The organism is Ensifer sp. Root142 (assembly GCF_001426785.1).
Classification (GTDB): domain Bacteria; phylum Pseudomonadota; class Alphaproteobacteria; order Rhizobiales; family Rhizobiaceae; genus Ensifer; species Ensifer canadensis.
The window spans coordinates 342,576-573,261 of the sequence record NZ_LMFK01000034.1; the positions used below are offsets into that span (position 1 = coordinate 342,576).

The window sequence follows — 230,686 nt, forward strand, 5'->3', positions numbered from 1 at the left end:
GAAGCCAATCAGAACCTGGAGGACGATCGTCCAGATCAGGAAATGGGCCGTTGCCTGCATCGTCAGCCAGACGTCCGAGTCTGTCAGGATATTGATGTAGTTCTTGAGGCCGACGAAACTGACCTCGGCATTCGGCCGATTGACCCGAAAATTGGTAAAACTCAGCCGGATTGTCCATATCAACGGAAAGATGTTGACGGCGAGCAACAGGAAGATCGACGGTGCCACGAAAAGCCAGGCAATGGCCCGATCTGAGAGCCCTTGGATGCGTTTGGCAACGACTGGTGGCGTTGCGCGTGCCGCCCGTTCGATCGATGAATCGAGCATAGTAGTCCCCTAATTCATAAGCAGGTTGGTTCGCAGGACCGGCTAAAGAGCGCCGGTCCTGCACAGACATCTGAAGCCGCGAGGAGGTACGCGGTCAGCGTCTAGTATTTGCCTTCGTCGTCGAAGATCTCGGTCCAATCGGCAGCCAGGCCGTCAAGCGCTTCCTTGGCCGTGCCCTGACCGGCGACGACGTAGTTGTGGAAGCGTTTTTGCGAGGCCTGTAGGAGCGAGGCGTAGGACGGTTCCGCCCAGAAGTCCTTCACGATTGCCATGGAATCCAGAAAGGTCTGCGCGTAAGGCTGGCTCGTGGCAAAGCCGGGGTCTTCAACGACCGCGCGCAATGCGGAATAGCCCCCCAGCTGCCACCATTTGGCCTGGATATCGGGCTGAGCGAACCATTTGATATATTCAAGGGCAGCATCTTGCTTGTCTGATGCTGCGACTACGGAGATGCCCTGGCCGCCCAACTGCGCGAACTGCACGCCGTCGGGACCGGCCGGATTTGCGAAGTAACCAGACTTGTCGCCACCGACTTTGGGATCGGCATGGATGCCGGGCCAGGTGAAGGCGAAGTTCATCTGCAGGGCAACCTGGCCGGACTTGTAAGCGTCGATGTTCTCGGACATGTAGGCGTCGGACGATCCGGGAGGAGCGCAGCAATTATAGAGCTCCTTGTAGAATTCCAGACCTTTCACGGACTTGTCTGAATTGACAAACCCTTCGAGCTCATAGGGCTTGTCCGGATTCTGATATTCGAAGCCAAAGCTGTAGAGCACGTCCATCGCGCCCATTGTGATGCCCTCGGATCCGCGCTCGGTATAGATCGCGGCGCCGTAAACCTTGTTGCCGTCGATCTCGCGATTCTGGAAAAACGCGGCGATATCTTTGAGTTCTGCGAACGTCTTCGGCACGGCAAGATCGCGGCCGTATTTCTGCTTGAATTCCGCCTGCAGTTCAGGGCGAGAGAACCAATCTTTGCGATAGCTCCAACCAACGACGTCACCGAAGGCAGGCAGCGCCCAGTAGTTCGGCGAACCCTTCGGCCACTCGGCATAACCTGTGACGGTCGCCGGGATGAAATCGCTCATCTTGATGCCTTCCTTGCCAAAGAAGTCATTGAGCTTGACGTATTGGCCGTTTTCCGCCGCGCCGCCGATCCACTGGCTGTCGCCGATCATCAGGTCGCAAAGCTTGCCGCCGGAATTCAGCTCATTGAGCATACGGTCGGCGAAGTTCGGCCACGGCACGAATTCGAAACTCATCTTGTGGCCGGACTTGGCTTCGAAGTCCTTGCTGAGCGCAACAAGCGCATTGGCCGGATCCCAGGAAGCCCAGCACAGCGTCAAATCCTCGGCTTGCGCCTGCGTCGTTGCGCCCAGCGCCAAAAATGCGGTTGCGACACCGGCGCCAAGCGCCGTTTTCAAATATGAACTTGGCATGGAAATCTCCTCCAGCGTGACACTCCGACCTCCATCGGCACGTGCCTCGCGCTCTCAACGAGTTGCGACAGACTCGAAGATTCGCCCTCCTTGGAGCGACCCTCCCCTCCAGCGTCGGCGCACTCCTCTGGCCGCTGCTGTTGTCAATCATATAACTGAGGTGCGCACCTCAGTGCAAGGTTTTTTTGAGGTGCGCACCTCAATTTCTTGCTTTTTCGCTTGTGCTGTTGGAAAAGAGGCGGTGGGCGGCAACAGGAGGATGGTGAAAAAAGATGATGCGACCGACGGCGAAAGACCTGGCGGAAGCAGCCGGATTGAGTTTGGCGACAGTCGATCGCGTTTTGAACGACCGGCCGAATGTCAGTGCTGGAGCCGTACGAAAAGTGAACGAAGCCATTGAACGAATTGGTTTTTTTCGCAATCCGGCGGCTGTTGTCCTGGCTCGCAACAAGCTCTACCGCTTTCGCTTCGTTCTCCCAAGCAAAGGCGATCAATATCTTCTGGAGCTGCTGCAACGTGTTCGGGAGGCAAGTCAAACGCTCAAATCCGAGTTGACGGAAATAACCGTCGATCAAATTCCAACGGACGATCCGCATCAGCTTTCACGGCATCTGGCCTCGATCGAACACGAAGAGGTGGATGGCGTCGCCGTCATGGCGCCTGAGTCACCACAGGTGCGCGACGCGCTCAGCCGGCTGATGCTGCGCGGCATTCATCTGGTCCAGTTTTTGTCCGGACAGGAAAAGTTGGAAACTGCAGACTTTGTTGGCGTCGACAACTTCGCAGCCGGTGCAACAGCGGGCAAGATCATTGGCCGGTTCCTCGGCCGGGAAGTCGGCAAGATCATGATCGTCGCGGAAACCATGGTGGCGCGCGACAGTATCGAGCGCCGCCGCGGCTTTGACAGCATCATCAATCAGCAGTTCCCTCACCTGACGAACCTGCCGTCGCTCGAGACCTATGGGGATGAACGGCGGGCGACAGCGATTATACGGCAAGTCATGGAACATAATCCGGATATCAGGGCCGCTTATGTCATGAGCCCGGAAAGCCGCGTGCCTGTTACGGCGATCAGGCAGCGTATGGACGCGCAAAAGATCGTCATCGTTGTCCACGAACGCACGCCCTTCAGCGAAGAAGCTCTCCGCAACGACCAGATCGATACCATTATTGCACAGGACCCCGGGCACGCGGTGCGCAGCGCCATCCGCATCATGCGCGCTCGCACCGATGAGCGCGAGCCGATCGCGTCGCAGGAAAAGATCCGTATTGAGGTCTTACTCAAGGAGAATTTGTGATCGAGGGATGCGAGGCTGCCACTCTCTTGTGGCGTCGAACATTCAAGAAATAGAGGTCGGCCGCGAAAATCTCAATGTTAAGCCGGCCTTGCTTTCGCTCCTGTCGAAATGCCCAGCTGATCTTTGCCCGGACCGGACGCAGGGAGTAGTCGCCCGGCGACAAAGGTCGCCAATCGACGCCAAGAACTGGGCTGGACGACGCTTCCTGGTGAGTTTCTGCTTGAAACCCGTGGGCCGGGCTTGGTCCCTAGCCGCGCTGAACCGCTAGGAAAACAGCTATAATCAAGAGCAGGAACAGCCCGGCTGCGGCCGCCGCTATGCCCAGGACAGCGAACCATGTCTGCGCGCTAAGAAGGCTTGGTCGCTGGCCGTCAGCCTTCTTCGTGCCGAGAAACGCCAAAGTTCCGAGGAGAACCGGCGTGCCTCCTCCAACGACCATCGCCATTGCGCCTTCCGGAGCAGTGGTTCGCCAGATCATTCCGAACAGGTAAATGCCGGCAATCGTCCCAACGATGAGGGCGCCAAAAATCAGAAGAATGCGCATTGCGACCCTTTCGACGACCAGAATTTGAAAGAGTCTACGCGAAAAAGATTTGGATCGGCACTGTCGGCGTGGACCGCGATGATCGCGGCGCTTCCGCTGGCCATATTGTCCAGCTATGCACGGTCGCGTCCGGTGATGACTACGTTCGCTCCCCTCTCAACCAGAGCCAAGGCGATAGCTGTCGTATGTCATTCGCCACGCCCTTCTTCCTTCCACGGTCGCTTCATCATCAAGCGATCATTGGAGAATCCAGGGTCTAGCCGATTGACGCTCGCGTCAGGGTCAAGACAAATTCCTCTATCACTTCTTGCAAAGGCTCCCTTGCACGGCGAGAGTCTGCCCGCGCATAACGCTTCAGGATCGACCGGGCATTCGGAGTTGACGTCAATGATGGCCACGGGTGACGAAGGTGCGGATCGAATTCACTGTTTTGAGATTTCCAAAGACGCCTGGTACGCGGCAATTTTTGCACTGAGAGACCAAGGATGGTCTCTCGATATGGGTGGCGGTCTTGACCATTCATGGGCGGTACTGGAACGAGACGGCATTCGCATAGAGATGGAATACGATATCTGGAGCGAGGGAGAGATGGTCGTAGCCGCCGGTGACCTCGTGAAATTGAGAGCCAATTTTCCAACGACCGTACTTGTGGAATTGGGATTGATTTGAGGGAGGCGCGGAAGGAGCCGTGGCCCAAGGAGCTCGCCTCCTCATTCGTTGGCTAGCGCACCTTGCGCCCTGTGGTGGCTCGCCCGGAACAGGGTTCGGGTATAGTCGTGCTGCATATCGCCGGAGCGCAATTGCGCGCGGGTCAGCGTTTCGACCGGGCGGGCGTTCTGCATCACCATCAGCCGGTCGCACATGTAGGAGATGACCGCAAGGTCGTGGCTGACGATCACGAAAGTCAGGTTCAGCTCCCGGCGGAGCCGGTTCAGGAGGTTGAGGATTTCGGCCTGGACCGAAACGTCGAGCGCCGAGGTCGGCTCGTCGAGCAGGAGCAAGCGGGGGGAGAGCGACAGTGCGCGGGCGATCGCCACGCGCTGCCGCTGTCCGCCGGAAAGCTCGTGCGGGAAGCGGAAACGGTGCGCAGCCGTCAGGCCGATCATTTCCAGGAGCTCGACTGTGCGGGCGTCGACGTCCGACATGCGGTTGATCCACATCGGCTCGGCGATCGCCCGGCCGATTGTGTAGCGGGGATGGAGTGAGGCGTAGGGATCCTGGAACACCATCTGCGCCACGTGCACCAGATCTCGCCGTCGCCCCTTGCGCGGGTCGATGCCCCCGATGCGGATATCGCCGGTCCAGCGGGGCGTAAGGCCCATGAGGGTGCGCAGCACGGTCGACTTGCCCGATCCGCTTTCGCCGACGAGGCCGAAGCTCTCGCCGGCTGCCACCGACAGGCTGAGGTCTTGGACGGCCACCGCGCTGCCGAAATGGACGCTGAGATTGTCGATCCGGATCATGCACGCACCTCGTTCCAGCTTGCGTCCCGCTCCAGGGTTGGCAGCGGCGTCAGCGGCCCGTCGATGGCCGGCAGGCAGGCGATAAGCCCCCGCGTATAAGGATGCTTCGCTTCGTGCATCCGTCGCGCATCCAGTGTTTCGACGACCTGACCGGCATACATGACCAGCACCCGGTCGCAGAAGCGCGAGACGAGGTTGAGGTCGTGACTGATGAAGATCAACCCCATCCCGCGGCGTTGGACAAGCTCCTCCATGATCTCCAGCACCTGGGCCTGCACCGTCACATCGAGGGCGGACGTGGGCTCGTCGGCGATCAGCAGCTCCGGTTCGCGCACCACCATCATCGCGATCATCACGCGTTGGCCCATGCCGCCGGAAAGCTCGTGCGGGTAGAGATCGAACACCCGCTCCGGCGCACGGATGTGCACGGCTTCCAGCACCTCCAGCACCTTCCTGCGTATCGCCGCGCGGGGCAGCGAACGATCGCCGAGCCGGATGGCTTCCGCGATCTGCTTGCCGACGCGCATGACCGGATTGAGCGAGAATTTCGGGTCCTGCAGGATCATTCCCATGCGACTGCCGCGCAAGTGACGGCGCAGCCGCGGCGTGGCCGCCAGGAGATCGATGCCGGCAAAGGACATGGCTTCGGCCGACACCCGCGCATGGCCGGGCAGCACGCCCATCAACGCCCGGCTGGACAGGCTCTTGCCGGAACCACTTTCGCCGACGATGCCGAGCTTCTCCCGGCCGACACTGAATGACACGCCCTTGACCGCTTCGATGATCCCCCCACCCTCGCCGACAAAACCGACGCGCAGGTTTTCTACGTTCACAAGTGTCTCGCTCATGCGCGCCTCCTGAGGTGTGGATCAAGCAGGTCGCGCATGGCGTCCCCCAGAAGATTGAACCCGAGGCTGACGACGAAGATCGCAAAGCCGGGCATTGTCGCCACCCACCACTGGTCGAAGATGAACTTGCGACCGGTCGAGATCATCGCGCCCCATTCCGGTAGCGGCGGCTGCGCGCCAAGACCGATGAAGCCGAGCCCCGCCGCCGTCAGGATGATGCCGGCCATGTCCAGCGTCATGCGTACGATGACCGACGAAAGGCACATGGGAATGACGTGGCAGAAGACGATGCGGAATTCGGACCCTCCTGCAAGCCGCACGGCATTGACATAATCACTGTCGCGCACGACGAGCGCTTCCGCCCGCGCCAGCCGCGCATAGGGCGGCCAGGCGGTGAGCGTGATCGCGAGCGCCGCATTGACGATGCCGGGGCCGAGCGCGGCGACGAAGGCGAGCGCCAACAGTAGCTTGGGAACCGCCAGGAACACATCGGTTATGCGCATGAAGACCGCATCGACCCAGCCGCCGGACGTTCCCGCCACCGCGCCGATGATGAGGCCGATGGGGACCGATGTGGCGACGACCAGCCCGACGATCAGAAGGGTCAGGCGCGCACCAAAAAGGACGCGGGAGAAGATGTCGCGCCCCAGCTCGTCCGTGCCGAGCCAGTTCTCGCCGCTTGGCGGCGAGAGACGCCGCACGAGATCGGGCAGGTAGGGATCGTGCGAGGCGAGGAGCGGAGCGAAGACGGCGCTCAGCACCAGCACACCGAGGATGGCGAGGCCGAGCATGCCGAGCGGATTGCCCGCAAAGCGACGGGCGAACTGCCAGAATTCGCCGACGCGGGCCCGCCGCAGTTGGCGCCGGCTGTCGGCAAGGGCGAGGTTCGTTGCGGTCATGGTGGCCTCCTACCGGCGACGAAGGTTGGAGCGCGGATCGAGCATCTGGTACAGCACGTCCGAGATCATGTTGAGCAGGATGAAGACGGTGCCGACAAGCACCGTGCCGCCGAGAACGGCGTTGACATCAGCCCGGAAGAGCGACGAGGCGATGTAGTTGCCGATGCCCGGCCAGGCGAAGACCGTCTCGACGAGCACCGAACCCTCGAGAAGGCCGCCATAGGAGAGCGCGATGACCGTCACGAGCGGGATCGCGGCATTGCGCAGCGCATGGAGCATGACGGTCCGATACTCCGTCGCCCCCTTGAGACGGGCCGTCAGCACATATTCCCGCGATAACTGGTCGAGCATCATGGAACGCGTCATGCGCGAGATATAGGCGAGGCTGTAGTAGCCGAGCAGCACGGCCGGCAGCACGATATGGCTCCACGCATTGGCGAAGACCTCCCATTCGCCGGCAATCAGCGAGTCGATCAGCAACGAGCCCGTAACCGGCTTGACGATCCCCTGGAAGAAGATGTCGATCTGCCCTGGTCCCGACACCCAGTCGAGCCTGGAATAAAAGACGAAGAGGCCGACCAGCCCGAGCCAGAAGATCGGCACGGAATAGCCGATAAGGCCGACGAAGCGTATGAGATAGTCCGGCCATCGGTCATGCCAGTAGGCGGCGGCGACCCCCACGGGTACGCCGACCAGCGTGCCGATCAGCAGACCGAGCGTCGCCAGCTCCAGCGTTGCCGGGAAGAAGCCGGCAAGGTCGGACAGCACGGGCCGATTGGTGACGAACGACGTACCGAAATCGCCTTGCGCGAGCTTGCCGGCATAGACAAGGAATTGCTGCCAGAGGGGCTTGTCCAGCCCCATTTCGAGGAAGACGCGCTGGTAGACTTCCTCGCTCGCCTTCTGGCCGACCACCGAGAGGACCGGATCGATCGGCACCATGCGGCCGATGCAGAAGGTGAGCGCCACGAGGCCGAGCAGGGTGATGCCCACTGTCACGAACAGGAAGAGTATCCGGCCGGTGAAGCCGAGAACCCGGTTGAAGAGAACTGCCGGCACGACCCACTCCGGTTTGATTGTTTGCGATCGACGCTCGGCCGCGAACCGGGACCGAATCCCATTCGCGGCCGAGTCCTGTTCGGACGTTTACTTGCTCACGTTCCAGTAGCGGTCGTCGGAAAAGGTCTGCCCCAGGACGAGGCCCTTAACCGAGCTGCGCACCCCGACCTTGCGGACTTGCTGGAACATGTAGAGGAAGGGCGAAGTGTCGGTATGGGCCTTCTGCATGACCTGATACATGGCCTGCCGCTTCTCCGTATCCTGCTCGCGAACAGCCGCCATCGCATCTTGCGACAGTTTTCCGGCATCCCAGCCGAAACGGTCGGCGAGACCGGTGGAGCCATCCGGCGCGTCCTTCTTGTTGACGGCGAAAGCCTTGGCGTTGGAATGCGGGTCGGGATAGTCAGGTCCCCACAGGCCGAACCAGATGTCGAGGCTTGCCGAGCGGTAGCGCTCCAGCCATTGCTGGCCATCGACCACCTCCAGATTGAGCTTGACGCCGGCCTGCGCCATGGTCGCCTGGATGGCCTGTGCGAAGTCCGTGTAGGGCGGCGTGTTCCAGACGACGGAATCCAGCGTGAACTCGCCGGAAACGCCGGCCTCGCCGAGCAGCTTCTTGGCCTTCTCGATGTCCGGCTTGTAGGGGTTGTAGTCGATCGCACCGAGGAAGCCCTTCGGCACCAGCGTCTGGTGCACCTCCATCGTGCCGCGTGAGATCGTGTCGACGATACCCTGATAGTCCACGAGATACTTCAGTGCCTCGACGACCTTGGGCTTGGCCAGATACTCGTTCCGCACATTCAGGCCCATGTAGTAGATCGTGCCCGAACGGCCGTCGACGAAGCCGACATCCGCATTGTCCTCCAGCGCGCCGAAATCATCGGGGCCGAGCTTGTTGGCGATGTCGATGTCGCCCTTTTCGAGCAGCAGGCGCTGGGCCGCGCTTTCCGGAATGTGCTGGAGGAAGATGCGCTCCAGCCCACCGGTTTCGCCGGCATAGTTCGGGTTGCGGGTCAGTAGGATCGATTGCTTCGGCTCCCAGCGCGTCAGCACATAGGGGCCAGAGCCGGCGGAATTTTCGGCCTTCAGCCATGCATTGCCGAAGTCGCCGCTGACCTCGTGCTCCTGCACAAGCTTGGAATCGACGATGCCGCCCACATAGGAAGACAGGCAGTAGTAGAGGAACGAGGGTGCATAGGTGTCGCCGATCTCGATGACCAGCGTCATGTCGTCGGTCGCCTTGATGCGTTCGTTGGCGTTTTCCGGCGTGAAACCGAACTGGGTAAGGATGAAGGCTGAGCGCGACTTCATCTGGACCACGCGGCGCAGCGAATATTCCGCATCCTTCGCCGTCACCGGATTGCCGGAGGCGAACTTCAGCCCCGGGCGCATCTTGAACGTATAGGTCTTGCCGTCTGGCGAGGCCGTCCACGTTTCGGCGAGCACGCCGATGATCTTGCTGGAATCGTCGGGCGCGACGCTCACCAGCGGCTGATAAATCTGGTTCGCGGCGAGAACGCCGCCGAGTTCCGATACTTCACCAGGATCGAGCGTGATGATGTCGTCGATGGTGTCGGCCACGACGAGCGTGTTCTTCGGCGTTTCGGCCAGCGCATGGGTCGTCGCCAGCGCCAGCGCCATCATCGCTCCGCTTACCAGTCTTTGTACGCGCATGTTTCCTCCTTCAGCCGGCCAGGATTTCACCTGGTGCCGTCTGCTCCCGTGTTATTGTTCTGGAATTGCATTCCCGCGCAGCTGCACGGGCCTTGATCGTCCCACCTTGCGGGCTGGCCCTGTCACGAGGCATGGAACCGGCAAGGCAGCGTTCACCGGATCGGGCGACCTCCACCTCCCGTTCCGATACTTTAGTCAGGCTAAAGTTTATGATGGTCGCTTGTCAATCGCCTTCGTGAGAATTTCGTCTGAAACAAGCTCAAATCCGACACCTACAGCGCCGCGCGTCTTATTAGACGCGCAAAGGTCGCTGCAACACTTTGAACTGCTGCATGTTTTTATCCTTAAATCGAATAGGATTTGAGGAAACATGCAGTAACGGCCAGTCACCGCTCCGGTATGATCCGCGTCGTTCCGACCCAAAGTTCCCTCGCCTCGCCGGGACCGACATTGCAGGCGCGATGCGGCAGCGAGGCGGGAAAGTGCAGCGTGTCCCCCGCCGTCAGTCGGTATTGCCTGTCACCGATCTCGTAGAGCATCTCGCCCTCGATCAGATACAGGAAATCCTCACCTTCGTGACGCGTCAACTCGGAGACATAGCCGGGTGGCATGTGCGTGATGCAGCTGTTGAGCCGAGCATCGGGAAAGCCGCGCTGCAACAGTTGATATACCCGCTCCTCCGCCTCGATGCTGTAACCGTGCCGTTCGCTGGCATGCGAGACCATGGAATAGGTGGGATGTGGCACCTGCTGCAGAAAGGCCTCCACGCTGGCGCCGAGGGCAGAGGCAAGGTTGTAGAGCGAGATCAGCGACGGCGTCGAAAGACCGCGCTCGATCTGGCTGATGAAGCCCTCGCTGAGCCCAACCTCAAACGCGACCTGTCGCATCGTCTTGCCGATCTCCTTGCGCCTTTGCCGAAGCGCGCGGCCAAGTGAAACGGCGGGCGGAAATTGTGGAGAAATGGGGAACTGCCCGACGCCCCTCTGCCGCGTCACCCGTTCGTCGAAGCTCATATCGTCTTTCCGCTTTGTCCTGATTTGAGGAAAAACTTTAGCTTCACTAAAGTCATCAGCGCAAGCCAAAACGACATGTGGCCGCATTCGACAATCATTCACGCGGGATTTCGCGCAGGTTTCATTGCCGTCAACAAGACAGGCGCCTGGGCTAACAGCCGATCATTCCCCGCGACCCGTGCGCGCGCGCCGTAACAGCCTTTGCTCAGCGGCTTTGGGCGGTGAACGGTCCCAACACGCGTTCTCGTTCAGTCTACTGAACGCCTGTTCATCGCAAGATTTGATATTTTTTTATCGTTCATATTGACCAATGTTGGATTGCTAACATACTCTCACCCGAACAAGCCCGACTACCACCAAAAACGATCGACGCTGGGAGGCGCGGAAATGGGAACAGCAACAAGACTACCGCTCGTTGCGGCAACTTTATATCTAGGCGCTTCGGTCTTGGCCGTTCATCCGGCGTCGGCTTCCGAACTCATCAGGATCGTATCCCCGTACAAGACCACGACGCTCGACCCGTTGCGCTCTGCCGCCGCGGGCAACATCGAGACATACGGCCAGCTCTATGCGCGCCTTGTACAGCGCAACACCGCAAACGGCGAACTTGAAGCAGGACTGGCTGAAAGCTGGGATATTTCGGAGGATGGCCGCACTTATACATTTCGCTTGCGGGACGCAAAGTTCTCGAATGGCACAACCATCACGGCCGATGACGTCGTGTTCAGTCTGTCGCGCATCCACGATGACAAGCAGTCAGCCTATCCCGCCCCGCTCGGTGCAGTGGTGACCATCACGGCATCTGACCCCAAGACGGTGGTGATTAGACTGAAGTCTGCGTTCGCACCATTCCTGGGCAATCTCGAAATTTGGAACATGGGGATTGTTTCCAAGGCTGACGTCGAGGCTCAGGGCGCGGAGAAGGCTTTCAGCAGCGCGCCAGTGACATCGGGCCCGTACGCCGTCAAGGAATGGAAGCCGAATGATAAGCTCGTGCTGCAACCCAATGAGCACTATTGGCGCAGCGGCTATCCAAAATCGGACGCGATCGTCGAACTGAAAGAAGTTGCCTCTCCTGAGACGCGAGCGGCGATGTTGAAGGCCGGCGAGGCTGAAGTGGTGCGCGCAGTACCGTGGGCGCAGATTGATGACCTGAAGGCAACGGACAGCATCGATATGCGGCTCGAACCTTCGACCACGATCTATATGACGTTGATGAACCACAAGCGCGAGCCGTTTTCAAACATGAAGGCAAGGCAGGCCGCAGCCTATGCGATTGACAACAAAGCAATGGCAAAAGCGATCACGCGGGGTTACGCAGAACCCGCCAACACGACCCTGCCCGGCAGTATCGATTTCCACGACAAGGACAACCCTGGCATCCCCTTTGATTCTGCGAAGGCAAAGCAGTTACTGATTGAGTCTGGAATGTCCGGACACGAGGTGAAGATCCTCGCCACATCGGGCGCGACCGAACAGCAGATGGCGTTGCTGCTGCAGGCACAGTGGCAGGCCATCGGACTGAAGCCAGTCATTGTAAACGTTGACTCCGGTGCCTGGTGGGATGCAACCGCCAAGGGCGACTACGATGCGGCGGCAAACTGGTGGTACAACGAGACGCCCGATCCCGATCTGGCTGTTCGTTGGGCAGTCTGCGGCACTTGCGGCTCCAACTCCTACAACACCTTCTACGCCAACCCGAAGGTCGACGAACTGGTTGCGCAGGGCACCATGGAGACAGATCTCCGGAAGCGAGCGGAGATCTATAAGGAGATCCAGAGGATCACGACCGAAGAGGTGTCTCAGATTCCTCTGTTCTATGCGCCGAACGCGGTCGCCTACTCGAAGAACCTCGAAGGCATCAAGCTTACCCCCTCCCTCCAGTGGACCCTCGAAGATACGACGGTCGCCAAGTAGATGAGATCAGGCGGGGCGGCGGCGCTTTGGTGTGCTGCCCTTCCCTCTCACCGGAGGAACCAGATTGAACTTTCTGTCACTCATATCGCGGCGCATGCTGCAGTTGCTTGCCGTGATGGTCGGGATCAGCATCGTCACCTTCCTGCTGCTGCACCTCGCGCCCGGCGATCCCGCCCGTCTCCTTGCAGGCGACCGTGCGAGCCCCGAAACGATCGCGGCCATTCGTTCGCACTATGGTTTGGATCAGCCGCTCTGGCGGCAGTACCTGACCTACACCATCAATCTACTTGGAGGTGACATCGGTCAATCACTGCGATTCCAGCGACCGGTAAGCGAACTCATTTTGCAGTTCATGTGGCCAACCTTGTTCCTTACGGGTTACGTCGTGACACTGGCCGTTCCGCCAACAATTGCGTTGGCGATCACCAGCGCACGCGAACCAGGCGGTGCCGCCGACCAGACCATTCGGATCATCGGCATCATCGGCCTCACCATTCCGGTTTTCTGGCTGGGTATCATGATGTCGCGCTTCTTCGGTGTTTCCTTGGGATGGTTTCCTGTTTCAGGCTACGGCGAGACCTTTGCCGAGCATCTGCACCATTTGTTTCTGCCCGCGATGTCGACGGCGATCTGGCTTGTTCCGGTGCTGACCCAGAGTCTCCGCGCTGCGCTGATCGAAAAGACCACGGCCGACTTCGTAACCGCGGCGCGTGCTCAAGGTGCAAGCGAGCGGGAGATCTTCTGGAAAACCATCCTGCCCAACGCCGTTCTTCCGACGCTCAACCTTCTGGGCGTTATGGTCGCCTTCATGATCGGCGGGGCCATCATCGTTGAAACGGTCTACGCCATACCTGGCCTCGGCTCGCTGATGGTCGGCGCACTCCTCGGCCGTGACTACTATGTGGTGCAAGGGCTCACGCTCGTTTTTGCCTTCTCCACCGTATTCATAACGCTAGCCGTCGATCTTGTTTCGGCTTTGATCGATCCCCGAATCCGGCTCTGAGGTACCACAATGTTGAAATTGCCTGCTTTATCAGGGGTCATTGCATTCACAACGCGGCTCTCACCGATGATGGTGCTGGCGATCGCCATTCTTGGCGGCTGGCTGTTCATCGCCCTGGCCGCTCCCCTGATCGCGCCATACGACCCGGACACGATCGACATCGCCAGTATGCTGACAGCGCCCAGCGCAGATCATTGGTTTGGAACCGATCAGGTAGGTCGCGACGTTTTCTCCCGCGTCATTTACGCAGCGCGCGTGGACCTGTTTCTTTGTGTCATCGGCGTCCTGCCTCCGCTTGTAATCGGCACCATCGTCGGGCTCTTCAGCGGTTACTTCGGAGGCATGGTCGATAGCGTCTTCATGCGGGTCTATGACCTTACGGTCGCCTTTCCATTTTTTGTCTTGGTTCTGGCAATCGTCGGCGTGATCGGACCGGGCCTCGTCAATTTTATCATCGCACTGACGATCGTCGGCTGGGTCAGCTACGCGCGTCTTGTCAGAGCCGAAGTCCTGACGGTTCGCGAAAGCGAATTCGTCCGCGCCGCCGAATGCCTCGGCTACCCGAGACGAGCGGTCCTTTTCCAACACGTTCTGCCGAACGCGATCGGACCAGTCATTGCCTATGCCGTGAGCGACGCCGTGCTTGTCATGCTGGCCGGGGCGAGCTTTGGCTATCTCGGCATGGGCGCTCAGCCGCCGCTCGCAGAATGGGGCGTCATCATTGCCGACGGACAGGCGTTCATCCAGCAAGCATGGTGGATCTGCCTCTTCCCAGGTCTCGCGGCAATTTCACTCGGACTGGGCTTCGCCTTTCTCGGAGACGGTCTCGGCCAATGGCAGCGTCGGGAGGTGGCCGCATGAGCATGGCAAGCAAGCTCTCACCATTGATGGAGGTTGAAAACCTGTCGATCTCCTTCGGATCCCTCGAGACTGTGAAAGGCGTGTCGTTTAGTGTCAATGCTGGCGAAATCCTCGGCATCGTCGGGGAAAGCGGGTCTGGGAAGTCCCTCACGTGCCGCGCGCTCATGGGCATTCTTCCCAGGACAGCAACGACGATGGGCGCTGTCCGGTTGGAGGGGCGAAGCCTCCTCGAACTTGGCGAGCCTGACTGGTGCTCGATCCGCGGCCGCGAACTCGGTATGATCTTCCAGAACCCCGCTTCACATCTCGACCCGCTCCGTCGCATCGGCAAGCAAGTCGCAGCACCGATGGTGCGGCATCTGGGAATATCGAAGCGCGAAGGAGAGCGGCGGACAATCCAGCTGCTTGAGGATGTTGGCATCCACGATGCGCACGCGCGATCGCGTTCTTATCCGCACGAATTCTCCGGCGGAATGAAACAGCGGGCCATGATCGCCGCTGCAATCGGTTGTGGACCGAAGCTACTGATCGCCGACGAGCCGACCACAGCACTAGACGTTACTGTCCAGGCGCGCATCCTTAAGCTTCTGCGCGATCTGAACCGAAATCGCGGCTTGTCGATCATCCTGATTTCTCATGATCTAGCCGCAATCGCCAGCACCTGCTCGCGCGTGATCGTCATGCGCAACGGCGAAATTGTTGAGCAGGGCACGACTGAGGAAATCATTAACCGCCCCAAAAGCAGCTACACACAGCTCCTGATCGCGTCGCAGCCAAACGGCTGGAGCAACACCGGTGATCAAGCGCCTGCATCGCGGTCCACCCCCCTGATCAGCGTTGACAAGCTTTCCGTGTCGTTCGTGCCGCGAGGCAATCTCCTAACCGGTTCGGCATCCAAACGAATCCCATTCCTTGCCCTGAACGAAGTCGATCTTCAGGTCAGCGCCGGAGAAACGGTGGGCATCGTCGGCGAAAGCGGATCGGGCAAGAGCACGCTCGCGCGGGCGATTGTACGGCAGAACAAGCCGAGCAATGGCGCGATCAGTTTCGATGGCAGCGATGTGCATGAGTTGAGCGGCGCGGAGCTCAGGCGTTTCCAACGGCGCGTGCAAATGGTTTTCCAGAATCCGTACGATTCACTCAACCCCCGAATGAGTGTCCGGGACGCCGTCGCCGAGCCGATATGGAGGCACGGCCTGTCAGACCGACGCTCGGCTCTAATTCGCGCAGACGACCTTCTGGAGATGGTCGAGCTGCCGAGGGCGTTGCGAGAGCGTCGCCCCCGACAGCTATCTGGCGGCCAATGCCAGCGTGTCGGCTTGGCCAGGGCACTCTCGCTAGAGCCAGAATTGTTGATCGCAGACGAAATCACGTCCGCTTTGGACGTGACAACACAGGCACAAATCCTGGAACTCCTGGGCAGACTTCAGCGCGAGCGGCAACTCGCATTGCTCTACATTTCCCACGATCTCGGCGTCGTCAACAGCATTTGCCAACGGGTCTATGTCTTTAAGGGAGGCAGGATCGTTGAGAGCGGCCCGACACAACAGGTCCTGAACAAGCCACAAGATAGCTACACCCGCGAGCTTGTCGGTTCAGTCACCCACCTAAAGCCCCATGCAAGACAAGGAATGTGCCATGCGCCTCGATGAGTACGTCACCTACGATGGCGTCGGCCTTGCGCAACTCTTGGCAAAGGGTGACGTAAGCCCGAGAGATTTGGGGCGGTGCATTACGAGCTCGGTGACGGCAGTGAACTCAAAGATCAATGCCGTCATAGAACTGTACTCCGACGCCTTGGATTGCCTTCCGGAGAAGCCGGGCCCGGGCCCGTTCTACGGGATCCCGACACTGACAAAGGACTTTCCGGTCGAGGCGGGGCGCCCTGCCGAGTTCGGCAGTCGGCTTGCTGAGGGAAACCGGACGACGCAGGACGCCGTTTATTGGGAACGACTTAGAAACGCGGGCCTGGTCAATGTCGGCCGTACGACCAGCTCGGAGTTCGGCGTGGCCGCAACGACAGAAACGCTGCTCTACGGCAACACCTCTAATCCATGGGATCCCAAGCGCGGCGTCGCGGGGTCAAGCGGCGGTGCGGCCGCGGCAGTTGCAGCAGGCATTGTGCCATTCGCGCAGGGCAGCGACGGTGGCGGATCGATCCGCAATCCCGCCTCCTTCTGTGGACTGATCGGGCTCAAACCCTCACGCGGGCGCATTACCGGATCTCCACGCGCCAACGCTCCGCTTCTGGGACTCGCCACGGCATTCATGTTGACGAGATCAATTCGCGACACGGCCCTCCTGCTGGATCTATGCAATGGCCCTGACGCTGGGGATGGATACGAGATTTGCAGGCCGACCAGCAGCTATAGCGAGACAATTCAGCGTCCGCCGAAGGGCTTGCGCATCGCACTCTGCACAGACTCCTGGTCGGGGTTCCAATGTGATCCCGAAGTCGTGAACGCTGTAAGAATGACGGCGGGACTGTTAGCTGCCCTTGGTCATCACGTCGTGGAAGCGCGGCCAGAATTCGACTACGCCGCGTTTCTCCATGCCCAGAAAATCATCTGGGCAGCCGATAGCGCTTCGGGATTGTCGAAAATTGCAGAACACATGCAAAGGAAGCTCGGCCCTGAAACTGTTGGCACCACTGTCCTGGCCTTGCATCGCTACGGAACGACGCTTAGCGGCGCGGAGCTGATCGGTGCGCTTGCCACTTATGACGATGTGACGCGCCAAATCGGCCGCTTCTTCAATCAATACGATCTCCTCTTGACGCCGACCAGCGCCATTCTGCCGGAGATCGTGGGGACATTTGACCCCGCGCGGCCGGAAATCGATGCGGACGATGTCTTCGCCGACCTCGAACCGAAGGAAACGTTTACAGCTCTTTTCAATGGCACTGGTCAGCCAGCAATCTCGCTTCCAACGGGAACATCCTCAAGCGGAATCCCGATTGGCAGCCAGTTGGTGGCCCGGTTCGGGCGCGAGGACTTGCTGCTTGCAGTCGGACGCCAGCTCGAAGAAGGTCTGGATCGTAACAACGGCATATGGGGACAAGGATTTCCCCCTGTCTTTGCAGGTAGCATGCGGGAGTGATGACAGTGACATTTGCCAATGACGAAAGCTCGAACGAGGCTGGTGCGGAGAAGATCGACATTGAAGCGATCCTCCGCGCGCGCATGAACGAATTCTCTCCCTCGGAGCAGAGCCTCGCTGTCTACATGCTCGATAATGTTCAATTGTTGCCCTTTGAGACGGGCAGCACCATCGCGCGCGCAGTAGGCGTGAGCGAGATGACGGTGACGCGTTTCGTACGATCTCTTGGCTTTGAAAATCTTCGCGATCTGAAGAACCGGATGCGCAGCTCTGTTGTAGAGAGAGACGGAGAAGTCGATGACTACATGGCGCGTTTCCAGGTCCGCAACAGCCGACAGCAGGAACTCCAAGAGAGCTTGAAACTCGAGCTGGACGCGATCGTGAAGGCGTATGGGCTGACTGCGACTGAACAATGGGATGAGGCAGCAACGCTTCTTGCCAAGACCCGCCACGTCTATGTCGTCGGATTCCAGGCGTCCAAAGGTTTGGCGATGGATTTCTCGAGCCGCCTGCTATGGGCGCGCCCAAACGTTCTCTTCGCCGACAACGCTACAGGCACCTTTGGCGAAGTCCTCTCAAGCGATCCCAAACAGAGCGTGGTTGTACTGGTTGATACTGCGGCCTACGCCGCCCGAGGGATCAAGCTGGCTGACAAGCTCAAAGCATTCGGAATTCCACTTATCATTGTGACCGACCGCTACAGTCATTGGGGCTTCACCTACACGCCGCTTGTCTTTGAGGGGCACACACACGTGAAAACCTTCTGGGACTCGACGGCGAGCCTTGGAGTGATCCTCAACCTCATGATCGACTCTGTGGCGGTGAAGCTCGGCCCCAAGGCGAAGCGCAATTTTGCGACAATGAGCGAGATGGGTCAGTTGTTCGGCGAGTTCGTCGGCGGATCGTACCTAAGGCGAAAAGACTAGTACTATCAAGGAAATGCGAAAGAAGTACTGATGACATCGAGCTCTACGCTAACCTTCCGTGATCCCAGCAAACCCGGCGCACCCCTTGTCCCGCGGGCGGAGTGGGATCGCGCGCCGTGGAATCGCTGGACCTTCCAGAACGTGCGTTCGATCGTGCCCACAGCACAGGTCTGGCGAGGTCAGGGTGGACCAACGGAAATGCTCAGTGCGCATCAGGATATTGATCGCGTTGAGTTCGAGCTGGACGGGACCCGCCGGACGGTCGCTAACTTCATGCAAGCGCAGTATACCGACGCGTTTCTCGTTCTGCACCGCGGGAAAGTGGTCGCGGAGAGATATCTCAGCGGCATGACCGCCAGGACGCCGCACCTCTCGCAATCGGTGGCCAAATCCATTGTCGGCACCGTGGCGGGCATTCTTATCGAACGCGGTGAAATCGATCCGGCCGCTCCACTCACCCAGTATCTCCCCGAACTCGAAACCACAGCGTACCGGGGTGCTACCGTTCAGCATGTGCTGGATATGACCAGTGGCGTGGTATTCGACGAAACCTACACTGCCCACGATTCCCACATGGCGCAGTTGGATGTCGCAAGCGGTTGGAAAGACGGACATCAGCCAGACTGGCCGAAGAACGTTTGGGAATTGATCCTCACGCTAAAGGAGGCCGAATGCCCGCACGGGGCTTCGTTCCGCTATCGCTCTATCGAAACAGACGCACTCGCCTTCGTTCTTCAGCGGGTAAGCGGTCTGATGCTATCTGAGCTCGTAAGCCGCGAATTGTGGTCGCGTATGGGGGCTGAGGAAGATGCCTATTTCACTGTGGATCCCGCAGGCTATGCGCTTGGTGACGGCGGTTTCAATGCCACGCTGCGTGACTACGGACGCTTTGCATTGTTGCACCTCGGGCAAGGCAACATTGGTGGTCAGCAGGTTGTTCCCTCAAGATGGATCGAAGAAACTCGCCACGGAAAATCGTACCCGCTTGGAGACAACTATTGCCAGACCTTACCGCGCGGCAGTTATCATAACCAGTTTTGGATCGAGGACCAGAAAAGACGCGCCTATATGGCACGCGGCGTGTTCGGTCAGTTGATCTATATCGACCCGGAAGGCGACTTCGCCGCTGTGATCCTCTCAAGTTGGCCACAGTTCCTCAGCACGGATCGGACGCGGACGGCACTAAGTGCGATACATGCCATCCGTGATGCCTTGAATTAAGTGCTCTCGGACAAGGACAGCCCCGGCGCATGGTAAGCGTTCTGATGGCCTTGGTCATCGTGCCCTTCGCGACGGCAAGCACGCCTGTAGCGGCGGCTTCTTGCGCCGATTGTGTGCAACTCCACGACCGGCATCTTCATCACATTGCCAGCAGTCTCCCCTCGGCCGACGACGTCATTCGTCCATCAATCACGAGGCTGACATCCACGATCGACCCGTCTGCTTTGCGGTAGGGCGGATTACAAACTTGGCTGCCACAGGGGTGGCATCGCTTTTTTTTGAGCCACTGCGCCTTGAAGCGCATTTGAGCGAAACGCATTATTGTTGGTGGGAGCGATCGCGTCTCGAGGAGTGGTGCAAATGTCTTCCGTCGAGTCCCTTGCGGCGAGATTATTGTCGGCGACATTGATGTTCGATCGGGCGTCTTTGGCGGCACTCGAGGCTTTGGCTGCCGAATCCGACAGGCGGATATTGCGACGCGGTGAGGCTCTGGTTCGCGAAGGTGAGCCATCGGATCGGTTCTTTATCGTGCTATCGGGCCGCTTTACGGTGCACAAGGAAGACTATGCTGGCGCGGTCGCTGAGATCGGCCAGGGCGAGCTCGTCGGTGAGGTCGGTTTTTTTGCAGGGCTGCCCCGCATGGCGACCGTGCTGGCTGCCCGCGATTCGATCGTCCTTGAAATCCGCGGCAGCCAGTTCGAGAAGGCGGCCAAAGCTTTGCCAAGCCTGCGGCAGGCGGTCACCACGTTTCTCGCGCGCCGGTTCGCCATGCAGTCTCCGAATTCGTCGCGCCCAAAGGAACCTGCCAAGATCCGAACGCTTGCGATCATTCCAGCTGGCGGAAGTCGCATTTCACCAGTTTTCATCCGTCACCTGCGAGCGGCGTTCGCGGCGGGAATGCGCGCTGAGTTCCTTGCCCGGCCTGACATTGAAGCGCGGTTCGCCGGTCGTCCGATCGACGATCAGTCGGTTCTCAACTGGTTGAACGAACTCGAGGCCAAGACCGAGATCATCGTCTATGTCGCCGATGAAGAGCCCAGTGAATGGACACGGGTCTGCATTCGCCAGGCGGATAGCGTCCTGCTGCTCGCCGACGCGTCCTGCTCGCCCCGCCTGAACCGGTCCGAGGAATTGGCGCTATCGGTTCATTCACCCTCGACCGCGCGGCTCATCCTCATTCACGACAAACGCTCGGCAACGGTTTCTGGTACGGCGAAATGGCTAAACGAGCGTCCTCATGTTGGCCATCATCACCATGTTGCACTGGGGGACGGGTCTGACATCCAACGCCTGGTTCGATTCTTTTCCGGCAAGGCAAGGGGCTTCGTAGCGGCGGGGGGCGGGTCCCTCGGCTGTACGCATCTTGGTGTTTGCAAGGCCTTCGTCGAGGCGGGCGCTTGCTTCGACTATCTCGGTGGGACAAGTTCCGGAGCGGCAATGATGGCCGGTTTCGCCAGAGGGCTGAATGCCGATGAGATAGACCAAGGCACGCACAACATATTCATCAAGGGCAGAGCGTTTCGCCGTCCCACCCTCCCGCATTTCGCGCTCCTGGATCACAAGGTGTTCGATCAGGCCCTTCAGGCCGAGTACGGCGACGTTCTGATTGAGGATCTGTGGCTTCCGTTCTTTGCGCTTTCGACCAATCTCAGCACTCGTCAGCCTCATGTTCATCGCCGCGGAAAGCTCTGGCAGGCGGTTCGCGCGTCAGGCTCGATCCCCGGTGTCCTGCCGCCATTCTTTACGGCTGACGGCGATATGCTCGTGGATGGCGCGATTATGAACAATCTGCCGCTCGAACAGATGAAGGAACTCAAGACCGGGCCCAATGTCGTCGCGAGCTTGGAGTCAGGTGGTCCACAGAAATACCACATCGACTATGATCGCATCCCCGGAGCTTCCGAGTTGGCGCTCGCCTGGCTAAACCCTTTCGGTCGCGCCAGCTTGCCAAAGGTGCCCAGCATGATTCAGGTGATTGCTGCGAGCATGCTGGCACACCGGCCGCAGGACATTGCCATTGGCCCAGAGGATGTCTTGGTTTGTCCGCCGGGTTCGAGCGCGGTGAGCTTCATGGATTGGAGCAGGCATTCCGAATTGTTTGCCGGGGCCTACGACTGGGCCATCCGATGGATCGACGAACGCCTGCGCCAGAACGACCCGGCACTCCAAGCGGTGCTGGCCACCTCAACTCAGGGCCCGATCCAAGTCCGTGGCGACAGCATGGACAAGTCCACCACGTAGCGCGATCCGCCACGTTGTGCCACCAGAGAGCAGTCTCACTTCATGGCTGATTGAGGTACGCCCGTCTCTCGACCCACGGCCGAGCACGAGGAAAAGGAGTACGGATGCGATCCGCTACGGCAGCAAGGTTGCGCCGACTGTCGCCGAGCTTGAAAGGCACATTTGGGCGCGCTCGTGTGAAACCCGCAGAATGCGAATCCGATTCGCGTTCACGTTGCACGCGAACACAGGCTGGAATAAAGTCTAGGAATAGATCCGGCCTTGTTTCGGTAGGTTCGTTCCATAGAAGTCGCGAAGAGATTGTCGTTTGAGCTTATATAGTAAAGACATGGCATGCGTGGGCGTCTGCTTCGGGACGCCTGAAGCCCCGTGCCTGACCACCGTACCAATCCGCGCCGCGAGCTTTTCCGTGACCAGCATTTGCCGGGAGCTTTGGGCAGGTGACGCAAACGACGTTCGGCTTCCGGCCTGCGAGTCCTACTTTCTCATGCTCTATCTAGAGGACGCCGAACACGCAGACATCCGGTCGGACGGCTCCTGCGCTCCGGTTCGCCGCTTTGGGCGTGGCACGATCTGCATCGTCGATCTCGGGGACGGGGCGGCCATTCGCCTCAACAGTCGACTGCGCTCGCTGGCCTTCGTGCTACCCAAGGCCCTGTTCGGCGAGACGGCGGAGCTATCGCCGGACACCGGGCCACGCCGCCTGGTGTGCCGTCGTGGCGAACCGGATTCGGTGCTCTGCAATCTCGGCACGGCGCTGCTGGCATTTTTCGCCGGTAGCGGAAAAGCGCCTTCACCGGCGCCCCTGGGGCCTGTAGCAGTCGCTATCTGCGCCCACCTCCTGCACCGGTATGGCGAGCCGATTGAGGCGAGCGGTGGAAAGGCGGCAAGGGTGTTCCTGCGGGAAGATCTCGGCACCCCGCTATTGCCAATCGCCGCACGGATCGACAGGGCCAAGGCGTACCTCGCCAATCATACCCTCTCGCTGGAGGACATTGCCTGCGCGTGCGGATTCGGCAGCCTTGAACATTTCGCAAAGGCATTTGTCGGCGAAACGGGCGTTACGCCTTCGGTCTGGCGGCGGGGGTGCCTCCATTAGTCCAATTGCTTGAACGAAGAACTTGGCCAGTCTTTCGTTCGCCTGTTAGTTGGGAGTCGTACGATAGGGAGGCCGCCCCGGAAAGCACCCAGGAGCCGGACGCCATTCGCCGATCGATCCTCGGCGCATCCCCAATCTCCATCATACGGCTGAGATCCGATCGCGAAGACTTGGCACCGAGCCCGGCCAACGCGCGCGATGAGGCCTTCAACATTATCACGCAATTTTTCATGCAGGAACGCGTCGATTAGGCTCGCGACCTGCTCGTCTCCTCGCCGCTGCCAATCGCCGAGATTGCAATGGCGTGTGGCTTTGCCGACCAAAGCCACTTCACGCGGGCTCGCGTGTGGTCGGCACCACGCCGGAATGCCGGCAGCGCCATCAGCGTTGAGTGCAATCGCCGTTATGTGAACGGTGTATCCCTGCCGTCCGCCGAGCTTCCCTTCGTTGCGGGTAAACGGGAGAATCTTCAAAAAGCAGACATTCCGGACAAGAACCTGCAGCGGGATAGAAGCAATATCGGGGAACCACTTCCGCAACCGGCAATTACTCGGGGAGAAGCCGATGATCCTGGCAGTCACGCCGCCGTCATGCCCGACTGGTCACCGGTCAGGACCTTCGGTGGCTATGCCGCCTGGGGCGGTCCGGAAAGGCGCCGGCGCCTGGACATCACGCCTGCCGATCGCCGATCTCAAGGGCTTCTTCGCCGCGCTCGGCTGCGCCTGCAGGGCCGTTCAGCGATAGAGGAACGCACGGCATCGTTAGTTAAACTCCCGCAAAGGATCAAAGAATGAAAAACATGGCCGGACCTGCCGCAATAGCGGCAGTCTCAATCTTGGTCTGTTCATCTGTCGCTCTTGGCGATGACCGTGCCCCAGCAACGGGCAAGGCCCGCCCCTCTTGGGCGAAGGTCGTTGTGAACCATCCGACGCCGAAGCGTGGCGCCTATTACAAGGGGATATCCTCGACCGCGTTCGCAGCTTCGAATGGCAGCAGATCCGATGAGGGTGGTGGCACTCGCCCCACGTTAAGATGATGACCGCCAGAGAAGGAGGGTTGGCTGCCCATGAGTTTGCGTGGCTTACTGCAGCGTCGCCACGAAGGCAGGCACATACTGTTGCCAAACCAGGTCGGCACGCTGATGCGAAGCCGCCCCTGATCCGCCTTGTGGGCGTCGATCACGTCCTTGCGCGCCGTTTCGAGCGCCGGCATGGCGGGCTGGACCTGTGCGGCGAAGATCGCCCCGTCCGTCGTCAGCGACACCTGCCGCGTCGTGCGCACGAAAAGCTGGATGCCGAGATCGTCTTCCAGAATGGAAATGGCCCGTGTGATCGCGGCGGGCGCCAAGTTGAGCTCCCGCGCTACCTGGGCAAAATTTCGTTTTTCGGCGGCAAGCAGGAAGATGCGCAGGGCCTTGTAGTCGTTAATCTTGATTATTTCCAAAACCGCAATTCATTCGCAATTTTTATTGCAATTACTCGACGCAATCAACGGGACTACACCTATTCTCACCAAACAAGTTTACCGCAGAAACCGGCGAAGGCGGCGGCAGACGCCCTGCTTCCCACCAACTCAAAGAGGAGATAACCCATGTCCAGCAAACTCGAAGTCCTGACCCCGCAAAACAGCCAGCTCATCTTCATCGACCAGCAGCCGCAGATGGCTTTCGGCGTGCAGTCGATCGACCGCCAGGTGCTGAAGAACAATGTCGTGGGCCTCGCCAAGGCCGCCAAGGTCTTCGATATTCCGACGACGATCACCACCGTTGAGACCGAATCCTTCTCCGGCCACACCTATCCTGAACTGCTCGCCGTCTTCCCGGAAAACGACATTCTCGAGCGCACTTCGATGAACTCCTGGGACGATCAGAACGTCCGCGATGCGCTGGCGAAGAATGCTGCCAACGGCCGCAAGAAGATTGTCGTGTCAGGNCTCGAGCGCACTTCGATGAACTCCTGGGACGATCAGAACGTCCGCGATGCGCTGGCGAAGAATGCTGCCAACGGCCGCAAGAAGATTGTCGTGTCAGGTCTGTGGACCGAAGTCTGCAACACGACCTTCGCACTCTCGGCTCTCCGCGATGTTCCGGACTACGAGATCTACATGGTTGCCGACGCGTCCGGCGGCACTTCGGCCGATGCACACAAATACGCAATGGACCGCATGGTTCAAGCCGGCGTCATTCCGGTGACCTGGCAGCAGGTCCTCCTTGAGTGGCAGCGCGACTGGGCGCGGAAGGAAACCTATNGATTGTCGTGTCAGGTCTGTGGACCGAAGTCTGCAACACGACCTTCGCACTCTCGGCTCTCCGCGATGTTCCGGACTACGAGATCTACATGGTTGCCGATGCTTCCGGCGGCACTTCGGCCGACGCACACAAATACGCAATGGACCGCATGGTTCAAGCCGGCGTCATTCCGGTGACCTGGCAGCAGGTCCTCCTTGAGTGGCAGCGCGACTGGGCGCGGAAGGAAACCTATCACGCCGTCACCACGCTGGTGAAGGAGCATTCCGGCGCCTATGGCATGGGCATCGATTACGCCGTGACCATGGTCCACAAGGGCGAGGAGCGCGTCCATCACGGCAAGCGCATCGGTCCGAACCCCGCAAAATAATCATCACCGGTCGTCTCCCTGGTTTGTCGTCGAGACGCACCAGGGAGGTGGAGGCGCTGACCACAGGGTTCGATTTCCCTTTCGAGCACACGTTGGAGCACCGGACCGGTATTAAGGAGAAAGCACGCAGCACCTGAATAGCGTCGTTAAATCGCCTCACCCGGCCGTCGTCGGAGGACAAGCGTGGATCGCTTGCTGCGCCCGCTTTGCAAGAAGGGCCGGAATCAGTCTCAACCAATAGGGGTCACCGCAGACAATGCTGAATATACTTCGCGGGAAAAGCAATTCACTGGTACTGGCATTCGTCTCCGGATTCGCGGACGCGCTCTTCTTCATTCATTTGGGCGGCCTTTTCGTTGGACTGGTCACCGGCAATGTCGTGCTCCTCGGGCTGGGGCTGGTCGGTCACGAAAGAGGTGGTTTGCGTGGTCTTCAGATCATGTCATTCCCTCTCTTCATGGTGGGCGCGGGTTTGGCGGCGATCATGGTCACCTCGATCAAGCCTCTCGAACGCGCGACGTTCTGGACGCTCATGGTCGCCGCAGCTGCGTTCGCGATGTCCGCTCTTCTTGCAATCTTCGATGCCGGGCCGGTATCCGCCTGTGCACTTCTCGCCGTCGTCGCGATGGGGATGTTGACGGCGATCGAGCGTCTCGACACCAGGCTCGGCCCGCCGTTCTCGCTGATGACAGGCAACATCGCCGGGCTCGCCGCCGCCGCTGCTCGTCGCCTCATCGGCTACACCGAGAAGCCGGAAGAGTGGGGGCAATCATTGACCTCGACCATCCTGGTCCTTGGCTTTGTGCTGGGGTGCGCCGCCGGCGCGTTTGCGCAAGTCACGGTTGGCGTTGCCGGCATGCTCTTGCCAGCCTTTTTGTTGCTCCTGATCGGCCTTTTCTATTCGCCTCAGAGCGCACAGAAGTCGAGCTAAGCGGATGGTCGCTGTCATTTTGTCGCCCGAAGGTGCGATCGCTGCGGCTCGCCGGAGACCGCACGACCGCTCGTCGGGCAGACGTCTGGACCTACCCCCTATGCGAATGAGTGGCCTCACCACGTCGCTACTCTGTTGGATCTCTCAACTATGTCATCGACCGCGGTTGAAGGAATGACCTTCCGCAGACCCCCTGACGCACTTAGACATCCAAATCCGTTTGTGCGTAATTGAGGAAGTACCCCGTAAATACCGTCGCCCCCACGTAAGCAAACACGTCGGCTAGTTGCTCATCGCTCCAGCCGGCGAATTGAGCGGCCTTCCAGGTGACGTCGGCAACGTTTCCCGAATTGGCAGCCACTTCCCTGACCAGGCGGCCAGCACATCGATTTTGACGTCGTTTGTCGAGGTGCCCGTCGTTAAGGCACCGACCTGCTCTTCGGTCCAGCCATTCATCTGGGCGAGCCGACTGGCGATACGGCTCATGTAGGCGTTGCCGACCGCAGCCGCGAGGGTGAGGGCCGCACCCACCTTCGGGTCGAAGGTAGTGTGCTCGGCAAGCACGGCGCGCAGGGACGTGTACGCTGTCAGGACCGTGGCGCGCACGCCGATCTTGGCGATGTGCTTTTCGACCTCATACTTGCTGTCGAAGTGCGGGACGCCCGTCTGTCGATTGGCAGAGCCGACCGAGTTGAAGACGAGGTGTACGCCTGTGGCCTTGGCTGCGTCCGCGGCGGAGATACCCTGCCGCGTCTCGGCTTGCGGACCTCCTTCGAATGGCGTCGTCATCACGAAGAGAGAGGTCGCTCCTTCGAGCGCCTTGGTGAGCGTGGCCGTGTCTTCGAGTGAGGCGCGGATGAGCGTGGCGCCAGCGTTTGCGAGCTTCCTTGCCTTCGCGGAGTCGGTATTGCGCGTGACGGCGCGAACCTCGTGGCCGCGCTCCAGCAGGTTCTTCGCGACAGCGCCGCCTTGTTGGCCTGTGGCTCCCGTGACGACGACAGCAAGCTTCTGACTCATGACCAATCTCCTTTCACTGGACCAAATTGGGCCGCCGCCTGTTGGGCCGAGCGGCGACCCAACGCGTTCAGCCGACTGAAGCCAGTGCGGATGTGGCCTGACGCCCGGTCTGCAGCGTGTGGCTCCACCAGGAAAAGTCATCCAACAGAACGCCGGCCGCCTGTTCGAGATGCGGAAAATCCGCGAAATCCTTGCCCTGCTGCCAGATGCCAAGGAACTCGGCCATGCCGATGTTCACGGACTTGGGGATCGGCGCCATCTGAAGTTCGACGGCAACCATGCGCAGTTGCTCGATGGCGCGTGCGGCCCCGACGCCGCCATACCCGACGAAGGCGGCCGGCTTGCGGTTGAATTGCTGGAAGGCATAGTCCAGCGCGTTCTTCAGCACTGCGCTGTATCCGTGATTGTATTCGGGCGTGACGAAGACGAACCCGTCCAACGCGGCCAGCTTCGCCGCCCAACGCTCTGCGACGTGATCCTTCGGCTGCATCCAGGCCGGCGATGCCGGCTCATCGAAGAATGGCATCGGGTAGTCGCGCAGGTCGACAATTTCGACGCTGAGATCGCTGCGCCGAGCGGCAATCTTGTGAAACCATGCGGCCGCCCGCTCGCTGAAGCGGCCCTCTCGCGTCGAGCCGACGACGATGCCGATATGTGGGTTCTTGGACATGTGGGTGCTTCCTTTCAGGCTTGTCGAACAATCGGGACTGCGTGCAATTCCCGCTGTCCCTAAAATGCTCGCCGCATATTTAATTGACTAGGCGGGGCTATCGGATTTAACTCCCCCATTTTTAGAAGGAATATCGACGATGCTCGACCTGAACGACATCGGCCTGTTCGTGCAGGTTGTTCGCTTTGGCAGTTTCGCGGAGGCCGGACGTCGTTTGGGGATTCCCGCCAATACGGTCAGCCGGCGCATTCAGGAATTGGAAGAGCAGCTCGGCGCCCGGCTCATGCAGCGATCCACCCGGAAGCTGAAACTCACCGATGCCGGACATGAACTCTACGATAATAGCGCTGCGGCCGTGGATGGACTGCAACAAGCGGGAGAGGATCTGATTGCCGGCGCGCGGGTGCCGAGGGGGCTGATACGTGTGGCGATGCCCGCCGACTTCTTCGACTTCTACAAAATGGAATGGATAGCCGAGTTCCTGGCCTCGCACCCACAAGTGCGTATCGAGTTCGTGTTAAGCGACGCCACGGTTGATCTTATCGAAGAAGGCATCGATGTCGCCTTCCGAGGGAACGCAACGCGTGGTCCGAACTATGTTGTCCGCAAGATCCAAACCCGCTCGTTCGGACTTGTCGCCAGCCCCTCCTACCTTGCCGCGCGCGGGACGCCTGCCACATTGCAGGAGCTGACCCGTCATGACTGTCTGTTCATGCCACAGGCCCGGGACTATGCGACCTGGCGCCTTCAAGGTCCCGACGGCGCCGAGGAGGAGGTGACTGTCACCGGCCGCGTGATGGCGAATACCGCACAGGCGATCCGAAAGGCGGCGATAGCAGGCCTCGGCATCGCGTTGACACCAATCCTGGGCACAGCCGATTTCGCGGTCGGCCGACTGGTGCCGGTGTTGCCCCAATACATGCGCCGCAATCTCGGCATGAGCGTCGTCTACCCCAACCGGGCCCACTTGCCACTGGCGGTTTCGGCTTTCATCGACTCCGTCGTCGGCAAGATACGTGCCGAATTGTTGAGCGAACAAGGATTGCAGCAATTCGCGCCAGCTGCCGATCCAACTTCAGAAGGGCCCGACCCACGGCTCTGATATAGCATCGGTAGGTCGGCAATAGACGTCAAGATGCCCCGGTTTTCCGGGGGCCTATGTCAGTGTTCCGCTCCGTACGCGCTCCTGCAGGACTCCGGGCACGCTCGTCGGGTCCTTTCAGCCGCGAAGACTCGTCCGCCTCAGGAAATCGCCCCAAGCACCTCGTGGGTTATGGCCCACAATGCCTGCCGCGCATTCGGGTCGTCGGCGGGCGAGACAGGCTCCAGCGGCGTTGCATCCTCCACCGAGAGGGCGGCCGATTTGCGCCGCGGTCTCGTGAACCGCGCCAAACTCTTGTATGCTTATCGGAGCGCGTCTTGTCATATGCGATCTGAGAAAAGCGGGGGCGAAATGTCCACTCAAGCGCTGCTAATAGTGCATGCCGATGTTCCGAATGAAGTGGACCGAGCCCTCTTCGACCAATGGTACGATCGCCATATGCCAGACGCATTGCGCGTGTTTGGGGCGCTCCGGGCTTGGCGCACCTGGAGCCGAACCGATCCCTCGAAGCACACTGCCTTCTATGAGTTCTCTAGTTTAGAGGCGGCGAACGCCGCTATTCAATCCGCGGGCAACGAATTTGATACCAAATGGGGCGGGCGGGCGTCACGCACGCGAGACATTGTTGAGGTTGTTCAGCGGCTACCGGATTAAGACTGAGACACTATCAAAAGACTGCCTGCGTCTGTTTCGGGCCGATAGCTGACATCAACCAGCGAGTTACCTATCACAAATATCCGCCCGTAGCGGTCCCGAACTCAGCATCCATGGCGAGACGAACGATAATGTCCGCGCCTCGACGGGGATCGCCAATCTTCAGCCTCGTCAGGATCCGTTCGAGCATTGGCGCAATGCTCAGCTCGCGCCCCAGACCAGTGACATTAAAACCCGGGTCTAGGCAGATCACTGCCACGCCGGTTCCTTCCAGCTGCCGCGAAAGTTCGAGGGATAACATGATGCTATGGACCGTAGCGCGACTAGCCGCCTGGTGCGACAGCTAAAGCAAGCCGGAATCGTCGAGTCTCGTCCCGATCCGGCCGACAAGCGTGGCGTAATACTGTCCCTGACAGACCAGGGCGCCACCAAGATACGCGCAGCGATCAAGTACAAGGGCGAGGTTTTCGCCGTCGTCTCCACGGCTGGAGCGAGGCGGATCTACGCCTCTTTACGGCCCTGCTTCGTCGCTTCAACTCCGGCACAGCAAACTAGGACCAGCCCCCGAAGAGCACAGACATGGTGATCGGCCTTAGCGGAATCCGCCGTGGTTGCACGAGAACGGTCATTCGGGAACGTCAAGGCGGACGTAATCGCCGCAAGGAAGTCGCTTTTTCACCGTGGCAATTGCTGCAACGTCATCCGATGCTCGCCGTATGCTCGGCCACACCCCGACGCGGCCGGCCGCGTTGTAGCGCGCATCGTGTCGGTGATGGACAATCTCGCAAATCATCCGGCCATGGGCGTGTCGGCCGCTGTAATAGACAGATGGCCTCCTTTCGAGGAGGCCATCCTGCACACGATCCGGAGGGATTAAGTTCGGGATCGCTTTTGCGCGTGCACTAATATAATGGCGAAAGCGCAGGATTGTTCCCATCCAACGATCGGCTCGCGAGGGCTTCCCGCCTACCGGCGTCAAACCCTCTGCCGACTTCTTCCTGCCGGTCGAAATTTCGCGCAACGACCAATTGATATTATTGTTCCGCCTCTAGTTACCTACAAGGTAAAGCCCTGGAGGAACTACATGATACGCTATGTGCTTTTGCTGAACCTGGTCGCATCTCCAGCTTTCGCCCAGTCAGGGGATCTGGAAGCGATATGCGCCACGGTCGCAAAAAACTTCCTTCTGACCGATGTGTTGCATCTTGGAATTGTTCAGTCCTTCCCGGAACTGAAGCCGCCGGGCGTGCGGCTGACCTATTCGACTCGTGCCAACGTGGCAAAATCGGAAATGTCGGACACGTTTGAATGTGAATTCAGTGACGCAAAGCCGCCCTTTGCATTGGTCCGGTTTTGCCAATCGAACACCTGCTATACGCCCCAGGAGGAGGACGCTGCGCGAAAAAGGCGGTTCGATGAGATGCGTATCCTTTTGGAGCGATCACAAAAATAGCCCGGGACCCGGACGGCTGCGATGAGAGACCGCGCCAAACTTTTCCACTGCCGATCATCAGGTTTTGTGGCTGCGCCGCATTCGGGGATATTGAGGCTGTAGGAAGAGCACTTTCCTGATGGAGCAACTTCTCCTGTTCAAACACGATTGACGCTGCGGCAGTTCCACAGCGCAATTGACGAGCCGTGCCGTGCGCCATCCAACCATCGAGGATGTCGCCCGGCTTGCCATGCGTCGCGGCCGTTGGCGTGTTGACGATCGGGTATGCAAGAAACTTCGGAACGCTCAGTGGGAACTTTCCTTAACAATTAGGGTTTGCTCATATGATGATGAAAGGAGTTTCGCAATGATCCTGATCGCGCCCGATGGTGATAGACTTTATGGATACAGCGCGCTGCTGGATTCGATACGCGGTGCCGTGAGTTCCGAGGCACCGTTCGACACACGAGGCCTTTGTTTTCGTGCGCTCGGCGACGTGGTGATTATAGAAGGCGTACTGCGGGAACGGGACGCTTCGCAAACCATTCGACGGATAGCCGAGGAGATTGCCGGGGCCGAGCGCGTGGTCGTCCGCATTGGTTGCCCGCTGGATCTACCAGAAACCAAGTGACGCCGATCGAGAAAGAGAATGCTGGTTTTCGCTTTGTACATGGATCGGCGGCCCGTCGCAGGCGCGCTTACAGGGCTTCATGAGAGATTGGCGGTTTGGGGCGTCGTCAGCGCCGACGAGGCCGAGGAAGCCTTGAAGATAATTGCCCGCAGCAGCGAAATTTCGGCCGCCCGAGCTTCAAGTCCCTTGACCATCCACCCCTCCCAGCGGTCCCGGAACCTTCAGTCCCGTCAATCGCTTCTTGTCATTGAACCTGGAGGAACTGGACATGTCCAAGAAGACTGCTGACCCACCCAAGAGGGTCGACCCTAGAGCACAGCCAATCCGCCGTCCCGACGACAAGGAAGCGCCATCGGAGCCCGACGACCGCAAACATCCCGCGCGAGATATAAGAGAGATGCCAGCGCCGAACCCAAACGGTGACCCTGCAGACGGGAGTTAGCCCGGTCCACCGCTGCACATGAAGGTGATGTGAGAATCTCTTAAATTTCGCCAAGCACCGTCACGCGCTATCGCGCCGGAGCTTAATTCAAGATGGATTTCAAAGGGGCAAGGTCACGGCTAGATGTTTATGCGCGCCAGGGATATCTGGAGCAGCCCGGTGCGAGGTCAGCAGGTTTGGAACAATTCGCCAGCGCCCGCGTTTTATGGACACCCCATGACAGCTGGCAGTCCCCCGGCAACAGCTGTCGTTCTCTCGGCCCCTCCCGCAGGGGCCTTTTCTTTGCGGGCGTCAATTGCCCGCTTGAACATCCATTCGCTGCACCTAATTTAAACTGTCTTTCTTCATCCGCTTGCATGTGAAGGAGGAACCCATGTTCATTGCGGAAATGCCATGGTCTGTGCCGCTCTTGGTAAAGTTTCAGAACGGCACGCATCACGTCTTCTCGTCCGTCTACGAGGCTCTTGATTTCCTGGAAAATGAGTGGCCGCTTCGTCGAGGACAGCGCTACGAGCGCGCGGTCAGGACTTGCCGCGGTGCACTTCAGCGGGCGACCCCAGTCGCCGTCGCGCGCGAAGCGTTCATCGCAGCGTGTCTTGAAGCCGGTTTGCCGGCCACTGCTGCATTTGAGCAGGTGGAAGTGCCCCGGGGCAGCAATCCTCAAAGGGCTGCGTAAGGTTACATTGGCGATCACGGAACGACCTCCGGCGATCCACGCAAACCGGGGCCCTGCTTCTGCCGGGACCGCTTCGGAACGAAGGCTGCATCCGATCGTTATCCCTGCGAAGAAAAGGACAGGGCGATGATCGAAACTTGGAATGAATGCGTCATCATCCAGCTTCCCGACCTCGACGGAGTGCAGATGGTTTGGACGCCCGCGCGGGCAGCTACTTTGCTTAACGACAGCTGGCCGGTAGACTATGGCGTCGCCTTCACCGACGCCCTCAACAAGTGCACGGACGCAATGCTTGGTACCTACCCTTGGGAACAAGCCCGTGAGGCGTTTGTCGAGGCAATCGCCGAGGCCAAGATTACAAAACTGCACTGACATCACGCTGCCGCCTTCGTCTTGCACATACTGAATTGCGGCGTCGTGAAAACGAGGCGCCGAAAGCGGCCGCACGAAGGGAACTCGTCGGCCCTTCCCGGCGTTATCTGGCCGGAGGTACGCTCATGTCCAAACATATCAATGATCAAAAGCTGAGTTCGCAGCCCCACCAACCTGTGTTCGACGTCGTGGAGCATTGCATCCGCCACAGCATAAGCAGCAGGGATCAGGGCAGGCTCCTTTCCCTGTTGGGCAAGTTCGCGAGCAGACATGAGCTCGAAACCAACGCCCCGCCCAAACGACCGCGCTTTCGTTGACCCAACTGCGGTGCAGATCGTTTGACGAGTGTGAAAAGTGGCCCGCGAACCAATACGCTGGAAGGCGCCGTCGTTACCGATAGGAGTCGCCAGCGACGCGACCTCTTTTACCACTGGGCAGCCCCCGTCGGTGACGGTGTCAATATCGATTGATACAAGTACCGAACGTGACACGCGGGAAGCGCTGCCTCGGAAAGCGCAAATGACGCGCGCGCAGTGATTTCGCCTTCCCCCTCCCGGCCCACCTCACGCTCAAAGGCAGAGATTTTCCGCCCTGCCCTTCCCGGTCGGAATTATGAGCGGCGCTAAAGCGGACACGACGCCTCCCCTCGAACCTTATGTGAGAAAAGGGAGGGGCTGGTGTTGACCGCCACGGCCGCACGCGACCGAGTGACGTTTGCAAACCTTGGCTTCATCACCGCGCCGTCGACAACATGCCGGCTCGTACCGGACTTTGACCAAGGACTATGCTATTCAGGATCGTCAACGATTCTGAGTATGCGTGTGATGAGCTCCAAGACCCGCGGCTACCTCTTCGCCTTCCTGGCGATCTGCATTTTCGCCGCCCAGGACGCCATCACCAAGTACCTTGGTGACCGTTACCCGGCGCTTTTCATAACCATGATACGGTTCTGGGCGTTTGCGCTCTTCGTATTCTGTTTCGCCGCATCGTCACCGGGCGGATATCGCCGCGCCGTTCAGACGCGTCATCCTTGGTTACAGATTGCACGCGGACTTTTGCTCGTCGCGGAAATCGTCATCATCGTCTTTTCCTACGTTCATGCCGGGCTCGCCATGAGCCAGTCGATCTTTCAGGCAACGCCGCTGATCATCACGGTCCTGTCAATTCCGCTGCTGGGAGAGACGGTAGGATGGCGGCGCGGCACGGCGGTACTGGTTGGACTGATTGGCGTTTTGGTGATCATAAACCCCGTAGATGTTCACTTCGACATGTCGCTTCTTCTGCCGCTTGCAGCATCCGTGCTGTTTGCGCTCTACAGCATCGCCACGCGCGCGGTCAGCCATGAGGATTCGGCAGTCACAAGCCTCTTTTATGCCGGCGTCGTCGGTGCTCTCGCGATTTCACTCATTGGCCCCTTCTATTGGACCGAAGTCCAGACTTTCGACTGGCTTGCGCTGGCAGCGCTTTGCGTCTGCGGTACGCTCAGTCACTACTTCCTGATCAGGGCGTATGGGCTGCTGCCTGCCGCCGAAGTTCAGCCTGTCACCTATTTTCAGCTGGTTCTCAATGTCATTGTAGCGGTGATGTTGTTCGACGAGAATTTAACGCACAACATGATCGCAGGCGCTCTCATCGTCGTCGGCGCGGGCCTTTTCACCATCTGGCGAGAACATCAATTGACGAAGCGGTCGTAGGCAAGATTGTGGGCGCCATCCGCGTCCAAAGGCCAGTGCCTCGCGGCGGGTGATTTCGACGTTGGTATGTTTTCATTCGAGTTATACCTTTTCCCCCGAAAGGTACAACAACGAGAGAGCGAGCAAGCGAGACCAATCGGCGGCGGCAAAAGTCCCTGTGCCGCGACGTTGCAAAACGTCCAACCGCGATGGCGGGAACACAATCACATAACCGATTGATCCGATGTCTCAGCCCATCCTACCCGCCTTGGCCGCGCTCATCCATTCTCGAACCTCCAGAACAGCGGCCGGGTGGCGCGGCTTGCGAGGCGAGACCAGATAGAAGTCCGCTCCAACGCGCAATTCTGGCGTGAACGGGCGGACAAGACGACGGGAACCCAGATCGTCCGTCACGAAGAACAGGCTGGCGAGAGCGAGGCCCTGCCCGGCCGCCGCTGCCTCGATCGCGAGCGAGGTTTGGTTGAACCGGATGTTCTTGCCCGAGGTGGCGACCCCTGCGGGAAAGGCAACATCCAGAAACTGGGGCCAGAAATCATGGGCATCATGTAGCAACGCATAATGCCTGAGATTTTCAGGCTGTGTTGGCGGTCCAAGCTTCTCGATCAACAGAGGGCTTGCGACAGCAACGATCACGTTTTCGTACAGGAGGTCGGCGATCAGACCCGGTCCGAAGGGCGGACGCCCGTAGCGCACCGCCAAGTCCACCGCGTCGGTTTGGAAATTGGAGATCCGGTCGGTCGCCAGAATGCGCAGGCCGATGTCGGGATGCATCTCCGTGAAGTCCGGCAACCGTGGGATCAGCCAGCGTGACGCGAAGGTTGGCGTCACGCTGATGGTCAGATGGCGTGGTTCGGGTTTCAGGGCTTCCGTCGCATCGGAAATCAGTTCGAAGGCGCGGCTGATATTGCCCACATAGCTGCGCCCAACGTCGGTGAGCGCAAGCGTCCGCGTATGGCGCTCGAATAGCTTCAGGCCGAGGGAGGTTTCCAAACCGCGCACCTGCTGCGCGACTGCACCCTGCGTCACTCCCAACTCTTCAGCGGCGAGGCGGAAGTTCAGATGTCGCGATGCGGCCTCGAAGGCACGCAATGCGTTCAGCGGCGGAAGTCGCCGATTACCGTCAGCCATGCGATAGTTTTTCTACTGGATGATAAGTGTTGTTCTGGTTCGTGAGCCTAGACGAAAGATGCTATCACTGTGGGTAATTAACGCAAATCCCGATGAAGGAAACGAATATGTCAGCAGAAAAAGTGGCGATCGTCGTGGCGGGTGGTTCTGGTATGGGTGCGGCCTCGGCCCGGCGTCTGGCCGCTGACGGGTTCAAGGTGGCCATCCTGTCATCCTCGGGCAAGGGAGAGGCGCTGGCGCAGGAACTCGGCGGATTTGGCCTCACCGGATCGAACCAATCCAACGATGACCTGAAGCGCCTGGTGGATGGTACGGTGGACCGTTGGGGCCGGATCGACGTGCTGGTGAACAGCGCAGGGCATGGGCCGAGGAAGCCGATCCTTGAGATTACGGATGAGGACTGGCACACCGGAATCGACGTTTACTTCCTGAATGCCGTGCGACCGACACGGCTGGTAACGCCCATAATGCAAGGCCAGAAATCCGGCTCGATCATAAACATCTCCACCGCATGGGCATTCGAACCAAGCGCCATGTTTCCGACCTCGGCGGTGGCGCGCGCGGGCCTTGCCTCCTTCACAAAGGTGTTTGCCGACACCTATGCGGCCGAGAATATCCGCATGAACAATATCCTGCCCGGCTGGATCGACAGCCTTCCGGCCACCGAGGAACGGCGCGAGGGCGTGCCTATGAAAAGGTATGGCACCAGCGACGAAATCGCCGCAACGGTGGCATTTCTTGCCTCCGATGGTGCGGCCTACATCACGGGCCAGAACATTCGTGTTGACGGCGGCATCACGCGCTCCGTGTGATCGCTGCTGTTGTATCGTCATGTGAGAAGGTTCGGGTCAACGATTGTTGGGTGGGATCCCGATTTCCTCCATCCAGGCCTGAGAGACCGGCATTTTACCGGCCCGGTCTACGGGCCTGTACAACCTCAATGGCCGGCTCAGTCTGCGTGCACTGCGGGCTCACTCATTGGGGCGCTACCCTTCTGGGCACCCCGCCCCTGTTCCTTGCCATTGATGGCTGAGCCATGCCATTAAGCTCTGACACGCAAAACGGCCGCGAAGGACCGCTTTGCAGCGCAAGGCGCAGCAGGCGGCACGCTCCGGCTGCTTCTCCGTGAGGCAGGCCGACACATTTCAGGAGAACTCATGTTTGACCACGTCAAATTCGGAGTGAGCGACTATGCAGCGAGCAAAGCGTTCTTCCTGAGCGCACTCGAACCGCTCGGTGTAGCTGTCGTCGCGGAGGGGCCGCCGACATACGGTGTCGAGCTTAGCCCAAAGGGCAAGGCTTCACTGTGCCTGTACCAAACCGAGGAGAAGCCGGCGCATCTTCATTTGGCGTTCACGGCCGACAATCGCCAGCAGGTCGAAGCTTTCTATCGCGCCGCTCTGGAGGCGGGCGGCAAAGACAATGGTGCGCCCGGTCTGCGCCCGCACTACCACGCGAACTACTATGCAGCTTTCGTCATTGGTCCGGACGGGCACAATATCGAAGTGGTTTGCCACGAACCCGGGGCCTAATCCTTGCATCGAGGGGACGTCCACAAGGGGGTTTTCCCACTTGCCGCCGCCGCTCATGTCAAACGATGAACGTCTGCTTCCAGCCCCAGAGGCCGACACAGGATCAACGCCTTGATTGGGTTCAACCCGCCCCCGTCGCGCATCACGCGCGACGAAGAGCCTCCAATGCGGCCCGATGGATTTTTTCGTTCGCCGCCATCAGCACGGTGTCATATCGGGGCGCGTCCGTTAGTGGCCTGCCTTCCCAATCCGTCACAATGCCGCCGGCGCCGAGCACGATCGGCATCTGCGGGAGAATATCGTAGTCGAAGACATTGCTTTCGACGAGGAGATCGATGCTGCCGAAGGCCAGGAGGCCGGCGGCGTAGCAGTCGTGTGAGAACCGGGTGAAGTGGACCTTTGCGGCCAACTCGGCGAATTGGCTATAGCGCTCGCGATCGAACTGTTCCAGGGCAGAGGTGTAGAGAATCGCCCGGTCGATAGCCGTTCGATCGCTGGTTCGGATCGGGTCACCGTTGAGGGTCGCCGGCGTGCCGGATAGGCCAAGCCAGCGTTCGCCCGTGATCGGCTGATTGATCATGCCGAGCATGGGTTCACCGCGATAAAGAAGGGCGATCTGCGTGCCGAAGGCGAGCGAGCCGGAGACGAAGGATTTCGTGCCGTCGATGGGATCGAGCACCCAGATCCATTCGGCATCCGTCCGGCAGGCGCCGAACTCCTCGCCCCTGATGCCGTGATCGGGAAAATGGACCTCGATCATTTGCCGCATCGCTGCTTCCGCATCGCGGTCGGCGATGGTGACGGGACTGGCATCGGCCTTGGCGTCGATGGCAAGGCGCTGGCGGAAATACGGGCGGATCACATCGGCGGCAGCGTCCGCCATGGCGTGGGCGAGCGCCAGAAAGGCCGGCGGGCAGGTTTGTGCAGGCGTCATGCTTGGTTCCTTTCGGCTTCGGTCGCAATCTCACGCAACAGGGTTCTGACAGTCTCGACCTGCCTTTGGGCGGCGGCGGCCTCCTGCCGCAGACGCGCTGTCAGATTGCCGGGCCCGATATCGGTAAAGCTCGCCGGGCGGGCGGCAATGAACGGGTCCGGCCCATCCGAAGGCAACCGCAGGGCGGGCGCGAAATACCCTTCTTCCTCCTCCAGCCCGAAGGCCAGAACCTGCGGTCGGTCTTCGCCCAGAAGCAGCAATTCCACAAACATCGCCGCCATCGGCAGATGCCCCTCGCCGGACAGGCAGGCAAGATGGGCCCAGCCACCACGATCCGGCTGGACGAGGCAGTCCTTCACATGCACTTCGGCAATGTAGGGCGCCTGTAGCGCCAGCGCCGGCAGCGGCAATTCGTAGGCGTTGATCATGTTGCCGAAATCGAACAGCAGGCCGAGGCGCGGGTTGTCGACGGCCCGCAGGATACGGATCAGCTCCCCGGATGTCAGGTCCTCGTGCTGTTCGAGCGTGTAGCGCAGCCGTGCCTGCGGATCGAAGTCGACAAGGCGCCGCAGGTCTGCGATCGTCCACTCGACGATCTCGGAAATGCGACCCTCGTAACGCGGATAGCAGCGCAGCGAGGTGGCGCCGGCGGCAAGCGCGATGCGCACGGCATCCGAAAGCCCCGTCGCTTCCGTCGTGCTGGTCTCGACATGCAGTTCCAGCCCGAGGCGCCCGACAGCCCCCGCAAAGGCTTGCAGAACCGCGTCCGGCATCCGGCTCAGGCTTGCCTGCTCGCCGTCCTCGACATGGATCTTGATGCCGCAAAGCTGCTGCGCTTGGGCGAATTCGATGAGATGCAGCGGCGTCATGCCGCCGAAGCGCATGTTGAGATGAAAGGCATAGGCATGCGCAAACAGCGGGGCGCTCCTCGCCCGCGCGGCAAGTCGGCCGCGGCTTTCAGCGGCAAGGGCTGCAATTCTCGCCCGCCAGTCCGGGCGCGGCATGGCGTTCCATGGCATATCCGTCACGGTGCCGGTTCCTCCGCAAGATAATCGTGTTGGTTGACGGGCGATCCGCCGCCGTCAGGCGGCCAGCACCAGCAGGTCGCGATCCGAAACGCTGACCTCGACTGGCGCGCCGATCGCCGGCGGCGGCCTGTCGGGCTGGTTGAACGTATCGAGCGAGAGGAGCTGGCCGGCGACCGCGACGCGGACGCGGATCACCGAACCGAGGAAATGCACCTCGGCGATATGGCCGGAGAGAACGACATTGCCGTCCTGCTTGCGCCCCAACGCCACCGTTTCCGGCCTAAGCGCCAGGCTGATGCGGTCGCCGGAACGCCCCGCCAGCGTCCGGTTCAGCGCCACCGGCACGTCGCCCAGCCGGATCCGGCCGGCAGCGGCGTCCGTGAGCTCGGCGTCGATGAGGTTCAGCGTGCCGACGAACTCGGCCACGAAGCGCGTTGTCGGCCGGTTGTAGATCTCGAACGGGGTTCCGACCTGGTCTGCCACGCCCTGATGCATGACCACGACGCGATCCGACATGGAGAGCGCCTCTTCCTGGTCGTGCGTGACGAAGATGGTGGTGATGCCGAGGTCGCGCTGGATGCGGCGGATCTCCTCGCGCAGGCTGACGCGGATTTTCGCGTCGAGCGCCGAGAGGGGCTCGTCGAGAAGCAACACCTGCGGGCGCACGGCAAGCGCTCGGCCCAGCGCCACGCGCTGCTGCTGGCCGCCGGACAGCTGGAAGGGATAGCGGCCGCCCAGCTGCGGCAGGCCAATCAGCTCAAGCATCTCGGCGACCCGGGTGCGGATCGCGGCCTTGCCCTCGCCCGCCACCTTGAGGCCGAAGCCGATATTGTCGGCCACCGTCAGGTTGGGGAACAACGCGTAGGCCTGGAACACCATGCCGATGTTGCGCCGGTTGGCGGCAATGCGGGTCACGTCCCGCCCGTCGATGCGGATCGAACCGGAAGTCGGCGTTTCGAACCCCGCCACCATGCGCAGCACCGTGGTCTTGCCGCAGCCGGAAGGACCGAGGAAGGAGACGAACTCGCCTTTTTCGATGCCAAGATTGAAATCCTTGACGACGCGCGTCGCGCCGAAGGATTTTTCCAGATGATGAATGTCGAGAAAGGCCATGGTCAGCGCCTCACGGTGGAGAATTTGGAAAAGCGGGTGAAAAGCTGCATCAATCCCATGCAGGCCCAGGTGATGGCGAAGGCGACCACGGCGAGTGCCGAGGGCTCGTATGCCCGGTTGCCGCCCATCCACACCATGTAGGGACCGAAGGAATTGACGTTGAGGAGTGCTGCGAAGACGTATTCGCCGATGACGATGGCGAAGGTCAGGAATGCCCCCGACATGACCGAGACGAAGACGTTCGGCAGGATGACGGCGGCGAGGATGCGCGCCCAGCCGGCCCCGAGGCTTTGCGCCGCCTCGGTGAGGCTCGCGATGTCGATGGTGCGAAGGCCGGTGTCCACCGAGCGGTACATATATGGCAGCGACAGCGTCGCGTAGCCGAACAGCAGCAGGATGTTCGTACCCCACCAGCTTCCCGTCAGCGGCAGGATCGAGGAAGTGTTGTAAATGCGGATATAGCCGAAGACGATGACGATCGGCGGAATGACCAGCGGCAGCAGCGTGATGAATTCCACAACCGGGCGCAGGCCCGGTAGGCGCAGCCTGACGAAATAGGCCGTCGGCACGACGATCAGGATGCCGAGCACGATGGTCAGGAGCGCCAGTACGACCGAATAGCCGAAGGTCTGCTGGAACTGCGGATCGGCCAGCACGACACGGTAGGCCTCGAAACTGTATTCGCCGCGCGTCATGCGCATCGAGAAATCGAACATGCCGAGGAGCGGCAGCAGGAAATAGAGCCCGCCGAGAGCGACGGCGAGCCAGGACCAGAGGCGTTTTCCCGTCATTTTACCCACCGTTCGGCGCGCATGCGCAGGAGGATGTAGATGCCGTTGGCGATGCCGGTCAAAACGATCATGGCAAAGGCGATGGCATAACCGAGGTGCGGATCGTTGAGCACGTCGCCGCGGATCTGGGCGAAGAGCACGATGGGCGCGATGGAGAGCGACGAGCCGGTGAGCGCGATGGCGGTTGCAACGGCGCCGAAGGCATTGGCGAAGAGCAGGGCCAGCGTGCCGAGCAGCGACGGCCAGAGCACCGGCAGCGCCACCAGGCGCCAATACTGGAAGCCGCTCGCGCCCAGACTTTCGGCCGCCTCGCGCCATTCGCGCCGCAACCCGTCCAGCGCCGGCGTGATGATCAGCACCATCAGCGGGATCTGGAAATAGAGATAGGTGAGTGCCAGGCCGAGGAACGAGACGATGTTGAAGCCGGAGCCGTAGAGGTTGATGCCGAACCAGTTGCGCAGCAGCATCGTCACGAAACCGAGGCGACCGAGTGTGGCGATGAAGGCAAAGGCGAGCGGCACGCCGGCGAAATTCGAGGCGACGCCGGAAAAGGTGAGTATCCCGTTGCGCAGTGGGCGCGGCAGGTCGCCGAGCGAGATGGCGGCGGCGATGAGGAAACCGATCACGCAGCCGAGCACCGCCGTCAGCAGGCTGAGTTCGATGGAGATCCAGAAGGCTCCCCGGATCGACGGCGAGAAGAGCTTGCCGATGTTTTCCAGCGTTGCCTGCCCGTCCGTGTTGCGGAACGCGCCGACGACGATGTTGAACGTCGGCAGGATCAGGAAAAGCAGAGCGAAGATGAAGAAGGGGGCAACCCCGAACCAATTGCGAACCTGCCGCGGCCTGAGGGCGGCCGGCAGGGATGCGGCGCTTGTCGTCATCGGATTTTTCCCTGAGGGTGGAGCCGCGAGAGGCTCCGCGGCAAGCGGAGCCTCTGTAGCAAACGCGAACCCTATTTCACGTTGGCGCCGACGACCTTGTCCCAGCCTTCGACGATGGCGGTCTTGTTGGCGGAGAGCTCCTCGACGCTCGGGAAGATGGCCTTCTCATAGGCTTCCGCCGGCGGCAGCTTGTCCAGAAGCGCCTGGGGGAACTTGCCGGCCTTCAGCATGGCGTTGAAGCGCGCCGGGTGGCAGTAGCCCTTAAGCCAGCCGATCTGGCCCTCGTCGGAATAGAGATACTCCATCCAGAGCTTGGCGGCGTTGGGATGCGGCGCATAGGCCGAGATCGCCTGCACATAGACACCGGCCACCACGCCGCTTGCCGGAACGACCACGTCCATTGGCGGGTTGCCCTTCAGGCCGTCGCGCCAGGCGAGCAGGTTGTAATCCCAGGCCGCGACGATCGGGGTCTGGCCTTGCGCGATGGTGCCGGCCTTTCCGAGTACCGGCACGAAGTTGCCAGCCTGGTTCAGCTCCGCGAAGAGTTCCAGCCCCTTGGCGCCGGAATCGGCACCGGGCTTCGCACCGCGCGAAACGCCCGCAGACATCAGCGCGAGGATCGCCTGCGCCGAGGAGCGCGGATCGCCCGTCAGCGCCACGGCGCCGGAGTATTCGGACTTGGCGAGATCCGACCAGTCGGCCGGCGCGGTTGCAAGCAGGTCCTTGTTCACGCCGAAGGCCATGACGCCGTAGTAGTCGCCGTACCAATAGCCCTTTTCGTCCTTGATGTTGGCCGGGATCTCGTCCCAGGTCGCCACCATGTAGGGCTGAAGCAGGCCCTCTGCAGCGGCGGCCGGCGCGAAGGCGAGGCCGAGGTCGACGACATCGGGCGCCTGCGAACCGGTATTGCCCTTGTTGGCCCGGATCGCTTCCAACTCATCGGCTGTGCCGGCGTCGGGGTTCAGCTCGTTGACGGTGATGCCCGGATACTTGGCTTTGAAACCGGTAATGACTTCGCCGTAATTGCACCAGTCATGTGGCAGCGCGATCACCGTCAGCATGCCTTCCTTGGTGGCGGCATCCACGAGGTCCTGCGGGGCTTCCGCACGGGCAAGCCCCGGTAGCGCGACCGCAAGGGCAAGCGTGGAGACAAACGCGCGGCTCGCGGCGCGGGATACGTAGCGTTTCATGGAGTCCTCCTGTTGACCGTCTGCGACGGTTCGTGGGCGATGGCTGCGTGCTGTCATTGCATCCGGTCGTCGGCGTCGCCGCCCTTCCGGTTCCCCTTGCACCTGTCTGCGTCCTCGGGAGCTGCATCGGTGCGTTTTTATGTAAGGGCAGGATGTAACAATTGGACAACAATCAAACGTCCATTATGGTGCATTTGACTGTACCAATTTTCGGAGGCACGCCTTGGCCAAACAGTTCGAAGGCCCGATCCTGCCCTTCCTTCGCCTCGACGCTGCAAGCGCCCTGCCGAAATTCCGCCAGGTGCAGGACCAATTGCGCATGGCGATCCTGCGCGGGCACCTGCGCGCGGGGACGCGCCTGCCGGCAAGCCGCATCCTTGCCGAGGAACTGGACCTGTCGCGCCAGACCCTGGTGCGGGTGCTGGAGAACCTGAGGGCGGAGGGATATCTGGAAGCACGGCAGGGCGCTGGCACCTTCGTCTCGGCGGCCCTGCCGCGCCAATTGACGAAACCGCGCTTCACACCTGTCCGTAGCGACGCGCCGGATATCGCAGCGCCCCGACTGTCGCGGATCGGCGAACTGTCGCGCGCGGTGTCGGCCGAAATCGGTCAGATGGAGCAAAAGCCCTTCCTGCCCAACCAACCGGCGCTCGACCGCTTTCCCTTCGCCGTTTGGCGCAAGTGCTGGAATGCGGTGACGCGCAGCGGCAAGGCGGTGGCCATGGGCTATGGCGACATCGCCGGCGAGTTGGTGCTGCGCCAGAGGATCGCCGAATATCTGGCGCTCCACCGGCGCGACCCTTGCGATCCGGAACAGATCGTCATCACTCCTGGCGGGCATGCCGCCTTCACGCTCGCTGCACTCGCGCTGGCCGATCCCGGCGACGGCATCTGGTTCGAGGATCCCGGCCCGGTGACCACCAGCAACCTGTTTCGAACGCTCGGGCTGCGCCTCTGCCCTGCCGATGTCGACGCCGACGGCATGGACGTCGCGGGCGCCATGGCGCGCCATCCCGACGCGCGTCTCGCCTTCGTCATGCCGTCGCGTCACCACCCGCTCGGGGTGACGCTGTCGCTGCCGCGCCGGCTCACGCTCCTGGAATGGGCACGAACGAACGACACCTGGATCATCGAGGACGATTATGACAGCGAATTCCGCTACGACGGCGCACCGCTGCCCTCCATGCGGTCCATCGACAGCCATGACCGGGTCATCTATGCGGGCAGTTTCAGCAAGGCGCTCTATCCCGGCATTCGCGTCGGATATCTGGTGCTGCCGCCGCAGCTCGTCGGCTCCTTCCGCAGCCTCTCGGGGCTGATCCACCGCAGCGTCCCGGTGGAAACCCAGCTCGCCCTTGCCGAATTTATCGGCGGCGGCCACTTCGCCAGCCACCTGCGCCGCATGCGCGGCCTCTATGCGGAGCGCCGCGCGGTGTTCGTGGAGGCCGGACGGGCGACGCTCGCCGGCCTCGCGCGCATCGACTGCTCCGACAGCGGGCTCAACGCGCTTGCCTGGCTGGAGGATGGCCGGAACGACCGGACCGTGCACGCCGCCGTCCGCGATGCCGGGCTGCAATGTTACCCACTGTCCGACTATACGATCGCAACACCCCGGCCGGGTGCCCTCATCCTCGGCTATGCGGGCGTTCCGACAGACCGCATGAAGCCTCACCTTCTTCGCCTGGCCGAGGCGATCGCCCGCACATGACGGCGCAACGGGCGACCATGCGGCTCAGGAACGCCTCGATGGCGATAGCCCAGTCCTGCGGCTCCTCGGTGTCGTCGCAATCCCGTCGGGCGATTATATAGCCTATGCCGCGCAACATCGCCGCCACCGAGCTCAGTGCCGGACGGCGCGCACGGGCGTACCGCTGCGCTGGGTCACCCCGACGCCGGGCGCAATACCCACGTCCGCATTGGAGGCGGCGAGCATCGGATTGCCGCGCACGATGTCGGAGGCGCGCTCAGCCAGCATGATCGTCGGCGCGTTGAGATTGGCGTTCGGCTCCGTGGGGAAGACGGAACTGTCAATGACCCGCAGTCCCGCGATGCCGCGCACCTTCAGGTCGCTGTCGACCACCGCCATGGCATCCTCGCCCATGCGGCAGGAGCCGCAGGGGTGATAGGTGCTTTCCATCGTCTCGCGCACCCAGGCGTCGATCTCGTCATTGCTGCGCACATTGGTGCCGGGAGCGATCTCCTCGCCACGGAAGCGGTCGAAGGCCGGCTGGGCGATGATTTCGCGCGTCAGTCGCAGGCAGCGGCGGAAGCCTTCGCGGTCCTCCTCGCGGTCGAGATAATTGAAGAGGATGTCCGGCTGCTCGTGCGCCTCCGGCGAACGCAGACGGACATGACCCCGGCTCTTCGGCTTGTTCGGCCCGGTGAGCACCATGAAGCCGTGGCCCTCGAGCGGCTTCTTGCCGTCGTAGCGCATGGCGGCGGGCAGGAAATGAAACTGGATATCCGGCCATTCGAGCGCGACATCGGAACGGATGAAACCGCCGCTCTCGAAATGGTTGGAGACTGAAAGTCCCTTCTTGAACAAGAGCCATTCCGCACCGATCAGGGCACGGCTGAGAAGGCCCATCTTGCCGTTGAGTGTGATCGGCTCCTTGCAGGCATATTGGATATAGACCTCGGAATGGTCCTGCAGGTTCTCACCGACGCCGGCCAAGTCGTGCAGCACCGCGACACCCGCCTTTCGCAGCACCGCCGCCGGGCCGATGCCAGAGCGTTGCAACAGATGCGGAGAGCCGATCGGACCGGAGGAGATCAGCACCTCGCGGCTGGCCTTCGCCACGACGCGCGTGCCGCCAAACTCATATTCGACACCGACGGCGCGTTTCCCCTCGAGGATCACGCGCCGCGTCATGGCGTGGGTTATGACCGTAAGATTCGGCCGGCTCATCGCCGGCTTCAGATAAGCGTTGGCCGTCGACCAGCGCACGCCGTCCTTCACCGTCATGTGCATCGGCCCGAAGCCTTCCTGCATATGGCCGTTCGGGTCGTCGGTGGCGATGTAGCCGGCCTCGCGGCCAGCATCGACGAAGGCGCGGTAAAGCGGATTCTGCATGCGGTTTCCGGCATTGGTGGCGAGCGGGCCGGAAGCGCCGCGATAGGCGTCGCCCCCGTCCTGCCAGCTTTCGGCACGCTGGAAATAGGGCAGGCAATTGGCATAGCGCCAGCCGCGCGCGCCTCGCTCCTCCCACTCGTCGAAGTCGCGGGCGTGGCCGCGCATGTAAACGAGCCCGTTGATCGAGGACGAGCCGCCGATGACTTTCCCGCGCGGGCAGTGTACCTGGCGACCGTCGAGGCCGGGTTCCGGCAGGGTCATGTATTTCCAGTTGTACTTCGTGCCGTTCATCGGGATGGAGAGCGCCGTCGGCATCTGGATGAAGATCGACTTGTCGCTGCCGCCGTATTCCAGCACGAGGACTTTCGTGGCCGGGTCTTCCGAGAGCCGGTTGGCGAGCACGCAGCCAGCCGAACCGGCACCGATGATGATGTAGTCGTATGTGTCGGTCATGACGGTTTTCCCAAGGTTACGGATACTGGCCCCAGCCGCGCCCGCGGGCGAAGAGCCGGGTCAGGACGTAGTGGACCGCACCTGCCGCGACACAGGCGGGTATGGAGGCAGTCAGGTACTTGAAGGCCGGCAGGCTCGCGAGTGTCTGCGGATTGAAGATGACGACGTAGACGATGCAGCCGACGACAAGGGCGAGGAGCCCGATGGGATTGAAGCCGGCCCAGAAGCTGTAGGGACCGTTTTTCTGGGGACCATGCAGGCTGCGCATGTCGAGCTTCTGGCCGCGCAGGAAGAAGTAATCGACGATGCCAATGCCGGCGAGCGCAGAGTTGAGCGCCGAGGTCCAGACAAGGAAAATGAAGAAACCGTCGTACATCTGCGGATAGAACACCACCAGGCCGAGCGGGATGAGGCAGAACAGGAAGAGGACCGTGCCCCAGGGAATGCGGCGCACAGACGCCGTGCCGACCTGGCGCAGCCCGACGATGGAGGTGTAGAGGATGTTCGCCATCGAGGTCATGTTGGCGAAGGCGACGAAGAGCAGGGCAATGATGCCGATGACCGGGCCGGCGATCTTGGTCATCCAGATCGTCGGATCGCTTTCGCCGAGTGAGACGGCCGCAAGCAGACCGACGATTTCGCCAAGGGCAGCCGCCCCGAAGATGCCGAGGATGTTCGGCCAGAAGGCGGTGCGTTCGTTCTTGGTGAGGCGCGCCAGGTTGCCGATATAGGGCCACCAGGAGAAGCCGGCGGCCAGATTGACCTCCACCGCGACGATGAAGTTCAGCGTATTGTCCTCGAAGGGCGGATCGAGCGCCGGCAGCGCCAGAAGCTCGCTGAAAGACCGCTGACTGAGAATGAGGTAGAGCATCACGCCCATCAGGATCACCAGGGCCGGTGACACGACCATGTTGAAGAACTTGATCGAGGTTGGGCCCTTGGCGACGATGAACCAGGTGACGAGGATGGCGCCGATCGCGGCAATGACCATCTTGACGCCAGTCGGGTTGGCCGCCTCACCGGCGCTGAGCGCCATCAGGCCGTCGATCGAGCGGCCGAACATCATGGCGAGCACCGCCAGCCAGCCCATGGTGAGCAGCACCACGGCCAGAACGTAGACAACGCGGCTACCGTTGTAGCCGAACTGGCTGCGCAGCGCGATGAACTGTTCGACACCGTAGCGCCCGGACATGCAGGTGGTAGCGAGCGACGTCAGCACCACGCCAACGATGTTGCCGATGACGATCGCGGCGATGCCTTCCTTCGGCCCGACGAACAGGCCAATCGCGCCGCCAATGAGGAAGGCCCAAGTGGCGATGGCAAGCGCCGAATTGGCATAGGTGAATTCCCAGAAGCCCCAGAGCCTCTCGGAGGGCAGGAGCGGCGCATCACCGCGCTCGGCAGCGGCGCTGTGGCGGGCGGCGTCCTCGCGTTCGATTTCTGCGGCCGAGAGACCGCCACGGGCGACATGATCGGTCATCTCAGGCCCCCCAAATCCAGAAGGCGGCGACGAGTACGAACGTCAACACGGTCATGCCGGTATAGTCGAGCGCAGTCATCGTGCCCTCGAAGCGGTGCCCCGCCTCGATATCCTCATAGATGCGGGCGCGGCGCGCCAGCTCGTTTTGCCAGGCGGTATCGTTGTCTTCCATTGTCGTTCCCCTTGTCGCGTCGCGCCTTCTGGCGTCTTTCCGCGAGAAATGCGGCTCCATCAGCCGCCGATCCTTGGAACCGGCCGCCCATGGGCGACGGCCGGGCGATGGGTCAGGGCCTCATGGCAGCGTGATCCAGACAGCCTTCGTCTCCATCAGGTAATCCAGCTGCTCCGGCCCCAGATCCTTGCCGAAGCCCGATGCCTTGAAGCCGCCGAAGGGCATGGAGGGATCGATGGTGCTGTGGGCGTTGACGTAGATCGAGCCGGCGTTAAGGCGCGGAATAAGCCCATGCACACGGGACAAGTCGTTCGAGTAGATGGCGGCGGCGAGGCCGAAAGCGGAGTCGTTCGCCAGCGCGACCGCGTCGTCCAGTTCGTCGAAGGCATCGGTCACAAGCACCGGGCCAAAAATCTCCTCCCGCACGATGCTCATCTCGGGTTTGCAGCGGGCGAAGATGGCGGGCTCAATGAAATGGCCCGGCCGATCGGGGCTGGCGCCCCCATGGATCAGTTCGGCGCCTTCGCGGCGGCCGGCCTCGATATACGCAGAAACGACCTTCTTCTGCTGCGCCGACACCAGGGGGCCGATATAGCAGTCGCGGTCCAGTCCGGGCGCGACCTTCAGCGTACGGGTGACAGCGACCAATTCGTCCAGGAAGGCGTCATGGACCGAGCGCTGGACATAGACGCGCGTGCCGGCATCGCAGACCTGTCCGGAGTTGAAGAATACGCCGTTGACCACCGCGCGGGCCGCACTTGCCAGATCCGCATCGTCGAGCACCAGGACGGGGGATTTCCCCCCCAGTTCCAGCGTGACATGCTTGAGATGCCCGACGGCCGTGCGCCCGACCTCCTGGCCGACCGGCGTCGAGCCGGTGAACGTGACCTTGTCGATGCCGGGATGTGCCGACATGGCCGCGCCGATCACGCTGCCCCGGCCCGTTACGATGTTGACCACACCGTCCGGAATGCCGGCTTCCTGCACCAGTTCGCCGAAGCGCAGGGTCGCAAGCGAGGTCAGCTCGGCCGGCTTGACGATAGTGGTGCAGCCGACTGCAAGGGCAGCTGCAAGCTTCCAAGCCATGGTCTGGAGCGGGAAATTCCACGGCACGATGGCCGCGACGACGCCCAGGGGCTCCTTGCGGGTATAGGCCAGGTAATTGCCCGGCAGGGACGGCTCGACCGTGCGCCCATGCAACTTGGAGGCCCAGCCGGCGAAATATCGGAAGGTATCGATCGTGCCCTGAACGTCGACCTCTCTGGCGAATGTCACCGACTTGCCCATGTCGATGGCTTCGATCTCCGCCAGTTCGTCGGCGTGCGCTTCGATCAGGTCTGCGAGGCGGTGGATCAGGCGCTCGCGTTCGAGCGGCTTGAGGCGGCGCCAGGCGCCCCCATCGAACTGGCGGCGCGCCGCCTTGACGGCGCGGTCGAGATCCTCGGTCGTGCCTGACGGCACCCGGGTTACCAGGCCAGTCGTGGAAGGTTCGAAGACATCGAAGGTTGCACCATTGCCGCTGTCGACCCAGGCTCCATCGATGAACATCTTCTGGGGCTTCGCCAGAAACCGCCGGGTCGCGTCGCTGACGCCGTATTGATCCAGATAATTGCGGACGTTTTCGTCCATGTCCTGTCCTCCTCGTAGGCCTGCGGCCTCAAGTTCCCCGTGCATGCATGACGCGACCGATCAGGTTCATGAGCACCTGCGCGGCCAAAGTGGATGTTGAACCGGAATGGTCGTAGTCCGGTGCGACCTCGACGAGATCGATGCCGACGACCGTGCCGCGCTTGACAAGTGCGGCGAGAATTTCCAGCACTTCGTAGTAGATGAAGCCGCCATGCGACGGCGTGCCGGTGCCCGGCGCGATCGACGGATCGAAGCCGTCGATGTCGATGGTGACGTAGTAGCGCGCGCCGGCCGGCACCCGCTCGGCCACCGCTTGCGTGCCGAGCGCGCGGATCTGGCGCACCGAGAGGATGTCGGAGCCCATCTTCCGGGCGTCCTCGTAGCCTTCCCTGGCAGTGGAGGAGACATTGCGGATGCCGAACTGCGACAGGCCGCTGACATAGGGCTTTTCGGCGGCGCGGCGCATCGGGTTGCCGTGGCCGTAGCGCACGCCATGGCGCTCGTCGACGAAATCGAGATGGGCGTCGATCTGGACGATGTGGATCGGGCCGTTCTTTTCGCAGTCCTCGGCAAAGGCATTGATACAGGGGATGTTGACGGAATGGTCGCCGCCCAGCACCACCGGCAGCGCGCCGGCGGTGAGGATCTTGCGCACGCCGAATTCGATATTGGCGTGGCTCTTCATCGTGTCGGTGTGGACGATGTCAGCATCGCCGATATCGACGATCGAGACCTCACCGCTCGGCAGATAGGTGACGTCGTCCTCGTGATCGTAGGCGCCGCCGTGGCCGAAGGAAAACAGCGTCGAAGCTTCGCGGATCGAGCGTGGACCGAAGCGGGTGCCCGCCCGCCACTGCGTGCCGCAGTCGAACGGCGCGCCGAGGATCGCCACATCGGCGTCGATGGCGTCCCAGTCCGGCTGATAGGGATATTTGCCGAACGTGCAGATGCCGACGAACGGCAGGTTCAAACGTCCGGTTTCGTAGGAATTGCTGGCCATGTCACCCCTCCATAGGTGGAAGGAGTGTGCCGGAGGCAGATACATTTAAAAGCATCTATGATTGCATGTTCACTTGTGCATTAATCAATGCATGATCAACAAGGTCCGCCACCGCGTCCTCCATCTCTCGCTCGGCGATGCCGAGCTTCGGCTCCTGCGGGTCTTCGCTTCGGTCGTGCAGCACGGCGGTTTTTCCGCCGCGCAATCAGCGCTGGGCATGACGCAGGCGACGATCTCCACCCATATGCGCCATCTGGAAGAACGTCTCGGCCTGCGCCTGTGCAGCCGTGGACGCGGCGGCTTCCTGCTCACCGACGAGGGGCGGCTCGTCTACGAAGCGGCCCTCGAACTCTTCGGCTCGCTGGAAAAATTCCAGGGCCGTATCGGCGAGGCGCAGGGAGAGCTTACCGGCAGCCTCAGCTTCGGCACCGTGGACGCCATGATCACCAACCGCAACCTCGACCTCCAGGGCGCGCTCGCCGCCTTTCATGCCAAGGCGCCGCGGGTGCACCTGGAAATCGACGTCGCCGCGCCGCAGGTACTGCATCAGGGCCTGCTGAACGGCACCTACCAGATCGTGCTCATGCCGTCCGTCGGCAGCGTCACGCCGCATTTCCGCAGCCAGCCGGCGTTTTCCGAGATGCAGAAGCTCTACTGCGCCGAGGGGCATCCGCTCTTCGCGACACCCGATGGCGACCTAACCGACGCCGTTCTGGAGACACAATCCTTCGCCGGGCGCACCTACATGCTGAACGAGACGATCTGCGGCGTGAACTTCACCTGGGCGGCCGCGACCCCGCATATGGAAGGGACCCTGCTGCTGCTCCTATCCGGCGCCTATATCGGCTTCCTGCCCGACCACTACGCAGACGAATGGGTGCGCGATGGCCGCCTGCGGCTGCTCGCCCCCGAGCGCATGAGCTTCGAAGACCTCTTCCACATCGCCTACCCGCGCAACAAACCCTCCCGGGCAGCCGAGACCATGGCGCAGGCGATTACCGAAAGCGTGCGTAAGCCGAGCTGACACCGATGACGTTCTGGGAAATGGCGGATCTGGATTGAGCGATTGTCGGACAAAAAAAAGCCCCGCCTGATGGCGGGGCAGGCGCGCGTCCTGATCAGGGGGACGCGAGGGAATGGCAACTTCTAAAGTCGCAGAAAGCGCCGCCGACCACGCTTCGTCGGCGAGCAGCCCTCGCGCTTCACGCGACCGATGCCTCGGGCTGAAGGAGCGCCGATCGCTTGCCTCGATGAAGATCCCGCGCAAAAATGCAGGCGGCGCTGTGGCCCGGCGAAAGGCCATGGGACGGCGGTATAGCCTTGGCACAGTCGTCCACCGCCAGGGGGCAGCGCGTTCGGAACCGGCAGCCGGACGGTGGGTTTGTCGGACTGGGGACTTCGCCAATCATCAACGGCCCCTTGCGGAGCTTCTCGACACGCGGATCCACCTCCGGTGCTGACGCCAGCAGCATCTGCGAATAGGGGTGGCCCGGATGGTCGTAAAGTTCCTGGGACGGACCATGCTCGACGATCTTGCCGAGATACATCACATAGACCCGCGAAGCCGCCTGCCGCACCAGTGCAAGATCATGGGCGATGAACAGGCATGCCACGCCCAGATCCTTCTGCAGGCGCAGGAACAGGTTCATCACCTGCGCACGAATGGAAAGATCAAGTGCGCTCACCGGCTCGTCGCAGATCAGCACTCGCGGGTTGACGGCGAGCGATCTGGCGATTGCCACGCGCTGGCGCTGACCACCCGAGAGCTCGCGCGTGTGACGGTCCCTGACCGCGGACGCCAGACCGACCTGATCCAGAAGCTCCTTCGTGCGACGATCCCGCTCCTCGGGCGATCTGGTGCCGGCGATGACAAGCGCTTCATCGATGGCCTCCCCCACCGTCTGGCGATCGTTCAAGGACGAATAGGGATCCTGGAAGACGTATTGCAGCGCCCTACGGCTATCGCGCAGGGCCGCGCCTGAAAGGCCGCTGAGGTCGACGCCGTCGAGCAACACCCGTCCGCTGCTCGCCTTCTCGAGGCCGACGATGGTGCGCCCGAGCGTCGACTTGCCACAGCCGGATTCACCGACCAGCCCGACGATCTCACCGGGATAGAGTTCGATCGAGACATCGTCGACGGCATGGACAAATTTGCCCCGCTGAACGCTCTTGAAGCGCGTCTGGAGATTTTCGACTTTAAGAACCGGTGCGTGTGTCATGCGGCAGCCTTTCCTTGATTGACGACGGGGCAAGCCACGAGAACCGCACCGTCGTCCGACCGGACCAAAGGGGGGCGGCTATTGCTGCATGCGGGGACGGCAAGCTCGCAACGCGGCGCAAGGGCGCAGCCCTTGATCGGCGCGCCGAGCGTCGGCGGAATGCCGGGGAGCCCTCGAAACTCCGACCCAATTGGATCCTCCCGCCTCGGTATCGCGTTGATCAGCCCCCTGGTGTAGGGGTGACGCGGGCTGACGAGGACCTTGTCCACCGGACCGCATTCGGCGGCACGCGCCGCGTACATGACGACGATGTTGTCGGCGGCACCCGCGACCACCCCCATGTCGTGCGTGATCAGCACCATCGCCATGTTGAGACGACGCTGCACGTCCTTCAGCAGCCGCAAGATCTGCGCCTGAACCGTCACGTCGAGGGCTGTCGTCGGCTCGTCGGCGATCAGCAGCTTCGGCTCGCCCGCAAGGGCAATGGCGATGACGATGCGTTGCCTCAACCCGCCCGAAAGCTCGTGCGGGTATTGCCGGAGCCGGGCCACGGGATCGGAGATCCCGACAAGCTTCACGAGCTCGAGGGTACGTGCCTCGGCTGCCCTCGGCGTCATGTCGAGATGCAATTCGGCCATCTCGGCAATCTGCCGCCCGATCCGGCGCACCGGGTTGAGAGCGCTCATCGGATCCTGGAAGATAAAGCCGACGGACTTGCCACGAAGCTTCTGGATCTCGGGCTCAGACAGGCCAATCAATTCGCGCCCCTCCAGCTTGACGGAGCCGGAGAGCATCGTCGACACGCCCGTCGGCATCAGGCCAAGCGGTGCGAAGTTCATCACCGTCTTGCCGCTGCCGCTTTCGCCGACGATGGCGAGACATTCACCCTGCCGGACCGAATAGCTGACACCGTCGACGGGGCGGACCGCCGATTTCGCGGTTAGGAGGTCGACCGTCAGATTGCTGACGTTCAGGAGCGGCTCGTCACGCATCGGAATTCTCCTTGCCCCAGCTTGCGACCTCAAGCCGACGCGCTGCGAGCATGCGCCGAGTGAGCGGTTTTGGAATGCGGTTGAGAGCGATGGACTCCCCGAGGGTGTTGAAGCCGATGACGGCGGCCGTGAGGGCAAGCCCCGGCAGCAGAACCTGACGCGGGTCGGATTCGAGATAGGGCAACGCGTCGACGAGCATCTGGCCCCATTCCGGCGTTGGCGGCTGAATGCCGAGGCCAAGGAAGCTCAGCGTCGCAACCGCCAGAGCGGCAGTGCCGGCGTCTGCCGTCGCATAGACCATCACCGAACCGATCGTACCGGGGAGGAGATGGCCGAAATAGATGCGCCAGGGACTGGCTCCCAGCACCCGCAGCGCCTCGATATGAGGTTTACTCATGATGCTGACGGCCACGGCGCGGCTGATACGCCCACTCATGGGCCACCAGGCAAGTGCCAGCGCCAGCACCATCGTCCAGTATCCGGGACCGACGATCCCGATCACGGCCAGCGAGATGATCAGGCTCGGTACGGACAGGCCCACATCAACGATGCGCATCAGGAGGTCGTCCACCCAGCCCCGGTGGTAACCAGCGATCGTTCCGAGCACGATACCGATGGTCATGGCGATACCGAGAACCGAGCCGACGCTCACCAGCGACGTGTTCGCAGCGATAATCAGACGGCTAAACGTATCACGACCGAGGTGATCGGTTCCGAGCCAGTGTGCGGCCGTTGGCCCGAGACCGGCCTCCAGCAGGTTTTGGGCGCTCGAGTCCTGGGGCGCCAGCCAGGGCGCGAAAGTACCCAGAGCAACGAATAGGCCGATGGTAATCAAGGCCGCCCGCGGCATCTTGTTCAATCGGGCCAGGATAGGATTGAGCATGTTCATGATCAGCTCCATTGGCGGCGAATGCGCGGATCGGTCAAAAGAACCGCTAGATCGACGATCAGATTCACCACGATAAAGAAGGTCAGGAAGATGAGCAGGCATGCCTGCACCACCATGAAGTCGCGAAAGCGGACGCCGGCGAGGAAGTAATCCCCAAGACCCTGCCAGGCGAAAAGCGGTTCGACGATGATCGCAGTGGCCGTCATCAGCCCGACCTGGGTGCCGAGCGCGTTGATGAAGAGGGGCGTGATGTTGGGCAACGCCTCGCGGAGCAATATGGCTGTGCGACCAAGACCCTTGCTCTTGGCGGTCAGAACGAAGGGACTCGTCATCGCTTCCTCCAGCCCTACCCGCACGACGCGGCTGAGGACGGCGGCCGGCAGAACGGCGACGGTGAGCCATGGCAGGATCCAGCTTTTGGGGCCGTTGAAACCGAACGACGGTAGAAGCTGGAAGGTGACGGAAAAGCCATAGATCATCAGCGCCCCGACGAAGAACGTCGGCGTCGATGCGCCGAGGAGCGCCAGACCGCGCGATACGCGGTCCGGCAGTTTGTAGGTCCAGAAGGCCCCGAGGAAACCCAAAGCCAGGCTGATGAGGGCGGCGATCACAGCCGAGCCTGCAATCAGTAGCCCGGTCACGAGCATCCGGTTCGCCAGGTCTGCGCTGACGTCCTGTCCCGTTCTGTAGGAAATGCCGAAGTCGCCGCGAACAGCGTCGCCAAGCCAATCCACGTAGCGCATCAGCAGTGGCTTGTGCAGTCCTATCTCTTCGGCGACCTGTTCGACATAGCCCGGTGTAGCGACCGCCCCGCGAAGCTCCGCGATCAGAACCGCAACATTGCCGGGTGGCGACACCACGAGTGTGAAGCAAACCAGGGACGCCATGAACAGAAGGACCAGGGAATGCTTCAGCCGCTTGCTGATGAAGTGGATCAAGGTACCCTCCTCCTACTCGGCCAGCAGAATGTTTTCGTAGGGCATGTCGTATTCGGTGACCGGGCTGCTGAAGCCATGGAGCCGCTTGGAATGCGCCCAGATGCTCGGCACGTAGACCAGCGGCGCAATCGCGTCGTTGTCCCGTAGCCAGTCATAGACCTTCTGAATGGTCGGCTGGATCTGATCGCCGGTCGCGGCCATCGCCGCATTGATCAACGGATCGAGGTTGACCGGATCGGTGACCAGCTTGCCCTCGACGTCGTTGTGGAAGGTCGACAGGCACAGTCCGACGATCGAGCCGAACGGATCGTAAGGTGCGCCATAGGTCAGGAAGAAGCCGAGATCGTACTTCTGTTCGAGCATGTCCGTGTGCTTGGAGGCATGGTCAACCGAGCGGATGACGAGGTCGATACCGATCTCCTTCATCTCGGACTGGATGACCTCGGCAATCACACGTGATCCCGGCACGGCGTCCGGGCTGACGACCAATTCGAGCGTCAGCGGCTTGCCGTTCTTGGATCGGATGGGGCTTCCCGTCCAGCCGGCCTTTTCGAGCAGCGCCGATGCGGCCGCAGCATCCCGGACAGGGGCATCACTTTGCGTTCCGGCATAAGGCAAGGCGCCCGAGAACATGTTGCCGGCGGGCTTGGCGTAGCCATGGTAAAGCACCTTGGAAATCGCAGCGCGATCGATGCCGATGCTGACGGCCTTGCGCACTTGCGGATCCTTGAGCGCCTCAGCACGGTCGGGATTATAGGCCATCACCAGCGTGACGTTGCCCGGATCGACGACGACGTTGAAACCGGCCGCCTCAAGCTGCTTGCCCTCTTCCGGGGTCAAGGGCGCGATCCAGAAACCGCCGATCAGGTCGAGTTCCTCGGCACGCAATGCCGCAACCCGTGAACGGGCATCAGGGATAACCTTGGCTTCAAGGCGTTCATAGGACGGCAACTCGCCCCAGTAGCCTTCGTGATGCTCGAAGACGCTCTGGGTGTCGTCCGCGCTGATCTGACGCCACGGCCCGGTACCCACAGGCTCCTTGAACTTGCCGTCGGCACCTACGGATTTAGGCGACAGGAAGCGCGTCGGCCGCGTGTAGGAAAGTTCCTGCATGAGCGCGAGCACCGGCTCCTTGAAATGCAGGGTGACGTGGTAGTCGTCGACCACGTCGAGCGACTGGAAGTGCTTTGAGCAATTCATCCAGCTGAACTGGTCGATGCCCATCCAGCGCTCGAGATTCCATTTGCACGCGGCAGCGTCGAACTTGGTGCCGTCCTGGAATGTCACGCCCTCGCGCAACGTCAGATGCAGCGTCTTGCCGCCGTCTTCGATCTTCCAGTCGGTTGCCAGGCAAGGTTCGATCTGACCGCCCTTGCCGTATTTCACGAGCGGCTCGAACATGAGGTCCTGAATGGCCCAGATCGCGTAGTGACTCTGCGGATCGAGATTGCCGGCAGGCTTGGCGATGGCAACCCTGAGCGTGCCGGCGGCACCTTGCGCATAAACGATTTTCGACAAAGCACCCTGCGCCATGGCCAAGCCGATAGCGCCGGCCGCCCCTTGCAGGAACGTACGTCTATTTACTGACATGAGTTTTTTCTCCTCCTTGGCGCGCCCTGCGCCCGCCTAGACACCGCGGCCTCCACGCCGTTTTGTATAGACAAATTGACTGTCTCATGTATACAATCCTGCGTCAAGATCGCATTTTAGATTGTAGACATTTTAGCCGACAAAGCGGTACGCGGGCGAGAATTGGGATGAGAATGCGCTGGCACAACCGACGTTATCGTCGCGTTTCGCCCACGACGAAACGCTGTTGGCGCGAATCCTGGCAGCTGCGACGCCATTCCACCTCAACAATATCGGCAGAACTTGTATACAATGCGAGTGGAGTTGAATGCTGACGAGACCATCGGCTTCCGGAAGGAGGAGGCCGCACAAAAAGGTGCGCTGATCGGCGTGTCCCGCCCGATAGGCAGGCCCAAGATAAATGCGCGGGCCGAGTTCGGTCGCCGCAATCGTTCATGTGTGGTTTTGGATGGAATCTCGACAACGGCGGCCTGCGTATGCGGCCGCCGTTGGTGTCATCAAGCGTATCGCAGCCGTTGCAGGAATGGGAGCGCTCGCAACGGCGGGTCGGCCTCAGGCTTTGCCGATACTGCCGAACACCAGACGCCCCTGGTAGAAGGTGGCGGTGCGCGCCGGCACGCGAGCCACCGCCTCCGCGGAGCAACTCGCACCGACAAGCGTGAAGGCGGCGTCATCTCCGGCATTTGGCCAGGCGCGCTTGCCTTCATCATCCAACGGCAAAACGCCGCCGGTGGCGATGGCCATGGCCCGTGACAAGTGGAACTCATCCGACCCGCGATAAAGCTGCGCGTAGAAATAGGCCTTTTCCAGCATGTCGCCGCTGCCGAACGGCGACCAGTGATCGATGACGCTATCCGTTCCGGTCATCACGAACACGCCCGCCTTGCTCAATTGTGGCAATGGCATCATCAGAGCACCAAGCGGGACCGTCGAGGCGATCGTCATCTGATTTTCCGCCAGGCGGGAGGCAGTCTCCTCCAATGCTTCAGGAGCCAGTGTAGTCAGGGCAAAGGCATGGCTGATGGTTACCTTGCCGCGCAGCGCGGGATTCTTCTCCGTGGTCTCGATCATGTAGTTGATCGCCGCCATCCCCGCCGGACTGGTTTCATGCAGGTGGATGTCCACCCCTTTGCCGGTATCGAGGGCAATCTGGAACATGGCGTCGAGTGACTTCTCCATCGCCCCATCGACGTTGGTCGGATCCAGCCCACCGACATAGTGCACGCCCATCTGCATCGCTTCGCGCATCAAGCCGTCGACCTTGGAATGCAACAAACCGTGTTGTGGGAAGGCGACAATCTCGCAGACGAAGTCATCGCGGTGATTTTCCAGCGCGCGCTGCAGGTGTTCAAGGCTTTTCAGGCCACTGACCGGATCGATGTTGCAATGGCTCCGTGCGACGGTGCTCCCCTTGGATTGAAGCAGCGCGATCAGGCCCTCGGCTCGTTGCTGCGAGGTGGGCAACAATTGGGGGATCAGCTTTTCTTCCAGCGCAATCATGTCCATGATGGTCTTGCCTTGGCGCGGCCGCGGCGCCTGCCAGGGACCACCGTAAAAGGTCTTGTCCAAATGTATGTGCATATCGCGCATGGCCGGCAGCATCAGTTGGCCATACGCCTGATAGCGCGCGACACCGCTGGGCAGCGTTGCGTTCGCGGGATGAAGCGCGGCGATCTTGCCGTCCTTGATCTCGACGGTGTACAGCGCGGTGCGGGTGCCGATGACGATGTCGCCGTCATACTCGAAACCTTCTTCCAGCCGCACGTCAGCCAGCAGGTAGTGACGATCCGTCAGCATGTTTGCTCCAATCTCGGCAACAGGTTCGGCCGTATTCGCAGATACCTCGTGAGCCAGTCCGCCAGTCAGCCCGACGACCGCGCAAGCGGTGGTCAGCTTCCCCGTTTGGCCGAGAAATGCCCGGCGGCTTTGCGACAGTGTCTGTTCCAACATCGTTCCCTCATCGTGGGTTTGGGGAGTTTGCGTAATGATGACAATTCGATTTGCACGGACAGCCGATAGCTGTCGCATCTTGCCGAGCTACGGGACAAGATGTGCTACGGTTGCAGACTGCAAAACGTTACCGTTTCGGCCGAACTGATCACTTCTTGGGAAATGGGCGTGAGAACCATCCGTTGATCAATGATGGGGTGGCACGCCGATACGAGATCACCGGACTTGTCGCGGGGATAAGCGTAGGCGCCAGCCTTCGAGGTCCGAAAGCCACCGCTCACCAATGCCTCGGCGAGCTTGACGGCTGCCGCCACGCCGTCGATGACGGGGACCCCCGTTTCGCGCGATAGCCAATCGCACAGTTCTGCCATGCCGGCGCACCCAAGCACGATGGCATCGACACCATCCTCGCGTATCGCAGCGCGCGCCTCATCGAGGAGTTTCGCGCGCGCGATTGCCGGGTCGGTTTCGAGTGCTAGCACCGGCAGGTCGACCGAGCGCACACGGCGGCATCGCGAGGCAGCCCCGTAGTGCGCGACAAGATCCTCAATCACCGGCACCGACCTCGGCAGCGTGGTGATCACTGTGAAGCGGGTCGCTACGGTTACTGCGATCTGCACCGCCGCCTGGCAGATACCGATGACGGGACCGGAGGCAACCTCGCGCGCAGCGGCAAGGCCGGGATCATCAAAGCAGGCTATCACGTGCGCCGATACGCCCCGCTTCTCGGCGGCACGGATCGCCGCCAACATCGCAGGCACGGCCATCGCCTCGTCCGCGTAGCCTTCGATCGAGGCGGGCGTGTCCGTTGCGGTCTCCGCCTCGATGACTGTGCCCTCCGATCGTGCTGCCTCGGCCGCACGTGCGATTTGGTCGGTCATTGAGGCTGTCGAATTCGGATTGATGACGTGTATGCGGATCATCGGGTGGCTCTCTCCGGCCTGGGGTTCACTTGTGCAAACTCGAAGCGCAGTAGCTCTTCCGGCTTTTTAAGTTCGAACTGGCGATCTGAAGTGATGTAGTTGTCGGCATGCAGCCTGGCGATCGGCTGGTAGGTTTCCGGATTCGCATAGCGCCCTTCGGCATCAAGGCACCGGTCCTGGATATGCATGTGCACGACTTTGCCGATGACGAGCACGCGCTTGTGATAGTCGAGGATGCGGTCGACCCTGCATTCGAAGCTGCAGGGACTTTCGGCGATGCGAGCGACGTCGATCTGGTCACACGGCACCGGTGTCAGACCGGCGAAATCCAGTTCATCCACTTCTGAGGCGAAGTTGACGCCGCAGACGATCATCGCCTCGGCGAGCGCCATGTCGACCATGTTGACAACGAACTCGCCGGTTCGGCGGATGTTCGAGACAGTGTCCTTCTCATCACCATTGCCGCGGTTCTGGATGCCGAGCACCACCAAAGGCGGCTCGTGGGCAAACACGTTGAAGAAGCTCATTGGCGCCGCATTATTGTGTCCGGCCGGCGACCGGGTTCCAACAAGCGCGATGGGGCGCGGACCAATGAAATTGGTCAGCAATCGATAACGATCGGGAGGGGGTAGCGTGGTGAAATCGATATTCATGTCCGGTTCTCCTCCATGACCGTTCAACCGCTTATCACTGCGCCGACGCACGGCGCGTCGACCGGCTGGGACGTCCCAGCGTGCAGCCGTAGGCACGGCAAACACCCACGCACAGGAGAACCTCGCCGAGCTTTCCGCACGGAAACCGGCGTATCTGGCACGTTGCTCTCCCGGCGTCGCCGAATACCATCTTTGATTTATATCGCATCCATTTTTGTGTCAATATTGCATCCAATTAATGCATACAATATTATCAGTCAATCTCAGGCGTGCCTGCGCCATATTGCCGGCGCGAACCGCTGGCACAAAGGAATGTTTGGGAAGACGTTTTAACTAATGCGCTGCCGCGAAAAAGGTCGCAACGATGTTGCCAATCACCGACTGTAGGTTTCGTTAAATCGTATTCGATGTAAAAACATGCAGCAATTCAGAGTGCTACAGCGACCTTTGCGCGTCTAACAAGACGCGCGGCGCTGTAGGTGCGTTGCTCGACGCGAGGGTATAAGCGAGAGTGGCATACGACGCGCGCCGAAATCTGCTCACCTTCCGCCCAATCTGCTGGCGGCAAGTTGTATACTATAGATGCCGAATATTGTATTATGTTATGGGTGCAGCCGTCAAAGCGCTACAGCGACCGCGCTGTAGCGGCGCTGTAGGAGTCCTGACTTTCGTCCGCGCGTGGAAAACGGGCATTGACGTCCAGCAGGGAGCGCCAGTGATCACGCTGGTCACAAGGCGGCAAAACGGTCTAAAGGCCCTCTTCTTTTGCGTAGGCAGCCAGGAGATCCGGCAAGTCGTTTTCCGAGTTGCTTTTCAGCAGAGCGCGCGTTGTGATGGCCCCGATGTGATGGTCCATCAATTTGCACGCCTTTTCGCGATCGTTCCGTGCAAGTGCGGCAATCAACTCGCGGTGCTCCGACACGGCGCAATCGGACGAATGAGGGCGACCATAGAGCGACAAAATCATGGACGAGCGCGAGACGAGCTCGGTAACGTATCGCGATAGGATGGCGTTCTCCGTCAGCTGTGCGAGCAGGACGTGAAACTCACCGGCGAGTTGGATCGAGGCCGACGGATTGTCGAGCCTTGCCTTGTCTTCGGCGTCGACGTGCGCTTCAAGCTCCTTGATCTTCGGGGCCGTCAGACTGCCGATCAGGCTATCGACGACCAACGTCTCCAACGCTCGGCGCACGGCAAAGATATTATGCCCTTCCTCCAGACTGGGGTGGCTGACGCATGCTCCCTTGTTCGGCCGCAATTCGATCAGACCCTCACCGTTCAGTCGCGCCAGAGCCTGCCGCACGATCGTGCGGCTGACGCCCAGCCGCTCACCGATCGAATCCTCGGGAAGTTTCGTGCCCGCAGCGAATGCTTGGTCGAGGATGGCACGCTTCAAGATACGATAGACCGCATCTGACTTGGGGACCGCCGATCTTGCATTGCTGTCGCTGGGTTTGGGAGTCATGATTTTCCTCGAAAATAGCCAAAGCGTGCGATTGATAGCGATTGCCAAGCGTTGGATCGCAAACAACTATCACCACGCAAGCCGAACCGTAAAGCCGCGGTCGGCGGCCCGCTGAACCGGCAGGTTAGGCCGTTGCATAGTGACGGCTCGACCGATCGCGGCCCGCCACTGCGAACACCAAATTCCCGACTTTTCGCCTTTCATCGAAAAAGCTTCATTCGATGGCCGGCAAATCGCCAGCCAATTCGCCGCCATTCACAACCACGCGGCCGCGCCGGATGACGGTGCGCCTATGCGGCGTCAGGGCGACGGCTTCCGCCAACGTGCGCGCGGGCACCAGCACCAGGTCGCCGAAGCAGCCTTCAGAGAGACCGTAACCGCCGAGACCGATACCTTCAGCACCACCGAAAGTGCAGATGCGGGCGGATTCTTCGAGATCAACATCGTTGGTCATACCGTTGCGTTGCGCCAGGTACTTCGCCCGCTCCAGCATGTCACCATTTCCAAACGGCTCCCAGGTCCCCTGAATGCCGTCAGAACCGGAGGCAACCGTGAGACCGCATTGGCGCATCAGTCGCAATGGCAATGCCGGGGCAGAGGGACTGCCGACGGTCATCACCGCGATGCGTTCTGCAGCGAGCTGGCCGATTAACGCGTTTTGCCGTGAGGCGTCGAGCGTCCCGAGGCAATAGGCGTGGCTCACCATCACCTGCCCCTGCAGCGACAAGGCGCGGGTCCGTTCGACGATGAGTTCAAGACAATAGGCACCGAGGTCGCCCGGTTCATGCAGATGAATGTCGACAGGTTTTCCGTGACGATCCGCGAGCGCGAAGATTGCATCGAGATGACGCACCGGATCGCGCTCGATCGTGGCGGGGTCGATGCCGCCGACGATATCGGCGCCGGCCTTCAGGGCCGCATCCATCAACTCGAGCGTCCCCTCGCGCGGCAGCATGCCGCTTTGCGGGAAAGCCACAATCTGTACATCGACCAGATCGCGCATTGCCTCGCGTGTTTCCAGCACGCCTTCGACATTGGCGATGCCGATCTCGGTGTCGACATCAACGTGGCTGCGAATGCTCAAAACGCCATGGGCGAGCGTCTGAAGGATCTGACGGGCCGATTGCCGGCGGGCGTTGATGCCAAGCTCGCGCTTGGCATTGCGGTCGGCCAGGATTCGGTCGTTGCGGGTCGGACCGACCCGGTTCTCGAACCAGTCCATGCCGACAAGTGTCTTGTCGAGATGCGTATGTGCCTCGACAAGCCCTGGCAAGGCGACATGTCCGGTCGCGTCGATCTCGGCCACCGGACGGGGACAATCTGCCGCAACAAACCGACCGTCTCGGATGAGAAGGTCCTTAACAGGCCCACCGAAGGGGCGGGCATTACGGATAAGAAGGTCTGCAGTCATTGTAGATCCTCAATTGTCCAAGCGCCTTACGTGCGATCACTAAGTCCGGCCCGCGCCATCGCCAGCCGAAATGCGCGCAGGGCACGGTCGAGGATCGCGTCTTCGTCCTGGCCGACGAGGCGTCGCCCGCGCATCAGAACACGCCCGCCGACGATGGTGGTGACCACGTCCGCCCCATTGGCGTATCGGGCAAGGCGCTGCACCGGATCGTGCGGTGGCCAGAGATGGGGCTGACGCATATTCACAAGGACGATATCGGCGCGCTTGCCGGTTTCAAGCGAGCCGAGTTCATCATCCATCATCAGGGCGCGCGCGCCGTCGATCGTCGCCATCTCCAGCAGCCGCAGCGGCGGCAGCACGGTATCATCTGAGAAATGGCGCGCGTGGTAGCGATGGGCCTGGAACATGTTGCGGAACATGTCGAAGGACCGATCGGGCGCCGCGGCATCGGTGCCGAGCGAAACCACTATGCCGTCCTCCATCAGCTCCGGTGCCGGGCAGCGGCCATAGACCGACATCAGCGCACTCGGATTGTGCGCAACCTTGGCACCGGTCCGCTTCAGGACCGCCCGGTCGGCCTCGGTCAGGTCTATGCAATGGGCAAGGAGCGACCGCTCGTCAAAGAGACCAAGTCGCGCATCGTTGGCGGCGATGGATCCGTCGCGATGACCGTCCTGCACCAGAAGGCTTCGCCTCTCACGCGCGCGGTCGCGGACTTTGCATGCAATCCTGTATACCGTTTCCCCGCGCAGTTCCTGCTCATCGAAAACCGGTAGCGAAAACACGACCTGCAGCCGGTCGTCGCGTCCAGCCCAGGCATCGACCAACTCGGTGGCCACGTCTATCTGCCGGTCTGGGGAGACGACGATGTCGTTGTGGGACGTCGGCGTATACTGGCGATACACGTGATTTTGCCCGGACCGGTTCGGCCCCACGGCCAGAACCTCACGCACTCCCATGGCGGCAACCGAAGCGAGATGCGCCTCCGCCGCCTCCGGTGCCTCGGTGCGCATGATATCCGGGCCGCCGCCGAACAGCAGCGCCGCAGTCGTCGTGCCGCACTTGATCCGCTCTGCCGCCGACAGCGCCGCTTCCGCTGCCCAGAACTCAGGGTCGGTCGCAGTCGCGTAAATGCGGCCGGTCACGTCCATCCAGTCCTCGGCTGCACTGCCCAACCCTTTGGTCAGCATATGTCCGGCATGAGCGTGTGTGTCGATCAGCCCAGGCATCGCGACCATGCCGGCAGCCTCGATGCGCTCGGCCTGCCATTCTCCGGCAAAGCTTCCCTCGCCGATGCCGGCGATGCGCCCGTCCTCGACCAGAACATGGCCGCGCTCAAGAACGCGACGGTCCGCGTCCATGGTAACGATCGTGGCGTTTTCAATCAGCAGTGCATTCGTCATCGGAAGTTCCCTTTCCGGCTGTCGGGCCTGGCGTTCTTTTTTGAGAAGCGTCGCCAAAACCACTTTTGCCATCTTGATATTGTTTGCATCAGATGTACACTATTACTGGGAACATTCGTATCCAATAACACAGATAATATGTATACGCCAAACGGGAGAAACCAGTGAAAACCTCTTTGAAGACCCTCTTGGCGGGTCTCGCCCTTGTGGCGCCGCTTTCCGCCCCCGCCCTCGCCGAGACACTGCGCTGGGCTTCATCCGGCGATGTCATTTCCTACGACCCCAACGCACAGGTCGACAGCTTTACCCAGAGCGTGCACCATATGGTTTTCGACCCTCTGGTGCGCCGTAACAAGGACCTGAAGCTCGAGCCGGCGCTCGCCACCTCCTGGGAGGTCATCGAGCCGACCCGCTGGCGCTTCAAGCTGCGCCAGGGCGTGAAATTCCATGAGGGCCAGCCCTTCAACGCCGATGACGTCGTGGCGACCATCCAGCGCCAGATCGACCCCGGCGCGCGCAACCGCGAGAACCTTTCAACCGTCGTCGGCGTCGAGAAGGTAGATGAATACACTGTCGACCTCATCCTGCGCGGGCCCTATCCGCTGCTCCTCAACGACCTTGCCGCCATCTACATCATGAGCAAGCCCTGGATGGAGGAGCATGACGCGCTGAAGCCGGGCAATGCTTCGACCGGAGTCGTCACCTATGCCAGCAACCATGCCAACGGCACGGGTGCCTTCAAGCTGAAGACCTACGAACCGGATTCGCGCTCGATCTTCGAAGTGAACAAGGACTGGTGGGACAAGCCGCAGCACAATCTGGACGAGGTCGAGTTCCGTCCGATCGCCTCCGACGCGACCCGCGTCGCGGCGCTGCTATCGGGTGAAGTCGACATGATTGCGCCCGTTCCGCTGCAGGACGTCGACCGCATCGCCGCCACCGATGGGCTGAAGGTCGTCGAGAACCCGTCCCTGCGTACCATATTCTTCATTTTCAGCTACCGGCCGGAACTTCATGCGACCCCCGGCAAGCCCAATCCGCTGCTCGATGTGCGGGTGCGTCAGGCCCTGTGGCACGCGATCGATACCAACACGATCCAGAAGCGCCTGATGCGCGGCAAGTCGCGTACGGCCGGGATGCTCGTCGCACCGGCGGTGACCGGCTACGACGAAACCATCGACGTGCCGCTTCCCTATGATGTCGACAAGGCCAAGGCGCTGCTGGCCGAGGCCGGTTATCCGGATGGTTTCAAAACGGGGCTCGCCTGCCCCAATGACCGCTACATCGCCGACGAGCAGATCTGCCTTGCGGTCGCCTCCATGTGGGCGCAGATCGGCGTCCAGGCCAATGTGAGTGTCGAGAGCAAGACGACCTATTTCCCGCGTACGGACAAGGGTGAGTTCGACGTCTATCTTCTCGGCTGGGCTTCGCTGCCGCCGATGGACGGCTTCAGCCCGTTGCAAGCGCTGCTGGCGACCAATGACGGCACCTTCGGCGGCAGCAACGCCGATGGGCTCTCCAATCCCGAGATCGACAAGCTGGCCTATGCCGCAGCCGTTGAACTCGACGAAACCAAACGCGTCGAGATGCTGAAGCAAGCCTTCCGCATAACCCATGATCAGGTATTCTACCTGCCGCTGCACCAGCAGCCGGTCGCCTGGGCGATGAGCAGCAAGCTCGACATGCCGCAGTTCCCGGACGAGTACGTGCGTCCGTGGTTCGCACAGATGAAGAAGTAGTCGGGATTCTCCCAAGGCGCAGTCCCGGCAAGCGAAGCCTGCCGGGACTGCGCTCAAACCGGGTCAACCCTTCCGCGTCGCTGGCGGCGCGGGGGACGCGGGAGCGCAACAGCCCGGTTTTCGCCCCTTCGGGCAAGATCGCTCCCTCAAGGACTATCCGATGATCAGACTCTTTTCAGTCAGGTTGCTTCAGGCCATCCTCGTGATGGTCGCAGTGACTGCCATTGCCTTCGTCATGTTCCGCTTCGTCGGCGATCCCGTCGCCTCGATGGTGCGCGAAGGCGCAACCCAGGCGGAAAAGGACGCGGTCCGTGTCGCTCTCGGCCTCGACAGGCCGGTCGTGGTGCAGTTCGTCGATTTCGTCGGCCATGTGCTGACCGGCGATCTCGGCACGAGCTACCGCTACCAGCAGCCTGTGACCAGCCTGTTGCTCAGCCGTCTTCCGGCCACGCTGGAACTGGTTGTCGTCGCCACCGTGCTGGCCCTGTCGCTCGGCATTCCGCTCGGAGTGCTCTGCGCGCTAAAACCGCGTTCCTTTCTCTCCCGGCTGACCCAGTCTGCGACACTGGTCGGCATTTCGATGCCCACCTTCGTCACCGGCCTGCTGCTGATCCTGGTTTTCGCAGTGAACCTGCGCTGGTTGCCGTCCTCCGGACGCGGAGACCTCGTCGATATCGGTTTTTGGGAGACCGGCTTCTTCACCCTTTCGGGCCTGAAGTCGCTGATCCTGCCGTCGATCACGCTGGCGCTGTTCCAGCTCACGCTGATCATGCGGCTGGTGCGCTCGGAGATGATCGACGTGCTGTCGGCGGACTATATCCGCTTCGCCTTCGCCCGCGGCTTGCCGCGCGCCTATATCTATGGGCGGCTCGCTCTACGCAACGCGCTAATGCCGGTCGTCACCGTTACGGGCCTGCAGATCGGCCAGCTCATCGCCTTCGCCATCGTCACCGAGACAGTGTTCCAATGGCCGGGCATGGGCCTGCTCTTCACGAATGCCGTCGGCTATCCCGACGTGCCGGTGTTGGCTGCCTACCTTCTGTTCGTTGGCTTCCTGTTCGTCATGATCAACATGATCGTCGACATTCTCTACACCTTCATCGATCCGCGCCTGAGGACACGATAATGGCTACGCAATCCCTGATGCGCCGGCTTCCGCCGGTTTCCGTGATGGTCGCCGGCCTGGTGCTCTTCATCATGCTGACCCTCGTCATCTTCGCCCCGCTGATCGCGCCGATGGATCCTCGCGACGTCTCATCCTATTCGCTGATCGACATGGAAATCCCCCCGGCGTTCATGGAGGGTGGTGATCCCCGCTTCCTGCTCGGCACCGACAACCAGGGCCGCGACCTCGTTTCCGTCATCCTGTTCGGGCTCAGGATCTCCGTCGTCATCGGCGTCGGCGCGGTGGTCTTCGCGGCCGTGGTCGGCGTCGTGCTCGGTCTCGTCGCCGGCTTCTTCGGCGGTGTGATCGATGGCATCGTTATGCGCATTGCCGATGTCTTTGTCAGTTTCCCCACCATCCTCGTCGCGCTGCTCATCAGCGGCATCGCCCGCGCGCAGCTCAGCGCCGAAACGATGCTTGCCTGGGCGCCGCTGGTGTTGATCTTCTCCATTGCCGTCAACGAATGGGTGCAATATGCCCGAACCGTGCGCGCCTCGACCATGGTGGAAGTCGCGCGCGACTACGTGCGCGCCGCCAAGGTCATCGGCCTGCCATCCGGCCGCATCATGGGCCGCCACATTCTACCGAACATCATGAGTTCGGTGATGGTCATCGCCACCATCAACCTTGCGGGCGCGATTCTGACGGAGGCGACGCTCTCCTTCCTCGGCGCCGGCATGCCGCCGACCTATCCCTCGCTCGGTACGTTGATCCGCATCGGCAATCAGTTCCTGTTCTCCGGCCTCTGGTGGATTGCGGTGATGCCGGCGACTGTACTGGTCGTCCTTGTGCTGGCCGTCAACGTGATCGGCGACTATTTGCGCGACCACTTCAACCCGAAACTGATGGTTCGCTGAGATGACCGAAACCACGCTCCCCGTCCTCGACATTCGCAATCTCTGCGTCGAGTATCCGCTGGCCAACGGCAACACGCTTAAGGCCGTCAAGAACACCGATCTCATGATCCGCCCCGGGGAAATCCACGCCCTCGTCGGTGAATCCGGCGCCGGCAAGACCACTGTCGGCAATGCGCTGATGGGTCTCCTGCAGGCCCCTGGCAGAATCGCATCCGGCTCCATCGTCATCGCCGGCAAGCAGATCGACCTACGCACCGGCCGCACCGAAGGCATTGTGCCCGGACGCGATGTCGGCGCGATCTTCCAGGATCCGATGACGAGCCTCAACCCGCTCTTCACGGTGGAAAGCCAGCTCTGCGAAGGCATGCTCACCCATCTGAAGCTTTCGTCCAAGGAGGCGAAGGCCCGCGCGCTGGAACTGATGAAGGCCGTCGGTATTCCGGAGCCCGAACGCCGGCTCAGCAGCTATCCGCACCAGCTTTCCGGCGGACAGCGCCAGCGCGTGGTCATCGCCACCGCACTCGCCTGCAATCCGCAGCTTATCGTCGCCGACGAGCCGACGACCGCGCTCGACGTCTCGGTGCAGGCCCAGATCCTCAAGCTCATCCGCAATCTTGCGGACGAGCGCGGCGTCGGCATTCTGCTCGTCACGCACAATATGGGTGTCGTCGCCGAGATCGCCGACCGCGTCACCATCATGCAGAACGGCGCGGTGGTAGAGAGTGGGTCGACGCGCGAGGTGCTGACCGCGCCGAAGGCGCCCTATGCCCGCACGCTGATCGCCGCCGTGCCGCCGATCGAAACACGCCTTGAGCGTCTACCGGTACCGAGTGAGGAAACGCAGGTGTCGCTCGACGCCCGCGCCACCGTGCGCCGCAAGAGTGCAAAGACCGAAGCGGGCAGCCGCGACGACGTGGTACTTTCCGTGCGCGACCTTGCGGTGGAGTATGGCAGCCGCTCGTTGATCCCCGGCCGCAAGGCGTCGGTATTCAAGGCGGTCAAGGGCGTCTCGTTCGACGTCCGGCGCGGCGAGATTTTCGGCCTCGTCGGCGAATCCGGCTGCGGCAAGACCACCGTCGCCAACTCCATAGCCGGCCTCGTCACCCAGAGTTCGGGCACCATCGATTTTCAGGGAACGGCGCTCGGCGCCCGACGTGAAAAATCGGTGCGCCAGTCCCTGCAGATGGTGTTCCAGGACCCCTATTCGGCACTCAACCCGCGCCTGCGTATCAACTCCGCGATTGCGGAGCCCATCCTGTTCTACAAGCTCGCCTCCAATGCGCAGGAAGCCCGGCAGGACGCCACGACGCTGCTCGAAGCTGTCGGCCTTCCCGCCGACGCCGGCGCGCGCTTCTCGCACGCTTTCTCCGGCGGTCAGCGCCAGCGGATCGCCATTGCGCGCGCTCTCGGGCCGCGCCCTTCGCTGCTCATCTGCGACGAGCCGACCTCCGCGCTCGACGTCTCGGTGCAGGCGCAGCTCCTCAACCTCCTGAAAGATCTGCGCGACCTCGCCGGCCTCTCCATGCTGTTCATCAGCCACGACCTCGCGGTGATCCGTCAGATGTGCGACCGCGTGGCCGTCATGAAGTCAGGGCAGATTGTCGAGCTTGCCGATACCGAAACGCTCTTCACCGCGCCGCAACACGAATATACCCGTGAGCTTCTTCGCCTTGCCCCGTCACTTGAGCGCATCCTGGGCGCGAACTCGCCTCGGCCTGGCCGTGGATGGCAAAACGGATGAGAATCTCCCCTTGCCGGCACGCCGTTCTCGATGCCGCCCAGCTTGAAGCCGATCTCATGATCGACTGGTCAGGTTTGCGCGATACGCTGGAAACGCCGCGCGTCTTCCGCGTCACAGCCGAGATACGGATTTGATTGAATGAATCCCGTGCACGGCGTGGCTTTGCTGCTGTGCCGAAGTTATTGCACGTCGCGAACGAATTGGTGCACCACTGCGCGCATGGCTTTTCGGGTCACCGCAATAAAAAGAAGACGTAAAGGAAACACCCGATCATGCCGAAATCAACCCAGCCCGCGACGGGCCGGCAATGGATGCTGCTCATCCTCGTCTTGCTGGTTGCTGTCAATTTGCGGCCGTTTCTCACCGCACCGGGGCCCGTGCTGTCCGAGATCGTCGCCGAAACCGGAATGGGATATGGCAGTCTGGCCTTGCTGGAGCTGCTGCCGATGATGCTGATGGGCGTCGGCGCCTTCGTGTCGCCCTCGCTGCAGGCCAGGATCGGCACGCGCCGCGGTATTCTCATCGCCCTGCTTGTGCTAGGCGCCGGCTCCCTGCTGCGGCTCGTCGCGCCCGGCGGCGCAGCGTTGGTGACAACCGCCGCCCTTTGTGGCGCCGGCGCCGCCTTCATCCAGGCGGCCTTTCCCGGCATCATCAAGGCGGAATTTCCCCAAAGCATCCCGGTTGTCACTGGACTCTATTCCGCGTTCCTGATGGGTGGCGGGGCCTTAGGCGCGCGGCTGACGCCACTTCTCGTCAATCACGGTTACGGCTGGCGCCCAGCGCTGGCCTGGCTCGCGGCGCCCGCACTTGTCGCTCTCTGCGCCGCATGTTTCATCCTGTCGGACTCGCGCAGCGACCGTCCAGACAAAGCGCTCACCGGCAGATTGCTCCGCCGGCCTCGTACATGGACGCTTATCGTCGCCTTCGGGTTGGTCAACGCCGGTTACTCCTCCGCCGTCGCCTGGCTGGCCTCCTATTACCAATCTCTTGGCTGGAGCAGCGGCGACAGCGGCAATCTCGTGGCATTGATGGCAATCTGTCAGGCAGCGGCGGCCCTCGCCCTGCCGGTTCTTGCCCGCCGCAGCATCGACCGGCGAGCGTTCCTCCGCATGACGCTGGCGATGCAGGCAGTCGGCTTTGCCGGTCTCGCTTTCATGCCGCAGGCAGCGCCCGCCGTCTGGGCAGCCTTGTGCGGCGCCGGCCTCGGCAGCAGCTTCTCGTTGGCGATCGTCACCGCCCTCGATCACCTGCCGCGGCCGGAGGAGGCGGGCGTGCTGGTGGCGTTGATGCAGGGTGGCGGTTTCCTGATCGCGTCCCTCGGCCCCTTCGCCACCGCATTCCTGCACGACGTCAGCGGCAGCTTCGCCCCTGGCTGGGTGATGCATCTTCTCTGCGTCGCCAGCGTGTTCTTCCTTTACATGCGCTTCAACCCATCACGCTATGCGCAAGCGATGCAATCACCGATCTGAGCGAAAATGATTTGCTCTGGATCGGCGGTGGCACTTTGGCCTCGTCACGTTCGGTCGACGTTGATGCCTCGGACCTCGCACAGGACGGGTGTCGAAACAGCTTGCCTCTCGAGATACCAAGGCACTGGACATGCCGCCATTTTGTATGCAATTCGAGGTGACAATCACCAGGATTTGGAGAAATCAGAATGGCAAAGAAAGAGAGCGATGTAGGCGGTGGCCGCGCTCAGGCCGTTCATCGTGTCCTGAAACGCGCAATCCTCGACCAGGCGCTTTCGCCAGGATCAAAACTGCCGGAAGATTCTATCGGCGAACGGCTTGGTGTCAGCCGAACCCTGGTCCGCGAGGCGCTGGTTCGCCTTAGCCAGGAGGGATTGGTCGAGTTACGCCCGAACAAGGGGGCGATGGTTTCACGGCCGACGCTCGAAGAAGGGCGCAATCTGTTCCTTACTCGGATGGCGCTGGAACGGCTCGTGGTGGAAACACTTTCGGGCAAATTGACCAGCGAGCAAATCGACGTGCTTTCCACGCATATTTCGCTCGAGGAAGCCGCTAAGAAGGAGCGGGCCCCGTCGATCCGGCTGGCGGGCGAGTTCCATACCCTCCTTGCGCAGATGACGAACAACACGAGCCTAATTCGTTACGTGAACGAACTGGTCGCCCGAAGTTCCCTGATCCTCGCGCTCTATGGCCGACCGCATTCTTCGGAATGCGCCGTATCGGAACACCGGGACCTTCTGGACAACTTGATTGCTGGCAAGACCGACGAGGCGACCACCCTTATGGGGCATCACCTCGAGTCGGTTACGACACGCGCACTCCTTCCCACGGATGGCGACCGAAACATCAAGGAGGTGCTGTCCGCCTACGCTGCGGCGGAGGGCCTTGCCTAGAGCATTTCGAGGAAAAGTGCGAAGCGGTTTTCCGTCAGGAAATGCGTAAAAACAAAAAGATAGAGCGTTTGTGCGGTTCCGTCTAAATCGGAAGCGCTCTAGACGAAACAGGGTGAGACGGGTGACGACCTCGTATCCCTGAGCGCTGCGCTCCGACACGTCAGGATCGCCGGATCACCCAGACTGAGCCGCAAGAGCAGGAAGACGACGAGGATGACCGGCGCCACGCCAAGCATCCTCCTCGCAACGTAGCCTGGCGTGCAACTCCAACCAGATTGAATGCATTTCTCCTATAATCTTGTATTCAATCCGCACAAAGCCACCGAAAAGTACGGAACTCTCCGCCGAAACAGCCAATACCCTAACCTTTCCCGGGCGGCCCGTAGCCAATGAAGAGCATGCTGCAAGACCCAGCGAGCGCCTTCCGGCCCCCATGCGCATGTGCTCCTTGCCTCAGCGCACAATGAGGAACACTCCGCTGACGATGGCAAAACTCAAAACGGCAACGCGAAGACCACGTCCGCCGATACGATGATGCGCCAATCTGGAGACAGCGCTTCCAAGCAGTACCGCGGGTGTCAGATAGAGTGCCGCAAGCAGCTGCTCAAAACCCAGTCGTCCGGAGATAGCCAGCACGACCAGCGACATCACCTCCCCGACGAGAAAGCAAAAGGCGACCGTTGCGCGCAAGACCGGTGCCTTGGCATGTTGGTAGAGCAAGGCGAGAGGTGGGCCACCGATGCCAGTGGCGGTTTCGGTGACGCCCGTGAACAGGCCGACACCGAGGGCGCTCGGTTTGTTCGGCGTAAACGGTGGGGCAACAAGAGCGGCGGCGGCGGCAATCACCGTGAAAATACCGACCGCAAGGTCCAACTGGTCGAGTGAAAGCGCGGCCAGCAACCAGAGACCGGCGAACGTTCCAGCAAACCGGCCAACGGTGATCCAGGTCGCGCCCGACCAGTCGACGTGCGCGCGCTCGTGTAGCGCGACATGCAGATTGAGCGGCAGCATCAACAGGAGCAGTGTCACTGGAAGCAGTTCAGGCTTCAACATCCCGACGACCGGCGCGACAATCAGGGCAAAGCCGATCCCGAGTGCGCCCTGGATGAACGCGGAGACGAACGTCACGATGGCCAGAATGGCGATAAGGCTCATGCTCATTGATAGTGCCCAAGACCGCGATGCGCTTCGGAAAGCGGGTGAATTCTCTGGATCGGCGCCGCCGCGATAACAGCAGCGGCCGCGCCCCTTATCTCCGCCAACAATGCCCGCGCATCCCAGTCGATGGGCCAGCCTTGCCAAAGCCTGAGGCGCCCGCCGGTGAAGACGGCATCGATCTGGTCGCGATTGCCGTAACGGACAAGCTCCCACATGAGATCGTGCGAGGGGGTAAACTCCGGGCGGTCGAGATCGACGAGCAGGAAGTCGGCGGCAAGGCCTTCGGCAATCGAACCGGTTACCGCCGATAGGCCCGCCACGTTCGCAGCACCGGATGTCGCACGATCCAGCCAGAGTGAGCCGCCACCGCAGGACGAATCTCCCGTAGCAAGGCCAATGCCCGCGCGCTGCAAGCCTTCGGCCGCATCCATGAGCCGAAACCCGTCGGCGCGGGTACCGTCGGTGCCCAGCCCGAAGCGGATGCCGAGGGCTGCCATATGCAGCGCTGGCGCCACCGCATTGCCCTTCCACAGACTTGCCACTGGATTGTAGGCGACGGCGGTGTCGGTTTTCCGCAAGAGGTTGAGTTCATGCGGTGTGACGAGCGTTGAATGCGCCAGCAGAACCTGGTGGCCGAGGGCCCCCAGGTGGTCCAGGTGTTCGATTGGCCGGCGGCCCCTCGCCACCAGCGAACGTTCCACGGCAACGAGATGTTCGTTGACATGGGTCTGGAACACGACCCCGGCCGCGGCCGCCATGTCGGAAACCGCCTTCAACATCGCATCGCTGGCGGCTTCCGGAATGGATATCGCCAGAGAGGGATGGATCAGCGGATCACTGCCAAAGGTCGACAGGTGCTCCTCGGCCTGTTGCAGGATGACGTCTGGTTCAGGGATGTGCGCGGCGCCGCCAAGATCATTGCAGATAAAGCCGACGACGCTGCGAAGCCCGACTTCGCGCGCGGCGCGCACGAGCGCGCCGATATAGCCCTGCGAACGGGTGCCGGCATCGACGGCGGTGGTGAAGCCACCGCGCAGACACTCCAGTCCGGCGAGCTTGGCAGAGAGATAGACCATTCGCTCGTCCAGACTGCCTTCCAGCGGCACCCAGATCCGTCGAAAGATCTCGGACGGCTCCCCGAATACCAGGGCTTTGCCGAGTGACTGGGTCAGGTGCGTATGGGTGTCGACGAAGCCGGGCATCAGCAGATGACCCGGCAGGTCGGTCGGCGCGAGCTCCGGATAGTCCCTGGTTATCGCCTGCGCCGTGTCGACCCGGTGAAATTTGCCGGCGCGTATGACGACGGCCATACCGGCCCGTGGCCCTTCCGGCAGCAGGATGTAACCTGGACGCAGAAGCAGGTCATCGGTTGTCGACAGTTTTTGGCGGATTGCGGTCACTCGTTTGCTCCCTGGGCAGTGGATTTCAGTGAAGGCGCCGATGCCGCAGTGCCGGCGCCGTAATGGGAAAAGAAGGCGTTGACGACGACGGCCGTGATGGTGCCAGCGGCAAGCCCGTTGCCGAGGACCATCTGCGTCCATTGCGGAAACTGGCTGTAGACGCCCGGCACCAGGATCGGCAGAAGGCCGATCGACAGGGCTGAGGCCAGGGTGAACATCGGACCGTGTTCGCGCAGATCGACACGACGCAAAAGGTCGATCCCGATGACGCCGATAATCGAGAAGACGATGACCGCCGTGCCGCCGACGACAGCACCAGGCAACGCCGTGGCCATGCGTCCGACCGGCGCGACGAGAGCGATCAGGACGAGAATTGCGCCCGCCATGGCGGTTACGTAGCGCGACTTGACATTGGTGGCGCGCACGATGCCGACGTTCTCGCCGCTGGTGATGATCAAGGAGGTGCCGAACAGGCCGCCGACGAGAGACATCAACGCATCGCCGCGAATGGTTGCCGGAACGATCGCATGCACATCTCCCCTCCGCCCGACGATCTCGGCGGTGGCGATGGTCTGACCGGTCGCCTCCGCCATCGAAATGATCGAGAAGACGATGAGAGGCACGGCGGCGATAAGATCGAACTTCGGCATGCCGAACGGAAACAGCTGCGGAACGGCGACGACCGGGCCGACGAGGACGCCGGACAAATCCATATGGCCGAGGGCAAGAGCGACGAGTGAACCGCCTACCAGACCGAGCATGACGGCAAGCCGCTGAAGCGTACCGCGAAAGACGCGCGCAGCGACGACCGTCAGAATGATGGTGATCAGGGCCAGACCAACCTCGATCGGCGCCGCGAAGCCTTCCGTTCCGGGCTTGCCGGTGATCGTAACGCCATAGATGCGCACGAGGTTGACAGAGACCAAGAGCAGCATCGTTCCAACGACGATTGGCGGAAAGTAGCGCAGAAGTCGGCGAAAGACGGGCAGCGCGAGAAAATAGAAGATGGCCGTCACAATGACAGCGCCCACCGCCGTCTGGACATCGGTCTGCTGCGCAATCACCAGGAAGATGGCGATCGACGCGCCGCCCGGTACCATGACAAAGGGCAAGCGCGCGCCAAAACCCTTCGGACCAAAGCTCTGGAGCATCGAACCGAGGCCGCAGACAAAAAAGGTTGCGCTGATGAGCGAGACCGTCACGGCCTCGGAAAAGCCAAGAGCCTTGCTCACCAGAAAAACGGCGGTGATAGGAGACGCCGCCATCACCAGGACGTGCTGAACGCCAAACAAGACCAAGCTGCGCAATGGCAGCCTTTCATCGGCCGGATCGACCACTCCATTCATTTCATTTTGCATCATTTCCTCCTCCCGGCCTCCTCAAGCCGTCATGCAAATCGTTTTGCATGACGCGACTCGTACCATGGAATTCGTCGAATGCAAATCGATTTGCAGAGTGCCGGCGACATGCTAAGAAGGGCAAACTGGAGGCATCATGGGAAAACCTACTATCGCCGACCTAGCCAAGGCGGCGGGCGTGTCTGTCACCACCGTGTCGCACGCGTTTAGCGGGCGCCGCTATGTTGAGCCGGAAACACGCAAGCGCATCGAGGCACTCGCACACGAAATTGGCTACAGGCCCAACCACCGTGCGCAACGCTTGCGAACCGGAAGGGCCGGATCGATCGCGCTCGTCTCATCGATGCCATTCGCGGTTGCTGCTGGTCCCTCGCGCCTGGGTTTCCTGATGGAGATCGCCGCAGCCGCAGCCGTCGCAGCCTTTTCGCGCGGCATCGCGCTGTGCCTTGTCCCTCCGCTGGGTCCGAGCGACAGCCTGGACGCGCTTGAAGTGGATGGCGCCATCGTCGTCGAGCCGGAACTCAATGATCCGGTGCTGGATTTCTTCTTCGATCGCGGCGTCGATGTCGTGTCCATCGGACGCGCACCCGGCCGGGACGACCTTCCTTTCGTGGATCTGCAGAGTGGGGCAACGGCCCACCTAATGCTCGATCACCTGCTCGCAGGCGGCGGTCGCGTCGGGCTGATAACCGGCGTGCAAAGACGCAATTCCTATATCGAGATGGAAACCATCTATGCGGAGCGCATGGCGAAAGCCGGCCTCTCACCCCTTGCCGTTCGCGTTGACGAACGGGGGGGCGAACAGGCCGCGGCCGTGGCCGCCGAAGCTCTCCTGCGGGCGGACCCCACCATTTCTGCCCTATGCGTGCCGGTCGACGCCTTTGCGACCGGCGTTCTGGACGCGGCACGCTCCGTCGGACGCAAGGTTCCCCAGGACCTCCGCCTTGCGACCCGTTATGACGGCATGCGTGCCAAGTTGGCCACCCCGCCCCTCACGGCGGTTAATCTTCATCTCGATCAGGTGGCGGCGGGGGCGGTCGATCTGCTCCTGGCCCGTCTGGGCCACCACGACCACGAACCAGGCGTTGTGTCGCCACCAACGCTGGTGCCGCGAGCTTCGTCGGGGGCGTCACCGGTGTAGGTTTGTACATTGCAATCCTGGAGGGGCACCGGACATTTCCCTGACTACTCGGACGCAACGCGTGATTTCGCGACATCTGCAACGACCGAAAGGGCAAGCGAATTCGCGTCCCTTGCCTTGTCGAAGATTCCGATTGGAGCCATGATGCGGGCAAGGTCGGCCTCACCGTAACCGCGCTGCCGTAGGACCGTGCAGCGCTTGGCATGGGTGCGCCGGCTTCCGAGTGCTCCGATGTAGAAGACCGGCGATGCCAAGGCACGCTCGAGCAATGCCAATTCCCGGTCGATATCGTGGAACAGGAGCGCGACCGCGGTATCCCCGTCCAATTGATCCTGCGGAGGCATCCGGCCCCACTCGGCGGCAATGATCTCGTAGCCGGACGCGGCTGCGACGCGTGCCACGGCGCCGGCTTCCATCGGCGTACCGGCGACGAGAAGCCTCTGCCGTGGGCGGTAGGCGCGCACGAAGCAATCCCCTTGCCAACCGGTCGCCCCCTCGCCCGGCTCGAAGACGAGCGTCCGTTGGCGGGGATGGTAGCGCAGGCGAACGGGCGTGCGCTGCTGTAAGGCCGCAAGTGTCCGGAGCAGAACGGCTGCATCGCGGATGACGTGGATCGCGAGCGTGATGCCACCGCCGCAGGGCAGCACGATGTCGAGGAAGGGCGAACCTTCGCCGAACCGGAGATTTCGGTCCGTGCCATTTTGCAGGGCGATCACGGCCTCAGCCGCAACCGCCGCCTCGGTGCAGCCGCCGGAAACAAACCCGCAATAGAGGCCGTCTTGCCGCACCGCCATTTGCGCGCCGATAGCGCGGGCCGCACCGCCGTGGATTTGAACGAGCGTAACCAGGGCGGCAACGTAGCCGTCTTCAAGAGACTTTGCGGCAAAGCGCAGGATGTCGATCGCATCGTCCGACAGGAAAGCGGCGCGGGGAACTTGCGCGATCGGTTCCAGGTCGGGAGCAATGCGGGCGGTCATGCTATTCGGCCCCTGCCTGCGTTCCCTGCCAGCGCCGTACGATGCCAGGGTCGAGGTCGAAGAGGTCGAGCACGCGGCCAACCGTATGGTCGACCATCTCGCCGAGACTTTGGGGCTTGGCGTAGAAGGCCGGCACCGGCGGATAGATGATACCGCCCATCTCCGTGACCTGCGCCATGTTACGGATGTGGCCGAGATGGAGCGGCGTCTCGCGCAGCATCAGCACGAGGCGGCGGCGCTCCTTCAGCACCACGTCGGCGGCGCGCGAGAGCAGGTTGTCGGTCGTGCCGGTCGCGATCTCTGCCAGCGTCTTTACCGAACAGGGCGCGACGATCATGCCGAGCGTCTTGTAGGAGCCGGAGGAACAGACGGCTCCGATATCCTTGTTGGAATGGGTGGTCGTGGCGAGCGCCTCGAGATCCTGCTTCGAAAAATCCGCCTCGGCCGCAAGCGTGATGCAGGCCGCACGCGACATGATCAGGTGCGTTTCGATGTCGAGGTCGCGCAGCACTTCGAGGATGCGCTTGCCGTAGACCACGCCGGAAGCGCCCGAAATACCGACGATCATACGTCTGGGCCGCGTCGTCATCGCCTACCCCACACTTTCGAGGAGCGCCGCAGCACGGGCGGATGCCTCGTCGCTGATGCGGGCGCGCACGCCGTGGAAATTCGGCCCGCGCGTGGCATCGAGGCCCATGCGCGAGGTCGTGCCAATGCCGCTTGCCGAGGGATCGAGCGCATTGCCCGGCAGGCCCTCGATGATGACGACGTCCTTGTGGGGCTGGAAATGGGTGGCGAGCGCCCAGAGCACCTCGCTGTCGCGGGTGATGTCTACATCCGCATCCACGACGACGACAGTCTTCAGATACTGGTCCCAGCCGAGGAGGCCGAGCATCACCTGTCGGGCCTCACCCTCGCGCATCTGGTTCATCGCGATATAGGCGTGGAAATGAGTGCCAGAGGACGGGTAATGCACTGCCGTGATCGAAGGGAAGCGAGCCCTCAGCTTTTCCACCACTTCCGCCTCACGCGGCACACGGCCGAGATTGAGGTGTTCGGCGGAATTGCCGCCCGCAACGCTGATGAGGATGGCATCACGCCGACGCATAATGGTTTCGACGGTGAAGAGATTGTTCGTCGAGCGGTCGGAGGAATAGCCGGTGAATTCGCCGAACGGCCCCTCTTCCACATGGGCTTCCGGATCCAGCACACCCTCCAGCACGATTTCGGCATGGGCGGGAACGCGGATTCCATATTTCGGCGTGCGGACCACCTGCAGGGGTTCGCCCATCAGACCGCCGGCCACATCCCGCTCATCCTCGCCAAAGGCAAGGCGGGCGGAGGCGGCGAGCATGAAGAGCGGATGGCCGCCGATCACCATGGCGACCGGCATGGGCTCGCCCCTCTCCTTCGCCATATTCATCAACCGCCAGAGATGACCGCGTGAATGCAGCGAGGTCGCGAGCGAATTCCTCGAATGGATCATCGCGCGGTGATAGCTGAGATTGCCGGCACCGGTCTTGGGATGCTCGCCGATGATGATACCGCTGGTGATGTATTTCGCGCGGTCCGTGTCGAAGTGCTTGAGCATGGGCAGCGCGTGGAGATCGACGGCATCACCTGAAATGATCTCGTCAGTGACCGGGCCACTTTCCAGAAGCTCCGGCGTGAACGGCCGGTTGGCGCGCGCCTGATAGGCTTCATGCAGGGCGTCGGCGGTCGAGCCCAGAAGACGGGCGATGCGGTCACGCGAGGCGAAGATGTTCGAGAGCACCTCAGCTCCGATGCCGCTGACATTCGTGAGGTGCAGCATCGGATGCTGGCCCTTGTTGGCAAGGGTCCAGATCAGCGCGGTCACGTCCTGATCGTCCGAGACGGGCCGGTCGATGGTGATGACGTCCTGGCCATGTTCTTCCCGGTAGTCGGCCAGGAAACGGCGGACGTCTTGCTTGTGATACTTGGTCATGTCTCGGCCTCGATGCTGCGGATGGGTGGCGGCGCCCAAAGGGCGCCGCTGTCGTCAAATCAGGCGAATTCCAGATGCCGGCCGGTGGCGCGATCGACACCGGCATAACTGTCCTTCAGGCGCGCTTGGGCGTCCCTCAGGTCGCGCGGCGGCGGCGATGGGTCGATGCCGACGAGCTTTGCGATATTGTTGCCGAGATAGCCTTCCAGATCGTCCTCGGAGAGGTTGATGCCGTGCGGCGGGTCCTTGCAAAGCACCTCGAGTTCGCGCAGCCACATGCCCGGATCGTTCGGTGGGCTGTCCGTCCCGAAGACAATCTTGTTCTTCGGCAGTTGCTGGGCAAACTCGACGATGCGCGACTGGAAGCACCAGCCGGATTCGCAATAGACATTGGGCGTGTCCATGGCCATCCAGAACGATTCGAACGAATAGTTGCCGCCCGTCTGAATTCCGAAATGGCCGATGATGAAGTTGACCATCGGGAATTCGCGGATGATCGGGTAGAACATCGTGGGGATCGTATAGGGCCCGTCGCCGGTGTGGATCAGCACGACCACGCCGAGTTCGGCGCACTTCTTCATTGCTGGACGCAGCCAATCGAGCGCGCGGTCGGGACGATAGCCGTGCATGTTGGCGTGCAGCTTCAGCATCTTGAAGCCGTATTCCTTGACATGGAATTCCAGCTCCGCCGCGCCGTTTTCGGGTCCCCAGCGCGGGTTGTAGTTGAAGTTGCCGATGAAGCGGTCCGGGTATTTCTGGCAAAGCTCGGCGCAATAGGCCATGTAGTCGCGAATGCCGTCGCGGCCCTTGCGGTTGCCGTCGCGGTAGCCGGTATTACCCGGCGGCGGCTGGATGAAGCCCATGTCGATCCGGCGCGGCTTGCCGTTGATCATATAGGGGCCGTCCATCAGCTTGAGCATGCGCTCGCCAGTGAAGGGCTCGCCCGTGTGACGCCACGCCTCGTCGACGAGGTTGGTCGGGTGAAGATGGGTATCGATGATCATTGTTCACTCCGTTCAAATTTACGCGGCAAGTGCTACGCCGTGCTGGCGCAGATACGCCTCGGCTTCCTCGACGGTGGCCGGTGGTTTCGTCGCTTCCAGCCCGATCATCCGGGCGACGTTGTTGCCGAGATAATCTTCGAGCGTATCCTCATCGAGGTTGAGGCCCTGCGGCGGCTCGTGGCACAGCACTTCCAGAAGGTTGATCCACATGCCCGGCTCGTTCGGCGGTGTGTCGGAGCCGAAGAGGATCTTGTGCTTGGGCAGGACCTTGGCGAATTCGACGATACGCGACTGAAGGCACCAGCCGGATTCCACGTAGACGCTCGGCGTGTCGAGCGCCATCTGCATCGGCTCGAACACATAGACGCCGCCCGTCTGCACGCCAAAATGCGCCAGGATGAAGTTCACTTCCGGGAACTCACGGATGATCGGGTAGAACTCCGTGGGGATCGAATAGGGACCGTCGCCGGTGTGCACCTTCACCATCAGGCCGAGATCGGCGCATTTCTTCATGGCCGGCCGTAACCAGTCGAGCGCGCGGTCCGGGCGGTAGGCGTGCATGTTCGCCTGGAGCTGCACCATCTTGAAATCGAACTCCTTGGCGTAGCGTTCGATCTCTTCGGCACCATTTGCCGTGCCGTAGCGCGGGTTGTAGACGAAGCAGCCGAGGAAACGGTCGGGATGCTCCGTCACCATCTTTTCCGTATAGGCCATGTACTGGCGGATGGCGGCCTTGCCTTCCAGGTCCATGACCTCGTGGGTATAAATGGTGTTGCCCTGCGGCGGCTGGATGAAGGCCTTGTCGATACGGCGCGGCTTGCCGTTGACGTAATAGGGGCCGTCCATCATCTGCAGCAGCCGCTCACCGGTGAACGGCGCCCCGTCGTGGCGCCAAGCCAGGTCCACCAGGTCGGTGGGGTAGCAGCTTAGGTCAATTATCATTGCGTTCTCCTGTCGTAGAGGGTCCGGTCGATGCGGGGCCGCGCAGTGAACCAGGCCGGCCGAAGCGGGCGTGGATCCGCGATCTCAGGAAATGCCGATGACGGGGAAGGAAAGCTGGTGCGGATGCCGCAGGGCGGCTGCAACCAACGGGTATTCCATTCTTCGTGAGCATCGACATCGCGGCCTCATCTTCCAACAGACGGTGAGCAATTGTCGGTGCTTCTACTCGCTGTCGAGGAAACCACGGGACGGGCTCTATGTCAATAAAAAAATCTATCTAACATATTGTTTTTAAACGCTTTTTTGCCGACAATGGCAGCGACCGCCCGCGCGCTGGAGGGCGCGCGGGCGGTTCAGACAGAGGGACTTGCGCAAGCGGTGTTCGCGGCGGGAGAAGTGCCGCTAGGTCGCCAGGCATGCACGCAAGTTTCTGTCTATGCCGTCACGGTCGAGATTGCGGCCGATGAAGACGAATTTCGACTTCCGCTTGTCCTCGCCCCATGCGTGGTCCGGGCGGAAATCGACCAGCTTGTGCACCGCCTGGAGGACGAAGAAGCGATCATCATCGGCGACCGAAACGATGCCCTTGGTGCGGAAGATGTCGTCGCCGAGCGCACCGAGATAGCCCTTCAGAAAGGTCGCAAGCTTTTCGCGGTCGAAGGGGTCCGGATAGACGAAGGAATGGGATTTCACCGTCGCGTCGTGCTGGTGCGGGCGGCGAACGGGCTCGTGCGCATGGCCATGATCATGGTGGTGGTGGTCATGGTCGAGGTGGTCATGGTCGGGGTGGTCGCAGGCTGGATCGTGGCAGTCCGCGTGGATGTGGTGATGCGCGTCGTGGTCTTCGTCCAGGTCGATGTCGAGGATTTCCGCACGGTCGCGCACATAGGACGGCCGGAAGCCGTTGATGCCGAGGATGTTGGAGAGTTCGACGACGCCGTAGCTCGACCGCAGGATCGGCGCCGTCTGGTTGAGCTTGCGCAGCGAGCCCTCCAGCGAACCAAGCGCCTCTTCGCCGGCAAGGTCGATCTTGTTGACGATGATCCGATCGGCCGCGACAATCTGGTTGACCGCCTGGTTGTCGCTGCCGTCCAGCACCGGATCGTAGAGGTGCTGGTCGATATGTTTAGCATCCACCAGCGTCACCACCGCATCCAGCTCCACCTCGTCGGCGACGGTGCGGTCAACGAAGAAGGCGGTGGCCACAGGCGTCGGATCAGCAAGTCCGGAGGTTTCGACGATGATGTGGTCGAACTTGTCCTTGTGGCTGAGGAGCTTCTTCATCACGTCGATCAGGTCGTTGCGCACGTCGACGAAGCAGCAGATGCAGCCGTTCTGCATCTGGAAAATTTCCTCGTCCGAGGCAAGCACCAGGTCGCTGTCGACGTCCACCTCGCCGAATTCGTTCTCGATCACCGCGATGCGGTGGCCGTGCCGTTCGGTGAGGATGTAGTTGAGCAGCGTCGTCTTTCCCGATCCCAGGAACCCTGTCAGGATCGTGATCGGGAGCTTCTGCTGGTTCGCAGCTTCGATATGGATGTTCATGCGCCCTTCTCCCTCAAGGCTTTCAGAATGTCTTCCGGAGTGATCGGATAGTGGCGGAAGCGAACGCCGATGGCGTCATGGATGGCGTTGGCGATGGCCGGACCGATCGCGATGATCGGGTCCTCGCCGACGCCCTTTGCCCCCCACGGGCCGCCCGGATCAGGGGCCGCCTCGAGGATGATCGTCTCGATCTCCGGCATGTCCATCGACAGCGGCATCTTGTAGTCGACGAGGCCGGCGTTAAGGGACCGGCCGGTCGTCTTGTCGATCACGTAGTCCTCAGTGAGCGTATGGCCGATACCCTGCTGGATGCCGCCCTCGATCTGACCTTGCGCGGCGATGGGGTGGATGACGCGACCGACGTCATGCACCGGCACGACACGTTTGACCTCGACGATGCCAGTATCGGTATCCACGTCCACTTCGGTGAAATGCGCGGCGAAGGAGTAGGATTTGGTCGGCTCATAGGTACCGTTTGCAACGATATTGGCTGCAGGAATGCCGCGCGAGGGACCCATCGCCTCGGCCACTGTCATAACGCTGGTGGGATCCGTGATCAGGAAGACCTTTCCTTCACTGAGATCGACGTCGGCGGGCAAAACCTGCAGCTTCATTGCCGCCCGCTCCAGAACAGCAGCGCGGACCTTGCTGGCGGCCATCTTCGCAGCTGTGCCGACGAGATAGGTCGTGTGACTGGCAAACGCGCCGATATCCCACGGCACCACGTCGGTATCGCCGTGGATGATGCCGACATCCTCGAAGCGCACGCCAAGTTCCTCCGCGACAATCTGTGCCAGCGCGGTATGGGCACCGGTGCCAAGGCCTGCAGCGCCGGTCAGGAGGGTCACGGTCCCGTCCTCGTTGACCTTCACGGTGGCATTGCCCTGTTCCTTGATGCCCGGGTATGCAGACGACCCGTGCATCTCGCAACCGATGCCCCAGCCCTTGCGGATGTGCGGGCGCTTCGGGTCCGGCGTGCGGTCGCGATTGCGCAATGCTTTCCAGTCGACCACGTCGACGCCGTGCTTGATGCACATTTCCAGCCCGTGGCCGATGATCGGGTGGCCGGAGGGCGCAATGTCGCCCGCACGCACCGCGTTTCTCAGCTTCAGCTCGGCCGGGTCCAGGCCCAGACGCTCGGCCGCCTCGTCCATCTGGATGTCGAGCGCATAATAGCTCTGCACAACGCCATAGCCGCGGAAGGCGCCGTTGATCGGCGTGTTGGTGTAGACGCAACGTCCCTCCAGCCGCACATTCTCGCAGCGATAGAGCGAGGTGGCAGCAGTGGTGCCGACGATCGTCACTCCCGGCCCGTGCGAGCCGTAGGCGCCGGAGTCGTAGACGAGCTTCATGTCGCGCGCGACGATGGTGCCGTCGTTACGGAAACCCTGTTTCAGCCAGATCTTGCAGGGATGGCGGGCGCGGCCGGCAACGAAGGTCTCGTGCCGGGTAAATTCCATCTTCACCGGCCTACGCGTTTCCTTGGCGAGCAGCGCGCAGAGGAATTCGTGCTGGAAGAGGTCCTGCTTGGCGCCGAAGCCGCCGCCCATATGGTCGACGATGACGCGCACCTTGGTGAGCGGCAGGCCGAGGACTTCGGCAAGAATGCCGCGCACCATGAACGAGGTCTGCGTCGAGGTCCAGAAGGTGAGCTTGTTCGAACCGTCCCAGTCGGCAATGCAGACATTGGGCTCCATGTAGGCCGGATGTGGTCGCCCGCCGGAAAAGACGCCTTCGAGCACGAAATCCGCCTCGGCAAAACCGGCTTCCACATCGCCGCGGCTGACGCGCACCGGATCGAGCACCAGGTTACCGCCAGGCCCGACCTCGTGGATCAGTGGCGCGCCAGGCTTTGCGGCCTCCTCTGGCTCGAACACCGCCGGCAACGGCTCGTATTCGACTTCGATCAGGTCCAGCGCCTCGTCGGCGATCTCCTCGCTGATCGCGGCCACGGCGGCGACGCCCTCGCCCCAGAAGCGCACACGGTCGTCGAGGATATACTGGTCCTTGGTGCAGGAGGCTGAACGGGGATGTGGCGAGCCGTAATGCAGAACGCGCGGCACGGTCTCATGCGTCAACACCGCCTTGACACCGGGATAGGCGAGCGCCTTGCTGATATCGAGGCTCTTGATGCGGGCATGGGCGATTGCCGCACGCTTGATCTTGCCGTGCAGCATGCCGGGCAGTTTGACGTCGCCGGTATACTGCGCCTCGCCCGTCACTTTTTCGAGCACGTCGTCGCGGCGAACACTCTTGCCGACGATTTTGAAGTCGCGCTTTTCGATTGGGGTCGTCATGTTCATGATCTTGCTGCCTCCATCTCGCGCGCGGCGGATTTGATCGCGTCGAAAATCTTGGTGTAGCCGGTGCAGCGGCAGATATTGCCGCTGAGCCCGAAGCGTATGTCTTCGTCGGTGGGCCGCGGATTGTCGTCGAGCAGCTTCTTGGCCATCATCAGGATGCCCGGTGTGCAGAAGCCGCATTGCGAGGCTCCGTGCCGCATGAAGGCATCCTGCAGGGGATGCAGCGTATCGACGCCCGGCTGAAGCCCCTCGACCGTCTCGATCGCGCGGCCCTCCGCTTCGACGGCAAGCATCAAGCAGGCGTTGACCGGCTCGCCGTCTACGAGCACGGTGCAGGCGCCACAGTCGCCGACGTCGCAGCCCTTCTTGGTGCCGGTGAGACCGACGTCGTCGCGAAGCGCGTCCAGGAGCGAGCGGCAGGGATCAACCGCCATGTCGCGCGGCTCGCCGTTGATGGTGAGTTCGACGATCCGTTTCATGCGAAAGCCTCCAATGCCTGTTTGATGGCGCGGCCGGTCAGCACGCCGACCATGTCGCGGCGGTAATCGGCGCTGGCGCGCACATTGCTGATCGGCGTGCACTCCTCCATCGCCTTCGCGGCGGCACTCTTGACTGTTGCAGCGTCGAGCGCCGTGCCGCGCAGCACGCTTTCGGCCTGTCGCGCACGCAGTACCGTTGCACCCACGGCACCAAGCGCGATGCGGATGTCGTTGCACACGCCATCCTCCATGGTCAGGCTGACGGCGACGCCGACCGTGGAGAGCTCCATCGCTTTTCGGCGGCCGTGTTTCAGATAGGCCTTGCCGCTGTTTTCGAGCGCCGGCGGCACGGTAATGCCGGTGACGATCTCGCCCTTGGCGAGCACGCTCTTGCCAGGGCCAGTAAAAAATTCCGAAAGCGGGATCACGCGCATGTTCGTGCGGCTGTAGATGTGCACGAAGGCCCCGTCGGCGATTAGCGGCGGAATCGTATCTGCCGAGGGTGAGGCGCGACAGATATTGCCGACAACAGTGGCGCGGTTGCGCACCTGGATGGAGCCCAGCGAAGCGAACGCGGCCCTAAGGTTCGGATAGCGCGCGCCCACCAACGGCAGACGCTCGAGGCGACCGACCGTCACCAGCGCGCCGAAGGTCAGGCCCCGCGTTTCGTCATAGGTGATTTCGGAAAGGCCGGGGATTTGCTTGATATCGACGACATTGCGCACGCGCCGCAGCCTCTCCCTGATCTCAACCAGAAGGTCCGTACCGCCGGCGAACAAAAAGCTGTCGTCGCCGAGCTCGGTGAGTAGACGAGCGGCATGCTCCAGCGTTTCCGCCCGATGGTATTCAAAGCGTCTCATGGGATTTCCCTTCGTTCGGGGTTCCGGCGGGGTTCCGGCGACGCGATGCCGCCGGACATGTGTCGGGTGCTCTTCAAATCGCGTCGGGCGCAGCGTTCTTAAGTTCAGGCTCCTCCGGCTCCTTGGCGGGAATGCCGTTGAAGAGGATGTTGAGAAGTGCCGCGGCAAAGGTGCCGACGAGAACACCGCTATGCAGGAACTTTTCGAGCGCCTGCGGCAGCTGGTCGAAGATCTTGTCGGCGACCACGGGCACCATGGCGAGACCGACGCTGACCGCCACGATATAGAGATTGCGCCGGTTGTTGGTGAAATCCACCTTGCTCAGGATCTTGACGCCGGTGGCCGAAACCATGCCGAACATCACGATAGCCGCACCGCCCACCACATAACTCGGGATGGATGCGCTGATGAAGGCGACCTTGGGCAGCGAGCCGAGCAGGATCAGGATGACGCCGCCCGTCGCCACCACCCAGCGGCTCATGACGCCGGTGATCTGCAACAAGCCGACATTCTGCGCGTAGGTCGTATAGGTGAAGGTGTTGAGGATGCCGCCGATGATGTTGCCGACACCATCTGTCCTCAGGCCGCGCGCCAGATCCGCCTGGGAAATCTTGCGGCCCGTCATGTCGCCGACCGCAAGGATCTGCCCGGTCGATTCGACCATCATCACCGTCATGACCGCACAGAGCGAGAAGATCGACCAGAACTCGAATATTGGCCAGCCGAATGCGAGCGGATGAATGATCCGGACCCAATCGGCATCCCCCACACCGCTGAAGCTGACCTTGCCGGCGGCAATCGCGATGGCGAAACCGACGCCGATGCCGAGCAGCACGGCGAGATTGGACAGGAAGCCCTTGAGATACCGCGTCATGAGCAGGATCGCGACGAGCACGATCGTTGCGACGGCTAGCGCGAAAGGCGCCCCGTAGGCCGGGTTGGGGATCATTCCGTCCGGCCCCTTGATCATCGGCTGCCCGCCGGCCGCCCAGTTCACGCCGACGCGCATCAGCGACAGCCCGATGATCAGCATGACCGTTCCGGTGACGATCGGCGGGAAGAACCGCACCCATCGACCGAAATAGGGTGCTGCCAGAAGCGTGAAGACGCCGGATCCAATCACGGCGCCGATGACGCCGGGCATCCCAAGCTCCGGGTTGGTGCCCGTCGCGATGATCGAGGGAACCGCGGTAAAAGCGATGCCCATCATGATCGGCAGGCGAATGCCGACATTGCCGATGCCGACAGCCTGGATGATGGTCACCAGACCGCAACAGAACAGGTCTGCGCTGACCAGCATGGCGATCTGTTCCTTCGGCAGATGCAAGGCGCTGCCGATGATGAGCGGCACGGCAACTGCGCCGGCATACATGACGAGAACGTGTTGCAGGCCCAGAGCAAAAAGGCTCGGGATCGGATACATCTTTTCGACGGGATCCGTCGTTGCAGGATTGGACATTCGCTTTCCTCCCAGCGAATAGCTTCCGGCGCGGTGGGGCTTCGTGGCCTCGTGGTTATGTCACCGCACGCCGTACGAGGAGGATCATGCGGCTGGCCAAATCAGCAAACAATCGGCATAATTATATTTATTCATCTAGTAACTGAATGAATGCGGCATGGACATTACGCTGAAGCAGCTTCGGGCTTTCGTCACGGTGGCCAATCTCGGGCAGTTCACGCTGGCCGCCGACAAGCTTGGCTCATCACAGTCGGCCGTCAGCACGTTGGTGCGGCAATTGGAAACCAATCTCAATCTCCGCCTCTTCGACCGACATACCCGTCTCCTGCGCCTCACCCAGGCCGGCATCGACATCCTGCCGGTCGCGTCGCGCGCCGTGGCGGACATCGAGGGCATGGTGGAAAGCTCGCGGGAGCTGAACGCGCTTCGACGGGGCAAGGTCTCGATTGCGGCGGGTACCGTGCAGGCCGCGCTGCTGCTGCCCCCGCTGATCAATGCCTTCAACAAGCTCTACCCCGAAATCACCGTCGCCCTGCATGACGTTGCCGAAAAGGCGGTACTGGACTATGTCGCCAACGGAACTGCCGACCTCGGCGTCGGCACGGTGCCCGAGGAAGACACCGACCTGGTCGGCACCCGGCTGACGACTGACGAATTCCTGGTGGTGCTGCATTGTGAAGATGCTCTGGTGAAACGCCCGGAGCTTCGCTGGACCGACCTTGCTGAGCGCAAGCTGATTGGCCCGCAACGCGGCAACCCCATTCGCGACCGTCTGGAAAGTGAGTTGGCGCGCAACGGAATCGTGCTGCCGCTCGACAAGGCGATGCAGGAGGTGGCGCTGCCGTTGACCATTATCGGCATGGTCGAAGCCGGCCTCGGCGTCGCGATCATGACCTCGGCGGTCGTGCGGCTGGCGACATCGATGGGGCTGATCGTGCGCACGCCGACCGAACCACTCATCCGGCGCGAGGTCAGCCTCATCCAGAAACAGGCCCGCTCGCTCTCGCCTGCCGCCCGACGCTTCCGCGACTTCCTTCTGAAGGCCGTGCACTAAAGCGCGTCGCGATCTTTCAGATTCGCTTTCCGCGCTTTAAGCTCTTGTTTTTGCGCATGTCATGATCGCAAAACCGCTGCGCGCTTTTGCGCGACATGCTTTAACCAAATCCATTGCAGTACGCAGCAATTCATCATCCGGCGCTGCACAAGTACCGTGGTTGACCGGACGAAATATTCAGCGCTATCTGGTATCGCTGCTGGACTGCGCATTGCGCGGGCAGGCAGGGCGCAGAGGACTTTGTAGTCTTTTTCTGCGCGCGGCGTCCGACGCACCATCGCATCTCGGCCAGCCGCCGCTCCCAGCCACACCAGATCAGGAGCACCCATGGCCCACTCCCTGAAAGACCGTGCCGACCATTCTGAGGCCTCCGGCCGACCGAACCGCCCCGACCTTTCCACAGACACCATCCGAACCGCCAGGGAAGAGCTCGCCGCCTGTTTCCGCATGGCGGCGCGCAATGGCTTTGAGGAAGGCATCTGCAACCACTTTTCCGCAGTTGTGCCGGGGCACGACGATCTCTTCATCGTCAATCCCTATGGCTACGCCTTCCGCGAGCTGACCGCCTCGAAGCTCTTGGTCTGCGATCTCAACGGTACCGTCGTCGAGGGTGAAGGCGAGCCGGAGGCTACGGCCTTCTACATCCACGCCGAGATCCACCGGCGCCTGCCGCGGGCCAAGGTCGTCTTCCACACGCACATGCCCTATGCGACGGCTCTGTCGATGACGGACGGTCCGCCGCTGATCTGGGCGGGTCAGACGGCATTGAAGTTTTATGGCCGCACCGTCGTCGACGAAAATTACAACGGCCTTGCGCTCGATCACCGCGAAGGCGCTCGCATTGCCGGAACATTGGGCGATGCGGACATCCTGTTCATGAAACATCACGGCGTGCTGGTGCTCGCACCTACCATCGCCGAGGCCTGGGATGACCTTTACTACCTCGAACGGGCGGCGCAAGTGCAGGTCCTTGCGATGTCCACGGGCCGCACGGTCTGCCCCGTCGATCCGGCAATCGCTGAAGCCGCTTATCGGCAGATACGGGAGGGAGATGCCGCCTCCGCGCGTGCGCATCTCGCCGCCATCCGTCGACAGCTGAACGCGGAAGAACCGCAATATCGACATTGAACATCGGACGTCGCACGTCTTGGCCTGGATAGGTGGGCGTGCGACCCCGACCGCGAAGCGAACGGGCAAGGCGCCCCCAATTGTTACGAATTATTCATTAAAACATTGAAATAATGAATTTGTTTAAATTAACGGTGCGTGTTTAGTTTCGCCTCACAACAAAAAGGTGGGGACGAATGGCACGGGACAATTCAATTGCGTCGCTCGCAAACCTGGCCGCCGGTCAGTCCTTTGCGCTCACTGGCGGCACCATCATCCATGACGATGGCACGCAATCGATCAGCGACATCATCGTGGGCGCCGACGGGCGGTTCGTTGTCGTCGAACCCTTTCTCAACACGATCTCTTGCAGCGCCTGCGTCGACATCAGCGGCATGCTGGTTTCGCCGGGCTTCGTCGATGCGCACCAGCATCTCGACAAGACCGGCGTGCTGCGGTTCACGCCCAATCCATCAGGAACGCTCCAGGGCGCCCGCGAGGCTTTTGCCAAGTATGCTCGCACCGCTGGTCCCGACGACATTCACAAGCGGGCAACGCGCACGGTTGAGCGATGCCTGTCCCGCGGCACGACGGCCATTCGCAGCCATATCAACGTCGACAAGGATGCCGGTTTCGACGGCATCGAGACGCTGGCGGGCATCCGCGATGGCGCGAAAGACCGCATCACCCTCCAGCTCGTTGCGTTCATGACGCCGCACCCGGGCCAGGACTTCGACTGGCTGGGCCAAAACATCGACGGCGCGGTGGCGCTCGCCGATGCCGTCGGCGGAACGCCGGCCGTTTCCGAGGACCCGCCACGTTATCTCGACATCCTGTTTTCGGCCGCCGTCAAGGCGGGCAAGCCGGTTGATCTGCATCTCGACGAGCACCTCAACGCCAGTGTCCACCTCATTGATGCCGCCCTCGACCGGGTGGAGCGCTTCGGCATGCAAGGACGCACCGTGTTCAGCCATGTCTCGGTCTTGAGCGCCCTGCCTCGCCGGAAATTCGAAAGCATCGTCGAGCGCATCCTTGCCCTCGACGTCGGTGTCGTTACCCTTCCGGCCGCAAACCTCTACCTGCAGGGGCGTGATTACGAGATGCTGCCGCCGCGCGGGCTGACCCGGGTCGCCGAACTGCATCGCGCCGGCATCACAATCGCCACGGCCTCGGACAATATCCAGGATCCGTTCGTGCCGACCGGCTCGGGCGACATGCTCGAAATCGCCCGCTGGACGCTGCTTGCGGGGCACCTGCGCGGCGACGAGCTTGCCGCGGCCCACCGCATGATCACCACGGCGCCAGCCCATCTGATGGGGCTAGGCAAGGACTATGGGCTGCGCGCAGGCGCCCGGGCCGACTTCGTGGTCACAGATTGCCTCGACACCGACACGCTGATTGCCGGCGGGCCGGATCAGGCCTTTGTCTTCTCAAGGGGACGCCTCGTCTCAGAAACGACGACCGCGCTCATGCGCGTCGAAAACAGCCGCTTGAGGGAGGACGCATAACCGATCGGCGACTCCGGGGGGATTGAAACGACAATCTAATGGGAGGAATGAAATGAAGAAAACTGCATTTTCACGTCGCTCGCTGCTTGCGTCCATTTTCGGATTGGCCCTCGCCGGAATGATCCGGCCGGACATTGCGCATGCCGAAGACTTCAAGATGGGCCTTCTCGTGCCCGGTAGCGTTTCGGAAGAGGGATGGAACCGGATCGGCTACAATGCGCTGAAGGGCGTTGAAGACCAGCTCGGCGCCAAGATCAGCTATGTCGAGTTGCAACAGAATCCGGCATCCTTCGAAAAGGCCTTTCGCGACTACGCGAGCCAGGGCTACAAGGTAATCCTGGGCCACGGATTTGAATTCCAGGACGCAGCACTCGAAGTCGCACTCGATTATCCGGACACCTATTTCCTGATCTCGTCGAGCAGTATCCATGAAGGCAATGTCATCGGCCTCAACACCGATACGAGCCAGCCCTTCTACCTTATGGGCGTCATCGCCGCGAAGATGGGCCAAAAAGCGGGCCTCGTCGGCGGCATGGAGATCCCACCGATCCAGCAGGCCTTCGCCGGCTTTAAAAACGGCGCCAGGAGTGTGAACCCGGACTTCCCGATCAGCGAGGCCTATATCGGTAACTTCACCGATACGACGGCCGCCAAGGAGGCCGCGCTTAGCATGATCTCGCAGGGTGCCGATTTCGTCGTGCCGAACGCCTCGGGAGCCACCGTCGGCGGCTACCAGGCGATTTCGGAATCCGGGCCGGACGTGCGCTCTTTCTCGATCTTCAGCGACTTTACCGAAGTTGCGCCCAACAACATTCTCGGCCTCTACGTCGCCGATTATGCGCAGGGCGTGGTGGAAGTTGTGCGCTCTATTCACGACGGCAGCCCGCCCACGCAAAACGTCGTCTTCGGGCTGAAGGACCCGAAGGTCATCTCCTTCACCTTCCGCGATGACGGCCCAGTCTCGGTGCCGGAAGACATCCGCGCTGAAGTGAAAGCGATCAGCGCCAAGATCGCCGCCGGAGAGATCAAGACAGACACTCAGTGACGGGCCTTTCGCTGCGACCGGCCATGCCTGGTCGCAGCGAACCATTTCAATGCCACACCATTATCGGGACCGATCCATGGAACAGGTAAACCAGGGAGCGCGTGATCACGTGTATCCTCAAGCAGCCCACGCTCTCTACCGGACGCTCTCGCAGGCGGTTATCAGCGCTGCGACCCCGATCGCCGCGGTCCTTGTCGCCCTTTCGTTCGGCGCGGCGCTTTTGTGGCTGAACGGCTTCACTGGGACCGACGTGGTTACGGTGATGATCATGGGGTCCTTCCAGGATGCGCGCTCGATCGGCGAAATCCTGCTGAAGGCGACGCCGCTCATCCTGATCGGCGCAGGGCTTTGTGTCGCCTTCCGGTGCAGCATCTGGAACATCGGCGCTGAGGGGCAGCTTTATGTCGGTGCGATCGCCGCCACCTTCGTCGGCACCAGCATCGATGGCCTCTCTGTCTGGATCCATGCCCCGCTCGTCATGCTGGCGGGCGCGTTGGCCGGCGCCGCCTGGGCCGGCATCGCCGGCTATCTCAAGGTACGCTTCCAGGCGAGCGAGATCGTCACCACGATCATGCTCAACTACATCGCCCTCATCCTGACGAGCTATCTCGTCACCGGGCCGATGAGGGACGCAAGCGCCGCCTATCCGCAATCGGCCCGGCTGGTGCGCGAGGCCTGGACGCCGCGCATCGTCTCGGACATGCGCCTCCATATCGGCATCCTCGTCGCCATCGTGCTGGCGGTCGCACTCTATATTTTCCTGCAACGCAGCAGCCGCGGTTTTGCCTTGCGCGTCGTCGGCCTCAACCCGCATGCGGCGCGTTATGCAGGCATGGACGTCCGCCGCAACGTGATGATCGCCATCTGTATCAGCGGCGCGATGGCCGGGCTTGCCGGCGCCTTCGAGGTCGCGGGTGTCACCCACCGGCTCTATCAGAACATCTCACCGGGCTACGGCTTCGAAGGCATTGCCGTGGCGTTGCTCGCCAACAACAATCCCCTGGCCGCGATCCTGTCGGGCGGGCTCTTCGCGATGCTCCGGTCCGGCTCTGAGGTCCTCCAGATTACATCGCAGGTCCCGCAGGTTCTCGTCCTCGTCATTCAGGGCATCGTCATCCTGTCGGTCGTGGCCTTCGCCAAGTTCCGCGGTGTGCTGACGAGCCTGCGTTAGCCAAACCGCTCCCCCGCAAGGGATGAAGATGATCAAGAGAGGTCCGCAACCATGGACGACATGATGTTTTTCACCTTCCTCGCGGCGCTGATGGGCGCGGCCTGGAGGCTCGCGACGCCCCTCATCTTCGCCTCGATCGGCGAGGTCTTTTCCGAACGGGCGGGGGTGCTCAACATCGGGTTGGAAGGCACGATGCTGGTCGGCGCATTCTGCGGTTTCGCGGCCGCCTTCGCCACCGGCAGCATTCCGCTCGGCCTTCTTGCCGGGATCGGCGGCGGCATGCTGTTCGGGCTGGTTTTCGCCTTCTTCACAATTACCATCAAGGCAGACCAGATCGTGGTAGGCGCGGCACTCAACCTGCTTGGCATGGGCCTCACCGCCTTCCTGTTCCGCACCTATTATGTCTCGACCGGCAAGGGCATCGAGATCGCCCAGCCGGTCCATATCCCCTGGCTTAGCGATCTGCCCTTCCTGGGAGAAGCCTTCTTCCGGCAGAACCTCATCGTCTACAGCACGATCCTTGTCGCAATCCTCGCCACCCTCGTGCTCAATCGAACCTCCTTCGGACTGACGCTGCGTGCTGTGGGTGAACACCCCAAGGCCGTCGACGTCGCCGGCCGCAACGTCGCGACCTACCGGTACGCCGCAGTGATGGTCGGCACAGGTCTTGCAGGTCTCGGTGGCGCATTCCTGACGCTCGGTCATTCCAACCAGTTCGTCGAGGGCATCACCTCCGGGCGCGGCTTCATCGCGCTTGCCGTCGTGGTCTTTGCGAGATGGTCGCCAATGTGGGCCTTCTTCGTCTCGCTGCTGTTTGGCCTATTCTATGCCCTGCAACTGATGCTCCAGGCACAGGCGTCAATCGTGGTGCCTTACCAGGTCCTGCAAGCCCTTCCCTACATCATGACGATCATCACGCTTGTCGTGGTTCGCGGCAAGGGCGCCGCGCCGAGCAAGCTCGGCCAGCCCTACGAGATGAGGTAACGGACATGTCCCCCAAACCATTCCTGCGCATCGATAATATCCACAAGCGGTTCGGCCCCATCATCGCCAGCGACGGCGTGTCGCTGCAAATCGAGGAGGGCGAGATCCACGCGCTGCTCGGTGAAAACGGCGCCGGCAAGAGCGTGCTGATGAGTATGATCTGCGGCATGGTGCGACCCGACGCGGGCGAGATCGTCTACAAAGGCGCGCCCGTTCGCTTCAACAGCCCGCGCGAGGCGATCCGCCAGCGCATCGGCATGGTACACCAGCACTTCATGCTCGTGCCGAACCTCACCGTCGCGGAAAACTATATCCTCGGCCAGGGATCAGCGTTCCGGATCATCAACGACATGGACAAGATCCATGCGAAAATCCGCGAGCTCAGCGATCGCTATGCGCTCGACGTCCGCCCTGACGCCCTCATCGAAGATCTCTCCGTCGGCGAGCAGCAGCGCGTCGAAATTCTGAAGGCTCTGTTCAACGGCATCGATCTCCTCATCCTCGACGAGCCCACCGCTGTGCTGACGCCGCAGGAGACCGACCGCCTGCTTGGCCTGATGCGTGACCTGGCCGCCGACGGGAAGACTGTCGTCTTCATCTCGCACAAGCTCGACGAGGTGATGCGGGTCAGCGACCGTATCAGCGTCATGCGCGACGGGCGCGTGGTCAATACCGTCGGCGTCGACGACACGGATGCGCGAGGCCTTGCCCGCATGATGGTGGGGCGCGACGTTGGCATGGAGCTGGTCCGCGACGCTGCCGCCCCCGGTCGGCTCGTGCTGTCGGTCGAAAACCTCAGCTGTCGTAGCGAAACCGGGCTTCCGGCCGTGCGCGGCATCAGCCTTGATGTGCACGCCGGCGAGATCGTCGGCATCGCCGGCGTTTCCGGTAACGGCCAGAGCGAATTGTCACTGGCGCTTGCGGGCCTGTTGCCGGTGGATTCGGGCCGCGTCGTACTCAACGGCAAGGACATTACCGGCCTGGACCCCGCCCGCATCAATGCTTGTGGGTTTTCCCACATCCCGGAAGATCGGCACAAGCATGGCATCGTGCTTTCGCTCTCGCTCAGCGAGAACACCATCCTCCAGCGATACGACCAACCGCCCTTTGCCGCCCGCGGCATGCTCAATCGGCGCACGATCGGCACGCATACCCGCGATCTCATCAAGCGCTTCCGCATCAAGTCCCGCGATGAGAACCAGCGGATCGGCGACCTTTCCGGCGGCAACCAGCAGAAGCTGGTGGTCGCGCGTGAGCTGGCGCGCAATCCCGATTTTATTCTCGTCAACCAGCTCGCCCGTGGCATCGACATCGGCGCGATGGAATTCGTCATGGAGGAGATGCTGAAGCAGCGCGACAGCGGCAGAGCGATCCTGCTGATCTCGACGGAACTCGAAGAACTCTTCGCGATCTGCGATCGGATCCTCGTGATGTGCCACGGCGAAATCCTTGGGGAACTGCCGCCGGACCGTTCTCGCCTCGAGGAGCTGGGACTGCTGATGGCAGGTAAAGCTGCGGATCGCCTTGAGCAACCGACACCTGCGGGCTAGACAGGAGAGGCCGCGCCATCGTTTGATGTAAACCGCACAACCGGCATGTTCGAAGGAGGGCGTCGCGTCCATGAATATAACCCTGCGGCAACTCAGGGCCTTCATCGCGGTGGCCGAACTCGGCCAGTTCAACATCGCCGCAAGGAACCTTCACCTCACCCAGTCGGCGGTCAGCATCCTCATCCGGGACCTGGAGTCGGAAATCGGTGTGCGCCTGTTCGACCGCCACACGCGCATGGTGTCGCTGACGCTCGTCGGGCAGGAATTCCTGCCGCAGGCCCGCAAAATATTGAAGGACCTGGAGCTCGCCGTCGGCGACGTGCGCGACAATGCCTCGCTGAAGCGCGGCCAGGTCACCGTCGCTGCGGCCATCGTGCTCGCCGCAACCATCGTGCCGCCGATCATCGCCCGGTTCCTGCGCATGTATCCGGAGATTTCCGTCAGCATCCGCGACATGCCCGAGGAGGCGATCAGCCCGGCGCTCAAGCGCAACGAGGTCGACATCGCCGTTGGCACACTGTCTGAAGAGGATCCGGAGATCACGGCCACCCCGCTTTTGCGCGACAAGCTGATGCTTGTGTGCCGGGAGGACCACCGTTTCGCCAAACGGAAGTCCGTGCGGTGGGAGGAGATGAAAGACGAATCGCTTATCACGCTGGCCGCCGCCAACCCATTGCGCAGCATCGTTGAGCATAACCTCATCCGCGTCGCTCCGAATTTCCGGCCGAAGTACGAAGTGCGCTTCTCAACGACCGCCATCAGCATGATCGCCGCCGGCATGGGCGTCGCCGTCCTGCCGGAGAATTCCAGCCAACTCGCATCCGCCGTACACGTCACGACCATCGACCTGATCGAACCGGACGTGATGCGAGATGTCTCGCTATTGCAGCGGCGCCAGCACAGCCTTTCGCCCGCGGCCGAGCATCTCAAAGCGGCCTTCGTCGCTTGGGCTGCTGACCGTACTGGATCCTCTGTCCGCGATTGAAACCACGGCAAGTCTCCCAACCCGCAATGCAATGCATGCGCACGACAGATGCAAAGCCCCTAGCGCGATCCCACAAGCTCTTGACCTTACCATCGTTGGAAGCCCCATAAGGGTCGCGTTACCCTTCATGGTACCGAGAGCATGCGAGCTCGGCTGACCGTGAGAGGTCCCGAAGCCTGCCCGCATGTCCAGAGGAAAACATGAGATCTTCACTCAGCGCTGACTGGGACTTCGAGCGGGAAACCCGTTCAATCCTTCTGCGGTTCGTCGCCTTCGCCATACTTCTCGCTAATCTCTTGCTGGGCGGGGGTGCAGAGGCTGAAGGGACCCATTTCGCCGTCATTATTTGCTATCTGGTTATCAGCATCGCATCTGTGATGAGCGCCCGCTTCCTGCCCGGACGATCCTGGCTGAAAACGCTATTTGTCGTTCTTGACGCACTGCTGGTCGCGTTGATCCTCTATGCCCATATCCTTGGCGGCCCGGTCACAGAGAACCACAATGTTACGACGAGCAGCCTCGTCGTCGCTTTCATTCTCCTCAATCATGTTGGCCTCAAGCTTGACCGTCGGCTGGTTCTTGTCTTTTCAGGCATCGTCCTTGTTGCCTGGATCGGCATGCTCGCGGTTACCGCCGCCAGGCATCACACGGCTGACGCTGTCTCGTTCGTTGCTTACTTTTTCAATCAGGATCTTGGTCTGACGGTGAGTTATGGCTTCACCGCCTTTGCAATTTATCTCCTCGCCAAGGATCACGATAAGACGCGGAAGGAGGCTCTGTTGGCAGACAGGCGACGCCTCAATCTGTCGCGGTTCTTCTCGCCACTCGTTGTCGCCGACCTTCAGGAAGGAAGTTCGGCTCTCGAACTCGAACGGCGCAATGCCGTGATCATGTTTGTCGACCTGCGTGACTTCACCAGTTTTGCCGAGACAGCACCCGCTCGCCAATTGGCAGCGGTGCTGGCTCAATACCGTCATCTCGTTTCGGGGATCATTTTCGACCACGGCGGAACCGTCGACAAGTTCATCGGAGACGGCGTGATGGCCGTGTTCGGCCAACCTACAGCAATGAAGGATGACGCAGACCGTGCGCTCGCTTGCGCTCTCGACCTGGTCGATGCGTTGAATGACTGGAAGCACCAGAATTTGGTTGGCGGGTATCCTGCCCTAAGCGCTGGCATAGGCTTGCACTATGGCTCCGTCGTCGGTGGCGTCCTGGACAGCGGGTGTCATAGCGAATTCACAGTCATAGGGGATGCGGTCAATGTCGCCCAGCGACTTGAAGCCCTTACGAAGGTTCTGGGCTCACCGCTTGTTGTCTCATCGGCGCTGGTCAAACAATTGCGCAAACCTGCGCCATCTGCACTGTGGACGGTACAGAATGAGGTTGCGCTCGCTGGCCGGCGGTTGCCGATTGACATCTGGTACTTGCAGACCGAGGTGGATAGCAGTGTCCCTTCCCCCGTAGCCGGCGGTGCAAAGACACGCCTCCAGAGGCCTTCCCTCCAGTCCTCGCCGTTTACAGCGCCAGACGTCGGGATTGGATAATCAATCCCTCTCGCGGTGGTCCTGACAAGCTCATCTATCGTTCGGGCAAAGACTCGCCAAAGATCGATTGGCACGCGCCACTGCCGGCCACTGCATTCTTGATCTGGGTTCCATCTGGACCGCGATCACCTGACGAACGCTGCTTTAGATTTCGTGTCACCGCGTCATTCCTCGACGGCCTTCAAACTGCCGGGTCCATCAGGAACTATTTGTAATTAGCAAGCCAAAACTCCTTGACATTTCAATCAAAAACGAAGGAATTAAGATAACAACAAATTCTTGGAGCTTGTTTCATGCTGGCCATTGTCGCCGATGATCTGACCGGCGCCCTGGATGCAGCCGCCCCATTCGCCAGCAGGGGCCTGCATACTGAGATTGCGCTTACCGTCGAAGCCATCCCCGGGGCGTTGAGCGAGCACCCGCAGGTCATGTCCGTCAATATTGGCTCGCGGGAAATGGATGTCGTATCAGCGCAGCAAGCAACTGCTGCGGCGCTTGCCGCGTTGCCGCCGGGCTCGCGCCTTTTCAAGAAGATCGACTCGCGCCTCAAGGGCCACATCGCTGCCGAGCTCGACATTATCCCTTTTCGCTCAGCGCTGGTTGCTCCCGCCATTCCGGATTTCGGACGGATGGTAAGGGCCGGCCATGTACAGGGCTTTGGGGTGGATACGCCGATATCGATTGCCGAAAAACTTGGCAGGCACGCGGGGAACATGACGATCCCGGATATCGCGACCGCGGAAGAAATGAGCCGCTCGCTTCAATCGGCCCAGGAATCGGGAGTGGACCTGCTGATCGGTGCGCGCGGATTGGCCGAGGCACTGGCACGCCAAATGACCGGCGACGCAAAGGCGCTAGCTGCCGAGATCCCAGAAGGGCCCGGACTTTTTGTCATCGGCTCGCGTGATCCGATCACGCTAGCGCAGATTGAAGAATTGCGTGCCACGCTCGAGTCGCGTTATCTGCCGGCACCAAATGGCCGCCTGAGCGACACGTCTTCGGATGGCAGCTTGATCACTCTTGTGCAGGCAGTTGACGGAGATGTCGCAATTACCTCCCAGGAAGTCTCCCGTCTTCTAGCGGAAAGCGTCTTTCCAGCTTTGACACAGGCCGCCTCGACGTTGCTTCTTTCCGGTGGTGCCACTGCACAAGCCGTGCTGGACAAGATGGGGATTAAACGTTTCCGGCTAATGGGTGAGTGCATGCCAGGTCTGGGCTTGGCCTTCGCCAACGGACATTGCATCATCGCGAAATCCGGAGGATTCGGTCACGCGGGGACGCTGAGGGAGATTGCGGGCAGAATGCTCCGCGACATGAGATGACAATGGGACTGGAGAACGGAACGACACGCAAGAGCCTGGCCGACCTCGTCTTCGAGCGGATGCATCGCGCCATTAAATCGGGGGCCTACAAGCCCGATGAACGCTTGCCGACGGAGCACGACCTCGCCGCCGAATTCGAGGTGTCCCGACCGGTCATCCGCGAGGCGCTTCGCCGCATCCGTGACCAGGGCCTGATCTATTCTCGCCGGGGCGCTGGCAGCTTTGTTCGTGCTGTCGGCATGAAGGAGCCACTTGGCTTCGGACAGCTAGAGAACGTCGCGGATCTGCTGAACTGCTACGAGTTCCGGCTGACGGTCGAGCCGGCAGCAGCAGCCGCAGCAGCGGCACGCCATGATGACGCCAGTCTTGGCGCCATTCGCCAGGCGCTGGAGTTGATGCGGGACGCGACCAACCGACAGTCGCATCGCGAGGACGCGGACTTCCAATTCCATCTGGCGATCGCGCGCGCTGCCCAGAACAGCTATTTCTCGACCGCGATGGAAGCCCTCAAGGACCATATTGCCGTCGGCATGAAATTCCATGGCGCGTCAGTCAAGCGCGAGACAACCGGCCTCACGCGTGTTTTCGCCGAGCACGAAGCAATCTGCGATGCGATCGCTGCCGGTGACGGCACGAAGGCAAAGCAGTTGATGCACGATCACTTGACCGGCTCGCGCGAGCGGTTGTTTCAGACGACCCGGTAAATCGGCGACACTCGCAACGCGAAGCGCCCCGACCTTTGGCCGAGGCGCTTGAAATTGGGCGATGGCCCAAGGCGCCTAAAGCGCAGTAGCCTCTCAGGTTCGCCTACTGCGCGTTAGGCACTTGTTTGTTGCGCATGTTCTCGCAAAACCGCTGCGCACATTTCCGCGACATGCGTTAGAAAGCCGCCCTGTAGACCTCCAGCACCTCGTCGACACTCATATCAACAGGATTGTTGTCCATCAGGCGACGGTTGGCATGCGCCTCGCTGGCATAGAGCGGCAGATCGTTCGACGTCGCGCCGTGGGCTGAAAGCGACATCTCGATGCCGAGATCACTGCAAAATCCGCGAGCAGCGCTCAGAAGTTCCGGCGCCGAAAGAGCCTCGCCCAGTCCCAGCGCCTGTGCGACCTCATCCGTCTTTTCTGCTGCAACGGAACGATTGAAGGCAAGTACATGTGGGAAGATGATGGCGTTGGCCAGCCCGTGCGGCAGGCGGAGCCTGGTTCCCAGCGGATAGGCGATGGCGTGGCCGGCAGCCGTGTTCACCGGGCCAAGGCATATGCCGCCATAATAGGAGGCGAGCATCAACCCTTCGCGGGCCTCGGTATCTGTCCCGTCCTTGACCGCGCGTGCCAGATATTTGCCGACAAGATGGAAGCCCATTCGCGCAAAGCCATCGATCATCGGATGCGCCCGACGATTGGTGAAGGCCTCGACACAATGGGCCATCGCATCGACACCCGTCGCCGCCGTGACGGCCGGCGGCACGGAATAGGTCAACTCCGGATCGAGAACGGCAAAGTCCGCGATCATGTACGGGCTTTCCACTGCGATCTTGTTACCTTTGCCGGGATCGGTAATCAGCGAGCGAATGCCCGCTTCAGAGCCGGTTCCAGCCGTCGTCGCGACTTGAACCAGGCGAGTGTTGCGGCCCGCGACGCGATTGGGGCCCGCGACATCGACGAGCGTTTGATCCGAATCCCAAAGCGCGGCAACCAGCTTTGCGACGTCGAGTACTGATCCGCCGCCAAGACCGACAATCAGGTCCGGCTTGCACCGCCTTGCGGCCTCGAGCGCTGCGTCCAGCGTTGCGATGTCTGGCTCTCCGGGTATCGCATCGAATACAGTGACGCGGCCGGAAAGCCGCAATCGATCTGCAAAGCCTGCCGTGATCGGCGTTGCGATCACGAGTGCTGAGCCGGCTTCGGCAGCCCAGGCACCGACCTCGCCGACTGTGCCTGCGCCGACTATTAGCCGGCGTGGTTGATGAAGGGTGATTTGAGCAATTGTCATGGCCTGGTCATCCTTGCTTGGCGCTGCCGGCCACGAGCTTGCGCGCGTAGGCGATGGCGGAGTTCATATTGCCGTGGTCGGCGATGCCCTTTCCGGCGATGTCGAAGGCCGTACCATGGTCAACCGAGGTACGATCGATCGGCAGATCGACCGAGACGTTGACCGCGGTATCGAAGGCGACCAGCTTGATCGGGATGTGTCCCTGGTCGTGATATTGCGCGACGATCAGATCAAAAGCGCCGGAATAGGCGCGGTAGAAAACCGTGTCCGCCGAAATCGGCCCATAGGCGTCGATACCCTCGGCGCGCGCGGCTGCAACCGCAGGCGCAATCTGGTCGTCATCCTCAGTGCCGAACAGGCCATTTTCGCCGCAATGCGGATTGATGCCGGCAACAGCGATCCTGGGCGCGGCATAGCCGGTGCGCTTGAGATGCGCGTCCCCGGCCCTGATCGTTGCCAGAACTCGCTCTGTCGTCGCCCTTCTGATTGCCTCCTGCAGCGAGACATGCGTCGACACATGGATAACTTTCAGTCGTTCGGAAGCGAGCAGCATGTAGGCAGCCTTCGACCCGGTGAGGCTACGCAGCATGCCGGTATGGCCATCATAGTGATGGCCTGCGAGGTTCAGCGCTTCCTTGTTGATCGGTGCGGTGACGATGCAGCCGATCGCACCGGATTCGGCGTCGCGCACCGCTTTCTCGATGAAACGAAAGGCAGCATCGCCGGCGACCGGGCTCAGTTGGCCCCAGGGCAGCGGCGCGCCCTCGATCGGCAGATCAACGACATGAGGGCTGAGGTCGATGTCCAGGCCGAGCGCAGACCGAGCGGCCTCAAGCGTCGCCAGATTGCCATAGATGCGCGTCTGTGCGCGATCTGCACTGGACATTTCAGCCAGGGCCCGCACCGAGATCTCGGGGCCGACCCCACAGGGATCGCCCATGGTTATGCCAATGATATTGCTCATGAAACACTCCGTCGAGCCGCACTGTCCCAACCGGGAGCCAAGCGGACATATTTGATCGCGCGCCGATGATAGGTGTAGGCGAGATGCATTGCGCCGTCGGGACCTTCAAGCAGCCAGGGATAGGACATTTCCTGGTTGCGGCCATCGGTCGAGTCATTGGACAGGCAGGTTCCCGGGCCATCTTCGATCGACTGGCGAAGCGCAAAGGAATGCCCACCGTCGTTGGAGAGGCAAAGTGCAACGGGTGCGCGCGGCACCCCCCAGACGGGAACGCAGCCTCCGCTTGGATCCGCATCGGGCCGGCCATCATCTTCGCCCAATTCGTCATAGAGTGAGGCGCGTCGGTCGGACGACAGAAGCGCGTTCACCGGGTTGCAGATCATGGCGATGCGGCCGTCGCGCAGGCGGATTGCCGCTAGCGACGAATTGTTGTTCGGCACTTCCGTGGCATGAGGCACGGACCAGGACCGCCCCCCGTCGACGCTCTCGCTCCGGTAGACAAAGTCGGCCTGACGACGCCGGAAGAAGGCGGCGTAGCGCTCCCCTCCGAGTGCGACCGGCGACATGTGCACACAGCCGGTGGACTGTTCAATATCTTCGAGCCGCCACGTCCTGCCTGCATCATGGGAGACACCCACTGCGGCCGTGTCATGGCTGCCGTTCCATTTCTGGCCGGGGCGTTGCACGCATCGGAAAATCGGCAGCAGCCACGCACCATCGTCGCGCACGACGACAGGGGCGCGGACAAAACACCCGCGCGGCAGGTCGAGGTAGCGCCCCTTTGGCGCTGCGAGCTTCAGTGGGTCGGCGGGATCGCGCACCACCTCAGTCATGCGGATCCGGCATTCATCCTGATTTCCTGATGGTTGGGAGGTATGAAACAGCCAGAGAGTGCCGTCCGGCGCGGAAAACAACACCGGGTTCTGTTCCGAATGTGAAGGATCGTCACTCAGTCGCTGCGGCGGTCCCCAGGCGGTCGAGGCTTGCGTCAGTACAGACGCGAAGATCGAGATATCCGACTTGCCCTCCAGCGTGCCGCCGAACCAGGTGCAAACGAGCGCACCGTCATCGAGCAAGTGCAGGAATGCCGCATGGTTCTGGATCATTGGCGAAGGCAACAAGGCTTCGCCGCGCCCCGGGGACACGGATCGAAGCACGCCGTTCATGTTGCGAGCGATTTCATCGGGATGCATTTAGGCCCTCCTGTCAGGTTCGAAAATCATCAAAATTCCAAAGTTGTCAAGTTCTTTAATGTCATTTAATTTCTCACATTAACCATGCTATCATACACAACTACCTGATATTGCTTGTTATTTGTAAACAATATCCGCGATCAATAATTTTACATAGGAAAACGATTTGACAAACTTTGCCGAAAGATAGATGGTCATGACAACACGGCGCAAGGATGCCGGGGACGGAGGACCTTCATGTACAGCGCCAGCAGTCGCCACCAGGCCACGACGGCCGTCGTCTTTGCAGCAGGAGCAGCAACGCTCGCCGCGACAGATGCCGTGATCGTGCGTGCGCTGAGCGGCGCCGTGCACCCGTTCGTCATCGGATTTTTCCGGGCGTTCTTCGGCGCACTCATCCTTCTTCCCTGGATTGCGCTTCGCCCATCCGTTCTTCGCACCACGCATCCGGTGCGCCAGCACGCCCTGCGCGCCGGCTTCAAACTATTGGCGATGATCGCGCTGTTCGCCGCCTTCAGTTGGGGACCGCTCGCCGACGTCACCGCCATCGCCTTCACCTCTCCGATTTTTGTCGTGCTGGGTGCAGCGTTGACGTTGGGCGAACGACCGGGCCCGGCGATGATTGCAGCGGTCGCCCTTGGTTTTGCCGGAGCCATGCTGGTGATCGGCCCGTCCGCGACGGGCTTCACGCTGGCGATCTTGCTGGCGCTTGCGGGCGCCGTGCTTCAATCAGCGATCCAGCTAATTTTGAAATCCATGTCGAAAGGCGACGCCACGTCCACGCTCGTCGTGTGGAACCTTCTCTTGACCGTGCCGATCGCCCTACTGCTCGCCATCCCGTTTTTCGCCATTCCTGGCCCAAGGGAAATGGGGTTGCTTGCGCTTCAGGGCGTGGTCGGCACCGCATGCATGGGGCTGATGACCCATGCCTTTTCGCTGGCGCCGGCGACTGTCGTGGCACCGGTTGACTTTCTACGCCTGCCGCTTGTGGCCTTCGGCGGATTTGCCCTGTTCGGCGAAACCGTCGCGCTGACCACCATCGGCGGCGGTGCACTCATATGCTGCGCCGCATTGATCGCCGCGCGTTCCGGAAAATTCAGGTCTGGCAAGACGCCGGACTGAACGAGACTTTCTAGGGAGGAAAATGCAATGAAGAAAACGCTTATCCTGGGGGCGCTCCTGTTGGGCTCCGCCATGTCGCCTGCTTTTGCCGCATCGGGACCGATCAAGATCGTGTTGGCCGAGGAGGCCGATCTGCTCGAGCCCTGCATGGCAACCCGCTCGAATATCGGCCGCGTCATCATGCAGAATGTCAGCGAGACTCTGACCGAGCTCGACGTTCGCGGCGACAAGGGCGTCGTGCCGCGCCTTGCAGAAAAGTGGGAGCAGAATGAAGACGGAAGCTGGCGTTTCCATCTTCGCCAGGGGGTGAAATTCTCTGATGGCACGACCTTTGACGCCAAGGACGTCAAGCACAGCTTCGACCGCATCATGAGCGACAAGAATGCCTGTGAGTCTCGTCGATACTTCGGCGGGATGACGGTTACTGCCAATGTCGTCGACGATCACACGATCGATTTCAGCGCGGATCCGGTTCAGCCGATCCTGCCGCTGCTGATGTCGCTCGTCACGATCGTTCCGGAAGAAACGCCACTCGAGTTCATCCGCGAGCCGATCGGCACCGGCCCCTACAAACTGACCAACTGGACGCCGGGCCAGCAGATCGTCCTGACCGGGCGCGATGACTATTGGGGCCAGAAGCCGCAGGTCACGGAAGCAACCTACCTGTTCCGCGCAGATCCGTCAGTGCGAGCCGCAATGGTTCAGGCCGGCGAAGCCGATCTCTCGCCCTCGATCTCGCAGCTCGACGCAACCAACCCGAAGACCGACTTCTCCTATCTCGACAGCGAGACCGTCTATCTGCGCATTGATCACAATATCGAGCCTCTGAACGATGTGCGCGTGCGTCGTGCCCTTAACATGGCCATCGACCGTCAGGCGTTCCTGGGTACTCTGGTTCCCGATAGCGCGCTGCTCGCCACCGCGATCGTGCCGCCCCCGACGCTCGGCTGGAACCCTGACGTGAAGGTCTTCCCCTTCGATCCAGAAGCCGCGAAAAAACTTCTGGAGGAAGCCAAGGCCTCAGGCGTGAAGGTCGATACACCGATCACCATCATCGCACGCTCGGCAAACTTCCCGAACGTGACCGAGATCATGGAAGCCATTCAGGCGCAGTTGCAGGAAGTCGGCTTCAAGATCGATCTCAAGTTCGTCGAAGTGGCCGAACATGAAGGCTACTATTCCAAGCCGTTCAAGGAAGGTCGCGGGCCGCAGCTCGTTGCTGCCATGCACGACAACTCCAAGGGTGACCCGTCCTTCTCGATGTTCTTCAAATACGCGACCGAGGGCACGCAGTCGGGCTTTTCAGACCCCAAGGTCGACGATCTGATCAAGCGCGCCTCGGCGGCTGTCGGCGAAGAACGCGCCAAGCTCTGGTCTGAAACCATTGCCTATGTGCATGATGAAGTGGTGGCTGACGTGTTGCTCTTCCACATGGTTGGATTCTCGCGCGTTTCCGAACGCCTGGACTTCAAGCCCACCATGGCGACCAACTCGATGCTTCAGCTCTCGGAGATCGGCATCAAGTGATCCGTTCTGGCGATGATGAAATCCGCCAGTGACAGACGCAATCAAGGCGGCGGGAGGATCCCGCCGCCCTATGCAATCGAGAGGCACAAAGATGAGCTTCATTCGCAAACGGGCACTGGCCAGCCTGATTTCCCTTATCGGGCTGATCGTGATGGTCTTTTTCCTCTCGCGCCTGACGGGAGATCCCGCCGCCCTGTTCCTTCCCGTCGAAGCCTCGGCGGAAATGAAGGACCAGTTTCGCGAGATCCACGGCCTTAACGATCCGATCATGGTTCAGTTTGCCCGCTATGTCGGTGACGTCGTAACCGGCGATTTCGGCGAGTCGCTGCGCAAGGCACGGCCGGCACTCGATGTGGTTCTGGAAGCTTTCGTGTGGACGCTCTGGCTTGCCACTATCACCATGTCGCTGGTGACGGGCGCTGCCATCGTCGTCGGCTCACTGGCCGCGTTCCGCGCCGGCGGTTTTTTCGATCGCCTCTCCTCGGTGATATCGCTGATCGGCGCGGCCGTCCCGGACTTCTGGCTCGCCATTGTCGCGATCGTCGTCTTCTCGGTGAACCTTGCCTGGCTTCCGACATCCGGCACCGGCTCGCTCCTGCACTGGATTTTGCCCATCGGCGTGCTGTTCGTCCGCCCGTTCGGGATCATCGTCCAGGTCGTTCGCGGTTCGATGATCAGCGCGCTTTCGTCTGCCTACGTGAAGACGGCACGCGCCAAGGGCGTGAAGTCCGGACCGATCATCTTCATCCACGCGCTGCGAAACGCCATGCTTCCCGTCATCACCGTCATCGGCGACCAGGCCGCGAGCCTCCTGAACGGTGCGGTCATCGTCGAAACCATCTTTGGTTTTCCCGGCGTCGGCAAGCTGATGATCGACAGCATCCTGCAGCGTGACTTCAACGTCGTTTTGGCCGCCATTCTCGTGACCGCGCTGGCGATTTTCGTCATGAACCTGTTGATCGACCTTGCCTATACGCTTCTCGATCCACGCATCCGTCATTGAAGAGTTCAGCCATGACCTTACAGACGACAGATACGGCGATAACCCAGGAACCGACCTTTGCTGTTCGCATGGCGCGCATGCTGTGGGCGGACAAGTTCGCCCTGTGCGCTGCAATCTTTCTGATCACAGTCCTCATTCTGGCGATCGTCGGGCCGAGCTGGCTTGGCGACCTTGCGACGAAGCAAAACCTGCGCGGCCGAAATGCAGCGCCGTTCGAATGGGAACGCGGCTGGGTCTGGTGGATGGGGGCGGATGCGCTTGGACGTCCGCTGTTTGCCCGCATCATTGTGGCAACGCAAAACACGCTGATGGTTGCTGCCGGCGCCGTCGCGATCTCCGCGATCGTCGGCACCACGCTCGGTCTGATCGCTGGTTTTTCCTCCGAGCGCGTCAACCAGGTCATCATGCGGCTGGCCGACGTCATCATGTCGTTCCCGTCGCTGCTGATCGCGGTTATCGTGCTCTATGTCCTCGGCTCGTCGATCCTGAACCTGATGCTGGTTCTGGCGATCACCCGCATTCCGGTCTATCTGCGCACCACCCGCGCGGAGGTGCTGGAGATCCGCGAGCGCATGTTCGTGCAAGCTGCGCGCGTCATGGGCGCCTCCAGCAAGCGCATCCTCTTCCGGCACATCCTGCCCGTGGTCCTGCCAACGCTGACGACGCTGGCGACCCTCGACTTTGCCTATGTGATGCTGGCGGAAAGCGCGCTTTCCTTCCTCGGCATCGGCATTCAGCCGCCCGAAATCACCTGGGGTCTGATGATTTCTCAAGGTAGGCAATATCTCACCAATGCTTGGTGGCTGTCCTTCTGGCCCGGCCTTGCAATCATCCTGACGACCATGTCGCTCAACTTGCTTTCGAACTGGATGCGCATCGCCCTTGATCCCGTCCAGCGCTGGCGCCTGGAAATGAAAGGTCGCAAGAATGGCTGACCATCTGCTGGAAGTCCGCAACCTCTCGGTCGAATTTCACACCGTGATGGGTGTGGTCAAAGCGGTCCGCAACATCTCGTATCACCTCGATCGCGGCGAGACGCTGGCGATCCTGGGCGAAAGCGGATCAGGCAAGTCCGTATCGTCGTCGGCGATCATGAACCTGATCGACATGCCGCCCGGCCGTATCAGCTCGGGCGAGATCCTGCTTGACGGCGTCGACCTCTTGACGATGCCGACACACAAGCGCCGCGAAGTGAACGGTCGCCGCATCGCAATGATCTTTCAGGATCCGCTCAGCCACCTGAACCCGGTTTATTCGGTCGGCTGGCAGATCCGTGAGGCACTGACGACCCACGGCACGGGAAGCACCGAGGCACAGGCGGAAGCTCTGCGGCTGTTGACCCGCGTCGGCATTCCCGACCCGGAGAAATCGCTCGACAAATATCCGCACGAGTTCTCCGGCGGTCAGCGCCAGCGCGTCATGATCGCCATGGCGCTTGCACTCCGCCCCGATCTGCTGATCGCCGACGAGCCGACGACGGCGCTCGACGTGACTGTTCAGGCCGAGGTGCTGGCGCTTCTGGAGGAGTTGCAGCAGGAAACCGGCATGGCAGTCCTGATCATCACGCATGACCTTGGCGTCGTCGCCGAGGTTGCCGACCGCGTCGTGGTGATGGAAAAGGGCGAACTGGTCGAGGCGGGAACGGTTCGCGATGTCTACAAGAACCCGCAACATCCCTACACCCGTAAGCTGATCGCCGCTGCCCCCGGAAAGGGCAAGATGCATTCGCCGGGCGCGCGCGGCGAGCCCGTCCTGTCGGTTCGCGACGTCCGCAAGCACTATGGCAGCTTCGAAGCTCTGAAAGGCATCTCCTTCGACCTCATGCCAGGCGAGACCATGGCCGTCGTCGGCGAAAGCGGCTCGGGAAAATCCACGCTCGCCCGCATCCTGCTGAGGCTGGACGAGCCCGACAGCGGCAGCGCGCTATGGAAGGGCCGTGACCTTTTCCAGCTGTCGCCGGCGGAACTCTACAAATTGCGGCGCGACCTGCAGATGGTGTTTCAGGACCCCACCCAGTCGCTCAATCCGCGCATGACCGTCTACCAGCTGATCTCCGAGGCATGGGTGATCCATCCGGACATCCTGCCGAAGGCGAAATGGCGAGAGCGCGTCGCCGAGCTTCTGGTTCAGGTCGGCCTTGGGCCGGAACATATGGGGCGATATCCACATCAGTTTTCCGGCGGTCAGCGCCAGCGCATCGCCATTGCCCGAGCGCTGGCGCTCGAGCCGCAATTGATCATCTGCGACGAGGCCGTCTCGGCGCTCGATGTCTCGGTTCAGGCCCAGGTCATTGCCCTCCTTGACAAGCTTCGCAAGGACATTGGCATTGCCTTCATCTTCATCGCCCACGATCTTCCGGTCGTTCGCGACTTCGCCGACCACGTCATGGTGATGCAGAAGGGCAATGTCGTCGAACTCGGCACCGTGCGTGAGGTCTTCGAGACCCCACGCCAAGACTATACGCGCGCGCTTCTGGCTGCCGGACTTGATCCGGATCCCGACGTCCAGGCGGCCAATCGCGCCGCCCGCCTCGAATGCGCCTCTTGAGAGAGCGCTCCCATCACTGGAGATAACAATGTCCAAGCAAGCCTTTGTCGCGCTCGTTACCTGCTTCAACGACGATGAGACGATCAACTACGACGCGACGCGCGCTCAGGTCCGCCGACAGGTGGACGCCGGCAACAACATCATGTGCGCCGGTACGAACGGTGATTTCAGCGCCCTGACCTACGACGAGAAAGTGCGCCTGACCGAGGAGGTCGTCGATGAGGTCGCCGGCCGCGTCAAGGTCATCGTCAATGCCGGCATGCCCGCAACCTTCGAAACGCTGAAACTCGCACGCGAATTCGATCGCATCGGCGTCGATGGTATTGCCGTGATAACCCCGTTCTTCATCGCCTGCACCCAGGATGGTCTGATCCGTCACTTCTCGACCGTTGCGGACGCGGTCGAAACCCCCATCTATCTCTACGATATTCCGGCCCGCACCCAGAACCATATCGAGCCGGAGACCGCGCGCAGGCTTTCACAGCACGGCAACATCGCCGGCATCAAGGATTCCGGCGGAGCAAAAGAGACGCTCGAAGCCTATCTCGAAGTGGCCAGGGACGTTGAGGGTTTCGAAGTCTACTCAGGCCCTGATCATCTGGTGCTGTGGGCGCTGCAAAACGGTGCGGCCGGCTGCATATCGGGCCTCGGCAATGCCATGCCGCACGTGCTGGCGGGAATTTTGAACGCCTTCAATTCAGGCGACATTGCCGAAGCCGAAAGACAGCAGGCGATTTATTCGGCCTTCCGCACGGATCTCTACGCGCTTGGCTTTGCGCCTGCGATGGTGAAGCGATCGCTCTTTCTACAGGACAGCTCCGTTGGTGCCAGCCGCGAGCCGGCCCTGCTGCCCAACAAGACCCAGGACGACCAGATCGAGGAGATCCTGCACCGGTATGGGCTCCTTTGAAGCGGGTGCCGAAACAGCACCACACGCATAAGCGTTTCCCCCGAGCGGCCGGAGCCATGCCCTCGCCGCATAGGCGCTAGGGCAACCGCCGTTCGGTTTGCGCGTCGAAGAGGTGAATGTTGGCGGGCGCGAAGGTCAGGCCGACCTTGTCGCCCGCAGTCACACTCGATCGACCATTGAAGACCACCGAAAGCTCCGGCGTCGTTGCCATCGTCAGGAAACACGTCGCCCCTGTCGATTCGAGCAGCGCGACCGGGACAGAGAGAGCGCCTTTATCGGGCTCGGCAATCTCGATGTGCTCTGGACGCAATCCAACGGTGAGGGCCTGCCCCGGTTGCACAGGCCGATCGAGGACGATCGCCTGTTTGACACCGACGTCGAGGATGACCGAGCGTCCATCCTGGCCCCCCACGGCGGGTATGAAATTCATTGCCGGGGATCCGATGAACCCGGCGACGAATTTGTTGACCGGCCGATCGTAGAGTTCAAGCGGGCTCCCCTGTTGTTCGATGACGCCATCGCGCATGATGACGACGTGGTCAGCCATCGTCATGGCCTCGATCTGGTCATGGGTGACGTAGACGGATGTGGCGCCCAACCGATCGTGCAGCGCACGGATTTCCTTGCGCATATGAACGCGCAGTGCTGCATCGAGGTTCGAAAGCGGCTCGTCGAACAAAAACGCCTTGGGATGGCGGATGATTGCCCGGCTCATCGCCACGCGCTGGCGCTGGCCGCCCGAAAGCTCCCGCGGATAGCGCCCGAGCAGATGGGTGAGCCCGGTGACGGCTGCGACTTCGTTTGCGGCCTTCTTGCGTTCGGCCTTCGCAACTCCCCGGATGCGCAGGCTGTAGGTCAGGTTCTCCTCGACCGTCATATGCGGATAGAGCGCGTAGGACTGAAACACCATCGCCACATCGCGCTTGCGCGGCGGCACGGCGTTCATCACCTCGCCGGCGATCCTCAAGGTGCCGGACGATATGCTCTCGAGCCCTGCGAGGGACCGCAGCAGCGTCGACTTTCCGCAGCCAGATGGACCGACCAGCGCTGTAAAGCTGCCCTTGCGGATCGAAAGCTCGATGTCCTTCAGCGCGTGGTAGGCACCATAGTATTTGTTGACGTTGGTCAGTTCGATCTGGGCGGTCATTTGAGCGCTCCCGAGGTAAGGCCAGAGACGATGCGGCGTTGCAGGAGGACGAAGATGGCGAGGATCGGGGTCACGTAGATCGCCGCATAGGCCATGATGTTGTTCCATTCGTTGGTGTTCGGCCCCATGAAGGAATTCAGCCCGACGCTTGCCGGCTGCAGTTCGACAGCCTGGATCATGGATTTCGAATAGACGAACTCACCGAAGGCCTGCATGAAGATCAGGATGGCGCTGACGAGAATACCATTGCGCGCGAGCGGCAGGACGATGTTGAAGAAGGCACCGACGCGCGAATTGCCGTCGACAAGCGCGGCCTCCTCCAGTTCCTGCGGCACGCTCATGAAGGTCGCGCGCACCAGAACCACGAAAAACGGCATGCTCTTGGCGGCAATCGCCAGGATGACCGCAAGCCTGGGATAGTTGAGCAACCCGACCTGAGAAAAGCCGACGAAAATCGGCGTCACCATCAGCGATGCCGGAAGCACCTGCAGCATGAGGACAAGGAAAAGGCCGATATCGACCCATATGTTGCGATAGCGCGCCAGGACATAGGCACAGCCGACACCGAGCACGGTGATGACCGCGACGGCGCCGCAGGCGATAACCAGCGAATTCCAGATATAGCGGCCCATGTTCCGACTTAGCCAGACGTCGCCGAAAATGTGCCATTGAGGATCCGTCGGCCAAAAGGTCGGCGGGGTGGCGAACATCTCTGAACCGGATTTGATCGTGGTGATGTACATCCAGTAGAGCGGGAACAGATAGATGCCGGCCAGAACGATTGCGATTGCCAGCATCAACCGGTCGCGGGATACGGTATTCATCCGCGCACCTCATGCCGTGTCGAGCGCACGTAGACGACCGAGGCGATCATTACGAAGACGATCATGATCACCGAAATGGTCGCGCCCTTGGCGAAGTCGTACTGCCGGAAAGAGAGGTCCCAGGCCCAATATTGCGTGACGTTCGAGGCATTGTTCGGCCCTCCCGAGGTGATTGCCGCGAAAAGATCGAACTGCTGCAGGGTGAAAATCAGCCCCAGCGCGATGATCGCGCCGATGGACGAACGCATCATCGGCAGCGTAATCGTCCAGAAGCGTTGCCAGACATTGGCGCCATCGAGTTCGGACGCCTCGTAGAGATCGCGCGGAATTGCCGAAAGGCCAACGGACATCAGGATCATGTTGAACGAGGTGCCGAGCCAGATATTGGCGATGATCACGGCCCAGAGGGAAAAATCGGGGTCCGAGCGCCAGAAGATATTGCCACTGATGAGACCGGTTTCACGCAGGATGAAGTTGAGCACGCCGAAGTCGCCGGAGAGGATCCAGTTCCAGATCGCGCCAACGACAAGTCCCGGCATCACCCACGAGACCAGAAAGAGGCCGCGCAGCCACGAGGCGCCCGGAAAGTTCGTCCAGAAGAACAATGCCAGGCCAAATCCGACGAGGAACTGGCCGGCAATCGAGGCGATGACGAAGGTCGCCGTGTTGGCAAGGATCGGCCAAGTTTCCGGCTGGGCGAACAAATCCCGGTAGTTCTTGAGGCCGACGAAAGGGCGCCAGAAACTGCCAAGGCTGAACATGTCGACTTCCTGGAAGCTCATGATGATATTGTAGAGCAGCGGCAGCCCGGACAGAGTGAGCAGGAACGCAAGCGGCAGGCTGACGAGGCCGATATCGAAACCGCGACCGTCGATCATGCTGGACAATAATCGTTTCATGGGCTCCTCCGCCGCCGAGATGGCAGCCGACATCGGCGGCACGCGTCTCGACCTGCAAAACTAGAACGACCGAACTGATGCCGACAGCCGGCACAAATTTCCTGGCTTTCCGCTCCAGCGCCTAAGTACGATGGAGCATTGCTTGATCGGGGTGGCGAACGCACTTCAAGGCACGCCCAGAAGCACGTTCGCCCCATTCAAGAGGTTAGAGCGTTTCCGGCTTTGACGCGCCACAGAACCGCTCCAGCTCTTTGTTTTCACGCATTCCCCGACGGAAAACCGCTTCGCACTTTTCCTGGATATGCTTTAACCAAGCACCGCCTTTATTTTTTCGGCCGCCTGATCGAGCGCTTCCTTCGGCGCCATCTGCCCGGTCAGGGCCGCCTGGATCGCATCCTGGATCGCCTTGGAAATCTTCGGCCATTCCGGGTGCGGACCGCGCGGCTTTGCGTATTTGAGCTGCTCGTTGAACACCTTGAGGGCGGCGTCCTTGAGCGGCACGCCGGTTTCAGGAATGGCGATGTCGGAGCGGGCCGGCAGTTGCCCGAAGTCCTTGAACATTCGGTTATCCTGGGAGGCGAAATATTCGAGCACCTTGAAGGCTTCGGCCGGATGTTGCGTGTTGGAGAAAATCGCCCAGTTGAAGTCGCCCATGGCCGAAGAGCGCTCCGCACCAACTTCAGGGACCGGTAGCAGTGCCACGCCCCAATCGAACTTCGCTTCGCTCACCATGCGGTCGAGCTCCCATGGCCCGGAGATCGCCATGGCGGCGTTGCCTGAATTGAAGGTGCCGGTCGAATCCCATTGGCCGCGAGTCAACGTATCCGGCGAGGCCAGTTTCTCGGTGATGATCGTCTTCCAGACCTCGAGCGCCTTGACCGCGCCGTCCGAGTTGATGTGCTCGTAGCTGCCGCCAGCCATCTGCGCCCAGGGCAGGAACTGGAATGTCCCTTCCTCGTTCGCCTTGGCCGAGAAGGCGAGACCATAGACGTTGGCAGCGGGATCCGTCAGCTTGCGCGCCGCATCGACCAATTCGTCCCGGGTCTGGGGCGGCTTGTCCGGATCAAGGCCTTTCGCCTTGAACATGTCCTTGTTGTAGTAGAGCGCAATCGTATTGGTTGCCTTCGGCAGGCCGTAGTTCTTGCCGTCCCACATGGTGGAAGCGAGCGGCCCGGGGAAATAGTTCGACGTCTTGACCACCGTCGACTTGGCGATCATGTCGGTGAGATCAAGGAAGGCGCCGCGCGACGAAAACAGCGCATGCTCGGGATTATCGATGGCGATGATGTCCGGCGCCTGGCCGGTCGAATAGGCTCGCATCGCCTCGCTGACGACATCATCGAACTGGATCTGGCGATATTCGACCTTGATGCCGGCGTTCAACTTGTTGAAGTCCGATATCAGGTTCGGTGCCGGCTGGATGTCGCGATCGAGCGACCAGACGTTGATCGTGACGTCTTCGGCTTTGGCCGAGAGCCCGAACAAAGAGACACCTGCAAGGGCGAGAACGCCCAGGATTGCGGATCCGCGGATAGCCATTTTCTCCTCCTTTGGTTATCCCGCAGCCGGCATCCTCCATGCCGGCCGATATGCACACCTCAGACCGGATCGGCGACGAAGTCGCCGCCCCGGCAAGCCTTGAGATAGTTCAGGCCATGGACCTGGCCGGTCATCTCCAATGCGTCGCGGTAGACCGGATCGTGCCAGCCCTCGATGTCGATCGAGCCGGACCAGCCGGCCAGCCGAAGCTCGGAAATCACGTCGGTCCAATTGGTGTCGCCGAAGCCCGGCGTGCGCATGAAGACGAATTTCTCCTTGCCGAAGATGCCGTGTTCGCGGATGACGTCCCAGCGGATGGTCGCGTCCTTGCCGTGCACGTGGAAGATCTTTGTCGCCCATTTGCGGATCTGCGGCAGTGGATCGATCAGATAGACCATCTGATGGCAGGGCTCCCACTCGATCCCGATGTGGTCGTCCGGCGTCTCGTTGAAGATCAGTTCCCAGGCATCCGGATTATGGGCGATGTTCCAGTCACCGGTCTGCCAGTTGCCGTCCATGGCGCAATTCTCGAAGGCAATCTTCACACCCTTGTCGGCCGCGCGCTTTGACAGTTCGGACCAGATTTCCCTGTAGCGCGGCAGACTGTCGGTCAACGGCTTGCCGCGGATGCGGCCGGTGAAGCCGGCAACGCAAGTAGCGCCGAAATGATGGGCATTGTCGATGCAGTCTCGCCAACCCTGCAATGTCTGTTCGTCGATCGCGGTGGTCTCAAGCGGGTTTCCGAACATGCCGAGCGTCGAGATGGTGATGTCGCGGCCGCCGATCGCCTCCACGCAACGTTTGCCGAGCTCGGCAAGGTCCTGACCATTGGTCGTCTGCCAGAAGAAGGGTTCGAAGCTTTCGAAGCCCATTTCGGCGATCTGGTCGATGCGTTTGTCGGCGCCACCCTTGGTGGCCGAGATCATGGTGCCGATGCGGATGGATTTTGCAGGGTTCGTCAAGATAGGCTCCTAGGCTGCAATGGTGACGCGTTTGCCATCACGGGCGCTGTCGATCGCGCCGAAGACCATGGCAAGGCTCTTGATGTTGTCGCTACCGTCCGTTTCCGGCACGGTTCCCGTGTCGATCGCGCCGATGAAGCGCTCGATGACGCTTACATGGCCGTGCGTGTCGGCACCGTCTTCAGCCTCGGGAACCGTGATCGGCTCGACCGCCCGCAGGAAACCTTCGCGACCGCTGACGACATTGGCTTCGAAGCGTTCGCCGCCATCCCAGATGAGCGTTCCCTTGGAGCCGGTGATCCGCCACGCACTTTCCCAGCTGGTATTGGCGCCCTGCGCGCACCAGGATCCGCGATAGGTGAAGGCGACATTGTCGGAGAATTCAAAGATCGCATTGGCTGCAGCGCCGTGGCGGTACCAGGAGCCTTGCGGATTGTATTCGTGGCAATAGACGGCAAGAGGATCCTTGCCTGACATGAAGCGCGCCGCGTCGAAGGTGTGGATGGCCATGTCGAGCAGCAGGACGTTGTCCATCTGCTCGCGGAAGCCGCCGAAGTGTGGACCGAGGAAGAAATCGCAATGCAACGCCGTCAGTTCACCGAGGCTGCCGGATTGGATGAGGCGGCGGATCCGGCGGACGCCGTCGATGAAACGGCGGTTCTGGACGATCGCGTGAACACGTGAAGCGTCAGTTGCGAGCCGGCGCAGTTCGCGCGCCTCATCGAGCGTGGCGGCCATCGGTTTTTCGCTGAGCACGTGGCAACCATGGGCCAGACCGGCCGCCACGACCGCGCGCCGAGCGGCCGGAACGACGACGTCAAACAGCAGATCGGCCCTACTCTCGCGCAGGACTGCCGGCAGGTCTGTACCGATGATGATGTCGTGAAGCTTGAACTCGGCAGCGAGCGCTTGCGCGGTCGCCTGATCGAGATCGACGAGGCCCACAACCTCCACCTTCCCCCTCAGAAAGTCGCTCTCCGTCAGAGCCTTCAGCCAGCCTTTGGCCATAGCTCCGCACCCGCACAAAACGGCCTTGTGTCTCACGTGATTTCCTCCAGGAACGAAAGCCGAAACTCCTCAGTTGGCTTCCGTAAACGTTTACGATACTATGCGGCAAAGGGTTTTTGTGTCAAGAGGTGTGAAAATGGCCAGTCGCGGGTCTGGGGAGGAACGCGGAAAAATGAAGGGGATTCGCCAACTTGCCGAACATCTCGACATTTCGATCGGCACGGTCTCCCGCGCGCTGAATGGCAAGCCCGACGTCAACGAAGAGACGCGCAAGCGGGTTCTAGAAGCGGCGGAATCCCTTGGCTATGTCGCCAACCAATCGGGCCGTGCGCTGAGGAAGGGCACGACCGGCGTCATCGGCTTCATGATGCAGACGGGGTCCGAAATCACCGGCCAGGGCGACACCTTCTTCATGAGCGTCTTCGACGGTGTGCAGACGGTCTTTGCTCGTCACAAGCTCGATCTGGTCGCCTTGCTCTGCTCCTCGCAAGAGGACCCGAACGACTATCTGAAACGCGTCGTCGCCCGCGGCTTTGCCGACGGCATCATCCTGTCGGCCACCCGGCGCCACGATGCCCGCTTCGAACTGCTGGCAAAGCGCAAGATCCCCTTCATCACGCTCGGACGAAGTCTGACCGATGTCGGCCAGCCCTGGCTGGACCTCGATTTCGAAGGCATGGCCGAGGCATCCATCGACCGGCTGGTTGCCCGCGGGCACAAGCATATCGCCGTCACCCGTCCGCACGACGACATGAACCTTGGCTATGTGTTCGAAGAACAATGCCGCGCCACCCTCGCCCGGCACGGCCTCAACCTCGACGCACGTCACATCTTTCGCTCGACACCCAACGAGGCCGGGGGTTACCAGATCGCCCGGGAACTGAGTGCGCTTGAGACACGTCCGACGGCAATCGTCCTCATCAACGAGGCCATTACCGTCGGGCTTTATCGCGGACTGGTCGAAGCCGGAATAAAACCCGGGCGCGACCTGGCGATCATCGGGCGTCAAAGCCCGCATTCGCAGTTTCTGTCGCCACGACTGACATCGTTCAGCCTGTCGCTACGGGACCTTGGCATTGCACTTGCCGAATCCCTGCTTGCGACGATGCCGGCCTTCGCCGAGATATACCGCGAGAGATCCGCGCGATGCCTGTGGCCCATGGATCTCGTTCCTGGTGAAAGCGACTGATCAAGCGGCTTCACGAAGCGGCCATCAGGCTTTCCGCATATGCCATCATCAAGGGCCCCACACCTTTGGCGTCATCCGAAACGATGGGTTCGGTGAGATAGTAGCTCGGTGAACCATCGCGATAGTTGCCCTCGAAACCTCCAAGACCGGCGACATGGACAATGGTCGTGAAGCGGGTGATCCCTTCGGCATCGGCAACGAGCCGGGTATTCAACAGCGCGTCAAGGGCGCGCTGCCCGGCCGCAGCCGCCCCCGCAGCAGTGTCCGCCTCGACTAGACCAAGACGAGCGGCGCGCAAAAGCGAATAGGCAAACATGACCGAGGCAGAGCTTTCGAGGTAGTTGCCCTTCAGATCCGGCGCGTCGAGCACCTGATGCCAAAGGCCGGAGGAGGCTGCCTGACGGGCCATGATCTCCTTTAGCAGCAAGCGGGCGCGCTGGCGCAACGAGGCGGTCGCCTGGTCAACAGGAAGTGTCGCCAGAGCATCGACCACTGCCATTGCCAGCCAGCCCACGGCCCGTGCCCAGACAGCGGGAGACTTGCCTGTCACAGGGTCAGACCAGCGCTGCTGGCGGCTGTCGTCATAGCCATGAACATAGAGGCCGCGTGTAGTCGCCGTGAGTGCTAAAGCCGTTGAAAACTGCTGCAACGCATCGGCGATCAGGTCCTTGCGGCCGGTCATCGTCGCATATTCGATCTGAAAGGGCAGCCCCATATACAGCCCGTCCAACCAGACCTGGTGCGGATAGCGCTTCTTGTGCCAGTAGTTACCGGCGGAAATGCGTGGGTGCGTTTCCAACTGCCTAGCCAGTCGATCGGCGGCCAATCGGTAGCGCACTTCGTCGGCACCTTCAGCCAGCGGGAATAAGGCGCGCCCGGCCAGGATATTGTCGATGTTGTATTCCTGGGGGTGGTAGCCCGCAAGCGCGCCATCGGCCCCGATCTGCTGATCGGCGAGACGATGAAGATGCGCCTTCCAGCGCGTGTCGCCTGTTGCATCAAAAAGAAGACTGAGGCCGCGATAGACGCATCCATCCTCGTAGCACCAGCTACCGCCCTTGTAGTGGTTGTAGCGCTTGGCGAATTCGTCGAAATATTCTGTCGGGTTCACGAGAGCATCTCATCGAAAGGAAGGGACACGGGGGCGGCGCTCAACAAGGAGGGATCGTCGCAATCGACCTCTGCCCGCTCGCTGACAATCGTCTCATGGCGCATGGCTCGCACGCGGTCGGCCATGATGGGTGGCGTTGCGACGGCTGCGGGATTGCTCGAGGTGATTTTAAGGCGGCGGATACGGACGTTGCGGATCGGGGCTTCGGGCAGTCCGAGAAACGCGCCTGCCGCATGTGCGAGCCCGCGGATCTCGACGTCTTCTATGGTGACGCCGTCGATGAGCGGCGTTCCAGAATTGACGACCGCCGGCTCACGGGACTGCACCCAGTCATCGTGGCCATCCGCGTCGCAATGATAGTGAGCGTTGGCCGACAGCGCGGTTTCGACGCCATCGAGCAACACGCGGCGCATTGCGATATTGGTGATCGACCCGCCGCGACCGCGACGGGTCTTCAGCCGCAGGCCGCGATCGGTGCCGATCATCTCGCAATCCTCGACGGAGACGTCATCGACGCCGCCGGACATCTCCGAGCCAATTACCAAGCCGCCGTGGCCACGCTCCATCAGGCAGTGACTGACACGGACGCCGCGCGTTTCGGCAAGGTGATCAGCCTCGCCGTTCGGGCCGCGTTTTCCTGCCTTGACGGCAATGCAATCGTCGCCGACTGAAAAGCGCACGCCCGCAATCACGACCTCACGACAGCTCTCAGGGTTGAACCCATCGGTGTTCGGGCTGTCAGCTGGGGCAACGATGGTTAGTCCGGCAGCGGTCAGCCGAGCGCAGCCTTGCGGATGGATCGTCCAGGACGGTGCATTGCGGATCGTAAAACCGAGCAGTGTCACATCACGGCAGTTGATAAGATGCAGGCCACGCGGGCGACGCGCACCATCACGCGTCTCTTTCGGCCAACTCCACCAATCGCCCCTGTCGCCAGATCCGTCGAAGACGCCCCTGCCCTCGATCACCAGGTTATCCGCCTGCACCGCGTTTACCGGGGCATTAAAGCAGGCCGCCGGCAGACCTTCCCAACTTCCAAGCATGCTGCCGTTGTGATCGTGGGAAGGGAGAACAGGCCAGCCCGCGCGCACCGAAGGCGCTTGGAGGGTCGCCCCTTCGGCAAGGTGCAAAGTCATTTGACTTTTGAGCCTAAGTGGAAAGGACGTCCACAGGCCTGGACCGAGATGGAGCGTACCTCCGGTTGGAACGGCTGCGACCGCTTCACAAAGGGCCGCAGCATTGCTGCGCGCGCCTTCAATATCGTCAGGCGCAATATCGGCGACGAGTCCGAAATCGGTTGCTTCCACGACACCTGCGCAGGGCGCAGTCTGAAACGACAGCGGCTGAAATCCCTCCACCTCGAAAAGATAACGGGTAGCCGGACGAAGCTCGTGCAGAAGGGTGACGACCGTTTGGGCTTCTCCGTGTTGCAGAACGCCGGTCTCATCCGGGGATGAAAGCCGCCAGACCGTCCTCGATTTCAAACGGTAGAGGGCTCCGGGCTGCGGCAGGCATAGCGCCGCCGTTCGCGCCGAGCGCGCGATGATGGAAGGTCGGGTCATGTCGTGCCTCGTGTTGCGTGCCGCCAAGAGACGGAGGACCCGCCGCGGCATCCGCGGCGGGCAGTATCAATGGTCAGTCGAACTCGGCCAGAACGTCGTTCACCGTGTCGATGATCTGTTTGGCGCCATCTTCTGCGCTGATCTGGCCATAGGCGTACTCCTCAAGCGTATCGATGAAAGCGGCACGAATTTCTGGGTGTTCATTGAAGGGCGAAACCATCGGCCCCGTGGCGGCCATGACGATCGCATTGGCGGCGCGAACCTCGGGTTCGCCCTTGTCGCCCAACCTGGCGGCGGCCGCTTTCGACGCGGGAAGACCGCGCGAGGTGCCTAGAGCATCGATGCCTTCCGGCTCGTTCAGGAGGCAGTTGACGATCTGCGCCGCCGCATCCTGGTTCTTCGAGTTCTTGGAGATCGAAAACACCATGGAAGGCTTGCGATAGACGCCTTCGGTAACCGCATCCGAAAGCTTCAGCATTGGTACAGGCTTGAGAACCTGACCATCCTTCAACGGGTCGGCATACTTGGAGTAAGTTGAATCCCATTCGTAGGAGCCGGCGACCTTGCCTTCGGCCCAGGAGGGCTTTTCAAACAGATTGACGTTGCCGTCGGCGGCCTCCTCCTTCTGCGAGCGGATCGCGCCGGTTTCCACCAGCTTGCCGAGGAAGGAGATGCCTTCGGCGAGTTCCTCTGGCGTCCATGCTACGCGGTTGCTCGTCTGATCGACGAGATCCTTGCCAGTCTTCTGCACGACGGCAAGGGTCACCAGCAATTGGGCAGTCTCCTTCACCGCGTTGAAGGTGTAGTGGTCCTTGCCGAGCTTGTCCTTGATGGTCGCGGTTGCGGCGAAGAACTCGTCCCAGGTCTTCGGAATTTCGACGCCTGCCTTTTCGAAGGTCGTCGCGTTAAAGAAGAAGACACGACCCGTCGTCGAGACGGATAGCCCCTGCAGGACCCCATTCATCGAACCGGCCGCGAGATCGCCTTCCGTCCAGTTGGACAGGTCGATTGCCTTCAGCGTGCGAAGGTCGGCGAACCCCTCGCCATTCTTGGAAAACAGCGGCAGCCACGGCCAGTTGACCTGAACGATATCAGCTTCGGTCCTGCCGGCCATTTGCGTCGTCAGTTTTTCGAGGTAGCCGTCGAAGCCGGTGAACTCGCCCTTGACCGTGTGGCCGTATTTCTGGCCGCAGGCAGCTGTCGCCTTTTGAGTGGCTACGTGACGACTATCACCGCCCCACCACGCCATGCGCAGTTCGGCGGCGCCAGCGGTGGCACCGAACGTGAGCGCGCCATAGGCGACGCCGGTCAATGCAAGCAAGGTTTTCGCAGTCTTCATGGTTCTCCTCCTTCTTGGTGTATGGCCCAACGCCGCCTCCTCAAAGCGACACGTTGCGACCGTCAGTCTTGTCGAAAATGTGCAATCGTTCCGGATCGGGACGAAGGCGGATGATCTCCGACCCTCCCAGTGCTTCGAACTCGGCTGCGCCGACGACGCTCACCACCTTGCGACCCTCGAGATCAGCGTGGAGATAGACCTCGTGCCCCATGAACTCAGCATTAGTGAGCTTCGCGGTGAGCGCCGGCCCGTCCGCCGCCAGCGATAGATGCTGTGGTCGGGTGCCGATCACGGCTTCTGTCGGGCGGGCCGAAAGCCGGCCTTCAAGGTGTGGTCCGAGCGGCAAGGTCTGGCTGCCGATCGAAAAGGACGATCCGTCGAGCCGGGCGTCGACAAGGTTCATTTCCGGACTGCCAATGAAGCCGGCAACGAACAGGTTCGCCGGGCGATCGTAGAGTTCCTTGGGCGTGGCCACCTGCATGATGTGACCCGCCTGCATAACGCATATGCGATCCCCCATCGTCATGGCCTCGGTCTGATCATGCGTCACGTAGATGACCGTCGACGACAAGCCCTCCGCTTTGAGCTGGCGATGCAGGTCGGTTATGCGGACGCGCATCGAGGCTCGCAACTTGGCGTCGAGATTGGATAGTGGCTCATCGAACAGGAAGACGCCCGGCTTCTTGATGAGCGCGCGACCGAGAGCCACGCGCTGGGCCTGACCGCCTGAAAGCTGCTTGGGAAGGCGGTCGAGAAGCGGCTCGATCTCAAGAATCTCGGCCACTTGCTTGATCGCGGCGTCGATCTCCGCCTTCGGCTTGCCGGCGATCTTGAGCCCGAAGGCCAGGTTGCCGCGAACCTTCATATGAGGGTAGAGGGCGTAGTTCTGGAAGACCATGGCAATTGAGCGCTTGCCCGGCGGCAGATCGTTGACGCGCCGATCCCCAATGAGGACTTCCCCGCCGGAAATCTCCTCAAGTCCAGCCACCATGCGCAGCGTCGTCGATTTGGCGCAGCCCGACGGACCGACGAAAACCATGAACTCGCCGTCGTTGATGTCGAGATTGATGCCATGGACCGCCTTGAAGGCGTTGCCATAGACCTTTTCGAGATTTTTCAGTTGAACCTTAGCCATGTTCAGCCCTTGATCCCCCCGGAGGAGATCCCTTCAATGAAGTAACGTTGCGCAGCAAAGAACACGATCAGAGCAGGGGCGATCGTGAGCACCGACATCGCGAGGATGCGGTTCCATTCGAAAGCTTCGGTCGTGTCGATCGAAAGCTTGAGGGCGAGGCTGACCGGATACTTGTCCACCGAGGACAGATAGATCAGCGGCCCGAGGAAATCGTTCATGGTCCACATGAACTGGAACAGGCACACCGAAATCAGTGCCGGGGCGAGCATCGGGACCACGATATAGATCAGCGTCTGGATGCTATTGGCACCATCCACCCGTGCCGCCTCCTCCATGTCTGTTGGCAATGAGCGCAGGAATTGCACCAACATGAAAACGAAGAAGGCGTCGCCAGCGAGCGCTGACGGCACCCAGAGCGGCAGAAAGCTGTCGAGCCAGCCAAGATCACGGAACAGGATATATTGAGGAATGCGGGTGACGACATTGGGCAACAGCAGGATTGCAATGACCGAGCCGAAAAGGATCTTCTTGAATGGGAAATCGAACCGGGCGAACGCATAGGCCGCCAGCGTGCAGGAGATGGCCGTCCCGATCACCTTTGGCAGGATGATCAGGAAGGAATTCCAGAAGAACCGGCCGAACGTATAGGGTGTCGATGTCTGCCAGCCCTTGATGTAACCTTCGGCAGTCGGGTTCTCCGGCAGGAAGCCTGCACCTGCGAAGATTTCGGAATTTGTCTTTAAGCTCGCTCCAACCAGCCAGATGAGCGGATAGAGCATGACGAAGCCGACTGCGAAGAGCAGAACATAGCGGACCGCCGTCGAGACGAGACGGAGCCTTGCCCTGCGAGCGGCCTGGAGATCGTTGAAGGTTGCGAGATCGGTCATTTGCGGTCAGCTCCTCTTGTCGCCTGCGTAAAAGACCCATTTCTTCGATGACCAGAAGGCAACGAGGGTCAGGGCGGTGACGATGGTGAAGAGCACCCATGCTATGGCCGAGGCATAGCCCATGTTGAACTTCTTGAAGGCCTCGTCGTAGATGTAGAGCGGCAGCAGATACGTCGCCTTCAGCGGACCACCCTGTGTGATGATGTAAGGTCCGTTGAACTCCTGGAATGCTTGAACCATCTGCATGATGAGGTTGAAGAAAATGACCGGGGTCAGCAGTGGCAACGTGATGAAGAAGAAGGTGCGCACCTTGCCCGCGCCGTCGATGGCTGCCGCCTCGTAAAGCGACTTGTCTATCGACTGCAGAGCGGCGAGGAAAATCACCATGGCTGATCCGAACTGCCAGCATCGCAATAGCGTAATCGTGAACAGCGCGTTCGTCGGATCACCAAACCAGTCAACCGGAGAAAAACCGACCGTCGTCAGCGCCATGTTGGCAAGTCCCTCCGTGGCGAAGATGTAGCGCCACAAAACGGCAATGGCGATCGAGCCGCCGAGGATGGAGGGAACGTAGAAGGCGGTTCGGAAGAGACCGATGAACATCAGCTTGTAGTTTAGGATCGCGGCGATGAAGAGCGCGAAGGCAAGCTTCAACGGTACCGTCAGGAACACATAGAGCAGTGTGACGTTCAGCGACTTCGTGAAGGTGCGATCGCGTGTGAAGAGCCGTTCGTAATTGGCAATCCCTGTCCACCGAGGTTCGCTCATAAGGTCATAGCTGGTAAAGCTCAGGTACAGCGACCCGATGAAAGGGATCGCCGTGAAGACCAGAAGGCCGATGATATACGGGGCGAGATAGCCCAGCCCCATAAGGCGCTGCATCTTCATGACATCCCTCCCGGGCAGCCCTTGAGCGCAGCCTGCATAGATGCAATTTTGTACAAATCTGGCTCCCAATTCGGTGCAGGAAGAATGGGCGGAATGCCACGTTTCTATACCACGAACCGATCTCCTCCCCAGAAGACACGGTTTATTCGGTGACATTGGGCTATTTTCAGATCAGAATGAATTCACAAAGGGAAGGAAAAAGATGGACGAAATCGAAGGTGGTATTCTATCGGCGATTCCCGCCGCGGCGTTGACGCTCAACCTGACGCGCGCGGCGATCCGCATGGAGCATTCGCAAACCTGGCGGATCGACAAATCCAATCCGGTCGACGATCTCGTCATCTGCCTTGAGGGCCGCGGTCATTATCTGATCGACGGCGAACCACGCGTGATGGAGCGGGGCGACGCCATGCTGATCAGCGGCGGCCAACACTTCATCGGCTGGAATGAAGGGCGCGAAACCTATATAGGCGTGGCGCAGCACTTTACGCTCGACATCTATGGTCGTCACAATCTCATCGAGCAGATGCAACTCAGGCCCAAACTGCAACTGAGCCGCTGGCCGTTTCTGGAACCGATTGCCCGTCACTACCGTCAGAGCGCGCCCCCTTCCTCGGTATCGCTCGGCCAGCACCATCTTTTCATGGTCCTTCTCATCGCCTTCATCGAGGATGCGTTTCTCGGGTGGCGCGACCACGCGACCTACCAGCCGGAGGGCGCGGATGCGATTGACCTTGCGGTGATGAAGGCAGCAACGATGATCTCGGCCAATCCGCTTGAAACCGACATCGCCATGAGGGCGGTCGATGCCGCACCCTACAACTACGATTATTTTCTGCGCGAATTCCAGAAGCGCGTCGGCCGCACGCCACGCAAATACCAGGAGCTCAAGCGAATGGAGCGCGCGATGCATTTTCTGGAAGGAGGGCTTTCGGTTGCGGCAGCGGCTGCGGAAGTCGGCTATGCAGACCCCTATTACTTCTCGCGCATGTTCAAGCGCACACTTGGGCTCAGCCCCCGCGACCACCTGAACAAGGTTCATCAGAGCCGGCATGGCGACTTGATGCAACTCGACGAACCGGAGCAGGAAATACGCCTTGCAACCGCCCGCACGATCGAGAAGCGATAAACGGACGATCGAAATTATGAAGCTAGCGGGCCAGGACCCCTTAGATCCATCGGAGTCAGCCTAGTTCACGGCCACGCTGCGTCTAAAGCGCCGCTTTGCAAACGCGGTACGCGTGCTGGAAGACTGCGCTCGTTCGTTTCACGATTGGAGCATCTTGAATTCGACGAGGGCATCACGATTGATCTCGATCCCGAGACCTGGACCATCTGGAATAGTGACGACGCCATTGACCGCCTCCAGTGGTGTCTTAAGCACCGCCTGCCGGAATGGATTCTCCGTTCGGTCGAATTCCAGGATGGGCTCGATCGGATTGGCGCGGACCGGATCGGGCACCATCGCTGCCATGAATTGCAGTGCCGCGGCGATCTGCACGCCTGTCCCCCAGACATGTGGCACGACGCGGATACCATGAAGTGTCGCCAGGCTTGCGATCTTCTGCGCTTCGGAAAAGCCGCCGCAGCCGCAGAGATCGGGCTGGAGAATGTCGACCGCACGGGCCTCCAGCGCCTGCCACATGCCGAACCTTGTATGCCAGGTCTCGCCACCCGCAACGGGGATCGGCTGACATGTGCGAACCTCCAGGTAGGCCGACAGCTGTTCGGGCACCACCGGCTCCTCGAACCAGTCGATATCATACTCCGCTGCTGCTTTGCCGAGCCGGATCGCTTCGGTGACGGTGTAACCGTGATTGGCGTCGATCATCAGGCGCATTTCGGAGCCTATCGCCTCGCGAACAGCGCGGATGACGCGCAGATCCTCGTCGACGCCGAAACCAATTTTAATCTTGCAGGCGTGGAACCCCTGTGTGCGGCGCTCCGCCATTTCGTTGGCGTTGTCGGCAACCCGATCGACGCCGTCACGCTTGAAGCTACCCGTGGCATAGGCGCGCACGCTTTGCCGCCAGCGTCCACCAAGCAGCATGGAGATCGAGGCGCCGTAGTGCTTGCCTTTGATGTCCCACAACGCGATGTCGATGCCCGACAGTGCGGTGACGGTGAGACCACGCTGTCCCTGATCGCGCAGTGCATTGTAGAGCACGGCCCAGATTTTCTCGGTTGAGCGCGGGTCCTGACCGATAAGCCAGCGCGAAAAGGCTGCGACCACCGCCGCGTTGGGTTTTGCCGGACCGAGACATTCGCCCCAGCCGATCGTTCCATCATCGCATTCTATCTCCACCAGGACATGAGCACGGCGGTCAAAGCGCATCGAGGCGCTTTCGAACGGCGTGTCGAGCCGGTGTTCCAAGAGATGCGTGCGAACGGCGGTGATCTTCATGCATTCCTCCGGAAGTCGCGGTATCAGACCTTGCGTTTCTGCCCGCCGATGAGCTTGTCGAGCATGCCCAGTTCCTCATCCGTCAGGTCCACCAGCGGCGCGCGCACCGGTCCCGCGTCGAAGCCCTGTAGCCGCACGCCGGCCTTGATCGCCGAGACGGCGTAGCCCTTCACCCGGTTGCGGATCGCCATGAACGGATAGAAGAAATCCACCAGGATGCGCTCGCAAGTAGAGCGGTCGCCGGCGCGCAGTGCCACGTAGAACTCGTTGGCAAGGCCCGGTACGAAGTTGAACACGGCGGATGAATAGGTCGTGACGCCGGCGCCGAGATAGGCTTCGGCAAAAAGCTCGGCCGTCGGCATGCCACCGAGATACATCAGGCGATCGCCCATCTTTGCGGTAACCTGGCGCAGAAGCCCGATGTCACCCGTGCCGTCCTTGAAGCCGATCAGGTTCGGGCATTCGTCGCACAGCCGGGCAAGCGTATCGGCCTGCAGCACCGAATTGTCACGGTTATAGACCATGACGCCGATACCGACCGACTGGCAGACTTTCTTAATGTGGGCATAGAGCCCTTCCTGAGGCGCATCGATAAGATAGTGCGGCAGTAGCAGGATGCCGTCGGCCCCAGCCTTCTCGACCGATCGGGCGATATCGACAGCGATTTCGGTGCCGTAGCCACAACCCGACACGATGGCGGTTTCGCCTGCAGCCTCCTTGGCGGATGCGACGATGCCTGGGATTTCATCTGGCCGCAACGAGAAGAACTCCCCCGTGCCACCGGCTGCGAAAAGCACCGGGGCCTTGTAACCCGCGAGCCACTCGACATGCGCCTTGTAGCTTTCTGGCGCAAAGCGGCCTTGCGCATCGAAATGCGTGACCGGGAAGGAAAGAAGGCCGGAGCCAAGAGCAACCTTGATTTGTTCGGGGGTCATTTCAGTATTCCTCTGTGCATTCAACTGACCGTAGCCATAGCTAGACATCATACATATGTCAATCAGTCATCATACAAGTTAAATGACAAATTGCCACGAGCCGACGATTAACGCGCCAACCAGCCACCGTCGACATTGAGGACCGCACCGTGGACGTAATTCGCCGCTGGCGAGGAGAGGAAGACCACCGCCCCTGCGATGTCCTCGGGGCGACCCCAACGATTGGCAGGGATGCGATCGAGGATTGCCTTGTTGCGGGCGGCATCAGCGCGTAGCGCCTCGGTATTGTTGGTCTCGATGTAGCCGGGGGCAACTGCGTTTACATTGATGCCCTTCGCCGCCCATTCGTTGGCAAGCAATTTGGTGAGACCGGCGACGCCGTGTTTTGCGGCCGTGTAGGAGGGAACGCGGATACCGCCCTGGAAGGAAAGAAGCGAAGCGATATTGACCACGTTTCCAGACCGCTCCTTGGCCAACAACTCCTTTGCGAACGCCTGGGTCGTGAAAAACAATGCCTTCAGGTTCACGTCGACGACCGCGTCCCAGTCCTCCTCGGTGAAATCCACCGCATCCGCCCGTCGGATGATGCCGGCGTTGTTGACGAGGATATCGATGTCCCGGTCGACAAATATGTCTCGTGCCGCCATGGGATCCTTGAAGTCGAGCTGCATGCCACTCGCCTTGCCGCCGGCCCTGCCGATTAAATCCAGAGTTTCGTCGGGCGAGCGGCGGGCCGCGCAGATAACCTCGGCGCCTGCGGCAGCAAGTCCTGCCGCAATCGCTTGACCAAGTCCGGTATTCGATCCCGTGACAAGAGCTTTACGCCCTTGAAGCGAAAAGGAATTTATCATTTCAGATCCTCCGGTTGGATGAAGTCCATGTCGGTATAGTCGACGTTGTCGCCAGCCATGGCCCAGATGAATGTGTAGGAGCCGATGCCCGCGCCGGAGTGGATGGACCAGGGTGGGGAAAGCGCGCCTTGCTCATTCGAAATGAACAGGTGGCGGGTCTCCTGGGGCTCGCCCATCAGATGAAGCACCCGGGATTTTTCATCCATACCAAAATAGAGATAGGCCTCCATGCGACGGTCATGGATATGCGAAGGGATGGTGTTCCAGACGGAACCGTCCTCCAACGTGGTATAGCCGAGCACCAGTTGGCAGCTTTCCATCACGAGCGGATGGATGAACTGATTGATGGTGCGCTTGTTGGAGGTTTCCGATGCGCCCATCTTCACTTCCTTGCTTTCGGCGGCCGTGATGAGGCGCGCCGGCAGGCTGCGATGGGCCGGGCAGGACGTGATATAGAACCGGCCCTTGCCAGCAAAGGTGACCGCCCCCGATCCGGCACCGAGATAAAGCACATCGCCCCGGTTCAAGGTATAGGTCTGCCCGCCGGCGGCAACAGTACCGGTCTCGCCAATGTTGACGATGCCCATTTCACGGCGATCGAGAAACAGCGGGGTCTTCGTTTCCTCCACCTTGTCAAGCGTCAGGGGCGCATCACCCGGCACCGCTCCACCCATCACGAAACGATCGTAGTGGGTGTAGACCAGTCGGATCTCTCCGGCCCTGAACATATCCTGGGCCAAGAAATGCTTTCGAAGTCCGGATGTATCGAGTGTTTTGGCGTATTCCGGGTTGACCGCCTGCCTTGTTTCAACAGTCAGCATAAATTCCTCCTTCAAGTTGTCGACAACATATAATATGTGTTACCGTTATTGTATGATATGTCATCGGAGGTCAAGGTGCCCGCAGGAATGACGCGAGACCGAATGTGGTTTCGAGTGAAACGATGGCAGCTTTTTCGGGCACGAAGACCGCTAGAAGGTTGAGGCTCTGCCGGTTCACGCCATTGGCAGGTCGAAATGGCTGCGGTGCCGTGCCTGGCAATGCGGCAATGCGCAAAGGAATACCCCAAATGAGACGCCTTTTGATCACCGGCGCGGCGGGCCAGCTGGGCCGGGTCATGCGCAAACGGCTTGCGCCTCTCGCCGATACAATTCGCCTTGCGGATCTTGCTCGGCTTGACCCGCCCGAGCGCGATGAGGAGTGCATGTCCTGCGATCTTTCTGACGCAGCAGCAGTCCATGAGATGGTCGCCGGCTGCGACGGCATCGTCCACCTTGGCGGCGTTTCCGTCGAACGGCCCTTCGACCAGATCCTTGCCGGCAATATTGTCGGCCTTTACAATCTTTATGAAGCTGCACGCTCTCACGGTCAGCCCCGCATCGTCTTTGCGAGTTCCAACCACACGATCGGCTACTATCCGCAGACCGAGCGGCTCGGGCCAGACGCCCCATACCGCCCGGACGGACTCTATGGGGTCTCCAAATGCTTCGGCGAGGCCCTCGCTCGCCTGTACTTCGACAAATTTGGCCAAGAAACCGCCCTGGTACGCATCGGCTCCTGTACGCTCGAGCCAACGAACTATCGAATGCTGTCGACCTTTCTCTCTCACGACGATTTCGCTTCGATGATCGAGGCAATTTTCCGCGTGTCGACCCTTGGCTGCCCGGTCATCTGGGGCAGCTCGGCCAACGACGCCGGCTGGTGGGACAACTCGCATCTTGGCTGGCTGGGCTGGAAGCCCAAAGACAATGCCGAGGCCCATCGCACCCACATTGAGGCCCTCACCCCGAGGCCCGACCCGAGCGACCCGACGACACGTTTCCAGGGCGGCGACTTCGTAAACAATCCGATATTCAAGGAGTAAGAAATGACCTATGAGCCACATGGCAAACACCTGATCGCCGGCGAATGGCGCGCAGCGCAGATCAAATTCCGCAGCGAGCCCGCCCACGGCGATGCCTTTGACTTTTCCGTCGGCACCGTCGAACTGGTCAACACGGCGGCCGAATCCGCCGAGGAAGCCTTCTGGTCCTACGGTTATTCGTCCCGCGAGACGCGCGCTGCCCTCCTCGACACCATTGCCGACGAAATCGAGGTCCGTGGGACCAAGATCACTGAGATCGGCGCCTCGGAAACCGGCTTGCCCGCCGCCCGCCTCGAAGGCGAGCGCGGCCGCACCACGGGTCAGCTGCGCCTCTTCGCTTCCCACATCCGCAAGGGCGAACATCTGGACAGGCGCCATGACGAGGCGCTGCCGAACCGCACCCCCCTGCCCCGACCGGATATTCGTTTGATGCAGCGCCCAATCGGCCCGGTCGCCGTGTTCGGCGCTTCCAACTTCCCGCTTGCCTTCTCGACGATGGGCGGCGACACCGCCTCTGCGCTTGCCGCCGGGTGTCCGGTCATCGTCAAGGGTCACTCCGCCCATCCCGGCACAAGTGAGATCGTGGCGGAAGCCGCCGATGCCGCCATCAGGAGACTTGGCCTCCACCCGGGCGTCTTCTCTTTGATCCAAGGCGGTCGTCGCGATGTCGGCACCGCACTCGTCACGCATCCGCTCGTCAAAGCGGTCGGCTTTACCGGTTCGCTTGCCGGCGGTCGCGCGCTCTTCGATCTCTGCGTCTCACGTCCCGAACCCATTCCCTTCTTCGGCGAACTGGGCTCGGTGAACCCGATGTTCATCCTGCCGGAAGCGCTGAAAGCCCGCGGCGCGGAAATCGCAAAAGGGTGGGCGAGTTCGCTGACGATCGGCGCCGGGCAATTCTGCACCAATCCGGGCATCGCCATTATCCTTTCCGATCAGGCCGACGCGTTCGCCGAAGCGACCCGTTCCGCGCTCTCAGGGGTCGGTCCGCAGGCGATGCTGACTGACGGCATGGCCAAAGCCTATCGCGAGGGAAGCATGCGCATCGCTGCCGGCGCCGGTGTGCGCGAGGTCTTGACCACCACCTGCGACCAGCGCGACGCCACACCCTTCCTCTTCCGCGTTTCCGCCGAGGACTGGCTCTCCAACCATCTACTTTCCGAAGAAGTGTTCGGTCCGCTCGGCCTTATTGTGACGGTCGAGACTATCGAGGAGATGATTGCCGTAGCAAAGAGCTTCAATGGCCAGCTTACCGCCACGTTGCATCTTGATGCGGGCGACACTCAAGTTGCACGCAGCCTGTTGGCGATCCTGGAGCGCAAGGCGGGTCGTGTTCTGGCAAATGGTTACCCGACCGGGGTCGAAGTCTGCGATGCCATGGTCCACGGCGGCCCCTATCCGGCATCCACAAACTTCGGCGCAACGTCCGTTGGAACCCTTTCCATCCGAAGGTTCCTCAGGCCCGTCTGCTACCAGAACCTGCCTGAGGAGCTGCAGCCGGACGACCTCAAATCGATCTAGGCACGGATTGCGCCGTTGTGGGGCAATGGCGTATCCACAATCAACGGCGGATTCCCGCCTTATTCACCGAATGGCGGCACGCATGACGAAAGTGACCACCCACGAACCGGCTCCGCTGCCAACCACGACGCTGGTGGTCAAGGTTGCAGACGCGCTTCGCGCACGCATGTCCAAGGGTCATCACAAGCCGGGTGATCGGCTGCCCTCCGAGGCCCAACTGACGCAGGAATTCGGTGTGAGCCGCACGGTCGTGCGCGAGGCAATTGCAGCACTACGTTCTGACGGACTGGTGGAGCCACGCCAAGGAGCGGGCGTCTTTGTTCTCGCTCCAACGCTTGCCACCCGCCGTCCGTTTCAAAATGTCGATCTGGCGCGCGTATCTTCGCTGATCGAGATGCTCGAACTTCGCACCGCCGTAGAAGGAGATGCTGCAGCCCTTGCGGCGCTTCGCCGCTCGCCCGGGCAGGAGGAAAAGATCATCGAGGCCTTCGATGCTTTCCGCACGAGTTCCGCGGAAGGCCGACCGAGCGCAGAGGCCGATTTTGCCTTCCACCTCGCGATTGCTCAGGCCACCAACAACCCGCGCTTCGCAGAATTCCTGCAGATGCTCGGTCCGACGCTTATTCCGCGCCGGGCGGTGACCGAGAACGGTGAGGAGACGACGCTGCCCTTGGTCGATATCGAGCGGCTCGTGGACGAACATGAAGCGATCCTCGTCGCCATTCAAAATGGCGACGAGACACAGGCCCGCTCAGCCATGCGCGCTCACCTGAAGAACAGTCAGGCGCGGTACCGCGCCATGCTACGAGTGCTTCGCTGAGGTACAGGTTTAGACAGCCTGCCCTTGCATTCGGACAGATAACCGATAACATGCCAGACAGGTTCAATGCAGGTGAAGCAGCAATGGAAGCCCAAAACAATCACGCGAGAGGCACGTCGCTGGCGGCAAAGATCAGCGCCGATCTGCGTCGCGACCTGACCGAAGGCGTCTTCCAGCCCGGCGACCGGCTTCCGAGCGAAAGTGCGCTCACACGCGAATATTCCGTGAGCCGCACCGTAGTGCGCGAAGCAATTGCAATCCTTCGCGCCGACGGCCTGGTGGAAGCGCGCAAGGGCGCCGGCATCTTCGCGCTGCAGACGCTCGAAGACAAGAAACAACCATTCAAGGACCTGACCACCGAGCGCATTTCCTCGGTCATAGAGCTTTTGGAGCTTAGGACAGTCTTTGAGGTGGAGTCCGCCGGGCTTGCGGCCTCGCGCCGTTCTGCTGCACAGATCGAGGCGATCCTCGAGGCCCATCACCACGTTGGCGAATGCCTCGCCACCGGGAGCCCCACCCGTGACGCCGATTTCGAACTGCATCTCGCCATCGCGGAGGCTACGCAGAACCGTCGCTTTCCCGAATTCCTGCAGCTCATCCGGTCCGGCATCATTCCTCGAGGCGAACTGCAAGGCTCCGCTCCCGGCTCGCGCCCGAAGGACTATAACCTTCACCTTCAGGAAGAGCACGGCCTGATCGTGGATGCCATTATCGAAGGCAATAGCGACACTGCGCGCGAGCGCATGCGCGCCCATCTTCGCGGCAGCCTGGATCGCTACAAGGTATTGCTGCGCTCGCGCACACTGGCCCCCGAAGAGGTCAACCTGTCTTAGCTTGTCATACAGCCTGCAATGCATGTATGTTGGAGATGTCGTACATCATCAACGAGGCATCCATGACCCTTCCCACCTATCCCGCGATCTCGACCGATACTGGCGTTACCCGGCAAGTTCTTTCGCACTCACCGGAGATCATGGTCGTATCTTTCCGCTTCGAAAGCGGCGCTAGCGGCCGACTACATAGCCATCCGCACGTTCAATCCACCTACGTCTCGCGTGGCCGTTTCCGCTTTTTCCGTGACGGCGAAGCCCATGAATTGAAGGCCGGCGATAGTCTCGTCATCCCCTCAAACACTGAGCATGGGTGCCAATGCCTGGAGACCGGCGAACTTATTGACTGCTTCACACCCCGCCGAGACGACTTCCTGTGAGCAGATTAGCTTGACAGTACCCATAACCTGTGACAGATTTCCTTAAGTTGTCATACAGGACGGGAGCCTGTACCGCCTCACCTTCCGGCGGATGACAAACGGAGGATTCATGTCTTTACGTCGCATACGCTTCTACGGAGCGGCCGGGCAGATCGGGACCATTGCGGTCACGCTTCTCGGCCTGCTTCTCCTGACTTTTTTCATTGGCCGGCTCATGCCCGCTGATCCGGTGCGGGCCATAGTCGGAGAAGATGCGACCCGCGAGACCTATGAACAGGTCTACAACGCGCTCGGCCTGGACCGTCCTCTTTGGGAACAGTTCATATATTACCTAGGCGATGTCTTCACCGGCAATTTCGGTACCTCTATTCGCACCGGTCAGCCGGTCATACAGGACATCCTTCATGTCATGCCGGCGACGATCGAACTGGCCACTTTCGCAATCCTTATTGGAGCAGGCCTGGGTGTGCCGCTTGGCGTCTTTGCCGCCGTCAACAAGGATCGTTGGCCGGATCATGTGGTGCGTGTCTTCAGCCTTTTCGGCCATTCGATGCCGATCTTCTGGACAGGTATGATTGCGCTCATCGTCTTTTACGCCCATCTCGGGCTGGTCGGCGGCAGCGGGCGGATGGACCAGTTCTACATCGGTCTCGTCGAAGAGCGTACCGGCTTTCTCTTGATCGACAGCCTGATCGCCGGCGAGATGGACGTCTTCTGGTCCGCGGTGAACCACATCATCCTGCCAGCGGCGCTACTTGGCTATTCCTCCTCCGCCTACATCACCCGCATGACCCGCAGTTTCATGCTCGATCAACTCGGGCAGGAATATGTGACGACCGCGAGAGTGAAGGGGCTTTCGCGCAATCAGACGATCTGGCAGCACGCCTTCGTCAATATCCGGGTGCAGCTCGTCACCATCATCGCGCTCGCCTACGGTTCACTGCTCGAAGGAGCGGTCCTTATCGAGACCGTCTTTGCCTGGCCGGGCTTTGGTCAGTATCTCACCAACAATCTCATCACCGGCGACATGAATGCCGTCATGACCTGCGTATTGATCGTCGGCGTCATCTTCATCGGGCTCAATCTACTGTCCGACGTTCTCTACCGCATCTTCGATCCAAGGACACGCTGATGTCTACCCGCACCGAACCTACGTTCCGCCTGCCGGCTCCGTTGCACGCATTGAAGAACATCGTGCTGTTCCTTTTGAAAAGCCCGACCTCGACATTCGGCCTCGCCGTCCTGGTGCTGCTCATTCTGGTAGCTGCCTTTGCACCTTTGATCGCCACCCACGACCCTTATGTGCAGGATCTTGCCAAAACGCTGCAGCCGCCGGGCAACGGGCATGTCTTCGGTACCGACGAGCTTGGCCGCGACATTTTCAGCCGCCTTGTCTGGGGTGCCCGCATCACGCTGACAATCATCTTCCTCGTGTCGATCGTCGTCGGCCCCATCGGCCTCATCATCGGTACGACCGCCGGCTATCTCGGTGGCAAGATCGATACGGTGATGATGCGCATCACCGACATTTTCCTGTCGTTTCCGAGCCTCATTCTCTCGCTCGCCTTCGTCGCGGCGCTAGGCCCAAGCCTCAACAACGCAATTGTCGCCATCGCGCTGACCTCCTGGCCACCGATCGCTCGGCTTGCCCGCGCCGAGGCAATGACGTTCCGCAAGGCAGATTACATTTCTGCCGCAAGACTTCAGGGGGCATCGCCGGCGCGCATCATCTTCAAGTCGATCATGCCCATGTGCTTGCCTTCGGTCCTCATCCGTCTGACCCTCAACATGGCGACCGTCATCCTCACGGCTGCCGGCCTCGGTTTCCTCGGCCTCGGCGCCCAGCCGCCGCTGCCCGAATGGGGCGCGATGATCGCAACCGGCCGCCGGTACATGCTGGACAGTTGGTGGCTCGTCACCTTCCCGGGCATCTCGATCCTGTCTGTCAGCCTCGCATTCAACCTGCTCGGCGATGGATTGCGCGATGCGCTCGATCCCAAGCAGATAAATCGGAGGTAGCCCCGTGGAAAAATCCATACTCGAGGTCGAAAATCTCCGCATTCGCTATGGCGGCGCGCCGGCAGAGGCCGTGCGTGGGGTTTCCTTCACGCTTGGCCGGGAACGGTTGGGGATCGTCGGAGAATCCGGTTCAGGCAAGTCCACGGTTGGACGCGCTCTTTTGCGTCTTCTGCCCGGCGCGACAATCACGGCCGACACGTTGCGCTTTGGGAACCTCGACCTCCTGACGCTCTCCGAAAAAGAGATGCTGAAGGTTCGTGGCCGGCGGATGTCAATGATCCTCCAGGATCCCAAATTCTCGCTCAACCCGATCCGGCGTGTTGGCGACCAGGTGGCAGAGACCTATCTGCGCCACTTCAGATGCTCGAAGGCAGAGGCCCGTGACAAGGCGCTCACCATGCTGGAAGCCGTCAAGATTCGTGACCCGAAGCGGGTCTATGATCAATACCCGCATGAAATATCCGGCGGCATGGGTCAGCGTGTGATGATCGCGATGATGCTTTTGGCAGACCCAGATCTTGTCATCGCCGACGAACCCACCTCCGCGCTCGACGTTACCGTCCGGCTTCAAGTGTTGAATATCCTCGACGGCCTCGTGCGCGACCGCGGCATTGGCCTCATCATGATCAGTCACGACCTGAACCTTGTGCGCAATTTCTGCGACCGCGTTCTCATCATGTATGCCGGTCGCGTGGTTGAAACACTCGCCGCCCGCGACCTCGACAGGGCCGAACACCCCTATACCCGCGGCCTGTTGGCAGCCCAACCAAGGATCGGTGGCGGGCGTGCACCTCTCGCCGTGCTCGACCGCCAACCCGAATGGCTGGAGGAGAAAGCCTGATGTCCGTTTCCGTCGAAACCCGCGATGTGTCCATCACCTTCGGCGCTGGACCAACCGCCACCAAAGTCTTGCCGAGTGTCAGTTTCTCGGTAAGCCCGGGCGAGTGCTTCGGCCTCGTCGGAGAAAGCGGCTCGGGCAAATCCACCGTGTTGCGCTGCGTCTCCATGCTGACCGATATCTGGACGGGCGACATCCTCATCGGCGGCAAGCCTGTGCGCGAGATGCCGCTTATCGAGCGCTGCCGCACGCTGCAGATGGTGTTTCAGGATCCGTACGGCTCGCTGCATCCGCGCCAGTCGGTACGCACCGTGCTCAGCGAGCCACTCGTCATTCACAAGCTCGGCGATCGCGAGGATCGCATGCGCAAGGCCATTGCCGATGTCGGCCTGCCCGTTTCCTTCCTCGACCGCTTTCCACACCAGCTCTCCGGTGGCCAGCGGCAGCGGGTGGCGATTGCCCGCGCGCTCATCCTGGAGCCCTCTTTGTTGCTACTGGACGAACCCACGTCGGCGCTCGATGTCTCCGTCCAGGCGGAAATCCTGAACCTGCTGCAGCGCCTGCGCGAGGAACGCGGTTTCACCTACATCATGGTCACGCACGATCTCGCGGTGGTCGACCACATGTGCGATCGTTTTGCTGTCATGCTCCACGGAGAGATCACCGAGGTGCTTCCACGCGATGCGATCCCCGGAAACGGAGCGACCCACCCCTATGCCCGAGAACTCATCGGCGCCTCACTCGAATACGAAAGCGCGCACTGAGCTCGACTAATTGAAGCTCGGGCACTCCGTCTGAAATTGCCCTCGACGTGCCAGCTCCCCGGTCACGCGAAAGCGGCATAAGCAAGCCCAGAGCGCTGCCGATCGGCAGCAGCCCAATTCTTCACATGACAACCCACAACGGCCCGTGGCTTAGCGCAAGCCGTGGGCAATACAGGCCGACGGGATGAGATGCCAGCGCGTGAAGCTCCGTGGCATCCACGCGCCACAAGCAGTCACGGCAGCAGGCCCTGGTCAAAATCAAACGTCAGGACACTCACCGAGCATGGAATGGCGGGTTGTTCGCCATCACTCCTTCGTTGGTTCCCAGAGCTCGATCGGATTGCCCTCGGGATCGTGGATCCGGGCAAAGCGACCGACTTCCGAGTTCCACTCGGCTCGCGTTTCCACCGCGATCCCGCTCGCCGTGAGGTTTGAAATGAGCCCTTCCAGATCATCTACCCTGAAATTGATCATCCATTGTTGTTCTCTTCGTCCCAAATAGTCGGTGTTCTCAGAGAAGGGCCCAAAAATTGTCATTCCTGCCTCTTGCTGCCACACGGACTTGTGCAGGTCATCAACACCAATACCATTCGGCCAGCCCAGCCGGGTCCGCTGCCCTGAAGAACACACCGCCTATTCCAACGACCTTTGGCATGAGCCCCCCTTGGCTTGAGACAGGACAATGCCGGCGAAGGGGCTCACCTGCAACCTAAAGGTCAAGCTCGACGTGACGTCCGCAAGGTTGCAGAACATCGGTTACCTTTTAGTACTGCTGAGTCTGGAACATCGCCTCGGATGGAAAAGCGTGTCCTGGCGTCATTGCTTGCCGATGGATGTCGGGCGGCTCCCGACAGGTAAAAAGGCGCCCCATCGGGCCACTCCGGCCCGTGGGAAAACCACTTGCATGGGGGAGATGCTTGTCCGTCGAGCAACGCCACACCTCTGGAGCCATTATGGGGCCAAACCTCATTGAAACGCGAGAAAGGCGCGTGCCAGCACGCGCCTTTTCGTTTTGGAGAATGAGACGGGTGGTGGTATCAGCGCTCCTTGGTCACGCCCTCGAAACGTGAAAGCCACGGACTGACGATCATACCCTTGACGTCGCTGCGATAGGCCGCAGTGTCGACAACTTCGGAGAAGGGCTGGATCGACATCACCGCCTCATCCATGTAGGCCTGCACGCCTTCATAGAGCTTGGCCTGCTTGGCGGGATCGCGCTCGACCAGTGCTTCCTCGATCAGCTTGTTCAGCTTCTCGTCGTAGAAGCTGGTGCGCCAGCTCTGGTAGTTGGTCAACTTCGCCTCGTCGGAATTGTCAGGATTGTAGGCGATGGAGCGCAGGTTGTTGTCCGGATGCGGCTGCTGACCGCCGCCGCCGCGGCCGACCAGCAATTCGAAGTTTCTCTCCCGCATTGCGCCGTAAATCTGGTCACCCGAACCGCTGATGAGCTCCGCCTGGATGCCGGCCTGGCCGAGCGTGTTCTGGATCGCCGTCGCCGCCTTCATGAACGGATCTTCGGACAGGACCCGCAGCGTGGTGCTGAAACCGTTCGGATAGCCGGCTTCGGCGAGCAACGCCTTTGCCTTTTCCACGTCCAACTTGTAGCCCTCGTCCGGAAGGGCGCCGAGCACGCCGGACGACAACGGACGCTGATGCAGCTTGCCGTAATAGGGCATGACCGCCTTGTCGAGGCCTTCATAGTCGATGAGGTAGCGCAGCGCCTCGCGGACCTTCTTGTTGGCAAAACGCTCATCCTTCATCGAAACGCTGAGGTAGTAGAAACCTGAACCCGGCGTCGATTCGATGACAATCGCCTTGTCGGCCTCCAGCGATTTGAGGTCCGGTGCCTGCAGAGAATAGGCGACGTCTATGTCGCCTTTTTCCAACAGCAGCCGCTGCGACTGGGATTCCGGCAAGTGGCGCATCAACACGCGCTTCATCGCGGCCTTTTCACCCCAATAGTCATCGTTGCGTGTGAGGATGATGTATTCGTTCGACTTCCACTGCGTCAGTGTAAAGGGACCTGAACCAGCGGAATTCAGCGTCAGCCAACCAGCACCGAGGTCGCCGTCCTTCTCGTTCTCGAGCGCGACCTTGCTGTCCAGAATGGAGCCAGGGCCATTCTGCGCAAGGATCATCAGCAACAGGTTCGGGTCGTCGGGCTTCTGCAGATGAATCACGAAGGTGTGGTCGTCTTCAGCGACCAACGCCTTGTCGGCATTCTCAAGCGTGAAGCCACGCGACTTGAGGAAAGATGACTGCGCCAGGTTGCGGGCAAGCAGCCGCTTCAGGCTCCAGGCGACGTCGCCGGCCGTGACAGGATTGCCCGAAGCAAATTTTGCATCGCCGCGCAGGTGGAAGCGGATCGACTTGCGATCCTCGGCGATCTCCCAGCGTTCGGCGAGGCGAGGCTGAACGCTACGGTCTTGCGGCGAAAGGACGACCAAAGTGTCATAGATGTTGTTGAGCACCTGTACGGTCTCGCGGCCGGTAATGGCAGCGGGATCCAGCGTCAGGATGTTGCTCATGGTCGTGGCGACGACCAATTGGTCGGCCGGTGTCTCGGCGAACACGCCAATCGGCGAGGCTGTGGTGAGCAGCACGCCGAGGGCGGCCGTTGCAAAAAAGTGTCTCATGCTTCCTCCTTTTGCGGCCGTCCATGCGGATTTCGGCCTACCAGTTTCATGATCCGCCTGCCTGCTCCTCCGCAGGTGTTGGGACGGATCAGCCAAGAATTGCGCCGACGGGCGCGGCGAGCGCCCGGCCAACGGCTGCGGTCGCCGCGGCTTCCAGATGCACACCATCGACCTGTGATCCACGGGCAACCGCGCCGGCATCGAAGAACGCGTGCCCGAGTTCGCAGGCGAGTTTGTGGTAAAGCGGGGCAAGCCGCTCGGATTCTGCTACGCTTCTGCCAGCCGCCGGGTGTCCATCTGGACCGGGCGAACAGGGTGGTGGCGCAACGATCAGAAGCTTCGGTTTCGCGCCACTCGGCTTGTACGGAAATGTGTCCACGATCTGCGCCAGGCGGCGCATGCCGGAAACCGCACCCTCCGCACGACCTCCGTGCACCGGCTTGATATCATTGGTCCCAAGCATGATGATCACGAGATCGAGCGGCATATGGCTGGCAAGCGCCACTTCCAACGCCTTGGCGCCATTGCGGCAAGCGGGCCCGGCATGATCGTCATAGCAGGTGGTGCGGCCACCGAGCCCTTCCGATATGATCGCCGCCGCGTCACCAAGTTCCCGGTCGAGAACCTCGGGCCAGCGGCCCTCGGGCGGATGACGCAGCCCAGTTGCAGGGTCCGCCCCCCAGGTCAGGCTGTCGCCAAAGGCGAGAACTGTCTTCATTGCCCAATCACCTCACTGTCATCGCGCGCGGTTGTTGTCGATGAAGTCGAAATCGATATCCTCGCCGAGCCCGGGGCGATCAGGCACGTGGACGTAGCCGTCCCCATCCATCGGGTCGGAAAGTGACTTCAGATAATCGTGGCCATCATCATATTCGAGGAACGGGTGCAGCAGGCCGCGTTCGTACCAGCGGCAGTTTTTGGTGGCGGCGACCACATGCAGGTTCATCGCAGTGTTGCCGTGCACCTCGCATTCCATGCCGAAAGCTTCAGCGAGATGCATGGTCTTGAGCGCAGGGGTTATGCCGCCGACGTCGTTGACGCCGGTGCGAAGTATGTCGCAGGCACCGGCCTTGATCCACTCGGCGCGATGCCAATGCTTGCCCGCGGCACTTTCCGGCCCGACCACAGGAATGTCGAGATTGTCGGCAAGCCACTTGTAGGAAGACAGCGACTGCTCGTCCATCGGCTCCTCGATCCAGTCGAAGCCGAGCTTTTCCAAGCCCCGCCCAAGTTCGAGCGCATCCGTACGGGAATACCAGTGGAAGGCGTCGATCATCAGACGGATATCCGGACCCACCGCTTCGCGCACGGCAGCACAGGCCTTGATATCCATCTTAACATCCGGCGCCCAACTGACCGGCGGCATCCAGGTGTGTAGTTTGATGCCCTTGTAGCCGCGCTTGACCAGCGTTTCGCCAAAACGGCCGTAATCGTCCGGCGTCGCCAGGCCGCCGTCCAGTTCATCGCCGCACATGATGGAGCCATAGGCCAGTACCTTGTCGCGGTAAGCGCCGATCAACTTGTATACAGGTTGGTTGAGCGTCCTGCCTGCAAGATCCCACAGCGCACAATCGACAGCCGCAAGCGTGCGATCGGTGAGCTGCGCGGCTGAGCCCCGCTGCCAGTGGGCGAGGTCCTGCCACAGCTTTTCTCGATCACGATGGTCCTTGCCGATAAGAACCTTCTTCACGAACTTATCGATCAGGTGCGGACGAACAATTTCCGGCGCGGTGAAGGAGTGCCCTTCATGGCCGTCTTCCGTGCGAATGGTCAGAATTGCCTGCTCCACCTGATGCGGCCGGCCTGGATGCGCGTGGCCAGCACTGTCCGAATGGCGGCGCGTGGTCGTGCGGAAGACTCGCACATCGACGTCGGTGATGATCATTGTTCCTCCGGTATGCGAAAGTGGCCGGCTCCCCGCACCATTCTGTATGACACATATTTAGACAGATCATCACAGCTTTGTCAAATCTGTATGACAGATTATTAAAAATGACGGACAGGTTCGCCCGATGCCGTACGGCCAGCGGCGAGAATACTGGCCCCCGGCGGCAAGTTCGCAACGAACGTTGGCCATTTGAGACGAGGCTCAAATGATCCGAGTTCAGTTGCAGTTGTGAGAGAGTTCGGTCCGGTAGCCGGTAGAAGAGATATCTCAAAGAAAGCGGAAGAAAACCGAGACGTAATCGGTCGAGCGACCCAAAGGTATTGCGATCACCAGCTGTTTTCGCAATTTACGCCGCTCAATGCCGGCAACCCCTGCTTCAAAGATCGCTCATGCTGCCGTTTCCAGCAGATCCATTTTGCGCGTTTGATACAGTCATCCCGACCGCGGAGAATTGCACTTGGCGAGCTTGTGAAACAATACACCGAGCCCTGCCAGTTGCCTGGAATTTAATGCAACGGGAGCCAGAGGAAACCAAAGTCTCCGGTTCGTTAGGACCGGTCCACCCGACACCTCAACCAGAACTGCCGCCCCGCCCGGTAGAGCGAGGCAGAGCGACAACGAATTCGCAACGATAACAGCGCCACGCCGATATCGGTCGCGACCATCTGTCCACCGATGGAAGATGTCATGACGGAGACGCTACGTCCTCAACGCTGGAAAAGCGCGGAAACAAAACCTTGTTTTCCAGATGCATATGCGCGACCAAGTCCTCGGAAAACTTTTGAAGACCGACGTAAAGAGCCGTCCAGGATCGGCAGGCGCCGTCTGGAAGTGCAAACCCGTGGGTGAGATGCTCGATGGTGGCTAGGCTTTGGCCTTCGCACGCATGATCGTCTCGCATTCTGCCTATCAAGTGCTCGATATCGGGGTCCGGCTCGTGGCGCATCATCGGAAAGAGGGCGAGTTCCTCGCGGGCCATGTGGGGGATCAGTTGGTCTTGAAGGTCGACAAGCGCCTTCGCAAGGCCCATCGGCGCGCTGCTATGGGCGGCGTGAACGTGTTCCACTTTCTGCGCAAGCGGGATCAGCCATTCGAGGTCGTTTCGGTGTGTCTGGTGATATCGCTCCAGAATATGAGCGATAAGCTCGTTGGTGCCGTCCGGCGCATCGCGCCTTGCGGCTTGCTCGAGTGCCCGAAGGCGGTCAAGCAAGTCGCTCGCCACAACTCCGGCATCGGCCGCCGCATCACCAAGCGAGACATCGCCATCGCAGCAAAAACCGATTCCAAGCTGTCTGAAGAGTTCGGCTGCACCCGGAAGTTCGCATGCAATCGTCCCGACGGTGGCGTCCAAGTTCAAGTTCAATTCCGTCAATGTGCTCTCCTCAATGCCCGGAAGGTTATGTCAGGAGAGACGTTGCGGTAGTTCGGCCGATCGTTCTTTGTCGAAACGCAAGTTCATTGTGGCGAGGTCGCAAGCGTTGCCGCATTCTTCTTCGCTCTGCCACGGAGGGCCTGCAAACAATCGATCGTGGCTGCTGCAAAGGTCTGTGCGCGTTGCCGCAGACCATCGTCGCCCTCACGCTCGGACAGGTCGAGATAACGCTCAAGCAGGAACTCGCAGAGCACCATCGCCGAAATCGTGCCCCCCTCAGGCAGTGGCGCTAAACCCAAGGGGGCGGCGAAGGGAACATCGATCATCTGGCGGGCTCTTTGCCGGGCATCAGTTGAAAGGGACGACCATGACGCGGTGCCCTCTGCCCTTGCATCGCCTGCGTTCATTTCCAGCCAATCGGCAAGCTGCGTTTCAACCGCCGCCAGGTCGTCAGCAACGATTAATCGATGGCTCCGCAGGTCGTGAAACGCTGTTCGCCTGGCTTTGCGCAGGATGCGGACATGGCCGAGTTCCTCCAGCGCCATGCGTTCTGCTGCCTGTCTGATTTCGGTGGAAGCCGCATCCGCCGCCACATAGCTCCAAAGCATGAACGCCTGCTCCTCGTTGCGCACGGCGACTGAAAAAGCCCTGTAGGCGTTGAGCAGTTCCGGGGCCACGATAAGCGCATCCCCATCGTCAAACATACCTGCATTGTCTGTCGCGGCGAAAATCCGTGCCGGACCTACAGGTGGGTTCGCCTCTTCAATCCAAGCGGAAACCATATCGAGATGTCCGCGCTCATCAGCTGCAAGCCCTTCGAACAGATCCGCTAGATCGGCTCGATTTTCGCGGCGCATGCGTTTTGCGAGCATGACGTAGCCGTCGATGGCTTCGCGCTCAAGCCTGACGGCAAGTTCAAGAAGTTCCCCAAGCGTTGCGACCAACGGCGGATCGATCCTGAGTGTCGGCATGACGGCTCCTTCGCTTGCGCTATGCGACTGTTTTACAGGAACAAACGCACCTCCGTTTGTTGCAGCGCAAAGAAGGTGATCGGACTTTGCGTAGGTTGCCGGTCAATTCGCCGGAAACAAGGATGCCCGCCAAACCGAGCAGCCAGTCTGTCGGGACGGAACGACAAGAAATGCGCAACAACAACAAAAACCGCCACCGTCTCCGCTTGCTCTGCATGATGCTCGCGACGCTCCTTGTTTTGCTTGGAGCACACGGCTCCTATGCCGCCGGCGGGCTCGATGACTATCTTTCAAAGATAGTGCCCGCCGAGCTCTTTGCGGGTGCAGATCGCTTCGGCGCCACTGTCGGCGAACCACCGATCGCGCCGGTGTTTCGGGGTACCGAACTGCTCGGCTATGCCTATCTCAACTCGGATTTCACCAGCGCTATAGGCTACTCCGGCAAGCCCATTCACATCGCCGTCGGCATCGATCCAAACGGCATCGTCAAGGGGATCAAACTTGTCGATCACAAGGAACCGATCGTCCTGATCGGCATTCCGGAACGCAAGGTCGTCGCCGCCTTGAACGCCATCATCGGCCGCGACCTCGGTCGCGTTGCGAGGGGACAGGAGCGACCGCCACAGGTCGATATCGTCAGCGGCGCGACCGTCACCGTTCTGGTCATGGGCGACAGTGTTGTTCGTTCGGCCGTTCGCCTGATCCGCAGCAATCGCCTTGGTACCAAGGCGAGCGTCGCCCAAGAGCCTGCGCCTCCCGTCCGCAAGCTCGATCCGGCAATGAACGAGACGGCCGACTGGCAGAGCCTGCTCGGCGACGGCTCGATCCGCAGCCTTAGAATGACGGTCGGCGAAGTGTCGGATGCATTTCGCCAGGCCAATCAAACGACAGCGGCAGAACGGCCGGAAACGGTAACGCCCAACGACCGCTTCATCGACCTTTACACAGCGCCCGTGAGCGTTCCGGCCATCGGCAAAAGCCTGCTCGGTGAGGAAGGCTACGGTCGCCTTGTCAAACGCCTTAAACCCGGTCAGAGCGCATTGCTCGTCGCGGGCGATGGAGCCTACTCCTTCAAGGGTTCGGGCTATGTGCGCGGCGGCATCTTCGATCGGATTGAATTGCTCCAGGACGGCCAGGGCATGCGGTTTCGCGACCGCGACCACACGCGCCTGACATCGCTTGCAGCGCAAGGTGCGCCTCATCTTCGCGAGATCGCCCTTTTTGTCGTGTCGCCCGACTTCGCCTTCGATGTCACGGCACCATGGGAGGTACAACTTCTGGTGCAGCGAAGCGCCGGTGGGCGAGACAAGGCGACATTGCCTTTCAACCTCGGCTATGCCCTGCCACAGAAGTATCTGGTTGCCGACACGCACCCGCTCGAGGTCAGCCCTTCTGACGGCACAGCGCCAATTGTTGGCGAGGAAGCAGACGGCCAACCACTGTGGGTCAGCATCTGGCAGATGAACCGTGTCTCGGTCGCCCTCACCGCAACGGCACTTGTGTTTCTGACTGCGATCTTCTTCTTCCAGGACTGGCTCGTCCGACGCCCCATTCTGTTTGCCTGGATCCGCCGCGGTTTCCTTGTCTATGCACTTGTCTGGCTCGGCTGGTACGCCAATGCGCAGCTTTCAGTGGTCAATGTCCTGACGTTCACAAACGCCTTGATCACCGGTTTCCGCTGGGAGTTCTTCCTGTCGGCACCCCTCATCTTTTTGCTGTGGGCCGCCGTGGCGGCAGGACTTCTATTTTGGGGGCGTGGTCCGTTTTGCGGCTGGCTGTGCCCCTTCGGCGCCCTTCAGGAACTGACCAACGACATCGCGAAGTGGCTCAAGGTACCGCAGATCAAGGTTCCTTGGGGCCTTCACGAGCGTCTCTGGCCGATCAAGTACATCGTTTTTCTCGGCCTTTTCGGTCTGTCCTTCTATTCACTGGCGCTCGCCGAAGTCTTTGCCGAAGTCGAGCCCTTCAAGACCGCGATCGTCCTTAAGTTCGCCCGTGAATGGCCCTTCGTCGTCTTTGCACTGACGCTGTTGGCGGCCGGTCTTTTTATCGAGCGCTTCTACTGCCGTTACCTTTGCCCGCTGGGGGCAGCCCTCGCCATTCCAGGACGCATCCGCATGTTCGAATGGCTAAAGCGTTGGCCCGAATGCGGCTCGCCCTGCCAGCGCTGTGCCAAGGAATGTCCGGTTCAGTCGATCCACCCTGAAGGGCAGATCAATGTCAACGAGTGCATCTACTGCATGCACTGCCAGGAACTCTACCAGGACGATACGCGCTGTCCGCACATGATCCAGGTCCGGCTCAAGAGAGAAAAGTTTCAGGCCCTTTCGACCCCCACATCGCGAGGCGAAGCGCCAAGCAGGACGGCGGTTACGCACAAGGGAAAACCGATCGTGCGCGACGAGCCGCCGCCAGCCACACCCATCTGAAATCCACACAAGGAGAAATCGAAATGGCAACAGAAGACAAAGCAGTGCGCCTCAATCGACGTCAGCTTCTCGGCACGACAGCCGCGGCGGCCGTCGCCGGGGCGGCAGGTGTTGGTGGGGCGCTTGCGCTGTCCGGCACAACCGCATCACCGGCATTCGCTCAAGGCACAGGCGGCTTGCCCTTCGAGGTAAAGCCAGGCGAGCTCGATGAATACTATGTCTTCTTCTCCGGCGGACACAGCGGCGAACTGCGCATTCTCGGATTGCCATCCATGCGCGAGCTGATGCGTATCCCGGTCTTCAATCGCGACAGCGCCACCGGCTGGGGCCAGACCAATGAAAGCCGCAAGGTGCTCACCGAAGGACTTTTGCCCGAAACGAAAGCATACCTGGAAGACAAGGGCGGCATCTATCTCAATGGCGACCTGCATCATCCGCACCCCTCATTCACGGAGGGAACCTATGACGGGCGCTACCTGTTTGCCAACGACAAGGCAAATACCCGCGTCTGCCGCATTCGCCTCGACGTGATGCGCTGCGACAAGATCATCCAATTGCCGAACCAGCATACGGTTCACGGTCTGCGCGTACAGAAATATCCCAAGACGGGCTATGTCTTCTGCAACGGTGAGGACCGTGTACCAGTGCCGAACGACGGCTCGGTTCTCGACGATCACAAGCAGTATCACGCCATATTCACCGCCGTGGACGGCGAGACCATGAAGGTCGCCTGGCAGGTCATGATCGACGGCAACCTCGACAATGTCGATGCCGACTACCAGGGCAAATATGCCTTCGCCACCTGCTACAATTCCGAAGAGGGCGTCAATCTTGCGGAGATGATGGCCAAGGACCAGGATTGGGTGGTTGTCTTTGACCTCAAGCGGATCGAGGAGGCCGTCGCAAAGGGCGAATTCAAGGAGATGGGCGGCGTCCCCGTCCTCGATGGTCGCCACGGCTCACCCTATACGCGCTACATCCCCGTATCGAACGGACCGCATGGAATGAACACTGCGCCTGACGGTATTCACATCGTCGCCAACGGCAAGCTCTCGCCCACTGTTACGGTCATGGATGTGCGCAAATTCGACGACCTTTTCGCCGACAAGATCAAGCCGAGGGACACCGTTGTTGCCGAGCCGGAGCTTGGTCTCGGGCCGCTGCACACGGCCTATGACGGCAAGGGCAATGCCTATACCACGCTGTTCATCGACAGCCAGATCTGCAAGTGGAACATCGATGACGCCAAACGAGCCTTTGCCGGCGAAAAGGTAGACCCGATCCGCCAGAAGCTTGATGTCCACTACCAGCCCGGACACAACCACACGTCCATGGGACAGACAAAAGACGCCGATGGCAAATGGCTGATCTCGCTGAACAAGTTCTCCAAGGACCGCTATTTGAACGTCGGTCCGTTGAAGCCGGAAAACGATCAGCTGATCGACATTTCGGGCGACCAGATGGTTCTGGTGCACGATAATCCGACCTTCGCCGAGCCGCATGACGCGACGATCGTCCACAATTCCAAGATCAATCCGGTGAGCGTCTGGAGCCGGGACGATGTCTTCTTTGCCGATGCCGTGGCTCAGGCAAAGAAGGACGGTATCGATCTTTTGATTGATTCCGAAGTCATTCGGGATGGCGACAAAGTGCGTGTCTACATGACTTCGGCCGCACCGGCCTTTGGCCTCGAAAGCTTCACGGTCAAGCAGGGCGACGAAGTGACCGTCTACATCACCAACATCGATGAGGTGGAGGATCTGACGCACGGCTTCTCGATCATCAACTATGGCATCAACATGGAAGTGGCGCCCCAGGCGACAGCCTCCGTCACATTCCGCGCCGATAAGCCCGGCGTGTGGTGGTATTACTGCTCCTGGTTCTGCCATGCGATGCACATGGAAATGAAGGGCCGCATGCTCGTCGAGCCGAAGAAGGCCTGATGCACGCGCGCACTCTCATGCTCGGTGTTTCGATGGCGGCGCTCTGCGCCGCCATCGGCACCGCTTGCGCTGCGACGATCCGTGTCGACGCTGATGCCAGGCTGCAAGATGTCATCGAAGCCGCAACGCCCGGCGACACGCTCATATTGCCACCGGCGCGCTTTCTGGGGCCAGTTACGATCGACAGCGCGATCTCGCTGATCGGCGAGCCTGGCGCGACCATTCTCGGTAGTGGCAAGGGCAGCGTCGTCACCATCAACGCCGCTGACACGATCCTGCGCGGGCTTCGGATCGAGGGTTCGGGCAGCAACCTTGAAACCATGGACTCCGGTGTTTTCGTTGCCGCGACGGCAAAAGGTGCATCCGTTGAAGACAACGAGATCATCGGCAATCTCTATGGCATCTACCTGCATGGCGCCGCCCGATCCCTGGCGCGCGGCAATCGCATTGTCGGGACGAAGGACAGGCGCTTCAGCGAAACCGGCAACGGCGTCACGGTCTGGAACGCTCCCGGGGCACGTGTCATCGACAACACTATCAGCTTCGGACGCGATGGGATCGCGACCAACGCCAGCAAACGCAACGTGTTCAACGGGAACAGGTTTGAGAACCTGCGCTTTGCCATCCACTACATGTACACCAACGACAGCGAGATCAGCGGCAACATCTCCACCGGCAATTCTGTCGGCTACGCCATCATGTTTTCAAGCCGCCTGAAGATCATCGGAAATGTCTCGGACGGCGATCGCGATCACGGCCTGCTCCTCAACTACGCCAACAGCTCCAAGATCACCGGAAACGTCGTACGCGGGCGGCTTCAGAATTCCGACCGTTGGATGGCGAACGGTGGCGCCAAGGAAAAACCCGAACACGGGCTGCCGGCCGCGCAAGACACGTTTGCCGAGGGGACGGCCGTCCGATTGGGGCCGGAAAAATGCGTCTTCATCTACAACGCCAACAAGAACCGCTTCCGCGGCAATGTCTTTGAGGGCTGCTCGATCGGCATTCACTTCACGGCGGGCTCGGAGGGCAATGCACTGTCCGACAATGCCTTCATCAACAATCGAAACCAGGTCAAATATGTCGGCGCCCGGTATCTCGACTGGTCCGAAAATGGCCGCGGCAATTACTGGAGCGACAATCCGGCCTTCGATCTCAATGGTGACGGGGTCGGCGACAATCCCTACCGGCCGAACGACTTGATCGACCGGGTACTTTGGACCGCACCGCAGGCCAAGGTTCTGATCACAAGCCCGGCCGTTCAAGTCATTCGCTTTGCCCAGTCGCGCTTTCCGGCGCTGTTGCCGGGCGGCGTAATCGACAGCCATCCCCTGATGATGCGCCCGGACGACGAGGACCAGCAACCATGACACCTACGGTGAGCGTCACCAATGCAGGCAAGAACTATGGCAAGACGGAGGCTCTTCGAGACGTCTCGTTTGAGCTGGGTGCCGGTGAAACGATCGCCCTTGTCGGCCATAACGGCGCCGGCAAGACGACCTTGATCAAACTGATGCTCGGCCTTATCCGACCGACGACGGGCCGGGTCAGCGTCCTTGGCGAAGACCCGGCCTCAGGCGATTTCGGCGTTCGCGCAAGACTTGGCTATCTGCCTGAGAGCGTGTCCTTTCACCTCGCCCTGACCGGTCGGGAAACGCTTGCCTTTTATGCCCGCCTGAAGCGCGCTGACACGACCACTGCGACCGAACTTTTCGATCGCGTCGGCCTTTCCAGGGCGGCAGTTGACCGGCCGGTGCGAACCTATTCGAAGGGGATGCGCCAGCGTCTCGGCTTGGCCCAGGCTCTGCTTGGCGACCCACATGTCCTGCTTCTCGACGAACCCACGAGCGGGCTTGACCCGGCGCTGAGGCACAATTTTTACGAACTCATCGAGGCCTTGCGCGCCAAGGGAACGACGATCCTGCTTTCGTCGCACGCGCTGACGGAACTCGAGGGACGTGCCGATCGCGTCATCATCGTCAACGGTGGCAACAAGATCGCAGACGGCACCCTCGATGATCTTCGCAAGCTTGCAAGGCTGCCAACCCGCATTCGCGTGACCACCAAGGCTGGAAAGTCGCTTGAGGAGGAAATCGCGGGCCAGGTCGTCAAACACCACGACGGCGATCTCGAAATAGAGGTCAGGCAGGAGGACAAGCTCGCCGTCCTGCACCGTTTGAGCGCCGCCGCATTGGGGATTGCAAACCTCGTCGTCCTGGAGCCGACCCTCGACGAACTCTACGCACACTTCCTTCAGGGTCAAAAGGATAGCCGATGAACAACATCATGATCATTGCGCGCAAGGAGATCCAGGAGGGCATGCGCAACCGCTGGGTCGTGGCGACGACCCTTCTGCTGGCGGCTCTGGCGCTCACCTTGTCGTTCCTCGGTAGTGTGCCGACAGGCAATGTCGGTGCCAGCCGGCTTGATATTGTCGTCGTCAGCCTCTCGAGCCTGACCATTTTTCTTGTTCCGCTCATCGCGCTCCTGCTCTCGCACGATGCGATCGTCGGCGAAACCGAGCGTGGCACGATGTTGTTGTTGCTCAGTTATCCCATCGGCCGCAGGCAGATTCTCATTGGGAAGTTTACAGGTCACCTGACGATCCTGCTGTTTGCAACGCTTTGCGGCTATGGCGCTGCCGCCGTTGCACTTGCAGTCGTCGATGGCAACATAGCGCGCTCAAGCTGGCTTGCTTTCGCCTCCATGATCGGCTCGTCCGTCCTGTTGGGCGCGGTCTTCATCGCGATCGGCTACCTCGCAAGCACCGTTGCCAGCGAACGCAGCACTGCTGGCGGCATCGCAATCGCGGTGTGGCTGTTTTTCGTTCTGATCTATGACATGGCCCTGCTCGGGGCGCTTGTGGCAGGGCAAGGCCAGGCACTGCCGGCGGGCCTGCTCGATACCTTGCTGCTGCTCAATCCGACCGACGCCTATCGACTGCTCAATCTGGGCTCGGGCGACGCAGCGTCGCTGTCGGGGATGGGTGGCGTGGCCGAGCAATCGGCACTCGGCAAGACCGGGCTCATCCTGGCGCTGGTGTCATGGACATTTGCGCCGCTTGCGGTAGCCACTGCGATATTCTCAAGGAGAGAGCTATGAAAACGCGCAACCTCGTCGCCGTGGCGATGAGTGCCTTCGTGCTGGTTGGATGTGCCGCCGAAGAAGCAGACAGCCCGCCTCTTCCATATTCACTGACCGACGACGCCATGGGGCGCTATTGCGGCATGAACGTGCTCGAACATCCCGGCCCCAAGGGTCAGGTCATCCTCAAGCAGATACCCGAACCGATCTGGTTTTCGTCGGCCCGCGACACAGTCGCCTTCACCTTGCTGCCAGAAGAACCAAAGGAGATCGCCGCTATCTACGTGTCTGACATGGGCAAGGCGCCGACCTGGGAGAAGCCCGGAGCGGACAACTGGATCGACGCCAAAAGCGCCTTTTATGTCGTCGGCAGCAGATTGCGTGGCGGCATGGGGGCAGCCGAGGCCGTTCCCTTCTCCTCAAGGCAAGATGCGCTCAGCTTCACCGAAAGGCATGGCGGCCAAATCGTCGGCTTTGGCAACATACCGCAAGACTATGTGCTGGGAGCAGATGGGGCATCGCCTGCGTTGACATCATTTTCCGAACCGACGGAGGCTAGTCATGACTAGGATTATCGGGCGGCGGCGTGCAATCGCTATCATCGGGGCGACCATAGGCCTGCCTCTGCTGCCATTACCCGGCGCAGCCAGAGCGGCCCTGCGTCCGGTCACGTGGAGTGGCCAGGCGCTTGGGGCATCGGCAACACTGATCCTTAATCATGAAGACGAAGCAGTGGCACGCCGACTGCTGGACAGAGTCGTGGTCGAAATTGACCGTCTGGAGGCGATATTCAGCCTCTACCGCAGTGATTCAGCCCTTTCGGTCTTGAACAGGATGGGCGCGCTCGTCGCCCCGCCGGCGGAACTGGTACATCTTCTTGAAATCTGCGCGTCCTTTCACAAAATGACCGGCGGCACATTCGATCCGACGGTTCAACCGCTCTGGACGCTCTATGCCGATCATTTCGCCAAACCGTCCTCCGATCAGCGCGGTCCGTCGGCACGCGCAATCCGACAGGCACTGGCTTACGTCGACCTCACCCGTGTCCGGTTCAATGGCGACCGGATCGCGTTTGCAATGCCTGACATGGCTCTGACTCTGAACGGCATAGCACAGGGCTACATTACCGATCGCATCGTCGATCTGCTTCGTCAAAACGGCGTGGCGAGCAGCCTGGTCCATATGGGGGAAAGCCGGACGATCGGGGCCCGCGCAGATGGCAGCCCATGGCAGGTTGGGCTGGCGGCAAGCGACGTGGACGCTGCCTCAGACATCGTTTTACCGCTCGTCGACAGGGCGGTCGCGACGTCTGGCATTGCAGGCTTCAGTTTTGATGAGGCGGGACGGCTGTCGCATATTCTCGATCCCCGCACCGGCTTGACGATGCAGTCTTATCGGCGCGTGAGCGTTGTCGCCGATGACGCGGTCACAGCGGATGCGCTGTCGACAGCCTTCAGCCTCATGGAGCCGCAAGAGATAAAGGCCCTGATCGATACCCGGACCGATCTTGGCGCGGATCTTTTGAGCCAGGCAGGCACTCGGAGGCGCTTTGGTCTCGGCGCGTAACGAGGCCGACGCACCCGATGCCAAGACAAACCTGGCGCCTGTCAGCGACGCTGGCTTGCGTCCAGGTGACGCCGGCGCCAGTTCGCCAAGCGCTCGCGATCAAACGAAAAGACTTCGTCGATGACCGTTCCGTCCGCAGACACCGTCGCAGTCCAGCAGCGACCGCCACATCGCAGCGTTAGCCTGAACGTTCCAACGTGCTCGCCCTGACCGACCTCGACCTGGCTCTTGACCTCGCCTCGGCTCAGGCGGTTTTTCAACTCCGCCGGGGGCAGGCGGAGTGCCGATGACATCGTTGGCGCCGGCACGGAAAAATCGCCCTCGGGGTCGCGTTCGACGCGGATAACCCGCCTATTGGTCAATGTCAGCATTGAACGGATCTCTCTGAGGACCAGGTTTTCGTCATGAAGGATAGAGCGCCATTCGCAAATATCTCAAGCCGGGGCCCGACATTGACGGCGTGTCGAGACGTTCTGGTATGCAAACAGCATCTAGCGATGATCTCAATGGCCACCCTCAAACGAGTGTCGTCGAGGTCGACAGGCGCGCGTCCGGCATGGTTCTCGCCCGTTCCGAGCGGTCGCGTATTCTCTCGAGGCGGTGCGCCAGAAGATCGAGTAACTGCCCGGCCTCAGCATTATACCCCGGCATGCAGGCGAACCACTCGGCGACCTCGATCGTGCAATCGCACAATGTCTCATCCCTCATCCCAAACTCGATCATGTCCTGCATCTCCGCCTAGTCCGTGAAGACGGTTTCTCCACGCGAGCTCGTCCACGTCCTTGGTAGGCGCAAAGCGGTGGAGCCTCTTTGCGCTGACGCAAGCGATCATCGTTCGACCACCCGAACGGCCTATGTCAGGACGACACCATGCCGCATGGCCGCGGATTTACAGCGCCGACCTCGTGGCCTACTGCATGTTTCCTTAAATCCTATTCGATTTAAGGATAAAACATGCAGCCATTCAAAGTGCTACAACGACCTTTGCGCGCCTAATAAGACGCGCGGCGCTGTAGGGAATGGTGAACCACAAAGCATCGGTGAAGACCATGTGTGCGACACTGCTTCCAGCCAGCATGTCCGAAGAACTGATAAGGGCGGTCGTTCACGACTTCTACGGCCGCATCCGCCACGATCCCATGCTCGGGCCGATCTTCAACGCCCGCATTGGCGAACATTGGGATCTGCACCTTTCAACGCTGGTCGACTTCTGGTCGTCGATAGCCCTGAAAACGGGACGCTATGGCGGGAAGCCCCATGTCGCCCACCAGGGTCTCGATCTTGTTCCCGAGCATTTCAATCACTGGCTGGAAATTTTCGAAGGGACTGTCGGCAAACATTGCAAGGGCGAGGCCGCTGCCTTCTTTCTCGACCGAGCGAGGCGCATCGCCGACAGCCTGCAGATTGGCCTGAACATCGGACCGCATGCCATCAAGCTGCCGCTAGCCCACACCACCGGGCAGGTTTAGAGAGCAAGCTGCCAATCCGCGACCAATCCAAGCCTGGCCGGCATCCCGTCACGTCGTAAGAAGGCTAGCGCACGATCCGACCGCCACGAATGCAAACTCAGAGTTTATCGACCATGCTCAACTGCATCCTTTAATTGCCTGATGAGTTCTGCAATCTGTAAATTGTCCGGCTGCAGACGGGCCAAGGCCTGTGCAAATTGGAGCGTATCGGCATAACGGCGGAGTTTGAGACCGATCTGAATTGCCGTGCCGAGCAGACTGGCGTCCGTTGCTCCGCTTAAGGCAGCAGCATCGAAGAGCGCAAACGCCTGCTCCGTTCGCCCGACTGAATCCAGGGCAATCGCCGCTGTCGTCCTGTATCTGGAATTGACGGGATCCAGGCGAACGGCCGCGTTCAGTTCTTCTGTCGCCTCCTCCATTGCCTTCTGACGCACAAGCGACAAGCCATGCCCGTAGCGAAGGTCGGCTCGATCCGGATCGGTTGCCACGGCTTCAGCGTAGGTCTGTTCGGATTTCTCGCCCTCCCCTGTTGCGCGGTAGAGTTCGGCGAGGTTGATGCGCGCGCCCGCAAGGGTTGGATCGAGATGGATCGCCTGACGGAGCGCCTTCTCCGCTTCCTCTGGACGTCCTTGTTCAAGCAGAAACGTTCCATAACTGCTTTGTGTCTCGGCAACGTGCGCGTTCGCTTGAACATACGTTTTCAAATCGGCCACCGCACGGTCGAAATCACGACGTCGATCACCGAGCAAGTCCAGCGACTGCGTGCTTCCTAGTGCCCTGGCAGCAGCCACCCGCACTGCGCGTACGTCGTCGCTGACAAGTCCGCCGATGGCATCAAGCCGATACTCCCGCGGCAGGTTGGCAGCAGCCTCGGCTGCCCCCAGACGCACCAGCGGATCGGGGCTCTCCGCCGCCGCCTTCACGTCTGCGGCGACGTCAGCTCCAGCGAGCCTGCTCATCTCGGCAATGGCGCTTCCTGTGACTATTCCAGCTTGTTTTTCGTCCCCGACGAATGCCCGCAAGGCCTCGATCGAGGCAGCGTCGTTTTTCGCCGCGGCGGCGAACGCATGTGCGATCGTCGGGCGCTTGCGCCAGCCTGCACCAAACCAAGTATCCAGGGTCTCCGATGCCCACTTGTTCGACCTACCGTCGTGGCACGACGTACAGGCGTTCGGCGTTCCGTACATGTCGGAAAGGTCTGGGCGCGGAATCACGAAAGAATGGTCACGCCGACGATCGACCTTCATGTATGTCCGCTCGGGCATATGGCAGTTGGCGCAGAGCGCGCCAGCGGAGCCTTCCGGATGATGCGTATGGGCTGGAGTGTCGAAAGCGCCGCCCGGATCGGTGCTGGCAAAGCGCTTTGGCGCATCCTGGGTGTGGCATTGGGTGCATAGCGCGTTTCCAACGGCCTTGACGCTGCCCTCATGCGGACGGTGGCAGTCGAAACACGTCACACCTGCTCTTGCCATCTTGCTCTGCTGGAACGATCCGTATTCGAAGACCTCATCCAGAATCTGTCCGTCCGGAAAGTAGAGATCGCTACGCAGCAACGCCGGGGAAAAATTGTCGAGAAAGGAGCCTCCCGGCTGATAGCCATCGACAAGCCGGGCGCGCCGCGCGTGGCAGGCGAAGCAAGTGTTCGCGTCGACCTTCGACAGGCCGAGGCCCGCAATTGCTGCCGTTTGAGCATTCCCGACCTTGGCTCTCGCCCATTCGACATGTTTTGCACCGCCGCCGTGGCAGGACTGGCAGCCGATGCTGGTCGCGACATAGGATGATTGATACTCGTCCGTCTGCGGCTGGAAGTTGGTCTGGGGATCGGTGGAATGACAGTCGATGCAGGTGCGGTTCCATCGATAGAACGGGCCTGTCCAGTGAAACGTCGAGCCAGGTTTCGCCGAGGAGCCTTCGCCGAGCCAGAACCATTTTTGCTTTTGCGTGTCCCAGGCGATGTCGAGAGCCTGCAGCTTGCCACCCCCAATATCGACCAGGTACTGCTGCAGAGGCTCGTAGGCAAACGTGTACTTCACCTCGAAGTCCGCCGGTTTGCCGTCAGGCCCTTCGGTGCTAACGAAGAAGCGGCCATCCCGGCGGGAAAAAACTGCCTTGACGCTGTTCCATTCGAACTGGGTATTGTTGAAATCGGCGAGCACCGTCTTCTCGTTGGCAAGAGCCATCGCCTTTGCATGGTGGGATTTCGCGAATGCGGCGGCTTGACCAGCGTGGCAGGAAGCACACGCCTTCTCATCTACGAAGCTATCGTGAATTTCGATCTGCGGGTCCGCGGCAGGCGGCACAGCCATTTCCGCCGTAGCGGCGGCGGCGAACACCGATAATCCGCAAGTCAGCAGTGCCGTCCGAGAAACAGCCGCTAGACAGAATGCAATCTTCAATCTCACGCCTCCCACTACTCCAAAAATGATCAGGACGCACGGAGCGGCGCAGCCGAAGCATCGGCAAAGGAACGAACCGAGGTAGCCTTGGTCAGCGATGCTTGGCACGTTTCTCGGGACCAATTGCTCTTCTGTTTACTGGAATAGGCTTCCGGCTAGTAGAAGGGAGGAAGGGGGAGACGACACAGCCTATCAAACCCGCGATGCGATTGATCCTCATTGTGATTTCTCCTCCCCATTGGAAATATCGGCGATGCCGCGTGCGAAACGCTCGGCTTCATTTCGCGGGAAAGATCTGCTTCCAGTCTGCCTTCATGTCGACCACCGTCCAATTGTTGTCGGCCGCGGCATCCAGTGCCTTGTCGAGGCGGCCGAACGGGCTGTCGCGGTCATATGCGTATTCGCGCTCCGCATCGGTATGATGGACGATCAGGCCGAAGCGAGTGGTCGTGCCGCCCAACGTGGTCCATTGGAGCATTTCGAGGTCGCCGTCAGAATTTCCGAAGGCGGCGATCGGCCGGCGGCCAATAAACTGGTTGATCGCAACAGGCTTGCCGGCCTTGTCATCGATAAAGTCGATCTGTGGCAGGCGAAACAAGGTCGACACGCCCTCACGCATCTCGAACTGCGTTTTGATGGTCGACCCGATGACTTGCTCAGGTGGGACCCCGTAGACCTGCTCGGCCCAGGGGCGAATGAACTCCACGCCTCCACCGGAGACGATGAACGTCTTGAAGCCGTTTTCACGCAGATAGGCGAGCAGTTCGAGCATTGGCTGATAGACCAGCTCGGTATAGGGTTTATTGAACCTCGGTTGGCGCGCCGTGGCGATCCAGTCGGAGGCGATCTTCTGGAATTCCTCCGTTGTCATCCCGCTATGGGTCGCCAGGACCAACTCCACAAGTCCCTTTTCTCCCGTTGCGGCAAGGGCTTTCATGTCGTTGTCGAGCACGGCCTTGAACGGCTGCGTGTCCTTCCATTCCGGGTGGGTGGCAGCTTCCGTCTTGACACGATCAAGTGCGAAGGCGAGTTGCACGTACATCGGCTGCTCGGTCCACAGTGTGCCGTCATTGTCAAAGACCGCGATGCGTTCGACCTCGGGCACATAACCAGGCGTATCTTCCGCGGTTACCCTGTCCACAAAGGCAACGATGGCCGCCTTGGCCCCGGTGTTGTTCCACGAGGGCAATGGATCTGTCTGGGCGAGCACGGATGTCGTGACAAACAGGCAGGCTGCCATGCCGAGCAGCACGGTGCGGGTGAATTTAAAGAAAATACATGTTGCAATCATCAGAGCCTCCGTCGACTAACTGTGTGCAATCTCAGACCGTTAAAGAAACGGCGGCCCCCGAACGAACGGAGCCGCCGCGCCAAGGTCAGTTGCCGGTTGGCATCGGAATACTAACACCCTCCTTCGCCAAGGAGTCCCGCACCCATTGGAAACGCTCATAGTTTGAAAGCGTAATCGGGCCCGTATATCCCATGCTCTGCAGCTTGCGTGGAGGATATTTCACGTATGTCGCCATGATCTTCTTCAGTTCTTCCCCCATGACAACGCCCATCCAAGTCCGCTCAGTGAAGTTGTTCATGAAGATATCGTAGCGTTCCTGAGGGTCCTGCCAAAGGTCAAACACCTGAGGTACGGTGGCCACGTATTTCTCCGCGCCCTTCCATCCAAGGTTTGAGTCAACGGCCAGTCCGCCGGTCTGGGCTCCATCGTCGCCGCGAAGATTGAACGCGAACTTGTAGTTGTTTACGCGGATTGCGCCGGGTGAAAGTTCGTTCTCCGTGAAGTAGAACCAGGATTTGCGTGGCGATGGGCCGCTACCCGTCAGGACCGGTGTCATATCGTAGCTGTCGAAAATGATTGGCTTGTCTTCACGATCATTTTCGGGCAGTGGGACACCGCCGACCGAAGCGAACGTCGCCATGAGATCGAGACCGCCGATGAGTTCGTGGTTCCTGGTATCGGGCTTGATCTTGCCCGGCCAAACGGCGATTGCGGGAACACGATTTCCACCCTCGCGCAATGTGCCCTTGGTGCCGCGAAACGGAGTGTATCCCGCGTCCGGATAGACGTCTTGCCAAGCGCCGTTGTCGGTTGTGTAGAACACCAGCGTGTTCCGGTCCATTCCGGTTTCGCGCAGCTTGTCCATGATCCGGCCGATACGGGTGTCGAGCTCCACGACCGAGTCGGCATATTTCGACTTGGACATCGATTTGTGCTCGAACTCCGGTGCCGGCATGTTCGGCTGATGCACCTTCATGAAGTTGACATTGATGAAGAACGGCTCATCCGGCTTCTTTGCAGCCTCATCGAGGAATTCGATGGCCGCTTTCTCGACATAGCCGTCGAAGAACGGAATGCCGACAACGCCTTCCTTGCCGTCGATCACCGGAGTATCGACATACTGGCCGTTGATCTTGAAGTCTTCCTTCGCCTCGCCGCCGGCCTTGCCCGAAAGCGCGCCTTTCGTCACCTTCTGGAACATAGCCCGCAGTGCCGGGTCCATGTCCGGGAACCAGGTCGGATCCGCATAGGTATAGGCGTTGAGATGGTAAAGGCCGACATATTTCATCTCGTCATAGCCCTGGGCGATCGGAAGCGCATAGTCCGCCTCGCCGAGATGCCACTTTCCGGTGAAGTACGTATGATAGCCGCCGCGCTTCAGCACTGACGCCAGCGTCCACTCCGCTGCCGGCAGACCACCACCCTGCCCCTGGAAAGCCACGGTCGTCATGCCGCTCCGGTTCGGAATGCGCCCGGTCTGCATTGCAGCCCGGCCTGGCGTGCAGCTCGGCTGGGCATAGAAGGAGAAGAAGGTCATGCCTTCATCGGCCAGCTTGTCGATGTTCGGCGTCGGCATGCCGCGTCCTTGGCCGCCGCCATAGGGGCCCAGATCGCCATAGCCCGTGTCGTCGGAAACGATAAAGAGAATGTTGGGTTTTGACGGCGACTGGGCTTGCACTTGGGATGCGGCCCCAACGAGAAATGTCGAAGCCGCCAAGGCTCCGACAGAGCACATGAAGCGAAAATTCATATTGACTACTCCTCCGAAGGCTTGGGCGGATCGGGTTCACCAAACGCACGAGTTCTGATGCGTTTAAGGGGATCCGCCGCCTGTCCTTGCTGTATCGAAACGAAGCAAATTGAAGCAATGCTGTAGCCTGAACGCCCTCGATCGAGGGCCTCTCGTCTGGATGCCTGTGGCCAGCGCGAGGCCACCCACGACGGTGAAACTATCGGACGTCTTGCGGCGGGGATATTGTACCATCGGGCAAAACCGCACTTCGTTAGCTTGCGCTTGAATTCTAAAGCTCTGGTTGTATTAGCAAGTTCGCCTTGGTAGATTGCGCCTATCTGTCGGGGGAAAGTCATGGGCGTTCTGGGTAACCGGACCAGGCAATCGCACTGGCTGATCAGGGGTGTGGTTCCGGGCCTGTGTGCATTCCTGGCGACTGCGTCAGCGGCGACGGCCGGTCAGGCAGTTGTTGACAGTGTGCCGCGTGTGCTGGTGCTCTATCCTTATGACGAGCGGATCGCGGCGACCACCGCAGCCGGGGAGGCCGTCAGGTCGCGGCTTCTCGACGCAACCAAAGGCCGGATCGATCTTTTCTCCGAATTTCTCGACCTTTCGCGATTTCCTGAGCCGAAGCACATGCGCCGTATGGCTGAATATCTTACGGCCAAGTACGGCGATCGCCGCCCTGACGTGGTGATTGCGCTCGGCGAGGAGTCGGCTCGGTTCATCTCTGCCAACCGCAAGGAAATCTCGGGCGATGCAAGGATAATCGTCGCGGGCTTCAGCAGTTCCGCTGCCGAAGCAATGGACTTGCCCAGCGACGTGATCGGAGCTTTCAGCGAATTTGACATCGTAAAGACCGCTGAGATGGCCCGCGGTCTCCAGCCTGATGCGCGGCATCTCTTCATAGTTGGAGGATCATCCGAATTCGACCGTTCATGGCTTGCTACCGCGCGAGCCGATCTTGCGGTTTTCTCAAGAACGTTTGAAACGACATACTTGGAAGACCTGACGATCGAAGAGTTCACCAAGCGAGCCGCCGAGCTACCTCCCGACAGCATTGTACTGGCGCTGACGATTTTCAAGGACGTTACCGGGCGCAATTTCGTTCCGCGCGAAGCGATCAAGCAAATATCGAAGACTGCCAGTGCGCCGATCTACGGCCCGTACCCGACCTACATCGACTATGGCATTGTTGGAGGCAACGTGGTCACGTTTGGGTCACTGGGCAAAACGGCGGCCGACCTTGCGCTCGATGCCATCGCTGGCAAGCCAATCTCCAGTCTCCGGTCGCCCCAAACATATGTCGCCGACGTGAGGCAGCTCCGACGCTGGGGGTTGTCGGAAAAGGATCTTCCTGCAGGCACGGTCCAGATGTTCAAAGAGCCCACTTTCTGGGAACAATACTGGTTCGCGACCGTCGTCGCCCTTGCCATTGTTGCTCTACAAGGCACAGTCATTGCCGGACTTCTTGTCGAACGCCGTCGCCGCCAGGCGGCGGAGGTCGAATCGCGCCTCCGTCTGCTCGAAGTGGTTCACCTCAATCAATCCGCAACAGCCGGCGCGCTTTCAGCCTCAATCGCGCACGAGCTTAACCAGCCGCTGGGTGCAATCCGCAGCAACGCCGAGGCGGCGGAGGCAATTCTGATGTCCGAGAGGCCCGATCTCGAGCTGATCAAGCAGATCCTCATAGACATTCAAGACGACGATCAGCGTGCCCATGACGTCATTTCGCGGATGCGAGGCCTACTTAAGAAGCGAGGAGAGATCGACTGGCAGGAGTTCGACCTCAATGAGGTCATCACAAGTGCGATCAGGATTCTCCGCGGCGAAGCCGAGCAGAGGGGCGTCGTCGTGAGTTCCAATTGGGCCCGGCGGGAACTGCCGGTCCGAGCCGACCGGGTCCACGTCCAGCAGATCATTCTCAATCTGGCAACCAATGCAATGGATGCAATGCTCGACGTGGTCGCGACCGAGCGGAGGCTTATGCTTGAGACAACACTGACGAAGGATTCCAAGGTCGAGCTGTCGATTTCGGACACCGGTCGTGGAATACCAAACGAACAGCTCGCCAGCATTTTCGAGCCGTTCTATACTACAAAGCCCTCCGGAACGGGGCTTGGCCTTTCCATCGTGCGCGCAATAGTCGAAACCTACGGCGGCACGATCTGGGCCGCCAACCGCCCAGAAGGCGGAGCAGTTTTCCGAGTTTTACTGCCTCTCGCGCAAACTGGATGAACCATGGAACCAATCGTTCACATCGTCGATGATGATCGATCCTTCCGCACCGCAGTCGGGCGGCTGCTTTCGGCATCCGGGTACCGCGTGTCTCTCTATGAATCAGGCGATCAGTTTCTGGCGCAGTTTCCGCATGACGAACCTGGCTGTGTCCTCCTTGACCTTGATTTACCTGGGCTGAGCGGTCTGGAGCTACAGAACAGGGTCACTGAGCGAGCGCCGCTTCTGCCTGTCGTGTTTCTCACGGGACGTGGCAACGTCAAAGCCAGCGTTCAGGCGATGAAAGCGGGCGCCGAGGATTTCTTGGAAAAGCCGGCGCCCAGGGGGGCACTGCTGGAGGCCGTCGAGCGGGCGTTGCGCCGGTGCGAGACGCAGCGTGTCGAGCAGGATCGTATCCAAACCCTTAGGGCGCGCATTGCGCACCTGACACCACGTGAGTTCGAGGTTTTCGGCTTCATCGTCCGCGGCAAGCTCAACAAGCAGATCGCTCATGCTCTCGGCACATCCGAACGGACGGTCAAGGCGCACCGCCACAACGTCATGGAAAAGCTTGAAGCCCGGTCCCTGGCCGAGACCGTGTCGATCGCCGAGAGATTGCGCCTTTTCGATCCAGCCTCGGATGCGCTCCCACGATAACTTGGAACGCGGCGCTTCACCAAAGGTCAATAGCCAGCCTCCAATGTTGGTCCTACGTTCGTCGTGATCGGGGCTGCTCCTGTTCTTGGCTCCAGAAAGGCCTCAAGTGGAAAGCCCACAACGCACAGTGGCCGTTGTCGAGAACGACGCAAGCGTGCGCCGGAGCGTCGTGCGACTGTTGAACGCAAATGGTTTTGCAACCGAAGCATTTGCATCTGCCGAGGCCTTTTTAAGCCATGCCGACGCAAGTCAGTTTGGCTGTATCGTCCTCGATATTCATTTGGGTGGCATTTCAGGCATCGAACTATGGCACCGCTTAAAGGCATCGGGCAGCGAACTCCCGGTTATCTTCATCACCGCCGTTGAGGATGAGGCGCTTCACGTGGAGGCGGTCAAGGCGGGCTGCATCGCGTATCTACGCAAGCCGTTCCCCGCCGCCTTGTTGATCAATGCTGTCGACAGGGCATTGGGGCTTTGAATGCATTGCGATCCCGCTTCCCCGAAGGACAATAGGCAGGGTTCTGTTTTTGGCGCACAAACGAAACAGCGGATCGGGAGGCCAGCGGGCGATCATTTTGGAGCGGCGAGCAGACGCAGCGGTATTGAAAGATGTTCCCGTCCGCAGCAGGAGCACCCGGCGTCCGCCTGCCCGGATTTGGAAACAGTGGAGAGACGCAGCATGACTTGGCTCAAACTGTGGCCGTGGACGCGCGACGCACTTGCGATCGGAGCGTCTCTCATTGCTCAATCGTTGTTTGTCGGAGCGGCATTTGCGCAGCAATCGACGCCAAACATCCTGTTCATTCTGGCTGATAACATCGGCTATGGCGACATTGGCGCCTATGGCGGCGGGGAGCTGCGCGGCTCACCGACGCCGCGCATCGACCAACTTGCTGCGGAAGGGCTGCGGCTGACGCAGTTCCTAGTCGAGCCGTCTTGTACGCCATCGCGCGCCGCGTTGATGACAGGACGCTACTCCATACGGTCCGGGCTTTCGTTGGTGGCGGTGGCTGGCACATCTATCTCGCTGCCAGCCGACGAGATTACCATGGCAGAGATGCTACGCGACGCCGGCTACGCCACGGCGATCTTCGGCAAGTGGCACCTTGGCGGACAAATCTACAGTCAGCCGCAGAACCAGGGCTTCGACGAATTTTATGGAATCCCGCCCAGCGACACCTGGGACGCGTTCGGCATGATCCGCCAAGGTCTCCAGACCAAGTCCGTCGACATCTCGCTCGAAAATGGACCGCACATCGTTGAAGCTAAACGTGGAGAGCCGCTAACGCTGGTCAAACCCTACACGGAGGAAGTGCGTCGCGGGATCGACTGGGAACTGGTTGACCACGGCATCGATTTCATGACGCGCCAAAAGGCAGCAGGAAAGGCGTTCTTCCTGTATTTGCCGATCTCTCGCACGCACTTTCCCAATCTGCCTTCGAAGCGTTTCGAGGGAGCTTCACGCATCGGCCAGTTCGGGGACTCGCTGATGGAGGGCGATGCAATCGTCGGCACAGTACTCGATGCATTGAAAGCGCTTGGCCTTGAGGAAAACACGATTGTCGTTTTCGCATCCGACAATGGGCCAGACGGCCCTGGAGCGAGCCGGTTCGGCGCTGACATGCCCGACATGGGAACGACGGGCCCCTATCGTGGCGCGCTGGGCGATGTCAGCGAGGGCGCGATCCGCACCGCCGCCGTGATCCGCTGGCCGCAAATGATCAAGCCGCGCTCCTCCTATGCGATGTTCTCAATCATGGATTTCTTCCCGACCTTCGCACGTCTTGCTGGCGGCAAGGTCCCCAGCGATCGGCCAATCGACGGAATCGACCAAAGCGACCTGCTGCTCGGCAAGAATGACACCGGACGGCGAGAGCATCTGCTGACCTTCGTCGGGTCTGATCTCGTCGCCGTCCGCTGGAAGCAATTCCGGGCGTATTTCGTCGACGTAGGGCCTGGCCGCAGCGGCCCTGGCGGCATGATGCCAATGGGGGGAGTGGGATCCAGCGCCGCGCCGATGAATGGTTACCCAAAGGTGTTCAACGTCGAGTCGGACCCGCAGGAAGAGCACAATATCGGCGAAATGTACAACTGGGTTCTTGGGCCATTGCTGAAGGCAGTGGAGGAATACAAGACAACTCTGGTGCGGTCACCCAACCCGCCCGGTGCGAACATGACGAAGTTCTGAAAGCGCTGGCCGTCAGAGCCGAAGAAAGCTCAGCTTGAGCTGCCAATAACGACCGGAACCGGAATAACTATCCCCCGGCAACCCGCACCGCTTTGTTAAGGAGGCGCACCCGAAGCAAACACGCGGTACATACCCCACCTGCTCTCGGCTCGATCAATCAATGATGTGATAGCCGCCATCGACATAGAGCACCTGCCCTGTCATCAGGCGCGCGGCATCGTGGGCAAGAAAGGCGGTGGCGACACCTACGTCGTCAATACTGACGAGTTCGCGGGCTGGAGACTTCCGGATGGTCTTTTCCAGTAGTTCGTCGAATTCCGGAATGCCCGACGCAGCACGCGTCGCTACCGCTCCCGGCGAAATCGCGTGGACGCGAATTCCCTTCGGCCCGAGTTCTGCGGCAAGGTATCGAACAGCACTTTCGAGTGCCGCCTTCGCCACACCCATGATGTTGTAGTTCTCGACGACCATCTGCGAACCGTAATAGGTCATCGTGAACAGTGTGCCTCCGTTTTTCATCAACGGTTCGGCGAGGCGAGCCATGTGGATAAAAGACCAGCAAGAGATATCCATGGTCGTGAGAAAACCATCGCGCGGCACGTCGACGACCCGACCACCGAGCGTGTCCTTTGGCGAAAAGGCAATTGAGTGGACGACGAAATCGAGCTCACCCCAGGTCCTTTCAATCCGATCGAACACAGCTTCGATTTGCCCGGGAATGGCCAGATCCACCGGCATCAAGATCGACGCCCCGACCTCATGCGCGAGAGGCTCCACATAGGGCTTGGCCTTATCGTTCAGATAGGTGACGGCCAGCTCGGCACCAAAGGCGCGAAAGGCCCGCGCGCAACCCCATGCAATGGAACGATCGTTCGCGATACCGACAATCAGCCCCTTTTTCCCTTTGAGAAGCTCCGCTTTGACGACCGGGCTGGACATTGATTGCTGCTCCTGTGAGATCTGGTTTCAGGGCGTACTGCATGTTTCCTTAAATCCTATTCGATCTAAGGATAAAACATGCAGCCACTCAAAGTGCTACAGCGACCTTGGCGCGTCTAATAAGACGCGCGGCGCTGTAGTGGTCAGGGCCTGGTGATAAGCGCATGAACGTGGCGCGCGATCATCAACTCCTCATCCGTCGGCAAGACATAGAGCGCTACGCGGCTCGCCTGCGTCGATATACGGGTTTTACCCGCGTTGTTTGCTGCGTCATCAAGCTCAACCCCGAGCCAAGAAAGGCGCTCACTGATACGCGCGCGAATTGGCGCCGAATTCTCACCAACCCCGCCCGTGAAGACGAACGCGTCGAGACCTTCGAGGGCGGCGGCAAGCATGCCCACGCTGAGCGCGCAACGATGGACGAAATGATCGATCGCGAACGCGGCGCGCGGATCATCGCTAGCCAGAAGATCACGCATATCGCCGGAGATGCCTGAAAGACCTTTGAGACCAGACGCACGGTAAAGAAGATCTGTAACCTCTCCCGTTGTCATTCCTTTCTGATCGATCAAGTAGAGCACGACGCCCGGATCCATCTGCCCTGGCCTGGTGCCCATCGGCACACCATCAAGTGCTGTAAAGCCCATCGTCGTCTCGACGCTGCGCCCTGCCTTCATTGCGCACATGGAAGCGCCGCTGCCGAGATGAGCAACCACGACCCTTCCCTGGCCGACATCGGGCGCTAGGTTGCCGATCCGGTCTGCGATGTACTCGTAGGACAACCCGTGGAAGCCATATCTTCGTACACCTTCCTCGTAGAAAGCCATCGGCAAGGCGTAGCAGTCCGTATGAGGAGCATGGCCGCGGTGGAAAGCCGTGTCGAAACAGGCGACCTGCGGAACCAGCGGATTAATCTCCATGGCAAGCCGGATCGGCGCGAGGTTGTTCGGCTGATGCAAAGGTGCAAGTTCTTGGAACGTGGCGAGCTTATCGAGGATGTCGTGATCGAGCAGGATCGGTTGCGCATAGTTGGGTCCGCCATGGACGACGCGATGGCCAATAGCCCGCAGAACGAAGCCATCGAGCGATCGCAGCCAGTCACCTGCTTCAGCGATGGCAGCGGGCAGATCGCCCATCGCGGCCTGCTCGTAACTGCGATCGACGAGGACCTCGCCCGAAGCGGTCGCCGCACGCAAGCGGGGCCGCGCCCCGATCCCGTCGATCTGACCACGGATGCGCCGCTCCAACTCTTTGCCCACGATCTCGAAAATCTGGAACTTGAGGCTGGATGAGCCGGCGTTGACGACAAGGATCGCGTCCACGCTTCAAGCCGCCACTTGTGTAGAGCGACGGCGGGCCGTCGCGTAAAGGGTCGCAACTGCGCATGATGCCAGGCGACTGCGCACTGTGTCTGCCCGCGAGGTAAGAATAATGGGCACGCGCGCACCAAGCACGATCCCCGCGGCGTCCGCATGGGCGAGAAACGTCAGATTCTTGGCAAGCATGTTGCCGGCTTCAAGATCTGGCACGACGATGATCTGCGCCCTCCCGGCCACGGGCGAGTTGAGCCCTTTGATACGCGCGGCCTCCGGGCTTATCGCGTTGTCGAACGCAAGCGGGCCGTCGAGCAGGCCGCCGGTGATCTGACCGCGATCTGCCATCTTGCACAATGCCGCGGCATCAAGGGTCGAAGGGATCTTGGTCGTCACTGTCTCGACTGCTGACACGATCGCGACGCGGGGTTCGCCGAGGCCAATGGTGACCCAGAGGTCGATCGCGTTCTGCACGATGTCGCGCTTGACATCGAGGTCGGGAAAAATGTTGATCGCCGCATCGGTGATGAACAGCGTGTCCGCGTGACCAGGAACGTCCATCACGAACACATGGCTGATGCGGCGTTCCGTTCTAAGACCGGTGGCAGAAGCGGTTACTTCCCGCATCAATTCGTCAGTGTGCAGGCTACCCTTCATCAAGAGCTCGCCTTTCCCCTCGCGAATGAGTGCCACGGCTTTCGCCGCTGCGGCGTGGCTGTGTGGCGCATCGATAATCTCGCATGCCCTGAGATCAAGTTCGGCCTCGGCTGCGACTTTGCGGAGCTTCGCCTCGGGCCCAATCAGAACCGGAACAATCAGCCGGTGCTGGGCTGCTTCCAAGGCACCACGCAGTGAGGTCTCGTCGCAGGGATGCGCTACGATGGTGATTGCGGGAGGAACCCCTTGTGCAGCCGCAATCAGGCGGTCGTATTTTGATGGCTCCAGAGTTGTCGCGCTAGAGAAAGCCACTGATAATCTCCTACAATCTTGATCGCACGGCGCCGCGGTTGCGCGCGGCAGGTCTAACAGCCATCGGCGTCGGCTTGACGCCCACGCGCCCCTTATCCAGGCTGAAAAGCTCGGTGACGTGGGCAAAGCGCTCCGCCGCCGCTTCCGTTAACGCGCCGGAGGCCTCGAGCACGCCACGCAGGCTCTGCAATGCGGCCTGACGCTGTTCAAGCTCGTTCGGCAGCATCGCTGGAATGGCTGCTAGCGCTGCCGCCTCATCGACAAGCAGGATGTAGTATTGATCCCGAACCAGCGCCTTGAACTGTGAAAGGTTCAGCTGGCGAGCATCTCGATGGCCACGCCGAAGCACGCGAATGGCCTGAAAACCGCGTTCGTCGGCACCGCCACGGGCCACCCCCACGAACAGCAGCGATCGAACGAGAGCCTCCAGCGGACCACCAACGGATATTCTCTCCTTCAGCGCCGCAGTGCGAGCTTCGACAAGCGCGTTGATCAGCTTGCTCTTCGGCGCCTTGCGTGGTGGCAAATTTGACTTTGGATCGACGCCAAGGGCGGCCTGAAGCGCAGACGAGCCATAGATCGCACCGAAGGTTTGCTCGGCCAGCCGTTCCGTCATTTTACGCCAGGTCTCCAGCCCTTCGACGATTTGGCCGGAAACCTGCTCTTGGAGGGCGCTGAAAGGATTGTCCGTCCATGCGGGGCGACGGTCGGCGCGAACGCGCTCTGCTGCCTGGGGAACCCAATCGAGAAAAGGATTGGAGGGGCCGAAAATCTCGTAACCCAGGCGGAGGGGGTGAAGTCGTCGCATTGTCTCTGCCGATGAAGGGGTCACGGCAGCGCGCACCCAAGGTTGGGCAAACGCACGGTAAAGTGCAAGAGTGATCTCCGAAAGCTGAGCCGCCGCCGCAAATCGCTTCTCATCGTCAAGATCGTTACCGCCGAGAGCACGAATATCGTCGAGGGTCCGTGCCTCGCAACGCATGATCCACTCCCCGGTGACCAGTTCCGGATGATCGAGCGCATCTGCTTTCGGCTCGAGAACCGCTTCATAAAGGCCAGGTGGCAGCACATCGATCAGATCGATGTTTGACGCGAATTCATCATGCTCCTTACGAGCAACCCCGGCGGAGACAAAAATCCCCAGATGGCCGACGCTTTCGTGGACGACATAGACAATCGTCTGGCCGAGCGCGCGAATTTCATCGACGCTGTCGTAAATGTCGAGAATCCAGTCGAGGGCCTGCTGAGGCGGTGTTATGTTGTCCCCCTTGGAGCAGAAGACCACAATCGGCGAACGGATCGTGCGAAGGTCGATGGCCATGCCATCAGATGTGCGGATCTCCCCTGCTGCGAGCTTGTTGCCGACGAACAGGTCATCGACGATGAACTGCATTTCATCCGCCGTCAGAGTGACGTGTCCACCCCACCAACGCTCAAAACCGAGATAGCGTTCGGCTTCCGTATCCACCTTTGCGTAGAGATTATACTGCTTGGTCCACAGAGTGTTGGCTGGGTTCTGGTTCTCGAAATTCTGGACAAGCCAGGCGCCGTCGAATTTTCCCGCGCCAAGATCGCTGACCAATGCTGTCAGCCAACTTCCACCGAGAAGTCCTCCCGAATAACGCATCGGATTTTGCCCGTGGACACCCGCCCAGTAGGCAAGCGGTGAACCGGCGATGATAATAGGCCCGAAAAGCTCTGGCCTGAGCGCGGCCAGCATCATCACTGCCCATCCCGCTTGGCAGTTGCCGATGACGCAGGGCTTGCCATCCGCTTCCGGGTGGCGGGAAATGACCGTCTCCAGGAACTGCGCTTCCGCGTACAGGACCTTCTCGATCGTCTGTCCGGGCACTGGTTCCGGCAGGAAACCGACAAAATAGCAGGTATGACCGGCCTTCATGGCCACGCCGATTTCGCTGTCGGCCTTGAAGCCACCGATGCCTGGCCCATGCCCTGCCCGTGGATCCACAACGATGAATGGACGCTTGAGAGGATCTATCGTGCAGTCGGCGGGAGGTATGATGCGCACGAGAGCGTAGTTGACCGGCTCTTTCAGGGTCCTGCCGTCCAGGATGAGCTCGGCTTCATAGTCCAGCACATGAGGCGCGCTGCGTGCAGCGTGTTCCTCATATTGCTCGCCGCGCCTGCGCATTACATCAAGGAACAGGACCCACCGTTGCCACGCATCCACGGAGTACTCCGTCAATGCATTGCCAGGCATGGGTAAGGCCGGAAGACTGGAAAGCTTGGACATCGCACCCACTCCGTTAGACGGTTCAAGGGATTAGTTCTTGACGCTGCCAGTAACGACTGCCTGCTGTCGTGACCGATGCCCTGCGGGGCTCACGCGCAAGGGCGAGGTTTTTGTGCAGTCAGAAGAAATTGCAGCATACCGCTCGATCGTGTCACTGGTGTAACCTTATAGGGCCACCATCCGTTAGCAACGTTGATTTCGATCAAACGGCCGCCTATGCGACAGACCGGAAGAACATCCTCGCGTTTCTGGCAACTAATCCAGGACGACACTCCACTTGTCATCCGGATTGAAGCGGTCGATAAACGGCACGATCGCTTCGGTGCTCGTACCCAAATCCGCTTCATAGACAATGCCCTGTTGGTTGACGACGAAAGTCTTCACACCGGTTTCAGCATATTTCACCGGCCAGGCGATCAACCCGAAGCCTCCGATCATATTGTCATTGATGATGAAGTCGTATTTCCCGCCGGCAATATTATCGCCTTGTGACGTCAGAATGCGGAAGCGATAGCCGAAATAACCCTCTCCAGCCTTCGCCTTCTCCAGAGCTGCTTCGCTGATCTCGTCGCCGACCGGGCTCTCACCATCGCCCTGCTCGGCCGGCCAGTACAATCCATCGGTCTGGCCTGGGCTGCTGATCAGCTTCTGGGCATATTCGAGCACGCCGTCGGCGTCGCGGTCCTGCGAGGCATAATCCTTCTGTGCTTCGACATAGGCGCGCACGGTCTCTATCGCCTCAAGTTCGTTCTCCCCGACGCGGCGGTTCACGATCTCCTCAAGCCCGACATAGGTGTCGAAAGCCCACTTGCCGTCCCGACCCTTTGTGATCGGAAACGGCAGCGGCCAGAGCCGATCACCGATTTCGAGAATCTTGCTTTCGCCGAGGTCGCGCACCACGACATTGCGTGCCACACCTTCGCGAATAAGCGCGAAGGTTTCCATCGTCCCTTCGCCCGTTTTCAGCTTTGCGGCGTCAAGGCCCAGAAGCTTTGCAAGACCATCGAGGTCGTTGGCGGCGAGCGCCGACTTGAACATTTCCACCGCCTTGGCCGGGTCGTCGAACAGCGGCGGATCCTCCGCCGCGGCATAGTTCTCGATGTCGCCGGCGTCTGGCACCGCCTGGGCACGGGCCCCGTCGACAGCGAGCGGAAATGCAGCAACGGAGAAGGAAATGGCCGATGCCAGAAGAAGAGTCTGAGAAAGCTTGCTCATGATCGTGCTCCTGTCGCTCCGTTAACGCCTGCCACCGCCACGGCCGCCACCGCCACCGCCACGGCCCCCGCCACCCGATGGCCTTCCACCGCCACTTCTCATCTGAGGCCGCCCGCCGCCGCGATGACCGCCGCCCATACTCTGTCCGCCACGCTTCGAAGAGGCGACCTCGCGACGACCCGAGTTGACGTTGCCGAGGCCGGACGGCTTCTTGGGCCGGTTCTGTGCCTTTGCGGCCATCTTCTTCTTGCCGGCGGGTCGGTTTACCTGCGAGGGCTTGTTGCCTTTGGGCCTGTTCACGCTGGGCTTCGAGCCGCCTGGCCTGGCCTTCGCTACCGCCTGACCGCCGCCTGGGCGTGCCGCTGGTCGCTGCTGCGCCTTCAGCCCATCGAGCGTGCTCTTGCGCACGTCGTTGAGCTGACCGCCACCTGCACCGCCCGGTCGCGCCTGCGGCCGGTCGCGATTGATCTCGGCGGCGCGGTTACGAATGTTGTTGTTGCCGTTGGCCTTGATGTTGTTCTTGATGTTGGTGCGATCAAACTTCTGCAACTGATTGCGGTCGAAGTTGATCTTGCTGCGATCGACATTCTTCCAGTCGACGTCGTTCCATTTCATCTTGCCGTCGAAGTCGATGTTGTTGAAACAGTTATTGCAATCGACATCGATGTCGCCGCCCCAATTGCCACCCCAGACGCCCCAGTCATCCCAGTCGACGATGGCCGCGAAGGCCGCGCCGGTGACTGCTCCGGCGAAAAAGGCGGCGCCCGGGTACCAATAGGCAGGATAGGGGTCGTCATAATAGCCGATCGGTACCGGCGCATAATCGGGCTGGTAGAGCATTTCCGGCGCATACTGCGGCACATAGATCGTTTCGGGATTTGCCGACTGGATGATGACGTTGTCACCCTCCTCGACGACTTTAATCTTGTCGTCGGTCTTGATTATATCCTTAGCAACGGCTTCGTCACGCAGCTGCTGTATCGCTATGAGAACATCTTTCTGTTGGTTGGCGATCGCCTCGCCGAAGCTTTGCGTCCACTCGAGGTCGGTGCTCATCATCTTGACGATCTCGGGATAGTTGAGCAGCGAAACGATGCTGCCGTCCCAGCTTTCCTTCGGCTTCAGATCGCGATTTTTTGAACTCTCCTGAAGAAAACGTTCGGCCTCGACCACCTGCAAAGGATAGAGCGATGCAGCGGAGATGAGCGCGACCAACTCGTCGGGATAAAGCGCGATCCGGGCAACGAGGATCTCGAGCTCATCGTCGCTTAGCGGTTCTGGAGCCGCCTCCGCCGGCGTGGAAGGCGCTGTGGCGGTCTGCTGGGCCAGCACAACCCCAGAGGGCACAAGCATCGACAAAACGATCACCGTCGCGCGGAAAAACGTAAACAGCCGCTCAATCGCCATTTCTTCCTCCAAAAGAGGCCGGAAGGCCTCTTGCTCAAAACACTTGCGGGCGCAGGATCAACGCACCCGTTTCTGAACCGGGTCCCGATCGAGCACTTGAAGCTGTCGTCCCCATAACGGATGCTGTGGCGAGGCAATGTTGCGCGCACCCCAGAATCCGAACTTGATAGAGCGTTTCAACACTAGAGTAGACACGCGCCAATGAGCTCGTGTGCCATTTATATAGCTGCGATTTATGTCGGCGTCCTTCGCCGTCATTACCAGAACAGTTGTCTGCCAAAGATAAAGGACAGGTATGTGAGCCTTGCGGTAGAATAAACTAGCACAGAGATCAGAATAGTCCATTTTCAATTCATTACGTTCAGTTTTTTCCACTCACTGACTTTTGATTGCCGCCTAGCGTTCGCTGGTCCGTCCGAAGTACGGACCGCAAAGACACCGCCACGCCATCTGCCAGGGCGGCGGGTCGCCCCCATTGTTTTTGCTCCGGGGTCGTTTTGTGATGGCGAGCCTTGCCGGGCGAGCGACACAACAATCGACCTCACCCCATTGATCGACTTCTTCTTGGCGTTCGAGCAACGCCGCAATACATTTCGCGGCTTCTCCGATGAAATTCGGCCTATTATTTGCGTAGCGCAGTTAACTTCCCTGAAAACTGTTGTGTAGATTTGCAAATACGGTACGAATGCACCCTGAAAATGTTGATTTGCGCATCATACAAATAAGTCTTAACGTATTGTTCGAAACCTCAGTGTGGAGGAGGACGACTTTGCCTAATATCTCCCTGGTTATCGCAATGCTGGCGCTTATGGCGATCTCGGGCTGTGCAACGAGTGGAGGAGGCAATACCACCTACGCTCAATGGCAGGGTTCTTACCCCGATCCAAGCTTCGCCGCGATCCGGTCAGGCGGCGTCAATCCGGGGTATTAACGATGTCGTTGAATGGCGAGGAGCCGTAGCCTTCTAGGCTGCGGTCTTGGCGTTGCCAGCTTCGAAAGCGGCGATCGCGTCCTCCAGGTCGTCGAAGATCATGCCGTTGCCGATCTTGTCGATGACGCCCGAGCGCAGCAAGGTTTCTCGAGGTTCGCTATGGAGCTCGACAATGCCGAACTTCAAGCCGCGCGCCTCGACGAAATCCCGCAGATCATCGAGCATCGCCGCTGCGGTGCTGTCGATCTGCGCTGCCGCGCCAGCATCAAAAATGAACCATCGCGTATCGGCAGGCAGGTTCTTGACGATCTCTTCCACGCGGCCGCGCACATGGTCGGCATTGAAAAACAACAGACTGCCTTGCAGAAGATAGATGGCAACGCCAGGGATCGGTCTTCCGTCCTTGTAGCGATGCAGCTTGTAGAAGCCTTCACGTCCGGGAATGCGGCCAAGAAGCGCATCGCGCGGCTTCAGCCCCTTCATCAGGATGTAGAGCAACGTCGCTCCGATAGCGAAAATCACGCCATGCAGCACCCCAAGGGTCAACACGCCGGCGATGCTGATGAGCGCGAAGACGAATTCGATCGGGCTGATGCGCCACAATTCTCGTAGAGCGCGCAGATCGATAAGGCCGATGGCTGCAGACGCCAGGATGGCGCCGAGCGCGGGGGTCGGCAGCAAGGATAGAGCGCCGGTGAGAAACAGCACCGTCAACGCCAGGGCGATAGCCGAGAAAATACCGGCCAGTTGAGTCTTGCCGCCCATGGAATCATTTATAGCCGTGCGCGAATCCGATGCCGTGACGGCAAAGCCCCCGAACAACCCGGAGGCGATGTTTGCTGCGCCGAAGCCCAGCAGTTCTCGGTTGGCGTCGACCGGATATTTGTTCTTCGCACCGAAACTGCGAGCCGTCACGATGCCCGCGCCGAAACTGACGATCAACACGGCGACAGCGCCCAAAAAGAGATCGCCGAGTGAGACCCCGGTGGTGATAGGTAGCATCGGCGTCGGCAGGCGCGACGGGATCTCGCCGACCACACGAATGCCCGCGGCGGAAAAATTGAAGGCGGCCGACATGGCCGTTGCAATCGCCACGGCCACCAGAGGTCCAGGAATGCCGGGTCGCCAGGCGTTGAGCAAACGCAGGAGGATGAAAAGGCCAACGCCGAGGGTGAGCGACGGCCAATGAATCTGGTCGGCCTTGTCCAACAGTTCCATGATCGGTCGAAGCACGCCTTCGCTTTCGATCTTCACGCCCGTCAGGCGCCCGATCTGGCCTATCAGGATCGATAGGGAGATACCGGTCATGAAGCCCGTGAGGATCGGCCGCGATAGAAAGTTTGCGATGAAGCCTAGCCGTAAAGCATTGGCGGCAAAGCACAGACCACCGACGATGACGGCGATTGCTGCGGTCGCGACGAGCCGATCTTCTGCGGTCGGAAGATTGAGCGACAATAGCACGGCGGCCAGCACCGTAACCGTTCCGGCGTCTGGACCGACGATGAGTTGTCGCGAAGATCCGAGGAGAGCGTAGCCCAGAAGCGGCAATATGCTGGAATAAAGGCCCACCTCCGGCGGCAACCCGGCAATGGCCGGATAGGCGATGGCGCTCGGCAACCCGACCGCTGCAATCGCTAGACCCGACGTCAGATCATAGCGAAGCCACTCGGCGCGGTACTCTTTCAAACTCGCGATTAACGGCAAGGTCGGCATGGCCCAATTATACCTCATGATCGGATCTTCGCCATCGCTCATGGCAGGATCCCCTACAGCAACCATCGGAACGGACCCGGTGGATCGCCCAACCCGCTGGTCGTCACGTCACAGGCAATTGATTTGATCAACCGATACCTGTCCGGTTGACTGGCTTAATCGCCTATTTTGCCCAGTCTCTTTCCATCCTCAACTGGTGCCATAAGTCTGTGGTTATGAGCCTGCCCCAGCGGCTCCATGAGAAGGATGCATGGACATGGTTACTTTCACGCTCAATGGTAAAAATCGGACGTTCGACGGCGACCCCGATACGCCTCTCCTTTGGGTGATCCGAGATTTCGAAAAGCTGACCGGCACAAAATACGGATGCGGCATCGCGCAATGCGGCGCCTGTACGGTGCATCTGGACGGCATGCCGCGACGGTCCTGCATCACACCGATTGCCATGATCGATGGTTCCGACGTGGTAACGATCGAGGGCATTGCCGGCAAGGAAGCCGAGGCTGTCCAGACGGCATGGGCGGGGCTGGATGTGCCGCAATGCGGCTACTGCCAGTCCGGCCAGATCATGTCGGCGGTGGCGCTGCTGCAGATGGTGCCCAAGCCGACGGACGACGAGATCGATGGCGCCATGACCGGCAATCTCTGTCGGTGCGCCACCTATCATCGCATTCGAGCAGCGATCCACAACGCTGCCAATTCGATGGAGGGCTGAGCAATGACGATCCATGACATCAAAACCAGCCGTCGTGGCTTCCTCGCCGGCACCGGCCTGATCATTGGCGTGGCGATCGCGCCGAAATTCCTCTCGGCGGCACAGACCGGGGTGCCGGCCGGCGGGAGCGGCGAACTCCGGCCGCTGAACGCCTTCGTCAAGATCGGTACGGATGACACCGTCACCGTGCTTTCCAAGCACATCGAGTTCGGCCAGGGGCCTTTCACCGGCCTTGCCACCCTGGTTGCCGAAGAACTCGATGCGGACTGGAGCCAGATGCGCGCCGTCCACTCGCCGACTGACAACAAGATCTACGCCAATCTCGCTTTCGGCCTGCAGGGCACCGGCGGGTCGAGTTCGATTGCCAACGCCTACGAGCAGATGCGCAAGGCCGGCGCTACCGCAAGGGCCATGCTGGTTGCTGCGGCTGCCGAAGAATGGAAGGTACCGGTCGCCGAAATCACCGTCGAGAAGGGCCGCGTAAAGCATGCGTCTTCCGGCAAGGAGAGCGGCTTCGGCGCGCTAGCGGACAGTGCCGCACGGCAAACTCCGCCTGCAGATGTCAAACTCAAGGATCCGAAGGACTTCGTGTTGATCGGAACCGAGCTGCCGAAGCTCGACACCCAGGGCAAGATCAACGGAACGGCGATTTTCACGCTCGATATCACGCCGGACAATCTGCTGGTTGCCGTGGTCGCCCACCCGAAGCATTTCGGCGCCACCGTGAAAACTTTCGATGACAGCGAGGCACGCAAGGTCATGGGTGTGGTCGATGTCAAACAGATCCCTCAAGGCGTCGCGGTCTACGCGGACAACACGTTCGCGGCACTGAAGGGCCGCGATGCACTCAGGGTCGAATGGGATCTTGCAAAGGCGGAAACCCGCTCATCGCAGGAGCTCGCTGCCGAATACATCAGACACTTTAACGAGCCGGGCCTCGAGGCGGCGAATACCGGGAATGTCGACGAGGCTTTCCGGAAAGAAGGCCTCCAGACGGTCGAGGCGGAGATCGTTTTCCCGTTTCTCGCACACGCCCCGATGGAGCCGCTCGACGCGGTTTTCATCAAGGCCGCCGACGGCTCCGTCGACATTTACAACGGTGCGCAGTTCCCGGGCTTCGACCAGCAGGTGGCGGCCAAGATTCTCGGCCTCGACGAAAAGAAAGTCCGCGTGAATACCCAGCTCGCCGGCGGCAGCTTCGGCCGTAAGGCGCAATTCGGCTCGCCCTATATGCAGGAGGCGGCAACAACCTGTGCTGCAATCGGCGGCGATCGACCACTCAAGCACATGTGGACGCGCGAGGACGACATCCAGGGCGGCTTCTATCGGCCGATGTATGCCCACAAGATGCGTGGGGCGATCGATGCCGAGGGCCGTATCACAGCCTGGGAACAGATCATCGTCGGACAGTCGATCATGGCCAAGGCGGACCTGGATCCGACATCGGTGGAGGGCGCATCCAACCTTCCCTATCAGATCCCCAATCTCAAGGTCACGTCACACAACATCGTGCTTCCGATCCCGCCTTTGTGGTGGCGCTCGGTCGGCCACACCCATACCGGCTTTGCGGTCGAAACCTTTGTCGACGAACTGCTGGCCCGCGTCGGTCGGGACCCGGTCGAAGGACGGCTTGCGCTGCTTGACAAGGGGTCGCGTCACGCCGGCGTCCTGCGCAAGGCAGCGGAAATGGCAGACTGGGGATCAACACCTCCTGACGGGCGCGCCCGTGGTGTCGCCGTCGTCGAAAGCTTCGGCTCGTTCGTCGGTCAGGTCGCGGAAGTTTCGGTCGGCTCCGATGGCGCCCCGCGTGTCCATAAAGTCTGGTGTGCGGTCGATTGCGGCGTCGCGGTCAATCCCAACATCATCAAGGCACAGATGGAGGGCGGCATCGGCTATGGGCTCGGTGCCGTTCTGTTCGACGCCGTTACCCTCGGCCAAGGCGGACGGATCGTGCAGTCGAATTTCCACGACTACCGCTCGATCCGCATCAATGAAATGCCCGATGTGGCAGTGGAGATCATCAAATCTGCGGAAAAACCGACTGGCGTCGGCGAGCCCGGCGTGCCGCCCATAGGGCCGGCGGTCGCCAATGCGTGGCGAAAGCTGACCGGCACCCCCGTGCGGCAGCTTCCCATCGTCAGTCTCATCTCATCGTGAGGGATATCGTCAGATGACAATCAAGCTCCTGTTTGCAGGCATAGCAGTGCAGTGTCTTATCGTCGGGGCGGGCGTGATGCTCGCCCCGACGTCCGTGGCCCAGAACGCCAACGCACTACGCTCTGCAGAGTCGTTCCAGTCGATTTCCGACAAGCAGGCGCGTTCGGTCGCCCTCTTCGAAGAAGCCGGAAAGGTCATCCAGCATCCGCGATGCGTCAACTGTCACCCGGCGACGGAACGCCCATTGCAAGGAATGTCGATGCATCCGCATCAACCGCCGGTGTTCCGCGGCGATGGCGGCATGGGTCTCGTGGGCATGCAGTGCAACACCTGCCACAGCGAAAAAAACACGCCGGTCATCGGCCAGGCGGACACACTGAAGAGCATTCCAGGCAATCCCGCCTGGCATCTCGCCCCGATCGAAATGGCCTGGGAGGGCAAGACCCTTGGCCAGATCTGTGAGCAACTGAAGGACCCAGCTCGCAACGGCGACAAGACCATGGCTGAAATGGTGGAACACATGGCGCATGACGAGCTGGTTGGATGGGGGTGGCACCCCGGCGATGGCCGCGAACCGGTGCCCGGCACACAGGAAGAATTCGGCAAGATCATTCAAGCCTGGGTGGATGCCGGGGCTGCTTGTCCGTCGGGCTGAAGGTCGACCTTCAGCCCGAGGCAAGGGAAACGACATTCTGCGGCTCAAATTTCATCCCGAGTTTTCGCACGGTCTGCAGGTCGGGACAATCGGAGTAGATATTCGCGGCCGTTGAATGGATCGACACCGGAACGCTTGCGCGAACGCTGCGGGTCGGCTGCCGGGGCATAGTGGTGGAAGGAGGTTTCCATGGTCCCCATGCCGCTTGTCAGTCCCGGCAATTGCTGCTGAATGCCTTGAACCCTCTCGGAGGCGACATGCCCTTCCAGCCGCGCTACGCCATCGGCCACAATCGATTCCTTGGTGACAGCGCCCGACTTGGCAAGCAGGGTCAGCAAGCCACCCAAAGTCTGCGAAGGTGCTTCGAGGTAAAATTGGTCGATCGGCTCACAGACGACCGTTTTTGCCGTTGATAAAGCCGTTGCGAGGACCCACGGCGTCAACTGCCGAAAGTCTGCAGCGGTGCTCGACGGGGAACTGTGCCGCGCAGCGGTCATGGCAACGTGGCAATCGATGACTTGCCAGCCGAAGATGCCCTGCCTAAGCGTCTCGAATACGGTTTCCTCGACTGCCCGGTAGAAGCTTGCCGGCATCTGGCCAACGTCCACTTCCAGCGCGAAGCTGTTGCCCGCCCCTTCCGGTCGCGGTTCGACGCGCAAACCAACGGTCGCCAGGAATGGATTCGGCTCCTTGAAGATGACCTGAAGGCCTGTGCCGATTCCGGCGAGCCTCTCGGCGCAGATGACTGTACTATCCTCAAACGTTACTCCGAGACCGAAATCCGTCAACAGTGTCGACTGGATCACCTCCTTCTGCACCTCGCCATAGAGAGACACGAAGATGTCGTTCGTGTCCTCGTTCTTGCGCAGGTCAATCAGCGGGTCCTGTTCGGCCAACTGGTTTAGCGCCAGCCAGAGCGCCGCACGCTCGGAGGGACGCTGCGCTTGGGCCCGGGATTCCAACGTTGGAGGCGCAAAATGGTGCGGGACGTCTGCGAGGCGGGTGGTGCCGACCACGTCGCCGATGCGGGCGCTGCCAAGGCCGCTGACCCGAGCAATCTGGCCTGCCTTGAAGCTGTTTGCGCTGTGAATTTTGCCGGCGTCGAAAAGTTGGATTCCGGTCACCCTTGCCGACCCCTGAGGCAGGTCGAGATATTCCCGCACGCGGACCGTGCCAGATGAGAGATAGAGATAGGAGAGCTTCTCACCGCCCCATCCACGCTCGATCTTGAAGATCCTGCCGGTGACAGCAGCATCAGGATCGAGGTCGCGGCTGGGCAGTAGGGTCGCAATTGCCGATGTCAGAGCTGGCAGGCCCACGCCGGTTACCGCCGCGCCAGCAAATGCCGGCTGCAACAGACCGCGAGAAACCTGATCCCGCAGCGAGCGGTCAAGTCTTTCGTCGGTAAGACGATCCGGCGCTTGCAGATAATCGCGCAGCAGCTCGTCATCGTTTTCCGCCAGGGTCTCGCACAGCGCGGTGAAAAGCGGCTCGCTTCCCGGATCGAACGCCTTTACCTGAGCGAGTTTACTACCGGCATCAATGACGGCCGACATGGCGATGGGTCGAACCGGTAGTTGGCCGGCAATGGCTTGCAGCACTTCGTCGTAGCGCGCACCGAGACGATCGACCTTGTTGATGAAGAATAGGAAGGGAACCCCAACACGCTGCAACGCCCGCACCAGCACTCGCGTCTGCGCTTGCACGCCTTCGACTGCGGAAACAACGACGACTGCAGCGTCCAGCAACCCAAGCACGCGCTCAATCTCGGCGATGAAGTCGGGGTGACCGGGCGTATCAATGAGGTTCACCACCGTGTCGCCGATCGTGAATGAAACGAGGGCAGCTCGGATGGTGATGCCACGCTGCCGCTCCAGAGCGAGGCTATCTGTCTGTGTATTGCCTGCGTCGACGCTGCCTAGCTTGTCGATGACACTGGCGTCAAAAAGCAGTCGTTCGGTAAGGCTAGTTTTGCCTGCATCCACATGGGCCAGGACGCCCAGATTTAAGGTGCGCATGAATCCTCAACTTCTCAGAAATTCCAACGTGATTTTCGTGAGAAGGGACTCGGCGCATTGGGACCTCTAAGAGCTGATGCCGCATGTTTTGATCCTTGAATCGGATAGGATTTAAGGAACCATGCAGTAGGGTTTCCGCACAACTCTGCTGCTTTGCAGAGCCGCCAGCAAACTTAAAAGCCGTATCTGAATACATGTCAAGAACCGCCATACCTCCCGTTGTGTCGGCAATTCACAGGCAACGGTTGATTACCCGAATGCCGGATGGATGCGCGCTTGCTGTGTTTGCCGCCGGCGGCTTTGCGTAGTAATGCCTCGGCGGTCCGTCGATCTGTTCGTCGTTGAAGACACCGCCTGATGGTGCACTGGTTACTTGTGGGCCAAACACTCCACAAGGGCGACCTCGGGCTCGGTCAGGCGCATACGTCACCGTACGGATAGCGTCGGCCGGTCGGGCCAACGCCAAACGCCATAGCGGTCGCACGTCGGCCCTAAGTAGCCGGCGTGCGTCAATTCATCGGCCCGCAGGACCCATTTTTCTACCGCTTTGGAAAAACGAACTCGACGCGCCGGTTGAGAGCGCGCCCTTGGGGATTGTCGGCTCCGTTTTTCGTATTGGGTTCGATCGGACGGCTATCACCTAGCCCTTCGACCGATAGCCGCGCTTTATCTGCTCCATGTTTCACAAGCCATTGCATGACGGCACTAGCTCGCTGAAGGGACAGTTCCTTATTGTACTGAGCCGACCCTTTGGAATCGGTATGACCCTCGATGATGATCGTGCCGGCGGGGACGGATGTGATGAGACGCGCGATGTCGATGAGTGTCGGTTCGGCGGCCGATTGGATGTCGGCCTTGTCGAAATCGAACAGCACATCGCCCGTCATGGACACCCTGACGGTCGTCGCGTCTTGTCGTACGGAAAGACCACCGTGCTGAGCGGTAAGCCCATCGGCTTTCGCAGACAGATCAAACACGGCGCTGTTCAGATCGGAGGGTAGCCCCTTCAAATCAAGAACCGTGGCCTTAAGATCACGTATTTCGCGATGGTAAGGTGACACCTGCGCATAAGAACCGCTGGCCGCTATCATGATCACGACCATCGCAAGGGAACATTTCGCTGCACCAGCCATGGCTATCGGTCGGTAAGTTTGATCGCGTCGAGTGTCTCGACGCCCGGGATCGTCAGTGACACCTCGGTGACGTCCTTTGGCGGAGCAGGAAACCTACCATGCCAGGAACCCGCGATCGGAGAATCCTTGTTAGCTTTGATAACGAGGTTTGGATTTGTCAGCGGCTTATCACTGCTGTCCGTAAGCAGCAGGTATTTCTTATTGCCAGCAAGAACGTAGAAGCTGTTTTCATATGCGTCCTGGCTAATCGAATCATATATTCGTTCCAGCTGGTTCGTCGCGAGCGGCTTGAAGCGGAGTTTGATTGTTAAAACATCGCCGGCGCGGACAGCTTCGACGACCTGCGCTTCCGCGGCCCCGCCATCGGTCAAGCCTGTGGCTAAGGGTGCGACAGAAGTGGTTTCAGCCTGAGTTTGTGCGAAGGCCGTTTGAGCCAATCCAGTTGTTGCTAGGAGGGCACCAAGAGCACAGACAGTCGTGGCAATTCTGGTCACTTTTACCATATCAATCCTCGATTTTTCAAAATTGCAGGCAGTGCATACGAATCACAAAACAACCTCCAGTAACTTTCTCGCATGGGAGAAATGTGGCGAAGTCCTGAAATTCCCACATTTTCGCCCGCTTTCATTCGCTGCAGGGCCGAGGGCCTGTTCGCTTTGACTGATGAACTGTTGCGATCCCACGCACAGTTTCCCTGGAATTCGGTGATGTCATCGCTGGTCTGTCAAAACGCTTACGCAATTGTGATTGGAACCATTACTTTTCCCTGCGGTTGATCAATCAACCAAGGGAGTTGCGCAGAGTTCGTTCGTTGAAGTGCAGCGCTACTCTGTCCCGGTGTCAGGCTCACAGGCACCAGGTGATCGTACTGGCTTCTCACAGCTGCGCACGCGACCCTGGCGCACAATGGAGACAAGCATGTCCATAACCACGATCCTGATCGGTGCTGCCCTCGTGATCGCCGGTGTACTCGATTTGTTTTGGGGTGCGCTCAGGCGTCGACCTCTCAGCGATCCTCACCGATCCATTTCAGATGCCAAGCCGACCCTGGAGCCCAGAGGACAAGGGCTTAGATTTCTTGGTTTGGTGAGGAACTGGCTCGGTATAGGCATGATCGCGATCGGCATGGCAATATTGATCGCCTAAACATAGGATTTGACCTGCAACGGAGAGTTTCCTCCGAAATGAGACGCCCATAGTAGGACGGATCGATAAAAGAATAGAGGTTTACGGCAGAGCAGATCGTTGGGGGTTAAAGTAGCTCGATCCAAGCCGGCGCGTGGTCACTCGTGTGATCCCAAGCTCGCACTGACTTGTCCACCTTGGCCCGCTTGAGATCGCCAGCAAGCGCCGGGCTTAACAGGAAATGATCGATGCGAAGCCCGGCGTCGCGGGCAAATGCGTTTCGGAAATACTTCCAGAATGTATAGATCCGCTCATTCGGATGGAGATGCCTCACCGCATCCGTCCAGCCCTGATCAAGAAGTGCGGCGTAGGCCGCTTTCACCTCCGGTCTGAAGAGCGCATCGTCTCGCCACCGCTCCGGCTTGTAAACATCCAGATCGGTTGGCATGACATTGAAGTCGCCAGCCAAGACAACCGGGATCTCCAGTTCTATCAGTTGCGCCGCATAGTGCTCCAGCCGGTCAAACCAACGCAGCTTGTAGTCAAACCTGGGTCCAGGGGCGGGATTGCCATTCGGCAGATAAAGGCATCCGACGATTATCCCCTCGATTGCCGCCTCGATGTAGCGGCTGTGACTGTCATCAGGATCGCCCGGCAAACCGCGACGCGTCTCCATTGGGGTCCGTCCTCGAGCCAGGATGGCCACCCCATTCCATGATTTCTGTCCGTGCCAGATCGCGCCATAGCCGGCTTTCTCGATTTCCCGGTGAGGAAACCTGCTGTCGGGCGCTTTCAGTTCCTGCAGGCACACGACATCCGGCTGCCTCTCCTCGAGCCACCGCAGAAGCACGTCGAGGCGACCGTTGATGCCGTTGACATTGTAGGTGGCGAGTTTCACCAGAATGATCTGCGCTGCCGGCATGCGATGGGCAGCGACGACGAAGCTTCGTTGCCCTTCTTGGACTCGCGATCCTCCTCGCGCCGCCGACGGCGTTCACCGCTGCCGGTATCGATTGGCTCGCGCATTCTCATGGCAGACCTCCCTTGTGATTTTCCCCTCCACAAACGCGGCTGCGGCGCAAAAGATGCATTCGATTGAGAACGGTCGGGAACGAAACGCCGGCTGAGCGGTTGAGTTCCGTTGGCCGCGTCAGGAGAACTTGTATCATGGTTGCCCCAAGAGCGAATTGGAAAGGCTACATCAAGTTCGGCGAGGTGACCTGTCCCGTGGCGCTCTATACGGCGGCATCAACTTCTGACCGCATCGCCTTCAACACTCTCAATCGCAAGACGGGAAACCGAGTCAAACGCGAATTCGTCGATGGCGAGACGGGAGATACGGTTGAGCGTGACGACCAGGTCAAAGGCTATGAGATGGAGAATGGCCAGTACGTCGTCCTGGAACCCGAGGAAATGGCCGAAGCCGTTCCCGAGAGCGACAAGACCCTGAAGATAGAGGCCTTCATCCCCTGCTCCCAGATCGACACAATCTACTTCGACAAGCCCTATTATCTCGCTCCCGACAAGCTGGGCACCGATGCCTTCGTGCTGCTGCGCGACGGGATGAAACAGGAAAAGGTCGCCGCGATTGCGCGAACGGTGCTGTTCCGACGGGTGCGCACCGTCCTTATCCGAGTGCATGGCAAGGGGCTGATCGCCTCCACGCTCAACTTTGATTACGAGGTCCGTTCGGCCGACAAGGCTTTCGAGGATCTCCCCGACCTCAAGATCGAAGGCGAGATGCTGGATCTTGCCGAACATATCATCGAAACCAAGATGGGTAGCTTCGACGCCAGCAGCTTCGACGATCGATATGAGGCTGCCGTGGCCGAACTGGTCAAAGCCAAAATCGAAGGACGCTCGCTTCCCAAAAGGAAGGCGCCCGCTGCGTCGAAGCCTGGAGATCTGCTGCTGGCACTGCGCGAAAGTGCGGGCATGGCTGCGAAGAAAACAAAAACAAAGCGCACCGCAGCGAATGTCAACAAGGGCGCCGCTCGCAAGCCAGCTGCAAAATCTGCAACTGCCAAATCCAAGCCCGCTACCGCCCAAAAACGGCGCGCCAGCTAGTCGGAGGACGCTTTCATGGCCGTTCGGCCCTACTGGAAAGGTTATCTCAAGCTGTCGCTGGTCACCTGCCCCGTGCAGATGATGCCGGCAACGTCCGACGAAGAAAAGGTCCGTTTTCATACGCTCAACCGCGCGACACAGAACCGTGTTATCAGCCACTACGTCGATGCGGTCACCGGGCACGAAGTCAAGGAGGACGACCAGGTCAAGGGCTATCAACGCGCCGAAGACGAGTACGTCATGCTGGAGGACGACGAGCTCGAAAATGTCGCGCTGGACAGCACCAAAACCATCGACATATCCACCTTCGCACCCCGCGACAGCGTCGAATGGATCTGGTTCGATACCCCGTACTTTCTCTCCCCGAACGACCCTGTCGGTCAGGAAGCCTTTTCCGTCATTCGTGAAGCGATGGAGGCCAAGCGGGTGGTTGGCATTTCGCGACTGGTCATCTCGCGTCGCGAACGCGCCGTCTTGCTGGAGCCGCGTGGTAAAGGCATCATCCTGTGGACTTTGCGCTACGGGGATGAGGTCAGGGACGAGAAAGCCTATTTTGAGGATATCGGCAACGAGAAAGCGGATTCCGACATGATGCCGCTCGTCCAGCAATTGATCGAAAAGAAGACCCAGGACTGGAACCCGAAGATAGTCGTCGACCCGGTCCAGGATCGGCTGCTCGACATCATCAACGCGAGAAAGAAACAGCTGAAAAAACCCCAGAAGGGCAAAGCGAAATCGCCAGCGTCGGAACCGAGCAATGTCATCAACATCATGGATGCGCTGCGCAAATCTGTGGCCGCCGAAACCCGACCCCGTAAATGAGCCGCGCACCATTGCCGAGGCTTCCGGTCCGCTACAGCCATCGCCCACGATCCATGTCGGGGTGAAAAGCATCCGCAATTTCGGCGGATGACTACGCCGCAGCCCTGTTCGTTTTGCTCAGGCGCTTGATCGCCTGCTCCAGCGAGCGCTGGCCTTCACAATAATCCTGCCAAGCGGTCCCCGCTCTCAGAAGCTCTGGCACGGTCCGGATCGTGAAGCGTTTGGGATCGAGACCCTTTTTGACCTGCGTCCAGTTGAGCGGCATCGACACCGGGGCGCCGGGGCGCGCCCGCGGCGACAGGGGCGCAACAGCGGTCGACATCCTGTCGTTGCGCAAGTAGTCGAGGAAGATGCGGCCCTCGCGCTGGCTCTTCGCCATCCTGATCAGGTAAAGATCTGGATTGTCGCGGGCCATCCGCTGACAGACATCATGGGCAAAAGCCTTCGCCTCTTCCCAACTCAATTTCTTCCGTCGCGACACGGCGAGCGGCGTCACGACGTGTAGTCCCTTGCCACCCGTCGTCTTGCAGAAGCTTACCAGCCCGAGTTCTGCCAACCGGTCGCGAATTTCCCGAGCCGCGTCAATGACGGTGGAGAACTCGACTTCGGGGCCCGGGTCCAGATCGAACACCAGGCGGCCGGGGACCTCCGGTTTCCCGGGCTCGCAATTCCAGGGATGCAGTTCGACACCACCGATCTGGGCGATCGCCGCAAGCCCCTCGACGCGGTCGATCTGCAGGTAGGGCTTCTTGTCACCGAATACGGTGACCAGTTCGAGCAGGTTCGATGTTCCCGGCATGGCATGTCGCTGGAAGAATTGCTCGCCGCCAATGCCGTCGGGAGTGCGAATGATCGAACAGGGCCGCCCTTTGATATGATCGATCAGCCAGGACCCGACCGCCTCATAATATTGGGCAAGCTCAACCTTGGTCACCGGCTTCCCATCGCCACCATCCGGCCATAGAGGTTTTTCCGGGCTGGAAATCAGCACGTCCATGACCTCGGCCTTCCCGCCCTTGCGAATACGATTTGGTACTGGCTTTACCGTCGAAGGATCGGACACGGCAGCCTTTGACGGTGACGCCGGTTTTTCCGCTTTCACCTCGCCCGCGGGTTTGTCTTCCCTCAAGCCCTTGAATGCGGCCTGCCGCACCTGGCCATCGGCCGTCCAGCCGGCGAACTCGATCTCGGCAACGAGATCCGGCTTGAGCCAAACGATATTCCGATCCTTCTTTGGCGCCCCGTTACCAGTGAAGGGTGACTTGGAGGCCTCTAGCTTTTGCAGCTTCGGCAACAGCGTTTGGACGGTCTTTGCGCCATAGCCTGTCCCGACCCGGCCGACATAGACGAAATGCTCGCCACGATTGACGCCAACAAGGAGAGAACGGAACTTGCCGTTGGTCGTTGCATAGGCGCCGATGACGACTTCATGACCTGCGCGGCATTTGGATTTCGCCCATGTGTCGGAGCGGCCGGACTGGTACGGCGCATCCGCTTTCTTGGAAACGATGCCCTCAAGGGAAAGACGGCGGGCAGATCGCAGCACGGCATCACCGTCGGTTTCAAAATGCTCGGCGAAGCGCAGATGCGGATCGTCGCCCGCATCCTCCAGGATCGCTGCGAGCCGTTCTTTCCGCTGTGTCAGCGCGAGCTCTCGCAGGTCCTCATCGCCGGTAAACAGGAGATCGAATGCAAAGTAGACCAAGGCATCGGTCTCGCCTTCGGAAAGTGCTGCCTGAAGGGCAGCAAAATCGGGTGCTCCTTTTTCGTCAAGAGCACAGATCTCACCATCGATGATGGCATCAGGCAGAGCTGCTGCCGACTTGGCGATGGCGGCAAATTTGGCTGCCCAGTCGAGACCTTTGCGGGTCTTCAAAGTCGCCTTGCCATTCTCGACCCGCATCTGAATGCGATAGCCATCAAATTTGATCTCATGGATCCAGCCACCGCCGTTCGGAGGGCGCTCCAGTGTTTCGCATAACTGCGGTGGGATGAAATCAGGCATTCTGGATTTCGGGCGTCTGGCGGACACAGACTTTTTTCGGCTCCCCGCTCCCGCCTGGCGTTCCTCGGCGGCAAGACCGTGGTTGCTGTCCCACACCGCGTCGGCCCCAATAGCGCCGCCCTCCACCATGAAGGGCTTTGGCTTTCTGCCTTTGCCCGACGCGATCGCGTCCATCGAGCGTCCGGAGGCGACTGAGGTGTTGTTTTCCTCAAGGACAGCCGCTCCGTTCTCATCGACCGAAAAATCGTCACGATGTTTGATCAGGAGCCAATTCGTTCGTTTTCCACCATCGCGATCATGACGCATGCGCACGAGCACAAAGCTGCCGTGGAGCCGTTTGCCCTCAAGGGTGAACTTGAAATCACCTTTGGCCAGCGCCTCTTCCGGCGTCCGATTTCCTTCCGGCTCCCAATAACCGCGATCCCACAGCATGACAGTGCCCCCGCCATACTGGCCTTTCGGAATGGTGCCTTCGAAATCGCCATAGTCGAGCGGGTGATCCTCGACCTCCACCGCAAGGCGCTTGTCTTGCGGATCGAGCGATGGCCCCTTGGTCACAGCCCAGGATTTGAAGACACCGTCGAGCTCCAAACGAAGATCGTAGTGCAGCTGGGTGGCGTCATGTTTCTGAATGACGAAGCGACGTCGATTGGAAGGGCTGAGCTTGCCCGCTCCGCTTGGTTCCTTGGTGACCTTGAAATCGCGCTTCTGTTTGTAGGTCGAAAGCTTGTCGCTGGCCATCGCTGTCCCCGGTCTCGTCCGCCATCCCCACCGACTTCCTTGAGTGCAGATCAGATGCGTGCAGGCTCGCCTGCCAATCGTTGCTCATGGCAACACAAGGATTACGCGCCCGTGTTCACCGTGCTGTCACGTCTTGGAACGGCTCGCATCCTCGCGAGACAAAAACATTTTCGGGCGCGTTTGGTTCCTCTCGCGGTTAATGTCGGCGGGTGGGGGGAAGCTGCGGAGTATCGATCTTCAGCAAGCCGCTACCCTGTCAGCCGGACTTTGCACACTGCCCGAACGTCCGACAGCAGGTCTGGATGACGATCAAGATGCAGAGCAGCTTTACCAGTGGCACTGGCGGCTTCGCCCTGCGTGTTTGAGGAGGAACTTCGATGTTGCGGTGGCCACTTTGGAGTTTCTTAAGCGTCGAGAATGATCCGTGCGCGTCCGAAACGAATGCGTTCGCTCGGTCATGACCGTCCGGCGACAGACGGCCATCCCAAGGATGTCGCGGAAACAGCCCTGGGATGGCCAGTTCCCGCACGAGGCACATCATGTCTCTGTGCGGAAGATGCGAATTTGTTCACTGTTCTCGAAAGGCCCGGCTGAATTGGTCGGTAAGCGGCTTCGATAGGAACGACAGTGCCGTTCTTTGCTCCGTTGAAACGAAGACCTCCACCGGCATGCCGGGCAAGAGTTTATTGTCACCAAGCTTGGCCAACTCCACTTGGGCAACCCCGATATCCGCCAAGTAGTATGTCTCACCGGAACTTGGGTCGTTGCTCGTAGCGGCCGACACATAGGTGACGTGTCCGGAGAGTTCGGGAGTAGTGCGCTGATTGAAAGCCGAAAAGCGAAGCTTCGCCACCTGACCGGAGAACACCTGATCGATATCGGTGGGAGAAAGCCGGGCCTGGATCTTAAGTGCAGCGTCGGTCGGGACAAGCGTGACCAGCTTTTCCGCCGGCGTGATCACCCCACCAATCGTGTGGACGAAAAGCTCGTTCACGGTTCCCGACAAAGGGGCGCGTATATCGGTGCGTTGCAATCGATCTTCGACAGCCACCTTTCGTTCACTCAACTCCGAGATCTTCTGTTCGACGGTCGTTAGATCACGCTGTGCTTCGGTCCGAGCGGCCTCGTCGATGGCGATGATCTGAAGCTCGATTTCGCTGGTTCTGGCCTTGGAGCGCGCGATGTTGGCTTGTATCTCGCCGTACTCGCCGGTGATCTTCGCCATTTCGCGATCAATGATGTACTTGCGGGAGGTCTCGAGCAGGTTCTTGTCGGTGAGGCGCTTGATCTTCTTGTGCTCGGTTTTGATCAGCGCCAGTTCGTCCTGCTTTGCGGTGAGCTGAACCCTCAAGCCATTGACCTCCTCTTCCAATTGGGAAATTCCCAATTGGAGCTGTTGCTTCTGGCTTTCCCGGTTCTGGCGGTTCCCGTAGAAAAGCCGCGCCTCGCCCATGAAGACCGTCGGAACCACACTCATTGCCTCACTGAGTTCTGCTCCAAACTGCAATTCCGCCGCGTTGTCCCGTTCGGCGACAAGCCTCGTTTTTCGCGCCGCCAGTTCAACAAGCTGGTTCTTGACGATGGACAGTTCCGCTCGGGTTTGCACGTCGTCAAGCCGCAGCATGATGTCGCCTTTTCTGACGGCGTCGCCTTCCTTGACCAGGATCTCGCTGACGATGCCGCCGTCACGATGCTGGATTGCCTTCAGGTTCTGATCGACCTTGACCATTCCCGCCGCAACGATCGCGCCCGTAAGCTGGGCCGTGGCAGCCCATCCGCCGGCGCCGGCAAAAAGCAGAACGCCAAGCATGGCGCCGACGATAACCCGGAAGGTTACCGGGAACGCGGCGTCTGCCTCATCGTCGCCGATGGCTGGAGGATTTCGTTGTGATTTGAGCATTTTGTTTTCCCCCCGGGATTATATTTGAGCGGTCTCGACGACCACCAACATGTGATGACCGCTCAAAGTGACAGCCACCTCGTATTCCTGGTCGTTGTTGGTATCGAATTCGATCCGCGTTACGCCATGTTCCTCTGTCCCCTCATGCCGCATTCTGATGGGAAGCGCGTCTTCATCGACATCTTCGCCATAGACAGCCTCGAAATGGTCCTCGAGGTTATCGACGATCTCCTCGAAGATCTGATACCTCGACATCTCGATGCGGTCCCCGACCATGAAATCGAGGATGTGATGGATGGCGTCGCTGGTCGACGAGCCGGCCGGCATATTGAAACGGAAGACGTCATCGCCGCTGCCTCCCTCAAGGATCAACGCGGTTTGACCGACGTGGAAGACATCCGCCTGGGCGCTGCCCACGATCTGTTCAAAGCTCGTGACAACGTCGGTTCCGATATCGACACCGGTCGCGATGCCGGTCTCAAGGTCGATGACAACCCCATGCGTTGCCGCAGAATAATCCAGGGTGTCCAGACCCGATTGGCCGTTATAATGATCGTCGGCGCTGTCGGCCGCGGCCATGACGGTATCGTTTCCCGCTCCGGCCGAAACGACATCCGCGCCTGCTCCGTCGTGAATGGTATCGTTGCCGGCCCCCGTGACGATCGTCTCGGCGTTGTCGCTGCCGATCACGCTGTCATCGCCTTGACCGGTCAGGACCACCTCGAAATTCGCGACGGTGTCCTCGCCGATTTCTGCGCCCGAGGCTTGGCCTTCGCTGAGGTCGATCTCGATCGACCGTGACAAGCTGGAATAATCGAGCGTGTCGGTGCCATCTCCGGCATCGTAAAGATCGGGGAGAAGATCCCCTCCTGCATCTTTAACCGTATCGTCGCCGGCTCCGGTGGCGATTGTCTCGGCCCCAAGGCTGGCGGTCACGCTGTCATCCCCCTGACCGGTCATGACCACCTCAAAATTCGTGATGGTATCGTCGCCAATCTCTTCACCTGATGCTTTGCCTTCGCTGAGGTCGATGGTGATCGATCGTGACACGCTGGAATAATCGAGCGTGTCCAAACCGTCGCCGCCGTCATATTGGTCCGATACGAGATCCCCTTCGCCCGCAATCGTGTCGTTACCAGCACCTCCCATGACGATATCCTCGTCGCCGCCCCCCACCAGAACATCCGCGCCTTCGTCCCCGACAAGATGATCCTTGCCCGCTTGCCCGAGCAGAGTATCGTTGCCGCTACCGCCGGACAGGCGATCGTCGCCGCTGCCGCCGTCGATGGCGTCGTTGCCTTCATCGCCGGCAACCAAATCGTTGCCGTCGCCGCCGAAGGCCAGATCGTCGTCAGCGCCTCCATGCAGGGCGTCGTCTCCCTCGTCCCCAGACAGAATATCGCGCCCCTCCTCGCCAAACAGACGGTCGTTGCCGCTGCCGCCATGGATCTGATCGTCACCGGTTCCGCCGAAGACGACATCGTTTCCGATCCCTGCGAAAATGATGTCGTTGCCCCCGCCCGCGACGATGTTGTCGTTGCCGTCGCCACCATCCACCGTATCGGCACCACCTCGGGCATCGATGCTGTCATCGCCTGCCCTGCCGTCGATGGCATCGCTGCAATTGGTGCCGAGCAGCAGATCGTCACCCAGGGTCCCGACAATCGGCGGGGCGTTGACCACGGAAAAATACGCAGTCTGGGTAATCGAAAGCTGGCCATCTGTGATCTGGTAGGTAATCGTGACCGGACCAAGCTCGGTCCAATCGTAGAGCCAACCTTCGGCGGTCCTAGTGATTGTGCCGGATGTCACCGTGATATCCCTGACAGAAAGCAAGTTGCCGTCCGGGTCGGACGCCCCGCGCAATAGATCCGAAAGGCCGATGACGACCGCAGCGCAACCGGAAACATCCTTCAGCGTGACTGAGCCGTTCACGCGCGGTGCGCGGTTAACGGGGTCGTTATCTTCGTTGTCGTCATCATCGTCATCGTCGTCATCGCCCGGTTTGTCGTCTTCCCTATCCTTTACCGGGAAAGATTTGACGGGAGAGCCGGCAACAGACGGCGCCGACGCGACATTGTCGTTCGACGCCCTCAAGACGGGCGAGGGGCTTTCCAGCTCCCACCGTTCAGACATCGAGGTCGAGAAATCGTCCGGTCGGAATGAGGGCGATCGAATATCAACGGCATCCATTTCTTCGTTCTGGCTATTGTAGTTGCGCATGGCGCCGCCAGCCTTCTTTTTGGCCGGCGCTTCCGGTTCCTCGTCCTTGACCTCGTCAGGCTTGTTCTCCGCCACCAACTGCGGAGGGGCTAGATCTTCCTGCGGCTCCTTGGTTGGCGGAGGCAGCTCCTCAACGGGCTCCGACGCCGTGCTGAAGGCGCTCTTCAGATAAAGCGCAAAGCCCGTCAAGAACATCGCGATGACAGCCGGCGCTCTTGACGGCGCATCCTCGTTTTTCAGGCTGTAGCGCTGGTGCGGGTCTTCCTCTTTGACCGTTTTTGTTCCCTTCGCCTCGATCATTCCGACACCTTTGACGTCATGCGCGCGGGCAGTGCGGGTCGGCCACCGGCGTCCCCTATCGCGGCTGGTTTCAGGATTTCGCTCTTGGGCCCAAAAGCCACCAGCTTGCCGCCTTGAACCACGGCAATCAGGTCGCAGGCGGTAAGCGCGCTCGGGCGATGGGCAATGACAATGGCGATGCCATTGCGGGCGCGAACGGCTTGTATGGCCTGCGTCAGTGCGGACTCGCCCTCGCCGTCGAGATTGGAGTTGGGCTCGTCCATGACGACGATGAACGGATTGCGGTACAACGCCCGTGCAAGCGCGATCCGCTGCCTCTGACCGGCAGACAGGGATGCCCCCTGAGGCCCGAGCGCCGTACGGTAACCGTCCGGCAGACGCACGATCATTTCGTGAATGCCGGTGGTTTGTGCCGCTTCCACGATTGCCCGTGCGTCGACATCAGGATCAAGGCGGGAAATGTTTTCCTCGACCGTGGCATCCAGGAGCGCCACGTCCTGCGGGAGATATCCGATGTGCTGTCCGAGACAGCTGTCCGACCATTGGGTCAGCTCCGCATCATCCAGCCGCACACCACCACGAAGCGGTGGCCAGATCCCGGTCAGCGCTCGCGCGAGCGTGGTCTTGCCGCCGCCGCTTGGGCCGATGATGCCCAGAACCTGTCCGGCTTCGATGTCGAAACTGACATCGCTCAGAAGAACCCGGCCGGAACCGGGGGCTGCAACCGTGAGCTTTTCGACCTTCAAGGTCTTAGCGGGCGCAGGAAGGTCCATCGGCGCAACGGTACTCGTCAATGCGACCACCGTTTCCTTGAGGCGAGCGAAGGCGGTTCGTGCTGTGACGAAACTCTTCCAGTTGCCGACAGCAAGATCGACCGGGGCAAGAGCACGCGCCGAAGCAACGGATGCAGCGATGATGGCGCCGGCAGACATTTCCCCCTGGATCGTCAACCACGCCCCCAGCCCCAGAACCGCCGATTGCAACACCATCCGAAGCACCCGGGAAATCGCCCCAAAGGTGCCGCTGATGTCGTTTGTCCGGGTCTGAAGCGCCAGATGCTCCTTGTTGGCAACATTGAACCGGCTGACCGCACGCGGCGCAAAGCCCATGGCCTTCAACACCTCGGCATTGCGGGTGTTTGAATCGGCAATGGCATTTCGCTCAATACCGGCCTTGTGCGTGGCGGCGGCCCATCTGCGCGTCATCACTTCGGTCAGGATGGCAAGGATCGTGAGGACAAAGGCGCCGCCAAATGTCAGGGCGCCGAGATAGGGATGCAGCATGTAGACGAAGATCAGGTAGAGCGGCATCCAGGGAAGGTCGAAAAAGGCGATCGGCCCCTGGCTGCCGAGAAATCCCCTGACGGTGTCGACGTCACGGCCGCGCTCGAGCGCCTCTGCCGTGGAGAAGCCGAAACGGGGCATGTCGATCGCAACTTCATGCGCCAGCGGGGCGATCTTTGCGTCGAGCCTTGCGCCGACGCGCACCAGTACCTGTGAGCGGATGATGTCGAAGAGCCCTTGAAACAGATAGAGCCCGATCGCAAGGATCGAGAGCCCCAGAAGGGTTGGGATGCTGCCGCTGGTCAAAGCCCGGTCGTAGATCTGCAACATATAGAAGGAACCGGTCAGCGCCAGAATGTTGATGATTCCGGAGGTGATGAAAAGGAAGAGGAATATTCCTTTAAATCTCTGCGTAAGCTTCTCAGCGTTCTTACGTTTCGTGCCAGTCAGTGGGGTCTTCGTGCGCATGATACTCACCAATCCGCGTTTGATGGAGTAAGCCGGCGCGCCCTTGGTCGGCGCGCCGGAAAACGCTGGTTACAAGTTGAAGTCAGAACCGGTGAGGTTGTGGTTCCCCTTGATGTTCAGGCGGAACTCTGCGGCTCCGTCACTGTCGACGCTACCCGAGACGACGGTGTAATCGCCATCGGCCCTGGTTTCATGGGTCACGGCGAGTTGTGCCGGGCCACTCAGGCTCGATCCCGAGACCAGGGTGAAGGACTGGTTTCCCGCCACCCCGTTATTGGCATCGGTGCCGCTGAGATCGATCTTGTCACCGGCCTGGAAGCTGGTGATCGTATCGCCATCAGCATTGGCTTCGGACTGGAACCGGAACGTATCGTTGCCGGCTCCGCCTTCGATGACGTTGACGAAGGCATTGGCGACAATCGTGTCATTGCCCGAGCCGGTCACGACATTTTCGATCCCCCACAGGGTATCCTGCCCGGTCTGACTGCTGGACACGCTCCCCTGGTTCATGAACCCGGAGCCGATATCAACGGTCAGATTGGCGGTTATGGCCGACATGTCCAAAGTGTCGTTGCCGGCATCGCCGTAGTAGATGTCGTCACCATCATCCTTGGCGGCGACAATGATATCGTCGCCGGATCCCCCGGATACGAAGTCGCTGCCGGCACCGGTCTGGATCATGTCATTGCCGGCATCGGCAAAGATACGGTCCGATCCGGCATCGCCGTAGAGCATGTCGTTGCCCTCACCGCCGAGAATGTCGTCGTTGCCATCGCCGCCGAAGACCAGGTCGTTGCCGCCACCGGACGTGATGAAGTCGTTGCCGTCATCACCTCTGATGACGTCTGCACCCTCGCCACCGATGACGGTGTCATTGCCCCCAAGGGCAACGATCGTTTCGGCATTTGCCGTACCAAGCAGGACGTCTGCACTGGCTGTGCCGGCGATCGGCGATCCAGCGGACGGAGCAGGAGTGTTCGGCGTTTCACCGGTATCGTCGTCCGTCCCGGTAATCTGCGGTCCGCCGCCTTCGTATTTCTTGAACGTGACGGAGTTCGTGCCGTTGCTGACCGTGACGTTGCCGTTAGCCTCGGTGGTCACGAAGTCCGTCAGCGTGCCCCCGATCTCGATCACGTCCTGGGGACGCAGTTGGCCGACAAGCGTGTCGTTACCGCCATTGGACCTGAAGACGATCCGATGCTCGGAGCTGAGCCCAGTTATGTCGACCGTGTCGTCGCCGGTGTTGCCGTCGATGGTGATCGTGCTGAAGTTGAGGCTTGTGAACGGCGCATTGAAATCGCCGAACACCTGGATCGTGTCACCAACGATGGGGCCGCCGCCGTCAGGCTGGTTCGGGTTGTTGCCGTTGTTCGCGGTCGTATTGAAGGCGTTGACCGTGATTTCTTCGATGTTGTCCAGTTCGGCGATAACAGTGGTGTTCAGCCCGACTGTACGGGTGATGATGATCTCGGTATTCGCACCGGTGACAGGAACCCCTGCGGCAATGGCAGCTGCCTTTGCATAGATACGGAACGTTTCTGCCTCACCATTGCCAGTGAGCTGGAAGGTGTCGGTGCCGGCGTCGCCATCAACACGATCAAACCCTTCGGTGGAACTCATGTTGATGAAGTCGTTGCCGGTACCTGCGTCGATGATGTCATTGCCGGTGCCGCCGTTGATCGTGTCTCCACCGTCGCCGGCATCGATGTTGTCATTGCCGCCGCCGCCGGTGATCGTCGTTCCCGCGGTATTGCCGATGATGATTTCAGCAGCCGCGCCGCCGGTGATGTTGCCGATCACGCGGTTGATGTTGACCTGGGCCGTATCCGTCAGGCCGCCGTCGGTTGCGGTGTAGACGAACGAGCCGCCTGCGCCGCCTGTGTCATTGAGGGTAAGGACGCCCGCCCCGATCACCGGAGTAGTGACGCCATCCGGGCTGCTGACGGCTGTGATCGTAAGGGCACCGCCTTCCGGGTCGGTATCGTTGGCGAGCAGGGCCGCGTGCGATATCGTGAAGTTCACCCCTTGCGCGACGTTGGTGATGACGGTGTCGGTGTTGACGGACGGAGCATCGTTGATGGCGTTCACGGTCACGGTCGTGGTCGCGATTGCGCTGGTCAAAAGCCCGTCATTGACGGTGACCTGAATGCTGCGGGCGGCCGTGCTCGGGTTCTCCGAGGTGTTGGCGTAGCGCACCTGCTGGATCGCCGTGCGATAGTTTGCAATCGAGGTTGTGCCGGAGAGCGTCAGGGTAATCTGACCTGCAACGGAATTGTCTACCGCTGCGGTAATGCCTCCCGGCAAGCCGCCCTGCACCGTCAGGGCATCGCCGGCGCTGGCATTGGTTAGAACCACCCGGGCAGAAGCCAGGGACGTACCATCGTCGGTAATGACAGGGCCAAGCGCAATGGCAACGGCAGGGGCATTTTCGGTATAGCTGGTCTGGTAGTTATTGCCGGGCGCGCCAGGCACAGGCGTGATGGTATCGACCTCGGTCTGGATATTGACGTTGTCGATGTAGAGGTTTTCACCGCCGTCGAAAGTCCCCGCCGCTCTGAAGCGGATTTGAGTATTCGCGCCGATCAAGCCTTGGGGGATTGGTGCCGTGAAGACGTTCGTTTGATTGCCGCCGACGGTTCCAAGCGAAGTCCAGCCGCCGTTGGTTGTGTTACGAACTTCGACCACGACATTCTCGCCGAAATCCAGTTCGTCTGCGACGTAGTTGAAGCTTAGCGTCGCCCTGGTAATGCCTGTCAAATTGACAGCACGCGCAAGGGTCTCATTGCCATCGGTGCCTTCGATGAATTGCAGTCTGCCAGCGGCGAGACTGACACTGACATCACCCCCTGTGGCGCCGCCGGTATCGTTATCTTCGACCCATGGGCCTCCCCAGTTCGAAGCGCCGTTGTTATTCGTATAGGTGGCTGCGGTGAACGTATCGCGATAGGCCTGCGCGACTGTCGCTGTCGCCGTGGAGGTCGAGGGGCCATGCAGATCCAGCGTCGGCGCCTGCAGTGAGATATCCTGGTCGGTGAAATCCAGGATTTCGACGTTGCGGATGGTGTCCGTGCCGTCGGTCGCCAAGCCACCGACATGGGCCACCGTGACCGTACCGTCGACATTAAAGTCAATGTCGTATTCCGCACGGGCACCCGAGAAGACCGCCCTGTCGATATCTGCAATCCCATCGCTATCAGGTTGGTCGTTGCTATCGCGGATGGTTCGCACGATTGCCAGCTGGCCCGGATTGATGGTGCCGTTGAACATGGCGGCGGCGAGCGTCGTCATGCTGTTGTGCAGTACAGGCGTGCCCGTATGTTCAGGATCGTTGGCGGCATAGACGCCGATCTGTACGTCGAGCCATTTGTCGCCGTCGATGATGTCGTCACCGGCGTTGCCGATAATACGGTCGCTGCCGTCGCCGCCGAGGATAATGTCTCCGCCGTCGAAGGAGGTGACGCCGGCGCCAAGCAGCGCCTGCAGGCCATTGACAAGCGCAATGCCTTCAGCGTCGAGCACGCTACCGCGATACCCTGTGGTCCCGCCTTGGGTCAGAGGCGCCCTATCGGCCGCCACGTCTTCGGTGCCGGCCAACACGTCATTGAACCTCGTCCCGGAGAGACCTTCCATGGATTCGTATTCATCGAGTGCAGCGTTCTCCGGCAACACCGGAGCTTCGTCGAACACGATCGGGATTGACAGGTCGGCGTTCACTCCGCGCGCGTTGTCCTTGTAGGTCGCCCAGTCGAAGCCGGACATGCCCACCATTTTTCCGCGGCCGGCGCTGCCGACCATGATGTCGTCGCCACCCTCGCCGATGAACTCGTCAAAGCCGCCATCGCCGAGGAACACGTCATGTCCGTCAACGCCGTCATGGGCAAAGACTTCATCGAAGTTATCGCCAGGCGCACCGTCAAATGTACCGGTTTCGATCCAGTCGTTGCCTTCGTTGCCGAGGATGCGTTCGGCGTTCTTGTTGCCGTAGATGAAGTCGTTGCCGGTTCCGGCGAAGACCTCCGATCCCATGTCGGTGCCGAGGAAGATGAAGTCCTGGCCGTCATTGCCCATGACCAGGTCGAGTCCGGGTCCTGCATGGACGACGTCATTGCCCGCGCCAGCCTTGATGTTGTCGTCACCGCCGGAGTCGACGATGATATCGTCGCCTGCGCCGGCATTGATGATATCGTTGCCGAACCCACCTTCCAGCCGGTCATTGCCGCCGTCGCCATAAAGGGTGTCGTCACCGATCCCGGCGATCAGGATATCGTTCTGCTCGGTGCCGCCAAGGACCACGTGGTCGCCGCCGGTATATTTGAGATAGTTGGTATCCGCGCCCGGTGTCGCCGGGTTGTTGCGTTGGACGAGTGGTGTGAGAATACCACCGCCGAGGGGGTCATTGCCCAGATTGTCGGCACTTTCGTCGACGCCGGTCCCGGGATTGTCATCCATGATGCCGTCTGCGCCGGCCGTCTCGCCGAGACCGGGATTATACTGCTTGGTCCGGTCGATCTCGAGAATGAGGCCGGGTGTCGAGAAGACGTCGGACGGCAGGTGCGTCGCGTCGGTATTGCGCATGATCATGGCTGCGAAGGAGTTGTTCTCCATCTCGCCAAAGAGGTGCAGGCCGTCGAGACGCTGCAGGTAATAGAAGCGGTCGCCGCTCTGCAGTTTTTCCATCTGGGTTTCGAAGACGAAGTTGAAGGTCGAGCCGAGCATGCCGCCGAAGGGCATGATCTGTTCGGCAAGGCCGCCGATCCATAGATCGACATCGTTGAGACCGCCAAGCGATCCTCCGGCAAAGGCGCCGGTGGCATTGAGAAAGTCCTCGGCGTTCGCCTGTACCGCCAGTCCGCCGAAGGACTGGTTGAAGATCAGGGTCATCGCGGCGTCGCGCTTGCCTTCGATCGTCGTCTGGCCGGTGATCAGCGGATGCGTGCCGTAGGCGGCGATGAAGTTGATGATCGAGGCTTCGTGTTTGAGATGGCTAGCGAAGTCGACCCAGCTCTCATAGGGCTTGAGCAGGGCATCCTGGTTGGTCGCCGCATAGAACTGAGCGCGCGCTTCATTCAAGGTCGGCACACCCGTGTCACGACCGCGAGCCAGGTTGATGGTCGCCAGATCGAGCGGCAGGCCCAAGAGATTGTTGCGAAGCGCGCTCGTCACGAACTCGTCGATCTCGTTGCCCACCTGCCGGGTCATGCCACGGATAATGGCGCCGGCGGCGACATCGGCATCAACCACACCGGCCGTACCATTGTTCTTGAACTGGATCGGATTGAGAAAGCCCTCGATCAAGCCGATATGGTCGGCATTGAAGCTTTCGTCGAAGCGGTCGATGGACTCAGTCAGCATCGAGTGACCGAAGCGATAGACCACGTGAGCGAACTCCGCCACGATCGACGGGTCGATGGTGACGTCGAAACCGTCCGGCACCAGGAACACGTTGATATTGGGCTGGATCTTGCGTGCAAATTCTTCAAAAACAAGATGCTGATACTGCATTTCGGTGCCGAACTTGGCAGCCTGGAACAGGCGTTCGCCGTCCCAGATGAGCCCAGTTGCGCTTGCCGGAACTTCCGTGACATCGACAGCCAGCCATTCGTTCAGAAATGCAACGGCCTCCGCTTGCGAAGCACCATTGGTGAGCATGTCAGCAGCGTCCGCCCACACCACGTCCTTGGTGTGCTGCACCAGGCGATTGTGTTCGGAGTGGAAGACGTGGTGGACGGCCGTCAGACCGATATTCTCGTTTGCACGGCCGTCACCGGCGATAAAGTGGGCGTCAAGCAACTCGTTGTCATACTGGCCATCGGTCGGCGTTTGGTCCGGATTGCCGAGCCCGATTTCTAGATCGCCGTCGGCAAGACCCGTGGGGACCGCATTGTGCGCGATGTCGGCCAGGAAAGCGTGACCGGTCCGCACGGCCAGATGCTGTACATCGGGAAGCGTATCGGCGTCGGGACCGTCTGCGACAAGATTAAACAGGCTGAGTGGAGCGGTTGGCGTGCCCGATTGCAGTGACTGCGGTGGCCCGGCCATGACAACCTGCGGGAAGCCCGTTGTCGGGTTGGGGATGAAGTTGCCATAGGCGTCGGTCGCCAGTAGCGGCAGGTTGCCGACATGAAAGTCGGTCAATTCGATGCCGAGGATCGTTCTTGCCTGGGCCTTGACGTCGGCCCAGGTGGCCATCCCGCCATTGACGCCTTCAATCAGCCGTCCGGTTGCAACCGGAACGCCATCCGCATTGAGCACATATTGGCGCAGGAATACCTGATGGGAGGGATGCGAGGTATAGGTCTGGTTCTGGTCGACGAATGAGGTCGTGTTGTTGACCGGACGGTCCGTATCGTCTGCGGTCCCCATCACACCATCGGCGCCCGGCCCGGCCAAAGTCGCGCGGGTCAGCACCATGAAGTTGGTCGTGCCCCCTGGCACATAAAGCGGGTCGTCGGGCATCAGCGGTATGAACACGGTGCCGTTGCCGCCCTTGGCGACAAGATCGAGCCCATGGTCGAAGAACTGGCCAAAGAGCGTGAACCAGGAATTGAATGAGGCAGACAAGCCTTCGTCCGGCGCCAGGTTGGTGATTTTGACGTTCGCGCCTTCAAGTTCGATGCCGTTGTCTGTGAGAAGTGTCATCAGACCATCGTCGACAGCATCAAGTGCTGCGCGTGCCGCGTCCAGTTCCGCAAGCGCATCGGCTGCCGCCTGTTGCAAGGCTGCGTTGCCGGGACTGGCCGATGCCGCCGCCGCCGCTTCCGCATATTCGCGCTCTTCGGTCGCGACAGCTCTGAACTGCGGGATCAGCGGTGCATAGGCCGCCGAAATCGCTGCCGTGACGGCCATCTGCTGTTCCGGGGGAACGATGCCTGCCCTCTGCAGGCCGGTCAAAATTGCCGACGGATTGCCAAGTGTCTGGTCGACGAGCAGGTTGGAAATAGTACGCACATAGGGGTCGAACACGTCACCGGGGCCAGCTGTTCCGGGGCCGTCATTGTCGATGCCTGGCTGGTAGGTGACGGGGACCATCGGTGCCGGACCGGGACCGTCGGGGTCGACCATGATCGTGCGGAAATCGGTACCCAAAGGCTCTGGGAATTCATTGTCGGCCGCACCCCATTCCGGGTGAAGCGGGTTGTTATAAGTGCCGTCAACCGTTCGCAGGCCCCAAGAAACATTGTAGCTTGGAACCGAACCGTTCGGGCCGAACAGCGACTTGCCCTGAGTGCCACCCGACTGCTCGAAGAGCGCGTGATCCTCTGCGATTTTGATCTGCTTCAAGATGAAATCGAGGTCAGAACGAATATAGGCAACCATTTCTACTCTCCCCTTGAAGCCGGCAAACGCGGCTTGGCGTGACCGGTGAAATATTATTGATGACGTCGATCGTCCCGCTGCGCGGGGTGTTGCCCGCACATCGTCGACAGAAACATTCGTTTTATCTAATTTGCTAATAATCAACTGGTCCGATGCCTCTTGGCCAGTTGCCTAAGTCCAGTCATTTTTCAGACTTTGGTGCCTAGTGCGCGCATGACATTGGTCGCCTAACCCCCGGGACCAAGGTCTTAATCACAGGACGCAGCATCGCCGTTGTTCCGGAGGTCAAACGGTTCAGGCGATGGTTTGCCCAACAGACGGCTCCAGACCGTTGGGGCACTACAGATTTAGGCTTACCTACATAAGCGCATGGACAGGAAATGGGCGCAGGCGTATATCTCCCGTCAGAGGGTGGGAGACCAAATATGAGATCAATTGCGCTGGCTCTGGCCGATGATCATCCATTGATGCTCGCGGGTCTTGTAGATCTGTTTAGATCCAAAGAGGAGTTTGTAGTCGTCGCTACTGGGTCTTCCGCCGAAGAAGTACTTGAGATCGGGTTACAAACAGCACCGGATGTTTTCATCGTCGACATTATGATGCCTGGCAACATCTTCAATACTATCCTGGACCTGATGAAACGGGGTTGCAGGACGAGGTTCCTGGCGTTCAGCGCCATGTCGAAATCTGACATCGCAGTCAATGCGCTCAAGGCCGGCGCCAGTGGCTACGTCGTCAAGGGGACCAGTCCACAGGAGCTCATTGATGCGGTTAAGGCCGTTCAACGAGGTGAAATCTTCATAAGCCGGGATCTCGCCTGCAAGTTGATTGAACACCACAGAATGGCGTCGCTCCGTGCCGCAGCCGGGCCACCCGTCAAGTTCAGCCTCAGGGAAGGCCAAATCATCGCAATGCTGACGCGGGGATGCACCAACCGCCAGATCGCCGTGGAATTGAAGATTGGCGAAAAAACCGTTAAGAATCATATGACTGCGCTCATGCAAAAGTTAAATGTCCGCAATCGCCTCGAAGTGCTGATTGCGACACAGAAACTTGATCGGGACGAGCTGTCCGCTCCACGCCACTGATGGTGATATCACAAAGCCTTGCCTGATCTGATACGCGCCTGCCATTAACGGCCTCAATTAATAGCTGTATTTCGAAACGTTTCTGAGGCGCTAACTCGCTCTATCTCTCCAACGGATTCACCTGATCCGGAAAGACACCACGCTCACCGATTGCGCGCGCTGGAATCGTCGGGTCTCACTCCGCCCTACCACTATTGACGAATGCCCAGTCAGAGCAGCTCACCGCATATCGCACACAGCAGCCGATCGTTTGAGGATTGTACCGCAAATGGACGAATTGCAGAGAATTGTGCGCAACAGCACGCTCAATTCAGACATTCGTCGCTGGAGGTGCAGTGCCATGCCAACACGCGTCAACACAACAGCTGCGCTTGCGGAAGAACTTGGCGAACGCCTACGGGCCGTGCGGCTTGATCACCGGTTCTCGCGGGATAGGCTTGCCGCCGCGCTTGGCGTCACGCTCCACCAAGTCCAAAAATATGAGAATGGCAAGAGCAATATCTCCGTGCCGATGCTTATTCTCATGTGCGAGGCGCTCGGCGCTCATCCTATGGAGTTGATCGGCACGATGGTTGAGGCTCGCGTGACCGTTTGCAAGACACCGGATATCGCGCACGAGCGTCTCGTCATGGCCCAGCTGAAACTCGAGGAGATCTGCAGGGAGATCGCCGCAGGGACGTGATCGGTCATATCGTCGGCCTGCTCACCGCCGCGACGGCTCAAAATGATAGTTGAACATGGTTCGTTCAGCGTTCGCATCTCGGCCAGAAACTTGGCCGGCGATCTCTCGGACCTTGGCGAAGAGTTCTACATGATCGAGGCGCTGAGCGTCGATCTCATCTAACTGCCGACCCTCGACTACGACTTCGTGACAGCACCCCAGCAAGGTGAAGATGTCTACTTCTTTGCTTCCGTCGATTCCATCGTGGCCGTTCGATACTGCGGACGTCCGGTGGGACGGTAGGCTTGGATAATCACCCCGCCGGCGGTGGACCGTGATGCGACCAGCTCGAGTGCCTTATCCGGGCCCGTCTCGCGAAAGAGCCGCATACCCTGGCGGAGGATCAGCGGGTAGGTAAAAAGGTTGATCTCATCGACCAGGTCGTTGTCGAGCAACCAGCGGATGAGCGTGGTGCCGCCATGTACTTGCAACTCGCCGCCCGGCTTGGCTTTCAGGTCTCGGATCGCGGTCACGAGGTCGCCCGAAAGGACAGTGGTATTCGCCCATTTCGGGTTCCTGAGCGTATTCGATGCCACGTATTTGGGCCGCGCGTTCAAGGCGAGTGCGACAGGGTTGTCACGCGGGATTTCTTTGACCGCTCCCCAGGAGCCGGCAAAGACCTCGTACGTCCATCTGCCGAACAGAAACGCGTCGGCACGCGCGTAGATCTTGCCCAATGCGGCCCCCGCCTCTTCGTCGAAGAGCGGCGCAATCCATCCGCCGCGCTCGAAGCCACCGCGACAGTCCTCGTCGAGCCGAGCCCTTGGATGACTCCATCAAGGGAGACATTCGTCATGGTAATCAATTTCATGATCGTCGTTTCCTTCCGGTTGGTCACCGCACGCGCCTTCACTGCATAGACGAACGGCTGATCCGGAATTCGACAAACCATTCAAGAAATCTTTTCGGCCGCCGTCAATCTTGCCCGCATACCGCCAGGCCGACGTGTCAGGCTTGTAGGAAGGTGCGCGCAAAGCCGGGTTCCGTTACCTCGATCGACCCCTCCGGAAGCTTCAAAAACCGCTCGATCGCGGTGCCATAGGTTCGCATCCAGCTGTCCAGCATCGCCGCTGCCCCGTCGAGGTCACCGGCCTCCGAAAGTTGCAACGCCTTGTGCATCATCTTGGCGACGCTCAATCGCAATTGCAGAAGCATCATCGCGGCAGTTTCCGGATCAGGTGCGTCCAGCGCTCCCTGTGCATGACCGCGCCGCAGTATCTCCGTGATAATTGGCAGACTGGCTGCCTGGAGAGCCTCGTCGATGCGGTGATACAGCACGACGTTTTCCGGCTTGAACAGGGCGTTGAAGGTATTCTTCAGCTGCGGCGCCATTTCAAGTTTTAGTCGCCGCGAGCCGGCGAAAAGCGCATTCAACTGTCCAACGGCGTCAAGCGAAGGGTCTTCGGCGAGGGGCTGCAGTTCCTCGAGATTCCTCTTAGCCAGTCGGGTCGCGACCGCCTCGAGGAGCGCCTCCTTCGAAACGAAGTAGTGATAGAAAGCACCCTTCGAGACATTGGCCTCACGGATGACGTCGTTGACCGTCGTATCCTCGTATCCATGCTGAAAGAACAGCCGTTCGGCGCAATCGATCAGCTCCTTCGATCGGACCTCGGGCGATTTCTTTATTCTAGCCATAAGTGCTCCGAGAACTGCGCCTTAGCACGGTTTGCAATGTGTTCGACGAGGCCCACGATAGGCAAGGTGTGTTCACCCTTGAAACAAACCGACCGTCGGTCTATTTTTACTGCATCGAATGGAAGGTTTCAAGGAGCGTTTCGTGCGGCTAGCTCGTTATGCCATCGCAGCTGCCACCGTCGTCGGCATCGGCGTGGTGGTCTCCTGGTATTTGTTTCGTCCAGTTCCCGTCTCCGTTGTTGCCCCCAAGCGTGGCGATGCGGCAGAGATCGTATACGCGGACGGAGTCGTGGAGCCGCGCACCTGGGCGAAGGTCACGCCGACCGTGGCCGAGCGGATCGTCGAACAATGCGACTGTGAAGGCGAACGCGTCGCCAAGGGACAGGTGCTCGCCCGCCTCGACGACACGGAGGCGCGCGCAGCGCTCAGCGAACTCCAGGCGCGCCTGACGCTGGCGCAGGAAGAATATCGGCGTAAGCTGACGCTGGCCGAAAAGCGCACGATCAGCGAACAGGAGGTCGACCAAGCGCGCAGCGAACTGGGCCAGCTCGAAGCTTTGGTGGCGGGTCGTCAGGCGCGGCTTGCGACCTACGTATTGCGAGCACCGAGCAACGGCCAGGTGCTGCGGCAGGATGGCGAGATCGGCGAAGTCGCCGGACTCGGCACGGTGCTCTTTTGGGTCGGCGAACCGAAACCGCTGATCATCACGGCCGACGTCAACGAAGAGGACATTTCGCGCGTCGACGTCGGGCAGCGGGCGCTATTGAGATCGGATGCTTTTCCCGATCGCAAGCTCGAGGCGACCGTCGACAGCATCACGCCAAAAGGCGACCCGGTGACAAAGACCTATCGTGTCCGCTTCCGCCTGCCCGACGACACGCCGCTGCGCATCGGCATGTCGACGGACGTCAACGTCATCGTGCGGGTATCGCATGGCGCCTTGATCATTCCAACCGTAGCTCTGGAAGGGACAAAGGTCGCCGTTCTCGACGGCGGGCGTATCAAGATACAAGCCCTGAAGACGGGCATACGTGGCGCCGAAGGCGTCGAGATCCTGTCGGGTCTCGAAGACGACGCCCGTATCGTCTCGCCGTTCCCGACCGACCTTGCCGACGGTGCTCGCGTCAAGGCCGCGGCCGAGCCGGAGAAATGAGTTCGCCATGCGCCTCATCCTCGACATCGCGCTGACCCACATTTCCGGCCGGGGACGGCAGACGGTCGTCGCCATGCTGGGAGTTGCCGTTGGCGTCGGCTTTTCCATTGCCATGGCGGCCCTGATGCAGGGCGGCCAGGATGATTTCGTCCGTCAGCTCGTCGACACCATGCCGCATGTGCAGGTGACCGACGAGCAGCGCACGGCCCGGCGGCAACCGGCAGAGGACCAGTTCGATGCCGCCGCCATTTTCGGGCTCAGGCCGCGAGAGGACCGCCGCGGCATCATCAACCCAACCGCAGCCCTCGCCTGGCTCAACGCCTGGATCCCGGGGCGCATTGCAGCGACGCTGAATGCACAAGGGGTCATTCGCTATTCCGGCCAGGAGGTCGGCGCTGCAGTCCTCGGTATCGACCCGCAAGCTGAGCCCCGCGTCTCTCCGATCATCGAGGATTTCAAGGCGGGAAGCTTCGCGACCCTCGCCGCCGGCGGCAACAACGTGGTCATCGGCGACACCATGGCCTCACGGCTCGGCGCTGGCCTCGGCGATACGATTACCGCGGTCTCGTCGGAAGGGCTTAGCCGCCGCTTCAAAATCGTCGGGCTGTTCCATACGGGAACCACCGCGCGTGACGAAGGAGAAGCCTACGTGCTGCAGAAAAACGCACAAATCCTCTCAGCGCGGCCGAATGCGATCAACCAGATCAATATCAAACTCGACGACCCGAACGCCGCGCCCGCGGTGGCGCGCCGCGTCGAAGCGGAGCTTGGCTACAAGGCGATTGCCTGGCAGGAGGCGAACGAGTCGATCCTGGAAGCGCTCGTCGTTCGCAATGTCATCATGTACACCGTCGTCGCCGCGATCATGTTGGTTGCAGGTTTCGGCATCTTCAACATCATCTCTACGATCACGCACGAAAAGGCGCGAGACATCGCCATCATGAAGTCGTTGGGTTTCACCGAGTCCGACATGCGCATTCTCTTTGTGCTCGAAGGTGTGGCCATCGCCACGGCCGGCACGCTGCTCGGCTGGGCGCTCGGCTTTGCGATGGTTTATGCGCTTTCCCTGGTGCGCTTCGAGATATCCGCAACCGGGCAAGAAATGACCCGGCTGCCGATCGCCTGGAGCATGCTTCACTATCTCATCGCCGCCGCCTTCGCACTCGGCTCGGCCGCCGTAGCCGGCTACCTGCCCGCAAGGCGCGCGGCCCGCGCAAATCCGGTCGACATCATCAGGGGCGCGACATGAGTTCACTCATCGAAGCCAAGGATCTCACGCGCATCCTCCAGGAAACGGTGCCGGTCACACTGGTCAAGGAGGTGACAGCGACGATCGCCGAACGGGAATTCGTCGCGGTCACCGGCCCGTCCGGCTCTGGCAAGTCGTCGCTTCTCTATCTGCTTGGCTTGCTCGATCGGCCGACCAGCGGCACGCTGATGATCCGCGGCCGGGACACCGATCTCATGGATGAACAGGAGCGGGCCGCCACGCGCCTTGAGAATATCGGCTTCGTCTTCCAGTTTCACTTCCTGCTGCCGGAGTTCACTGCGCGCGAGAACGTCGAGATCCCGATGCGCAAGCTTGGCCGTCTCGCCCGAGCTGAGATGCGCCAAAGAGCAAGCGATTTGCTCGACGCACTGGGCCTTTCCGATCATCTCGACAAGCGTCCCGATCAGCTTTCGGGCGGCCAGCGTCAGCGCGTGGCGGTGGCAAGGGCGCTCGCCAACGATCCACCACTGATCCTCGCCGACGAGCCGACCGGCAGCCTCGATAGCAAGAGCTCTGAACAAGTCTTCACCATCCTGGAAACGCTGGTTCGCAAGCAGGGCAAGACGGTGGTCGCCGTGACGCACGATCTAGACATGGCCGCGCGCATGGACCGGCGCCTCAATCTTGTCGATGGGCGATTGCATTGAGCGATCGCTTCGCCTGACTCGCCGCAACAACCTTTGCCCACCGGATCGAAAGCCGGAGCGCATTTTCAAGCCGAGATTGCGAAAGTTGGTTGTCCGAGTTCCAGCGACAAGTTCCACTCAGCGCCTGCAACCAAACAGTATATGCCAGAACATGCCGAGACCACCGGCTTCCCGGCGCCGGATAGATTCATCGCCAAAACGGGCCCTAATCGTCACTTCGGGAACAGGAACGTTACTGCCGCTCTGAAACCCCATCCTTGCGGCCCGTTTTCAGGTGCCTGTGCCCAGTACCGCGCACCCGCTGTGAAGCTCACGGGCTGCTCACCGAATTTCACCAACTTTGACACCTGAAAATTGACCGGAACCGACCACTCGTCCTGGATCCAGTCGTACGTGCTTTCAGTATTCAGCGAATAAGTCCATGCATCGGGCGTAGTATAGGAAACGAAAGGCTGCAGATACGTCGAACTGACATCCTCCCGGTCACTCTGGCCGGCGAAAGACCAGATGTGGTTTGCCAGTATCCCGTATGTCCAAGGTCCTTCCTGTTTCAAGGCGACAGCCGTAGGACCAGCTCCCCATTTTCCACTCCCAAGTAGCTCATCGGTCGCTGTTGGGATCAGGAAGACCGGCCCAGCGCCCCAAATGATCCCGCCTGGGCCAGGTTGCTTGGGGGAAACGAAAAGGCTCTGAGTGATATCGCCGAGACCGAACTGGTGGCCGGATTGCCCGGCTATGTCATTTTGCGAGATCACCGGCAAGATTGTGCGCGAGATGATGTTCCAGTCTTCGTTTAGCGAAATTGGGATGACTGGTTGGATGTTGAGGACTTCGCGGTTGCCATTCTCCGGGCCGTAACCGCGATCATAGTTGAACTGAAAGGGCACGCTGATGAGCGAAGCAATCGGATTGCTGAGCTTCTTGGCGAGCTCAGCACCGGACTCTTGAGCAGAGGCTGACCCGACGGTGGCCATCAAAGAGACAGTCAAACAAATAATTCTGTAGTGCGGCTTCATAGTGTGACCTCGGCCCCTGGATTCGAAGGTTTTCTGTGCTGCATTGCCTCAAGACGGCAGTGGTGCAGCTCGCGTAACGGCACAGTGAGCGGACCACGATCGGTCCGCTCGTTGTCTATAAACGTCCGCTGAACGTGGCGAACGGCACATCAGCATCCTAAAACCGTACGACCAGGCCGAGGATGGGTCCCTGCTGAACGGTGTCGAACACGAACCCATCATCGCTGTAGTCGACGCCCAAAGCGCGGTAGCCGGCCACTGCCGAAATCGTGTCGCTAAACCGGTAGCCAATCGTCGCAGCGACGTCCCAGTCGAGATCGGCACCACCTGCCCCAATGAACCCCCACCCTGTCAGATAGATTTCGGGAGTGAGCGAATAGGTGCCGCGAAGGCCGGCTAAACCGTCCACCCACGTTGCACCATCGCTTCTGGAACGCCCATCGAGAATGCCACCGCTGAACGAAAGCTCGCTTTCGACGGACCAGACGCGCAGACCGCCGACGATTTCGAGCCGCGCGCTGTTGTCCTCAAAAACCGAATACCCCGCACCAAGCATTCCGACGAAGGTCTCGGATTTGAGCTCGGCGTCTGTGGCAAGGATGCCTCTTGGCGTACCGGCCTGCCCCGAAATCTTGGTATACATGACATCGCCGAAGATGCTGTAAGGTCCATTACGGGCCTCGCCCATCGCCATGGCGCCGAAATCGAGGTGATCGAAGATGTCGCTGAAACTGGCGTCGACGTCCACGGCAGGCAAGCCGAATTGCCCGAGTTCCCCCGACAAACCAGCTGCCCAGAAATAAGGCGCAAAAGTAAAGGTCCAGCCACTCTCCGTGGTCGTCTGCCGAGCCTCTGGCGTCATCGGCGAATAGATGTCCGCAGCCATTGCTCCATTACTAACGAGACATGTTCCGATCGCCGCCAGAGCGCGAAGTAGGTATAATTTCATGCTAGCCCCTAATAGCGGCCGCCGATGCGGCCAAACTCGATTTGCGTCCGCGATTCAGACCCAGACGGAGATCGCTGTTTAACCCGTTGCTGTTTTCGTGAAGGTCGGTCTCGTTCGACACGACGCACGGGCGTCTAATAAGACACGCGGCGCTGTAGAAGGATACTTGGCGCAGCCCAATGGCAAACGCCCAGCGAGAACGCACAGCCTATGCAAATGCCGGCTGCCGCCTACTGTCCTCGGTCAGAGGACCACAAGAAGCAGAGGCGCCAGCCGAGCATCAGCACAATGGGGGGAGAACTATTCGGCCACAGTGATGCCGGGCGGCTGCCACGTCCCTTCGCCCGCCGGCAAGATCGAAGGCGCTTCTGTCTTCGGCCAGTACAGGCGCATCACGAGGTAGATTTTGTCATCCGGCGCCGGAAGCCAATTGGATTCCTTGTCCGCACCGGGGCTGTCCTTTTGGAGGTACAGCGTCAGCGAGCCGTCCGCATCCTTCTTCATCTCCGGCAACATCGGAGAGTTGATCAGGTAGCGATTGATCGGATTCTTGACCAGGAGCTGGCTCTTGCCGTCGTACATGGTAACGGACCAGAACGCATTTACTGGTGGCAACTGGCCAGCCGGGAAGGTCAGCGTGTAGTTGTGCTTGCTGCCGTCGAGCGGCGCACCGGCCGCGTCCGTTCGGGTATAGGGGTACATGGCTTCGACGGCATCATTGCCCAAGAGACCGCCCTTGGCGGCGCCTGCCCGCATCACCCAATCGCCATTGTAAAAGGCCTCGTCGCCAAAGAACGAGCCAACGTTCCAGCCGTTGATGTCCTTATTTCCGCTGGCCAGCCATTTGTCGACTTTGTCATTTCCCTGCTTCATGGCCACCAGGATTTCGGCTTTATGTTCGAGCGATAGTTCCTTGAAGTCGAAGGTCTTGCCGGGACCGATGCCAATCCTCGCAAGTTTCGCGCGAATCTGCTGGTCCCTTGCCGTCTCAGGGACGAACTGCAGGGCTGCGTCGAGATACTGGAAGAAGTTGTCCTTGATCCCGGCGGTGGTGGCAGGAAGGAACTCGATCGTGGCCGCGGCTGGCGGGGCCGGAGTTTTAAGAAAACCAGATAGCGGCTGGGCCTTGTAGCCGGCCTGAATCTTCTCGACGTTCGGCATGTCGTCGGGGTTGAAGAGCTGCGTGCGGATAAGCGCGAGCGTGAACGGCGTCGTCGATTGGAAGACCTCCTTGATCCCCGAGGGCGTTTCACCCTTCCAGTCTGGGCCAACGACCAGATAATCGCCCGGCTCGGTCCCCGTGGCGCGCGTGCCGATGTAGCCGTAATTGTAGGTGTTGCAATCGATCAATTGGACCGAGTAGTAGCGGTCCTTTTCGATCCCCGGCACCGAGATGACCATCGGCTCAGCGCGCAAATCCAGCCAGATGAACGAGTAAGGCGTGTCGCTGTTCGGCGTAATGACTGCCGTGTCAGCCGGGCTGGCGACATGGTGCATGTTGTTGATTTCGTTGAACGGCGCCTTGAATTGCCCCGAGTTTTTGTCAACGGCGAACTCTTGCATAACCGCATAAATCATCACCAGCGGCAGGCCGTAGATGAAGCCTTCCTCGGCGATGTCTTTTGCCTCGATAATGCCCGGGTAGCTTTGCGCCATCAGGAGGCTTGGCCTCGCAATCGCGGCGCTAGCGGCAATCACCGCGGTGGATCGAAGTAAATCTCTCTTCGTCAACATTTACCGTACTCCTTGATTATCGATGAGTTATCGAAACGGCGCGGGCTGTGGAGCAGCTCAGGAACCTTGGACGCAATCGTCCGGTTGCATTGGCTGTTGGTGAGGTATTCGCGAGAGCTGAAGCGGGCTGCAGTCGGGATCACACCCAGCCGCAACCGGCAGGTGCTAGTACAGAAATGCCCGCCGGTAGCCGCGCCTGGCCACGCCCGCATAGGAGAGCGGCGTCAACGGCATGCCGATGATGTCGATGAACACAGAGACCTCGGAGCCCTTCTCCGGCATTTCGCCGCCAACAACCTTGACCGTGTAAGTCAAGTTATCGTCGTTCAGCTCCGGATTCTCCAGGACGACGACGACCTGCTTGAGCTTGTCCCCTTCGAGGATCGACAGGTCGGCATTCGGCGGATCGGAAAGGAAGCTGTCCTTGCCCTTGCTCCAGAACGGCACGAAAGCGGCCGTCTCCATGTTCCCGGCAATGCGCTCGGGGCGGTCAGAGAAAAACAACGTGGCGCCGCCAACACCTTCGAGCGTCAGCTTGCTCGACGCCTTGTCGAATTTCATAGCACTTGCGGTTTGAACGAACAGGAAGTCGGCGACTTCGTCGGTTGCCTGCGCCAGTCGCGGCATGAACGGCACTGTCGTCGCCGCGACAGAGGCTGCCAGCAGTAGGTTCCGTCTGGTTGTCATAGTCGCACCCCTCCTAAAGGTCGCAAGACATGTGGGTCACTACTTGTGCGACCCACATGTTTTACGGCACTAAACAGTATTCGCAATACGAAACCACTCATTTTGCGCCACGGTTGTCTTATTTCTGGAGTGTTGCATACATGGCTGAAATCCCGGTCATTTCCAATCGCATCCTGTCTGGCATGCCGGCCTTCATACGGCGTGAAATGGGGCAAAAGGCGCTGCTGCAGGCCAATCGTGCCATCGGCTTCGATCTCGAACTGACCGAGGGAGAGAACTGCTTCATCCCGCACGCGGCGGTAATCGGCTTCGTCGAAGCGGCTGCACGCGTCGCCGGTGAGGCCAACTTCGGAATTCTGATCACGCCGATGATGAACGTCGCCAACTATGGCAGCTTCGGACACTATGTGTTTGGCGCCGACACCCTGGGGCAGGCCATCGAGCGCAGCATTGCTGGCCTTCGTTATCATAGTACGGTTGATAGGATGTCAGTCGCAGTGGTTGGCGACGAGGTACGGTACAGCTATGTGTTCGCTTTGGCCGGCCACTCAGGATATGCCAGTATTGTCTGTGCCGCCGCGGGTGTCCTGCTCAGCCTCTTCAAGGCTTATCTGCCCCCTGACTGGCGACCGCTGCGCGTCGAGCTTGACACCGACAGACCGCGCCAGACAGGCCTTATTGAAGACGTCTTCCAGTGTCCGGTTCTTTTCAACGCACCCGCGACGAGCATCGTCACGGATCGCCATCATCTTTCCGCTGCTCCGAGGCCCGCTTCCTGGCCAATGGTCACCATCGAGGATGTGGCGCGAGACCGGCGAGGCGGCGCTCCACGGGATCTGCTCGAAGTCATCATGGAGCAGGTCCGGGTCCAAGTTCTCACCGGCAGCGTGTCGATCGATGGTGCCGCTCAATCGTTGGACACCAGCGTCCGGACCCTGCAACGGGAGCTGAACAGGGCCGGCACCGATTTTCGCGGGCTGGCGGGCGCCGCAAGGGTTCAGCGAGCCATTGAACTGCTGTGGCACACGAACGGCTCGATCACGCGCGTGTCGGCGGAGTTGGGGTATTCGTCTCCAGCCAATTTCGCCCGGGCCTTCCGAAAGGCAACCGGCAACGGACCGCGGGAGTTTCGCTCGAATATCTCGCGTTGAAGGTACGGCCGTTGGCCGTTCAGCAGCGCGAACGGCGACCAAGATGAGAAGTACCTGGTCAGTCTTGCTCCATGGGAAATTGGTCCATTCGTATTTGCCGCAACAAATTCCGTCCGGCGATCAGCAATTCAGACAAGAATGCGACAAGCGATCCGATGAGCGAGACTATGGCACCACCAAAAAACCAGAAGAGATTTTCTTGGCGCAGTCCGATGGCAAGTGCACCAGCAAGTAGATTTAGGATTGCGCCGCCCGTGCAAATGCCGGCCATTACCCCAAGCACGACCGCAACTTCCAGAGCAAGTGCCCTTCGCCGCAGATACGCGAGCTGCATGCGAAACAATTTGCCCTGCTTACCCCTTTCCGCGACCTCGTTCAGCCGGTCCGATACTCTCCCGAGGCGAGTGGTGTAGATACTGACAAAGCCTGCGGTACCAGCCAACAAAAACACCGGCGCAAGGGATGTTTGTATGACAGAGGCAAGGTCGTTGACGATCGGCGGTGTGTCCATAATTCCTCTTAGTGCATTTCCAGGAAAAGCGCGAAGCGGTTTTCCGTCGGTAAATGCGCAAAAACAAAGAGATAGAGCGTTTCCCGGCGCTCCGTTTAAACCGGAAACGCTCTTAAGAAGCTGGCCCATTCGGTCCCGGTGGAGCAGTGGTGCCTTGAAGTTGCCGCGTGGCGTGAGCCGCAGCAGCTGAACCTTTGTCATCTCCGCTCACCTGGACGACAGGCTGAGCGAAATCGATCCCGTTGTCGCCAAACACCTGCATGAGCATCGTATATGCCTTGCGGCGGATCGCGGTTTGATCGCCAGGCTTACAGGTGAAGCCAACGCCGAGTTCGATGCCGTACTCGCCAATTTGCTCGACGCCCTTGAGCTTGAGTGGCTCGATGAATGACGAGCCGAGCTCCGGATCGGCCTGCAATTCCCCGCCGATTGCCTTGATGAGCTTGCGGACCTTGTCAAGATCGGTTTTGAAGGGGACACGGATGCGGAACTTATCAACCGACCAGTCACGGCTCAAGTTCTTGATGGCGCCAAGCGAACCGAAGGGCACCGTGAATATCGGTCCGCGATGGTGCCGCAGCCGGACCGATCGCAAACTGAAGGACTCGACTGTGCCTGTGTAACTTCCCGCCTCAATATACTCCCCGACGCGGAACGCATCGTCTAAAAGATAAAAAACACCGCTGACGATGTCCTTGACGAGCGTCTGTGAGCCGAACCCGATGGCCACGCCGACCACGCCCGCACCGGCGATGAGCGGGCCTATCTGAACCCCCATCTGCGAGAGAACCGTAAGCGCGGCCACACTAAGAAGCCCCGCGGCCAACGCGTTGCGGAATACAGGCAGCAAGGTGCGAAGCCGGCCTTGGCGGGCGATCTCATTCGGTGTGAGTGCTCTTCCATCGCCAACGCGGCCGAGCTGACGGGCAATGTAAGCATTCCCCAACTGCCAAACGAGGTCGATGACCAGCAAGATGACGACGCTGTTGAAGGCGCCGGTTATGATTGTCTTGGCGAGCGCCAGCTGACCGGTAATGGGCTGGAAATTGTGACGCCAAACGAATGCGATCCAATCCACTGCGATGATGATGATGATCGCTCGCGCGCCTCGTACAAGCAGCACTGTCTTCGGATCTGCCGCATCACCGTCATTCCAGCGTGAAGCCGCAAACGCGTGGGTCAACTTGTCAGCGATTGACAGGACACGGGGCACAACGACAAACATAATGCCGAGCCAAAATAGCGCCAGGAAACCACCGCACCAGAGCAGCCAGAGCGTTACGGCGCCGGCAATGCCGGTTGTCCGAGGCACGCGTTGGCCCAAAAGCTGTGCATCATCGCTGGAGCGGTTGCGGCCGATAGCTTCGATCGCGATCAGAAGAAGCAGGCCCGAAAATCCAATGGCAATCAAGGAACAGACGTCCTCGGCAACGGCGAGCCGCTCGCATATGGCCGAGAATGCCATCGCCGCTGCTAGCACCGCGACGAACAGCCGGACACGGGGGTATGCCTTAGCCATCGGCACGGAAACGGTCATCGCCAGCCGGCAGAGCGCCAGCACGCTTCGGTAGGCGACTGTCGCGACGAGCGAATAAAGCACGACCGCACGCATGAGTGGCGGCCAAGGAAAGATGAGAAAGACGAAGGCAACCGTCGCCGTGAAAATCAAGAGTGGCGCAAACTCCGTCTGCAGCTGCGACAAGAGTTGATTGGGCAAGGTCACGGCTGGCACTGAACGACGAAGGAACCATTCCGTGCCAAAGCCAATGCCCGCGATGATGCCAATCATCAGGATCCCGGGGGCAAATCCACTATCGTGCGCCTCTTGCCGGACCGACGAGGCTGCGCGGTAGAGTTCGCTGCCTACACGTGGCACGGCAGACAAAAGGACGTTGAGGCGGGTACGCGAGCGGGCCTCTAAGTCGTCGATGACCCGCGCTACCTCGGCCGCCCCTTTTTCGGGAACTGCTGCTTGCCTTTGCGCCAGCCATGTCTTCACGTCCGCGTCTTCGAGAAGACGCAGCAGCTCGGCCACCTTTGGCGGTTCTGCTGTGCTCGTTGCCGGCGCCTGCGCCTGCGCGTGCGACAGGGAAACAACCGACAGGCAGATGAGCAGGCTCAGTAACAGGAAGCGAATGATGAACATGTAACCCCGTCGCAGCCACCGCGCTGACCGTTCTCAAATACGGCGGTAAATAACCCCGAACTGATGCTGATCCGACAGAATCAGTCGGATCAGCTTGGCAGGCGGAACCAACCGGAAAACACCTTTGTTGCGATCAGTCCATCGAAAATATTCTGTATTCACTCGGCCAGCCCGACTTCACCTGGCTTCCAGGACTTATCGAACCACGGCTCGAGCGGCCTGCAGGCGCAGAAGGAAATTCCACCCTTTGCAGGCAACTGGCCGTGCCCAGTCGGCGCTACTGTCGCTCGGAACATCGCGGGCGACGCACGAAGTGGGAAAAAGGGTGAAGATTTAAATCGAACTGGTGCAAACAAGCTCTGGCATCAGTCGATGTAGACCACGACGTAGCGCCCACCATAGGGCTGGTAATAGACCCCGCCGCAGCGCCAGATCACAACGCCGTTGACACTGGTCCTGACACAGCCGGTGGGCAGCGCGGCGACGTAGACAGTGGAGCGGCGGATTACGCGGCGGGTGGTGCGACGCGCAACACCGGCAACGCTGCCCGGGGTCGCGGGGTGCCCAACGACCGCCTGGGCCTCCGATACGAACGAGCCGAACGGCATCGGTACAAGATGGTCGCCGACGAGCAGGGCGAGGCCGACGACTGTGGCGCAAAGGATCTTTCCGTACATCTTGCGCATCTTCATTCTCCCACCTCCAGCGATATGTCGCCGGTGACGTCTGCATGTATCTGTTCGAGTTTCCTGGCGTTCGCCGGCGGCGTGAATTTAAACTGAGCGCCGCCGATGGCGCCTGCCTTCCAGTCGCTGAGCCTGAGCGAGTATTCCGGCGCTCCGGTTACCCATTTGGTCGTGATGACATATTTGAGCGGCAACGGCTTGTTGCCCTTGCTGACCCAGATCTGCCAGTCGACGATATCTGTTCTGAAGGCGAGGTGATCGCACTCGACCCCACCAATGAATGCCGACCCCACGTGAGTACCCTTGGTAACCCCGTCTGTAAGGACGGTATAGGGGTCGCTTGCGAGCAGATCGGCTCCCGGTGCATCGAGACCGGTAGCGGCGCGAAGTTCGTCTGCTGCCTCCTCAACACTTGGTCCCGGACTTTGCAGCTGCGCGTAGACGTTCATGCCTTTGCTGTGGAGCGAGATCGTGCTGCCGTCGAACACTACCTCCGCATCGGCGAATGGCCCTTGCCGCGTCAACAGGAAACCCTTGGTGCGATCGAGCGCAATGGTACCCGATGCGCTGTACTGGATCTTCTGCCCCTCAAGGTCGACGATTTCCTGGTCTGCGTCATAGGTGACGCTAAGAGACGGCATCGATTTGAGATGGTCGCTCATCGCAGCGAGAATCTTGGCCGCTTCTGGTTCTATCGCGTCCTGGGCCGAAGCGGACCACGCCGCCGCACAGGCGGTGGCCGCTATGACCAACGTGTATGGGCGCCAGGTTGCACCCGGCCATTTCATTTTCAATTTTCTCATCCGCTATCCTCAGACCTCGCTCCTCCGACTTGGCACGTCCACCAACGGCCGTTTCGGTCTTGCTTCCAAAACGCCTTCCGACCGAAAGCATTCCAAATCAATAATATACTGCTATAGTGACGCCTCTTACGTCTTGCCTTTTCACGCCAATTTAGCGTTGTGAGTGTTGAATACTGCACCTTCGATCAGGATCAGGACGTTCTTGGCCATCGCGCCGTATCTGGCGAAGCACGATGTCTCGGCGATTGAGTTCTGCAAACGGCTCGGCATTTCGCCAAACGTGTTCCAGAATGCCGATGGCTGGCTTGCGCGCGCCCAGTGCTTTCGTTTGGGCAATGAAGTAGCGGCTGTCGCGGGGGACCCGTTCGCTGGCGCGCATATCGGCTCCTCGACCGACCTTCGTGAGTTCGGCGGGTGGGGACAGTCCGTTCTGGCAGCAAGGGACGTCGCCCACGCTTGCGCGCTCGCGTCCGCCAATGTGTCCGCGATCCACCGCGGTTCAGATGTACGCTTCCTGGTGGAGGGCAAAACCGCGCGAATCGTCTTTCGCTTCACAGATCGTTGCGAGTTCGATCCCAGGCAATTCATCTTCGGCAGTCTCGCGGTTTTGCGAAAAGTGCCGCTTTTGGCGGGAGAAGCGTCCGGAATAAAGGTTCGACTGACCGCGACAAAAACACGAGGGGCCGAGGCACTCGAAGAGTGCTGGGGTCCCAATATCGAATTGGGGTGCGAGCACGACATGATCGAAATCGATCGCGAGTTGCTCGACCTGCCTCTCAAAAGGCACGAAACTGGACCATCAAAGGCGACGACCGCCCTGACCTCGACGGTGGAGGTGGCACGATTGCTAAGCGACAAGCTCTTTCATGAACGGGAGCTTAGCTTGAAAGCGGTGGCAGCAAGAGTTGGGATGTCCGCCCGCACCCTACAGAGGCGCCTGAAATACTGCGGCGTCGAGTTCGAGGAGCTGCTTGATGAGACGCGGCGAAGCGAGGCTATCCGGCTGATCCGCGAAGGAGGCTACAGCATGACCGAGATCGCCTATAGGGTAGGTTACAGCGATCCCGCTCATTTCACCCGCGCGTTTAGACGTTGGACAGGGATGGCGCCATCTCGATTTCCTCCAGACCATCAATGAGATAGATAAAGGGGAAGTCGTGCAAACACTGGCTTCCCTCCTTGCATGATTTTTTGATGGACTTAGGCGTGATCCCTCGGGATGCGAGCCACGACGCTCCTCCAGAGGACGAGCAGGGCGACACCTCGCTTCTTGAGCTCGACAGCAAGATCGGCCCAGTTCGGCTCGACGCGTCTTCAGGTGAGATCCAACGCCGAAGCTGATTCCCGTCGCAGTAATTCAAAGTGCTACAGCGACCTGTGCGCGTCTAATAAGGCGCGCTGCATTGTAGGACCTTAGTCCGAGTCGCACCGGCAAAGGTCGTAGGCGCGTTGCCGAATCTCACTCCCCGTGCATACTCGGGCAGGCAAAGCGCCCACGGAACAACGGCCCGCCCCGCCGCCGTGAGCGCGAGTGGTCCCAGAGCGAAGGCCCCCAAGCCCGATACCGCAGCGCTCTGGGACCCGCCTTCTGGCGCAACTGCCCGCCCTCTCACATCAATTTCAGGTCTCCCGACTGCTGACTACGATCGGGGCTTTCTGGCGCTGAAGATTGGTTGCGGCGACAGGATTCGAACCTGCGACCTCCAATTTATGAGGCTGGCGACCTACCGGGCTCCACGCCGTAGACCGGTCAGATGGCCGTTCCGCGCCTCGCTATCAGGCAGTGCCCCTATTGGAGCCGGCTTTTCTGTTTGCAAACAGCCCCGCGGAATCGTGCTGTCGCTAGCCGGGGAGTATACCGCGCTGGGGCACTACGCGGGAAGCCCAGTCTTTTCGTCGTAAAGCGCTTATGCTGTGCGACGGCTCAGCGGTCATCCGCATCGGCTTTCGCCTTCTCGATATGAGTGAGGCATTGCCGCGAATTGTTGTCGGATTCATCCACCTCTCCGGCGGAAGGCAAAGGTCGCCATTACCAATAGTGCTGGATCAGAATAGGTGGGCCACTTTCAAGCGACAACTAAAGCGCGCGAACGAGCCGCGAACATCCACAGGACGGAGGGCGTCCACCTACTCCGTGATTAGCCCGCTTGAGTAGGAACAAATGGTGAAAGGCGATCGCCCTACCGTATAGTCGGCGGTCATTGAGGTTTGGACCCGATGACCGCCGCCCAACGGCAGCGCTGTTCAATAGTATGGCGACACGCACTCCTGGCGCGGCCCATAATACGGCTGGAAGGTGTTGTCGTAGGCGCTGTATGAACGATAGCGGTCATAGCACCATTCGACATGGGCTGAGGGCGCGTTCGAATAGGCCCGGCGCGGCGGCGACGCGATCGCACCACCAATAACGACGCCTGCTCCAAATGCAGCAAGAGGATACCACCAGCCGTCACTGTGCCGACGATACCCGTCCCGCCGGTAACGGTAGCCGTTATAGCCGTTATAGTAGCCGTATCGGGGGCCCGAATTGTAACGGTACCCGTTGTACCCGCGCGAATGCGGCGGGCCACCATAGTGACCTGGCTTGTGGTGGATCAGTTCCACAGCTTGGGAGTTCGGCTGCGCTACTGACACAGGAGATACAGGCAGAGCCTGTGCCGGTACCGTCGTTAGGGCCGTGGCAACTGCGACGAACACCGCACCTATTCTTTTCATGACATCATCCGATCGTTCTTTACCGGATCATTTTCCGGCACCTGCCATGAACGCAGGATGAACGCGGGTGGTTTGGCACAGCATCGAGCGTTAAAGCTCCAGTCACCGGGCTCGTTGGATTTCATCCAGGAGCCATTCCCTGAACGCGCGAATCTTGCGGGAATTCTCCCGTTCCTCCGGATAGACAAGCCAAAGGCTGGTTCCGTTGCGGGCGATGACATTGAAAAGCTGCACCAAACGTCCGGCCTTGATCTCCGGCGCGAAGAAGGCTGGCGTAAGCAGTGCAACACCTTGTCCGGCGAGCGCGGCCTGACTGACCACTATCTGGGTGTTGAAAAAGACCGCCGAGGAGATTTTTGGCTCGGAATCCGCAAATCCTGCCGCCTTGAACCAAGCTCGCCACCAGTCATCATCTCTTAGCAACGGCAGCGCAAGGAGATCAGAAGGTGCCGATATGTTGCCAGCCCCTGCCAAGAAATCTGGGCTGCAGAATGGAGCGAACTCCTCGGCCATTAGCTCATGGGATATCAGACCTGGCCAGCGACCGTTACCCGCGCGAATACCGACATCGAACGGCTCGCGCGCAAAATCGACCACGCGGCTCATAACTTCCAGTCTCAATTCAAGATCGCGATGGGCGGTCTGGAACGCCCCGAGGCGCGGTGCCAGCCAATTGGTCGCGAAGGTATGGATCGCGGTAATCGAGAGCACATTCTCGGATGTCCGTGGTATGGACACGCGAAAAGCATGTATGGGCCTGGCTATGTTCTTTAGCCTTTGAGGTCCAATATCCACGTATGGCAGAGGCAGCTTTCGTTCGACATGTTCATAGACACTGCTGGACAGGCAGACTCCGCCTGGTTCTGCCACTCCCTCCAGACGCACGGCGATGTTGACACCGTCTCCGAAGAGATTGCCGCCATCGGACAGGACGTCACCGAGATTGATGCCGATGCGAAACTTCATTTGGTTGTTCTCGGGAAGATCAAGAGAGCGCTCAGCCAGATCGTTCTGAATATCGACCGCAGCCCGCACTGCCTCGACCGCACTGGCGAATTCCGCCAGCACGCTGTCGCCTGCCCCTGCGAATATCCGACCGCGATGTTTGGAGACTAGCTCAGCGATAACAGCCTGGCAGATGCAGAAAGCGGCGTGAGTCCGTTCCTCATCAACCTCCATTAGGCGGCTGTAGCCGACAACATCGGCAGCGAGGATGACGGTTAGGTGGCGCTCCATAGCGGGAATGAGGATACCGAACTACGAGGCGTAATGCCATTGCCCCGGCAATTCGCCAACGGCATAGATTTCACCTCCAACGCGATTGACGTGCTATTGTGCTGCGTGCGTCTACCGTCGACGTAGCGTTGAACCGTGGCGGCGACGGCCTCGAAATCATCGGCGGAGATGGTCTTGATGTTTTGCGCCACGACTGGCTCCCTTTTCTGCGCCACGGCTGGCGGCAGGACAGCCCCGTTGGCCGAGATAGACGATTGTCCGTGGCTGTCGTAAACTGATTGATGACGGCAACGGTCCCTTCGGGAGCGAGCGAATGCCTATCTTCATGGACCGGCACGATCTTGCGGGCGCCTCCGCTGCGGATGTCGCCGAAGCGCACCTTAAAGATCTCAGCATACAGGATCAGTATGGCGTCAAGTTCCTGACCTACTGGTTCGACCACCGGCGAGGAACGACCTTCTGTCTTATAGATGCACCGGACGCCGAAACCGCGCAGTGCGTCCACCGCGAGGCTCACGGGTTCGTGGCCGGCGAAGTCGTGGAGGTAGCGCTATCGGCTGTCGAGGCTTTTCTGGGCCGAATACAGGACCCGGAGGCTGCGGGGCTGTCCGCGAAGGAAATGGATGCCGGTCACCGGGCGATCCTTTTCACCGACATCGTTGGATCAACCGAAATGACATCACGGCTTGGCGATCGCATGGCAACTGAACTCGTGCGAGCTCATGACGCCCTCGTTCGTGGTTGCCTGAGCCAAACGGACGGCCGCGAGGTCAAGCACACCGGGGACGGAATCATGGCTGCGTTCCCCTCGACGGCATTTGCAGTCGATTGTGCGAGGGAGATCCAACGCGAGTTTCAGCGCTACAACGCGGGCAATGGCGAGCCCATTCACATTCGCATCGGGCTGGACTGCGGCGAACCTGTCGAGGACAGCAATGACCTTTTTGGCACCACGGTCCAGCTGGCAGCGAGGCTTTGCGCGGCCGCGCGAAGCGACCAGATCCTGATATCTGAAAACATATTCCGAGAATATGACAACGCGGCCGTCTTCACCCATGGCATGCGCCATCACCTGAAGGGATTTGCAAAGCCTGTCCTGGCGTATCAGTGCGAATGGCTGAATGCGTGAAGCGGATAGCTTGAAGCCCTGGAACGGCGTCTTCTGGCCCGCAAAGCAGCTGAGGCGCCGACCGGCGCCGGGCCTCATCCCTGACGGATAAGCAGCGGGCTTACTTGCTGATCGTGATAATCCCAAAACTCCTTTTCGAATCGATCGACGATGCCCGATCTACTCTGCGCTGAAGCACGAATGGCCAGAAAGCCGGCATCGATAAAGATCGAAAAGGGGCGAACGGTCACGCCTCTTCCGACGAATTCGCTGGCCGACGTCGGATCGATGATCGCGATGCCGGCACCCTCGGCCACCAGCGCAAGGGCGGTGTGGGACAGCTTCGTTTCCAGCGTCGACAGCTTGGGAATTCCGGCAAGTGCCACTTCCACACGCATGGCGAAAATCGTACCGGGCTCAAGGCTGATCATTCGCTGTCCCTTGAGATCGTCCGGACAGATCACTTGCCTTGCACACAGTGCATGACCATCGGGAATGGCGACGACCCCGGGCAAGGGGCGGGTCTCGATGGTAAAGCCGGGTCGATCGAGCGGGCCATCGGCATAGCCTATGTCGGCCTGGCCCGCAGCAACCGCTTCGATGACCATCGACGATGGAAGGCCGCTTAGCGAGGCGTGAAGGTTCGGCTTGTCGCGCAGGAAGCGCGCGAGGAACCGCGGCAGGAAACCATTGCCAAGCGCCGGCATCGCCGCAATGCGCAGGGTCCCGGCCGACTGCCTTGCTATCTCTTCGGCGACGGCCGCGATCCGGTTCAGCCCGACGAAGGCCCGTTCGACTTCCTTCCACAGCGTGACGGCTTCCTGAGTGGGATTGATCTGATTGCCGCGGCGATCAAAGAGCCGAAGCTTCGTTGTGTATTCAAGATCGCGGATCAACCGGCTGACAGCCGGTTGAGTGATCGACATGAGCTCTGCCGCCGTCGTCATCTGGCCAGTGAGCATGACGGCCCTGAAAGCCTCGACCTGCCTGAGATTCACATCGGCCTCCATAACATTTGCTTATTCTCATGCCGACTTTTCGAATTTGACGTCATGGATCCCCCATGCAAATTTCGTTGTCAAGCGAGGGCACTCCATTGGCTGGCTGAGGACTTTAGACAGGGTCCGGCTGGCGGCGGCACCTTCTCATCACAATCGAAAACCTCAAGAACCGGCGCTCCATCGGGCGCCGAAACGATGACGCATGCAAACATGCGCAGGGAACCGAAAGGCTGAATTGGTGGGTTACTTGCAGCTCATGGGCTTTAGCCCGGAAGGGTGGGGATACGATATGCTGGCCGCGACCGGCATGACGGTCTCGGTCGCAATCAGCGGCTTTCTTGCCGGCGGCATCCTGGGGTGCCTCGGCGCGGCGGCGACGTTCTCGCGGTTCGCCGCGCTGCGTTTCGTCGCTGCGTCCTATACGACCGTGCTTCGCGGCATTCCCGACCTGCTCGTCATCTACCTCTTCTATTTCGGTTCGAGCTCGGTCATCTCAACGGTAGCGGCGATGTTCGGCGCCCAGGGTTTCGTGGGCGCACCGGCCTTTCTGACCGGAACACTTGCGATTGGCGTCGTTTCCGGCGCCTACCAGACGCAAGTGCTGCGAGGAGCGGTTCTGGCCCTTTCCAAGGGCGAGATCGAGGCAGGCCGGGCCTATGGCATGCCGCCATTCCTGCTTTTTCGTCGCATCATCCTGCCACAGGCCGCCCGTTTCGCGATACCCGGTATCGGCAATGTCTGGCAGCTGGTGCTGAAGGAATCCGCGCTGATTTCGGTGATCGGGCTGGTTGAACTGATGCGTCAGGCCCAGATCGGCGCCGGATCCACCCGCCAGCCGTTCAGCTTCTACCTGACGGCGGCAGCGCTCTATCTGACGATCACCTTTGTCTCCGGCCGCGGGTTCCGTATCGCGGAACAGCGTGCAATGCGCGGTGTGAGGAAAGCTGTGTGATGGCGCTCGACCTTCCTTTCCTCGCGGACACTTTCCTGGCGCTTCTGACAGGCATCCCACTGGCGCTTCAGCTCGCCGCAACGTCCATCATCGCCGGCGGCATCCTTGCCTTCGGCCTCGCACTGATGCGGGTATCCGGGAGATGGTGGCTCGATGGCCCGGCCCAGATCTACATCTTCATCTTCCGCGGAACCCCACTCCTCGTGCAGATCTACATCATCTATTACGGCCTCAGCCAATTCGAGATGCTTCGGC

General features: G+C 60.5%; 194 protein-coding genes and 4 pseudogenes (2 of these 198 only partly in view). 90 read left to right on the forward strand and 108 right to left on the reverse strand.

Going from position 1 to position 230,686, the window contains the following annotated elements; genetic code table 11:
* Positions 1–327 carry the 5' portion of a sugar ABC transporter permease gene (locus ASD52_RS26420; RefSeq protein ID WP_025430287.1) on the reverse strand. Its footprint begins 621 nt before the window's first position, so only the first 327 of its 948 coding nucleotides appear in the window; the start codon lies at positions 325–327; its stop codon lies beyond the left edge, outside the window.
* A gap of 101 nt (positions 328–428) precedes the next feature.
* Positions 429–1,766 (reverse strand): extracellular solute-binding protein, encoded by a 1,338-nt coding sequence (locus tag ASD52_RS26425; protein WP_057225936.1) that lies wholly within the window; start codon positions 1,764–1,766, stop codon positions 429–431.
* A 275-nt stretch (positions 1,767–2,041) separates the two neighbouring features.
* Here ASD52_RS26425 and ASD52_RS26430 point away from each other — a divergent pair, with 275 nt between their 5' ends.
* Positions 2,042–3,064, forward strand: a complete 1,023-nt coding sequence (locus tag ASD52_RS26430; RefSeq protein ID WP_057226324.1) for a LacI family DNA-binding transcriptional regulator — start codon at positions 2,042–2,044, stop codon at positions 3,062–3,064.
* Between the two features lie 247 nt (positions 3,065–3,311).
* Here ASD52_RS26430 and ASD52_RS26435 read toward each other — a convergent pair whose 3' ends face one another.
* Positions 3,312–3,608 (reverse strand): hypothetical protein, encoded by a 297-nt coding sequence (locus ASD52_RS26435; RefSeq protein ID WP_025430290.1) that lies wholly within the window; start codon positions 3,606–3,608, stop codon positions 3,312–3,314.
* A 387-nt stretch (positions 3,609–3,995) separates the two neighbouring features.
* Between ASD52_RS26435 and ASD52_RS26440 the strand changes: the two genes are divergently transcribed.
* Positions 3,996–4,277 carry a hypothetical protein gene (locus ASD52_RS26440; protein WP_057225938.1) on the forward strand — a complete coding sequence of 94 codons (282 nt, stop codon included), beginning with the start codon at positions 3,996–3,998 and terminating at the stop codon, positions 4,275–4,277.
* Between the two features lie 41 nt (positions 4,278–4,318).
* Here ASD52_RS26440 and ASD52_RS26445 read toward each other — a convergent pair whose 3' ends face one another.
* The 6 genes from ASD52_RS26445 to ASD52_RS26470 all read right to left on the reverse strand — a co-directional run bounded on the left by ASD52_RS26445 (position 4,319) and on the right by ASD52_RS26470 (position 10,564).
* Positions 4,319–5,071, reverse strand: a complete 753-nt coding sequence (locus ASD52_RS26445) for an ABC transporter ATP-binding protein (protein ID WP_057207163.1) — start codon at positions 5,069–5,071, stop codon at positions 4,319–4,321.
* On the reverse strand, positions 5,068–5,919 hold the full coding sequence (locus tag ASD52_RS26450; protein ID WP_057216941.1) for an ABC transporter ATP-binding protein: 852 nt from the start codon (positions 5,917–5,919) through the stop codon (positions 5,068–5,070). Before ASD52_RS26450 ends, ASD52_RS26445 begins: the two co-directional genes overlap by 4 nt.
* Positions 5,916–6,818, reverse strand: a complete 903-nt coding sequence (locus ASD52_RS26455; protein WP_025430294.1) for an ABC transporter permease — start codon at positions 6,816–6,818, stop codon at positions 5,916–5,918. Before ASD52_RS26455 ends, ASD52_RS26450 begins: the two co-directional genes overlap by 4 nt.
* A 9-nt stretch (positions 6,819–6,827) precedes the next feature.
* Positions 6,828–7,877: an ABC transporter permease gene (locus ASD52_RS26460; RefSeq protein ID WP_025430295.1), complete on the reverse strand. Its 1,050-nt coding sequence runs from the start codon at positions 7,875–7,877 to the stop codon at positions 6,828–6,830.
* Between the two features lie 87 nt (positions 7,878–7,964).
* Positions 7,965–9,551 (reverse strand): ABC transporter substrate-binding protein, encoded by a 1,587-nt coding sequence (locus ASD52_RS26465; RefSeq protein WP_025430296.1) that lies wholly within the window; start codon positions 9,549–9,551, stop codon positions 7,965–7,967.
* 386 nt (positions 9,552–9,937) lie between these two features.
* Complete coding sequence (locus ASD52_RS26470; RefSeq protein ID WP_057225941.1) at positions 9,938–10,564, reverse strand: cupin domain-containing protein; 627 nt, start codon at positions 10,562–10,564, stop codon at positions 9,938–9,940.
* A 387-nt stretch (positions 10,565–10,951) separates the two neighbouring features.
* Between ASD52_RS26470 and ASD52_RS26475 the strand changes: the two genes are divergently transcribed.
* From ASD52_RS26475 to ASD52_RS40805, 10 genes are all read left to right on the forward strand, one after another.
* Positions 10,952–12,481: an ABC transporter substrate-binding protein gene (locus ASD52_RS26475; protein WP_025430298.1), complete on the forward strand. Its 1,530-nt coding sequence runs from the start codon at positions 10,952–10,954 to the stop codon at positions 12,479–12,481.
* Between the two features lie 31 nt (positions 12,482–12,512).
* Complete coding sequence (locus ASD52_RS26480) at positions 12,513–13,484, forward strand: ABC transporter permease (RefSeq protein WP_277996390.1); 972 nt, start codon at positions 12,513–12,515, stop codon at positions 13,482–13,484.
* 9 nt (positions 13,485–13,493) lie between these two features.
* Positions 13,494–14,345: an ABC transporter permease gene (locus ASD52_RS26485; RefSeq protein ID WP_057225943.1), complete on the forward strand. Its 852-nt coding sequence runs from the start codon at positions 13,494–13,496 to the stop codon at positions 14,343–14,345.
* Positions 14,342–15,997 (forward strand): ABC transporter ATP-binding protein, encoded by a 1,656-nt coding sequence (locus tag ASD52_RS26490; RefSeq protein ID WP_128090343.1) that lies wholly within the window; start codon positions 14,342–14,344, stop codon positions 15,995–15,997. Before ASD52_RS26485 ends, ASD52_RS26490 begins: the two co-directional genes overlap by 4 nt.
* Positions 15,984–17,444, forward strand: coding sequence for an amidase (locus ASD52_RS26495; protein ID WP_025430302.1), 1,461 nt, complete (start codon positions 15,984–15,986; stop codon positions 17,442–17,444). The genes ASD52_RS26490 and ASD52_RS26495 overlap by 14 nt, the downstream gene beginning before the upstream one ends.
* A gap of 5 nt (positions 17,445–17,449) precedes the next feature.
* A complete protein-coding gene (locus tag ASD52_RS26500) occupies positions 17,450–18,370 on the forward strand; it encodes a MurR/RpiR family transcriptional regulator (RefSeq protein ID WP_239637612.1) in 921 nt (306 codons plus the stop codon).
* Between the two features lie 30 nt (positions 18,371–18,400).
* A complete protein-coding gene (locus ASD52_RS26505; protein WP_025430304.1) occupies positions 18,401–19,591 on the forward strand; it encodes a serine hydrolase in 1,191 nt (396 codons plus the stop codon).
* A 408-nt stretch (positions 19,592–19,999) separates the two neighbouring features.
* Positions 20,000–21,832, forward strand: a complete 1,833-nt coding sequence (locus ASD52_RS26510; RefSeq protein WP_025430305.1) for a patatin-like phospholipase family protein — start codon at positions 20,000–20,002, stop codon at positions 21,830–21,832.
* A 487-nt stretch (positions 21,833–22,319) separates the two neighbouring features.
* Entirely contained in the window at positions 22,320–22,931 is a 612-nt protein-coding gene (locus ASD52_RS26515; protein WP_234907771.1) for a helix-turn-helix domain-containing protein, read from the forward strand.
* A gap of 299 nt (positions 22,932–23,230) precedes the next feature.
* Positions 23,231–23,725 carry a hypothetical protein gene (locus tag ASD52_RS40805; RefSeq protein ID WP_162174755.1) on the forward strand — a complete coding sequence of 165 codons (495 nt, stop codon included), beginning with the start codon at positions 23,231–23,233 and terminating at the stop codon, positions 23,723–23,725.
* A 325-nt stretch (positions 23,726–24,050) separates the two neighbouring features.
* Here the strand turns inward: ASD52_RS40805 and ASD52_RS26520 are convergent.
* Positions 24,051–24,359: pseudogene (locus ASD52_RS26520) on the reverse strand (LysR family transcriptional regulator); the annotation flags it as partial.
* Between the two features lie 162 nt (positions 24,360–24,521).
* Between ASD52_RS26520 and ASD52_RS40360 the strand changes: the two are divergent.
* The 4 genes and pseudogenes from ASD52_RS40360 to ASD52_RS26535 all read left to right on the forward strand — a co-directional run.
* The coding region (locus ASD52_RS40360; protein WP_244497521.1) for an isochorismatase family protein at positions 24,522–24,862 on the forward strand (341 nt) is incomplete at its 3' end.
* A 16-nt stretch (positions 24,863–24,878) separates the two neighbouring features.
* Positions 24,879–25,178 (forward strand): isochorismatase family protein (locus tag ASD52_RS40365; protein ID WP_244497530.1); only part of this gene is annotated, 300 nt, incomplete at its 3' end.
* A 1-nt stretch (position 25,179) separates the two neighbouring features.
* Positions 25,180–25,546 (forward strand): annotated as a pseudogene (locus tag ASD52_RS26530) (isochorismatase family protein); the annotation flags it as partial.
* A gap of 256 nt (positions 25,547–25,802) precedes the next feature.
* Positions 25,803–26,477, forward strand: coding sequence for a DUF1275 family protein (locus ASD52_RS26535; protein ID WP_025430309.1), 675 nt, complete (start codon positions 25,803–25,805; stop codon positions 26,475–26,477).
* Positions 26,478–26,759: 282 nt separating this feature from the next.
* Here the strand turns inward: ASD52_RS26535 and ASD52_RS26540 are convergent, their stop codons facing one another.
* Positions 26,760–27,494 (reverse strand): NmrA family NAD(P)-binding protein, encoded by a 735-nt coding sequence (locus tag ASD52_RS26540; protein ID WP_025430310.1) that lies wholly within the window; start codon positions 27,492–27,494, stop codon positions 26,760–26,762.
* A gap of 67 nt (positions 27,495–27,561) precedes the next feature.
* A complete protein-coding gene (locus ASD52_RS26545) occupies positions 27,562–28,164 on the reverse strand; it encodes an NAD(P)H-dependent oxidoreductase (protein ID WP_025430311.1) in 603 nt (200 codons plus the stop codon).
* Between the two features lie 139 nt (positions 28,165–28,303).
* On the opposite strand from ASD52_RS26545, the gene ASD52_RS26550 reads away from it, so the two are divergent.
* The 6 genes from ASD52_RS26550 to ASD52_RS26595 all read left to right on the forward strand — a co-directional run bounded on the left by ASD52_RS26550 (position 28,304) and on the right by ASD52_RS26595 (position 35,167).
* Positions 28,304–29,266: a LysR family transcriptional regulator gene (locus ASD52_RS26550; protein ID WP_025430312.1), complete on the forward strand. Its 963-nt coding sequence runs from the start codon at positions 28,304–28,306 to the stop codon at positions 29,264–29,266.
* Between the two features lie 1,738 nt (positions 29,267–31,004).
* Complete coding sequence (locus ASD52_RS26570; RefSeq protein ID WP_025430316.1) at positions 31,005–31,373, forward strand: hypothetical protein; 369 nt, start codon at positions 31,005–31,007, stop codon at positions 31,371–31,373.
* A gap of 346 nt (positions 31,374–31,719) precedes the next feature.
* The gene (locus tag ASD52_RS26575; protein WP_025430317.1) at positions 31,720–31,983 is read left to right on the forward strand and encodes a hypothetical protein; all 264 of its coding nucleotides are present in this window, start codon (positions 31,720–31,722) and stop codon (positions 31,981–31,983) included.
* Between the two features lie 815 nt (positions 31,984–32,798).
* Entirely contained in the window at positions 32,799–33,101 is a 303-nt protein-coding gene (locus ASD52_RS26580; RefSeq protein ID WP_025430318.1) for a DUF982 domain-containing protein, read from the forward strand.
* Positions 33,102–33,227: 126 nt separating this feature from the next.
* Positions 33,228–33,473 (forward strand): DUF982 domain-containing protein, encoded by a 246-nt coding sequence (locus ASD52_RS26585; RefSeq protein ID WP_025430319.1) that lies wholly within the window; start codon positions 33,228–33,230, stop codon positions 33,471–33,473.
* Between the two features lie 824 nt (positions 33,474–34,297).
* A complete protein-coding gene (locus ASD52_RS26595; protein WP_051509330.1) occupies positions 34,298–35,167 on the forward strand; it encodes a DMT family transporter in 870 nt (289 codons plus the stop codon).
* A gap of 228 nt (positions 35,168–35,395) precedes the next feature.
* Here the strand turns inward: ASD52_RS26595 and gcvA are convergent, their stop codons facing one another.
* On the reverse strand, positions 35,396–36,295 hold the full coding sequence (gene gcvA, locus ASD52_RS26600; protein ID WP_057207141.1) for a transcriptional regulator GcvA: 900 nt from the start codon (positions 36,293–36,295) through the stop codon (positions 35,396–35,398).
* A gap of 107 nt (positions 36,296–36,402) precedes the next feature.
* On the opposite strand from gcvA, the gene ASD52_RS26605 reads away from it, so the two are divergent.
* Both ASD52_RS26605 and ASD52_RS26610 read left to right on the forward strand, forming a co-directional pair.
* Positions 36,403–37,107, forward strand: a complete 705-nt coding sequence (locus ASD52_RS26605; protein WP_025430323.1) for an SDR family oxidoreductase — start codon at positions 36,403–36,405, stop codon at positions 37,105–37,107.
* 345 nt (positions 37,108–37,452) lie between these two features.
* Positions 37,453–37,827 carry a VOC family protein gene (locus ASD52_RS26610; RefSeq protein WP_025430324.1) on the forward strand — a complete coding sequence of 125 codons (375 nt, stop codon included), beginning with the start codon at positions 37,453–37,455 and terminating at the stop codon, positions 37,825–37,827.
* Positions 37,828–37,969: 142 nt separating this feature from the next.
* Here the strand turns inward: ASD52_RS26610 and ASD52_RS26615 are convergent, their stop codons facing one another.
* From ASD52_RS26615 to ASD52_RS26640, 6 genes are all read right to left on the reverse strand, one after another.
* Positions 37,970–38,761: an inositol monophosphatase family protein gene (locus ASD52_RS26615; RefSeq protein ID WP_057225947.1), complete on the reverse strand. Its 792-nt coding sequence runs from the start codon at positions 38,759–38,761 to the stop codon at positions 37,970–37,972.
* Positions 38,758–39,780, reverse strand: a complete 1,023-nt coding sequence (locus tag ASD52_RS26620; protein WP_057225949.1) for a TIM barrel protein — start codon at positions 39,778–39,780, stop codon at positions 38,758–38,760. The genes ASD52_RS26615 and ASD52_RS26620 overlap by 4 nt, the downstream gene beginning before the upstream one ends.
* Before the next feature lie 63 nt (positions 39,781–39,843).
* Positions 39,844–40,902: an ABC transporter ATP-binding protein gene (locus ASD52_RS26625; protein WP_057216898.1), complete on the reverse strand. Its 1,059-nt coding sequence runs from the start codon at positions 40,900–40,902 to the stop codon at positions 39,844–39,846.
* 2 nt (positions 40,903–40,904) lie between these two features.
* Positions 40,905–41,693, reverse strand: coding sequence for an ABC transporter permease subunit (locus tag ASD52_RS26630; protein WP_025430328.1), 789 nt, complete (start codon positions 41,691–41,693; stop codon positions 40,905–40,907).
* Complete coding sequence (locus ASD52_RS26635) at positions 41,690–42,574, reverse strand: ABC transporter permease subunit (RefSeq protein ID WP_025430329.1); 885 nt, start codon at positions 42,572–42,574, stop codon at positions 41,690–41,692. Before ASD52_RS26635 ends, ASD52_RS26630 begins: the two co-directional genes overlap by 4 nt.
* 71 nt (positions 42,575–42,645) lie before the next feature.
* Entirely contained in the window at positions 42,646–43,764 is a 1,119-nt protein-coding gene (locus tag ASD52_RS26640; RefSeq protein ID WP_057225951.1) for an ABC transporter substrate-binding protein, read from the reverse strand.
* A gap of 223 nt (positions 43,765–43,987) precedes the next feature.
* Between ASD52_RS26640 and ASD52_RS26645 the strand changes: the two genes are divergently transcribed.
* Positions 43,988–45,472 (forward strand): PLP-dependent aminotransferase family protein, encoded by a 1,485-nt coding sequence (locus ASD52_RS26645; RefSeq protein ID WP_025430331.1) that lies wholly within the window; start codon positions 43,988–43,990, stop codon positions 45,470–45,472.
* A gap of 132 nt (positions 45,473–45,604) precedes the next feature.
* Here ASD52_RS26645 and betA read toward each other — a convergent pair whose 3' ends face one another.
* The 5 genes from betA to speB all read right to left on the reverse strand — a co-directional run bounded on the left by betA (position 45,605) and on the right by speB (position 51,571).
* Positions 45,605–47,290: a choline dehydrogenase gene (betA, locus tag ASD52_RS26650; protein WP_057225954.1), complete on the reverse strand. Its 1,686-nt coding sequence runs from the start codon at positions 47,288–47,290 to the stop codon at positions 45,605–45,607.
* 16 nt (positions 47,291–47,306) lie between these two features.
* On the reverse strand, positions 47,307–48,770 hold the full coding sequence (locus ASD52_RS26655) for a cytosine permease (RefSeq protein ID WP_082571883.1): 1,464 nt from the start codon (positions 48,768–48,770) through the stop codon (positions 47,307–47,309).
* A 1-nt stretch (position 48,771) separates the two neighbouring features.
* On the reverse strand, positions 48,772–48,942 hold the full coding sequence (locus ASD52_RS39475) for a hypothetical protein (protein WP_156613044.1): 171 nt from the start codon (positions 48,940–48,942) through the stop codon (positions 48,772–48,774).
* A 120-nt stretch (positions 48,943–49,062) separates the two neighbouring features.
* A complete protein-coding gene (locus tag ASD52_RS26660) occupies positions 49,063–50,571 on the reverse strand; it encodes an aldehyde dehydrogenase family protein (RefSeq protein WP_057225956.1) in 1,509 nt (502 codons plus the stop codon).
* Positions 50,572–50,599: 28 nt separating this feature from the next.
* Positions 50,600–51,571, reverse strand: a complete 972-nt coding sequence (speB, locus tag ASD52_RS26665) for an agmatinase (RefSeq protein WP_057221079.1) — start codon at positions 51,569–51,571, stop codon at positions 50,600–50,602.
* 91 nt (positions 51,572–51,662) lie between these two features.
* On the opposite strand from speB, the gene ASD52_RS26670 reads away from it, so the two are divergent.
* A complete protein-coding gene (locus ASD52_RS26670) occupies positions 51,663–52,595 on the forward strand; it encodes a LysR family transcriptional regulator (RefSeq protein WP_025430336.1) in 933 nt (310 codons plus the stop codon).
* 178 nt (positions 52,596–52,773) lie between these two features.
* Here ASD52_RS26670 and ASD52_RS26675 read toward each other — a convergent pair whose 3' ends face one another.
* The 11 genes from ASD52_RS26675 to ASD52_RS26725 form a co-directional block, all read right to left on the reverse strand.
* Entirely contained in the window at positions 52,774–53,790 is a 1,017-nt protein-coding gene (locus ASD52_RS26675) for an ABC transporter ATP-binding protein (protein WP_025430337.1), read from the reverse strand.
* Positions 53,787–54,782 carry an ABC transporter ATP-binding protein gene (locus ASD52_RS26680; protein WP_057225958.1) on the reverse strand — a complete coding sequence of 332 codons (996 nt, stop codon included), beginning with the start codon at positions 54,780–54,782 and terminating at the stop codon, positions 53,787–53,789. Before ASD52_RS26680 ends, ASD52_RS26675 begins: the two co-directional genes overlap by 4 nt.
* Positions 54,775–55,683 (reverse strand): ABC transporter permease, encoded by a 909-nt coding sequence (locus ASD52_RS26685; RefSeq protein ID WP_025430339.1) that lies wholly within the window; start codon positions 55,681–55,683, stop codon positions 54,775–54,777. The genes ASD52_RS26680 and ASD52_RS26685 overlap by 8 nt, the downstream gene beginning before the upstream one ends.
* Entirely contained in the window at positions 55,674–56,609 is a 936-nt protein-coding gene (locus tag ASD52_RS26690) for an ABC transporter permease (protein ID WP_057225961.1), read from the reverse strand. The genes ASD52_RS26685 and ASD52_RS26690 overlap by 10 nt, the downstream gene beginning before the upstream one ends.
* A 12-nt stretch (positions 56,610–56,621) precedes the next feature.
* A complete protein-coding gene (locus tag ASD52_RS26695) occupies positions 56,622–58,199 on the reverse strand; it encodes a nickel ABC transporter substrate-binding protein (RefSeq protein ID WP_025430341.1) in 1,578 nt (525 codons plus the stop codon).
* A 552-nt stretch (positions 58,200–58,751) separates the two neighbouring features.
* Positions 58,752–60,149: an amidohydrolase family protein gene (locus tag ASD52_RS26700; RefSeq protein ID WP_234907770.1), complete on the reverse strand. Its 1,398-nt coding sequence runs from the start codon at positions 60,147–60,149 to the stop codon at positions 58,752–58,754.
* A 104-nt stretch (positions 60,150–60,253) separates the two neighbouring features.
* Positions 60,254–61,069, reverse strand: a complete 816-nt coding sequence (locus tag ASD52_RS26705) for an aspartate/glutamate racemase family protein (RefSeq protein WP_025430343.1) — start codon at positions 61,067–61,069, stop codon at positions 60,254–60,256.
* Positions 61,069–61,725 (reverse strand): flavin reductase family protein, encoded by a 657-nt coding sequence (locus ASD52_RS26710; protein ID WP_057216884.1) that lies wholly within the window; start codon positions 61,723–61,725, stop codon positions 61,069–61,071. The genes ASD52_RS26705 and ASD52_RS26710 overlap by 1 nt, the downstream gene beginning before the upstream one ends.
* Positions 61,726–62,473: 748 nt before the next feature.
* The gene (locus tag ASD52_RS26715; protein ID WP_025430345.1) at positions 62,474–63,190 is read right to left on the reverse strand and encodes a GntR family transcriptional regulator; all 717 of its coding nucleotides are present in this window, start codon (positions 63,188–63,190) and stop codon (positions 62,474–62,476) included.
* A gap of 214 nt (positions 63,191–63,404) precedes the next feature.
* Positions 63,405–64,601: an amidohydrolase gene (locus tag ASD52_RS26720; RefSeq protein WP_057225963.1), complete on the reverse strand. Its 1,197-nt coding sequence runs from the start codon at positions 64,599–64,601 to the stop codon at positions 63,405–63,407.
* Positions 64,602–64,627: 26 nt separating this feature from the next.
* A complete protein-coding gene (locus ASD52_RS26725) occupies positions 64,628–66,004 on the reverse strand; it encodes an amidohydrolase family protein (RefSeq protein ID WP_057226330.1) in 1,377 nt (458 codons plus the stop codon).
* 164 nt (positions 66,005–66,168) lie between these two features.
* Between ASD52_RS26725 and ASD52_RS26730 the strand changes: the two genes are divergently transcribed.
* The 7 genes from ASD52_RS26730 to ASD52_RS26755 all read left to right on the forward strand — a co-directional run bounded on the left by ASD52_RS26730 (position 66,169) and on the right by ASD52_RS26755 (position 73,868).
* Entirely contained in the window at positions 66,169–67,743 is a 1,575-nt protein-coding gene (locus tag ASD52_RS26730; RefSeq protein WP_057225965.1) for an ABC transporter substrate-binding protein, read from the forward strand.
* Between the two features lie 160 nt (positions 67,744–67,903).
* A complete protein-coding gene (locus ASD52_RS26735; protein WP_057225967.1) occupies positions 67,904–68,869 on the forward strand; it encodes an ABC transporter permease in 966 nt (321 codons plus the stop codon).
* Positions 68,869–69,765 carry an ABC transporter permease gene (locus ASD52_RS26740; protein ID WP_057225970.1) on the forward strand — a complete coding sequence of 299 codons (897 nt, stop codon included), beginning with the start codon at positions 68,869–68,871 and terminating at the stop codon, positions 69,763–69,765. Before ASD52_RS26735 ends, ASD52_RS26740 begins: the two co-directional genes overlap by 1 nt.
* 1 nt (position 69,766) lies before the next feature.
* Positions 69,767–71,506: an ABC transporter ATP-binding protein gene (locus ASD52_RS26745; RefSeq protein ID WP_057225972.1), complete on the forward strand. Its 1,740-nt coding sequence runs from the start codon at positions 69,767–69,769 to the stop codon at positions 71,504–71,506.
* Positions 71,503–71,640, forward strand: coding sequence for a hypothetical protein (locus ASD52_RS38860; RefSeq protein ID WP_156408056.1), 138 nt, complete (start codon positions 71,503–71,505; stop codon positions 71,638–71,640). Before ASD52_RS26745 ends, ASD52_RS38860 begins: the two co-directional genes overlap by 4 nt.
* Before the next feature lie 138 nt (positions 71,641–71,778).
* Positions 71,779–72,975 (forward strand): cyanate transporter, encoded by a 1,197-nt coding sequence (locus ASD52_RS26750; RefSeq protein ID WP_057225974.1) that lies wholly within the window; start codon positions 71,779–71,781, stop codon positions 72,973–72,975.
* 188 nt (positions 72,976–73,163) lie between these two features.
* Positions 73,164–73,868 carry a GntR family transcriptional regulator gene (locus tag ASD52_RS26755; RefSeq protein WP_025430353.1) on the forward strand — a complete coding sequence of 235 codons (705 nt, stop codon included), beginning with the start codon at positions 73,164–73,166 and terminating at the stop codon, positions 73,866–73,868.
* On the opposite strand, the pseudogene ASD52_RS40370 reads toward ASD52_RS26755, so the two are convergent.
* From ASD52_RS40370 to ASD52_RS26770, 4 genes and pseudogenes are all read right to left on the reverse strand, one after another.
* A pseudogene (locus tag ASD52_RS40370) lies at positions 73,865–74,050 on the reverse strand (hypothetical protein). The gene ASD52_RS26755 and the pseudogene ASD52_RS40370 sit on opposite strands and share 4 nt — an antisense overlap.
* A gap of 271 nt (positions 74,051–74,321) precedes the next feature.
* Positions 74,322–75,029, reverse strand: coding sequence for a sulfite exporter TauE/SafE family protein (locus tag ASD52_RS26760; RefSeq protein WP_057225976.1), 708 nt, complete (start codon positions 75,027–75,029; stop codon positions 74,322–74,324).
* A complete protein-coding gene (locus ASD52_RS26765; RefSeq protein WP_057225978.1) occupies positions 75,026–76,426 on the reverse strand; it encodes an amidohydrolase in 1,401 nt (466 codons plus the stop codon). The genes ASD52_RS26760 and ASD52_RS26765 overlap by 4 nt, the downstream gene beginning before the upstream one ends.
* A complete protein-coding gene (locus tag ASD52_RS26770) occupies positions 76,423–77,787 on the reverse strand; it encodes a uracil-xanthine permease family protein (protein ID WP_057225980.1) in 1,365 nt (454 codons plus the stop codon). Before ASD52_RS26770 ends, ASD52_RS26765 begins: the two co-directional genes overlap by 4 nt.
* Positions 77,788–77,920: 133 nt before the next feature.
* On the opposite strand from ASD52_RS26770, the gene ASD52_RS26775 reads away from it, so the two are divergent.
* Positions 77,921–78,925 (forward strand): LacI family DNA-binding transcriptional regulator, encoded by a 1,005-nt coding sequence (locus ASD52_RS26775; RefSeq protein ID WP_082571884.1) that lies wholly within the window; start codon positions 77,921–77,923, stop codon positions 78,923–78,925.
* Positions 78,926–78,969: 44 nt separating this feature from the next.
* Here ASD52_RS26775 and ASD52_RS26780 read toward each other — a convergent pair whose 3' ends face one another.
* The 10 genes from ASD52_RS26780 to ASD52_RS26825 all read right to left on the reverse strand — a co-directional run bounded on the left by ASD52_RS26780 (position 78,970) and on the right by ASD52_RS26825 (position 90,460).
* On the reverse strand, positions 78,970–79,902 hold the full coding sequence (locus tag ASD52_RS26780; protein WP_057225984.1) for an XdhC family protein: 933 nt from the start codon (positions 79,900–79,902) through the stop codon (positions 78,970–78,972).
* Between the two features lies 1 nt (position 79,903).
* Positions 79,904–80,491 carry a UbiX family flavin prenyltransferase gene (locus ASD52_RS26785; protein ID WP_057207107.1) on the reverse strand — a complete coding sequence of 196 codons (588 nt, stop codon included), beginning with the start codon at positions 80,489–80,491 and terminating at the stop codon, positions 79,904–79,906.
* A 3-nt stretch (positions 80,492–80,494) separates the two neighbouring features.
* The gene (locus ASD52_RS26790; protein ID WP_057225985.1) at positions 80,495–81,868 is read right to left on the reverse strand and encodes a UbiD family decarboxylase; all 1,374 of its coding nucleotides are present in this window, start codon (positions 81,866–81,868) and stop codon (positions 80,495–80,497) included.
* A gap of 59 nt (positions 81,869–81,927) precedes the next feature.
* Positions 81,928–82,872, reverse strand: coding sequence for an amidohydrolase family protein (locus tag ASD52_RS26795; protein ID WP_025430361.1), 945 nt, complete (start codon positions 82,870–82,872; stop codon positions 81,928–81,930).
* Positions 82,873–82,890: 18 nt separating this feature from the next.
* Positions 82,891–83,814 (reverse strand): amidohydrolase family protein, encoded by a 924-nt coding sequence (locus ASD52_RS26800; RefSeq protein ID WP_025430362.1) that lies wholly within the window; start codon positions 83,812–83,814, stop codon positions 82,891–82,893.
* Positions 83,815–84,216: 402 nt separating this feature from the next.
* Positions 84,217–85,359 (reverse strand): GTP-binding protein, encoded by a 1,143-nt coding sequence (locus tag ASD52_RS26805; RefSeq protein ID WP_057225987.1) that lies wholly within the window; start codon positions 85,357–85,359, stop codon positions 84,217–84,219.
* On the reverse strand, positions 85,356–87,662 hold the full coding sequence (locus tag ASD52_RS26810; RefSeq protein WP_057225988.1) for a xanthine dehydrogenase family protein molybdopterin-binding subunit: 2,307 nt from the start codon (positions 87,660–87,662) through the stop codon (positions 85,356–85,358). The genes ASD52_RS26805 and ASD52_RS26810 overlap by 4 nt, the downstream gene beginning before the upstream one ends.
* Positions 87,659–88,141, reverse strand: a complete 483-nt coding sequence (locus tag ASD52_RS26815; protein ID WP_025430365.1) for a (2Fe-2S)-binding protein — start codon at positions 88,139–88,141, stop codon at positions 87,659–87,661. Before ASD52_RS26815 ends, ASD52_RS26810 begins: the two co-directional genes overlap by 4 nt.
* Positions 88,138–89,001, reverse strand: coding sequence for a xanthine dehydrogenase family protein subunit M (locus ASD52_RS26820; protein WP_057216850.1), 864 nt, complete (start codon positions 88,999–89,001; stop codon positions 88,138–88,140). Before ASD52_RS26820 ends, ASD52_RS26815 begins: the two co-directional genes overlap by 4 nt.
* 73 nt (positions 89,002–89,074) lie before the next feature.
* On the reverse strand, positions 89,075–90,460 hold the full coding sequence (locus ASD52_RS26825; protein WP_025430367.1) for a nucleobase:cation symporter-2 family protein: 1,386 nt from the start codon (positions 90,458–90,460) through the stop codon (positions 89,075–89,077).
* A gap of 157 nt (positions 90,461–90,617) precedes the next feature.
* Between ASD52_RS26825 and ASD52_RS26830 the strand changes: the two genes are divergently transcribed.
* From ASD52_RS26830 to ASD52_RS26880, 11 genes are all read left to right on the forward strand, one after another.
* Positions 90,618–91,514, forward strand: coding sequence for a LysR substrate-binding domain-containing protein (locus ASD52_RS26830; protein ID WP_057225990.1), 897 nt, complete (start codon positions 90,618–90,620; stop codon positions 91,512–91,514).
* A gap of 327 nt (positions 91,515–91,841) precedes the next feature.
* Positions 91,842–92,642 (forward strand): aldolase, encoded by an 801-nt coding sequence (locus ASD52_RS26835; RefSeq protein WP_057225992.1) that lies wholly within the window; start codon positions 91,842–91,844, stop codon positions 92,640–92,642.
* A gap of 176 nt (positions 92,643–92,818) precedes the next feature.
* Positions 92,819–94,129 carry an amidohydrolase family protein gene (locus ASD52_RS26840; RefSeq protein ID WP_082571885.1) on the forward strand — a complete coding sequence of 437 codons (1,311 nt, stop codon included), beginning with the start codon at positions 92,819–92,821 and terminating at the stop codon, positions 94,127–94,129.
* Positions 94,130–94,247: 118 nt separating this feature from the next.
* Positions 94,248–95,174 (forward strand): BMP family protein, encoded by a 927-nt coding sequence (locus tag ASD52_RS26845; protein WP_057207318.1) that lies wholly within the window; start codon positions 94,248–94,250, stop codon positions 95,172–95,174.
* Positions 95,175–95,250: 76 nt separating this feature from the next.
* On the forward strand, positions 95,251–96,345 hold the full coding sequence (locus ASD52_RS26850) for an ABC transporter permease (RefSeq protein WP_057207093.1): 1,095 nt from the start codon (positions 95,251–95,253) through the stop codon (positions 96,343–96,345).
* 51 nt (positions 96,346–96,396) lie between these two features.
* Positions 96,397–97,329, forward strand: a complete 933-nt coding sequence (locus tag ASD52_RS26855) for an ABC transporter permease (RefSeq protein ID WP_057225994.1) — start codon at positions 96,397–96,399, stop codon at positions 97,327–97,329.
* A 5-nt stretch (positions 97,330–97,334) separates the two neighbouring features.
* Complete coding sequence (locus tag ASD52_RS26860; protein WP_025430373.1) at positions 97,335–98,879, forward strand: ABC transporter ATP-binding protein; 1,545 nt, start codon at positions 97,335–97,337, stop codon at positions 98,877–98,879.
* A gap of 70 nt (positions 98,880–98,949) precedes the next feature.
* Positions 98,950–99,864: a LysR family transcriptional regulator gene (locus ASD52_RS26865; RefSeq protein WP_025430374.1), complete on the forward strand. Its 915-nt coding sequence runs from the start codon at positions 98,950–98,952 to the stop codon at positions 99,862–99,864.
* Positions 99,865–100,064: 200 nt separating this feature from the next.
* Complete coding sequence (locus ASD52_RS26870; RefSeq protein ID WP_057225996.1) at positions 100,065–101,411, forward strand: adenylate/guanylate cyclase domain-containing protein; 1,347 nt, start codon at positions 100,065–100,067, stop codon at positions 101,409–101,411.
* A 293-nt stretch (positions 101,412–101,704) separates the two neighbouring features.
* Positions 101,705–102,733: a four-carbon acid sugar kinase family protein gene (locus ASD52_RS26875; RefSeq protein ID WP_057225998.1), complete on the forward strand. Its 1,029-nt coding sequence runs from the start codon at positions 101,705–101,707 to the stop codon at positions 102,731–102,733.
* A 2-nt stretch (positions 102,734–102,735) separates the two neighbouring features.
* Positions 102,736–103,437 (forward strand): FadR/GntR family transcriptional regulator, encoded by a 702-nt coding sequence (locus ASD52_RS26880; protein WP_057207083.1) that lies wholly within the window; start codon positions 102,736–102,738, stop codon positions 103,435–103,437.
* Between the two features lie 175 nt (positions 103,438–103,612).
* Here ASD52_RS26880 and ASD52_RS26885 read toward each other — a convergent pair whose 3' ends face one another.
* Genes ASD52_RS26885 through ASD52_RS26895 form a run of 3 tightly spaced genes read right to left on the reverse strand, consistent with a single transcriptional unit; the run spans position 103,613 to position 106,888 of the window.
* Positions 103,613–104,731: an iron-containing alcohol dehydrogenase gene (locus ASD52_RS26885; protein WP_057226000.1), complete on the reverse strand. Its 1,119-nt coding sequence runs from the start codon at positions 104,729–104,731 to the stop codon at positions 103,613–103,615.
* 7 nt (positions 104,732–104,738) lie between these two features.
* The gene (gene pdxA / locus ASD52_RS26890) at positions 104,739–105,695 is read right to left on the reverse strand and encodes a 4-hydroxythreonine-4-phosphate dehydrogenase PdxA (protein WP_057207080.1); all 957 of its coding nucleotides are present in this window, start codon (positions 105,693–105,695) and stop codon (positions 104,739–104,741) included.
* Positions 105,692–106,888, reverse strand: a complete 1,197-nt coding sequence (locus tag ASD52_RS26895; protein WP_057226002.1) for an exo-alpha-sialidase — start codon at positions 106,886–106,888, stop codon at positions 105,692–105,694. The genes pdxA and ASD52_RS26895 overlap by 4 nt, the downstream gene beginning before the upstream one ends.
* Before the next feature lie 237 nt (positions 106,889–107,125).
* On the opposite strand from ASD52_RS26895, the gene ASD52_RS26900 reads away from it, so the two are divergent.
* From ASD52_RS26900 to ASD52_RS26925, 6 genes are all read left to right on the forward strand, one after another.
* Entirely contained in the window at positions 107,126–108,010 is an 885-nt protein-coding gene (locus tag ASD52_RS26900; RefSeq protein ID WP_057226004.1) for a DMT family transporter, read from the forward strand.
* A 27-nt stretch (positions 108,011–108,037) separates the two neighbouring features.
* Complete coding sequence (locus tag ASD52_RS26905; protein WP_057226006.1) at positions 108,038–109,537, forward strand: ABC transporter substrate-binding protein; 1,500 nt, start codon at positions 108,038–108,040, stop codon at positions 109,535–109,537.
* Between the two features lie 91 nt (positions 109,538–109,628).
* Positions 109,629–110,540, forward strand: a complete 912-nt coding sequence (locus tag ASD52_RS26910; RefSeq protein ID WP_057226009.1) for an ABC transporter permease — start codon at positions 109,629–109,631, stop codon at positions 110,538–110,540.
* Between the two features lie 11 nt (positions 110,541–110,551).
* Positions 110,552–111,475: an ABC transporter permease gene (locus tag ASD52_RS26915; RefSeq protein WP_025430384.1), complete on the forward strand. Its 924-nt coding sequence runs from the start codon at positions 110,552–110,554 to the stop codon at positions 111,473–111,475.
* Positions 111,468–113,087: an ABC transporter ATP-binding protein gene (locus ASD52_RS26920; RefSeq protein ID WP_057226011.1), complete on the forward strand. Its 1,620-nt coding sequence runs from the start codon at positions 111,468–111,470 to the stop codon at positions 113,085–113,087. The genes ASD52_RS26915 and ASD52_RS26920 overlap by 8 nt, the downstream gene beginning before the upstream one ends.
* Before the next feature lie 28 nt (positions 113,088–113,115).
* Positions 113,116–113,997: a dihydrodipicolinate synthase family protein gene (locus ASD52_RS26925; RefSeq protein WP_025430386.1), complete on the forward strand. Its 882-nt coding sequence runs from the start codon at positions 113,116–113,118 to the stop codon at positions 113,995–113,997.
* A gap of 76 nt (positions 113,998–114,073) precedes the next feature.
* Here the strand turns inward: ASD52_RS26925 and ASD52_RS26930 are convergent, their stop codons facing one another.
* The 6 genes from ASD52_RS26930 to ASD52_RS26955 all read right to left on the reverse strand — a co-directional run bounded on the left by ASD52_RS26930 (position 114,074) and on the right by ASD52_RS26955 (position 120,412).
* A complete protein-coding gene (locus ASD52_RS26930) occupies positions 114,074–115,144 on the reverse strand; it encodes an ABC transporter ATP-binding protein (protein WP_025430387.1) in 1,071 nt (356 codons plus the stop codon).
* The gene (locus ASD52_RS26935) at positions 115,141–115,968 is read right to left on the reverse strand and encodes a carbohydrate ABC transporter permease (protein ID WP_025430388.1); all 828 of its coding nucleotides are present in this window, start codon (positions 115,966–115,968) and stop codon (positions 115,141–115,143) included. Before ASD52_RS26935 ends, ASD52_RS26930 begins: the two co-directional genes overlap by 4 nt.
* The gene (locus ASD52_RS26940) at positions 115,965–116,867 is read right to left on the reverse strand and encodes a sugar ABC transporter permease (protein ID WP_025430389.1); all 903 of its coding nucleotides are present in this window, start codon (positions 116,865–116,867) and stop codon (positions 115,965–115,967) included. Before ASD52_RS26940 ends, ASD52_RS26935 begins: the two co-directional genes overlap by 4 nt.
* Before the next feature lie 306 nt (positions 116,868–117,173).
* Positions 117,174–118,406, reverse strand: coding sequence for a sugar ABC transporter substrate-binding protein (locus ASD52_RS26945; protein WP_057226013.1), 1,233 nt, complete (start codon positions 118,404–118,406; stop codon positions 117,174–117,176).
* A gap of 59 nt (positions 118,407–118,465) precedes the next feature.
* Entirely contained in the window at positions 118,466–119,368 is a 903-nt protein-coding gene (locus ASD52_RS26950) for a sugar phosphate isomerase/epimerase (RefSeq protein WP_025430391.1), read from the reverse strand.
* 9 nt (positions 119,369–119,377) lie between these two features.
* On the reverse strand, positions 119,378–120,412 hold the full coding sequence (locus ASD52_RS26955) for a Gfo/Idh/MocA family oxidoreductase (RefSeq protein WP_128090347.1): 1,035 nt from the start codon (positions 120,410–120,412) through the stop codon (positions 119,378–119,380).
* Between the two features lie 136 nt (positions 120,413–120,548).
* Here ASD52_RS26955 and ASD52_RS26960 point away from each other — a divergent pair, with 136 nt between their 5' ends.
* The gene (locus ASD52_RS26960; RefSeq protein ID WP_025430393.1) at positions 120,549–121,565 is read left to right on the forward strand and encodes a LacI family DNA-binding transcriptional regulator; all 1,017 of its coding nucleotides are present in this window, start codon (positions 120,549–120,551) and stop codon (positions 121,563–121,565) included.
* 10 nt (positions 121,566–121,575) lie between these two features.
* On the opposite strand, the gene ASD52_RS26965 is transcribed toward ASD52_RS26960, so the two are convergent.
* From ASD52_RS26965 to ASD52_RS26990, 6 genes are all read right to left on the reverse strand, one after another.
* On the reverse strand, positions 121,576–122,676 hold the full coding sequence (locus ASD52_RS26965) for a glycoside hydrolase family 88 protein (protein ID WP_025430394.1): 1,101 nt from the start codon (positions 122,674–122,676) through the stop codon (positions 121,576–121,578).
* Positions 122,673–124,238 (reverse strand): glycoside hydrolase family 28 protein, encoded by a 1,566-nt coding sequence (locus tag ASD52_RS26970; protein ID WP_057226017.1) that lies wholly within the window; start codon positions 124,236–124,238, stop codon positions 122,673–122,675. Before ASD52_RS26970 ends, ASD52_RS26965 begins: the two co-directional genes overlap by 4 nt.
* 73 nt (positions 124,239–124,311) lie before the next feature.
* Positions 124,312–125,577 carry an ABC transporter substrate-binding protein gene (locus tag ASD52_RS26975; protein ID WP_025430396.1) on the reverse strand — a complete coding sequence of 422 codons (1,266 nt, stop codon included), beginning with the start codon at positions 125,575–125,577 and terminating at the stop codon, positions 124,312–124,314.
* Between the two features lie 40 nt (positions 125,578–125,617).
* Positions 125,618–126,712, reverse strand: a complete 1,095-nt coding sequence (gene ugpC / locus ASD52_RS26980) for a sn-glycerol-3-phosphate ABC transporter ATP-binding protein UgpC (protein ID WP_057226019.1) — start codon at positions 126,710–126,712, stop codon at positions 125,618–125,620.
* A gap of 2 nt (positions 126,713–126,714) precedes the next feature.
* The gene (locus ASD52_RS26985) at positions 126,715–127,599 is read right to left on the reverse strand and encodes a carbohydrate ABC transporter permease (protein ID WP_025430398.1); all 885 of its coding nucleotides are present in this window, start codon (positions 127,597–127,599) and stop codon (positions 126,715–126,717) included.
* A gap of 6 nt (positions 127,600–127,605) precedes the next feature.
* Positions 127,606–128,487: a sugar ABC transporter permease gene (locus ASD52_RS26990; protein ID WP_025430399.1), complete on the reverse strand. Its 882-nt coding sequence runs from the start codon at positions 128,485–128,487 to the stop codon at positions 127,606–127,608.
* A 202-nt stretch (positions 128,488–128,689) separates the two neighbouring features.
* On the opposite strand from ASD52_RS26990, the gene ASD52_RS26995 reads away from it, so the two are divergent.
* Positions 128,690–129,616 (forward strand): helix-turn-helix domain-containing protein, encoded by a 927-nt coding sequence (locus ASD52_RS26995; RefSeq protein ID WP_025430400.1) that lies wholly within the window; start codon positions 128,690–128,692, stop codon positions 129,614–129,616.
* A gap of 138 nt (positions 129,617–129,754) precedes the next feature.
* Here ASD52_RS26995 and ASD52_RS27000 read toward each other — a convergent pair whose 3' ends face one another.
* From ASD52_RS27000 to kduI, 4 genes are all read right to left on the reverse strand, one after another.
* On the reverse strand, positions 129,755–130,891 hold the full coding sequence (locus ASD52_RS27000; protein WP_057226021.1) for a mandelate racemase/muconate lactonizing enzyme family protein: 1,137 nt from the start codon (positions 130,889–130,891) through the stop codon (positions 129,755–129,757).
* Positions 130,892–130,914: 23 nt separating this feature from the next.
* Positions 130,915–131,826 (reverse strand): 5-dehydro-4-deoxyglucarate dehydratase, encoded by a 912-nt coding sequence (gene kdgD / locus ASD52_RS27005; protein ID WP_025430402.1) that lies wholly within the window; start codon positions 131,824–131,826, stop codon positions 130,915–130,917.
* Between the two features lie 107 nt (positions 131,827–131,933).
* A complete protein-coding gene (gene kduD, locus ASD52_RS27010; RefSeq protein ID WP_025430403.1) occupies positions 131,934–132,677 on the reverse strand; it encodes a 2-dehydro-3-deoxy-D-gluconate 5-dehydrogenase KduD in 744 nt (247 codons plus the stop codon).
* Positions 132,674–133,498 carry a 5-dehydro-4-deoxy-D-glucuronate isomerase gene (gene kduI / locus ASD52_RS27015; RefSeq protein WP_057226023.1) on the reverse strand — a complete coding sequence of 275 codons (825 nt, stop codon included), beginning with the start codon at positions 133,496–133,498 and terminating at the stop codon, positions 132,674–132,676. The genes kduD and kduI overlap by 4 nt, the downstream gene beginning before the upstream one ends.
* Positions 133,499–133,746: 248 nt before the next feature.
* Here kduI and ASD52_RS27020 point away from each other — a divergent pair, with 248 nt between their 5' ends.
* The 9 genes from ASD52_RS27020 to ASD52_RS27060 all read left to right on the forward strand — a co-directional run bounded on the left by ASD52_RS27020 (position 133,747) and on the right by ASD52_RS27060 (position 141,713).
* Complete coding sequence (locus ASD52_RS27020; protein WP_057207038.1) at positions 133,747–134,541, forward strand: NAD(P)-dependent oxidoreductase; 795 nt, start codon at positions 133,747–133,749, stop codon at positions 134,539–134,541.
* 3 nt (positions 134,542–134,544) lie between these two features.
* Positions 134,545–136,062, forward strand: coding sequence for an aldehyde dehydrogenase (NADP(+)) (locus ASD52_RS27025; RefSeq protein ID WP_057226026.1), 1,518 nt, complete (start codon positions 134,545–134,547; stop codon positions 136,060–136,062).
* An 82-nt stretch (positions 136,063–136,144) separates the two neighbouring features.
* Positions 136,145–136,882, forward strand: coding sequence for a FadR/GntR family transcriptional regulator (locus ASD52_RS27030; protein ID WP_057207317.1), 738 nt, complete (start codon positions 136,145–136,147; stop codon positions 136,880–136,882).
* 83 nt (positions 136,883–136,965) lie between these two features.
* Positions 136,966–137,715, forward strand: a complete 750-nt coding sequence (locus ASD52_RS27035) for a FadR/GntR family transcriptional regulator (protein ID WP_057207033.1) — start codon at positions 136,966–136,968, stop codon at positions 137,713–137,715.
* A 62-nt stretch (positions 137,716–137,777) separates the two neighbouring features.
* Complete coding sequence (locus ASD52_RS27040) at positions 137,778–138,092, forward strand: cupin domain-containing protein (protein WP_057207316.1); 315 nt, start codon at positions 137,778–137,780, stop codon at positions 138,090–138,092.
* Positions 138,093–138,201: 109 nt separating this feature from the next.
* A complete protein-coding gene (locus ASD52_RS27045) occupies positions 138,202–139,224 on the forward strand; it encodes an ABC transporter permease (protein ID WP_025430410.1) in 1,023 nt (340 codons plus the stop codon).
* Positions 139,224–140,111, forward strand: a complete 888-nt coding sequence (locus ASD52_RS27050; RefSeq protein ID WP_025430411.1) for an ABC transporter permease — start codon at positions 139,224–139,226, stop codon at positions 140,109–140,111. Before ASD52_RS27045 ends, ASD52_RS27050 begins: the two co-directional genes overlap by 1 nt.
* Positions 140,112–140,115: 4 nt before the next feature.
* On the forward strand, positions 140,116–140,952 hold the full coding sequence (locus ASD52_RS27055; RefSeq protein WP_025430412.1) for an ABC transporter ATP-binding protein: 837 nt from the start codon (positions 140,116–140,118) through the stop codon (positions 140,950–140,952).
* Positions 140,952–141,713: an ABC transporter ATP-binding protein gene (locus ASD52_RS27060; RefSeq protein WP_025430413.1), complete on the forward strand. Its 762-nt coding sequence runs from the start codon at positions 140,952–140,954 to the stop codon at positions 141,711–141,713. Before ASD52_RS27055 ends, ASD52_RS27060 begins: the two co-directional genes overlap by 1 nt.
* Before the next feature lie 306 nt (positions 141,714–142,019).
* Here the strand turns inward: ASD52_RS27060 and ASD52_RS27065 are convergent.
* From ASD52_RS27065 to ASD52_RS27090, 6 genes and pseudogenes are all read right to left on the reverse strand, one after another.
* Positions 142,020–142,368: pseudogene (locus ASD52_RS27065) on the reverse strand (VOC family protein).
* 382 nt (positions 142,369–142,750) lie between these two features.
* Positions 142,751–144,349: an ABC transporter substrate-binding protein gene (locus ASD52_RS27070; RefSeq protein ID WP_057207030.1), complete on the reverse strand. Its 1,599-nt coding sequence runs from the start codon at positions 144,347–144,349 to the stop codon at positions 142,751–142,753.
* An 88-nt stretch (positions 144,350–144,437) separates the two neighbouring features.
* Positions 144,438–145,067: an SGNH/GDSL hydrolase family protein gene (locus ASD52_RS27075; RefSeq protein WP_025430415.1), complete on the reverse strand. Its 630-nt coding sequence runs from the start codon at positions 145,065–145,067 to the stop codon at positions 144,438–144,440.
* A gap of 18 nt (positions 145,068–145,085) precedes the next feature.
* A complete protein-coding gene (locus ASD52_RS27080; RefSeq protein ID WP_025430416.1) occupies positions 145,086–146,234 on the reverse strand; it encodes a mandelate racemase family protein in 1,149 nt (382 codons plus the stop codon).
* Between the two features lie 688 nt (positions 146,235–146,922).
* Complete coding sequence (locus ASD52_RS27085) at positions 146,923–147,609, reverse strand: DUF542 domain-containing protein (RefSeq protein WP_057226028.1); 687 nt, start codon at positions 147,607–147,609, stop codon at positions 146,923–146,925.
* Positions 147,610–147,692: 83 nt separating this feature from the next.
* Positions 147,693–148,553 (reverse strand): ferritin family protein, encoded by an 861-nt coding sequence (locus ASD52_RS27090; protein ID WP_225906217.1) that lies wholly within the window; start codon positions 148,551–148,553, stop codon positions 147,693–147,695.
* A 197-nt stretch (positions 148,554–148,750) separates the two neighbouring features.
* Between ASD52_RS27090 and ASD52_RS27095 the strand changes: the two genes are divergently transcribed.
* The 7 genes from ASD52_RS27095 to ASD52_RS27125 are packed head-to-tail and all read left to right on the forward strand — an operon-like array spanning position 148,751 to position 157,602.
* Positions 148,751–151,009 (forward strand): NosR/NirI family protein, encoded by a 2,259-nt coding sequence (locus ASD52_RS27095; RefSeq protein ID WP_057226030.1) that lies wholly within the window; start codon positions 148,751–148,753, stop codon positions 151,007–151,009.
* A 23-nt stretch (positions 151,010–151,032) separates the two neighbouring features.
* A complete protein-coding gene (nosZ, locus tag ASD52_RS27100) occupies positions 151,033–152,952 on the forward strand; it encodes a TAT-dependent nitrous-oxide reductase (protein ID WP_025430420.1) in 1,920 nt (639 codons plus the stop codon).
* Positions 152,952–154,322, forward strand: coding sequence for a nitrous oxide reductase family maturation protein NosD (locus ASD52_RS27105; RefSeq protein WP_025430421.1), 1,371 nt, complete (start codon positions 152,952–152,954; stop codon positions 154,320–154,322). Before nosZ ends, ASD52_RS27105 begins: the two co-directional genes overlap by 1 nt.
* Positions 154,319–155,230, forward strand: a complete 912-nt coding sequence (locus tag ASD52_RS27110) for an ABC transporter ATP-binding protein (RefSeq protein WP_025430422.1) — start codon at positions 154,319–154,321, stop codon at positions 155,228–155,230. Before ASD52_RS27105 ends, ASD52_RS27110 begins: the two co-directional genes overlap by 4 nt.
* Entirely contained in the window at positions 155,227–156,054 is an 828-nt protein-coding gene (locus ASD52_RS27115; protein WP_057207023.1) for an ABC transporter permease, read from the forward strand. The genes ASD52_RS27110 and ASD52_RS27115 overlap by 4 nt, the downstream gene beginning before the upstream one ends.
* 26 nt (positions 156,055–156,080) lie before the next feature.
* Entirely contained in the window at positions 156,081–156,605 is a 525-nt protein-coding gene (locus ASD52_RS27120) for a nitrous oxide reductase accessory protein NosL (protein WP_225906231.1), read from the forward strand.
* Complete coding sequence (locus ASD52_RS27125) at positions 156,598–157,602, forward strand: FAD:protein FMN transferase (RefSeq protein WP_025430425.1); 1,005 nt, start codon at positions 156,598–156,600, stop codon at positions 157,600–157,602. Before ASD52_RS27120 ends, ASD52_RS27125 begins: the two co-directional genes overlap by 8 nt.
* Before the next feature lie 41 nt (positions 157,603–157,643).
* On the opposite strand, the gene ASD52_RS27130 is transcribed toward ASD52_RS27125, so the two are convergent.
* A complete protein-coding gene (locus ASD52_RS27130) occupies positions 157,644–157,973 on the reverse strand; it encodes a DUF6522 family protein (protein WP_057207022.1) in 330 nt (109 codons plus the stop codon).
* A 145-nt stretch (positions 157,974–158,118) separates the two neighbouring features.
* Positions 158,119–158,325: a hypothetical protein gene (locus ASD52_RS27135; RefSeq protein WP_128090348.1), complete on the reverse strand. Its 207-nt coding sequence runs from the start codon at positions 158,323–158,325 to the stop codon at positions 158,119–158,121.
* A 296-nt stretch (positions 158,326–158,621) separates the two neighbouring features.
* Between ASD52_RS27135 and ASD52_RS27140 the strand changes: the two genes are divergently transcribed.
* Positions 158,622–159,071 (forward strand): group III truncated hemoglobin, encoded by a 450-nt coding sequence (locus ASD52_RS27140; RefSeq protein WP_057226032.1) that lies wholly within the window; start codon positions 158,622–158,624, stop codon positions 159,069–159,071.
* A gap of 104 nt (positions 159,072–159,175) precedes the next feature.
* Here the strand turns inward: ASD52_RS27140 and ASD52_RS27145 are convergent, their stop codons facing one another.
* From ASD52_RS27145 to ASD52_RS27155, 3 genes are all read right to left on the reverse strand, one after another.
* Positions 159,176–161,377, reverse strand: a complete 2,202-nt coding sequence (locus ASD52_RS27145) for a tetratricopeptide repeat protein (RefSeq protein ID WP_082557400.1) — start codon at positions 161,375–161,377, stop codon at positions 159,176–159,178.
* A 367-nt stretch (positions 161,378–161,744) separates the two neighbouring features.
* Positions 161,745–162,758: an HAD family hydrolase gene (locus ASD52_RS27150; protein WP_057216761.1), complete on the reverse strand. Its 1,014-nt coding sequence runs from the start codon at positions 162,756–162,758 to the stop codon at positions 161,745–161,747.
* A gap of 85 nt (positions 162,759–162,843) precedes the next feature.
* Positions 162,844–164,508 (reverse strand): arylsulfatase, encoded by a 1,665-nt coding sequence (locus tag ASD52_RS27155; RefSeq protein WP_057207015.1) that lies wholly within the window; start codon positions 164,506–164,508, stop codon positions 162,844–162,846.
* A gap of 336 nt (positions 164,509–164,844) precedes the next feature.
* On the opposite strand from ASD52_RS27155, the gene ASD52_RS27160 reads away from it, so the two are divergent.
* From ASD52_RS27160 to ASD52_RS27175, 4 genes are all read left to right on the forward strand, one after another.
* A complete protein-coding gene (locus ASD52_RS27160) occupies positions 164,845–166,728 on the forward strand; it encodes a HAMP domain-containing sensor histidine kinase (RefSeq protein ID WP_057216758.1) in 1,884 nt (627 codons plus the stop codon).
* A gap of 3 nt (positions 166,729–166,731) precedes the next feature.
* The gene (locus ASD52_RS27165) at positions 166,732–167,364 is read left to right on the forward strand and encodes a response regulator transcription factor (protein ID WP_057226034.1); all 633 of its coding nucleotides are present in this window, start codon (positions 166,732–166,734) and stop codon (positions 167,362–167,364) included.
* A 73-nt stretch (positions 167,365–167,437) separates the two neighbouring features.
* Positions 167,438–167,842 (forward strand): response regulator, encoded by a 405-nt coding sequence (locus ASD52_RS27170; protein WP_057216750.1) that lies wholly within the window; start codon positions 167,438–167,440, stop codon positions 167,840–167,842.
* Positions 167,843–169,552 carry an arylsulfatase gene (locus ASD52_RS27175; protein ID WP_244497523.1) on the forward strand — a complete coding sequence of 570 codons (1,710 nt, stop codon included), beginning with the start codon at positions 167,843–167,845 and terminating at the stop codon, positions 169,550–169,552.
* Positions 169,553–169,705: 153 nt separating this feature from the next.
* On the opposite strand, the gene fabI is transcribed toward ASD52_RS27175, so the two are convergent.
* The 7 genes from fabI to ASD52_RS27210 all read right to left on the reverse strand — a co-directional run bounded on the left by fabI (position 169,706) and on the right by ASD52_RS27210 (position 180,311).
* Positions 169,706–170,491: an enoyl-ACP reductase FabI gene (gene fabI / locus ASD52_RS27180; protein ID WP_057216745.1), complete on the reverse strand. Its 786-nt coding sequence runs from the start codon at positions 170,489–170,491 to the stop codon at positions 169,706–169,708.
* 143 nt (positions 170,492–170,634) lie between these two features.
* Complete coding sequence (locus ASD52_RS27185; RefSeq protein ID WP_057226036.1) at positions 170,635–171,813, reverse strand: acetate/propionate family kinase; 1,179 nt, start codon at positions 171,811–171,813, stop codon at positions 170,635–170,637.
* 3 nt (positions 171,814–171,816) lie between these two features.
* A complete protein-coding gene (locus tag ASD52_RS27190; RefSeq protein ID WP_057221143.1) occupies positions 171,817–172,773 on the reverse strand; it encodes a phosphate acetyltransferase in 957 nt (318 codons plus the stop codon).
* Positions 172,774–172,783: 10 nt separating this feature from the next.
* A complete protein-coding gene (locus ASD52_RS27195; protein ID WP_057226038.1) occupies positions 172,784–175,027 on the reverse strand; it encodes a DUF3141 domain-containing protein in 2,244 nt (747 codons plus the stop codon).
* Between the two features lie 255 nt (positions 175,028–175,282).
* On the reverse strand, positions 175,283–176,242 hold the full coding sequence (locus ASD52_RS27200; RefSeq protein ID WP_025430439.1) for a DUF2950 domain-containing protein: 960 nt from the start codon (positions 176,240–176,242) through the stop codon (positions 175,283–175,285).
* 21 nt (positions 176,243–176,263) lie between these two features.
* A complete protein-coding gene (locus ASD52_RS27205; RefSeq protein WP_082571887.1) occupies positions 176,264–177,649 on the reverse strand; it encodes a DUF3300 domain-containing protein in 1,386 nt (461 codons plus the stop codon).
* Between the two features lie 964 nt (positions 177,650–178,613).
* Positions 178,614–180,311, reverse strand: coding sequence for a SulP family inorganic anion transporter (locus ASD52_RS27210; RefSeq protein WP_057226337.1), 1,698 nt, complete (start codon positions 180,309–180,311; stop codon positions 178,614–178,616).
* A gap of 238 nt (positions 180,312–180,549) precedes the next feature.
* On the opposite strand from ASD52_RS27210, the gene ASD52_RS27215 reads away from it, so the two are divergent.
* From ASD52_RS27215 to ASD52_RS27225, 3 genes are read left to right on the forward strand one after another with little or no spacing between them, the layout of a single operon-like run.
* Positions 180,550–181,008: a (2Fe-2S)-binding protein gene (locus ASD52_RS27215; protein ID WP_025430442.1), complete on the forward strand. Its 459-nt coding sequence runs from the start codon at positions 180,550–180,552 to the stop codon at positions 181,006–181,008.
* Positions 181,009–181,011: 3 nt separating this feature from the next.
* Positions 181,012–183,165, forward strand: a complete 2,154-nt coding sequence (locus ASD52_RS27220) for a xanthine dehydrogenase family protein molybdopterin-binding subunit (protein ID WP_057226040.1) — start codon at positions 181,012–181,014, stop codon at positions 183,163–183,165.
* Positions 183,166–183,178: 13 nt separating this feature from the next.
* Complete coding sequence (locus tag ASD52_RS27225; protein ID WP_025430444.1) at positions 183,179–183,820, forward strand: hypothetical protein; 642 nt, start codon at positions 183,179–183,181, stop codon at positions 183,818–183,820.
* A gap of 44 nt (positions 183,821–183,864) precedes the next feature.
* Here the strand turns inward: ASD52_RS27225 and ASD52_RS27230 are convergent, their stop codons facing one another.
* From ASD52_RS27230 to ASD52_RS27240, 3 genes are all read right to left on the reverse strand, one after another.
* Positions 183,865–185,838: a TetM/TetW/TetO/TetS family tetracycline resistance ribosomal protection protein gene (locus ASD52_RS27230; RefSeq protein WP_057226042.1), complete on the reverse strand. Its 1,974-nt coding sequence runs from the start codon at positions 185,836–185,838 to the stop codon at positions 183,865–183,867.
* A 539-nt stretch (positions 185,839–186,377) separates the two neighbouring features.
* Positions 186,378–186,971, reverse strand: a complete 594-nt coding sequence (locus ASD52_RS27235) for an OmpA family protein (RefSeq protein WP_057226043.1) — start codon at positions 186,969–186,971, stop codon at positions 186,378–186,380.
* A 2-nt stretch (positions 186,972–186,973) separates the two neighbouring features.
* A complete protein-coding gene (locus tag ASD52_RS27240; protein ID WP_025430447.1) occupies positions 186,974–187,474 on the reverse strand; it encodes a hypothetical protein in 501 nt (166 codons plus the stop codon).
* 421 nt (positions 187,475–187,895) lie between these two features.
* On the opposite strand from ASD52_RS27240, the gene ASD52_RS27245 reads away from it, so the two are divergent.
* The gene (locus ASD52_RS27245; protein WP_156613055.1) at positions 187,896–188,117 is read left to right on the forward strand and encodes a hypothetical protein; all 222 of its coding nucleotides are present in this window, start codon (positions 187,896–187,898) and stop codon (positions 188,115–188,117) included.
* A 106-nt stretch (positions 188,118–188,223) separates the two neighbouring features.
* Here ASD52_RS27245 and xth read toward each other — a convergent pair whose 3' ends face one another.
* Complete coding sequence (gene xth, locus ASD52_RS27250) at positions 188,224–188,994, reverse strand: exodeoxyribonuclease III (RefSeq protein ID WP_057226047.1); 771 nt, start codon at positions 188,992–188,994, stop codon at positions 188,224–188,226.
* A gap of 269 nt (positions 188,995–189,263) precedes the next feature.
* Here xth and ASD52_RS27255 point away from each other — a divergent pair, with 269 nt between their 5' ends.
* The gene (locus ASD52_RS27255) at positions 189,264–190,163 is read left to right on the forward strand and encodes a Ku protein (RefSeq protein ID WP_057226049.1); all 900 of its coding nucleotides are present in this window, start codon (positions 189,264–189,266) and stop codon (positions 190,161–190,163) included.
* 15 nt (positions 190,164–190,178) lie between these two features.
* Positions 190,179–190,985, forward strand: coding sequence for a Ku protein (locus ASD52_RS27260; RefSeq protein WP_057221151.1), 807 nt, complete (start codon positions 190,179–190,181; stop codon positions 190,983–190,985).
* 91 nt (positions 190,986–191,076) lie between these two features.
* Here the strand turns inward: ASD52_RS27260 and ligD are convergent, their stop codons facing one another.
* The 5 genes from ligD to ASD52_RS27285 all read right to left on the reverse strand — a co-directional run bounded on the left by ligD (position 191,077) and on the right by ASD52_RS27285 (position 207,222).
* Positions 191,077–193,731 carry a DNA ligase D gene (ligD, locus tag ASD52_RS27265; RefSeq protein ID WP_057226051.1) on the reverse strand — a complete coding sequence of 885 codons (2,655 nt, stop codon included), beginning with the start codon at positions 193,729–193,731 and terminating at the stop codon, positions 191,077–191,079.
* Between the two features lie 568 nt (positions 193,732–194,299).
* The gene (locus tag ASD52_RS27270; RefSeq protein ID WP_057206988.1) at positions 194,300–195,631 is read right to left on the reverse strand and encodes an HlyD family type I secretion periplasmic adaptor subunit; all 1,332 of its coding nucleotides are present in this window, start codon (positions 195,629–195,631) and stop codon (positions 194,300–194,302) included.
* A gap of 18 nt (positions 195,632–195,649) precedes the next feature.
* Positions 195,650–198,154 (reverse strand): cadherin-like domain-containing protein, encoded by a 2,505-nt coding sequence (locus tag ASD52_RS27275; RefSeq protein ID WP_057226053.1) that lies wholly within the window; start codon positions 198,152–198,154, stop codon positions 195,650–195,652.
* Entirely contained in the window at positions 198,151–199,905 is a 1,755-nt protein-coding gene (locus ASD52_RS27280) for a type I secretion system permease/ATPase (RefSeq protein ID WP_057226055.1), read from the reverse strand. Before ASD52_RS27280 ends, ASD52_RS27275 begins: the two co-directional genes overlap by 4 nt.
* Before the next feature lie 69 nt (positions 199,906–199,974).
* The gene (locus ASD52_RS27285) at positions 199,975–207,222 is read right to left on the reverse strand and encodes a peroxidase family protein (RefSeq protein ID WP_057226059.1); all 7,248 of its coding nucleotides are present in this window, start codon (positions 207,220–207,222) and stop codon (positions 199,975–199,977) included.
* Positions 207,223–207,647: 425 nt separating this feature from the next.
* On the opposite strand from ASD52_RS27285, the gene ASD52_RS27290 reads away from it, so the two are divergent.
* Together ASD52_RS27290 and ASD52_RS27295 are read left to right on the forward strand one after the other, a co-directional pair.
* Positions 207,648–208,310 carry a response regulator transcription factor gene (locus ASD52_RS27290; RefSeq protein ID WP_057226061.1) on the forward strand — a complete coding sequence of 221 codons (663 nt, stop codon included), beginning with the start codon at positions 207,648–207,650 and terminating at the stop codon, positions 208,308–208,310.
* Between the two features lie 268 nt (positions 208,311–208,578).
* Positions 208,579–208,992, forward strand: coding sequence for a helix-turn-helix transcriptional regulator (locus ASD52_RS27295; protein ID WP_057226063.1), 414 nt, complete (start codon positions 208,579–208,581; stop codon positions 208,990–208,992).
* Between the two features lie 215 nt (positions 208,993–209,207).
* Here the strand turns inward: ASD52_RS27295 and ASD52_RS27300 are convergent, their stop codons facing one another.
* Both ASD52_RS27300 and ASD52_RS27305 read right to left on the reverse strand, forming a co-directional pair.
* A complete protein-coding gene (locus ASD52_RS27300) occupies positions 209,208–209,708 on the reverse strand; it encodes a dihydrofolate reductase family protein (protein ID WP_200954096.1) in 501 nt (166 codons plus the stop codon).
* 271 nt (positions 209,709–209,979) lie between these two features.
* Positions 209,980–210,666, reverse strand: a complete 687-nt coding sequence (locus ASD52_RS27305) for a TetR/AcrR family transcriptional regulator (protein ID WP_057226065.1) — start codon at positions 210,664–210,666, stop codon at positions 209,980–209,982.
* Positions 210,667–210,829: 163 nt separating this feature from the next.
* On the opposite strand from ASD52_RS27305, the gene ASD52_RS27310 reads away from it, so the two are divergent.
* Genes ASD52_RS27310 through ASD52_RS27320 form a run of 3 tightly spaced genes read left to right on the forward strand, consistent with a single transcriptional unit; the run spans position 210,830 to position 213,736 of the window.
* Positions 210,830–211,819, forward strand: a complete 990-nt coding sequence (locus ASD52_RS27310) for an efflux RND transporter periplasmic adaptor subunit (RefSeq protein ID WP_244497531.1) — start codon at positions 210,830–210,832, stop codon at positions 211,817–211,819.
* A gap of 7 nt (positions 211,820–211,826) precedes the next feature.
* A complete protein-coding gene (locus ASD52_RS27315; RefSeq protein WP_057226069.1) occupies positions 211,827–213,068 on the forward strand; it encodes an ABC transporter permease in 1,242 nt (413 codons plus the stop codon).
* A complete protein-coding gene (locus tag ASD52_RS27320) occupies positions 213,065–213,736 on the forward strand; it encodes an ABC transporter ATP-binding protein (RefSeq protein WP_057226071.1) in 672 nt (223 codons plus the stop codon). Before ASD52_RS27315 ends, ASD52_RS27320 begins: the two co-directional genes overlap by 4 nt.
* 212 nt (positions 213,737–213,948) lie before the next feature.
* On the opposite strand, the gene ASD52_RS27325 is transcribed toward ASD52_RS27320, so the two are convergent.
* The 4 genes from ASD52_RS27325 to ASD52_RS27340 form a co-directional block, all read right to left on the reverse strand.
* Entirely contained in the window at positions 213,949–214,752 is an 804-nt protein-coding gene (locus ASD52_RS27325; RefSeq protein ID WP_057226072.1) for a hypothetical protein, read from the reverse strand.
* A 157-nt stretch (positions 214,753–214,909) separates the two neighbouring features.
* A complete protein-coding gene (locus tag ASD52_RS27330) occupies positions 214,910–215,701 on the reverse strand; it encodes a hypothetical protein (RefSeq protein WP_057226074.1) in 792 nt (263 codons plus the stop codon).
* A 300-nt stretch (positions 215,702–216,001) separates the two neighbouring features.
* Positions 216,002–217,435 (reverse strand): DUF1254 domain-containing protein, encoded by a 1,434-nt coding sequence (locus ASD52_RS27335; protein ID WP_057226076.1) that lies wholly within the window; start codon positions 217,433–217,435, stop codon positions 216,002–216,004.
* A gap of 165 nt (positions 217,436–217,600) precedes the next feature.
* A complete protein-coding gene (locus ASD52_RS27340) occupies positions 217,601–218,122 on the reverse strand; it encodes a hypothetical protein (protein WP_063978360.1) in 522 nt (173 codons plus the stop codon).
* 140 nt (positions 218,123–218,262) lie between these two features.
* On the opposite strand from ASD52_RS27340, the gene ASD52_RS27345 reads away from it, so the two are divergent.
* On the forward strand, positions 218,263–219,273 hold the full coding sequence (locus ASD52_RS27345; RefSeq protein ID WP_057226078.1) for an AraC family transcriptional regulator: 1,011 nt from the start codon (positions 218,263–218,265) through the stop codon (positions 219,271–219,273).
* Between the two features lie 58 nt (positions 219,274–219,331).
* Here the strand turns inward: ASD52_RS27345 and ASD52_RS27350 are convergent, their stop codons facing one another.
* From ASD52_RS27350 to ASD52_RS27365, 4 genes are all read right to left on the reverse strand, one after another.
* On the reverse strand, positions 219,332–219,784 hold the full coding sequence (locus tag ASD52_RS27350; RefSeq protein ID WP_025430469.1) for a DUF2721 domain-containing protein: 453 nt from the start codon (positions 219,782–219,784) through the stop codon (positions 219,332–219,334).
* Positions 219,785–219,896: 112 nt separating this feature from the next.
* Complete coding sequence (locus ASD52_RS40810) at positions 219,897–221,930, reverse strand: mechanosensitive ion channel domain-containing protein (RefSeq protein WP_057226080.1); 2,034 nt, start codon at positions 221,928–221,930, stop codon at positions 219,897–219,899.
* 365 nt (positions 221,931–222,295) lie between these two features.
* Positions 222,296–222,622: a hypothetical protein gene (locus tag ASD52_RS27360; RefSeq protein WP_057206957.1), complete on the reverse strand. Its 327-nt coding sequence runs from the start codon at positions 222,620–222,622 to the stop codon at positions 222,296–222,298.
* Entirely contained in the window at positions 222,619–223,419 is an 801-nt protein-coding gene (locus ASD52_RS27365; protein ID WP_082571888.1) for a DUF2092 domain-containing protein, read from the reverse strand. Before ASD52_RS27365 ends, ASD52_RS27360 begins: the two co-directional genes overlap by 4 nt.
* A gap of 202 nt (positions 223,420–223,621) precedes the next feature.
* Here ASD52_RS27365 and ASD52_RS27370 point away from each other — a divergent pair, with 202 nt between their 5' ends.
* Complete coding sequence (locus ASD52_RS27370) at positions 223,622–224,557, forward strand: AraC family transcriptional regulator (RefSeq protein ID WP_244497524.1); 936 nt, start codon at positions 223,622–223,624, stop codon at positions 224,555–224,557.
* A gap of 1,106 nt (positions 224,558–225,663) precedes the next feature.
* Here ASD52_RS27370 and ASD52_RS37835 read toward each other — a convergent pair.
* Both ASD52_RS37835 and ASD52_RS37840 read right to left on the reverse strand, forming a co-directional pair.
* Positions 225,664–226,134 (reverse strand): BA14K family protein, encoded by a 471-nt coding sequence (locus ASD52_RS37835; RefSeq protein ID WP_082557384.1) that lies wholly within the window; start codon positions 226,132–226,134, stop codon positions 225,664–225,666.
* 102 nt (positions 226,135–226,236) lie between these two features.
* Complete coding sequence (locus ASD52_RS37840) at positions 226,237–227,370, reverse strand: LysR substrate-binding domain-containing protein (protein ID WP_082571889.1); 1,134 nt, start codon at positions 227,368–227,370, stop codon at positions 226,237–226,239.
* Between the two features lie 313 nt (positions 227,371–227,683).
* Here ASD52_RS37840 and ASD52_RS27390 point away from each other — a divergent pair, with 313 nt between their 5' ends.
* Complete coding sequence (locus tag ASD52_RS27390; RefSeq protein WP_057206949.1) at positions 227,684–228,499, forward strand: nickel-binding protein; 816 nt, start codon at positions 227,684–227,686, stop codon at positions 228,497–228,499.
* A gap of 74 nt (positions 228,500–228,573) precedes the next feature.
* Here the strand turns inward: ASD52_RS27390 and ASD52_RS27395 are convergent, their stop codons facing one another.
* The gene (locus ASD52_RS27395) at positions 228,574–229,476 is read right to left on the reverse strand and encodes a LysR substrate-binding domain-containing protein (protein WP_057226339.1); all 903 of its coding nucleotides are present in this window, start codon (positions 229,474–229,476) and stop codon (positions 228,574–228,576) included.
* Between the two features lie 259 nt (positions 229,477–229,735).
* Between ASD52_RS27395 and ASD52_RS27400 the strand changes: the two genes are divergently transcribed.
* Positions 229,736–230,431 (forward strand): ABC transporter permease subunit, encoded by a 696-nt coding sequence (locus tag ASD52_RS27400; RefSeq protein WP_057216688.1) that lies wholly within the window; start codon positions 229,736–229,738, stop codon positions 230,429–230,431.
* A protein-coding gene (locus tag ASD52_RS27405) for an ABC transporter permease (protein WP_057216685.1) crosses the window boundary here: on the forward strand, positions 230,431–230,686 show its start. It continues 482 nt past the right edge of the window; the window shows 256 of its 738 coding nt (coding positions 1–256); the start codon lies at positions 230,431–230,433; the stop codon falls past the right edge of the window. Before ASD52_RS27400 ends, ASD52_RS27405 begins: the two co-directional genes overlap by 1 nt.

Excerpts from the sequence above, each read along its gene's own strand:
- ASD52_RS26900 (WP_057226004.1), top strand. The coding sequence starts at position 107,126 with ATGTACAGCGCCAGCAGTCGCCACCAGGCCACGACGGCCGTCGTCTTT.
- ASD52_RS26580 (WP_025430318.1), top strand. The coding sequence starts at position 32,799 with ATGTTCATTGCGGAAATGCCATGGTCTGTGCCGCTCTTGGTAAAGTTT.
- ASD52_RS27150 (WP_057216761.1), bottom strand. The coding sequence starts at position 162,758 with ATGATTGCAACATGTATTTTCTTTAAATTCACCCGCACCGTGCTGCTC.
- ASD52_RS26620 (WP_057225949.1), bottom strand. The coding sequence starts at position 39,780 with ATGCCATGGAACGCCATGCCGCGCCCGGACTGGCGGGCGAGAATTGCA.
- ASD52_RS40810 (WP_057226080.1), bottom strand. The coding sequence starts at position 221,930 with ATGTTCATCATTCGCTTCCTGTTACTGAGCCTGCTCATCTGCCTGTCG.
- ASD52_RS27305 (WP_057226065.1), bottom strand. The coding sequence starts at position 210,666 with ATGGCTAGAATAAAGAAATCGCCCGAGGTCCGATCGAAGGAGCTGATC.
- ASD52_RS26945 (WP_057226013.1), bottom strand. The coding sequence starts at position 118,406 with ATGGCTATCCGCGGATCCGCAATCCTGGGCGTTCTCGCCCTTGCAGGT.
- ASD52_RS26775 (WP_082571884.1), top strand. The coding sequence starts at position 77,921 with ATGGGAAAACCTACTATCGCCGACCTAGCCAAGGCGGCGGGCGTGTCT.
- ASD52_RS27125 (WP_025430425.1), top strand. The coding sequence starts at position 156,598 with ATGACTAGGATTATCGGGCGGCGGCGTGCAATCGCTATCATCGGGGCG.
- ASD52_RS26535 (WP_025430309.1), top strand. The coding sequence starts at position 25,803 with ATGCTGAATATACTTCGCGGGAAAAGCAATTCACTGGTACTGGCATTC.
- ASD52_RS26680 (WP_057225958.1), bottom strand. The coding sequence starts at position 54,782 with ATGCGTGACGAGCCGCTCCTGAACGTCAGCAATCTGACGGTCGACCTC.
- ASD52_RS26655 (WP_082571883.1), bottom strand. The coding sequence starts at position 48,770 with ATGACCGATCATGTCGCCCGTGGCGGTCTCTCGGCCGCAGAAATCGAA.
- ASD52_RS26780 (WP_057225984.1), bottom strand. The coding sequence starts at position 79,902 with ATGACCGCCCGCATTGCTCCCGACCTGGAACCGATCGCGCAAGTTCCC.
- ASD52_RS26550 (WP_025430312.1), top strand. The coding sequence starts at position 28,304 with ATGCTCGACCTGAACGACATCGGCCTGTTCGTGCAGGTTGTTCGCTTT.
- ASD52_RS26735 (WP_057225967.1), top strand. The coding sequence starts at position 67,904 with ATGATCAGACTCTTTTCAGTCAGGTTGCTTCAGGCCATCCTCGTGATG.
- ASD52_RS26800 (WP_025430362.1), bottom strand. The coding sequence starts at position 83,814 with ATGATAATTGACCTAAGCTGCTACCCCACCGACCTGGTGGACCTGGCT.
- ASD52_RS37840 (WP_082571889.1), bottom strand. The coding sequence starts at position 227,370 with ATGGAGCGCCACCTAACCGTCATCCTCGCTGCCGATGTTGTCGGCTAC.
- ASD52_RS27330 (WP_057226074.1), bottom strand. The coding sequence starts at position 215,701 with ATGAAATTATACCTACTTCGCGCTCTGGCGGCGATCGGAACATGTCTC.
- ASD52_RS27000 (WP_057226021.1), bottom strand. The coding sequence starts at position 130,891 with ATGAAGATCACCGCCGTTCGCACGCATCTCTTGGAACACCGGCTCGAC.
- ASD52_RS40805 (WP_162174755.1), top strand. The coding sequence starts at position 23,231 with ATGGCGTGTGGCTTTGCCGACCAAAGCCACTTCACGCGGGCTCGCGTG.
- ASD52_RS26660 (WP_057225956.1), bottom strand. The coding sequence starts at position 50,571 with ATGGACGAAAACGTCCGCAATTATCTGGATCAATACGGCGTCAGCGAC.
- ASD52_RS27260 (WP_057221151.1), top strand. The coding sequence starts at position 190,179 with ATGGCCGTTCGGCCCTACTGGAAAGGTTATCTCAAGCTGTCGCTGGTC.
- ASD52_RS27165 (WP_057226034.1), top strand. The coding sequence starts at position 166,732 with ATGGAACCAATCGTTCACATCGTCGATGATGATCGATCCTTCCGCACC.
- ASD52_RS27390 (WP_057206949.1), top strand. The coding sequence starts at position 227,684 with ATGCCTATCTTCATGGACCGGCACGATCTTGCGGGCGCCTCCGCTGCG.
- kdgD (WP_025430402.1), bottom strand. The coding sequence starts at position 131,826 with ATGACCCCCGAACAAATCAAGGTTGCTCTTGGCTCCGGCCTTCTTTCC.
- ASD52_RS27290 (WP_057226061.1), top strand. The coding sequence starts at position 207,648 with ATGAGATCAATTGCGCTGGCTCTGGCCGATGATCATCCATTGATGCTC.
- ASD52_RS26695 (WP_025430341.1), bottom strand. The coding sequence starts at position 58,199 with ATGTCAGTAAATAGACGTACGTTCCTGCAAGGGGCGGCCGGCGCTATC.
- ASD52_RS26700 (WP_234907770.1), bottom strand. The coding sequence starts at position 60,149 with ATGTTGGAACAGACACTGTCGCAAAGCCGCCGGGCATTTCTCGGCCAA.
- ASD52_RS27220 (WP_057226040.1), top strand. The coding sequence starts at position 181,012 with ATGACGATCCATGACATCAAAACCAGCCGTCGTGGCTTCCTCGCCGGC.
- ASD52_RS26915 (WP_025430384.1), top strand. The coding sequence starts at position 110,552 with ATGACCTTACAGACGACAGATACGGCGATAACCCAGGAACCGACCTTT.
- ASD52_RS27345 (WP_057226078.1), top strand. The coding sequence starts at position 218,263 with ATGGCTGAAATCCCGGTCATTTCCAATCGCATCCTGTCTGGCATGCCG.
- ASD52_RS26485 (WP_057225943.1), top strand. The coding sequence starts at position 13,494 with ATGTTGAAATTGCCTGCTTTATCAGGGGTCATTGCATTCACAACGCGG.
- ASD52_RS26750 (WP_057225974.1), top strand. The coding sequence starts at position 71,779 with ATGCCGAAATCAACCCAGCCCGCGACGGGCCGGCAATGGATGCTGCTC.
- ASD52_RS26745 (WP_057225972.1), top strand. The coding sequence starts at position 69,767 with ATGACCGAAACCACGCTCCCCGTCCTCGACATTCGCAATCTCTGCGTC.
- ASD52_RS26740 (WP_057225970.1), top strand. The coding sequence starts at position 68,869 with ATGGCTACGCAATCCCTGATGCGCCGGCTTCCGCCGGTTTCCGTGATG.
- ASD52_RS27400 (WP_057216688.1), top strand. The coding sequence starts at position 229,736 with ATGGGCTTTAGCCCGGAAGGGTGGGGATACGATATGCTGGCCGCGACC.
- ASD52_RS26505 (WP_025430304.1), top strand. The coding sequence starts at position 18,401 with ATGACATCGAGCTCTACGCTAACCTTCCGTGATCCCAGCAAACCCGGC.
- ASD52_RS39475 (WP_156613044.1), bottom strand. The coding sequence starts at position 48,942 with ATGGAAGACAACGATACCGCCTGGCAAAACGAGCTGGCGCGCCGCGCC.
- ASD52_RS27365 (WP_082571888.1), bottom strand. The coding sequence starts at position 223,419 with ATGAGAAAATTGAAAATGAAATGGCCGGGTGCAACCTGGCGCCCATAC.
- ASD52_RS26930 (WP_025430387.1), bottom strand. The coding sequence starts at position 115,144 with ATGACCGCCCAGATCGAACTGACCAACGTCAACAAATACTATGGTGCC.
- ASD52_RS27160 (WP_057216758.1), top strand. The coding sequence starts at position 164,845 with ATGGGCGTTCTGGGTAACCGGACCAGGCAATCGCACTGGCTGATCAGG.
- ASD52_RS26760 (WP_057225976.1), bottom strand. The coding sequence starts at position 75,029 with ATGAGCATGAGCCTTATCGCCATTCTGGCCATCGTGACGTTCGTCTCC.
- ASD52_RS27075 (WP_025430415.1), bottom strand. The coding sequence starts at position 145,067 with ATGAAGACAGTTCTCGCCTTTGGCGACAGCCTGACCTGGGGGGCGGAC.
- ASD52_RS26445 (WP_057207163.1), bottom strand. The coding sequence starts at position 5,071 with ATGATCCGGATCGACAATCTCAGCGTCCATTTCGGCAGCGCGGTGGCC.
- pdxA (WP_057207080.1), bottom strand. The coding sequence starts at position 105,695 with ATGAGCAATATCATTGGCATAACCATGGGCGATCCCTGTGGGGTCGGC.
- ASD52_RS26880 (WP_057207083.1), top strand. The coding sequence starts at position 102,736 with ATGGGACTGGAGAACGGAACGACACGCAAGAGCCTGGCCGACCTCGTC.
- ASD52_RS26510 (WP_025430305.1), top strand. The coding sequence starts at position 20,000 with ATGTTCGATCGGGCGTCTTTGGCGGCACTCGAGGCTTTGGCTGCCGAA.
- ASD52_RS27105 (WP_025430421.1), top strand. The coding sequence starts at position 152,952 with ATGCACGCGCGCACTCTCATGCTCGGTGTTTCGATGGCGGCGCTCTGC.
- ASD52_RS27320 (WP_057226071.1), top strand. The coding sequence starts at position 213,065 with ATGAGTTCACTCATCGAAGCCAAGGATCTCACGCGCATCCTCCAGGAA.
- ASD52_RS26595 (WP_051509330.1), top strand. The coding sequence starts at position 34,298 with ATGAGCTCCAAGACCCGCGGCTACCTCTTCGCCTTCCTGGCGATCTGC.
- ASD52_RS26875 (WP_057225998.1), top strand. The coding sequence starts at position 101,705 with ATGCTGGCCATTGTCGCCGATGATCTGACCGGCGCCCTGGATGCAGCC.
- ASD52_RS26920 (WP_057226011.1), top strand. The coding sequence starts at position 111,468 with ATGGCTGACCATCTGCTGGAAGTCCGCAACCTCTCGGTCGAATTTCAC.
- ASD52_RS26940 (WP_025430389.1), bottom strand. The coding sequence starts at position 116,867 with ATGAAACGATTATTGTCCAGCATGATCGACGGTCGCGGTTTCGATATC.
- fabI (WP_057216745.1), bottom strand. The coding sequence starts at position 170,491 with ATGTCCAGCCCGGTCGTCAAAGCGGAGCTTCTCAAAGGGAAAAAGGGG.
- ASD52_RS26885 (WP_057226000.1), bottom strand. The coding sequence starts at position 104,731 with ATGACAATTGCTCAAATCACCCTTCATCAACCACGCCGGCTAATAGTC.
- ASD52_RS27295 (WP_057226063.1), top strand. The coding sequence starts at position 208,579 with ATGGACGAATTGCAGAGAATTGTGCGCAACAGCACGCTCAATTCAGAC.
- ASD52_RS27060 (WP_025430413.1), top strand. The coding sequence starts at position 140,952 with ATGTCCGTTTCCGTCGAAACCCGCGATGTGTCCATCACCTTCGGCGCT.
- ASD52_RS27140 (WP_057226032.1), top strand. The coding sequence starts at position 158,622 with ATGGTGAACCACAAAGCATCGGTGAAGACCATGTGTGCGACACTGCTT.
- ASD52_RS27195 (WP_057226038.1), bottom strand. The coding sequence starts at position 175,027 with ATGTCCAAGCTTTCCAGTCTTCCGGCCTTACCCATGCCTGGCAATGCA.
- ASD52_RS26985 (WP_025430398.1), bottom strand. The coding sequence starts at position 127,599 with ATGACCGATCTCGCAACCTTCAACGATCTCCAGGCCGCTCGCAGGGCA.
- ASD52_RS26640 (WP_057225951.1), bottom strand. The coding sequence starts at position 43,764 with ATGAAACGCTACGTATCCCGCGCCGCGAGCCGCGCGTTTGTCTCCACG.
- ASD52_RS27175 (WP_244497523.1), top strand. The coding sequence starts at position 167,843 with ATGCATTGCGATCCCGCTTCCCCGAAGGACAATAGGCAGGGTTCTGTT.
- ASD52_RS26825 (WP_025430367.1), bottom strand. The coding sequence starts at position 90,460 with ATGTCCAATCCTGCAACGACGGATCCCGTCGAAAAGATGTATCCGATC.
- ASD52_RS26495 (WP_025430302.1), top strand. The coding sequence starts at position 15,984 with ATGCGCCTCGATGAGTACGTCACCTACGATGGCGTCGGCCTTGCGCAA.
- ASD52_RS26840 (WP_082571885.1), top strand. The coding sequence starts at position 92,819 with ATGGCACGGGACAATTCAATTGCGTCGCTCGCAAACCTGGCCGCCGGT.
- ASD52_RS26685 (WP_025430339.1), bottom strand. The coding sequence starts at position 55,683 with ATGGAGCTGATCATGAACATGCTCAATCCTATCCTGGCCCGATTGAAC.
- ASD52_RS26570 (WP_025430316.1), top strand. The coding sequence starts at position 31,005 with ATGATACGCTATGTGCTTTTGCTGAACCTGGTCGCATCTCCAGCTTTC.
- ASD52_RS27035 (WP_057207033.1), top strand. The coding sequence starts at position 136,966 with ATGGAAGCCCAAAACAATCACGCGAGAGGCACGTCGCTGGCGGCAAAG.
- ASD52_RS27135 (WP_128090348.1), bottom strand. The coding sequence starts at position 158,325 with ATGATCGAGTTTGGGATGAGGGATGAGACATTGTGCGATTGCACGATC.
- ASD52_RS26910 (WP_057226009.1), top strand. The coding sequence starts at position 109,629 with ATGAGCTTCATTCGCAAACGGGCACTGGCCAGCCTGATTTCCCTTATC.
- ASD52_RS27080 (WP_025430416.1), bottom strand. The coding sequence starts at position 146,234 with ATGATCATCACCGACGTCGATGTGCGAGTCTTCCGCACGACCACGCGC.
- ASD52_RS26860 (WP_025430373.1), top strand. The coding sequence starts at position 97,335 with ATGTCCCCCAAACCATTCCTGCGCATCGATAATATCCACAAGCGGTTC.
- gcvA (WP_057207141.1), bottom strand. The coding sequence starts at position 36,295 with ATGGCTGACGGTAATCGGCGACTTCCGCCGCTGAACGCATTGCGTGCC.
- ASD52_RS27045 (WP_025430410.1), top strand. The coding sequence starts at position 138,202 with ATGTCTTTACGTCGCATACGCTTCTACGGAGCGGCCGGGCAGATCGGG.
- ASD52_RS27325 (WP_057226072.1), bottom strand. The coding sequence starts at position 214,752 with ATGAAGCCGCACTACAGAATTATTTGTTTGACTGTCTCTTTGATGGCC.
- ASD52_RS38860 (WP_156408056.1), top strand. The coding sequence starts at position 71,503 with ATGAGAATCTCCCCTTGCCGGCACGCCGTTCTCGATGCCGCCCAGCTT.
- ASD52_RS27050 (WP_025430411.1), top strand. The coding sequence starts at position 139,224 with ATGTCTACCCGCACCGAACCTACGTTCCGCCTGCCGGCTCCGTTGCAC.
- ASD52_RS26430 (WP_057226324.1), top strand. The coding sequence starts at position 2,042 with ATGCGACCGACGGCGAAAGACCTGGCGGAAGCAGCCGGATTGAGTTTG.
- ASD52_RS26545 (WP_025430311.1), bottom strand. The coding sequence starts at position 28,164 with ATGTCCAAGAACCCACATATCGGCATCGTCGTCGGCTCGACGCGAGAG.
- ASD52_RS27095 (WP_057226030.1), top strand. The coding sequence starts at position 148,751 with ATGCGCAACAACAACAAAAACCGCCACCGTCTCCGCTTGCTCTGCATG.
- ASD52_RS26805 (WP_057225987.1), bottom strand. The coding sequence starts at position 85,359 with ATGAACATCCATATCGAAGCTGCGAACCAGCAGAAGCTCCCGATCACG.
- ASD52_RS27255 (WP_057226049.1), top strand. The coding sequence starts at position 189,264 with ATGGTTGCCCCAAGAGCGAATTGGAAAGGCTACATCAAGTTCGGCGAG.
- ASD52_RS27155 (WP_057207015.1), bottom strand. The coding sequence starts at position 164,508 with ATGAATTTTCGCTTCATGTGCTCTGTCGGAGCCTTGGCGGCTTCGACA.
- ASD52_RS27215 (WP_025430442.1), top strand. The coding sequence starts at position 180,550 with ATGGTTACTTTCACGCTCAATGGTAAAAATCGGACGTTCGACGGCGAC.
- kduI (WP_057226023.1), bottom strand. The coding sequence starts at position 133,498 with ATGCTGACTGTTGAAACAAGGCAGGCGGTCAACCCGGAATACGCCAAA.
- speB (WP_057221079.1), bottom strand. The coding sequence starts at position 51,571 with ATGGCCAGCAATTCCTACGAAACCGGACGTTTGAACCTGCCGTTCGTC.
- ASD52_RS26905 (WP_057226006.1), top strand. The coding sequence starts at position 108,038 with ATGAAGAAAACGCTTATCCTGGGGGCGCTCCTGTTGGGCTCCGCCATG.
- ASD52_RS26630 (WP_025430328.1), bottom strand. The coding sequence starts at position 41,693 with ATGACGGGAAAACGCCTCTGGTCCTGGCTCGCCGTCGCTCTCGGCGGG.
- ASD52_RS26795 (WP_025430361.1), bottom strand. The coding sequence starts at position 82,872 with ATGATCATCGATACCCATCTTCACCCGACCAACCTCGTCGACGAGGCG.
- ASD52_RS26925 (WP_025430386.1), top strand. The coding sequence starts at position 113,116 with ATGTCCAAGCAAGCCTTTGTCGCGCTCGTTACCTGCTTCAACGACGAT.
- ASD52_RS27200 (WP_025430439.1), bottom strand. The coding sequence starts at position 176,242 with ATGAGCAAGCTTTCTCAGACTCTTCTTCTGGCATCGGCCATTTCCTTC.
- ASD52_RS26935 (WP_025430388.1), bottom strand. The coding sequence starts at position 115,968 with ATGAATACCGTATCCCGCGACCGGTTGATGCTGGCAATCGCAATCGTT.
- ASD52_RS26675 (WP_025430337.1), bottom strand. The coding sequence starts at position 53,790 with ATGACACACGCACCGGTTCTTAAAGTCGAAAATCTCCAGACGCGCTTC.
- ASD52_RS26995 (WP_025430400.1), top strand. The coding sequence starts at position 128,690 with ATGGACGAAATCGAAGGTGGTATTCTATCGGCGATTCCCGCCGCGGCG.
- ASD52_RS26450 (WP_057216941.1), bottom strand. The coding sequence starts at position 5,919 with ATGAGCGAGACACTTGTGAACGTAGAAAACCTGCGCGTCGGTTTTGTC.
- ASD52_RS26615 (WP_057225947.1), bottom strand. The coding sequence starts at position 38,761 with ATGACGCCTGCACAAACCTGCCCGCCGGCCTTTCTGGCGCTCGCCCAC.
- ASD52_RS26895 (WP_057226002.1), bottom strand. The coding sequence starts at position 106,888 with ATGCATCCCGATGAAATCGCTCGCAACATGAACGGCGTGCTTCGATCC.
- ASD52_RS27040 (WP_057207316.1), top strand. The coding sequence starts at position 137,778 with ATGACCCTTCCCACCTATCCCGCGATCTCGACCGATACTGGCGTTACC.
- ASD52_RS26855 (WP_057225994.1), top strand. The coding sequence starts at position 96,397 with ATGGACGACATGATGTTTTTCACCTTCCTCGCGGCGCTGATGGGCGCG.
- ASD52_RS26790 (WP_057225985.1), bottom strand. The coding sequence starts at position 81,868 with ATGACCAAGTATCACAAGCAAGACGTCCGCCGTTTCCTGGCCGACTAC.
- ASD52_RS26610 (WP_025430324.1), top strand. The coding sequence starts at position 37,453 with ATGTTTGACCACGTCAAATTCGGAGTGAGCGACTATGCAGCGAGCAAA.
- ASD52_RS26425 (WP_057225936.1), bottom strand. The coding sequence starts at position 1,766 with ATGCCAAGTTCATATTTGAAAACGGCGCTTGGCGCCGGTGTCGCAACC.
- ASD52_RS26755 (WP_025430353.1), top strand. The coding sequence starts at position 73,164 with ATGGCAAAGAAAGAGAGCGATGTAGGCGGTGGCCGCGCTCAGGCCGTT.
- ASD52_RS26960 (WP_025430393.1), top strand. The coding sequence starts at position 120,549 with ATGAAGGGGATTCGCCAACTTGCCGAACATCTCGACATTTCGATCGGC.
- ASD52_RS27350 (WP_025430469.1), bottom strand. The coding sequence starts at position 219,784 with ATGGACACACCGCCGATCGTCAACGACCTTGCCTCTGTCATACAAACA.
- ASD52_RS26715 (WP_025430345.1), bottom strand. The coding sequence starts at position 63,190 with ATGACTCCCAAACCCAGCGACAGCAATGCAAGATCGGCGGTCCCCAAG.
- ASD52_RS26975 (WP_025430396.1), bottom strand. The coding sequence starts at position 125,577 with ATGAAGACTGCGAAAACCTTGCTTGCATTGACCGGCGTCGCCTATGGC.
- nosZ (WP_025430420.1), top strand. The coding sequence starts at position 151,033 with ATGGCAACAGAAGACAAAGCAGTGCGCCTCAATCGACGTCAGCTTCTC.
- ASD52_RS26585 (WP_025430319.1), top strand. The coding sequence starts at position 33,228 with ATGATCGAAACTTGGAATGAATGCGTCATCATCCAGCTTCCCGACCTC.
- ASD52_RS27025 (WP_057226026.1), top strand. The coding sequence starts at position 134,545 with ATGACCTATGAGCCACATGGCAAACACCTGATCGCCGGCGAATGGCGC.
- ASD52_RS27145 (WP_082557400.1), bottom strand. The coding sequence starts at position 161,377 with ATGGCTGTGCCGCCTGCCGCGGACCCGCAGATCGAAATTCACGATAGC.
- ASD52_RS27360 (WP_057206957.1), bottom strand. The coding sequence starts at position 222,622 with ATGAAGATGCGCAAGATGTACGGAAAGATCCTTTGCGCCACAGTCGTC.
- ASD52_RS26635 (WP_025430329.1), bottom strand. The coding sequence starts at position 42,574 with ATGACGACAAGCGCCGCATCCCTGCCGGCCGCCCTCAGGCCGCGGCAG.
- ASD52_RS37835 (WP_082557384.1), bottom strand. The coding sequence starts at position 226,134 with ATGAAAAGAATAGGTGCGGTGTTCGTCGCAGTTGCCACGGCCCTAACG.
- ASD52_RS27070 (WP_057207030.1), bottom strand. The coding sequence starts at position 144,349 with ATGAGACACTTTTTTGCAACGGCCGCCCTCGGCGTGCTGCTCACCACA.
- ASD52_RS26625 (WP_057216898.1), bottom strand. The coding sequence starts at position 40,902 with ATGGCCTTTCTCGACATTCATCATCTGGAAAAATCCTTCGGCGCGACG.
- ASD52_RS27335 (WP_057226076.1), bottom strand. The coding sequence starts at position 217,435 with ATGTTGACGAAGAGAGATTTACTTCGATCCACCGCGGTGATTGCCGCT.
- ASD52_RS27240 (WP_025430447.1), bottom strand. The coding sequence starts at position 187,474 with ATGGTAAAAGTGACCAGAATTGCCACGACTGTCTGTGCTCTTGGTGCC.
- kduD (WP_025430403.1), bottom strand. The coding sequence starts at position 132,677 with ATGATAAATTCCTTTTCGCTTCAAGGGCGTAAAGCTCTTGTCACGGGA.
- ASD52_RS26670 (WP_025430336.1), top strand. The coding sequence starts at position 51,663 with ATGATCAACAAGGTCCGCCACCGCGTCCTCCATCTCTCGCTCGGCGAT.
- ASD52_RS27275 (WP_057226053.1), bottom strand. The coding sequence starts at position 198,154 with ATGATCGAGGCGAAGGGAACAAAAACGGTCAAAGAGGAAGACCCGCAC.
- ASD52_RS27225 (WP_025430444.1), top strand. The coding sequence starts at position 183,179 with ATGACAATCAAGCTCCTGTTTGCAGGCATAGCAGTGCAGTGTCTTATC.
- betA (WP_057225954.1), bottom strand. The coding sequence starts at position 47,290 with ATGACCGACACATACGACTACATCATCATCGGTGCCGGTTCGGCTGGC.
- ASD52_RS26720 (WP_057225963.1), bottom strand. The coding sequence starts at position 64,601 with ATGACTGCAGACCTTCTTATCCGTAATGCCCGCCCCTTCGGTGGGCCT.
- ASD52_RS27205 (WP_082571887.1), bottom strand. The coding sequence starts at position 177,649 with ATGGCGATTGAGCGGCTGTTTACGTTTTTCCGCGCGACGGTGATCGTT.
- ASD52_RS27030 (WP_057207317.1), top strand. The coding sequence starts at position 136,145 with ATGACGAAAGTGACCACCCACGAACCGGCTCCGCTGCCAACCACGACG.
- ASD52_RS26870 (WP_057225996.1), top strand. The coding sequence starts at position 100,065 with ATGAGATCTTCACTCAGCGCTGACTGGGACTTCGAGCGGGAAACCCGT.
- ligD (WP_057226051.1), bottom strand. The coding sequence starts at position 193,731 with ATGGCCAGCGACAAGCTTTCGACCTACAAACAGAAGCGCGATTTCAAG.
- ASD52_RS27235 (WP_057226043.1), bottom strand. The coding sequence starts at position 186,971 with ATGGCTGGTGCAGCGAAATGTTCCCTTGCGATGGTCGTGATCATGATA.
- ASD52_RS26785 (WP_057207107.1), bottom strand. The coding sequence starts at position 80,491 with ATGACGACGCGGCCCAGACGTATGATCGTCGGTATTTCGGGCGCTTCC.
- ASD52_RS27110 (WP_025430422.1), top strand. The coding sequence starts at position 154,319 with ATGACACCTACGGTGAGCGTCACCAATGCAGGCAAGAACTATGGCAAG.
- ASD52_RS27020 (WP_057207038.1), top strand. The coding sequence starts at position 133,747 with ATGAGACGCCTTTTGATCACCGGCGCGGCGGGCCAGCTGGGCCGGGTC.
- ASD52_RS26465 (WP_025430296.1), bottom strand. The coding sequence starts at position 9,551 with ATGCGCGTACAAAGACTGGTAAGCGGAGCGATGATGGCGCTGGCGCTG.
- ASD52_RS26575 (WP_025430317.1), top strand. The coding sequence starts at position 31,720 with ATGATCCTGATCGCGCCCGATGGTGATAGACTTTATGGATACAGCGCG.
- ASD52_RS27115 (WP_057207023.1), top strand. The coding sequence starts at position 155,227 with ATGAACAACATCATGATCATTGCGCGCAAGGAGATCCAGGAGGGCATG.
- ASD52_RS26850 (WP_057207093.1), top strand. The coding sequence starts at position 95,251 with ATGGAACAGGTAAACCAGGGAGCGCGTGATCACGTGTATCCTCAAGCA.
- ASD52_RS26810 (WP_057225988.1), bottom strand. The coding sequence starts at position 87,662 with ATGAACATGACGACCCCAATCGAAAAGCGCGACTTCAAAATCGTCGGC.
- ASD52_RS26470 (WP_057225941.1), bottom strand. The coding sequence starts at position 10,564 with ATGAGCTTCGACGAACGGGTGACGCGGCAGAGGGGCGTCGGGCAGTTC.
- ASD52_RS26835 (WP_057225992.1), top strand. The coding sequence starts at position 91,842 with ATGGCCCACTCCCTGAAAGACCGTGCCGACCATTCTGAGGCCTCCGGC.
- ASD52_RS26725 (WP_057226330.1), bottom strand. The coding sequence starts at position 66,004 with ATGACGAATGCACTGCTGATTGAAAACGCCACGATCGTTACCATGGAC.
- ASD52_RS26475 (WP_025430298.1), top strand. The coding sequence starts at position 10,952 with ATGGGAACAGCAACAAGACTACCGCTCGTTGCGGCAACTTTATATCTA.
- ASD52_RS26435 (WP_025430290.1), bottom strand. The coding sequence starts at position 3,608 with ATGCGCATTCTTCTGATTTTTGGCGCCCTCATCGTTGGGACGATTGCC.
- ASD52_RS27230 (WP_057226042.1), bottom strand. The coding sequence starts at position 185,838 with ATGCGCACCTTAAATCTGGGCGTCCTGGCCCATGTGGATGCAGGCAAA.
- ASD52_RS26830 (WP_057225990.1), top strand. The coding sequence starts at position 90,618 with ATGGACATTACGCTGAAGCAGCTTCGGGCTTTCGTCACGGTGGCCAAT.
- ASD52_RS26970 (WP_057226017.1), bottom strand. The coding sequence starts at position 124,238 with ATGACCCGACCTTCCATCATCGCGCGCTCGGCGCGAACGGCGGCGCTA.
- ugpC (WP_057226019.1), bottom strand. The coding sequence starts at position 126,712 with ATGGCTAAGGTTCAACTGAAAAATCTCGAAAAGGTCTATGGCAACGCC.
- ASD52_RS26710 (WP_057216884.1), bottom strand. The coding sequence starts at position 61,725 with ATGAATATCGATTTCACCACGCTACCCCCTCCCGATCGTTATCGATTG.
- ASD52_RS27285 (WP_057226059.1), bottom strand. The coding sequence starts at position 207,222 with ATGGTTGCCTATATTCGTTCTGACCTCGATTTCATCTTGAAGCAGATC.
- ASD52_RS26605 (WP_025430323.1), top strand. The coding sequence starts at position 36,403 with ATGTCAGCAGAAAAAGTGGCGATCGTCGTGGCGGGTGGTTCTGGTATG.
- ASD52_RS26845 (WP_057207318.1), top strand. The coding sequence starts at position 94,248 with ATGATCCGGCCGGACATTGCGCATGCCGAAGACTTCAAGATGGGCCTT.
- ASD52_RS26440 (WP_057225938.1), top strand. The coding sequence starts at position 3,996 with ATGATGGCCACGGGTGACGAAGGTGCGGATCGAATTCACTGTTTTGAG.
- ASD52_RS27315 (WP_057226069.1), top strand. The coding sequence starts at position 211,827 with ATGCGCCTCATCCTCGACATCGCGCTGACCCACATTTCCGGCCGGGGA.
- ASD52_RS26820 (WP_057216850.1), bottom strand. The coding sequence starts at position 89,001 with ATGAGACGCTTTGAATACCATCGGGCGGAAACGCTGGAGCATGCCGCT.
- ASD52_RS26455 (WP_025430294.1), bottom strand. The coding sequence starts at position 6,818 with ATGACCGCAACGAACCTCGCCCTTGCCGACAGCCGGCGCCAACTGCGG.
- ASD52_RS26770 (WP_057225980.1), bottom strand. The coding sequence starts at position 77,787 with ATGATGCAAAATGAAATGAATGGAGTGGTCGATCCGGCCGATGAAAGG.
- ASD52_RS26865 (WP_025430374.1), top strand. The coding sequence starts at position 98,950 with ATGAATATAACCCTGCGGCAACTCAGGGCCTTCATCGCGGTGGCCGAA.
- ASD52_RS27210 (WP_057226337.1), bottom strand. The coding sequence starts at position 180,311 with ATGAGGTATAATTGGGCCATGCCGACCTTGCCGTTAATCGCGAGTTTG.
- ASD52_RS26515 (WP_234907771.1), top strand. The coding sequence starts at position 22,320 with ATGCTCTATCTAGAGGACGCCGAACACGCAGACATCCGGTCGGACGGC.
- ASD52_RS26815 (WP_025430365.1), bottom strand. The coding sequence starts at position 88,141 with ATGAAACGGATCGTCGAACTCACCATCAACGGCGAGCCGCGCGACATG.
- ASD52_RS26990 (WP_025430399.1), bottom strand. The coding sequence starts at position 128,487 with ATGAAGATGCAGCGCCTTATGGGGCTGGGCTATCTCGCCCCGTATATC.
- ASD52_RS26540 (WP_025430310.1), bottom strand. The coding sequence starts at position 27,494 with ATGAGTCAGAAGCTTGCTGTCGTCGTCACGGGAGCCACAGGCCAACAA.
- ASD52_RS27340 (WP_063978360.1), bottom strand. The coding sequence starts at position 218,122 with ATGACAACCAGACGGAACCTACTGCTGGCAGCCTCTGTCGCGGCGACG.
- ASD52_RS27280 (WP_057226055.1), bottom strand. The coding sequence starts at position 199,905 with ATGCGCACGAAGACCCCACTGACTGGCACGAAACGTAAGAACGCTGAG.
- ASD52_RS26490 (WP_128090343.1), top strand. The coding sequence starts at position 14,342 with ATGAGCATGGCAAGCAAGCTCTCACCATTGATGGAGGTTGAAAACCTG.
- ASD52_RS27120 (WP_225906231.1), top strand. The coding sequence starts at position 156,081 with ATGAGTGCCTTCGTGCTGGTTGGATGTGCCGCCGAAGAAGCAGACAGC.
- ASD52_RS27270 (WP_057206988.1), bottom strand. The coding sequence starts at position 195,631 with ATGCTCAAATCACAACGAAATCCTCCAGCCATCGGCGACGATGAGGCA.
- ASD52_RS27130 (WP_057207022.1), bottom strand. The coding sequence starts at position 157,973 with ATGCTGACATTGACCAATAGGCGGGTTATCCGCGTCGAACGCGACCCC.